General features: G+C 67.1%; 172 protein-coding genes and 6 pseudogenes (1 of these 178 cut by a window edge). 112 read left to right on the forward strand and 66 right to left on the reverse strand.

The features are described 5' to 3' along the window. On the reverse strand, window positions 1-268 hold the 5' portion of the coding sequence (locus G6N26_RS04925; RefSeq protein WP_083020150.1) for an N-acyl-D-amino-acid deacylase family protein. 1,496 nt of this gene lie to the left of the window's left edge; only the first 268 of its 1,764 coding nucleotides appear in the window; the start codon lies at window positions 266-268; the stop codon falls past the left edge of the window. 183 nt (window positions 269-451) lie between these two features. On the opposite strand from G6N26_RS04925, the gene G6N26_RS04930 reads away from it, so the two are divergent. Beyond that, entirely contained in the window at window positions 452-1,123 is a 672-nt protein-coding gene (locus G6N26_RS04930) for a TetR/AcrR family transcriptional regulator (RefSeq protein WP_067167400.1), read from the forward strand. Between the two features lie 79 nt (window positions 1,124-1,202). Here G6N26_RS04930 and G6N26_RS04935 read toward each other — a convergent pair whose 3' ends face one another. Beyond that, window positions 1,203-2,102: an SDR family NAD(P)-dependent oxidoreductase gene (locus G6N26_RS04935; RefSeq protein WP_067167402.1), complete on the reverse strand. Its 900-nt coding sequence runs from the start codon at window positions 2,100-2,102 to the stop codon at window positions 1,203-1,205. Between the two features lie 777 nt (window positions 2,103-2,879). Between G6N26_RS04935 and G6N26_RS04940 the strand changes: the two genes are divergently transcribed. The 3 genes from G6N26_RS04940 to G6N26_RS04950 all read left to right on the forward strand — a co-directional run bounded on the left by G6N26_RS04940 (window position 2,880) and on the right by G6N26_RS04950 (window position 4,933). After that, window positions 2,880-3,689 (forward strand): SigB/SigF/SigG family RNA polymerase sigma factor, encoded by an 810-nt coding sequence (locus G6N26_RS04940; RefSeq protein ID WP_083020152.1) that lies wholly within the window; start codon window positions 2,880-2,882, stop codon window positions 3,687-3,689. A gap of 114 nt (window positions 3,690-3,803) precedes the next feature. Continuing rightward, window positions 3,804-4,442, forward strand: a complete 639-nt coding sequence (locus G6N26_RS04945; RefSeq protein ID WP_067167406.1) for a hypothetical protein — start codon at window positions 3,804-3,806, stop codon at window positions 4,440-4,442. A 32-nt stretch (window positions 4,443-4,474) separates the two neighbouring features. After that, entirely contained in the window at window positions 4,475-4,933 is a 459-nt protein-coding gene (locus tag G6N26_RS04950) for a DUF2231 domain-containing protein (protein WP_083020154.1), read from the forward strand. 7 nt (window positions 4,934-4,940) lie between these two features. On the opposite strand, the gene G6N26_RS04955 is transcribed toward G6N26_RS04950, so the two are convergent. Then, window positions 4,941-6,053, reverse strand: coding sequence for a class I SAM-dependent methyltransferase (locus tag G6N26_RS04955; RefSeq protein ID WP_067175206.1), 1,113 nt, complete (start codon window positions 6,051-6,053; stop codon window positions 4,941-4,943). 204 nt (window positions 6,054-6,257) lie between these two features. Next, the gene (locus tag G6N26_RS04960) at window positions 6,258-6,734 is read right to left on the reverse strand and encodes a nitroreductase family deazaflavin-dependent oxidoreductase (RefSeq protein ID WP_067175209.1); all 477 of its coding nucleotides are present in this window, start codon (window positions 6,732-6,734) and stop codon (window positions 6,258-6,260) included. A 138-nt stretch (window positions 6,735-6,872) separates the two neighbouring features. Here G6N26_RS04960 and G6N26_RS04965 point away from each other — a divergent pair, with 138 nt between their 5' ends. The 8 genes from G6N26_RS04965 (at window position 6,873) to G6N26_RS05000 (ending at window position 18,334) form a co-directional block, all read left to right on the forward strand. Next, complete coding sequence (locus tag G6N26_RS04965; RefSeq protein WP_067175213.1) at window positions 6,873-7,571, forward strand: TetR/AcrR family transcriptional regulator; 699 nt, start codon at window positions 6,873-6,875, stop codon at window positions 7,569-7,571. A gap of 20 nt (window positions 7,572-7,591) precedes the next feature. Beyond that, a complete protein-coding gene (locus G6N26_RS04970; RefSeq protein ID WP_083020156.1) occupies window positions 7,592-8,815 on the forward strand; it encodes a cytochrome P450 in 1,224 nt (407 codons plus the stop codon). Beyond that, on the forward strand, window positions 8,809-9,756 hold the full coding sequence (locus G6N26_RS04975) for an SDR family oxidoreductase (RefSeq protein WP_083020157.1): 948 nt from the start codon (window positions 8,809-8,811) through the stop codon (window positions 9,754-9,756). The genes G6N26_RS04970 and G6N26_RS04975 overlap by 7 nt, the downstream gene beginning before the upstream one ends. A 19-nt stretch (window positions 9,757-9,775) precedes the next feature. Further along, a complete protein-coding gene (gene car, locus G6N26_RS04980) occupies window positions 9,776-13,279 on the forward strand; it encodes a carboxylic acid reductase (protein ID WP_083020159.1) in 3,504 nt (1,167 codons plus the stop codon). A gap of 33 nt (window positions 13,280-13,312) precedes the next feature. Beyond that, on the forward strand, window positions 13,313-14,485 hold the full coding sequence (locus G6N26_RS04985; RefSeq protein WP_083020169.1) for an amidohydrolase family protein: 1,173 nt from the start codon (window positions 13,313-13,315) through the stop codon (window positions 14,483-14,485). Next, window positions 14,482-15,717: a M24 family metallopeptidase gene (locus G6N26_RS04990; protein ID WP_083020161.1), complete on the forward strand. Its 1,236-nt coding sequence runs from the start codon at window positions 14,482-14,484 to the stop codon at window positions 15,715-15,717. Before G6N26_RS04985 ends, G6N26_RS04990 begins: the two co-directional genes overlap by 4 nt. Continuing rightward, on the forward strand, window positions 15,707-16,825 hold the full coding sequence (locus G6N26_RS04995) for a M24 family metallopeptidase (protein ID WP_083020164.1): 1,119 nt from the start codon (window positions 15,707-15,709) through the stop codon (window positions 16,823-16,825). The genes G6N26_RS04990 and G6N26_RS04995 overlap by 11 nt, the downstream gene beginning before the upstream one ends. Before the next feature lie 141 nt (window positions 16,826-16,966). Further along, entirely contained in the window at window positions 16,967-18,334 is a 1,368-nt protein-coding gene (locus G6N26_RS05000) for an HNH endonuclease signature motif containing protein (protein ID WP_163648723.1), read from the forward strand. A gap of 2 nt (window positions 18,335-18,336) precedes the next feature. On the opposite strand, the gene G6N26_RS05005 is transcribed toward G6N26_RS05000, so the two are convergent. The 7 genes from G6N26_RS05005 to G6N26_RS05035 all read right to left on the reverse strand — a co-directional run bounded on the left by G6N26_RS05005 (window position 18,337) and on the right by G6N26_RS05035 (window position 26,735). Beyond that, window positions 18,337-19,596: a hypothetical protein gene (locus tag G6N26_RS05005; RefSeq protein WP_083018676.1), complete on the reverse strand. Its 1,260-nt coding sequence runs from the start codon at window positions 19,594-19,596 to the stop codon at window positions 18,337-18,339. A gap of 19 nt (window positions 19,597-19,615) precedes the next feature. Beyond that, window positions 19,616-20,377 carry an SDR family NAD(P)-dependent oxidoreductase gene (locus G6N26_RS05010; protein WP_083018575.1) on the reverse strand — a complete coding sequence of 254 codons (762 nt, stop codon included), beginning with the start codon at window positions 20,375-20,377 and terminating at the stop codon, window positions 19,616-19,618. Further along, window positions 20,374-22,725 carry a CaiB/BaiF CoA transferase family protein gene (locus G6N26_RS05015; RefSeq protein WP_083018577.1) on the reverse strand — a complete coding sequence of 784 codons (2,352 nt, stop codon included), beginning with the start codon at window positions 22,723-22,725 and terminating at the stop codon, window positions 20,374-20,376. Before G6N26_RS05015 ends, G6N26_RS05010 begins: the two co-directional genes overlap by 4 nt. 19 nt (window positions 22,726-22,744) lie before the next feature. Then, a complete protein-coding gene (locus tag G6N26_RS05020) occupies window positions 22,745-23,716 on the reverse strand; it encodes an enoyl-CoA hydratase/isomerase family protein (protein WP_083018580.1) in 972 nt (323 codons plus the stop codon). A gap of 34 nt (window positions 23,717-23,750) precedes the next feature. Further along, window positions 23,751-24,587, reverse strand: coding sequence for a mycofactocin-coupled SDR family oxidoreductase (locus tag G6N26_RS05025; RefSeq protein WP_067176955.1), 837 nt, complete (start codon window positions 24,585-24,587; stop codon window positions 23,751-23,753). Between the two features lie 8 nt (window positions 24,588-24,595). Next, a complete protein-coding gene (locus tag G6N26_RS05030) occupies window positions 24,596-25,801 on the reverse strand; it encodes a cytochrome P450 (RefSeq protein WP_067176949.1) in 1,206 nt (401 codons plus the stop codon). Window positions 25,802-26,051: 250 nt separating this feature from the next. Continuing rightward, a complete protein-coding gene (locus G6N26_RS05035) occupies window positions 26,052-26,735 on the reverse strand; it encodes a TetR/AcrR family transcriptional regulator (protein ID WP_067176946.1) in 684 nt (227 codons plus the stop codon). Window positions 26,736-26,919: 184 nt separating this feature from the next. Between G6N26_RS05035 and G6N26_RS05040 the strand changes: the two genes are divergently transcribed. The 3 genes from G6N26_RS05040 (at window position 26,920) to G6N26_RS05050 (ending at window position 29,072) form a co-directional block, all read left to right on the forward strand. Continuing rightward, the gene (locus tag G6N26_RS05040) at window positions 26,920-27,501 is read left to right on the forward strand and encodes a SecDF P1 head subdomain-containing protein (protein WP_083018582.1); all 582 of its coding nucleotides are present in this window, start codon (window positions 26,920-26,922) and stop codon (window positions 27,499-27,501) included. Next, a complete protein-coding gene (locus G6N26_RS05045) occupies window positions 27,498-28,337 on the forward strand; it encodes a sugar phosphate isomerase/epimerase family protein (protein ID WP_083018584.1) in 840 nt (279 codons plus the stop codon). Before G6N26_RS05040 ends, G6N26_RS05045 begins: the two co-directional genes overlap by 4 nt. 69 nt (window positions 28,338-28,406) lie before the next feature. Next, window positions 28,407-29,072 (forward strand): class I SAM-dependent methyltransferase, encoded by a 666-nt coding sequence (locus G6N26_RS05050; protein ID WP_083018586.1) that lies wholly within the window; start codon window positions 28,407-28,409, stop codon window positions 29,070-29,072. A gap of 40 nt (window positions 29,073-29,112) precedes the next feature. Here the strand turns inward: G6N26_RS05050 and G6N26_RS05055 are convergent, their stop codons facing one another. Continuing rightward, window positions 29,113-30,714, reverse strand: a complete 1,602-nt coding sequence (locus G6N26_RS05055; protein ID WP_083018678.1) for an arylsulfatase — start codon at window positions 30,712-30,714, stop codon at window positions 29,113-29,115. 76 nt (window positions 30,715-30,790) lie between these two features. Between G6N26_RS05055 and G6N26_RS05060 the strand changes: the two genes are divergently transcribed. Then, window positions 30,791-31,816 carry an NAD(P)H-dependent flavin oxidoreductase gene (locus tag G6N26_RS05060; protein WP_067176932.1) on the forward strand — a complete coding sequence of 342 codons (1,026 nt, stop codon included), beginning with the start codon at window positions 30,791-30,793 and terminating at the stop codon, window positions 31,814-31,816. A gap of 4 nt (window positions 31,817-31,820) precedes the next feature. Here G6N26_RS05060 and G6N26_RS05065 read toward each other — a convergent pair whose 3' ends face one another. The 9 genes from G6N26_RS05065 to G6N26_RS05105 all read right to left on the reverse strand — a co-directional run bounded on the left by G6N26_RS05065 (window position 31,821) and on the right by G6N26_RS05105 (window position 41,844). Continuing rightward, on the reverse strand, window positions 31,821-32,642 hold the full coding sequence (locus G6N26_RS05065; protein WP_083018588.1) for a class I SAM-dependent methyltransferase: 822 nt from the start codon (window positions 32,640-32,642) through the stop codon (window positions 31,821-31,823). After that, the gene (locus tag G6N26_RS05070) at window positions 32,639-33,109 is read right to left on the reverse strand and encodes a GbsR/MarR family transcriptional regulator (RefSeq protein ID WP_083018590.1); all 471 of its coding nucleotides are present in this window, start codon (window positions 33,107-33,109) and stop codon (window positions 32,639-32,641) included. The genes G6N26_RS05065 and G6N26_RS05070 overlap by 4 nt, the downstream gene beginning before the upstream one ends. 97 nt (window positions 33,110-33,206) lie before the next feature. Then, a complete protein-coding gene (locus G6N26_RS05075) occupies window positions 33,207-34,475 on the reverse strand; it encodes an amidohydrolase family protein (protein ID WP_067176922.1) in 1,269 nt (422 codons plus the stop codon). Window positions 34,476-34,513: 38 nt separating this feature from the next. Beyond that, entirely contained in the window at window positions 34,514-35,287 is a 774-nt protein-coding gene (locus G6N26_RS05080; RefSeq protein WP_067176919.1) for a class II aldolase/adducin family protein, read from the reverse strand. Next, the gene (locus tag G6N26_RS05085; protein WP_083018592.1) at window positions 35,274-36,887 is read right to left on the reverse strand and encodes a class I adenylate-forming enzyme family protein; all 1,614 of its coding nucleotides are present in this window, start codon (window positions 36,885-36,887) and stop codon (window positions 35,274-35,276) included. Before G6N26_RS05085 ends, G6N26_RS05080 begins: the two co-directional genes overlap by 14 nt. A 448-nt stretch (window positions 36,888-37,335) precedes the next feature. Next, a complete protein-coding gene (locus G6N26_RS05090) occupies window positions 37,336-37,878 on the reverse strand; it encodes a hypothetical protein (RefSeq protein ID WP_083018594.1) in 543 nt (180 codons plus the stop codon). Next, on the reverse strand, window positions 37,871-39,187 hold the full coding sequence (locus G6N26_RS05095; protein WP_083018596.1) for a molybdopterin-dependent oxidoreductase: 1,317 nt from the start codon (window positions 39,185-39,187) through the stop codon (window positions 37,871-37,873). Before G6N26_RS05095 ends, G6N26_RS05090 begins: the two co-directional genes overlap by 8 nt. A gap of 133 nt (window positions 39,188-39,320) precedes the next feature. Continuing rightward, window positions 39,321-40,730, reverse strand: coding sequence for a fatty acid desaturase family protein (locus G6N26_RS05100; RefSeq protein WP_067174088.1), 1,410 nt, complete (start codon window positions 40,728-40,730; stop codon window positions 39,321-39,323). 16 nt (window positions 40,731-40,746) lie between these two features. Then, window positions 40,747-41,844, reverse strand: coding sequence for a ferredoxin reductase (locus tag G6N26_RS05105; protein WP_067174086.1), 1,098 nt, complete (start codon window positions 41,842-41,844; stop codon window positions 40,747-40,749). Between the two features lie 220 nt (window positions 41,845-42,064). Between G6N26_RS05105 and G6N26_RS05110 the strand changes: the two genes are divergently transcribed. Then, entirely contained in the window at window positions 42,065-42,937 is an 873-nt protein-coding gene (locus tag G6N26_RS05110; RefSeq protein ID WP_067174082.1) for a DMT family protein, read from the forward strand. On the opposite strand, the gene fadD1 is transcribed toward G6N26_RS05110, so the two are convergent. Genes fadD1 through G6N26_RS05150 form a run of 8 tightly spaced genes read right to left on the reverse strand, consistent with a single transcriptional unit; the run spans window position 42,926 to window position 51,021 of the window. Further along, on the reverse strand, window positions 42,926-44,530 hold the full coding sequence (gene fadD1, locus G6N26_RS05115; RefSeq protein ID WP_225323423.1) for a fatty-acid--CoA ligase FadD1: 1,605 nt from the start codon (window positions 44,528-44,530) through the stop codon (window positions 42,926-42,928). The two genes, G6N26_RS05110 and fadD1, sit on opposite strands and share 12 nt — an antisense overlap. Then, window positions 44,527-46,122 carry a flavin-containing monooxygenase gene (locus G6N26_RS05120; protein ID WP_083018598.1) on the reverse strand — a complete coding sequence of 532 codons (1,596 nt, stop codon included), beginning with the start codon at window positions 46,120-46,122 and terminating at the stop codon, window positions 44,527-44,529. The genes fadD1 and G6N26_RS05120 overlap by 4 nt, the downstream gene beginning before the upstream one ends. Then, a complete protein-coding gene (locus G6N26_RS05125; protein ID WP_083018600.1) occupies window positions 46,119-46,529 on the reverse strand; it encodes a Zn-ribbon domain-containing OB-fold protein in 411 nt (136 codons plus the stop codon). Before G6N26_RS05125 ends, G6N26_RS05120 begins: the two co-directional genes overlap by 4 nt. Before the next feature lie 2 nt (window positions 46,530-46,531). After that, on the reverse strand, window positions 46,532-47,734 hold the full coding sequence (locus G6N26_RS05130) for a thiolase family protein (protein WP_083018602.1): 1,203 nt from the start codon (window positions 47,732-47,734) through the stop codon (window positions 46,532-46,534). Beyond that, window positions 47,731-48,186 (reverse strand): MaoC/PaaZ C-terminal domain-containing protein, encoded by a 456-nt coding sequence (locus G6N26_RS05135; protein ID WP_067174068.1) that lies wholly within the window; start codon window positions 48,184-48,186, stop codon window positions 47,731-47,733. Before G6N26_RS05135 ends, G6N26_RS05130 begins: the two co-directional genes overlap by 4 nt. Then, entirely contained in the window at window positions 48,183-48,683 is a 501-nt protein-coding gene (locus tag G6N26_RS05140) for a MaoC family dehydratase (RefSeq protein WP_067174064.1), read from the reverse strand. The genes G6N26_RS05135 and G6N26_RS05140 overlap by 4 nt, the downstream gene beginning before the upstream one ends. Further along, the gene (locus G6N26_RS05145; protein WP_067174061.1) at window positions 48,676-49,809 is read right to left on the reverse strand and encodes an acyl-CoA dehydrogenase family protein; all 1,134 of its coding nucleotides are present in this window, start codon (window positions 49,807-49,809) and stop codon (window positions 48,676-48,678) included. Before G6N26_RS05145 ends, G6N26_RS05140 begins: the two co-directional genes overlap by 8 nt. Before the next feature lie 21 nt (window positions 49,810-49,830). Beyond that, entirely contained in the window at window positions 49,831-51,021 is a 1,191-nt protein-coding gene (locus tag G6N26_RS05150) for an acyl-CoA dehydrogenase family protein (protein ID WP_083018604.1), read from the reverse strand. 285 nt (window positions 51,022-51,306) lie between these two features. On the opposite strand from G6N26_RS05150, the gene G6N26_RS25730 reads away from it, so the two are divergent. Further along, entirely contained in the window at window positions 51,307-51,471 is a 165-nt protein-coding gene (locus G6N26_RS25730; RefSeq protein WP_165605099.1) for a hypothetical protein, read from the forward strand. Window positions 51,472-51,483: 12 nt separating this feature from the next. Here G6N26_RS25730 and G6N26_RS05155 read toward each other — a convergent pair whose 3' ends face one another. Both G6N26_RS05155 and G6N26_RS05160 read right to left on the reverse strand, forming a co-directional pair. Next, window positions 51,484-54,180, reverse strand: coding sequence for an FHA domain-containing protein (locus G6N26_RS05155; protein ID WP_083018606.1), 2,697 nt, complete (start codon window positions 54,178-54,180; stop codon window positions 51,484-51,486). Window positions 54,181-54,340: 160 nt separating this feature from the next. Next, complete coding sequence (locus G6N26_RS05160) at window positions 54,341-55,396, reverse strand: alpha/beta hydrolase (protein WP_179960292.1); 1,056 nt, start codon at window positions 55,394-55,396, stop codon at window positions 54,341-54,343. A gap of 196 nt (window positions 55,397-55,592) precedes the next feature. Here G6N26_RS05160 and G6N26_RS05165 point away from each other — a divergent pair, with 196 nt between their 5' ends. Continuing rightward, window positions 55,593-56,438, forward strand: coding sequence for an SDR family NAD(P)-dependent oxidoreductase (locus G6N26_RS05165; RefSeq protein WP_083018608.1), 846 nt, complete (start codon window positions 55,593-55,595; stop codon window positions 56,436-56,438). Window positions 56,439-56,589: 151 nt separating this feature from the next. Here G6N26_RS05165 and mbp1 read toward each other — a convergent pair whose 3' ends face one another. Next, entirely contained in the window at window positions 56,590-56,823 is a 234-nt protein-coding gene (gene mbp1, locus G6N26_RS05170) for a microaggregate-binding protein 1 (RefSeq protein WP_014942023.1), read from the reverse strand. Window positions 56,824-57,061: 238 nt separating this feature from the next. On the opposite strand from mbp1, the gene G6N26_RS05175 reads away from it, so the two are divergent. The 3 genes from G6N26_RS05175 to G6N26_RS05185 all read left to right on the forward strand — a co-directional run bounded on the left by G6N26_RS05175 (window position 57,062) and on the right by G6N26_RS05185 (window position 60,148). After that, window positions 57,062-57,508, forward strand: a complete 447-nt coding sequence (locus G6N26_RS05175) for a nuclear transport factor 2 family protein (RefSeq protein ID WP_083018610.1) — start codon at window positions 57,062-57,064, stop codon at window positions 57,506-57,508. 287 nt (window positions 57,509-57,795) lie between these two features. After that, window positions 57,796-59,190, forward strand: a complete 1,395-nt coding sequence (locus tag G6N26_RS05180; protein ID WP_083018612.1) for a WS/DGAT/MGAT family O-acyltransferase — start codon at window positions 57,796-57,798, stop codon at window positions 59,188-59,190. Window positions 59,191-59,263: 73 nt separating this feature from the next. Then, a complete protein-coding gene (locus G6N26_RS05185) occupies window positions 59,264-60,148 on the forward strand; it encodes an alpha/beta fold hydrolase (protein ID WP_083018614.1) in 885 nt (294 codons plus the stop codon). Here G6N26_RS05185 and G6N26_RS05190 read toward each other — a convergent pair. From G6N26_RS05190 to G6N26_RS05205, 4 genes and pseudogenes are all read right to left on the reverse strand, one after another. After that, window positions 60,145-60,650 (reverse strand): annotated as a pseudogene (locus tag G6N26_RS05190) (nuclear transport factor 2 family protein). The gene G6N26_RS05185 and the pseudogene G6N26_RS05190 sit on opposite strands and share 4 nt — an antisense overlap. A gap of 10 nt (window positions 60,651-60,660) precedes the next feature. After that, a complete protein-coding gene (locus G6N26_RS05195; RefSeq protein ID WP_083018616.1) occupies window positions 60,661-61,506 on the reverse strand; it encodes a mycofactocin-coupled SDR family oxidoreductase in 846 nt (281 codons plus the stop codon). After that, complete coding sequence (locus G6N26_RS05200) at window positions 61,503-62,318, reverse strand: mycofactocin-coupled SDR family oxidoreductase (protein ID WP_083018618.1); 816 nt, start codon at window positions 62,316-62,318, stop codon at window positions 61,503-61,505. The genes G6N26_RS05195 and G6N26_RS05200 overlap by 4 nt, the downstream gene beginning before the upstream one ends. Further along, window positions 62,315-63,940, reverse strand: a complete 1,626-nt coding sequence (locus G6N26_RS05205) for a flavin-containing monooxygenase (protein WP_083018620.1) — start codon at window positions 63,938-63,940, stop codon at window positions 62,315-62,317. Before G6N26_RS05205 ends, G6N26_RS05200 begins: the two co-directional genes overlap by 4 nt. 130 nt (window positions 63,941-64,070) lie before the next feature. Between G6N26_RS05205 and G6N26_RS05210 the strand changes: the two genes are divergently transcribed. The 6 genes from G6N26_RS05210 (at window position 64,071) to G6N26_RS05235 (ending at window position 69,951) form a co-directional block, all read left to right on the forward strand. Next, a complete protein-coding gene (locus G6N26_RS05210; protein WP_083018622.1) occupies window positions 64,071-64,349 on the forward strand; it encodes a 2Fe-2S iron-sulfur cluster-binding protein in 279 nt (92 codons plus the stop codon). A gap of 90 nt (window positions 64,350-64,439) precedes the next feature. Further along, window positions 64,440-65,624 (forward strand): acyl-CoA dehydrogenase family protein, encoded by a 1,185-nt coding sequence (locus G6N26_RS05215; protein WP_067174024.1) that lies wholly within the window; start codon window positions 64,440-64,442, stop codon window positions 65,622-65,624. A gap of 10 nt (window positions 65,625-65,634) precedes the next feature. Then, entirely contained in the window at window positions 65,635-66,543 is a 909-nt protein-coding gene (gene bphC, locus G6N26_RS05220) for a biphenyl-2,3-diol 1,2-dioxygenase (protein WP_083018624.1), read from the forward strand. Beyond that, window positions 66,507-68,006: an FAD-dependent oxidoreductase gene (locus tag G6N26_RS05225; protein WP_083018626.1), complete on the forward strand. Its 1,500-nt coding sequence runs from the start codon at window positions 66,507-66,509 to the stop codon at window positions 68,004-68,006. The genes bphC and G6N26_RS05225 overlap by 37 nt, the downstream gene beginning before the upstream one ends. A gap of 188 nt (window positions 68,007-68,194) precedes the next feature. Beyond that, window positions 68,195-69,031 (forward strand): IclR family transcriptional regulator, encoded by an 837-nt coding sequence (locus G6N26_RS05230; RefSeq protein WP_083018628.1) that lies wholly within the window; start codon window positions 68,195-68,197, stop codon window positions 69,029-69,031. Then, window positions 69,028-69,951, forward strand: coding sequence for an alpha/beta hydrolase (locus G6N26_RS05235; RefSeq protein WP_083018630.1), 924 nt, complete (start codon window positions 69,028-69,030; stop codon window positions 69,949-69,951). Before G6N26_RS05230 ends, G6N26_RS05235 begins: the two co-directional genes overlap by 4 nt. Here G6N26_RS05235 and G6N26_RS05240 read toward each other — a convergent pair. Then, on the reverse strand, window positions 69,940-71,166 hold the full coding sequence (locus tag G6N26_RS05240; protein WP_083018632.1) for an NADH:flavin oxidoreductase: 1,227 nt from the start codon (window positions 71,164-71,166) through the stop codon (window positions 69,940-69,942). The genes G6N26_RS05235 and G6N26_RS05240 overlap by 12 nt on opposite strands. A gap of 99 nt (window positions 71,167-71,265) precedes the next feature. Here G6N26_RS05240 and G6N26_RS05245 point away from each other — a divergent pair, with 99 nt between their 5' ends. Both G6N26_RS05245 and G6N26_RS05250 read left to right on the forward strand, forming a co-directional pair. Beyond that, entirely contained in the window at window positions 71,266-71,613 is a 348-nt protein-coding gene (locus G6N26_RS05245) for a hypothetical protein (protein WP_083018635.1), read from the forward strand. Continuing rightward, window positions 71,606-72,232, forward strand: coding sequence for a Dabb family protein (locus tag G6N26_RS05250; protein ID WP_083018637.1), 627 nt, complete (start codon window positions 71,606-71,608; stop codon window positions 72,230-72,232). The genes G6N26_RS05245 and G6N26_RS05250 overlap by 8 nt, the downstream gene beginning before the upstream one ends. On the opposite strand, the gene G6N26_RS05255 is transcribed toward G6N26_RS05250, so the two are convergent. After that, window positions 72,229-73,119, reverse strand: coding sequence for an SDR family NAD(P)-dependent oxidoreductase (locus G6N26_RS05255; RefSeq protein WP_083018640.1), 891 nt, complete (start codon window positions 73,117-73,119; stop codon window positions 72,229-72,231). The genes G6N26_RS05250 and G6N26_RS05255 overlap by 4 nt on opposite strands. Beyond that, the gene (locus tag G6N26_RS05260; RefSeq protein WP_083018642.1) at window positions 73,116-75,056 is read right to left on the reverse strand and encodes a flavin-containing monooxygenase; all 1,941 of its coding nucleotides are present in this window, start codon (window positions 75,054-75,056) and stop codon (window positions 73,116-73,118) included. The genes G6N26_RS05255 and G6N26_RS05260 overlap by 4 nt, the downstream gene beginning before the upstream one ends. A gap of 93 nt (window positions 75,057-75,149) precedes the next feature. Here G6N26_RS05260 and G6N26_RS05265 point away from each other — a divergent pair, with 93 nt between their 5' ends. The 8 genes from G6N26_RS05265 (at window position 75,150) to G6N26_RS05300 (ending at window position 83,338) form a co-directional block, all read left to right on the forward strand. Further along, complete coding sequence (locus G6N26_RS05265; RefSeq protein ID WP_179960293.1) at window positions 75,150-76,748, forward strand: acyl-CoA synthetase; 1,599 nt, start codon at window positions 75,150-75,152, stop codon at window positions 76,746-76,748. A gap of 76 nt (window positions 76,749-76,824) precedes the next feature. After that, a complete protein-coding gene (locus G6N26_RS05270; protein ID WP_083018644.1) occupies window positions 76,825-77,964 on the forward strand; it encodes an acyl-CoA dehydrogenase family protein in 1,140 nt (379 codons plus the stop codon). Next, complete coding sequence (locus G6N26_RS05275; protein WP_083018646.1) at window positions 77,961-78,986, forward strand: acyl-CoA dehydrogenase family protein; 1,026 nt, start codon at window positions 77,961-77,963, stop codon at window positions 78,984-78,986. Before G6N26_RS05270 ends, G6N26_RS05275 begins: the two co-directional genes overlap by 4 nt. 69 nt (window positions 78,987-79,055) lie before the next feature. Beyond that, window positions 79,056-79,544 (forward strand): nuclear transport factor 2 family protein, encoded by a 489-nt coding sequence (locus tag G6N26_RS05280; protein ID WP_067173985.1) that lies wholly within the window; start codon window positions 79,056-79,058, stop codon window positions 79,542-79,544. 2 nt (window positions 79,545-79,546) lie between these two features. Then, a complete protein-coding gene (locus tag G6N26_RS05285) occupies window positions 79,547-80,419 on the forward strand; it encodes an SDR family NAD(P)-dependent oxidoreductase (RefSeq protein ID WP_083018649.1) in 873 nt (290 codons plus the stop codon). A 12-nt stretch (window positions 80,420-80,431) separates the two neighbouring features. Beyond that, entirely contained in the window at window positions 80,432-81,415 is a 984-nt protein-coding gene (locus tag G6N26_RS05290; RefSeq protein ID WP_083018652.1) for an alpha/beta hydrolase, read from the forward strand. A 46-nt stretch (window positions 81,416-81,461) separates the two neighbouring features. After that, the gene (locus tag G6N26_RS05295) at window positions 81,462-82,538 is read left to right on the forward strand and encodes a hypothetical protein (protein WP_083018654.1); all 1,077 of its coding nucleotides are present in this window, start codon (window positions 81,462-81,464) and stop codon (window positions 82,536-82,538) included. Window positions 82,539-82,555: 17 nt separating this feature from the next. Next, complete coding sequence (locus tag G6N26_RS05300) at window positions 82,556-83,338, forward strand: SDR family NAD(P)-dependent oxidoreductase (RefSeq protein ID WP_083018682.1); 783 nt, start codon at window positions 82,556-82,558, stop codon at window positions 83,336-83,338. A 13-nt stretch (window positions 83,339-83,351) separates the two neighbouring features. Here G6N26_RS05300 and G6N26_RS05305 read toward each other — a convergent pair whose 3' ends face one another. Genes G6N26_RS05305 through G6N26_RS05315 form a run of 3 tightly spaced genes read right to left on the reverse strand, consistent with a single transcriptional unit; the run spans window position 83,352 to window position 85,594 of the window. Continuing rightward, a complete protein-coding gene (locus G6N26_RS05305; protein ID WP_083018655.1) occupies window positions 83,352-84,164 on the reverse strand; it encodes an SDR family NAD(P)-dependent oxidoreductase in 813 nt (270 codons plus the stop codon). A 9-nt stretch (window positions 84,165-84,173) separates the two neighbouring features. Further along, window positions 84,174-84,461 (reverse strand): ferredoxin, encoded by a 288-nt coding sequence (locus tag G6N26_RS05310; protein WP_083018658.1) that lies wholly within the window; start codon window positions 84,459-84,461, stop codon window positions 84,174-84,176. Next, window positions 84,461-85,594, reverse strand: a complete 1,134-nt coding sequence (locus tag G6N26_RS05315) for a Rieske 2Fe-2S domain-containing protein (RefSeq protein ID WP_083018659.1) — start codon at window positions 85,592-85,594, stop codon at window positions 84,461-84,463. The genes G6N26_RS05310 and G6N26_RS05315 overlap by 1 nt, the downstream gene beginning before the upstream one ends. Before the next feature lie 101 nt (window positions 85,595-85,695). On the opposite strand from G6N26_RS05315, the gene G6N26_RS05320 reads away from it, so the two are divergent. After that, complete coding sequence (locus tag G6N26_RS05320; protein WP_083018661.1) at window positions 85,696-87,405, forward strand: 3-ketosteroid-delta-1-dehydrogenase; 1,710 nt, start codon at window positions 85,696-85,698, stop codon at window positions 87,403-87,405. Window positions 87,406-87,432: 27 nt separating this feature from the next. Here the strand turns inward: G6N26_RS05320 and G6N26_RS05325 are convergent, their stop codons facing one another. Both G6N26_RS05325 and G6N26_RS05330 read right to left on the reverse strand, forming a co-directional pair. Further along, entirely contained in the window at window positions 87,433-88,797 is a 1,365-nt protein-coding gene (locus G6N26_RS05325) for an HNH endonuclease signature motif containing protein (protein ID WP_083018663.1), read from the reverse strand. Between the two features lie 181 nt (window positions 88,798-88,978). Next, window positions 88,979-89,668 (reverse strand): PadR family transcriptional regulator, encoded by a 690-nt coding sequence (locus G6N26_RS05330; RefSeq protein WP_067173957.1) that lies wholly within the window; start codon window positions 89,666-89,668, stop codon window positions 88,979-88,981. Window positions 89,669-89,729: 61 nt separating this feature from the next. Here G6N26_RS05330 and G6N26_RS05335 point away from each other — a divergent pair, with 61 nt between their 5' ends. Further along, window positions 89,730-90,650: a TIGR03619 family F420-dependent LLM class oxidoreductase gene (locus G6N26_RS05335; protein WP_083018665.1), complete on the forward strand. Its 921-nt coding sequence runs from the start codon at window positions 89,730-89,732 to the stop codon at window positions 90,648-90,650. On the opposite strand, the gene G6N26_RS05340 is transcribed toward G6N26_RS05335, so the two are convergent. Continuing rightward, window positions 90,643-91,440 carry a hypothetical protein gene (locus tag G6N26_RS05340; protein ID WP_083018667.1) on the reverse strand — a complete coding sequence of 266 codons (798 nt, stop codon included), beginning with the start codon at window positions 91,438-91,440 and terminating at the stop codon, window positions 90,643-90,645. The genes G6N26_RS05335 and G6N26_RS05340 overlap by 8 nt on opposite strands. 150 nt (window positions 91,441-91,590) lie before the next feature. On the opposite strand from G6N26_RS05340, the gene G6N26_RS05345 reads away from it, so the two are divergent. The 6 genes from G6N26_RS05345 (at window position 91,591) to G6N26_RS05370 (ending at window position 97,495) form a co-directional block, all read left to right on the forward strand. Next, a complete protein-coding gene (locus G6N26_RS05345; RefSeq protein WP_083018669.1) occupies window positions 91,591-92,715 on the forward strand; it encodes an FAD-dependent oxidoreductase in 1,125 nt (374 codons plus the stop codon). Between the two features lie 71 nt (window positions 92,716-92,786). Next, window positions 92,787-93,986: an APC family permease gene (locus G6N26_RS05350; RefSeq protein WP_232067571.1), complete on the forward strand. Its 1,200-nt coding sequence runs from the start codon at window positions 92,787-92,789 to the stop codon at window positions 93,984-93,986. 94 nt (window positions 93,987-94,080) lie between these two features. Beyond that, window positions 94,081-94,578, forward strand: a complete 498-nt coding sequence (locus G6N26_RS05355; RefSeq protein WP_067165868.1) for a flavin reductase family protein — start codon at window positions 94,081-94,083, stop codon at window positions 94,576-94,578. Between the two features lie 2 nt (window positions 94,579-94,580). Further along, complete coding sequence (locus G6N26_RS05360; protein WP_067165865.1) at window positions 94,581-95,294, forward strand: pyrimidine reductase family protein; 714 nt, start codon at window positions 94,581-94,583, stop codon at window positions 95,292-95,294. A 146-nt stretch (window positions 95,295-95,440) separates the two neighbouring features. After that, entirely contained in the window at window positions 95,441-95,782 is a 342-nt protein-coding gene (locus G6N26_RS05365) for a hypothetical protein (protein WP_067165862.1), read from the forward strand. 192 nt (window positions 95,783-95,974) lie between these two features. Next, window positions 95,975-97,495, forward strand: coding sequence for a serine/threonine-protein kinase (locus G6N26_RS05370; RefSeq protein ID WP_083018672.1), 1,521 nt, complete (start codon window positions 95,975-95,977; stop codon window positions 97,493-97,495). Window positions 97,496-97,504: 9 nt separating this feature from the next. Here G6N26_RS05370 and G6N26_RS05375 read toward each other — a convergent pair whose 3' ends face one another. The 5 genes from G6N26_RS05375 to G6N26_RS05395 form a co-directional block, all read right to left on the reverse strand. Then, complete coding sequence (locus G6N26_RS05375; RefSeq protein ID WP_083018674.1) at window positions 97,505-98,989, reverse strand: MFS transporter; 1,485 nt, start codon at window positions 98,987-98,989, stop codon at window positions 97,505-97,507. Window positions 98,990-99,017: 28 nt separating this feature from the next. Then, on the reverse strand, window positions 99,018-100,808 hold the full coding sequence (gene ngg / locus G6N26_RS05380) for an N-acetylglutaminylglutamine synthetase (protein ID WP_067165852.1): 1,791 nt from the start codon (window positions 100,806-100,808) through the stop codon (window positions 99,018-99,020). Further along, entirely contained in the window at window positions 100,805-102,610 is a 1,806-nt protein-coding gene (locus tag G6N26_RS05385) for an N-acetylglutaminylglutamine amidotransferase (RefSeq protein ID WP_067165847.1), read from the reverse strand. The genes ngg and G6N26_RS05385 overlap by 4 nt, the downstream gene beginning before the upstream one ends. Window positions 102,611-102,705: 95 nt before the next feature. Then, the gene (locus tag G6N26_RS05390; protein ID WP_163648732.1) at window positions 102,706-134,025 is read right to left on the reverse strand and encodes a non-ribosomal peptide synthase/polyketide synthase; all 31,320 of its coding nucleotides are present in this window, start codon (window positions 134,023-134,025) and stop codon (window positions 102,706-102,708) included. Window positions 134,026-134,077: 52 nt separating this feature from the next. Continuing rightward, on the reverse strand, window positions 134,078-134,299 hold the full coding sequence (locus G6N26_RS05395) for an MbtH family protein (protein WP_082991516.1): 222 nt from the start codon (window positions 134,297-134,299) through the stop codon (window positions 134,078-134,080). Window positions 134,300-135,340: 1,041 nt separating this feature from the next. On the opposite strand from G6N26_RS05395, the gene G6N26_RS05400 reads away from it, so the two are divergent. Continuing rightward, window positions 135,341-136,132, forward strand: coding sequence for a GAP family protein (locus G6N26_RS05400; RefSeq protein WP_067173857.1), 792 nt, complete (start codon window positions 135,341-135,343; stop codon window positions 136,130-136,132). 30 nt (window positions 136,133-136,162) lie between these two features. On the opposite strand, the gene G6N26_RS05405 is transcribed toward G6N26_RS05400, so the two are convergent. Then, complete coding sequence (locus G6N26_RS05405; RefSeq protein WP_083020242.1) at window positions 136,163-136,909, reverse strand: ANTAR domain-containing protein; 747 nt, start codon at window positions 136,907-136,909, stop codon at window positions 136,163-136,165. A 121-nt stretch (window positions 136,910-137,030) separates the two neighbouring features. Here G6N26_RS05405 and G6N26_RS05410 point away from each other — a divergent pair, with 121 nt between their 5' ends. From G6N26_RS05410 to G6N26_RS05420, 3 genes are all read left to right on the forward strand, one after another. Beyond that, entirely contained in the window at window positions 137,031-137,834 is an 804-nt protein-coding gene (locus tag G6N26_RS05410; RefSeq protein WP_067173851.1) for a transglutaminase-like domain-containing protein, read from the forward strand. Window positions 137,835-138,069: 235 nt separating this feature from the next. Beyond that, on the forward strand, window positions 138,070-138,537 hold the full coding sequence (locus G6N26_RS05415) for a DUF5994 family protein (protein ID WP_082991514.1): 468 nt from the start codon (window positions 138,070-138,072) through the stop codon (window positions 138,535-138,537). A 408-nt stretch (window positions 138,538-138,945) separates the two neighbouring features. Beyond that, entirely contained in the window at window positions 138,946-139,149 is a 204-nt protein-coding gene (locus tag G6N26_RS05420) for a cold-shock protein (RefSeq protein WP_067173844.1), read from the forward strand. A 111-nt stretch (window positions 139,150-139,260) separates the two neighbouring features. On the opposite strand, the gene G6N26_RS05425 is transcribed toward G6N26_RS05420, so the two are convergent. Then, window positions 139,261-140,499 carry a fatty acid desaturase family protein gene (locus tag G6N26_RS05425; RefSeq protein WP_067173841.1) on the reverse strand — a complete coding sequence of 413 codons (1,239 nt, stop codon included), beginning with the start codon at window positions 140,497-140,499 and terminating at the stop codon, window positions 139,261-139,263. A 501-nt stretch (window positions 140,500-141,000) separates the two neighbouring features. On the opposite strand from G6N26_RS05425, the gene G6N26_RS05430 reads away from it, so the two are divergent. The 3 genes from G6N26_RS05430 (at window position 141,001) to G6N26_RS26325 (ending at window position 143,269) form a co-directional block, all read left to right on the forward strand. Next, window positions 141,001-142,557: a succinic semialdehyde dehydrogenase gene (locus tag G6N26_RS05430; RefSeq protein ID WP_083020240.1), complete on the forward strand. Its 1,557-nt coding sequence runs from the start codon at window positions 141,001-141,003 to the stop codon at window positions 142,555-142,557. 88 nt (window positions 142,558-142,645) lie between these two features. Then, the gene (locus G6N26_RS05435) at window positions 142,646-143,080 is read left to right on the forward strand and encodes a DUF4383 domain-containing protein (protein WP_083020236.1); all 435 of its coding nucleotides are present in this window, start codon (window positions 142,646-142,648) and stop codon (window positions 143,078-143,080) included. 54 nt (window positions 143,081-143,134) lie between these two features. Continuing rightward, window positions 143,135-143,269 (forward strand): hypothetical protein, encoded by a 135-nt coding sequence (locus G6N26_RS26325; RefSeq protein ID WP_008257331.1) that lies wholly within the window; start codon window positions 143,135-143,137, stop codon window positions 143,267-143,269. A gap of 14 nt (window positions 143,270-143,283) precedes the next feature. Here G6N26_RS26325 and G6N26_RS05440 read toward each other — a convergent pair whose 3' ends face one another. Beyond that, window positions 143,284-143,628 (reverse strand): hypothetical protein, encoded by a 345-nt coding sequence (locus tag G6N26_RS05440; RefSeq protein WP_083020231.1) that lies wholly within the window; start codon window positions 143,626-143,628, stop codon window positions 143,284-143,286. A gap of 345 nt (window positions 143,629-143,973) precedes the next feature. On the opposite strand from G6N26_RS05440, the gene G6N26_RS05445 reads away from it, so the two are divergent. The 3 genes from G6N26_RS05445 to G6N26_RS26500 all read left to right on the forward strand — a co-directional run bounded on the left by G6N26_RS05445 (window position 143,974) and on the right by G6N26_RS26500 (window position 145,264). Then, complete coding sequence (locus G6N26_RS05445) at window positions 143,974-144,243, forward strand: type II toxin-antitoxin system TacA family antitoxin (protein WP_014711787.1); 270 nt, start codon at window positions 143,974-143,976, stop codon at window positions 144,241-144,243. Window positions 144,244-144,246: 3 nt separating this feature from the next. Beyond that, window positions 144,247-144,759 (forward strand): GNAT family N-acetyltransferase, encoded by a 513-nt coding sequence (locus G6N26_RS05450; protein WP_014711788.1) that lies wholly within the window; start codon window positions 144,247-144,249, stop codon window positions 144,757-144,759. Window positions 144,760-144,952: 193 nt separating this feature from the next. After that, the gene (locus G6N26_RS26500) at window positions 144,953-145,264 is read left to right on the forward strand and encodes a TOTE conflict system archaeo-eukaryotic primase domain-containing protein (protein WP_372420864.1); all 312 of its coding nucleotides are present in this window, start codon (window positions 144,953-144,955) and stop codon (window positions 145,262-145,264) included. Window positions 145,265-145,369: 105 nt separating this feature from the next. On the opposite strand, the gene G6N26_RS05455 is transcribed toward G6N26_RS26500, so the two are convergent. The 3 genes from G6N26_RS05455 to G6N26_RS05465 all read right to left on the reverse strand — a co-directional run bounded on the left by G6N26_RS05455 (window position 145,370) and on the right by G6N26_RS05465 (window position 147,801). After that, window positions 145,370-146,335, reverse strand: coding sequence for a DUF732 domain-containing protein (locus G6N26_RS05455; protein WP_014711789.1), 966 nt, complete (start codon window positions 146,333-146,335; stop codon window positions 145,370-145,372). Window positions 146,336-146,686: 351 nt separating this feature from the next. After that, window positions 146,687-147,646: a M56 family metallopeptidase gene (locus G6N26_RS05460; RefSeq protein WP_014711790.1), complete on the reverse strand. Its 960-nt coding sequence runs from the start codon at window positions 147,644-147,646 to the stop codon at window positions 146,687-146,689. Next, window positions 147,643-147,801: a hypothetical protein gene (locus G6N26_RS05465; protein WP_163648734.1), complete on the reverse strand. Its 159-nt coding sequence runs from the start codon at window positions 147,799-147,801 to the stop codon at window positions 147,643-147,645. Before G6N26_RS05465 ends, G6N26_RS05460 begins: the two co-directional genes overlap by 4 nt. A gap of 401 nt (window positions 147,802-148,202) precedes the next feature. On the opposite strand from G6N26_RS05465, the gene G6N26_RS26505 reads away from it, so the two are divergent. Then, complete coding sequence (locus G6N26_RS26505; RefSeq protein WP_014711792.1) at window positions 148,203-148,643, forward strand: transposase; 441 nt, start codon at window positions 148,203-148,205, stop codon at window positions 148,641-148,643. Between the two features lie 279 nt (window positions 148,644-148,922). After that, complete coding sequence (locus tag G6N26_RS05475) at window positions 148,923-149,561, forward strand: DUF5134 domain-containing protein (protein WP_014711793.1); 639 nt, start codon at window positions 148,923-148,925, stop codon at window positions 149,559-149,561. A gap of 236 nt (window positions 149,562-149,797) precedes the next feature. On the opposite strand, the gene G6N26_RS05480 is transcribed toward G6N26_RS05475, so the two are convergent. Together G6N26_RS05480 and G6N26_RS05485 are read right to left on the reverse strand one after the other, a co-directional pair. Then, window positions 149,798-152,143 carry a copper-translocating P-type ATPase gene (locus G6N26_RS05480; RefSeq protein WP_014711794.1) on the reverse strand — a complete coding sequence of 782 codons (2,346 nt, stop codon included), beginning with the start codon at window positions 152,141-152,143 and terminating at the stop codon, window positions 149,798-149,800. A gap of 59 nt (window positions 152,144-152,202) precedes the next feature. Further along, window positions 152,203-152,493, reverse strand: a complete 291-nt coding sequence (locus G6N26_RS05485; RefSeq protein WP_014711795.1) for a DUF1490 family protein — start codon at window positions 152,491-152,493, stop codon at window positions 152,203-152,205. A gap of 278 nt (window positions 152,494-152,771) precedes the next feature. Here G6N26_RS05485 and G6N26_RS05490 point away from each other — a divergent pair, with 278 nt between their 5' ends. Together G6N26_RS05490 and G6N26_RS26510 are read left to right on the forward strand one after the other, a co-directional pair. Continuing rightward, on the forward strand, window positions 152,772-153,221 hold the full coding sequence (locus tag G6N26_RS05490) for a heavy metal-responsive transcriptional regulator (protein WP_014711796.1): 450 nt from the start codon (window positions 152,772-152,774) through the stop codon (window positions 153,219-153,221). Window positions 153,222-153,351: 130 nt separating this feature from the next. Continuing rightward, a pseudogene (locus G6N26_RS26510) lies at window positions 153,352-153,666 on the forward strand (ATP-binding protein); the annotation flags it as partial. 1,620 nt (window positions 153,667-155,286) lie between these two features. Here the strand turns inward: G6N26_RS26510 and G6N26_RS05495 are convergent. Both G6N26_RS05495 and G6N26_RS26515 read right to left on the reverse strand, forming a co-directional pair. Then, complete coding sequence (locus G6N26_RS05495; RefSeq protein WP_014711797.1) at window positions 155,287-156,003, reverse strand: anti-sigma factor family protein; 717 nt, start codon at window positions 156,001-156,003, stop codon at window positions 155,287-155,289. 143 nt (window positions 156,004-156,146) lie between these two features. Then, a pseudogene (locus tag G6N26_RS26515) lies at window positions 156,147-156,245 on the reverse strand (sigma-70 family RNA polymerase sigma factor); the annotation flags it as partial. A 571-nt stretch (window positions 156,246-156,816) separates the two neighbouring features. On the opposite strand from G6N26_RS26515, the gene istA reads away from it, so the two are divergent. The 3 genes from istA (at window position 156,817) to G6N26_RS05515 (ending at window position 159,685) form a co-directional block, all read left to right on the forward strand. Continuing rightward, a complete protein-coding gene (istA, locus tag G6N26_RS05505) occupies window positions 156,817-158,370 on the forward strand; it encodes an IS21 family transposase (protein WP_033712892.1) in 1,554 nt (517 codons plus the stop codon). After that, window positions 158,367-159,179 carry an ATP-binding protein gene (locus G6N26_RS05510; protein WP_014711800.1) on the forward strand — a complete coding sequence of 271 codons (813 nt, stop codon included), beginning with the start codon at window positions 158,367-158,369 and terminating at the stop codon, window positions 159,177-159,179. The genes istA and G6N26_RS05510 overlap by 4 nt, the downstream gene beginning before the upstream one ends. 275 nt (window positions 159,180-159,454) lie before the next feature. Continuing rightward, entirely contained in the window at window positions 159,455-159,685 is a 231-nt protein-coding gene (locus tag G6N26_RS05515) for a hypothetical protein (RefSeq protein ID WP_020822714.1), read from the forward strand. A gap of 397 nt (window positions 159,686-160,082) precedes the next feature. Here G6N26_RS05515 and G6N26_RS05520 read toward each other — a convergent pair whose 3' ends face one another. Beyond that, complete coding sequence (locus tag G6N26_RS05520; protein ID WP_033712913.1) at window positions 160,083-160,460, reverse strand: BlaI/MecI/CopY family transcriptional regulator; 378 nt, start codon at window positions 160,458-160,460, stop codon at window positions 160,083-160,085. 878 nt (window positions 160,461-161,338) lie between these two features. On the opposite strand from G6N26_RS05520, the gene lpqS (G6N26_RS26640) reads away from it, so the two are divergent. The 15 genes and pseudogenes from lpqS (G6N26_RS26640) to G6N26_RS05590 all read left to right on the forward strand — a co-directional run bounded on the left by lpqS (G6N26_RS26640) (window position 161,339) and on the right by G6N26_RS05590 (window position 177,215). After that, on the forward strand, window positions 161,339-161,740 hold the full coding sequence (lpqS, locus tag G6N26_RS26640; protein WP_085976445.1) for a putative copper homeostasis (lipo)protein LpqS: 402 nt from the start codon (window positions 161,339-161,341) through the stop codon (window positions 161,738-161,740). Window positions 161,741-162,321: 581 nt separating this feature from the next. Next, the gene (locus G6N26_RS05525; RefSeq protein ID WP_020822717.1) at window positions 162,322-162,942 is read left to right on the forward strand and encodes a cation efflux transmembrane domain-containing protein; all 621 of its coding nucleotides are present in this window, start codon (window positions 162,322-162,324) and stop codon (window positions 162,940-162,942) included. Window positions 162,943-163,046: 104 nt separating this feature from the next. Continuing rightward, window positions 163,047-164,009, forward strand: a complete 963-nt coding sequence (locus tag G6N26_RS05530) for a cation diffusion facilitator family transporter (protein ID WP_014711802.1) — start codon at window positions 163,047-163,049, stop codon at window positions 164,007-164,009. A gap of 50 nt (window positions 164,010-164,059) precedes the next feature. Beyond that, a complete protein-coding gene (locus tag G6N26_RS05535; protein ID WP_014711803.1) occupies window positions 164,060-164,800 on the forward strand; it encodes a DUF1275 family protein in 741 nt (246 codons plus the stop codon). A 122-nt stretch (window positions 164,801-164,922) separates the two neighbouring features. Continuing rightward, complete coding sequence (locus G6N26_RS05540) at window positions 164,923-165,258, forward strand: TFIIB-type zinc ribbon-containing protein (RefSeq protein ID WP_014711804.1); 336 nt, start codon at window positions 164,923-164,925, stop codon at window positions 165,256-165,258. A gap of 433 nt (window positions 165,259-165,691) precedes the next feature. Beyond that, window positions 165,692-165,973 carry a DUF1490 family protein gene (locus G6N26_RS05545; RefSeq protein WP_008257367.1) on the forward strand — a complete coding sequence of 94 codons (282 nt, stop codon included), beginning with the start codon at window positions 165,692-165,694 and terminating at the stop codon, window positions 165,971-165,973. Between the two features lie 8 nt (window positions 165,974-165,981). After that, on the forward strand, window positions 165,982-168,264 hold the full coding sequence (ctpC, locus tag G6N26_RS05550) for a manganese-exporting P-type ATPase CtpC (protein WP_020822720.1): 2,283 nt from the start codon (window positions 165,982-165,984) through the stop codon (window positions 168,262-168,264). Between the two features lie 5 nt (window positions 168,265-168,269). After that, window positions 168,270-168,872 (forward strand): methyltransferase family protein, encoded by a 603-nt coding sequence (locus G6N26_RS05555; RefSeq protein WP_033712914.1) that lies wholly within the window; start codon window positions 168,270-168,272, stop codon window positions 168,870-168,872. A gap of 263 nt (window positions 168,873-169,135) precedes the next feature. Further along, window positions 169,136-169,495, forward strand: a complete 360-nt coding sequence (gene cmtR, locus G6N26_RS05560; protein WP_020822721.1) for a Cd(II)/Pb(II)-sensing metalloregulatory transcriptional regulator CmtR — start codon at window positions 169,136-169,138, stop codon at window positions 169,493-169,495. A gap of 50 nt (window positions 169,496-169,545) precedes the next feature. After that, window positions 169,546-169,827, forward strand: coding sequence for a DUF1490 family protein (locus G6N26_RS05565; protein ID WP_014711808.1), 282 nt, complete (start codon window positions 169,546-169,548; stop codon window positions 169,825-169,827). Window positions 169,828-169,913: 86 nt separating this feature from the next. Further along, entirely contained in the window at window positions 169,914-172,235 is a 2,322-nt protein-coding gene (locus G6N26_RS05570) for a heavy metal translocating P-type ATPase (RefSeq protein ID WP_014711809.1), read from the forward strand. A gap of 264 nt (window positions 172,236-172,499) precedes the next feature. Beyond that, window positions 172,500-173,792, forward strand: a complete 1,293-nt coding sequence (locus G6N26_RS05575; protein ID WP_014711810.1) for a magnesium transporter MgtE N-terminal domain-containing protein — start codon at window positions 172,500-172,502, stop codon at window positions 173,790-173,792. Next, window positions 173,789-175,468 carry an Nramp family divalent metal transporter gene (locus G6N26_RS05580; RefSeq protein WP_020822723.1) on the forward strand — a complete coding sequence of 560 codons (1,680 nt, stop codon included), beginning with the start codon at window positions 173,789-173,791 and terminating at the stop codon, window positions 175,466-175,468. Before G6N26_RS05575 ends, G6N26_RS05580 begins: the two co-directional genes overlap by 4 nt. Before the next feature lie 260 nt (window positions 175,469-175,728). Next, window positions 175,729-176,076: a DUF732 domain-containing protein gene (locus G6N26_RS05585; protein WP_081490110.1), complete on the forward strand. Its 348-nt coding sequence runs from the start codon at window positions 175,729-175,731 to the stop codon at window positions 176,074-176,076. 749 nt (window positions 176,077-176,825) lie between these two features. Further along, window positions 176,826-177,215: pseudogene (locus G6N26_RS05590) on the forward strand (four-helix bundle copper-binding protein). A 67-nt stretch (window positions 177,216-177,282) separates the two neighbouring features. Here G6N26_RS05590 and G6N26_RS05595 read toward each other — a convergent pair. Further along, window positions 177,283-178,803 (reverse strand): multicopper oxidase family protein, encoded by a 1,521-nt coding sequence (locus G6N26_RS05595; protein WP_033712894.1) that lies wholly within the window; start codon window positions 178,801-178,803, stop codon window positions 177,283-177,285. A gap of 150 nt (window positions 178,804-178,953) precedes the next feature. Between G6N26_RS05595 and G6N26_RS05600 the strand changes: the two genes are divergently transcribed. The 18 genes and pseudogenes from G6N26_RS05600 to G6N26_RS05680 all read left to right on the forward strand — a co-directional run bounded on the left by G6N26_RS05600 (window position 178,954) and on the right by G6N26_RS05680 (window position 196,296). After that, a complete protein-coding gene (locus tag G6N26_RS05600; RefSeq protein ID WP_014711813.1) occupies window positions 178,954-179,610 on the forward strand; it encodes a class I SAM-dependent methyltransferase in 657 nt (218 codons plus the stop codon). Between the two features lie 365 nt (window positions 179,611-179,975). After that, window positions 179,976-180,374, forward strand: coding sequence for a putative copper homeostasis (lipo)protein LpqS (lpqS, locus tag G6N26_RS05605; RefSeq protein WP_020822727.1), 399 nt, complete (start codon window positions 179,976-179,978; stop codon window positions 180,372-180,374). 111 nt (window positions 180,375-180,485) lie between these two features. After that, window positions 180,486-181,631 (forward strand): PLP-dependent cysteine synthase family protein, encoded by a 1,146-nt coding sequence (locus G6N26_RS05610; protein WP_014711815.1) that lies wholly within the window; start codon window positions 180,486-180,488, stop codon window positions 181,629-181,631. After that, window positions 181,628-182,872, forward strand: a pseudogene (locus G6N26_RS05615) (MFS transporter); the annotation flags it as partial. The gene G6N26_RS05610 and the pseudogene G6N26_RS05615, both read left to right, overlap by 4 nt. A gap of 657 nt (window positions 182,873-183,529) precedes the next feature. After that, window positions 183,530-183,958: a putative copper homeostasis (lipo)protein LpqS gene (gene lpqS, locus G6N26_RS26645; RefSeq protein ID WP_014711817.1), complete on the forward strand. Its 429-nt coding sequence runs from the start codon at window positions 183,530-183,532 to the stop codon at window positions 183,956-183,958. A gap of 248 nt (window positions 183,959-184,206) precedes the next feature. Continuing rightward, window positions 184,207-184,506: a PE family protein gene (locus G6N26_RS05620; protein WP_014711818.1), complete on the forward strand. Its 300-nt coding sequence runs from the start codon at window positions 184,207-184,209 to the stop codon at window positions 184,504-184,506. Window positions 184,507-184,521: 15 nt separating this feature from the next. Beyond that, window positions 184,522-185,712, forward strand: coding sequence for a PPE family protein (locus G6N26_RS05625; protein ID WP_014711819.1), 1,191 nt, complete (start codon window positions 184,522-184,524; stop codon window positions 185,710-185,712). 90 nt (window positions 185,713-185,802) lie between these two features. Next, a complete protein-coding gene (locus G6N26_RS05630) occupies window positions 185,803-186,099 on the forward strand; it encodes a WXG100 family type VII secretion target (RefSeq protein ID WP_014711820.1) in 297 nt (98 codons plus the stop codon). An 11-nt stretch (window positions 186,100-186,110) separates the two neighbouring features. Beyond that, window positions 186,111-186,394, forward strand: a pseudogene (locus G6N26_RS05635) (WXG100 family type VII secretion target). A gap of 290 nt (window positions 186,395-186,684) precedes the next feature. After that, window positions 186,685-187,029 (forward strand): NADH-quinone oxidoreductase subunit A, encoded by a 345-nt coding sequence (locus G6N26_RS05640; protein WP_014711822.1) that lies wholly within the window; start codon window positions 186,685-186,687, stop codon window positions 187,027-187,029. A gap of 161 nt (window positions 187,030-187,190) precedes the next feature. Next, window positions 187,191-188,264, forward strand: a complete 1,074-nt coding sequence (locus G6N26_RS05645; protein ID WP_050593740.1) for a hypothetical protein — start codon at window positions 187,191-187,193, stop codon at window positions 188,262-188,264. After that, complete coding sequence (locus tag G6N26_RS05650; RefSeq protein WP_014711825.1) at window positions 188,257-189,195, forward strand: NADH-quinone oxidoreductase subunit H; 939 nt, start codon at window positions 188,257-188,259, stop codon at window positions 189,193-189,195. Before G6N26_RS05645 ends, G6N26_RS05650 begins: the two co-directional genes overlap by 8 nt. A gap of 3 nt (window positions 189,196-189,198) precedes the next feature. Next, window positions 189,199-189,762, forward strand: coding sequence for an NADH-quinone oxidoreductase subunit J (locus tag G6N26_RS05655; RefSeq protein ID WP_014711826.1), 564 nt, complete (start codon window positions 189,199-189,201; stop codon window positions 189,760-189,762). Beyond that, window positions 189,759-190,061: an NADH-quinone oxidoreductase subunit NuoK gene (locus G6N26_RS05660; protein ID WP_014711827.1), complete on the forward strand. Its 303-nt coding sequence runs from the start codon at window positions 189,759-189,761 to the stop codon at window positions 190,059-190,061. Before G6N26_RS05655 ends, G6N26_RS05660 begins: the two co-directional genes overlap by 4 nt. Window positions 190,062-190,093: 32 nt before the next feature. Further along, entirely contained in the window at window positions 190,094-191,911 is a 1,818-nt protein-coding gene (locus G6N26_RS05665) for a proton-conducting transporter transmembrane domain-containing protein (RefSeq protein WP_014711828.1), read from the forward strand. A 2-nt stretch (window positions 191,912-191,913) separates the two neighbouring features. Beyond that, the gene (locus G6N26_RS05670) at window positions 191,914-193,404 is read left to right on the forward strand and encodes a complex I subunit 4 family protein (protein ID WP_014711829.1); all 1,491 of its coding nucleotides are present in this window, start codon (window positions 191,914-191,916) and stop codon (window positions 193,402-193,404) included. An 18-nt stretch (window positions 193,405-193,422) separates the two neighbouring features. After that, window positions 193,423-194,826: an NADH-quinone oxidoreductase subunit N gene (locus G6N26_RS05675; RefSeq protein ID WP_014711830.1), complete on the forward strand. Its 1,404-nt coding sequence runs from the start codon at window positions 193,423-193,425 to the stop codon at window positions 194,824-194,826. 93 nt (window positions 194,827-194,919) lie between these two features. Then, entirely contained in the window at window positions 194,920-196,296 is a 1,377-nt protein-coding gene (locus G6N26_RS05680; RefSeq protein WP_020822733.1) for a SagB family peptide dehydrogenase, read from the forward strand. Between the two features lie 206 nt (window positions 196,297-196,502). Here the strand turns inward: G6N26_RS05680 and G6N26_RS05685 are convergent, their stop codons facing one another. Further along, window positions 196,503-201,059 carry a non-ribosomal peptide synthetase gene (locus G6N26_RS05685; RefSeq protein ID WP_014711832.1) on the reverse strand — a complete coding sequence of 1,519 codons (4,557 nt, stop codon included), beginning with the start codon at window positions 201,057-201,059 and terminating at the stop codon, window positions 196,503-196,505. Window positions 201,060-201,078: 19 nt separating this feature from the next. Continuing rightward, window positions 201,079-206,109, reverse strand: a complete 5,031-nt coding sequence (locus G6N26_RS05690) for a non-ribosomal peptide synthetase (protein WP_014711833.1) — start codon at window positions 206,107-206,109, stop codon at window positions 201,079-201,081. Window positions 206,110-206,368: 259 nt separating this feature from the next. Here G6N26_RS05690 and G6N26_RS05695 point away from each other — a divergent pair, with 259 nt between their 5' ends. From G6N26_RS05695 to G6N26_RS05720, 6 genes are all read left to right on the forward strand, one after another. Continuing rightward, the gene (locus G6N26_RS05695; protein WP_014711834.1) at window positions 206,369-206,926 is read left to right on the forward strand and encodes a GNAT family N-acetyltransferase; all 558 of its coding nucleotides are present in this window, start codon (window positions 206,369-206,371) and stop codon (window positions 206,924-206,926) included. Between the two features lie 162 nt (window positions 206,927-207,088). Continuing rightward, window positions 207,089-207,847, forward strand: a complete 759-nt coding sequence (locus G6N26_RS05700; protein WP_014711835.1) for a thioesterase II family protein — start codon at window positions 207,089-207,091, stop codon at window positions 207,845-207,847. Next, window positions 207,844-209,142 (forward strand): beta-ketoacyl [acyl carrier protein] synthase domain-containing protein, encoded by a 1,299-nt coding sequence (locus tag G6N26_RS05705; RefSeq protein ID WP_014711836.1) that lies wholly within the window; start codon window positions 207,844-207,846, stop codon window positions 209,140-209,142. Before G6N26_RS05700 ends, G6N26_RS05705 begins: the two co-directional genes overlap by 4 nt. 3 nt (window positions 209,143-209,145) lie before the next feature. Further along, a complete protein-coding gene (gene nbtC, locus G6N26_RS05710) occupies window positions 209,146-212,247 on the forward strand; it encodes a nocobactin polyketide synthase NbtC (protein WP_020822736.1) in 3,102 nt (1,033 codons plus the stop codon). A gap of 290 nt (window positions 212,248-212,537) precedes the next feature. After that, the gene (locus G6N26_RS05715; protein ID WP_014711838.1) at window positions 212,538-212,744 is read left to right on the forward strand and encodes a heavy-metal-associated domain-containing protein; all 207 of its coding nucleotides are present in this window, start codon (window positions 212,538-212,540) and stop codon (window positions 212,742-212,744) included. A 137-nt stretch (window positions 212,745-212,881) separates the two neighbouring features. Beyond that, entirely contained in the window at window positions 212,882-215,080 is a 2,199-nt protein-coding gene (locus G6N26_RS05720) for a heavy metal translocating P-type ATPase (RefSeq protein WP_231504893.1), read from the forward strand. Between the two features lie 20 nt (window positions 215,081-215,100). Here G6N26_RS05720 and G6N26_RS05725 read toward each other — a convergent pair whose 3' ends face one another. Beyond that, on the reverse strand, window positions 215,101-215,715 hold the full coding sequence (locus tag G6N26_RS05725) for a DUF305 domain-containing protein (protein ID WP_033712897.1): 615 nt from the start codon (window positions 215,713-215,715) through the stop codon (window positions 215,101-215,103). A gap of 621 nt (window positions 215,716-216,336) precedes the next feature. Here G6N26_RS05725 and G6N26_RS05730 point away from each other — a divergent pair. Beyond that, a complete protein-coding gene (locus tag G6N26_RS05730; protein ID WP_033712898.1) occupies window positions 216,337-217,698 on the forward strand; it encodes a PPE family protein, SVP subgroup in 1,362 nt (453 codons plus the stop codon). A 153-nt stretch (window positions 217,699-217,851) separates the two neighbouring features. Here the strand turns inward: G6N26_RS05730 and ricR are convergent, their stop codons facing one another. Further along, entirely contained in the window at window positions 217,852-218,142 is a 291-nt protein-coding gene (gene ricR / locus G6N26_RS05735) for a copper-sensing transcriptional repressor RicR (RefSeq protein WP_008257501.1), read from the reverse strand. Between the two features lie 502 nt (window positions 218,143-218,644). On the opposite strand from ricR, the gene lpqS (G6N26_RS05740) reads away from it, so the two are divergent. From lpqS (G6N26_RS05740) to G6N26_RS05785, 9 genes are all read left to right on the forward strand, one after another. After that, entirely contained in the window at window positions 218,645-219,076 is a 432-nt protein-coding gene (gene lpqS, locus G6N26_RS05740) for a putative copper homeostasis (lipo)protein LpqS (protein ID WP_231504777.1), read from the forward strand. 235 nt (window positions 219,077-219,311) lie between these two features. Then, the gene (locus tag G6N26_RS05745) at window positions 219,312-220,409 is read left to right on the forward strand and encodes a PLP-dependent cysteine synthase family protein (RefSeq protein WP_020822742.1); all 1,098 of its coding nucleotides are present in this window, start codon (window positions 219,312-219,314) and stop codon (window positions 220,407-220,409) included. Window positions 220,410-220,490: 81 nt separating this feature from the next. Beyond that, window positions 220,491-221,513 carry an ornithine cyclodeaminase gene (locus G6N26_RS05750; RefSeq protein WP_020822743.1) on the forward strand — a complete coding sequence of 341 codons (1,023 nt, stop codon included), beginning with the start codon at window positions 220,491-220,493 and terminating at the stop codon, window positions 221,511-221,513. A gap of 80 nt (window positions 221,514-221,593) precedes the next feature. Further along, complete coding sequence (locus tag G6N26_RS05755; protein ID WP_014711845.1) at window positions 221,594-222,877, forward strand: alanine racemase; 1,284 nt, start codon at window positions 221,594-221,596, stop codon at window positions 222,875-222,877. 11 nt (window positions 222,878-222,888) lie between these two features. Further along, complete coding sequence (locus G6N26_RS05760) at window positions 222,889-224,283, forward strand: MATE family efflux transporter (RefSeq protein WP_232067536.1); 1,395 nt, start codon at window positions 222,889-222,891, stop codon at window positions 224,281-224,283. A 48-nt stretch (window positions 224,284-224,331) separates the two neighbouring features. Beyond that, on the forward strand, window positions 224,332-225,582 hold the full coding sequence (locus tag G6N26_RS05765; RefSeq protein WP_014711847.1) for an MFS transporter: 1,251 nt from the start codon (window positions 224,332-224,334) through the stop codon (window positions 225,580-225,582). Window positions 225,583-226,397: 815 nt separating this feature from the next. Continuing rightward, a complete protein-coding gene (locus tag G6N26_RS05770) occupies window positions 226,398-227,759 on the forward strand; it encodes a Mu transposase domain-containing protein (RefSeq protein ID WP_014711848.1) in 1,362 nt (453 codons plus the stop codon). Continuing rightward, a complete protein-coding gene (gene istB, locus G6N26_RS05775; RefSeq protein ID WP_014711849.1) occupies window positions 227,756-228,607 on the forward strand; it encodes an IS21-like element helper ATPase IstB in 852 nt (283 codons plus the stop codon). The genes G6N26_RS05770 and istB overlap by 4 nt, the downstream gene beginning before the upstream one ends. A 1,616-nt stretch (window positions 228,608-230,223) precedes the next feature. After that, window positions 230,224-230,658, forward strand: coding sequence for a hypothetical protein (locus tag G6N26_RS05785; RefSeq protein ID WP_014711852.1), 435 nt, complete (start codon window positions 230,224-230,226; stop codon window positions 230,656-230,658). Window positions 230,659-230,686: the final 28 nt, after the last annotated feature.

Raw genomic sequence — 230,686 nt, forward strand, 5'->3', positions numbered from 1 at the left:
ATCCCAGCATCACCGTCGTCACACCGTGCCGCAACGATTCGGAAAGCTCAGGTGCGCAGAGGATTTCGACGTCGTAGTGGGTGTGGATGTCGATGATGCCCGGGATCACCCACTGGCCCGTCGCGTCGATGACGTCGGCGCCGGTCGTGTCGAGCCCCTGGGCGATGGCGACGACGCGGCCGTCACGCACGCCGATGTCCCGCAACGCCGAGGGCCCTCCCGTCCCGTCGAACCAGCGCCCGTTCGTGATCACGGTGTCGTACTGCATCGGTCGGCCTTCCTCTGTCAGGCGTCCTGCCCGCTGGATCCGCAGTGATCATACATACTGGGGATAGTGTCTGGCCGCGTTATCGGCCCGCGACGCGGTGGTTAGCCAGCAACGACGGCGCCGCTGCGGACGCTATGATCCAGCTGTGGGGACCACCGCCTACCGGTTTGCCGTTCGATAACCATGCGCAGTCACGGTTGGGCAGGAAACACGCCGGCTTCCGACGCGGAGGCGATCGAGCGCATCCTCGACGCCGCCGACAAGATCGTCGACGAACGCGGTTCAGCGCTGCGGATCGCCGACGTGGCACGGGCGCTGGGCGTCACCCGCCAGACCGTGTATCGGTACTTCCCCGGAACCCAGGCGTTGTTGGTGGCGTCCGCGATGCGTTCGGCCGACGGCTTCCTCGATCGCATGGCGGCTCATCTCGACGGCGTCACCGACCCGGTCGTGGCCATCACGGAGGGAATGGCTTTCGCCGTCGAGGAGTTGGCCTCGGACAATCAGGTCGAGTTCGTCCTCAACCAGCGCCACCACGGCGGCCAGAAGGTGTCGATCATCTCCGATACCGCGTTGGCGTTCGGCCGGTCGATGCTGCATCGCTACGACATCGATTGGGAGCATTACGGTTTCGACGAGGCGGGCCTGGACGAGCTGAACGAATTCTCGTTGCGGGTCCTGCATTCGTTTCTCGCCGACCCGGGACGGCCGCCCCGTAGCGGCGCCGATCTGCGGCGCTATCTGACCCGCTGGATCGGGCCGGCGATCGCCTACCCGCAACTCGTCCGCGCAATGGATGCGCTGGGCACCGCCGAGCCGCCGCGAACGCGCCGGCGCTCGTCAAAGGCGTCCTGACCGGGGCCGACCGCGACCGGCGGACGACCATACATTTTCGTTGATATGTCCGCCCGGTCGGCGACGGCCCTCGACGAATTCAGCGCGCCTGCGTCGCGGTGCCGATCATCGTGTGCACCTCTTCGATCGACCACGGTCCGGCCTCATGGTGATCGCGGTAACCGAGCAGCCGCGGCGTCTGGCGGTCGAAACTCCCGACGAAACCGCCTGCGGCGACGAGGATCTGGCCCGTCACGTCGCGGGCCAAGTCGCTCGCGAGATAGGCATAGACCGGTGCCACGAATGCGGGTGGGGCGCTGTCGAGCGAGGCCCGCATGGTCATCTCGTCGAGCAGGCCGCGGCGGTGCAGATCTTCGATATGTCTTTCGTACTCGGGCCCCGTAGAAAGCCGCGTCCTGGCGCCGGGACACACCACGTTGGCCCGAACGCCGTGGGGCTTCAGTTCGGCGGCGATGGCCATCGTCAGGCCGTTGACTGCGCCTTTGCCCGCGGGATAGCCGGTCCCGCCGTAGTCGCCCAGAAAGGCCACCGAACTGGTGTTGATGATGGCTCCGTGCCCCTGGCAGGCCATCACCGGCGCGGCCGCCCGGCACGTGTGAAACGCCGTGCCCAGGTGGGCGCCAATCAGCTGGTCGAACTCGGCCGCCGAGATCGCCAGAATCGAGGAGCCCGGCGGCTCGGCGGTCCCGGCGCAATTGATCAGCGTGTCCAGCCGCCCGAACGTGCTGACACACACGTCGATGAGCGTCTGGGCGACCCGCTCGTCATCCGCGGCCCCCACCACCGCGGTGGCCCGCCCACCCGCCGCTCCGATCGCGGCGACCGTCTCCTCGACCGCGTGCCCGTCACGCCCGTTGACGACCACACCGGCGCCCAGAGCGCCCAGCAGTTCGGCGACCGCACGTCCGATGCCGCGGCTGCCGCCGGATATCGCCACGCCGTGCCCTTGCAGGAGGGCTTGCGCGCCAGATCCGCTCACCGTGCGCCCATCCCGCGGGCCGCGTAAAGCATTGCGCGCGAATTGCTCTCGTCATCGGCGCGAGACATGCCGCTCGATTGCATCATGAACATTAGGCGAACGATACCGAAACCGAGAATCGACGCCCGAACGTTGCGGCCACCCGGGTCCAGCACCCTTCCCCGACCGGTCGTTTGCCCCGGTTGCCGGGCCGCCGCCCCGTTAGGGGGGCGCCCCGCCAGGCGCTCACCGCCGCGCCGCCGAGAATGGCACCGACGAGCATGGCAGCGGCCACGGTTGTGTTTGCCGATGGTGCCGCATCGCGGATCCTTGAGGCTCGGGATGTCCACACAACCCCAGCTCAAGGCACGGCGGACGAGGCGGCGCCTCGGACACCGGCGGCTTGCTGGCATAGCATGAATGCCCGATGGAAATAGTTAAGTAGTGATTCACACCCACCGCGGAACCGGTCGCCGCGCGATCCGCGGGGGCGTATAGTCTCCACTGAAGTCCGCTTTTGGACGTGTCGCCGTTTAGCTCAAAGCGGCCAGTCAGCCCCGCGGCTACTGAGCTTGGTACTGGCTCCGGCGATCAAAGACCCGAGAGTCATCTCCCCTTCGGTAGCGCGTGTGCGGTGGGTAAACGACAAGTCCCGCGGATCAGGATGCAGTGGAGGCGACTGTGCGGGATTCCGCGATCTCTTTCTGCATAGACTCAGGAAAGTGAGTCAGCAATGCAAACTCGTTCTTGCGCAGGTGTTTACACGACTTATCGAGTAAACACAAGGTGCGCCAGCCGATGACCCACACGATTGCCCCTACCCCTCCGGCTCCGGCCCCCGCCAGACAATCCGACGATTCATACGACGATGTGGTCGAGATGTTCTTGGCGCTGCATCAGATGCCGGCCGAATCGCACGAGTACGCCCACCAGCGGGAACGCATCGTGGCCCGATGCCTACCGCTGGCCGACCACGTGGCCAGCCACTTCGCCCGCCGGGGCGAAGGTCTCGACGACTTGATTCAGGTCGCGCGCCTGGGCTTGATGAACGCCGTCAACCGGTTCGACCCCGCGAAGGGTCCGAGCTTCATCGGGTTCGCCGTCCCGACCATGATGGGCGAGGTCCGGCGTTACTTCCGCGACTACAGCTGGGGGATGCGCGTCCCTCGGCGGTTGCGTGAATTGCACGTTCAAATCAGCAGGGCCACAGCCGATCTCGCCCAGCAACTCGGCCGGGCGCCGAACGCCGGCGAACTATCGCAGATGCTCGAGGTGCCGCGCGAGGAGATCGTCGAATGCCTCGTTGCGGGCGACGCCTACCGGCTCGATTCCCTGGACGCGCCGCTGGGCGCCGACAGTTCCGGCACGCCGCGTTCGGTGGCCGATTCGGTGGGCGACATCGACCCGCAGATCGAGCACATCACCAACCGGGAAGCGCTGCGCGTCCTCGTTGCCACCCTGCCGCCGCGCGAACGCGAGGTGTTGCGCATGCGGTTCTTCGAATCGATGACGCAGAGCCAGATCGCGGAGCGGATCGGCGTATCGCAGATGCAGGTCTCACGCATCCTGGCAAACACGCTGCGCTCCTTGCGCGACCAACTCGAGTAGCCCCCGGCACCAGTACGCTCCGCGGCGTCCCCCGCCGCGGGGCAATGTACTGTGCGATTCGAAGGGCGGGCCCCGACGTCGTCGCCGAGAAGACCTGGAAGGGAGCTGGATGCGATGAGGACTTCACGAGCGCTGATCGCGGGCGTCGCGGCGACGACGGCGCTGGCGGTGTCGGTGGCGGGGTGCGGCAACAACAAGTCGCAACCGTCGACGTCGAAGACCGGATCCGCTACCTCGGCAACCTCCGCCACCAGCAGCCCCGCCGCCGCGCCACCCTCGTCGTCGGCGGCGCCGGGTCAGCCGAATGAGTACGCCAGGCTGCTCATCCCGGCGAGCGACATCAACGCGCCGGTTCCCTTTACCGCCGGTCCCCCGACCAGCAATCCCAACGGGCAGCCGGGCGTGGCGACGACCTTCAAGGACGACGACGGCAGCCATGCCATCACGGTCACCATCGCCGTCTACGACGACCCCGAGGCGGCGACGAACGCGCTGAACGCGGCCAAGGGCCAGCAGGGCGGTGTCGTCAAAGACCCGACCACGCAACCGTCGAATGTCGGCAGCGGCGGAACGATGCTGATGGGCAACGCGCCCGACCGCAGCAAGGGTGTGGTGATCCTGCTCTTCACCGAGGGACGCGCGCTCGCCACACTGCAGTTCGATGGCCCGACCGACACGCTGGCCCCGCCGGATTTCGTCGGCGATGTCGGCCAGAAGCAAGACGCGGCCATCAAGAAGGGCCTCGGCGGCTAGACCCTCAGCACACCGCACAGCAGAGGCGCGCCATGAACGTCATCAACGGGATGCCGGCTCACGCCCTGTTGCTGCATTTCGTGTTGGTGCTCGTTCCGCTGACCGCCGTGCTGGAGATCGTGTGCGGGCTGTGGCCGGCCGCCCGGCGCGGGCAACTGATGTGGCTCACGCTGATCCTCGCGGTGGTCACGCTGGTGTTGACGCCCATCACCATCGACGCTGGTGCGTGGCTCTACGACCGTCAGGCCAACCCCAGCCCGATCCTGCGCGAGCACGCGGCGCGGGGCGGCCTCATGACCTACTTCTCGGCCGCGCTGCTGGTGGTCGCCGTCCTGCTCATCGCGCTGCGAGTCATCGAACGCCGATCCGATCGGCGCCGCGTGCTACTCCACGTGCTCGTCGCGATCGTCGTGCTCGTGACCGGGGTCGCGTCGACCCTCCAGATCTACCGCGTGGGCGACGCCGGCGCGCAGGCGGTCTGGGGCGGCTGAACAGCCGCTAGTGGTCCACGGGGCGGCGTCGGTCGAGTTTGCCCAGCCCGGTGATTTCCAGGCTGACGGACTTACGTTGCCCGGCGGCGCCGAGCATGAAAAGCATGTCGGCGACCGGTGCGCCCAGCCAAAACCGCCAAAACCGTTTGCGGAAAATGGTCCAGGCGTAGCTGCCGCCCCCGATCGTCCAATGCAGGGCCATCGTGATCAGGTAGTAGACAGCCCGTTTCGGGCGAGCGGTAACCATCTCGAGGTTCATCTCCCACGCCTCGAGGCCCCAGGCGCGGTAGCGCCATTGCAACTCGTACTTGTTCTGGAACTCGTAGAACGCGAGCATTTCGCCATTGGTGACCAGATATTCGTCAAAGACAAGGATCGATCCCTCGACGAACCGGTCCTTGCAGGTTTCCAGCGCGTGCAGGCAACTCTCGTACGTATCCAGATCCATGTGGAAAAGCCGGATGGGGGCGCCCGGTCGGTCGGCCAGGAACGGGGCCAGCGTGTCGTAGGTGCTTCCCCTGATGAACTCCACCTTGCGGCCGAGCGCGTCGGGCACGCCGTCGTGCAGGGTGACGCCGGTGTCCCGGAGGAAGCGTTTGGCCACCGGGTCCGCCAAGGAAAAAGCCCCGCGCTTGATGACGGTGTGGTCGTCGATTGGCCAGTCCTCGACGAGGCCCGAGAAGGTATCGAATCCGTACACCGTGCGGCCGCAGGCGTCAGAGATCAGCCGCGTCGACCACCCGGCCCAGACGCCCAGGTCAAGCAGCAATTCGTCAGGATTGTCGGGGTTTGGTGGCGCCAGCTGCGAGGCCTCCCACAGCAGCGTGTGGCCCCCGATTTTGCATTGACGCAGGTCCGCAAGCGTGCGGCCGATAAACGAGCGATATGCGTCGTCATAAACTTCGATGTCCCGCGCGTACAAATTGGGAATATAACGATCCCGACCCTTATAGACCCAGCGCGCGCACAGCAGCGACAGCAGAATCGCGGCGACCCCGACGAGGAGGACCGGCCGGACGTAGCATGCCGCAAAGACAATGACCGCGATGCCGACAAGAATCGCTTTCCATATGCGGTGAAGCCCTGTCCGATCCACGGTCCGCGTGTCGATTACGACCACCGGTTAGCCCTCCGATTTCTCGTCCGGATTAGACATCGCAGGGCCAATTTCGTCAAGGGGCGGCCACGTGGCGAGCCCGCGCGGAGGTGCGCTTTCCCGATCGGCTAACGGACTTGGCGCGGGCGAAATTCATCTATAGCAGCACACCGAATTCAAATTCGACGGACCCACGTCGGCCAAAACATAATGCGGCGATCACAAGGATCAGGTGAGCGGCGTCAGCAGGAACAGCCGGAATTGGCGCGGCCCGGCGAGATCCTGGGCGACCCGATAGTTGGACCAATGGTCCAGCACCGCCGCCCAGGCTTCGTCGCGGTCCGCGCCGGTGAGCAGCTGCGCCTTTGCCACGAACCGTTGGCCACGCCTGCGCACGGTGACGCGTTGTGCCGCTTCCAGATTCGCCGACCACGACGGGTGGCGTTCTCGCCCCCAGTTCGATCCGACCAGCAACAGCCCGCCGCGAAAGGGCACGTACTGCACCGTCGCGCTACGGGCCAGGCCCGTCCTGCGGCCCGAGGTCGTGATGCGCACGTTGGGCAGCCCGACGAGGTCCAGGACGCCGAGGCGTCCGCTCGTCGCGAACCGAAGCAGCGCCTCGAAGCGTTCGACGATCGACGATCCGCTACGCACGAGCAACCGATAGACGGTCGGGTTGCGAGCCGCCCGCCGCAGCGGATTCATGCGGCGACTGTATTCCCGGTGGGCAGCGCCAGGGCGTCGGGTCGGTGAAATATCCCTGACGACCCGGGGTTTCGGCCGATGAATCCGATTCCACAGACCCTGCAACTAAATAAACTGCTTGATTTAACAAGGCGGCCGGTGTTCACTGAGGCGATGACCGCCGAGCGGATCGCTCGTTCCGAAAGGTCGACGGGTACCCGAGAGGCGCTCTTGTCGGCCGCCGAGGTGTTGTTCGCCGAACGCGGGATGTATGCCGTGTCCAACCGGCAGATCAGCGAAGCGGCCGGACAGGGCAACAACGCCGCGGCCTGCTACCACTTCGGGACCAGGGTCGACCTGCTGCGCGCGATCGAAGCCAAGCACCGCGAGCCGATCGAGGAGCTGCGGGCGCACATGCTGACCGCGGTCGGCGACTCCGCCGAGCTGCGCGACTGGGTGGGCGCGTTGGTGCGCCCGCTGACCGATCATCTGTCTGCGCTGGGGACCCCGACCTGGTATGCGCGGTTTGCGGCCCAGGCCATGGCCGATCCCACGTACCGGCACGTGGTCACCAAGGATGCGCTGGCCTCGCCGTTACTGGTGCAGACACTCGAGGGCATCGACCGCTGTCTGCCCGAATTGCCCAGGCGGGTGCGTGCCGAACGAATGGTGATGGTGCGCAACCTGCTCATGCACACCTGTGCCGAGCACGAAGGCGCGCTGGCCGAGCACGGACCGCGATCCCGTTCGGCCTGGCCGGTCGCCGGAGAAGGGCTGATCGACGCGATCGTCGGTCTGTGGCGCGCGCCCGTCCACGTGTCCGCGGCCGGCAGCCCCCCCTCACCGTCAACCGCGTAAGGCAACCACCGAGGAGCACGATGACCGAAGGATCCACCGCCACCGATATCCCGGAGTTTCCGATGACGCGGGCGCCGGGGTGCCCGTTCGCCCCGCCTCCGAAGGTATTGGAGCTCAACGCCGACAAGCAGCTGAGCAGGGTGCGGATCTGGGACGGCAGCACGCCGTGGCTCATCCACGGCTACGACGCGATCCGCGCGCTGTTCACCGACTCCCGCACCAGTGTCGACGACCGCCTGCCGGGTTATCCGCACTGGAACGCGGGCATGCTGGCCACGGTGCACAAGCGCCCGCGGTCCGTGTTCACCTCCGACGCCGAGGAGCACACCCGGTTTCGCCGGATGCTGTCGAAACCGTTCACGTTCAAGCGGGTTGAAGCGCTGCGCCCGGCGGTGCAGAAGATCACCGACGACCACATCGATACCCTGCTCGCCGGCCCGAAGCCGGGCGACGTCGTCAGCGCCCTCTCGCTGGCGGTCCCCTCCCTGGTCATCAGTGAGCTGCTGGGCGTGCCGTACGAGGATGCCGAATTCTTCCAGTCACACGCCCAGCGCGGCGTGAGCCGTTACGCGACGGAAGAGGACACCGCCCAGGGCGCCGCCGCGTTGGCCAAGTATCTGGCCAACCTGCTCCGGACGAAAATGCAGGACCCTTCAGAGGATTTGGTGTCCGACCTCGCCGAGCGGGTCAACGCCGAAGAGCTCAGCGTGCGCGAGGCGGCGCAATTGGCCGTCGGCGTGCTGATCGCGGGCCACGAGACCACCGCGAACATGATCAGCCTGAGCATCGCGGCGCTGCTCGAACATCCCGATCAGCGGGCGCTGCTGTGCGACGCCGACGATCCGAAGGTCATCGCGACCGCGGTCGAGGAGCTGATGCGCTACCTGAGCATCATCCAAACCGGCCAGCGCCGAATCGCCGTCGAGGACATCGAGATTGGCGGCGAGACGATTCGCGCCGGCGACGGCATCATCCTCGACGTCGCCCCCGCGAATTGGGATGAGCGCCAGTTCCCCCACCCGGACCGGCTCGATCTGCTCCGTGAAGACGGGCCGCATGTCGGGTTCGGCTACGGTCGCCACCAGTGCGTGGGCCAGCAGCTGGCCCGCATGGAACTGCAGATCGTCCTGCCCACCCTGCTGCGCCGCGTCCCCACGCTGCGGCTTGCCGTGCCGCTGGACGACCTGCCGTTCAAGCACGACGCGCTGGCCTACGGCCTCTACGAGCTGCCCGTGACATGGTGAAGCCCGATCTCGCGCTGAGTGTTCCCGATCTGCGCGGCAGATTCGCCGTCGTGACCGGGGCCAACAGCGGTTTGGGCTTCGGCCTGGCGAAGCGGCTGACCGCCGCGGGCGCCGACGTGGTGCTGGCCATCCGCGACCGGGCCAAGGGCGAACGCGCGGTCGCCGACATCCGCCGAGACGTACAGCAGGCCAAGCTCGCCATCAGGCAACTCGACCTGTCGTCGCTGGACAGCGTCGCGGCGCTGGGCGAACAGCTCACCGCCGAGGGACGCCCGATCGACATTCTGCTGAACAACGCCGGCGTCATGACGCCGCCGCAACGACAGGAGACCCGCGACGGCTTCGAATTGCAGTTCGGGACAAACCATTTGGGTCACTTCGCCTTGACCGGGCACCTGCTCCCGTTGCTGCGGGCGGCGGACTCCGCGCGGGTGGTCACGGTCAGCAGCCTCGCGGCGACCCAGGGCAAACTCGACTTCGGTGACGCCAACGCGCAACGCGGCTACAAGCCCATGCATTCGTACGGGATCGCGAAATTGGCGCAACTGATGTTCGCCTTCGAATTGGACCGGCGCAGCCGCCACGGCGGCTGGGGGCTGACGTCCAACGCCGCGCACCCGGGGCTGACCAAGACGAACCTGCTCAGCGGCGCCTCATACGGCCGCGCCAAGCCGACGTTGCAGGCCCGGTTGACCCAACTGACCTGGCGCGTGATGCCGTTCATGTGGCTCGACGTCGACGAAGGCATCAAGCCGACCCTCTATGCCGCGGCGTCCCCGGACGCCCAGGGCGGCAAATACTACGGGCCGCGCGGATTCTACGAAACCGTCAGGGGCGGAGTCACTTTCGCGGGCGTCCCCCGCCTGGCGCGCAGCGAGACCGACATGCGACAGCTGTGGCAGCTCTCCGAGCAGCTGACCGGCGTCCGCTATCCGGATTGACATCAGAAAGTGGTGAGAGATGGCGTTCGTCGGTCGCAGTGACGTCAAAGATCCGGGTGCACAGCAGGACCAATGGGAACGCCTGGCCCGGCGGCGTGAGCGGCTTTACGCCGACGACGAGCAGTTCCGGAACACCCGGCCCGACGACGATATCGCCGCGGCCGCACGCGCGCCTGGGCTGCGGATCGCCGAGGTGATGGCGACCGTCCTGCAGGGCTACGGCGCGCGGCCGGCACTCGCGCAGCGCGCCCGCGAAGTCATCACCGATCCCGAAACCGGTCGGTCGGTGCTGCACTTCCTGCCGCGGTTCGAGAGCGTCACCTACGCGGACCTGTGGGCCAGGGTGCAGGCCCTGGCGGCCGAATGGCATCACCACGAACGGTTCCCGGTCCGCGCGGGGGACTTCGTGTGCGTCCTTGGGTTCGCCAGCATCGACTACACGGCCATCGAATGCGCGTGCATCCATCTCGGCGCCGTGGTGGTGCCGCTGCAGACCAGCGCGCCGGCGAGCCAGCACGCCCCGATCCTCGCCGAAACCCAACCGCGCATCCTGGCCGTGGGCGTCGACAACCTCGCGACCGCGGTCGAGGCGGCATTGGCGGGCACTCCGCCGGAGCGCTTGATCGTGTTCGACTACGAACCCCACGACGACGACCAGCGCGCCGTCTTCGAGGCCGCACGGGCGCGACTGTCCGAAACGGCCGGCCCGCTGACCCTCGAAACGATCGATGCCGTCGCCACCCACGGCGCGGTCCTGCCGCCCGCGCCCCTGCACGTCGCCGCGGCCGGCGAAGACCCGTTAGCCTGGGTGTTCTACACGTCGGGCAGCACCGGCACACCCAAGGGCGCGATGTTCACCGAAAGCCTGTGCATCGGCACCTGGCTCGCGCAGTCCGACCAGCCGGTCATCACGCTGAGCTACATGCCGATGAGCCACCTGATCGGCTACGGCTACGTCATCTTGACTCTGGCCAACGGGGGCACCAGTTATTTCGCCGCCAAGAGCGATCTTTCGACGCTGTTCGAGGACCTCTCACTAGTGCGGCCCACGTCCATGAGCCTGGTGCCGCGCGTCTGCGAGATGTTCTATCACCACTTCCAGCGGGAGCTCGACCGCCACGCCATGGCCGGCGCCGACCCCGATGCCGTGGGTGCACAGGTCATCACGGCCATCCGCGAGGAGATCCTGGGCGGCCGCGTGCTGGCGGTGGGCTGCGGCTCGGCCGCGTTGTCGCCGGAGATCAAGGAGTTCATGGAGGAGGTGCTCGATCAGCACCTGCTGATCGGCTATTCGTCCACCGAGATCGCCGGCGGAATGATCGTGGCCGACGAGCATGTGCTGCGCCCGCCGGTCATCGACTACAAGCTTCTCGACGTCCCCGAACTCGGCTACTTCAACACCGACAAGCCTTATCCGCGAGGGGAATTGGCGGTCAAGTCGGCGCGCTTCATGGCCGGCTATTACAACCGGCCCGACCTCACCGCCACGATGTTCGACGAGGACGGCTACTACAAGACCGGCGACATCATGGCCGAGGTCGGCCCGGACCGGCTGCGCTACGTCGACCGCCGCAACAACGTGATCAAGCTCGCCCAGGGTGAGTTCGTCGCGGTCTCGCGCCTGGAGGCGCTGTATTCGACCAGCCCCCTGATCCATCAGATCTACATCTACGGCAACAGCGCCCGCTCGTTCCTGCTCGCCGTGGTCGTGCCGACCGACGGCGGAGCCGACCCGTCCGCGATCGCCCAGTCGCTGCGCCAGGTCGCCCGCGATAACCAACTCAACGGCTACGAGCTCCCCCGCGACTTCCTGATCGAGACCGAACCGTTCGGCCTGGCCAACGGCTTGCTGTCCGGCGTCGGAAAGTTCCTGCGGCCCAAGCTCAAAGCGCGCTATGGCGACCGGCTGGAAGAGCTGTATGCGCGTATCGCCGACGATCAACGCGGGCAGCTTCGCGTCCTGCGCACCGGTGGCGCCGATCAGCCGGTGCTGTCGACCGTCACCAAAGCCGTTCAGGCCACTCTGGGCGTGGCCGCGGCCGACGTGTCCCCGGAGGCGAGGTTCATCGACCTGGGCGGCGATTCCCTTTCGGCGCTCACCTTTTCGACCCTGCTCGCCGACATCTATGGCTTCGAGGTTCCGGTCGGCGTGGTGATCGACCCGACCGGAGACCTGCTCACCATCGCCGGCCACATCGAACGGCAGCGCGCCCCCGGCACCGGCCGGCCCACGTACGCATCCGTGCACGGCGCCGGCGCAACCGAGGTGCACGCCGAGGACCTGACCCTGAACAAATTCATCGATGACGACATCCTGAAATCGGCCATGTTGTTGTCGCAGCCGACGGCCGAGGTTCGTACCGTCTTGCTCACCGGCGCAACAGGATTCCTGGGGCGGTTCCTCGCCATGGAATGGCTCGAGGGCCTCGCCGAATCGGGCGGCACCCTGATCTGCTTGACCCGGGGCGCCGACGCCACGCAGGCCCGTCAGCGGATCGAAGCGGTGCTGGGCTCGGACACCGCGCTGCTGGAACGCTTCCGGGCCCTGGCCGCCGATCATCTCGAAGTCGTCGCGGGCGACATCGGCGAGCCGAGGTTCGGGCTGGACGAGGCGACATGGCGGCGCCTGGTCGATACGGTCGATCTCGTCGTGCACCCGGCGGCGCACGTGAACCACGTGCTGCCCTACCGCCAGTTGTTCGCGCCCAACGTGGTGGGTACCGCCGAAATCATCCGGCTGGCAATCACGCGCCGGCTCAAGCCGATTCACTACGTCTCCACCATGGGCGTCAGCGCCGTCGCGCATCAGCTCGTGGACGAGGACACCGACATCCGCCGCTCGGTGCCCAGCTGCACGGTCGACGACGGTTACGCCAACGGCTACGGGATCAGCAAGTGGGCGGGCGAGATCCTGATGCGCGAGGCACACGACCTGTGCGGGTTGCCCATTGCGGTGTTCCGGCCCGGCATGATCCTCGCCGACAGCCGCTACGCGGGTCAGCTCAACGTGCCGGATATCTTCACCCGGTTGCTGTTCAGCCTGGTCACCACCGGAGTCGCGCCACGCTCGTTCTACCGGGGTGGCGGCGGGCACCCGCATTACGAGGGTCTGCCGGTCGACTTCCTGGCCGATGCGATCGCCGCGATCGGGCCGCAGCACGGCAGCAGCTTCGACACCTACAACACGACCAATCCGCACGACGACGCAATCTCGCTGGACACGTTCGTCGACTGGATCATCGCGGCGGGATATCCGGTCGAAAAGATCGACGATTACTCGGCCTGGCTCGCTCGGTTCGAGACGGCGATGCGCGCACTCCCGGAGAATCAGCGTGGACAGTCGGTGCTGGCGGTGCTCGACGTCTACCGTGAACCCATGGCCGCGGTGTCAGGATCGCCGGTGCCCGGAGAGCGGTTCCGGGCGGCCGTCCATGCCGCCGGGCGCGCGATCCCCCACGTGTCGAGGGAGCTGATCGACAAATACCTGGCCGATCTCCAGCGGATCGGTGTGCTGACCCGCTGAACGCGAACTGATCTGGAAAACGAAGGGACGATGATGTCCAGCCCAGCCCAAACCCTTTACCCCGAAGGCGTGATCGGTGCGCCCAAGGACCGGCGCGGTCACGCGGCGGAGTTCAGCACCGGCCTGCCGCCGGGTACCGAGGTGTTCTCCGCCGACAACCACATCTCGGTGGCCGACGACATCTTCTACGAAGGCTTTCCCGCCGAGCTGAAGGATCAGGCGCCCCGGATCTGGTATGAGGACGGTGCGTATCTGCTCGGCCCGCCCGGGCAATCGATGGTGGTGGGCGATTTCAGCGCGGTGCTCATGCAATACGACGACCTGGCCGGGGCGGCCACCAACAACGTCGACGCCCGGGTTCGCGAGCTCGCCGAGGACGGCGTCGACAAGGAACTTGCCTTCCCCAACGCGGTGCTCGCGCTGTTCCACCACCCCGACCACGAGGTTCGCGAGCGGATCTTTCGTGTCTACAACGAGCACATCGCCGGCGTTCAGGAGCGCTCCGACGGCCATTGCTACGGGGTCGGGCTGATCAACTGGTGGGATCCGGCCGGGGCGCGGCGCACGCTCGCCGAGCTAAAGGCATTGGGGCTCACGACGTTTCTGATGCCGATCAGCCCCGGCAACGATCGCGACGGGCAGCCCATCGACTATTCGAGCACGGCGATGAGCGCGGTCTGGGACGAGATCGAGGACGCCGGGCTGCCCGTCACCCACCACATCGGCGAGAGCCAGCCCAAGTTCCCCAGCGAGGTCAACAGCGTCGCGGTGGCCATGATGGTCAACATCGACTCTTTCCGGGAGATGTTCTCCAAGTACATCTTCGGCGGCATCCTGGACCAGCATCCCCGACTGCGGATCGGCTGGTTCGAAGGCGGAATCGCCTGGGTGCCGACGGCCCTGCAGGACGCCGAGCACGTTCTGGCCTCCTATCGGCACATGCTGGCCCACCAGCCGGCACGTGACGTCCGGCACTACTGGGACGCGCACATGTGCGCCTCGTTCATGGTCGATCCGCTGGGGCTGCGGCAGATCGACGAGATCGGTATCGACAAGGTGATGTGGTCGTCCGATTACCCGCACAACGAAAGCACTTTCGGCTACTCGGAGCGGTCGCTGGCCGCGGTGGTCGACGCGGTCGGTCCCGAGGATGCCGTTCGCGTGGTCGGCGGCAACATCAGGAACTTCCTGGGAATCCCCGCATGACGAATTCGGTTACTGCCCGCGCCTCCGTGCTCGACATCCCCGATGAGCCGGACTGGGCGCGCATGCGCACCGAGATCGGCGCGCGGCTGCGATCCGCCATGGCCGAACACGGTGTCGACGCCCTGATCCTGCTGATGAACGGCTATGTCGGCTACGCGACCGGTGCCAGCTGGCCGCTCCTGGACGCCGGCCTGTCACACGTGGAGCGCCCAGTCGCCGTCGTGCTCGCCGACGACGTGCATCCGCACCTGTTCATGCCGTTCCGCGGCGGGGCGTCCGCGGAGTATCCCGTGCCCGACGATCATCTGCACGGTCCGGCCTACCTCGAATTCGACCATGGCGTCGAGGATTTCGCGCGGAAGCTAGCAGGGATCGTCCCGCCGGGAGCCAACGTCGCCGTCGACGAACTCACCGGTGCGATGCGGCGGGCGGCGGCCAAGCTGTTTCCCGCGGGTGCGCCGACCGACGCGGCGATCGTGCTGGGCGCCGCGCAACTGGTGAAGACCCGGGACGAGTTGTCTTGTCTGCATCGGGCGGCCCGCATCACCGAACGGGCGATCGTCGACGTGCAGCAGGCGCTGAAACCCGGTGTGCGTCAGATCGATCTGTCGGCCACGTTCGTGCGTCGCGCGTTCGAGCTGGGCGCCACCACCAACATGCTGGAAGCCATCTGGCAGGTGATGCCGAGCTCGCGGGAAGCCGGAGTGTGGACGACGCACGGCGATCTCGCGCTGCCGCTGCTGCCCACCGATCGTGAACTGGCGGCCGGCGACGTGCTGTGGACCGACATCAGCATCACCTACCACGGATACTGCTCCGACTTCGGCCGCACCTGGGTGGTCGGCGAGGCTCCCACGCCACGACAGCAAGACCAATTCCGGCAGTGGCGCACCATTTTGGACGCCGTACTCGCGGTCACCAAAGCCGGCGTGACCTCAGGCGACCTGGCGCGCGCGGCGATAGCGGCAAACGGCGGTCGCAAACCGTGGCTGCCGCATTTCTATCTGGGCCACGGCATCGGCACCTATCCCGCCGAGGCGCCGATGATCGGGACGGATCTCGGCGAGGAGTTCGACGACAACTTCGTCTTCCCGCCCGGCATGGTTCTCGTGCTGGAACCCGTGGTGTGGGAGGACGGCACCGGAGGCTACCGCAGTGAGGAGATCGTGGTGATCACCGAAGACGGCTACGCGCCGATCACCGACTACCCGTACACCCCCTATGGCGACTGAAGTTCTGCCCGACGCACACGCGTTGCGGTCGGGCCGCAGGGATCGGGCGCTAGCCCAGATGGAGGAGCACGGCCTGGACATCCTGGTGCTCGGCCGGCAGGCCAACATCCGTTACGTCACCGGCGCTCCGCAGCTGTGGATAGCGGGCACGCGACCGTTCGGTCCGATGTGCGTGCTGGTGCGTGCCACCGGAGACATCTACCTCAACAGCACCGACGACGAGGGCGTTCCGGAGGAGATCGGCCACGATCACCTGTACGGGCTGGCCTGGAACCCGATGACGCTCATCGACGTTCTGAAGAAGGTCGACGGCGCCGAGGCGGCGCGGCGGGTCGGAACCGACGCGATCACACCGACTTTCGCGGCGCTGCTGCCCGAGGCGTTTCCCAATGCCGAGCTCGTCGACGCCGAGCCTGCGATGCGGGCGGCGCGACGCATCAAGACGCCCGGCGAAATCGCCGCGATGGGCGCGGCCCTTCGTGTCGCCGAACACGGGCTCGCCACTGCCCTGGCCGAATTGGCGCCGGGGGCGTCGGAGCGGACCCTGGCCGGGGTGATGATGGAGGCGATGGCCGCCGGCGGGGTGAGCACGCCGGCCACCCAGGACGCCGCGTGGGTGACGTCGCGGGAACAGCCATGGCGTCGCGCTGCCGGAGATGAGATCCGACCGGGCGACCTCGTCGCGCTGGCCGCCGGCGCGCTCGCGGACGGCTACGTCGCCGAGGTGGGCCGCACCTGGCCGGCCGGCGATGTTGTCAGCGGCGAGGCGCGTGAGCTCTTCGCGCGCTCGAACGCGTTGTACGACAAGATGCTTGCCGCCTGTCGTCCCGGGGTGCCCACCGGCGATCTGCTGGCCGCCTATGAGGCGGTCGGTGAGTCGATACCGCCGATGCCGATCGCGCACGGGCTGGGGCTGGGTTTCGATCCGCCCGTCGTGTCGGAAGCGCTGCTGGCCGCGGGTGAGCACGACCAACTCGAGGCGGGCATGGTCTTGGCGATCACCGGCTACGTGTGGCAACAGGGTGTCGGAGCGGTGTTCCGCCGGGACACCGTCCACGTCACCGAGGACGGCGCCGACGTGCTGACCGCCAGTCCCGCTTGGGGTTAGCCTAACGGCGGCGGGCGCTCCCCGCCTCGCGCCGGCGCGATTACGGATATCGGAAGCGTATACCGAAATCCCTTGTGTGACTGTGGTTTCTGTGGTCACAATGCGGGGTTTTCTGTCGGTGGGTGTCGTTAGTTTGGCGGTGTGAGTTCAAGTAGTCAGGCTGAGGTCGATGCGGTGTTCGATGCGCTCGATGCCGAGGTGGACCGTGCCTGCGCGTTGGTGCTTGATGCGTTGACCATCCAGCAGCAGCTGGCGGTGTTGGAGCGCTGTGAACGGCTGCGCCGGCGCCTTCCGGTCATCGAGCATCCGCTGCTCAATTCCCTTGCCCGCCAGGTCCCCTCCCAAGAACTGGGCGCCGGGCTCTCCCACGCGTTGACCGAGCGCACCCTGATCAGCCGCAACGAAGCCTCCCGGCGCATCAAAGAAGCCGCCGATCTAGGTCAACGCCATGGCCTAACCGGTGAACCCATGCCGCCCGCCCTGGCCGCCACCGCCGCCGCCCAACGCGCCGGCACCCTGGGTGCTGGCCAGGTGGCGGTGATCCGCAACTTCTACCACCACCTACCCGGCTGGGTCAGCGCCGCGGCCCGCGAGGTCGCCGAAGCCCAACTGGCCGAGCTCGGCACCCAATTCGGCCCCGAACACCTCAAAGAGCTGGCCCGCGGACTGGCCAATGCCCTCAATCCCGATGGCACCTTCACCGATGAGGACCGGGCCCGCCAGCGCGGCCTGATCCTGGGTGGCCAACAACCCGATGGCATGTCGGCGCTGCGGGGCCTGATCACCCCCGAGCTACGCGCCACCCTGGAAGCCGTGGAAGCCAAACTGGGTGCCCCGGGCATGTGCAACCCCGGCGACCAGACCCCCTGTGTGGATGGGACGCCCAGCCAAGCCGCCATCGACGCCGACACCCGCTCGCGCGCCCAACGCGGCCACGACGCCCTGCTGGCCGCGCTGCGCGCGCTGTTGGCCTCCGGGAAGCTGGGCCAGCACAACGGGTTACCGGCCTCCATCATCGTCACCACCACCCTGCAAGAGCTCGAGGCCGCCGCCGGGCGCGGCTTGACCGGTGGGGGCACGATTTTGCCGATGAGTGATGTGATCCGCCTGGACCGCCACGCCAACCACTACCTGGCCATCTTCGACAAAGGCAACGCCCTGGCCCTGTATCACACCAAACGCCTGGCCTCACCCGGGCAACGAATCGTGTTGTACGCCATGGCCCGCGGCTGCACGGCACCGGGCTGCGGCACCAAGGGCTACTACTGCGAAGTCCACCACGTCACCGACTACAGCAAGTGCCACACCACCGACATCAACGACCTCACCTTCGCCTGCGGACCCCATCACCGCATGCTCCAACCCGGCGGCTGGAGCACCCGCAAAAACGCCAAAGGCGACACCGAATGGAAACCCCCACCAGAATTCGACCGCGGCCAACCCCACACCAACACCTACCACCACCCCGAACGAAACCTGAACTACGACCAAGACGACGACCCCGTTTGACGCTACGGCAGCACTTCTTCCAGTAGCTCCCCCACGCGGTGCCGTTCCCACGCACTCAGCAGGTTCGACAGCATTTGCAGCGGCGCGCGCACGCCTTCGTCGTCCCTGATGCGCGGATCCTTGCGGGTGCGCGGAACGCTGTCGAATCGCTTGCGGATCAAGGCCGGCACGTCCAGCAGCCATACGATGCCCATGGCCGCCGCATAGAGCAGCATGTGCCGACGCAAGCGTGCCGGGTCGAGACCCGGTCCGCCGCAGCGCTCGTATTCCGCGACGAACAGGTGCAGCAGCTCGTCGAGATGGGCGTCCCACATCTCGGTCTCGGAGCCGGACATCGCTCCCCACAGGGCCATGCCCAGGTTCATCTGGCCGACGCATCCCCAATCCAGCAGGCCGCAGTGCAACGTGTCGCCGGCGTCGCGCCAGAACCACGCATTGTCGATGTTGGCGTTCCAGTGGCACAGCGCGACATAGTCGGAGTCGTCGGCCAATTGGTGTGCGATCGCCTGCTCGTGGCGTGCCACGCGGGGCACGTCGCGGCGCAGGCGGTCCAGGAATTCCGGTGAGCCGACGTTCGCCGGGAGCAATCCCGGATGGGTGCGCGCGAATTCGGCGAGTTGGCTTACCCGCCGGTCCAGCCTCTCCGGTGACAACGGTGCCCGCTCCCCGACCGTCGCCGCCTGCACGTCCAACGGAAAGTGAGCGGTCAGTTCCGCGGGCAGCCGGCCGGAGCGATGCGTGCCGGCAAGCCGCGCCAGCGCGGTCAGCAACGCGCGGTAGTGCTGGACGGGTTCGGGCATCTCGTAATCGAGACACTTGTGGTATTGGCGCTCGAACCCGTTGTTGCCAAAGCTGATTCGCTCGGTGATCAGCAGACCCGTGCCGGTGGGGCGGTGATAGTCGGCGAACTGCGGGCAGGGTACGGCGATGGGAAATTCCGGGGCGCGCGACAGCGAGGCGAAGCGGACCTCGGGTTCCATCTGCGTCTTTCCGCGGTCGCGCACCGGATTATCGAGATCTCGGGAGAACTTCACGAACAGGTCGGTGTGCAGATCGGGCGCGGGACGGTCGTATTCGACCGACAGCACCACCTTGCGTCCGGTGCTGCCGCCGCTGATCTCGCGGTAATCACTGATGCGAGCGACGCTGTTGTCGCCAAGGACGCCCGAGGCCCGAAAGGCCTTGGTGAGGAACGAAGCCCCACCGCTAAGCAGGGTCGCGGGATCGGCCGGGATCGGCAAGCCGTGCTGATCGCCGACCACCCAGTGCGAACTCACACCGCTACCAGGTCTGCTCGGCGGCGCGCACCAGCATGTGGTTGACCGCCACCCGGCGATCGCGGGTGACCATGAACAGGACCGCGTCGGCGATGTCCTCGGGCCGCAGCATCACCATGCCGGACGTCTGCTTTTCGAAGGCCTCCCGCGAGGATTCGGCCAGATGGCTGAAGATCTCGGTATCGACCGTCCCCGGCCCCACCACGCCGACGCGCACCCGCTTGCCGAGCACCTCTTGGCGGATGCCCTCGCTGAAGGCGTTGATCCCGAACTTGGTGAGCGAGTACACGGCGGTGTTCGGCCGGGCCACCCAGCCGGCGGTGGAACTGATGGTGACCAGGTCCGCCACGCCGCGTGGCGAGTCGGCGGCGGCGTCGATCAGGTGCTGCAGCGCCGCGCGGGTCGCGTAGAGGACGCCCTGCACGTTGACGGCCACCATGTTGTCCCAGTCCTGCAGCGGCGCTTCGGTCGCGGGCGCCGACTGCATCAGACCGGCGTTGTTCACCAGGGTGTCGAGGCGCCCGAACTCGGCGACGGTGCGCTGCACGGCGGCTGCGACCTGCTCGGCGTCGGTGACGTCGGCGGTGACGACGAGCGCTGTGCCGCCGGCGGATTCGATCTCGCTCCTCAGCTCCGCCAGCCGATCGGCGCGGCGCGCGAGGAGAGCCACCGCCGCCCCGTCGGCGGCCAGCGCTTTGGCCGTCGCCGCTCCGATGCCACTGCTGGCGCCGGTCACCAGGGCCGCGGTGTGCGCCAATGTCGTCATGATCCACCCGTCGGTTGCGTGCCCAGTATCTCGTGTAGAACGTAGTCGGTGTCCTCACCCAGGTCCGGTGCGCCGCGCGCTATCCGCGCGGGGTTGCGCGCCATCCGCCACGACGGCCCCAGCACCGGTCGCTGGCCTTCGCGGTGGTCCGAAACGAAGCGATACAGCTCGCGGTCCCAGAGTTGTTGGTCGGCAATCACATCCATCGCGGTGGCGCTCTTGGTTGCCGGCACTCCCGCTTCACGTAGCTGACGAGCGAGTTCCTCGGCATCGAGATCGCGGGTCAGCGCCGCCAGATCGCCGTCCAGGGGCTCGGCGTGCCGGTGCCGGTCGTCTGAGGTGGCGTAGCGGGGGTCGGCGGCCAGCGACGCGGCACCGAGCACGCCGCACAACCGCCGCCATTCGGTGTCGTCGGCGACGGCCACGCTGACCCAAGACCCATCGGCGCACGGGTAGCAACCGTGTGGGCACATGTCGGGATCCTGGTTGCCGTCGGGCCCCAGGTCCCGTCCGGTCAGGCTGTGTTCGAGCAGGCAGTCCCCGATCATCGAGGAGAGGGTTTCGACGGCCGACACGTCGACGAATTGCCCTGCGCCGGTGAGCTCGCGATGCAGCAACGCCACCACGGCGGCGTAGGCGGCCGCCGCGCCGACGGTGGAATCGCCGTAGCGCATGCTGGTTCCGAGCGGGGGGCCGCCGGGGTAGCCGACCAGCGGTCCGAGCCCGGCAAGTGCGGCGAAACAGGGTGCATACCCCGTCTGATGCCCCAGCGGTCCGTCATTGCCCCACATTTTGATCGACACCGAGATGATGTCGGGTTTGATCTCGGTGAGCTGCTGATACCCGAGGCCCTGGCGTTCCATCGCCCCCGGCCGCAGGTTGTTGATGACGATGTCGCTGCGGGCGATCAGGTCCCGCAGTTGCGCCATGCCCTCGGCGGACTTGATGTCGATGTCCACGCTCAGGATCTCGGGGTTGATGCTCAGGAAGAAAGGCGCGTGGTTGATGTCGGTGCCGCCGTAGGCGCGCATCTCCTCGGGCAGCGCCGCGGTTTCGACCTTGATCACCTCGGCGCCCAGCAGCGCCAGCAGCTTGCCGGCATAGGGACCGGCCCAGACCTTGGTGAGCTCGACGACACGCACCCCCTCCAGGGGGCCGCCGCGTGGGTTCTGCGGCGGCTTCAGCTGCGCCGAGTGCACCCGCGGTGGAGCGGGTAGGGCGTCGAGTCCGCCGAGGACCGACGCGGTGTCGCCACCCAGAGCGGGCGCCGCCGAGGTGATTTCAGCCGGCGACGCGCTGAACAGGTACGGCACCGTGGGGTACGCCGCGTCGCCCAGCACCGGGTGGCTGATGTCGGAAAAGAAACCACGATGGACGTACTGGGGCGAGCGGTGCAGATCGGCGGCCTCGTTCACGGGCACCAGCGGCACGCCCAGGCGCTGAGCCTCGTCGGCCGCCGTCTCCTTGGACAGGTCGCCGACCCACGCCGCGAATCCTCGCTGGAACGCCGCCACCTTGTCCGGCGTCACGGCGAACTCCAGCCAGTCGTCGTCGAAGTCGTCGAGCCAATCCGGGCGTCCCATCAGCTCTTTGACGCCGACCCAGTGGGCGCGGCTGGTCATGTACAGATAGACGAAGCCGTCGGCGCAGGCGAAGAATGACGCCGGGCCCTGCTGGTCGTAGTCGTCGCGGGTGCCGACGGCGGGGACTTCGCCGGTGACCAGGCGCCCCAGGATGCAGTCGGCGCGCGAGACCAGCACGGCCTGCTGCGAGACGTCGATGGCCTCGCCCCGGCCGGAGTGCAGGCGCCCGAACAACGCCGCCGCGACGCACAGCGCCGCCTCCAGCCCGGCCTCGTAGTCCGCCAGGAACCGGCCGGGCCCCCGCAGCGGCGGCCTGGTCGGGTCCGGATGGCTGGGGGTGTGATATCCCCAGCCGCTGGCGTGGAACACGTTGATGCTCTTGGCGTTCGCGTACTCGGCCGGGGCGCTCCCGCCGAACGGCGTGATCGAGCAGAACACCACGCCCCGGTGCCGCCGCGGCCAATCGGTGTCGCCGTCACCGATGACCGCGTCGGCACCGCCGATGAGGCGTTCCAGACGCTCCGCGTCGGCGCGCGAGGTGGCGTCGAGAACGACCGACCGCTTGTTCGTGTTCAGGTAGGCGAACAACGCGCTGCCCTCGACGCCGTCGGCGAGGCGGGGAGCCATGGCCCTGGTCGGGCTGCCGTGTCCTGGCGCCTCGACCTTGATCACCTCGGCGCCGAAGTCGGCCAGGAGCTTTCCGCAGTACTCCCCCGCGACCGACCCCGCCAGCTCGATGACCCTGAAGGCCGTCAGCGCCGACATGCGCGCCCTCGCAAGGCCGTCAGGGCTTCGCGCGCCCCGAGCGGCTCAGTCGCCACTCCGGCGGGAAGTTGAGGTCGTTGTCCTTCACTACGTTGTTGAGGCCCTTTTCGAACGTGCCGCCCGTCAGGTCGACGGTGTTGTCCACATCGTTCTGGATCATCGGCAGCATGCCCTCGACCATGCCGGTCAGCAGGCTGCCGAAGTACTCGCCCTTGTGCTGCTTGTAGAGCTCCAGGAACGTCTTCTGGACGGCGACGGTGTCGGTCGGGCGCGCCTTGGAGCACGCCAGCGCGTACTTCTCGGTTTCCTTCTCCAGCTGGTCGCGGGGCACCACGCTGTTGACGAACCCGCAGTCGTACATCTCCTTGGCGCTGAAAGGCCGCCCGGTGAACAGCATTTCGGAGAACTTCCGCAGGCCCATCGTCTCGGCCCACCACCACAGACGCGGCCCCCAGCCGACGTACCGGAACGCCGGGTGCCCGAACAGGGCGTCGTCGGAGGAGATCACCAGGTCGGCGTCGCCGGCCTGGTAGAAGTGCCAGCCGTAGCAGTAGCCCTTGGCCTCGATGATGCTGACCTTCCGAAGTTCTTGCAGCGGACGGTTTCCGGCGCGCGCCTTGGCATAGAAGTCGGTGACGGTGGACAGGTAGCGGTAGGACCCACCCGGCGGGTACTTGACGTCGTCGTCGTTGATGGCCAGCTCGTGATGCAACGGGAGGCCGGGGTTCTCCAGCATCGGGCGCTGCTCGGGCAGGTCGCCGCCGCTACCGAAATCCTGTCCCTCGCCCCGGATTACGACGACCTTGACGTCGTCGTCCACGTTGCACTTGTGGATCAGGTCGGCGTAGTTCTGCCGCATGCCCAGGCTGGTGGCGTTCTGCGCGTCGGGACGGTCGAAGGTGATGTAGGCGATCCGGTTCTTCTTGTCCTTCTCGAACTTGATGTACTGCTCGGCTTCCTTCTTCAATTCTTCATAGTCGAATTCGGGCATAGTCTTCTTCCTTTAGTTGAATTGGTGTAAACGCTTACTTGAGCAGAGCGCCCGCGTCGACGGGCAGCGAAACGCCTGTGATGTAACGGGATTCGTCCGAAGCGAGGAACAGGACGGCGTTGCTGATATCGACGGCTTCGACCCACGGTACCGGCAACGTGTGCATCATTTGGGAGAACGGCGCGAAATCATCCGGCCCCGGATTTTCCAGGTCCGGCCGAAACAGCCGGAACGTCACCTCGTTGATCGTCATCGGGGTGTTGACCTGGCTCGGGTGCACCGAGTTGACCCGAATATTGTGCTCGCCCAGCTCGACCGCGAAGGCCCGCATCAGGCCCAGCACACCATGCTTTGCGGCAATGTAGTGGCCGGTGTGGGCCATGGCCTTGTGTGATCCGACGGAACCGGTCAACACGATGGAACCGCCCTGACCCCCGGAGATGATGTGGGGCACACCGACCTTGACGGTGTGCCAGACGCCGGAGAGGTTCACGTCGATCATGTCCCGCCAGATGTTCTCGCGGATCTTGTGCAGCTTGTTACCGAAGGTGCCGATGCCGGCGTTCGCGACGATGATGTCGAGGCGGCCGAGCTGTTCCACCCCGCTGTCCACGGCCGCCTTCAGCGCGTCGTAGTCGCGGACGTCGACCTGCGCGGTCACGATGCGCCGGTCGAGAGCCTTGACCAGATCGGCGGTTTCGGCGAGGTCTTCAGGCGTCGAGTGGGGATACGCCAGGTTCTCGATCGGCCCGCAGACGTCGATCGCGATGATGTCGGCGCCCTCCTGCGCCAGGCGCACGGCATGGCTACGGCCCTGACCGCGGGCGGCACCGCTGATGAAAGCTACCTTGCCTTCTACCCGCCCATTCACCCGACTTGTCATCGTGACACCAGCGCCGGCATGCACTCCCAGCCCCGCACCGTGGAGGTCGGGCTCAGGGTGGCCTTGCTCAGGTCGACCTCCCACTCGGGGAAGCGCTTGAGAATCTCCTCCAGCGCGACGCGGCCCTCGAGGCGCGCCAGCGCCGAGCCCAGGCAGAAGTGCGTGCCCATGCTGAAGGTGAGGTGCGGTCGGACCGTGCGATGAATGTTGAATTCGCCTGCGTCGGGACCGAACTGGGCCTCGTCGCGGCACGCCGATCCGATGAGCATCATCATCACGCTGCCTTCGGGCACCGTCTGGTCGTGCACGGTGACGTCGCGGGTCACGTACCGGGACACATGCGGGGCCGGCGGCTCGTAACGCAACAGCTCTTCGATGGCCTGCGGGATGAGCGCGGGGTTCTCGACGAGGTCGCGGCGCTGGTCGGGGTGTTCGGCGAGAACCTTTCCGGACCAACCGATCAGCCGTGTGGTCGTTTCGTTGCCCGCCCCGGCGACGACGTTGAGGTACACGAGGATCTCTTCGCGGCTGAGGTGCCGGTTGACACCCTTTTCATCGACGAACTCGACGTTGAGGAGTTCGGTCATGATGTCGTCGGACGGATGCTCGGCGCGCCAGTCGATGTACGCCTCGAACTGCTCGCCCACGGACAGGCCGTGCTGGGCCGCGTCCATGGGCTTGCCGGCCTCCGTACGCAACTGCGCGTTGCCGCGGTCGCGGATGTACTCCTGGTCGTCTTCGGGAATGCCGAGCAACATGCTGATGACCTTCATCGGCATCTGCGCGCCCAGGTCGGTGACGAAATCGAAGTGTCCCGAGCCCACCAGCGGATCCAGGAGCGCAGCGCAGAAATCGCGGATCATCGGCTCGAGCGCGGCGATCCGGCGCGGGGTGAACATCCGCGACAACAGTTTGCGGTGCACGTCGTGGATCGGCGGGTCTTCGAAGATCAACATGCCCGACGGGATTTCGAGATTCGCCTTGATCAGTTCCAGGATCGCGCCGCGCGCGGAGCTGTAGGTCTCGTGATCGACGAGCGCCTTGCTGACGTCGGCGTAGCGGCTCACCGCGTAGAAGTCGAATTCGGCGTTGTAGTACAGCGGCGCCTCCGCGCGCAGGCGGGCGAACATCGGATACGGGTCGGCGATCAGCCCGACGTCGTATGGATCGAAACGAACATGGCTGTCGGTGCTCGCCGTCACGAAACCCCTCCTACCGCTGCAGTTTTGGACGCCCGCATGACGTGCACCGGGGCCGGCGCTGCCAGCGTCGCAGCGCTGGATTCGGTCCGGGGCAATTTACACACTCCGCTTAATTGCGTCGCTCTGGCATGTGCACAATTTCGGCTGAAAACGGCGCATGAACGTGGGCTCACTCTATTCTCGTAGAGAACCATACTGCGGGTGCTCTGGCAAGGGGCAGAGCACCGCGCGCCGCATCCGGTCGGGGCGTTCATCGGGATCCGGCCGCCCCGCCGCGCAGCACCCGCAGGCCGCCCGCCTGGGTGAGCCGGCCCTTGTCCGAACTCCTCAGGATCCCGGCCGCGATCGCCGACAGGACGCCGTCGAGCTGTTCGGCGCTGTCGACGATCCGGTCGCCATGGGCGAACCGCTGCAGCAGGCCGTTGATGAACGTGAGCGTGACGTTGCTCAGATCCTCGACGACGGCCGGGTCCAGGTCCGCGCCGTGTGGCATGAGCTGCACGAGGATCTCCCGGTGCAGCTTGGTGAACTCGTCGGTGGCCTGCTGCAGGATCGCGGCGAGCGCGGGGTCGCGGGTGGCCTGCATGGTCAGCTCGTAACGCGCCCTGGTCCGGTACAGCTGCGGGTCGCTGCCGGCCTGGATGACGACCTGCGACAGCCGCGAGGGTGCGGCGGCCTCGCCGCCGGCATCGGAGCTGTCCGCGATCGCCTGCAGTTCGGCGAGGTCGAGCTCGGCCGAACGCTCCGCGACGGCCCGCAGCAGCGCCGAGCGGGTGCGGAAATAGAACGACGTCGTGCCGTCCGGCACGCCCGCCTTGCGGTCCACCTTCAAATGGCTCAGGCCTTTGGCCCCGTCATCGGCCAACAATCGAATCGCCGCATCGCAGAGATCGCGGCGGCGCTCGGCGGGATTAGGCTTTCGTCGTTTATCCATTGTTATTCAGGATCGAGACCCTACTCTATATTCGTAGTGTCCGTAAAGGGCGGCGTCGACGGGGCGGGTCGGGGCCTCGAAGCCCAAGTGGCTCGCGGCACCAAAGAAACTGCGGTGCAAGAGTTCCGAGACTTCGGCCAAGACCTGGGTAAAGTGTGTTGCGATGAGTCGCCGTCGAGCTCGCGTGAGCAATGCCGTTGCCTGGCTTGGGTCCATCGGCCTGCTTGTCACGCTGACGGTCGGCTGCCACGAGGCTCACAAGCCCGCGCCGTCCAGCCCGCCGACGACCGGCACGTCCACCGCGCCCGCCCCACCGCCCGCGCCGCCGGTCGTGAAGATCGCGCCACTGCCGGTTCGGCCGGTGACGAAATCACATCCGACGACGCCCGCCACCAAGTGCCCCGACATGGGCCCGAACGTCCCGGTGGCCCCGGCCGACGCCCTCAACACCTGCGACATCTCCGGGGCCAACGTCTACACACTCGGTCCGGAAACCATGCAGCTCGGGCTGATACACGTGGAACCGCCCAAGGCCTTGACGGCAGATTTCTTCGAGGTGACCCTGGTGCTCGATCCGCCGTCGACGGCGGCCTGGGCGTTGTTCACCGCCGAGCATGTGAAAGACCATGTGGCCTTCATCCGTGACAACCTGGTATTGGAAGCACCGATCATCGAGGAACAGGTCACCTCCGGACGGATCGTGCTGACCACTCAAACGGCCGAGGGGGCAGCACAATTGGCCCAGCTGGTGGGTCGTCCCGCGTGACCGCGACGGGGTGTCCCGATCGCCTCGCCCTCGGCATGCTCAGCGTATTCGGTCTTCCCCCAATCGAGTTCGTGGATCTGGCCGCGGAGCTCGGCTGCCGCCACATCTCGGCCGCCGTCCGGGGGATGCCGCTGGTGCCGCTGGGCTACCCGCCCATCTCGCTGACGGACGACGCCGTGCTCAGGAAGGATCTGCTCGCCGCGATGGACGATCGCGGCGTCACCATCTCACTCGGCGACGGATTCCTCGTGCTGCCCGGCGCCGAGGTTGACGCGCTCCAACCCGACCTCGACGCGTTGGCCGGGCTAGGGGTACCCCGGATCAACGTGGTGAGCCTCGATCCCGACCTTTCGCGCACCTTCGACCAATTCGCGGCGCTGACCGAGCTTGCCGCCCGGCGCAACATCTGCACCGTCGTCGAACCGGTGCCCGGCCTGACGATCGGCGACCTCGCCACCGGCCTGGCGGCCACGGATTACGTTGGGCGAAGCGAATTCCGGTTGCTGATCGACACCATGCACCTGGTGCGCTCCGGCTCCGGGGCCGCCGAACTGGCGGCCGTCGACCCCGGCCGTATCGGCTACGCCCAGCTCAACGACACGACGCTGCGGCCACGCACCGACGACTACATGGAGGAGGCCATGTTCGAGCGCCTGGTGCCCGGCGAGGGCGAATTGCCGCTGCGCGACATCCTTTCGGCGCTTCCGGTTGACACGGTCCTCGAGATCGAGGTTCCGCAAAGGTCTTTGGCGCTGGCCGGGGTGAGCCCGATCGAACGGCTGCGCCCGTGCGTCGAGGCGGCACGCCGGCTGCTGGCCAACGCTCAGGCCGGATAGCGCGCCCGAAGGCCTGCGGCAACGAACGGGCCCCTGTCGCCGCAGCGTTGCGCAGTTTAGAGTCAGCATATGGGGCAGGTAACGGACCGCTGGCGTGCCGCTCGGGTGGCATCGGCGTTATATAACGCGGCGGCAATGAATGACAATGTGGCTGCGATGGGCGCGAAAGCGTTGTGGGGATTGGCGTTACCTGACCTGTTGGCGATGGTTGAGCGTGTCTCTGATGCTCCCGCCGGCGCGCATGTACTCGACGTCCCGTGCGGTGGGGGTTTTGCCTTTCGTGGCTTGCGCCCCGGCCAGGATTGCCACTACGTGGCCGCAGACATTTCCCCGGACATGCTGAGGCGCGCGCGCAGCAGGGCAACTCAGTTGGGCGTGGCCGCCCTCATGGAGTTCACCGACGCGGATGTCACTGATTTGCCCTTCCAGGACGACACCTTTGATCTGATATTGACGTTCAACGGACTGCATTGTCTTGCTGACCCGCACGCTGCGGTAGTCGAACTTGCGCGCGTGATCAAGCCGGGAGGAGTTCTTCGCGGGAGCACGTGTGTACGTGGTCGTGGCTGGCGCCAAGATCGCTTTGTGACGGCGTTGCGGGGGGCCGGGTTCTTCGGGAATACGCCGCAGGCCGGTGACGTGGAGCGCTGGCTCAGGGATTCGGGACTCGACGTCTTGGTCGCGCGGCACAGCGGTTCAGTCGAGCTATTTGAGGCCGTCCGACCCGGCACGTGATCGACGAGGCGCTTTTCCAGCGGGGTGACTCCGCCGATCGCTAGCGTTCGGTGTCGAACACGGAAACGGGCTCGAGGAGCACGCCGGTCTCCGCCACGTAGCGGTCCCACAGCGCCACCAGCTCGGCCAGCTTGTCGGGATGCGACGCGGCGAGGTCGTGGATTTCGCCGGGGTCGGCGGCCAAATCGTAGAGCTGCCAGTCGCCGGGGCCGTGGGGAGCCGGCAGGTGCAGCGCCTTCCAGTCGCCCTGGCGAATGGCGCGGCGGCCGAACAACTCCCAGCCGGTTCCGGTGTCCGCGCCGTGCACGGTCTCCGAGGCGCCCGTCAGATACTCCACCAGCGAGCGGCCGCGCATCGGGGCCACCTCGCGGCCGCGGTAGGACGTGCCCGGGTGCGTGGCGCCGGCCAGCTCCAGCAGGGTGGGCGCGATGTCCATGACGGTGCTGAACGCGGTGCCGATCTGCTGCTGCCGGGCAAAACCCGGAAAGGTGATGAAGCCCGTCACCCGGATGCCGCCCTGGGTGGTGAACGCCTTGTGCAGCCGCGACGGCGCGGTGGCCGCCTGCGCCCAGCGCGGGCCGTACCAGATGAAGGACGTGGGCCGCCCGAGGTTGTCGAGGCTGTTGTCGCAATGCTTTTCGATCTGCGCGGCGATCTCCGCTCCGCGCAGCGGCATCGCCTCCACGATCGCACCCTCGGCGCCGTTGTCGGACAGGAAGATAACCACCGTGTTGTCGAGTTCGCCGCTGGCCGACAGGTAGTCGATCACCCGGCCGACGTTGTGATCCATACGGTCCACCATCCCGGCGTAAACCTCCATGCTGCGGGCCGAACGCGCGCGCTGCTCGTCGGTCATGTCGGTCCACTCCGGCGCCCCGTCCGCCACCACCGGGTGCGCTTCGACGTCGGGCGGGCACAGTCCGAGTCGCTTGAGGGCGGCGAGTCGTTCCTCGCGCAGCGCGTCCGGCCCGTCGTCGTAGCGGCCGCGGTATTTCGCGACGGATTCGTCGGGCGCCTGCAGCGGCCAGTGCGGCGCTTGGAACGGCAGGTAGGCGAAGAAGGGGCGGTCGTCGTCGGGCGCGCGCTCGTCCAGGTACCGCAGCAACGTGTCGGTGTAGGAGTCCGACGAGTAGAAGTCGTCGTCGACGGTGACGAATTGGTCGTCCTCGGTGTAAAGCGTTGGCACCGGCGAAAACCCGCGGGCCCCCGCTCCCCCGTAGTGGCTGGCCCCGGCGGGCAGCAGCGCGAACGAGCGCTCGAATCCGCGCGCCCACGGCGATCGCTCGATGGTGGCGCCCAGATGCCATTTGCCCGACATCAGCGTCAGATATCCGGCGTCGCGCAGGAGTTCGGGCAACGCGACCACCCGATCGTTCAGGTAGCCCTCGTAGCCCGGCGCGCCGCGAAATTCCGGGGACGCCACCTCGAGCATCGTGCCGATGCCGGCGATGTGGTGGTCGGTCCCCGTCAACAGCATCGCCCGGGTCGGCGAGCAGGCCGGCGCCGAATGGAAATCGGTGAGCCGGATCCCGGAGTAGGCGAGCCGATCGAGGTTGGGCGTCTCGATCTCGCCGCCGAAGGCGCCGAGATCGGAAAACCCGAGGTCGTCCGCGACGATCACGAGGAAGTTGGGGCGCTTCACGCTCAAGCATCCTGCCAGGTCGGCGGTCACGGTGTAACGCCGCCGCACCGCCGATACCGGCCGATATTGTCGAGGCATGGAGATGTCGGCCCAGTTTGGGATGTCCATTCCGTTGGTTGCGGCCCCGATGTCGGGCGGACCGACCACGCCGGCCATGGTGTCGGCCGCCGCCCGCGCGGGCGCGCTGGGCCTGCTGGCCGCCGGCTACAAGACCGTGGAGGCCGTCGAAGATGAGATCAAAGCCGTTCGCGCTGACGGGATCCCGTTCGGCGTCAACGTGTTCGCGCCGAACCCGGTGCCGGTCGACCCGCAACGCTACCGGGCCTACGCCTCGATCATTGCGGCCGACGCCGACCAGTTCGGCCTGACGCTGCCGTCCGAGCCCGTCGAGGACAACGACAGATTCGACGAGAAGATCGAGCTGCTTCTCGATGATCCGGTTCCGATGGTGTCGTTCACGTTCGGAATTCCGTCGCGCGACGTCATCGCGGCGCTGCAAAAGGCCAAGAGCGTGGTCGTCCAGACCGTCACGACGGCCGAGGAGGCGGCGCAGGCGCACGACGCCGGGGTCGACATGCTCGCCGTGCAGGCGGCGGCCGCCGGCGGGCATTCCGGCACCCTGTCGCCGTTGCGGCCCGTGACGCCGGTAGGCATCGTCGATCTCGTCAGGCAGGTCGCGGCGACGGTGCCGCTGCCGGTGCTGGCCACGGGCGGGCTCGCCACGCCGGCCGCCGTGGCCGAGGTGATCCGGGCGGGCGCGGCCGCGGCCGCCGTCGGGACCGTGCTGCTGCGCGCCACCGAAAGCGGCGCGTCGGCCACCCATCAGGCGGCACTGGCCGATCCCGCATACACCGAGACCGTGCTGACCCGGGCCTTCACCGGCCGACCCGCCCGCGGCTTGCGTAACGCGTTCATCGACGCCCACGAAGCCGAGGCGCCCCCGGGCTATCCGGCCATCCACCACCTGACGAGCCCGCTGCGCAAGGCCGCAGCGGCGGCGGGGCAGCCGGACTACGTACACCTGTGGGCGGGCACCGGCTTTCGGCACGCCACCGCCGAGCCCGCGACCGACATCTTGCGCCGGCTGGCCTCCGACCTGTGACAGTTCAGAATTCGAAACGGTTGAGCACGTCGTAGCCGCGCCCGCCCGTCACCCAGGTGACCTTGTAGATCATCCGCACCGCGGTCGACGGGATGTGCTCGTAACCGGCCAGCGCGGGCGTCTGCTCGAGAAACCGCAACCGAGGATGCCACGCCGCCACCTGGCGCGCGTCCCGGATGCCCCAGGCGATGATGCCCCGGGTGAAGACCTTGGACAACAGCGGGGCCAGCGCGGAGAGCGTATCGAAATGCATTTCTCCGCCGGGGAATCGGTCGATCAGACGCTGCAGCAGCCGCCGGACTTCCTCTTCGCGCAGATACATCAGCAACCCTTCGGCCACGACCAGGGTGGGACGCCCGGTGGGAACGCCATCCAGCCAGTGCAGTTCGGTCACCGACGAGCCGATCATCCGGTAGTGCTCGGTGTCGTCGTAGAGCTGCCGCCGCAACCCGATGACGCTGGGCTGGTCGACGTCGAACCACGAAACCGACGGTGGTAGGTCAAGCCGAAAGGCTCGCCCGTCCAGACCGCATCCCAGGTGCAGGACGACGGCGTCGGGATGACGCGAGAGGAAATCGGCGCACCAGTCGTCGAACTTCTTGGCGCGCAGGGCGACCAGGTATTGGTTGGAGGCGGGCAGCGTGCTGCGGCGCATGCGCTTGAAGTCGTAGCTGATCCGGTCCACCGCGTCCGCGGCGACGGTGTCGCCCAAGATCGGCCGCTTAGAACGGCTTTCGCACGCGCGCAGATACAGCGTGACGAGGTTCGTCCATTCCACCGAGCCCCAGGCGACCGAGCTGAAGTCGACTTTGTCCGTTGCGGTCATCGCTGCTTCCTCTTCGCTCGGTATTGCATCCACATTTCCATGAGCTGGTCGCGGTAGGCCTGCGTGCAGAACTCGCAGAAGTCCCGGAAGTCCTCGACGCGTTGCCGTTGTTCGGCACGGTCTTCGCCCAGCACCGACAGCGCGAATTCGGCGGGTTCGATGCCCCGCCGCATCAGCGACAACTGGGTTTCCAGCACGCTGGTGAACCCGCCCGGCGTGACCCGGTAGAGGTGCTGGCGGTTCGGGCTCGGCAACCGCTCCACCATGCCGCCTTCCAGCAACTGCCGGGCGACGGTGCTGATCGACGCCTTGCTCACGGACAACGCGGCGGCCAGCGCGGTCAGCGACTGCTGCGGCGGATCGCAGATCAGCAGCCACCCGTAGAGCCGGCCCATGGTGCGGGTGGCGCCGAGTAGTTCGAAGAACAGCCCGAGGCGGTCAACGAACTCGGCCTCTTCCGGCGACATACGCCTCCATCAGTTCGTTCAGTACATACTAAACGTAACGTACATCAGATGAAGCGCTCGCGGAACCCCGCCCGCGATCAGGGGCTCGGCTTGCGGGTCAGAATGCCTCGGGGTCCTGCTGCACTGCGGTCGGCACCGGGTGCCGATACAAGCGGGAGGCGTTCTCCCAGCTGAACTTACGGATGACGTCGGGCGGCAGGTCGCCGATCTGTTCGTGGATGGTCTGCTGGGTGTGCGGCCACGTCGAGTCGCAATGCGGGTAGTCGGCTTCCAGCATGATGTTGTCGACACCGATTCGGTCGCGCTGCACGAACGACGACTTGTCCTCGACCGCGCAGAACCAGAAGTTGCGGACCAACACCTCCGCGGGGGTCAGCCGCTCGCCGAGCGCCTGCCAGGTGCCATACATCGCGTGATAGCTGAGCATGTGGTCGAGGCGGTCGAGCAACCCTGCCACCCAACCGATTCCGCCCTCGGACAGGCAGACCTTGAGATCGGGGAACCTGCTGGGCAGGCCCGAGTACAACCAGTCCACCGCCGCGGAGATGGCGTAGGCGAAAAACAGCACGCCTTGGACATCCGGCGGCGCGTCCGCGGTGGTCGACGGCGACGACCCGGACGACCCGATGTGCAGGTTCACCACGGTGCCGGTCTCCGCGCACGCGGCCATCATCGGGTCCCAGTGGTCGGTGTGGATGCTCGGCAGGCCGAGCATCGCCGGGTTCTCGCTGAACGTCACGGCGTGAAAGCCACGGTCGGCGTTCTCATAGATCATCTTCGCGCCGAGCTCGGGGTCGAGCAGCCACGGCAATTGACAGGGGATGATGCGGTCGGGGTACGAGCCCGCCCAAACGTCGAAATGCCAGTCGTTCCATGCCCGCACGCAGGCCAGCGCCAGCTCGCGGTCGGCGGTCACCTGCTGCAGCCGCTGCCCGGCGAAGCCCGGCAGAAACGAGGGGAAGTTCAGCGAGGCGTAGATCCCGTTGAGGTCCATATCCTTGACGCGTTCGTGGATATCCCATGCGCCCCTGCGCATCTCGTCGAATCGGACGGGCTCGAACCCGTACTCCGCCACCGGCCGCCCGACCACGGCGTTGAAGCCGACGTTGGGCAGCTCCCGCCCGTCGTACACCCAGGTCTGTCCCCCGCCGTCGGTGTCGACGACCTTGGGCGCCCGGTCGGCGAATCTTCGGGGCAGCCGGCCGTTGAACGTGTCCGGGGGTTCGACGATGTGGTCGTCGACCGAGATCACGGTGTAGCGGCGCCGCGCCCGGGGCGGATCGGGCAGAAAGGTGACCGAACGCTCGGTGCCGGTCTTCGCCGTGGTGAAGCTCAGGTCGGTGGCCAGCTCGTCGATCGATTTCACGCGTGAATCTCCTTGTGGCTCAGAGGTGGGGCGAGCGGTCAGGTGAGCACATCGGGATCGGCCTTGATCGTCAGGCGCGCCGCCCCGGCCCAGTACACGTCGGCGGCGCGTTCGATCAGCGAGCGTTGCATGCCGGCCATGTCCGACCACTGCATGGCCACCGGCTCCTTGCCGGTGAGCATGACGTCGTAGGCCAGCTTGCAGACCCGCTCGATCGAGGCGGCGCGGTAGACGGCCTCGGGCAGGTTGCGGCCGGTCGCGATGACGCCGTGGTTGGCCAGGATGGTCAGGTTGGCCGCGCCGATGCGGGCCGCGAGATCCGCCGCCCGGGTGGGGCTGTCGATTTCGCCGTCGTAGGCCTCAACCAGGCACAGGTCGTCGAGGAACAGCGAACCGGTTTGATGCACCAGCTCCGGCAGCCTGCCCAGCGCGGCGAGCACGCAGACGTAGTAGGGGTGGTTGTGGATGACGACGCGGGCGTCGTCGCGGACGCGGTGCAGTTCGGTGTGGATGTGGATGGCCGGGGTGACGTCCCAGCGGCCGCCGACCACGCGCGCGTCGCCGTCCACCACGCAGATATCGGAGGCGGTGATCTCCTGCCACCACAGACCCCAGGGATTGACGAACATGTCCGTCTGACCGTCGAGCTGCCAGGTGATGTGCCCGGCCATGTTCTCGGCGAATCCGATGCCGGCGAGGTGACGGAACGCGATGGCGAGCGCCTGCTCGTGGGAGAGCTCGACGCCGATCGGCGGAACCACCGACGGCGCCCAGACTTCCAGCCCGCCACGGCGTGCGTCAGGTGCGTTCATGACCAGCCTCCATCCTGGCTCCAATATCCTCGCGAAGTCGGCCCTTGGCTATCTTTCCGCCCGACGAGCGGGGCAATTCGTCGAGAATGATGAGGCGTTCGGGCAGCAGTTCCTTGGAAACGCCCAGCGCCAGCAGGTGTTCGGCGAGCTCGGGGAGGTCGATGGTGGCCGGGCCGGTGAGTTCGGCGTAGAGGCAGACCTTTTCGCCGAACACCGGATCGGGCATGGCGACCGCCGCCGCCACCGCGATGGCGGGATGGGTGGTGACGGCGTCTTCGACCTGGCTTGCGCTGATGTTCTTGCCGCCGCGCACGATGAAATCGGAGGTGCGCCCGGTGACCCGCAGATAGCCGTCCGCGTCGATCTCACAGATGTCGCCCATGCGCATCCACCCGTCGCGGGTGAACAGCTTGTCGTGGTCGGTGCCGCCGAGGTAACCCAGGCTGGTGGCCGGGCCCCGGCATGCGGGCTGCCCCCACCCCGTTTCGGTGACGTCGCGGTCGCCGTCGAAGAGCCGCACCGACATTTCGGGGATGATCCGGCCCCCCGTCCGCAGCCGACGTTCACGCGAGTCATCGACGGTGGTCGCGCTGAGCATCCCCGTCTCGTTCGAGCCGAAGAACTGCAGGATCTTGGCGCCGGTGAGTTCCTCGAATTCGGCCGCGGGGCGATACGGCAATGCCTCCCCGCCGGTGTAGACGACGCGCAGCGAACTCAAGTCGTGCTCGCGGCTCACCGGGTCCGCCATCAACATAGTCAATTGCGTGCTGACACAACACAATACGCTGACCTTATGTCGGTCGATCGCTTCGCAGGTGGCTTTGGTCGTGAACCGGTCCAGGAGCACCGCGGTGGCGCCGAGGTAGATCGGCGTGGTGTGGCTGGTCCAGAGCCCGAACCCGAACGGCGTGGGTATCACCGGCAGGAAGACGTCGTCGGCCGTCAGCAGCCCGTTGGCGACGGCCTTCTGGTGGAAGTAACGCCAACGGTTCTGGGTGTGCACGACGCACTTGGGCAGCCCGGTGGTCCCAGAGGTCGAATTGATCAGGAAAACGTCGTCGGGGCCGAGCCGGGAGGCGGCCGCCGGCGCCGCGGGCTCGGCGTCGACGTCCAGGCGAAGCGCCCGGCTCAACAGCAGCGCGGGCAGTCCCAGTTCGTCGGCGACGCCCGCTGCGGCGTCGCGGTGGGGTTCGTCGCTGATCAGGACTTTCGGCTGGGCGCTGCGCAGTATCGCGGTGGCCTCGCGGGTGCCCGCCCGCGCGCCGACGCCGACGACCACAGCCCCGCAGCGTTCGATGGCGACGAACAGGGCGTGGATGGCCGCGGAGTCACCGTGCCATACCGCGACCCGATCCCCGCGCGCGATGCCGGTACCGGCCAGGGTCTGGGCCAAACGTGTTGCGATATCGTCGAATTCATGCCACGTCAGGGACGCCTTGGCGTGGTCGACATAGGCAGGACGGTCCGGTGTGTGTGCGGCGTTGCGGCGCACCGCGTCCGACAGCGTCGTGTCGCACCACCAGCCCTCGGCGCGAAACCGGGCCGGGTCCTGTTCGGAGAACGCCGGCGACGACTCGATATCCAGCCCACCGGCGCTCATCCGGTCAATGATAGGAAAACGAAGCGGGCGGCGGTCGCACTCCCGCCGAGAATCGACCGGTTAGGGATTCCTCGGGGCGGGAGTGGAGCGTTGCGTTTTGGCGGGAACGTTCGGAGGGTGGGGACGCGACTTATGGCAGTTGTGCAGGCACCCGCAATTGAGACCGATGATGCAGCCGTTTCCGCCGGTGGGTTGCACGGGCACCGCTCCGTCGGGGTCGCTTTGCGACACCTGCGCGGGGCCGGACAAAGCGGCTAACGTCGTCGGTTCAGCCGCGGTGCCGGGCGACCAGCCCAGCGCCAAGACCATCGCGGTGACCCCCACGCAGAACGCGGCTCCTGTTCTTTCGTTTCGCCTACCCACATGGCGCGACTCTAGTTAGGCCAAACGGGATGCACAGGACGCGCGCGGACCCGGAAGGACACTCCAAGGAGTCACCAAGAATCCTCTAAGGCCCGTCGCCGGAGGGTTGATTCGTTGCCCGGGACGACCTTTCCCGCGTCCGCGTCCGTCGCCGCGCCGTTGCCGTCCGGGTGGCGTAGATTGCCCCGCTGACCGCGAACATCGCTGCGGTCAACAACAGCCACCGCCCCAGGAACGGGTCCTGGGTCTGACCGGTCGCGGCCCGGTAGGTGGCGGCGCCCTGCTCGATGATCCCGGGAAGGAACACCAGCAGCGTGAGGCCCGCACCCAGCGCGGGCACCCGCAGATAGTTGAGCACGGGCACGCGCTGACCGGGACGCTGCGGTCGGCGTGCCGGCAACCGGTCGAGGAGCCGGTCGAGGCACGCGTAGAGCGGGAACAACACCAGGTCGTGGGCGACGATGGCGGCGGCGAACCACACGATAATCGACTGCCACCACACGTCGGGGTTCCACAACGTGGCCGGTCTGACCGTCGCGACCACGTAGCCCAGCAGCGCGAATCCCGCGATCATCGTCAGCAGGTGCAGCGGGTGGGACCCATAAAGCCTCACGAACGCGCTACGCATGTGCGGCCATCCGGAAGTCAATGGCGGCCACCCATTTGGTGTTGTGCACGCCGGGCAGCGCCGGCACGATGATGCGCGCGGGAAAGCCGTGGTCCGGGGACAGGTCGGTGCCGTTGACCCGCAGCGCCAGCAGCGCGTCCGGGTGCAGCACCTGGCTGCTCTGCAGGGTGGCGCCGGCGAAGGCACCGGAGCGCTCCAGCGACGACACGCGCGCCGATTCCGGTGCGGGCACACCGGCAAGGCGGGCGAGTTCGGCCAGCCGCACCCCGCTCCACGTTTGGGTGGTCGACCAGCCCTCCACGCAGGCGATCGGCAACGCGGCGGTGTGTTGCGGCATCGCCAGCAGGGCGGCGCGGTCCACGCTCACCGGCCGGGGTCCGCCGCTCAAGGTCAGCCGCCATCGGCCGGCGGTGTCCTCCGCAGAGATGCCGGCGGCCGCCGCGGTCCGGTTGACCTGGAAGTCAGTCGGCCCGCTCCCGCGGCTGCGCCCGCGCGGCAGGAGTAACGCGGCGGGCCGGGCGTACCCGCCCAGGGTTTGACCGGCGGTGATGACCGCGAGAAAGAAGGCGCCGCCGCCGACCAGCGCCAGCGCGCCGCGCCGGCTCATCGTCGCGGGGCCCGGGTGGGCGGCGACCAGGCCGTCGGGCTGCCAGGGCTCCGGCTCGGTGTCGGCCCGTCCGGTGCGCAGCACGTCGCGCAGTGACATCGAGCGCAGCCCGGACCACATGCGCCGGCTCTTGACCGCCACGTGCATGACGAATCCGGTGATGAAGACCCAGGCGCCGAAATAGTGGGCGGTGTAGAAGCTGAACCCGAAAATGTAGTCGTACTGGATGTTCAGCACCCCGGTGACGATCTCGAACAGGATGCCACCGACGAGCATCAGCAGCGAAACCCGTTCCAGCAGTTGGGCTATCGATCGTGCGGGCGGCAACACGAACAGCCTCGGTATCACCGACCACAGCTTGGCGAGCACCACGGGGATCAGGACCAACCCGAGTCCGACGTGGAGTCCCTGGGTCAGCCGGTACAGCCAGGACGGGTGGGTAGGCCACTGGAAACTCGGCAACTTCAGCCAGCCGACGTCGCCGGGAATCGCCTGGCCGAATTGCGGCCCGTAGGCGGCGTAGGACAGCAGACCCGTGAGGATGACGATGGGCAGCGTCACCAACAGCGCCGAGCCGAACACCGACGTCAGCCATGGCCCGCGCAGCGGGCTGCGCCAGAGCCGCGCGGGCAAGCGTTCGCCGCCGGAATCGACCGTCGGCTCGGTCTCGTCGGTGTCGGCGCTGCGGACGCGGGGCATCATCGATGATGATCCACGACCGGTCGCCGAAAATGGTTCAGATTGGACCTACATCGCGCCGGACGTGGGCGCTAGGTACGAGACGTGCACCGAATTCGTGCATACGCCCCACTCTCGGCGCGACCCGAGAGTGCGGTCAGTCTTTGCCGCGTGGCGGAGGCTGCACCTCGACGCCGGTGGCCTCGTGTTCGGGACCGGCGGCCGGGTGTTCGGCCGGGACCCGCTGCCTGAACCGGGTGCCTTCGCTGGGGCGTTCCGGGCCGCGACGGCCGGCCGGTTCGCGGTACGGGCCCGGCTTGGGGCGGGGCTTTCCACCGGGAAATGCCAACCGCAAGATGCTGCGTTGAACCATCAGCCACTGCTTTCCGAACGGGCCTGAGTTGTAAGGCAATTCGTAGCGCTCGCAGATGTCCTTGATCTTCGGCGCGATCTCCGAGTATCGGCTGCTGGGCATGTCGGGGTAGAGGTGATGCTCGACCTGATAGCCCAGGTTGCCGCTGATGATGTGGAACAGCGGGCTGCCCTCGATGTTCGCGGCGCCCAGCAGCTGGCGCACATACCAACCGCCGCGGGTCTCGTCCTCGACCTCCTCCTGAGTGAAGCTGTAGGCCTGGTCGGGAAAGTGGCCGCAGAAGATGATGGCGTTCGACCACACGTTGCGGATCAAGTTGGCGACGGCGTCAGCGCCCAGGGTTCGCAGGTAGGTGCTTTCCACACCGGGCGCGGTCTTGTCGAGGAAACCGGCCAGGGCCGCGATGCGACCCCTGTTCGACACCTTGCGCAGCCGCTTGCCCAGGCGTGATCGCGCCGGCTGCTCGATCCTGCCGCGCATAGCCAGCTGGGCCAGGGCGAATGCGCCGGCACTGATCAACGGCCAACCGAGATAGTCCTTGATGATCTGCGCGCGCGCCTTGCCGCTGATGCCCTTGAGGTCCTTGCGCACCTCCGACCACGGCTTCTCACGACGCCGGATGGCCTCGATATCCATGTCGTGGATCGCCACACCCCACTCGAACAGGAGCATCAGCAGCACGTTGGAGATCGGCTGAAACAGGTAGCGCGGGACCCACTTCTGCGCGGGGTCGATCCGCAGGAGTTCGTAGCCGAGGTCTTTGTCCTTGCCGAGGATGTTCGTGTACGTGTGGTGGATGTAGTTATGGGAGTGCTTCCAGGATTCCGCGGTCGATGCGGTATCCCAATCCCACACCGAGGAATGGATATCGGGATCGTTCATCCAATCCCATTGACCGTGCATCACGTTGTGGCCGATCTCCATGTTCTCCAAGATCTTGGCCATGCCGAGGCAGGCGGTGCCCAGCGCCCATGCGATCTTCGACCTGGAGGCCAGCAGCAGCACCCGGCCGACCACCACGATCTGCCGCTGCGCCGAGATGACGGTCTTGATGTACCGACGGTCCCGGTCCCCCAGGTCGGCGAAGACCTCGTCATGAATCGCATCCAGCTCTTTGGCGAGCTTTTCGATTTCCTGCTCGCTCAGCCGGTCCAGTGGGCTTTCTCGCCCGGTTTTCTTCACGGCGCTGGTCATGAGCCGCTCCTTTCCATCACAGTTCGAGTTCCACGTCGCCTTCGGCGGTGTTGATGCAGATGCGGACGTCCTGTTCGGTCGGCTCGATGACGTCACCCGAGCGCAGGTCGCGCAGCCGTCCCGATTTCAGCGTCCCGACGCAGGTATGGCAGATGCCGATGCGGCAGCCGTAGGCCAGGTTCAGGCCGGCCTTCTCCCCCGCCTCCAAAATCGATGTGCCACCGTCACATTCGACGGACTTCTCGCTGTCGAGAAAGCACACTGTGCCGCCCTCGCCGGCGTTGGCGTCGCCGCCGATCTTGGGCTGGAACCGTTCGAAATGCAGCCGTTCGCGGTCGGCGTTGGCCTCCCAGTGCTCGATCAGTGCGTCGAGCATGTCACCGGGGCCCGAGCTGAAGGTCTCGCGTTCGCGCCAGTCGGGGCAGGCTTCGTCCAAGTCACCCGGCTTGAGCCGGCCCCGCTCGCCGGTCAGGCGCAGATCCAGCCGCATCCCGGGGTGGCGGCGGGCGAGGTCTTCGAGGACGGACAAAAACATCACCTGCTCGCGGGTGCGCGCGGAGTGGATGACCACGACGTCACCGAACGCGTCGCGATGGTCGAGGCTGCGAAGCATGCTGATCACCGGCGTGATGCCGCTGCCGGCGCTGATGAACAGCAGCTTGGGCGGCAGCGGTTCGGGCAGGGTGAACACGCCCTCGATCTCGCCGAGCCGGACCAGGTCCCCCGGCTGGATCCGCTGCACCAGATACGGCGACACCACGCCGCCGTCCACCTTCTTGGGCGTCACGCTGATCAGCCCGTCTTCGGGCGCCGGATCCGACGTCAGCGAATACGCGCGCCAGTGGTAGACGCCGTCGATGACGACGCCAAGCCGCACGTACTGCCCGGGCTGGTGACCAGGCCATTCATAGCCGGGCTTGATCAGGACGCTGGCCGCTTCCGAGCCTTGCGGCTCCACGCGCTCGACCTTTCCGCGCAGCTCCTTGGTGGTCCACAGCGGATTGATCATCTCGAGGTAGTCGTCGGGCTGTAGCGGGCTGAACAATCGCCGCACAGCACGCAGGAACATCCGACGCCCCCGGGGGACGTGGGGCTGGGCACCGCGTTCAGCCATGTCCCGAGAGTACACAGATGTACACCGAGGCTAAACATCGATATGAAACATGTTGCAGCGCAACGTTAGACATATGCGCAACGCGGCTATTGCACACGCTTACCCGTTCACTGGCGGGTGTCGCGGAGGTTTGGGGCTGGCACGATACGCAACGCAGGCGTGCCCCGGGTGACCCTCGCCCAAACATTTGTTCAGATCGGCGGCACGCCCTGCGCGGCTAATGTCGGTGGTTGTGTTGATCGGCTTTCTCCTCGCTTTGGGTTGCTCGGTCTGTTACGGCACCGCGACCGTGTTGCAAGCGGCGGGAACCCGCTCCGTGGAAGCCGGCAGCGGTTCGGGCGTCGACACCGTGTTGCTGTTGCGGGCCGCCCGGCAGTGGCGCTACCTGATCGGCGTCGGTCTCGACGTCGTCGGGTTTCTGCTTCAGGTGGCCGCGCTGCGGTTGGTGCCGATTTATGTCGTCGCGGCGGCGTTGGCCGCGTCGATCGCGGTCACCGGCGTAGTGGCCGCATGGGTCTTGTCGGCGCGGCTGTCGCCCGCGGAATGGACGGCCGTCGGCGTGGTTTGTGTCGGCCTCGTGGCCCTCGCCCTGGCCGCCGGGCCCGGGCACTTTCGACATGCCCCGGCCGGGCTCGGCTGGGGGCTGTTGGGCGTGGCGGCCGCGATCTTCGTCGCCGGCGCCGCCGCCGGGCGACTGCCCGACCGTGCGCGTGCGCTCGCCCTGGGCCTGGGAGCCGGCAGCGGATTCGGGGTCGTCGAGGTCGGCGTGCGCCTGATCGACGTGATGGATCCGACCAAGCGCTCGTTCTACACCAACCCCGCCTTGTACGCGGCCGCGGTCGGCGGGGCGGCGGGGTTTCTGTTGCTCACTTCGGCGCTACATCGCGGCTCGGTGACCGCGGCGGTCGCGGGCATGGTGGTCGGCGAGACACTCGCGCCGGCGTTCGTCGGAGTGGCCTGGCTGGGCGACACCGCGCGCGACGGGCTGGGCTGGTTGGTGATCGCCGGGTTTGCCGTCGCGGTGTCCGGAACGCTGGTGCTGGCGCGGTTCGGGGAAGCACCCGCACCGGTCACCCCTGTCTCAGGACCCTGATTCAACCGCCCGCGCATATGTGGTGCCGCGGGCGGGCCGCGCCCACAACACCCCACCCTGCGCGCTGACGCCCGCGGCGATGAGCGCGCGCTTGAGGATCTTGTTGGTCGCGGTCGCGGGCAGCTGATCGTTGATGCGCACGTAGCGCGGCCACGCCTTGGGTGACAGATCGGGCTGCGAGGCCAGGAACTCACCGAAAGCGGCCGGCGTCAGGTCCGCCCCGGCGCGCGGCACGATCGCGGCCATCACCTGGTCGCCGACCCGCTCGTCGGGGACGGCGTAGACGGCCACCTGGCTGATCCCGGGCAGGCGCGCCAGGATCCGCTCGATCGGGGCGGCCGCCAGGTTCTCCCCGTCCACCCGCATCCAGTCCGAGGTGCGGCCGGCCAGGTAGATCCAGCCGTCGGCGTCCCGGTAGGCCAAATCGCCCGACCAGTACATCCCGTGCCGCATCCGCTCGGCCGTGGCGCCGGGATCGTTGTAGTAGCCGACGAAGGGTCCGGCTCCCTGGGTGTTGACGAGCTCGCCGACGGCCTCGTCGAAGTTGGTCAGCACCCCGTGCGCGTCGAACTTCGCGACGGCGCATTCGGTCAGTGTGGTCGAGTTGTAGATGCTCACCCCGGGGTAGGGCTTGCCGATCGAGCCGGGCGGGGTGCCGTCTTCGCGGACCACGATCACCGCGAACTCGCTGGATCCGAAACTGTCCACCACGCGGCAGCCGAAACGCCGTGCGAATTCGGCGATGTCGCGGTCGGTCGCCTCGTTGCCGAAGGCCACACGCAAGGTGTTCTCGGCGTCGTCGGGACGCTCCGGGGTGGACAGGATCAACGCCAGGGGCTTACCGACGTAGTTCAGGTAGGTCACGTGGTGGCGCCGCACGTCCTCCAGGAAGCGGTTCGGTGAGAACTTGGCCGGCACCATGGTGGCCCCGCTGCCGATCGCGACCGCCCACCCGGCCGCGACGCCGTTGGAGTGAAACAGCGGCATCGCCAGGTAACACACGTCGGCGGCGGTGACGTCGTACTGGTAGATCAGGCTGGCGCCGCACATGATCGCCATGCCGTGCGCGAACCGGACCACCTTAGGGTCACCGCTGGTCCCCGAGGTGAAGATCATCATGAACGTGTCGGCGGCGGCGACCTCGCGATGCGGGGTCAGCGGCGGGGCCGCGGCCAGCGCCTCGGCGTAACTCGCCCCGCCCACGTCGACAACCTGAATCCCGTTGAGATCCAACCCCTCCAGCAGGGGTAGGTGATCGCGGTCGACGAGCAGGATCTGGCAGTCCGAGCGCCGGATGTCGGCGAGCAGCGCGGGGCCGCGGCGGGTCGTGTTGAGGCCGCACAACACGTAGCCGCCGAGCGCAGCCGCGGCCATCGCCCGCAGCATGGCCGGCGAATTCCCCAGTGCCGCACCGACATGCAACGGCCGGGCGGGATCGGCGCGTGCGATCAGGGCCGCGGCTTCGGCCTCGGCTTCGGCGAGGTACTCGCGCCAGGTCCACGTCTTTTCGCCGTGGGCGATCGCGGGGGTGTCGTCGTTTCGGCGCTGTCGCAGCAGCTGCTGCACCGTCTCGAGCTGCATCGTCTCGGTCATCGGGTCCTCAGCACCAACCCGGCGTAGTCGCGGGCGGCCACGTCGTCGCAGTGCCGGCGGTAGGTACCGAACCCGCCGATGTAGGGCATGAAGACCCGCTTCTTGCCTTCGATGTTGGCGCCCAGGTACCACGACGATGCGGCCCGCGGGAACAGCGTCCGCTCGGCCGCTTCGGCCACCTGCTCGGTCCATTCGACGGCGGCGTCGCGGCAGGGTTCGACCTCGCTCACACCGAGTCGCCGGGCGGCCTGCACCAGGTCGATGACCCAGTCGACCTGAACCTCGGCGTGCAGCACCATGTTTGCCAGCACCGACGGGCTGCCCGGGCCGCTGACGGTGAACAGGTTCGGCAGGCCCGGCACCATCAGGCCGAGAAAGGTGATGGGTCCGTCGGACCAGATGTCGCGCAGCCGCTCGCCCCCGGGACCGCGCGGGTTGATGCGGGTCAGCGCCCCGGTCATGGCGTCGAATCCGGTCGCGAACACCAGCACGTCGCAGGGATAGGTCGTCGTCGTGGTCCGCACGGCGTCGGCGGTGATCGCCTCGATGGGCTCGCGGCGCAGATTCACCAACCGCACGTTGTCGCGGTTGAAGGTGGCGTAGTAGCCGTCGTCGGTGCAGATCCGCTTGGTCCCGATCGGGTGATCGACCGGGATAAGATCGGTGGCGACCGCCGGATCGGTGACGATTTCCCGGATGCGGTCCTCGGCGAACTTCCTGGCGACCTCGTTGGCGGACGGGTCGCTGGTCTGGTCGGGGAAGGTCTTGGCGAAAAGGACGCCGCCCTCGCGCCAGCGCTTCCACAGCGCTTCGGCCCGCTCCTCGGGGTCGGTGTCGACGGCGTTCTTGTGGTAGGTGCCGTGCGGCGTGCCCGCCGACGCGTAGGCCGATGCGCGGCGACGGTCGGGGTACTGCTCCTGGATCTGGCGCTGTTCGTCGGCCGACCAGGGCCGGTTGGGCATCGGGATGGTGTAGTTCGCCGATCGCTGGAATACGACGAGGTTTTCGGCCTGCGCGGCGATGATCGGGGTCACCTGGATCCCCGAGGATCCGGTGCCGACGAGCCCCACGCGCTTGCCGCGCAGCTCGGGATCTTCCCGCGGCCACGCGGCGGTGAAATACACCTCGCCCGAAAAGCCCTCCACGCCGGGGATATCGGGCCGGTTGACCGCTGACAGGCAGCCGGTGGCGCACACGAGGAACGGTGCCGTCTGGCTTTCGCCGGTCGCGGTGTCGACCTGCCACCGGCCTCGCTCGAAGGCAGCGTCGACGACGTCGACGCCGAACCGGTAGTGGCGGCGCAGGTCGAAGCGGTCGGCGACGTGCCGAAGGTAAGCAAGGATCTCCGGTTGGGCCGCGAAACGTTCGGTCCACTGCCAGCTGCGCTGCAGCTCTTCGTCGAAAGAATAGGAATAGTCCACACTCTCGACGTCGCAACGTGCGCCCGGATAGCGGTTCCAGTACCAGGTGCCGCCCACATCGGGCGCGGCCTCGAGGGCGGTCACCGACAGGCCGGCCGAAGCGGCCCGGTGCACGGCGTAGAGCCCGGCGAACCCGGCGCCGATGACGATGACGTCGCTCACCTCGGTCATGCCGGCCGGTACTTCAGTAGCGTGACCCCGCCTTCGAGGTCACTAAACACCGGCTCCACCCGCATCCCGATCCGGATGTCGTCGGGATCGACGTCGACCAGCTCGGTGCTGAACTTCGGTCCCACGTCCCATCGCACCACCGCGAGCAGCTGCGGCAGCGCGTCGGCCCACGGCGGCCCAGTGGGCCGGCGGGCGATCGTGAAGGTGTACAGCGTTGCGGCGCCGTCGATCTCACGCCATTCCAGGTCATCGGCGAGGCTGCCCGGGGCGAGGGTGCGCGGGTAGAACACGTAGCGCTGCAGCGACGGCGAGTACTGCACCAGGATGCGGCGCTGCGCCAGGCCGTCCCAGAACGGTTGGGAGACCGGCGTGGGCTCGGGGGCGGGTGCATCGGCGCGGCGGTTCATCGTTAATCCCCCCGCAGGAGCAGCGCGACCTGCTCGCTCATGATGCCGCCGTTACCTGTCACGAACGCGGTGTGGCAGTCGGGCACCTGCGCGTCGCCGGCGCGTCCCATGACTTGGCGCGCGCCGTCGACCACATGGTGCATGCCGCCGGCCATTCCGGCCTGACCGAAGGACAATTGCCCGCCCGCGGTATTGAGCGGGAAGTCCCCGCGGTAGGTCAGGTCGTGTTCGCTAATCCACGACATGCCTGTGCCTTTCGCGCAAAATCCGGCGTCCTCCAGGCTCATCAGCACCGTGATGGTGTAGCAGTCGTAGATGGAGGCGACGTCGACGTCGGACCGGCCCAGCCCGGCCATCGCGAAGGCCCGTTCGGCGGCGCGCGCGATGGGTGTGGACAGCAGGTCGTCCGCGTAGGTGGGGGTCTTGAAGGCGATGTGTTCGCCGAAGCCCGTGATCCACACCGGACGGTGGCGGGCGCGGCGCGCGATGTCGGCGTTGGCGATCAACACCGCCGCTCCCCCGTGCACGCGCATCACCGTTTCCAGCATGTGGATGGGGTCGGCGATCATCGGGCTGTCCAGCACGTCGTTAACCGTGATCGGGGCGCCGTGAAAGACCGCGCCGGGGTGCGCGCCCGCGTTGGTGCGTTGGTCGACGGCGATCTTGGCGACGGCGGCGGGGTCGTAACCGAACTCGGCCGCGTACCGCTGGGCGATCTGCGCGTAGGGCGCGTTTTGGCCGACGTTGCCGTAGGGGATCTCGAATTCGGCCTGCGGCGAACCGTAGTTGTTGGAGGAGGCGCCATACCAGTTCGGGTCGGGCGCGGGCCGCCGCTCGGACTGCGGCACCGACGCCGACCCGGGCACCACGGCCAGTGCGGCCTCGCAGATGCCGAGTTCGACGGCCGCCGCGGCCCGCCACACCATGCCGGCCGCGGTGGCCCCACCCAAATCGACCCTTTCACCGAAATCCAGTGCCAGACCCAGGTATTCGCACAGGGTGGCCGGGGCGAACATCACCGATTCGGCGACGCCGTGGGTCAACAGGCCGTTGACGCAACCCGGCTCGATGCCGGCGTCCTCGATCACCAGCTTCGCCAGCAGCGCGTACTGGTCGAGGGTGAACTGCGCCGGCCGGGTGGGACGCCGTTCTGCCGGCAACTCGGCGATGCCGACGATCGCGGCTTCCCCGCGCAGCCCGCTCATGCCTGGTTCTCCCGCCGCGGCAGCGCGACCGTCGCGCTGCCCGGCATCAGCACCGTGTCGCCGCGGCGACCGGCGATGTCGAGATCGACCAGGCCGTATCCCCCAAACCCGTTGTCGCCCGGGCGTTTGCCGGTGACCTCCCCCCCGAAACTCAGCGGCTCACCGGGATAGGCGATCGCCCGGTTTTGTACCGAGAACGTGACGAGGCGGCCCCGCCCGCCGATCCAGTCCCCGAGGGCGCGGGCCAGCAGCGCCGCCTGCAGCGGGCCGTGCACCAGCACGTTGTCGTATCCCTCGGTGTCGCGGGCCCACTCCTTGTCGTAGTGGATGCGGTGGCCGTTGTACGTAGCGGCGGAGAAGAAGAACATCTGGGTTTCGTCGACCGTGATACTCAGCGTGGGGATGTGATCGCCCACGGCGACGTCGTCATAAAAGACCTGCGGGTCGCTCATGGGCGGGCGATCATCGACGTGGACGCCTCGGCCAGCAGGTCGCGGTCCTGGTTGCGGTACACCGTGTGCCAGGTGACGAGGACGAATCTCCCGGAGCGACCCTGCTTTTCGACGATCGACTCGATGGTGCGGACCATTTCGATTTCGTCGCGGTGGTAGGCCGGCAGGTGGAAGGTGAAGCTCTCCCCGCCGGCCATCCGCTTGGGGGCACGGGGAAACGCGAGGCTGCCGGAGACCGCGCCGGACGATCCGTCGGGACGCAGCGACTCGAGCCGCGACACCCCAAGGATCGCGTACTGCAGAAACAGCGGTGGGCAGATGACATCGCGAAAGCCGTTGGCGCGGGCGTAGTCCGGGTCGAAATACAACGGGTTGTTCTCCCCCACCGCCGCCGCCCACCGCTGCCAATCGCGCCGGTTCACCTCACCGGTCGCCGACGCGGCGACGGTGCCCACCCGCGACGCCGACTCCGCGTCGATCAAGCTGTCCTCACTCACCCGCGCTCCCTTCCCTCATGGTCTCCTCGAGCCACGACGCCGCGACGTCGGCACCGCCGCCGAGCGTCGCTCCGAGGCGGGCCCGTTCGCTGAACAGATGCAGGTCCGTCTCGGTGACATAGCCCATCCCGCCGTGCAGTTGGTGGGCGTCCAGCGTGATCAGCCGGGCGGCGGTGGCCGCATGGATGCGGGCGATGGCCGTTTCCCTGCTCGCGGTGCGGCCGCGCCCCAGCCAGAAGACCGCCGCGTGGGAGGCCAATCGCGCGGCCGCCAGGGCGATGTGCATGTCGGCGATCAGATGCTGGGCCGCCTGAAACGAGGCGATGGGCCGGCCGAACTGATGACGCAGCTTGGTGTAGTCGACGGTGCGGTCCAGCACGGCCTGCCCGACCCCGACCAGGTCGAGTGATCCCAGCGCCACCGCGGAGTTGGCCAGCCAACGAAGCCCCGCCGCGGTGACGCCGTCGAGCACGGCATCGTCGGCCACGGGCGTGTCGTCGAAGCGCACCGTGAACGCCCGGTGCCCGCCGACCATGTCGAGCGGTTCGATGCTCACACCTCCGGCGTGCGCGTCGACGACGAAGACCAGCGTGCGTTCGGCAGTGTCCCGCAACGAGGCGGCCGACACCACGATGAGGTCGGCGACGTCGGCGTCGGCGACGTAGTCCGCGGTTCCGTTGAGCCGCCACCGGTTCGGGGTGGCGTCGGCGCGCAGCGTCGGGGCGCCCAGCGCGGCGTCGCGGGCGTTCCACAGCGCGGTGGTGGCGCGGACGCTGCCGGACGCGAGCGGCGGTAGCCAGGCCGCCTTGGCCTCTGGGGAGCCGAGCCGGTCGACGGCGAGGGCGGCGTGCACGCTGCTGTGCACGGTCGTCGGGCACAGCGCGCGGCCGGCTTCGGTATAGAACACGGCCAGGTCGTCGAGGGTGCCGCCGGCGCCACCGTATTCCTCGGCGATGGCGAGGCCGAAGACGCCCGCGTCGGCGAGCGCCTTCCACAGCGCGGGCGTGCGGCGGTCCGCGCCCGGTTCGTCGCGGGTGCGCACCAGGCTGACCGGGTTCTCGGCGGCCAGCAGGGCGCGTAACGCCGCGGCGAACTCGCGCTGTTCGGCGGACAGGATCGTCTTCATCGGTGGTGTGCGAGGCTCCCGTCAGCGTCCATACGAGGGCATCCCGTGGCCACGCTGGGCGATGATGTCGCGCAGCACCTCGTTGGTGCCCCCGCCAAAGCGCATCAGCGGGGCGGCCCGGTAGAGCCGCTCGAATTTGCCGGCCAGCGGCGCCTGTTCGCTGCGGTGCGCCAGCAAGCCGTCCGGGCCGAGGAGATCGAGCGCCAGCGCGGCGATGCGCTGGCGCAGCTCGCTGGTGAACACCTTTTCGACGCTCACCTCGACCGTCGGAATGACGCCGCTGTCGAGGATCGACGCCGCCTCGTAGCCCATCAGGGTGGCCACGGCGACGTCGGCTTCGGCCTGCGCCAGCCGTCGGCGTAACGACGGGTCGTCGGCGGGCACCGTCCCGTCCCGCCGCGGATCGCGCGAAAGCTCGTGCAAGTCCTCGACGGCGCGGCGCAGGTCTCCGGCGTTGGTCAGGGCTCCGCGTTCCAGGTCGAGCGCGCCCGTGATGTAGGTCCAGCCGCGGTTGATCTCGCCGATCAGGTTGGTGACCGGCACCCGCACGTCATGGAAGTAGACCTCGTTGGTGCGATAGCCCGACCACGCGTAGAGGGGGCGGATGTCGATGCCGGCGCTGTCGATGGGCACGATGATGACCGAGATGCCGTGGTGGCGCACACCTTTCGGATCGGTACGGACGCAGAGCCATTCGTGCGTCGCCCGCTGGGCGCCGCTGTTCCAGATCTTGGTCCCGTTGATCACCCAATCCTCGCCGTCACGGGTCGCGGTGGTCCGCAGGCTCGCCAGGTCGGTCCCGGCGTCGGGCTCGGAATAGCCGACCGCGCAGACCATTTCGCCCCGGGCGATCAGGGGCAGCCACTCGCTCTTGTTCCGCTCGGTGCCGTGCCGCATGATCATCGGCGCCACCGACGTCACCGTCAGGTCGGGGCCGGGCACACCCCAGTATTCGAATTCGCTCATCAGCAGATGCAGGTGAACGGCCCCCAGCCCCCGTTCACCGGCGAGACCGCCGTACTCGCGCGGCCAGTTCAGGCCGAACCAGCCCTTGGCGCCGATCTTGCGACGGAACCGCGCCACCTCCCCGTCCGGAAACTCCAAGTCGTGCGCGGCCAGTTCGGCGCGCAGGGCGGGGGTGACGTTCTGGTGCAGAAATTCGCGGACCTCGGCCAGCCAGGCGCGCTGCCCGGCGTCGAGTTCGAAATCCATTCCGGCGCCTATGCCTTTCTCGGAAGTGGCCTTTCTCGGAAGTGGCCTTTCTCGGAAGCCCCGAGGCATTACATCGAGCAGCGCCAGCGTAACTCCGGGGCGAGATCGCGCGTGGCATTCTGCCGCGCACCCGTCGCAAACGGCCGGGGTCGAACTGTAAAACCGCGGTCAAACTCCCGTTAAAACCCGTCGACGCTCTGGCGGATTCGCCGTAGACCTGCGAAGATTCTCGGATCGGTTGGTCGACGCGGACCAGGCCCTCTGCCCCAGCCCGAGGGAGAAATCATGCCCACTGTTGAGATGCGCCTCCGCGAAGATTTGCGCAACTACGCCGTCGAGTTGAGGCAACTGGCGTACACCCTTCCCCTGGGCGTAGGTGAGCACAATCTTCTGCAATTGTCCGATCGCATGCGCGCGGCGGCCGACCAAGTGGTCCGCAAGGGCGCCTGACGCCGCGAGCGATCAGCCGCCCTTGAGGCGGATCTTCCAGCGCACGAAACCCAGATAGATCGCGCTGATGAGCGCCAGCATGCCGACGTCGAACCACCATGCGGCCGGCGTGTGCTGCCAGTGCGAATCCTTCGGGGTCAGCGGGCCGGGTACCAGCTTGGTCAGGTCGGCGGTCGACGCCGACGCCGCGAACCCCCACCGGGCGGGCGTCGCCCACGCCATCTGATCCAGACCCACCCGGCCGGTCACCGGGATCATCCCGCCGGAGAAGACCAACTGCGACATGACGGCCACCACCAGCAGCGGCATGATCTGCTCGTTGGATTTCGCGACGGCCGACAGCGCCAAACCCAGCATGGCCGACGCCACGCATGTCAGCGCGACGTCGGCGAACAACTCCAGGCCGGGCTTGCCGAGCGCCACCGCGCCCTGGGTCGGCGCGCCCTTACCGAGCACCGCGATGATGCTCACGATCGCCGATTGAACGATCGCGAAGACCGTGTAGACACACACCTTCGCCAACAGGTACGCCGTCGTGGACAGGCCAACGGCCTGCTCCCGCAGGAAGATCGCGCGTTCGCCGATGAGGTCGCGGATGGTCAGCGCGGTGCCCATGAACACCGCGCCGACGTTCAGCAGCACCAGGATCTGACCCGGCTCGTTGGGTGCCGCGCCCATCGGATTCGGGATGCCGAAGCCGACATCGCCGGGCACCGACATCGACAGCGAACCCATGATGAACGGGAGCAACGCCAGGAACACGAAATAGCCGCGATCCGAGATGATCAGCCGCAGTTGGCGCCGGGCGATCGTGGAGAACTGGCGGAACAGGCTGGTGTGTGAGGGGTCGCCCAGTTCGGCGGGTTTCTCCGCGGGGGGCGGCGCCGGGGGTGGGCCCGTCCGCGCCAGGTAGCGCGCCCGGGAGCCGTCGGGGTCGCTGGCGACGGTGCTGAAGATGTCGGCCCAGTTGGTGGTGCCCATGGCGGCACCGATCTGGCTGGGCGGCCCGCAGAACGCCGTCTTGCCGCCGGGGGCGAGCAACAGCACCTGATCGCAGACGTCGAGATAGGTCAGCGAGTGGGTGACGACGAGCACCACCCGGCCGGCGTCGGCCAGCTGCCGCAGCATGGTCATCACCTGGCGGTCCAGCGCCGGGTCCAGCCCGGACGTCGGCTCGTCGAGGATCAGCAGCGACGGCCCGGTAAGCAACTCCAGCGCCACCGACGCGCGCTTGCGCTGGCCCCCGGAGAGCTTGTCGACCCGCGTGTGCAGGTGCTGGGTCATCTCCAGTTCCTCGAGCACCCGGGCCACCACCTGGGCACGGTCGTCCTTGGTGGTGTCCGGCGGCAGGCGCAGCTCGGCGGCGTACATCAACGCCTGCTGCACGGTCAGCTGGCCGTGCACCACGTCGTCCTGGGGCACCATCCCGATCCGGCTGCGCAACGAGGCGTACTCGGCGTGGACGTTGTGGCCCTCGAACGACACCGTGCCCGTGCTGGGGTGCGTGTAGCCGGCGACCAGCCGGGCGAACGTCGATTTGCCGGCGCCGGACGGCCCGATGATCGCCGTCAGCGTCCCGGGCAGCGCGGTCAGCGAGATGTTGTCCAGCAGCGTCTTGTTGTTCTCGATCGTCCAGGTCACCCCGCGCACGTCGAGGCCGCCGGTGCGCGTCGCGGTCGCGGTCTGGTCGCGGCGGGCCAGGACGCCGCCGGCGTAGACCAGGTCGATGTTGCCGATCGTGACGACGTCGCCGTCATGCAGCACGGCCGAATCGACGCGGACGCCGTTGACGAAGGTGCCGTTGATGCTGCGGTTGTCATGGATTTCGGTGCCGGTGGGCGCCGGGATCAGGGTGGCGTGGTGGCGTGACGCCAGGACCTCGGGGATGACGATGTCGTTGTCGTTGGCGCGGCCGATCTTGATCGCGCCGGGTGTGGATTCCAGCCCGGCCTTGCCCGGCCGCAGGATCTTCAGCATCGACGTCGCGAGGATCGACGAGTCACCGCCGATGCGGCCCGTCTGGGACGCCGCCGGCTGCGCGGTGGTGGGCGGGGCCGCGTGCACCGCCGACGGCGCCCGGTAGATCTGCGGTGCGGGCTGGGGCGCGCTGGGCGGCGCGGCCATGGGGCCGCTCGCCGGGTAGCGGGGCTGCGGGCCGGACGGCTGGGTCGGGGTCGGGCCGCTGGGCGGCTGGGTCGCGAGGGGTCCGCTCGCTACGGGGCCGGGCTGGGCGGCGGTGGGCGGAGCCGGGTGCCGAAACGAGGCCGACGCCGGCTGCTGGGGCTGGGCGGGACGTTGCGTACCGGTCGGCGGGCCCTGCGGCGCTCCCACCAGTGGCCCGCTGGACGCGCTGACGATCGGTATCGACGTCGTCAGCGGCGGGCGCCCGGCCGTCCCCTGGTGGCGGCCGACCTCGAAGGTCAGCGCGGGGCCGTCGGGGTTGCCGACGTTGACCCGCAGCCCGTCCTGGATGTCGACGACCGGGACGCGGCGGTTGTTCACGTACAGGCCGTTGAGGCTGCCGTTGTCGATGGCGATCCACCGGCCCTGGTCGAACCGCACGATCAAATGTGTGCGGGAGATCAGGGGGTGGGCGACGCGGACGTCCGCGCGAAGGTCACGCCCGATCACTACGTCGTTGCCTGCCGCGAAGGTGCGCTCGGCTCCCTCGTACCGCACGGTCAGCGCAGGCGGGGCTGGTGGGCTCATCAGGACCAACTGTAACGGCAGACCCGCGGGCTGGGCGCGCCGTTCCTGTCCGGCCGGCGCTCCCGCCGGGCGCCGGCAGCGCGCGGTGACCGCAAGCGCCGGAATCGGGGACGGCCGGCGTCCCCCGAGTCACCCTGCGGCGCAATTACTTTCGTCGGCTTCAACCGGCCGCCGCGGCGCGGCGCAGGCGGCGCGCGTTGCGGACCTTACTTCGGACCGCATCCCCGACGGGGGTGACGTCCTTGACGAAGTCCCCGAGGTATTTGATGGCCCGCCTGCCCTCCGGCAGGATGTCGGCGGCCAACGGGAAGTCGTGGATTTGCCCGTCCCACAGGTGCAGATCGCACCGGATCCCGCTGGCTTCCAGGCGCTTCGCCATCAGCTCGGCGTCGGCGAGCAACAATTCGTCCGAGCTCGCGTGAATGGTGACCGGCGGCAACGACGACAGGTCGGCGTCCACGGGCGAGGCCACCGTGGACTCGCCGCGGCCCTCCACCACCTGGGCGTCGCCGAGGTACTGAGCGAACCGCGAGAAGGCACGGCGGGTGAACATCGAGCACTTGCGGGCGTTGCGGTGCTTGAGTTTTCGTTCCGGGTCCGCATCGGTGAACGGCGAGACGGTCGCCACCCCGGCCGGCTCCATGACGTCCTCGCGAATCGCCAACAGCGTGGTCATGAACGCCAGGTATCCCCCGGCCGAATCGCCGGCCACGACGATCCGGTCGCCGTCGTAGCCGCGCTCCTGCAGCCATCGCAGGCCGCTGATCCCGTCGTCGATGGCGTCGGTGATCTGATGCGTCGGCAACTTCCGGTAGGCGACGGTGAGCACGGCGGCGTCGGCCGCCTTGGACAGGCGGGTCACCATCGAGCGGTGCGTGTTGAGGCCGCAGGTGAGGAATGCGCCCCCGTGCAGATACAGGATCGCCCGGTCCCCCGAGACGCCGGGAGCGCGAACCCACTCGGCGGCGCAGTGCTCGAGACGCACCGCTTCGGTGCTGGCCGCCGACCCGACGCGGGGGAACATTCCCGCGAAACTGTCGACGTACTCGAACGGCCAGCGCAGGTTGGGTGTCATGGCCCAGGCGCGGACCGCGTTCTTCACGATCAGGCGGCTGGCGAGCGACACGGCGACCGACTGCGGGCTATGCCGGTGATGCATGCGCCGCGTGGTCGCCACGCTCGGCAAGATATGGACCGGATCGATTGTGCTCACCATGTGTCATCAACTCCTAAGTGGACACCGGGTACCCGGCGTACCCGCTGATCTCGCCCGCAGCAACTGTCGCGTCCGTCACGGTTTGCCCGCGGCAGAGACGGGTACCACTCGGGGGCCGTGATCGCGGCTGTCGCGCGGCCGAAATCAAGCCGGACCGGTTGTGGCCGGGCCCCCCAAATGGCCCAAGATATGAGCGATGACACACGCACAGCATCCGGACCTGTTGCTGGCCGACCGGGTTGCGGTCGTGACGGGTGGTGGGGGCGGCATCGGCGCGGCGACGGCGCGGCTTTTCGCCCGCCACGGTGCGCACGTCGTCGTCGCCGATATCGACGGCGGGCTGGCCGACGAGACCGTCGACGTGATCACGGCGTCCGGTGGGTCCGCGCGGGCGGTCGTCGCCGACGTCCGGGTCCCGGACCAGGTCACCGGCCTGGCCCGAACGGTGCTCGACGGGTACGGCCGGGTCGACGTGCTGGTCAACAACGTGGGCCACTGGCTGCGCCACCCCGGAAACTTCGTCGACACCGACCCGCAACTCTGGGATGAGCTGTACCGGATCAACCTCCACCACGTCTTCCTGGTCACCCGGGCATTCCTGCCCGCCATGGTGGACCGGCACGCCGGCGCGATCGTGAACGTCTCGTCGGTCGAGGGGCTGCGCGGCTACCCGGAGGACCCGGTGTATGCCGCGTTCAAGGCCGGCCTGATCGGATTCACCCGAAGCCTCGCCGTGCAAGTGGGCAACGATGGCGTGCGGGTCAACGCGATCGCCCCCGACGTCACCGAGTCGCTTCAAGTGCCCTACTCGCAATGGCTTTCGCCGCAGGAGCAGACGCAATGGCCGCGATGGGTGCCGGTCGGGCGGATGGGGGTGCCCGACGATCAGGCCCGCGTGATCCTGTTTCTGGCCTCGGATATGTCGTCGTTCGTCACCGGGCACACCATTGCGACCGACGGCGGAACCGGCGCGGCCGGCGGGTGGTTCCGCTCGTCACGTCGGCCGGGCCGCGAGTGGACGAACCGGCCAGTCGACCCCTGAGGGTGTTCGGTGAACCGCGGGCGCCCCTTAAAGCGCTTGTGCGGGACGGAATCTGGCGTGATCGGCGATGATGGTCACCGGGATGCGGGTGCTTGACGGCCGACAAGCGGTGGCCCGGCCACCGCCGTGACCGGGCCACCCTCGATTGTCGCTACTGTTCGGCCTTCTGGCGAGCCTCGTTGATATCGGCGGCCTTTCGGGCGCTTTCGGCCTCGGCCTCCTTCTGCGCGGCCTCGCGCTGCGCGTCGGCCTTGTCCTGTTGGGCCTGGCCCTCGCGCATCAGGTCGTCACGCCCGGCGACCGCGCCGGCGACTTCCTTCACCTTGCCCTTGACGCCCTCGACGACGCCTGCGATGGCTTCCTCGGGACCGCTCTTGTCCGACATACGTACTCCCTCCGTGTCGTGCGTCCTGCTCAGCGTTTATTGCCCAGCGGGCCGGTTCCCAAAACCTCGGGGACGAGTCGCCTTCACCACAGCGCCGCGTGGTCTCACCGCAAGGACCGCAAGCCGCGCCGTTTAATTGCCCTGGGGTTCAGGCTGTTTGGTCATGACCCTGGCCGAATCGGCTACGCTGGTGACCCGATATCGCTGCGCCCGGTCAGCGGCGGGAGGAGCCCTAACAGTGGACATGTGGGAGCTGGTGGCCCGTGAGCAGATCCGCGACACCTTGGCGCGCTACAACTGGTCCGGCGACGCCGGCGCGCTCGACGGCCTCACACAGACGTTCTGCCCGGACGGTGTCCTCGAGATCCGGGGGTTCGACCCGCTGCACGGGCGGTCGGCGATCGCGGAATTCCTGTCCGGTGTCACCGGCAGGGTCGCAACCGACGCCGATGTCACCGCGGGCGTCAAACCGATTGTGCGCCATAACGTCGCCAACGTGTTGTTCACCGAACTGGCGCCCGCCCGGGCGCGCGTCAAGTCGTATTTCACCGTCATCACCCACATCGGGCTGGACCATTGCGGCCGCTACCGCGACATCCTGGTGCCCGAGGACGGCACCTGGCTGCTCAAGCACCGCCAGGTCTCGACCGACTGGGCGGCGCCGGACTCGGCGATGGCCCGCTAGCCCGCCGCAACCCCGTCGTGGTCGCGTCAAACCCCTTGGCCGCGTGTGGTTTTCGCACCGTCTCGGGACACCGGTAGGCGCCGCTGGGAAACCGGGCGGCCGTCGGTGCGGGGCGATTTTCGATCCCGGGCCCACCTGCGATGTTTGCCGGAAGCCCCCGACCGGCTACAGACAAAGTGTCACACCAACGAATTGCGGTCGCCCCGATCGTGCGTTCCCCACGGGGCCTGGGATGACCGATGGTCACGTGACCAGCGGTCAGAGCCGCACACAAGAGACGAGCAGGTATGCAACGACTCAGTGGGCTAGATGCGTTCTTTCTGTACCTCGAATCCCCGACGCAGCCGCTGAACGTTTGCTGCGTCCTGGAGCTCGACCCCGCGACCATTCCCGGCGGCTACAGTTTCGCGCGCTTTCGTGAGGCGCTGGCGGAACGGGTGGACGCCGTGCCGGAATTCCGCCTCAAGCTGGCCGACAACCAGCTGAACTTCGACCACCCGGTCTGGGTGGACGACGACCGGTTCGACCTGGCCCGCCACCTTCACCGCGTCGCCCTGCCCGCGCCCGGCGGACCCGAAGAGTTAGCGGACATCTGCGGCCACGTCGCCGGGCTGGCACTGGATCGCGATCGTCCGCTGTGGGAAATGTGGGTGATCGAAGGCCTGCGCGGCGGCGCCGCGCTGTCCGTCCTCCTCAAGGCCCACCACGCGGTGATCGATGGTGTGGGCGGGGCCAACCTGCTCGCGCAGCTGTGCAGCCCCGCGCCCGATGGAACGCCGCCCAAACCGGCCGCGCGCACCGGCGGGGCGAATCCCCTGCAGATCGCCGCCAGCGGGCTGATCGGGGCGGCGCTGCGGCCGTGGCGGCTGGCCAGGGTGGTGCCGGCCACGGCGCTCACGCTGGCGCAGACGTTGCTGCGCGCCCGCGGCGGCGGCCACACGATGGCGGCCCCGTTCGCGGCACCGCCGACGGCGTTCAACGGCCGGTTCACCCGGCGCCGCAACGTCGCCCTGGCCACCGTCGAGCTGGACGACGTCAAAACCGTCAAACAGCGATTCGGCGTGACCGTCAACGACGTGGTGACGGCGATGTGTGCGGGCGCGCTGCGACAGTTCTTCTCCGACCGCGACGCCCTGCCGGACATCCCGATGGTCGCCAGCGTGCCGGTGTCCGTGCACGGCAAGTCGTCCCGGCCGGGCCGCAACCAGACGACCTGGATGCTGTGCCGGCTCGAAACCCACATCGCCGATCCCGTCGAACGCCTCAGCCGGATCGCCGGCGGGAACGCCGCGGCCAAGGACCACGCCGCCGCGATGGGTCCGACCCTGCTGCAGGACTGGACGCAAGTGGCCGGGCAGACCATGTTCGGCGCCGCAATGAAACTGCTGCCCCGCATCCGCCTGCCCGAGAAGCCGCCGCACAACCTGGTGATGTCGAACGTGGCCGGGCCGCGAGACCAGCTCTACTTTTTAGGCTGCCGGCTCGATGCGATGTACCCCCTGGGTCCGATCATCGCCGGCGCCGGGCTCAACATCACCGTGATGTCGCTGGGCGGCCGGCTCGGCGTCGGCATCATTTCCTGCCCCGACCTCGTGCCCGACCTGTGGGACTTGGCCGAGGCATTCCCCGTCGCCCTCAAAGAGCTGATGAATTCGAGCGCGCCGGTCCGCGGCCGAACCTGACCCGAACCCATCCCTGGCCCGTTCAGCGGAACCACGTCCCCCGTCCGCGCCGCGACATGGCAAGGTGACATCCGTGGCAGACACTTCTGGACAGACTCTCGCGGAACAAGACCTGCGCGAAATCGGCACGGAAAAAGGCGCTTTGCGCTACTACGACACTGGGGACAGCGGGGCCCCCGATTCCGCCCCGGTGCTGCTGTTCCTGCACGGGTCCGGTCCCGGCGTCACCGGGTGGCGCAACTTCCGGGGCGTGCTGCCGGCCTTCGCCAAGCGGTTCCGCTGCCTGATCCTGGAATTCCCCGGGTTCGGGGTCAGCGACGACTTCGGCGGCCACCCGATGGTGACCGCGTTCGGCACGGTCGCGCCCTTCTTGGACGCGCTCGGCGTCGCCACGGTGCACATCGTCGGCAACTCGATGGGCGGTGGCGTGGGCATCAACTTCGCCACCCACAATCCCGACCGCGTCGACCGGCTGGTGACCATCGGCGGGATCGGCACCAACATCTTCAGCCCCAGCCCCAGCGAGGGCATCCGGTTGCTGCAGGAATTCGTCGAGGACCCGACGCGGCAGCGCCTGGTCGACTGGCTCAAGTCGATGGTCTACGACCAGGCGCTGGTCACCGAGCAGTTGATCGAGGAGCGCTGGCAGCTGGCCACCGACCCCGACACGCTGGCCGCGGCGCGACGCATGTACGGCAAGGCGGCGTTCGGCGCGATGAACGCCGCGCTGGCCGCCTCCGACCGGCCGCTGCCGTGGGCGGTCATGCACAAGCTCACCGCGCCCACCCTGCTGACCTGGGGTCGCGACGACAGGGTGAGCCCGCCTGACATGGCCCTCATCCCGATGCGCACCATTCCCAACGCGGAGCTGCACATCTTCCCCAACTCGGGGCACTGGGCGATGATCGAGGCCAAAGAAGCGTTCGAAAGCACGGTGCTGGGCTTCCTATCCCGCTAGCCCGCAAGGCCTTTCGTCAGCAGGGCAGGCGCGTCGGGGCTACCGTCGAGCACCCGGCTGGTGCGTGCGCCGATCCGCCACTGACCGGCGACCCGTTGCAGCGCGAAATGGTTTGCGGTGCAACGCCATACGCGGTAGGAGCTTTTCTCCGAGGCCTCTTCAGCGTCCTGGCGGACCAGCACGATGGACTCGCACACCGCCACCGCCGAATCGCCGTCGACCGTGACGACACACGGTCCGAGAAAGTGGCAGCAGCCCTCCGCCACCAGCTTCTGATGGGCGTCGGAGCTGACCATCGCGTGCACGTCGGCGCGGCTCCGCATGCGCCAGCCGTCGACGTCGTAGCTGCCGTCGCTCGCCCACAACGCGGCGGTGGCATCGGCATCGCTCACGCCGGGCATCCGGCGTCGACCGCCGGACCGTACGACGCGATCAACCGGGCGATGTCGCGTTCGTCCTCGAGCCGGCGCACCCGGGCCAGCAGTTCGTCGACGGCGGTCATCATGTCCTCCTCAGCGCTGGGTGGCGCCCGCATCGACGGGCAGGGTGATCGCGGTGATGTAGCGCGCCTCGTCGGACGCCAGAAACAGCGCGGCATTGGCGACATCGACCGGATCGATCCACGGCACCGCAAGCATATTCATCGAGCGCGCCGCGTCGGCGAATTCGGCGCGTGTGGGCGGTGAGTCCAGGTCCGGACGGAAAGCACTGCTGACGATGTCGTTCTGGATCATCGGCGTGTCGACGTTGGTGGGGTTGATGCAGTTGACCCGGACATGATGTGGCGCAAGCTCGTTGGCCAACGAGCGCATCAGGCCGACCACGCCGTGCTTGGCGGCCGTGTAGTGGGCGACCCCGACCAGCCCGCGCAGCCCGGCGATCGAGCTCGTCAGGATCATCGCGCCGGCCCCGCGCTCGATGAGGTGGGGCGCACCGGCGCGGCAGGTGTGCCAGACCCCGGTCAGGTTGACGTCCAGCATGGTGCGCCAAGCGTTTTCGTCCAGCTCGATCGCCATGCCGCGCGACGTGATTCCCGCGGTCGCGCATACTACGTCCAGCCCGCCGAACCGCTCGGCGCCGCGGTCGGTGGCGGCCTGCATGGCGGCGAGATCGCGGACGTCGACGATTTCGGTGTGCACCCGCCCGCCGGCGCCGCTCACCAGCGACGCGGTGGTGTCGAGGTCGGCCGGCGTGCTGGGCGGGATGAGAACGGTGTCAACCGGGCCGCAGACGTCCAGCGCCACGATGTCGGCGCCCTCCTGGGCGAAGCGCACCGCCTGGGCGCGACCGATCCCCCGCGCGGCGCCGGTGACCAGGGCGACCTTGCCTTTCAGCCGCCCGCCGGATGCCGCGCTCATGTCGTCTTCTGCGTCAGCCCGGCATCGACGACGAGCTGGGTGCCGGTGATGTAGCGGGCCTCGTCCGAGGCCAGGAACAGCACCGCGTTGGCGATGTCGACGGGCTCGACCCACGGCACCGGAAGCAGATTGCGGGCCCGCAGCACCTCGGCGGCGTCGTCCTCCGTCGGGTTTTCCAGGTCCGGTCGCAGCCGCCGAAAAGTGGCCTCGTTGAGCACCATTGGGGTCGCGACCGGCCCGGGGTGCACGGTGTTCACCCGGATACCTCGCGGACCGAGCTCGTTGGCCAGCGTGCGGGCCAGCCCGACCACGGCGTGCTTGCTCGCGGTGTAGTGGGCGGTATTGGGCAGACCGCGGATTCCGCTCGTGGAGCTGATGATGACGACCGACCCGCCCGCGTCGCCGTCGCGATCGAACATGTGCGGCGCGCCCGCCCTGACGGTGTGCCAGACGCCGGTGAGGTTGATGTCCAGCGTGCGCTGCCACACCAGCGGGTCCAGCTCCCACGACGGCGCGCCCGGCAGGTGGACTCCGGCGTTGGCGACGATGACGTCGAGGCGGCCCAGTTCGGCGACGCCGGCATCGATGACGGCGGTCACGGCCCCGAGGTCGGTGACATCGGCCAGCCCGGTCACGCAACGCCGACCGCGATCGGCGACCTGCTGCGCGGTGTCGGCCAACTCGTCGGCCACCGCCGGGGCGTCGAGCGCGATCACATCGGCGCCCTCGTCGGCGAAGCGCTGGCAATGCACCCGGCCAGTTCCCTTGGCGGCGCCGGTGACGACGACGACCTTGTCCAGTAAACCCGTCATCGTTCGATTAGATCGAAGCCGCGATAGCCCGCGTCGGCGACCTCGGCGCAGATGTCGTTGTAGGTCGCGAAGCCCCCGACGAACAGCATGAAGCCCCGGGGCTTTCCCGGCACGTTCGCGCCCATGTACCACGAGTTGGCCTTGGTGAACAGGGTTGTCTCGGCGCGGCGGGCGCATTCGGCGCCCCAGCCGTCCACGCTGTCGACGCCTGCTTCGATTGCGGCGTAACCGTGATCGTCGAGGAACGCGATGGCGTCGGCGATCCAGTTCACCTGCGCTTCGGCGTGCAGCACCATGTTCGCCAGCACGGCGGGCGCTCCCGGTCCCGAGATGAGGAACAGGTTGGGGAAGCCGTCGACGCCCAGCCCCAGATAGGTGCGGGGTCCGTGCGCCCAGTCCTCGCGCAGGACGGTCCCGCGGCGTCCGACGATGTCGATCCTGCCCAGCGCCCCGGTCATCGCGTCGAAACCCGTTGCCAACACGATCATGTCGAGATCGTAGTGGGCTTTGGCTTTGTCAATCCCGGTGGTGGTGATGCCGGTCGCGTCGACGGATTCGATCGGGGTGGTGCGGACGCTGACCAGCGACACGTTCGGACGGTTGAAGGTCTGAAAGTAGTTGCTGTCGGTGCAGATTCGCTTGGTGCCGATCGGGTGGTCGTCGGGGATCAGGAGGTCGGCGAGCGCCGGATCGTCGATGACGGCCCGGACCTTCTCCTCGTAGAATTTGCGGGCCTCTTCGTTGGCCTCGAGATCCGTCATCTGGTCCGGGAAGGTCTTCGAGAACAGCACACCGCCGAGCTGCCAACGCTTTTCGAACGCCGCCCGGCGCTCCTCGGGCGTGAAGGCCATGGTCGGCTTCGGCGCGGTGATGTGGGGGGACCCACCGCCGCTGCGCCACGACAGCGCGCGTCGCTGCGGGTAACCGGCCTTGAGCTCGCGGAGTTCGTCGGCCGACAGCGGCCGGTTGCCCGCCGGGACGCTGTAGTTGGGTGTGCGCTGGAAGACGTAGAGGTGTGCGGCCCGCTCGGCGATGACCGGGATCGATTGAATGCCGGAGGATCCGGTGCCGATCACCGCCACCCGCTTACCGCTGAAGTCGACGGGATCCTGCGGCCAGTGCGCGGTGTGGTAAATCTCGCCCGCGAAGGTGTCCAGGCCATCGAAGTCCGGGGTCAGCGCGGCCGACAACGGCCCGGTGGCCATGACACAGAAGCGCGCCGAGATCGTCTGGCCGGCATCGGTGATGACGGACCAGCGCAGCGTCGTCTCGTCGAGTGTCGCCGATGCCACGCGGGTGCTCAGCGCGATGTCGCGGCGCAGGTCGAGTCTGTCGGCGACCCAGTTCAGATACGCGAGGATCTCGGCCTGGGTGGCATAGCGTTCCGTCCAGTCCCAGTCCTGCTGCAGTTCGTCGGAGAACGAGTAGCAGTAATCGACACTCTCGACGTCGCAGCGCGCGCCGGGATAGCGGTTGTGATACCAGGTGCCGCCGATCTCGGGGGCGGCTTCCAGCCCCCGCACCGAGAGACCGTGGGCGCGCAACTTGTGCAGGGCGTACAGGCCGGCGAACCCCGCGCCGACCACGACGACATCGAGAGCCTGCTCGTCGGGATCGTTCACAAGCAGTCACGCTAAGCCTTGCGGCGCTGCGCGCCGCTCCCCCTCCCGGTGACCGGACGCCGGCGGCGAGTTTTCCCGGCCACCGGGCACCCGGCCTCGACGCGGCGCCCGCATCGCCCACGATCGGCGCATGCCGCAAGTCGCGCACGTCGACGTCGAACTGGACGGTCAGCGGCATCGTTTGTGCTGGCCGCCCGGTCAGACGCTGGTCGACACATTGCTCGAGGCCGGCATCGCCGTGCCCCATTCGTGCCGGGAGGGCCGCTGCGGCTCGTGCGTGGCGACCGTGGTCGCGGGCCGGGTCGACATGGCCGCGTGCGACGTGCTGGACGCCGACGATCTCGCGCAGGGCCTGATCCTGGCCTGCCAGGCGCGGCCGGCGGGCGCCGATGTTCATGTCGAATTTTGACCGCGGTGTGTCCGCTCATCGGGATTTCCTTTGGGACGGGCCGGGACTGCGGTAGACCATTACTAGGCACCCACACGTAAGGACAACGATATGAGCGACCGGGTACTCGACCGGGTAGTGGCCATGGCCGATCAGTTGCGCGAACAGGCCGCGGAAGCCGAGCAACTCGGCCGGCTCACCGACGACACCGTCAAGCTGATGAAGGGCGCCGGGCTGATCCGGCTGCTACAGACCAAGCAGTACCAGGGCTTCGAGGTTCACCCCCGCGAGTTCGCCGAGACGACGATGGCCACCGCGGCGCTGGATCCGGCGGCGGGCTGGATCGTCGGCGTGGTGGGCGTGCATCCCTACCAGTTGGCCTACGCGGACCCGAAGGTCGCCGCCGAAATCTGGGCCGACGACGTCGACACCTGGATGGCCTCGCCGTACGCGCCGCAGGGCGTGGCCAAACCGGTCGACGGCGGTTACCTGTTCAACGGTCGCTGGCAATTCAGTTCGGGCACCGACCATTGCGACTGGATCATCCTGGGCGCCATGCTCGGCGACGAGAAGGGCATCCCGTTGATGCCGCCTCAGATGCTGCACATGATCCTGCCTCGCAAGGACTACGAGATCGTCGAGGACTCGTGGAATGTGGTGGGGCTGCGGGGAACCGGCTCCAAGGACGTCATCGTCAAAGACGCGTTCGTCCCGACCTACCGGACCATGGACGCGGCGAAGGTGATGGACGGCACCGCCCAGCGCGAGGCCGGCATGACCGAACCGCTGTACCTGATGCCGTGGTCGACGATGTTTCCGCTCGGCATTTCGGCGGCCACCATCGGCATCGCCGAGGGCGCGCTGGCCGCGCACCTGGATTACCAGCGGGGCCGGGTGGGCGCCACCGGGACGGCGATCAAGGACGACCCCTACGTGATGCACGCGATCGGCGAAGCCGCCGCCGACATCAACGCCGCCCGCCAGGAACTGCTGGCCAACGCCGACCGCATCTACGACATGGTCGCGGCCGGCAAGGAGGTGTCGTTCGCCGACCGCGCGGCCGGGCGGCGCACCCAGGTGCGTGCGGTGTGGCGCGCGGTCTCCGCCGTCGACGAGATCTTCGCCCGCTCCGGCGGCAACGCGGCCCGGATGGACAAACCGCTGCAACGATATTGGCGCGACGTGCACGTCGGCCAGATGCACGCCATCCATGTGCCCGGCACCACCTATCACGCGTCGGCGCTGAGTTCGATCGGCATCGACCCACCCGAGGGCCCGCTGCGGGCGCTGATCTGAGGAGTTATCGGTGACTGACCTGAAAAGCCTTGGCTACATCACGGTTTCGACCACCGATATCGAGCGCTGGCGCCATTTCGCGTTCGGTGTGCTGGGATTCGCCGAAGGGAAGGGACCCGACGAGTCGGCGCTGTACTTGCGGATGGACGAACGCGCGGCCCGGATCATCGTCGTGCCCGGCGACGTTGACCGAGTGGTCACGGTCGGCTGGGAGGTGCGTGACCACCAGGCGCTGCAACGAGTCAAGGCCGCCCTCGACGGCGCCGGTGTCGGTTTCAAGGAATTATCCGTCCAGGAGGCCGACGCCCGCCGCGTCGAAGAGGTGATCACCTTCGAGGATCCGGCCGGCACCACGCTGGAGGTGTTCCACAGCGCGGTGCTCGACCACAGCCCGGTGATCACCCCGTTCGGCGCGAAATTCGTGACGGGCGATCAGGGTCTGGGCCACGTCGTCGTGCCGGCGACCGATTTCAACGGCGTCGTCGACTTCTACACCGAGGTGCTCGGCTTCCGGTCCCGCGGCGCGTTCCGGGTTCCGCTGCCCGCGGAGTTCGGCCCGATCCGGGTGCGGTTCCTCGGCATCAACGCGCGCCATCACAGCCTGGCGATCTGCCCCGCCGCCCAGCAGCGCGACCCCGGGCTGGTCCACGTCATGGTGGAGGTGGACACCCTCGACGCCGTCGGCCAGGCGCTGGACCGCGTCAACGCCGACGGCTTCACCGTCGCGTCCACCCTGGGCCGGCACACCAACGACAAGATGGTGTCCTTCTACGTCCGCGCGCCCGGCGACTGGGACATCGAATTCGGCACCGACGGAATGCGGGTCGACGAAACGTATTACACCGCAGAGGAAATCACCGCTGACAGCTATTGGGGCCACGAGTGGATTCCGGAGCCACCCGCGGCCATGCGCATGTGATCGCCGAAGCTGACGTGACGCCGGTGGCGGCGTCGTCGATCACGTCATGGGACGCCGAGGCCGACGTCGTCATCGCCGGCTATGGCATCGCGGGCGCCGCGGCGGCGGTGGAAGCCGCCCGGTCCGGCGCCGACGTCCTGGTGCTCGAACGCACCGGATCCTGGGGCGGAGCGGCCTCGATGGCGGGCGGATTCATCTATCTCGGCGGCGGCACGCCGCTGCAAAAGGCCTGCGGTTTCACTGATTCCGTCGACAACATGGCGGCGTTCCTCAACGTGGCGATGGGCCCCGGTGCCGACGAGGCCAGGATCGCCGACTACTGCGCCGGCAGCGTCGCCCACTTCGACTGGCTGGTGGGCTGCGGCGTGCCGTTCAAGGCGGAGTTCTTCTCCGAGCCGGGGTGGGAGCCCATGGGCGACCAGGGGCTGATGTACAGCGGCGGCGAAAACTCCTACCCGTTCAACACGATCGCCTCCCCCGCCCCGCGCGGGCACGTCCCGCAGATGCAGAACAAGAAGCAGGGCGAGGCGAGCGCGGGCTACATGCTGATGAAGCCGCTCGTCGAAACGGCCACCGCCGCCGGCGCGCGGGCGCTCTACGACGTGCGGGTGCAGCGGCTGATCGTGGCGTCCGACGGCCGGGTGGTGGGCATCTGCGCGCGCCAGTACGGGAACGACATGGCGATCCGGGCGCGCCGCGGGGTCGTGCTCGGCACCGGCAGTTTCGCCTACAACGACGCGATGGTGGCGCGCTACGCGCCGCGCATCGCGGGACGGCCGGCCGCGTCGATCGAGCAACACGACGGGCAGGCGATCCGGATGGCGCAGGCGCTGGGCGCCGACCTGGCGCACATGGACGCCACCGAGGTCGCGATCTTCGTCGACCCCCAGCAGCTGGTGCGCGGCATCCTGGTCAACGGCCGCGGTCAGCGCTACGTCGCCGAGGACACCTACCCGGGCCGGATCGGCCAGCTCACGCTGTACCAGCAGGACAACGTCGCGTATCTGATCATCGACGGTGACGCCCAGGAGGAGGCGGAGGCGTCGTGGTCGCCGAAGCTGATGCTGCGCCCGGCGACCTGGGTCGCCGACACCGTGGCCGACCTGGAACGCGACATGGGCCTGCCACCCGGCTCGCTGCAGTCCACCGTGGCCGCCTACAACGAGGGCGCCGCCCGCGGCGAGGATCCGCTGCTGCACAAGAAGCCCCAGTGGATCAAGCCGATCGGCTCCCCCGTCGGCGCCATCGACCTGCGGGAAAGCACCGGCGGCTTCACGCTCGGCGGGCTCGCCACCACGCTGGACGCCGAGGTGCTACACGTCAGCGGCGAGCCCATCCCGGGGCTCTTCGCCGCCGGCCGGTGCACCGCCGGACTGGCCGCGTGGGGTTACGCCAGCGGCGTCTCGCTCGGTGACGGCAGCTTCTACGGCCGCCGCGCCGGCCGCTCGGCCGCCAAGGCCTGAGGCCCTTTTCCCCGCGGGCGTAACGCCACGGCGGAATATCGCGCCGAGACTCACCCCTGCGTTACGAGCGCGCGCGAGGAGTGCCTCGTGTTCGCGGGTTCGCGACGCGCGCCCGTGGCGTGTGACAGCGGCCACAGCCGTGTGATAGAACTATATTCCTAATAGGAATATACCAGCCAGGAGGACTCATGTCGGCGCCTGTCGAAACCCCCACCGCGGTCATCGACCGCATCTCGCTGGTCCTGGACGCGTTCGACGGCCCCGGCCGGCTGACGCTGGCCCAGATCGTGCGGCGCACCGGCCTGCCGCGCTCGTCGGCGCACCGGATGCTCGAGCGGCTGGTCCAATTGCGCTGGCTGCGCCGCAGCGGCCGCGACTACGAACTCGGCATGCGGCTGGTGGAATTGGGTTCGCTTGCCGTGCACCAGGATCGGCTGGTGCGGGCGGCCGGCCCGCTGCTGGGTGAATTGCACCGCGCAACCGGGCTCGTCGTGCACCTCGCGGTGCTGGACGGGGCCGACGTCGTCTACCTCGACAAGATCGGCGACCGCATGACCGGCGCGATTCCCACCCGGGTCGGCGGCCGTCAGCCCGCGCACTGTACCGCCGTCGGCAAGGCGATCTTGGCGTATCGCGACGAGGACACCGACCTCGATCTGGGAACCCGCCTGACCAAGTACTCGATCTCCAGCGCCGCGCAATTGGCGGCGGAACTGGCCAAGGTCAGGGCGCACGGCGTCGCCTTCGAGCGCGAGGAGTCCCTGCTCGGGTTCGGTTGCGTCGCGGCACCTATCGGTAGTCCCGGCGAAGCCGTCGCGGCCGTGTCGGTGTGCGGCCCGTTGCAGCGCATGGCGCTTGACCAGCGCCTCGCCGCGCCGGTGCGAATGACCGCGATGGGCGTGTGGCGCAACGTCGAAGACGGCCCGCAACGAGTCGCCCCGACCCTGCAGCCCCTGCGGCCATTGCTGTCCATGCGGTCATCGCACCCTGCCCCGCCGCGGCCACCCGCCCTGCAGTACGCGTGAGCCTCGACCCGCAGATCGCCGAGATCATCGGGCAATTGGACAGTGGGTTTCCCCCGGTCCAGGAGATGAGCGGCGCCGAGGCCCGAGCGCTCATCCGGTCCAGGTTCGTGCCGCCGGCGCAGCCCGAACCGATCGCCGAGGTCGTCGATCGCTCGGTGCAGGGCCGCGGCGGCCCGATTCCCGTCCGCGTCTATCGTCCCCAGGCGGCGGGACCGCTCCCCCTCGTCGTGTATGCCCACGGCGGCGGGTTCGTGTTCTGCGACCTCGACAGCCATGACGGGCTCTGCCGCAGCATCGCCAACCTCATTCCCGCCGTTGTTGTTTCGGTCGGCTATCGGTTGGCTCCGGAGCATCCCTGGCCGGCGGCGGCCGAGGACGTGTACGCCGTCACGCGCTGGGCCCGTGACAACGCCGGCGCGTTCGGTGCCGACCCCGGGCGTCTGGTGGTGGGCGGCGACAGCGCCGGCGGCAACCTGGCCGCGGTGACCGCGGTCATGGCCCGCGACCGCGGCGGCCCGGTGCCGGCGGCCCAACTGCTGCTCTACCCGGTGATCGCGGCCGACTTCGACACCGAGTCCTACCGGCTGTTCGGCCGGGGCTACTACAACCCGAAGCCGGCGCTGCAGTGGTACTGGGATTGCTATGTGCCCTCGCGCGACGACCGCGCGCACCCCTACGCCACACCGCTGAACGCCGACCTGCGCGGACTCCCGCCCGCCGTGGTGGTGGTCGCCGGCCACGATCCGCTGCGCGACGAGGGATTGGCGTACGGCGCGGCGCTGACGGCGGCCGGCGTGCCGACCAGGCAACTGTGTTACGACGGCGGCATCCACGGGTTCATGACGATGCCGATGCTCGACATCGCGCGCCGGGCCCGCCACGAGGCGGCCGCCGCCGTGGCCGAGCTATTACAGCGGTAATTCCCTGGCGGGCAACGCTTCCGCCGCACCGTAACGTTGCCCGGGATCGAGCACGCAATGGGTCCGCCCGAAGACGGTGACCATGCACTTGTTGTTGTGGGTGCAGCGGCTGCGGGTGGCCGGATCGGTGATCATTCTGGAGACCAGGTCCGGTTCGCGCAGCAGGGCCCGTCCCATCGCCACGAAATCGAAGCCTTCGCGCATGCCGGTCTCGACGTGCCCGCGATCGGTGATGCCCCCCAACAGGATCAGCTTGGTGTTGCGCATGAGGGGGACGAACTGGCGGGCATTCTCCAGCATGTAGAGATCGCGGTAGGGATAGTCGCCCATCGCCCACTTTCCGATGAAGCGGATGCCGGTGCGCATCGGCTGGGGCATCACCTGCGCGAACTCCTTGACGGGGACGTCACCGCGAAACAGATACATGGGCTTGAACACCGAAGAGCCCTGGGTCAATTCGATCGCGTCCAGCACGGCGTCGGCATCGAGCAGCGCGGCGGTGCGCAGCGCCTCGTCGACCCAGATGCTGCCCGGCACGCCGTCGTCCATGTCGAGCTTGGCGGTCACCGCGATGCGGTCACCGATCTCGTCTCGAACGCGCCGGGCGATCTGGCGGCACAGCCGCGACCGGTTGTCGATGTCGCCGCCGTATTCATCCCTGCGCCGATTGATCAACGGACTCAAAAACGAGCTCGGCAGGTACAGGTGCCCGAAATGCAGTTCCACGGCATCAAAGCGCGCGTCGGCGGCCACCCGGGCGGCGGCACCGAATTGGTCGATCACCCGGGCGATCTCGGCGCGGGTGATCTCGCGGCAGTAAGCCATGGAGGCGGGGTTGATGAACCTGCTCGGCGCCATGGGCGTGACTCCGGTCAGCCTCTTCTGCGCGACCACACCCGCATGGCCCAGTTGGGCCGAGATGGCCGCGCCGTCCTGGTGGACCGCATCGGTCAGCTTCCGCAGACCCGGCAGGGCCGCCTCGCTCATCACGATCTGGCCGGGCGCGCTGGCGCCCTCGGGCGCCACACAGCAGTACGCGACAGTCGTCATGCCCACGCCGCCCCGGGCGAAGGCCCGGTGGAACTCGATCAGATCATCGGTCACCAAGCCCTGCGGCGATCGGCCTTCCGACGTCGCCGCCTTGATCACCCTGTTACGTAACGTCACCGGCCCCAGCACGGCGGGGGCGAAGGGGTCGGGCGGCGCTGCACTCATGCGGCGACACTGACCCCGCATCGGGAGCTGGTCAACGGGAGGTTCCCGGTGGCCGGGAGCCGACGACGCCACGTGCTCAAGGTGTCATACGGTCGGCGCATGGCCGACGGCGCAGTCTTCGTGATCGACCGGGTGGTCACCCAACCCGGGTGTGCTCGCCGATTCGTCGAGGCCTACCTCGCCGAATACGCCCCCGGCGCGCGCGAACGGGGCATGACGTTGCGCGACATCCTGGTGAGCCCACCGATCTGGTTCGAGGATGACAGCAACGTCGTCACGGCGACCTGGAGACTGCCCAGCACCCGGGCGTGGTGGGAGATGACCTGGAAGGGCCGGCCGGACCCGACGCTGGGCGAATGGTGGTCGCGGATCGACGAATTGGTGGTCGAGCGGTCCCGGTCCTTCGCCGCGAGCGCCGACGACGTGGACGGGCTGTGCGATGTATAACCTCACGCGGCTGATCGACGTCGCCGAGGCCGATCGCGACCGGCTTCTCGACGAACTGCGCGGTGCCGTGGGTGCGGCGGCGCCGCTGAGCGGGGTCGTGCAGCCGACGCTGCCCGGATCGCGCAACGGGGGCGACCTCCTGGTGCATGTGCGGTTCGCGGCCCAGGACCAATGTGACCGCGCGGCAGATGATCTCGCGGTCGTGCTGGCGGACCCCTCGGTGGGGCGGGTCAACGGCGCCGGCTACGTGGGCACGCCCATCCGCTGCGGTGAGAAATCCGGCACCGTTTACCGGGCGCTCCTGCTGCGCGTGCAACCCGACACACCCGAGACCACCGTCGCCCGGTTCGAGCGCGAGCTGTGTTCGATGCCGCGCTATCTACCGACGATCCGTGCCTGGCAGCTGAGCCGGGTGTCCGCGGCGGTCGGAACCTCCTCGTGGACACACGTATTCGAGCAGGAGTTCGCCGACGTCGAGGCGCTGATGGGACCCTACCTGATGCACCCCGTCCATTGGGCGGTGGTGGACCGCTGGTTCGACCCGGAGACCACCGACGTGATCATCCGCGACCGGGTGTGCCACAGCTTCTGCGCCATCGCCGACCCGGTGCTGAGCTAGACGCCCGCGGGCAAAATGTTGGGGTTAGCCGTCGCCGGCGGTGCCAGCGGGGGCAGCACTTCGCTGCCGTCCAGGCTGTGCACCGGCAATCGCTGCGACCACGGGTAGTGCAGGCTGAAGGCGACCAGTCCCGTGCGCTGCTCGGCGGGCACATGACACATCGCCAGCACGGTCTCGGCCAGATATTCTACCGGCTCGGTCGGGAATGAATCCGGAATCAGTTGCGCGGCACCGGGCGTGCGGACCGCCGTCGACGGCCCGACGCAATTCACCGCGATGTTGGCGTCGAGCAACTCGGCGGCCACACCCTGGGTGAACCGGTGCAACGCCGCCTTCATGGACGCGTAGATCACATCGCCGGAGGTCTTGTTGTATTCCCGGTAGGGCCGGGCCGGGGCCACGCCCGTGACCGAACCGATGTTGACAATCCAGCCGGCGCCTTGGTTACGCATGTGCGGCACAGCCGATTTCGTCAACACGAACGGGACCCGCAGGTAGTGCTCCACGGTGCGGTCGAACGTTTCCACACTCATGTCCTCGACCAATGAGTAATCGGCGAAACCGGCGTTGTTGACCAGGATGTCGATGCGTCCCGTGCACTCCAAGACCGCGTCGACCAAACCGTCGCGCTGCCGCGCATCCTCCAGGTCACTCGCAATGCCGAACGCCGAGCCGCCGGCGGCCTCGATCAGCTCCACCGTTTCGCCGATGGTGCCGGGCAGGGCGCTGGTCGTTCCGGCGCGCGTCGACAACGAGGGTGTCTGCGATCGTGCCGTGACCGCCACCGTGGCGCCCTCGGCAGCCAGCCGCCGCGCGATGGCCCGGCCGATGCCCCGGCTGCTGCCGGTGACCAAAGCCGTTTTGCCGCTGAGCAACCCGTCGCTCATCGAAGCTCGAGATCCTCTTCGGCCGGGGCGCGGTGGTCGTGCCAGAAGTCGACGAGGCGGTACGGGAAGGAGATCACGATCCGGCCGCCCGAGCGGTAGTAGGTGTGGGCCGACGGCGTGTGGCGCCACACGGTGCCGGCCATGGTCTCATCGATGCGGGCGACGTAGTCCTCGTACGCGCGCTGCGTCACCTCCAGGGTGGTGGCCTCGCGCAGCGCCATCAACTGCAGGCATTCCATCACGTAGTGCACCATCACCTCGACGCCGAAGTTGTGCCCCGCGCCGTGACCCGGGCTGTAGTTGGGCGCCGAGGAGATGAACAGGTTCGGGAATCCCGGCACCATCCCGCCGCGGTAGGCCCGGGGCGAGTCACCCCATTCCTCGATCAATTTCCTGCCGTCGCGGCCCCGAATATCCACGGTGGACAGGAAATCCAGGTAGTAGCCGGTCGCGTAGACGATGACGTCGAGGTCGAGTTGCCTGCCGTCGGCCGTCACGATGCCGGCCTCGTTGACCCGCGCCGGTTCGCCGGCCTCGACGTCCACGTGTTCGCGAGCCAGCGCCGCGTAGTAGCCGCCGGGATCGCGGATGATCCGCTTGCCGTAGGGCGCGAAGTCGGGCGTGATCTTGCGGGCCAGCTCGCTGCCCGCGCCGAACACGCGATCGATGTAATCGAGGCACATCTGCAGCAGCACGTCGTTAGCCGGCGAGATCGACAGATGCTCGGCCGCCCACTGCTCGTCATGCAGGATCACCGGATAGTTGTTGTCCGAGGTCCCCCAATAGGATTTGAGCCGAATCCAATTGGCGTAATACGGCAACCGGGTGCCCAGCCACCGTCGGTAGGCCGGAACATCGTCGGATGCGCGGCGCCGCGGTGCGACCCAGTGCGGCTGGCGCTGAAAGACCGTCATGTGTGCGACCTGGTCCACGCAGGCGTCGACGATCTGGACCGCGGTGCAGCCCGCGCCGATGATCGCGACCCTCTTACCCGAGAGATCCAGCTTCGGATCCCACTGCGCGGAGTGAATGGAGGTTCCCGAGAACGTCTCGCGGCCAGGCAGATCCGGCCAGCGGGGCCGGTTGAGGTACCCGGCGGCCGGGATCACCACGTTCGCGTAGCCGACGTCGCGGGTTCCGTCCGGGCCGACAGAGTGGATCTGCCACTGCTGGCGCCCCTCGTCCCACCACAACGCTTCGACGGCAGTACCGAACCGGGTGTGCCCGCGCAGGTCGTTCTTATTCGCCACCGACACCAGGTAGGCCTGGTATTCCGCTCCCTGCGGGTAGTAGCTCGACCAGTCGCCGTTGATGTCGCGCGACAACGAGTAGTACGCCGAGGGTGTGTCCACCCCGATGCCGGGATAGGTGGTGGTGTACCAGGTGCCGCCGACCTCGTCGTTGCGTTCGATGATCCGATAATCGATGCCGGCGTCCGCGCACGCGAGCGCCGCGGTGATCCCGGCGATGCCGGCGCCGATGATGACAACCCGGAAGTCGGCGGGAAGTTTTGCGGTGCGCGGTAGTACCGGCTGTGCGGGCTGGAACCCGCCCTGTTCGAGGAGCAGTCCGAGGTACTCGGGGGCGACCTCTCCACCGAGTGCGATGGGGGCGATGCGGGCGAACAGGTCGCGGTCGTCGGCGGGCACCGCGTCCGCCCGGCGCGGCTCCCGCAGCGCCGTGACGATCTCCTCGATGAGCTGCCCGGCGGTCTCCGCGTCGGTGACGCCGGCCTGCTCCGGCGGGTCGGGCACATGCGTGATTTTCGAGGCGAACCGTTCGGCGACGGCCGGATCCCCGGTCAGCTGCGCGAGTACGGCGACGAGGACCCCGGGATCGGCTTGGCGCAGATTGGCCCGCAGTTCGTCGACGTCGTGGGGATCCGCACCCGCCCATCCGCCGGTTTCGGTCGTTGTGACGGGGACGCCAGTGCTCATGGCACCGAGTATCGGGGCGATCCGCGGCCATGGGCAGGGTCTTGTCTACTCAGCGGGACGCGGACGACCCGCAAACCGGCGTTGGCGCTTACCGTGACCGGCATGCAGTCCGATGACCTCGACGTCATGATCGAACGGGCGCGTCGCCACGGGCTCGGCGATATTCCCCGGCTATCGGCCCGCCGGCATCCGGACAAGATCGCGATCATCGACGACGATGTCGTGCTGACATTCGCCGAATTCGACAGTTTGGTAGACCGGGCCGCGGCAGCGTTGCACGACAGCGGTTTTGGACCCGGCGGCCGATTAGGACTCTTGTCACGCAACTGCTGGCAGTACGCCGTGCTGGCCTTCGCGACGGCGCGCGCCGGAGTGGTCTTGGTGCCGATCAACTTCATGCTGACCCCCGAGGAGATCGCTTACATCCTCGACCACAGTCGGGTCGGCGGCGTCGTCGTCGAGGCGGATCTGACCACCACGGCCGAAGAAGCGATGCGGCGCGGCGGCGTGGTCAGGACCAAAGTCGCCCTGGTGCCGAGGGGACACCAGGGCGTACCCGGGTGGGCCGATTTCGCCGGATGGCTGACCACCGACTCACCGGCGCCCTGCCCGCTCATCGACGACGACCAGCCGGTGCGGCTGATGTACACCAGCGGAACCGAATCCCGTCCCAAGGCCGTCATCCACACCAGCCGTAGCCTGATGTGGCAGTACGTCAGCACGATTGTCGCCGGCGAGATGTCGCACGACGACGTCGAGATCCATTCGCTGCCGCTGTATCACTGCGCGCAGCTGGACAACTTCCTGGCCACCGACCTCTACCTCGGCGCCACGAGCATCATCCTGCCGCGGCCCGAGCCCGAAGCCGTCCTGCGCACGATCGAGCGCTACCGCGTCACCAACTATTTCGCTCCCCCGACGGTGTGGATCTCGCTACTGCGCTCACCGCTGTTCGATCAGGTGGATTTGTCCAGCCTGCGCAAGGGCTATTACGGCGCCTCGGCAATGCCGGTGGAAATCCTGCACGAGATCCGCGAGCGGCTGCCGCACCTGCGGCTGTGGAACTTCTACGGACAGACCGAGATGGCGCCGCTGGCCTCCGCCCTGGGACCCGACGAGCAGGACGCGCACGGCGGTTCGGCCGGCAGGCCGGTGCTCAACGTGGAAACCACCATCCTCGATGACGACGACATCCCCGTCGCCGCCGGCGTGGTCGGCGAGATCGCCCACCGCAGCCCGCATTTGGCGCTGGGCTACCTCGACGATTCGGAGCGCACCGCGGCGGCGTTCAAGGGCGGCTGGTTCCACTCAGGCGACCTGGGCTACTTCGACGAACACGGACTGCTGCACGTCATCGACCGCAAGAAGGACATGATCAAGACCGGTGGCGAGAACGTGGCCAGCCGGGAAGTGGAGGAAGTCATCTACCGCCACAACGGTGTTGAAGAAGTCGCCGTGTTCGGCGTGCCCCATCCGGTGTGGGTGGAGGCGGTGGTGGCCGCCGTCGTCCCGCGCGACGGCGCCGTTCTCACCGAGGACGACCTGCTCGCTCACTGCCGCGAGCACCTGGCCGGATTCAAGACCCCCAAACGCGTCATCTTCGTGGACGCCCTGCCGAAGAACCCCAGCGGAAAACTGCTCAAGCGGGTACTGCGCGAGCGTTTCAGTCTCCAACAGCACGCCTTCAGTTGATCTCGAACCAAGCAGCGCTCACTAGAGTTGCCGGCATGAGCTCACCTCTTGATACCGCCACCCCGAGGACGCGCTGATGGCACTCCCCCGTTTGGTGCCGCCCGCCAGTGTCGACGCCGCGGCGACCGAGGAGTTGCGCAACGAGGTGCGCGATTTTCTTGCCGACCAGTTGGCCGCCGGCGCGTTCACCCCGTCGGTCGACGCCTGGCTGACGGGCTGGGACGAAAACTTCACCGCCGCCCTCGCGGCCCGCGGCTGGCTGGGCATGACGGTGCCGCCCGAATATGGTGGCCACGGGCGCTCATTCCTGGAACGGTTCGTCGTCACCGAGGAACTCCTGGCCGCTGGGGCGCCCGTGGCGGCGCACTGGATCGCCGATCGCCAGATCGTGCCCTCGCTCCTCAAATACGGTACGGAACACCAGAAGTCGGAATTCCTGCCGCGAATCGTGCGCGGGGAATGCTTCTTCGGCATCGGGATGAGCGAGCCGGACTCGGGCTCAGATCTGGCCAGCGTGCACACCCGCGCCACCCGCGCCGACGGGGGCTGGTCGCTGACCGGCACCAAGGTGTGGACGTCGGGCGCCCACCTCGCACACGCGTTCATCGCCCTGGCCCGCACCGCGCCGGTCGACCCGGCGAACCGGCACGCCGGACTGAGCCAGTTCATCGTCGACCTGCGTGGCCCCGGCATCGAGATCCGGCCGATTGTGTCGATGAACGGCGCCCACCACTTCAACGAGGTGATCCTGGATTCGGCGTTCGTCCCCGACGCCATGGTCTTCGGCGACATCGGCAACGGCTGGCAGCAGGTGACGTCCGAGCTCGCGTTCGAACGCAGCGGGCCCGAGCGGTTCCTGTCCACGTTCGTGCTGTTGGCGGCCTGCGCCGATCGCATGGCGGCGAACACCATCCCCCGCGACCCCACGCTGGGCCGCCTGGTCGCGCGCATCGCCGGCTTACATCAGATGTCCACCGCGGTGGCCGGCGCGCTCGAACGGCACGAACCCGCGGACCTCCCGGCCGCGGTCGTCAAGGTGCTCGGCACCACCACCGAAGGCGACATCGCCGAATTCGCCGACCAGCAGGACTCCCCAGACTCGGCCTTCTCGGACCTGAGGTATGCGGCCATCGATCAGCGGCCCGGCTTCACGCTGCGCGGCGGCACCAATGAGGTCCTGCGTGGCGTGCTCGCGCGCGGGTTGGGCATGCGATGAGCACCGGGCCCTCCGTTGACGGCGCCCTCGTCGAAATGATGAACGCGGTTTTCGCCGATTACCGCGAAACCCACCCGCCCGCGGCGACGATCGAGCGCGACAGCGCCCTCTGGCGCCACCTTCACGAACTCGGGCTGGTGCGCTTGACCGGTGCGGAACAGCACGGCGGCAGCGGGGCGACCTGGTACGAAGCCGCCGAACTCGTCGCCACGGCCGTCGGCCACGGGGTGCGAATCCCGTTGGCCGAGCACGACTTATTGGCCTGCTGGCTGCTGGAAACCAGCGGCGTCCCCGCGGGCGACGCGGTGCGGACGGTGTGCGTGCTCGACAAGCAGGGCACCGCGACGGACGTGCCGTGGGCCGCTTCCGCCGACCGGATCGCGGTCGTGTGGCGAGCCGAGGGCGGGCACCGGGTCGCCGACGTCGCCACCGAGCAGCTCACGATCACGCCGGGCCGCAACCTGATCGGCGAGCCGCGCGACACGGTGTCCGCGGAGCCTGCGGCCCTGCACGGCGTCCCGGTCACCGCGGCGCCGCTCACCCAGCTACGGCTGAAAGCCGCCCTGGTGCGATCCATCCAAGTGACCGCCGCCCTGGATCGGATCCTGGCGCTGTGCATCGACCACGCGGCCGCGCGGGTTCAGTTCGGCCGCCCGCTGTCCAAGTTCCAGGCCGTACAGAACTTGATCTCCGATATCGCCGCCGAGGCCGCGCTCGCCCGGGCGGCGACCGAGGCCGCACTGCACGCCGGGGTCATCAGTCAATGGTCGGCGCCCAACTTGGAGTTCCTTGTGGCGGTGGCGCGTTCGTGCGCCGGCCACGCGGCCTCGGTGGTGGTGCGCAGCGCCCATCAAGTGCACGGCGCGATCGGCACCACCTGGGAGCACCGATTGCACGAGTTCACCCGCGCGGCGCTGGCGTGGCGCTCGGAGTTCGGCTCGGTGCGGTATTGGGACGAGCGGGTCACCGACGCGGCGATGCACGCGAGCGCCGGAGCCCTGTGGGACCTGATCACCGGCTGAGTCCACACCGTGTTCCACTGACCGGGCATCCGCGGTGTTAGCGGGACCACCACCGAGTTGACTGTGCCCATGAGCACTGACCTCACGCTGCCGGAATTGCAGGAGTTCATCGCGTCCTTCTGGTACCACTACGACGAGGCCCACTACGACGAATTGGCCAACAGTTACGCCGAGGACGTCCGTTACCTGACCCGAAGCGACTCCGGCGCAAGCCCATTCGAAGAACTGATGTCCCCGGAGCTCAAGGGCCGCGGCGCGGTGATGGAATGGCTGTCCGAGCACCGCAAGCAAAGCCCCTACCCGTTGCGGCACCACGCCACCAACGTGCACCGCACCGGCGCCGACGCCTCTGACGACGGCATCACCCGCGCGCGCTTCTACATCTTCGTCAACCAGATCGCCAACTTCGTACCGTTCGCGGTGTCCAGCGGGGTGGTCAACGTCGGCGTCCGGCGCGGGGCCAACGGCCTGGAGTTCACCGAGATGGACGTGATCCTCGACGCCACCAACTCGGTTCTGCTCTCGGAACTGCACGCCGAAAGCGGCACCGGCGCATAGCCATGGACGCTCGGGACATCTTCGGCGGCGGCGTCGCGGTCATCACCGGCGCCGGATCCGGCATCGGCGCCGGGCTGGCCCGCCACGCCGCACGGTTGGGCATGACGGTCGTGCTGGCCGACATCGACGAGGGTGCCATCGCGGCGCTACGCGACGAGCTGTCCGCGGCCGGCGGCGTGGCGCACGACGTCGCCTGCGACGTGCGAGACCCCGATGCCGTGCAGGACCTCGCCGACCGTGCCTACCGCGACGTCGGCCCCGTGCGCCTGCTGGTGAACAACGCGGGGATCGAACAGTTCGGGTACCTATGGGACACCCCGGTGGCCAACTGGCGACGCGTGATGGACGTCAACGTCAGCGGCGTCTTTTACGGCGTGCGGGCCTTCCTGCCGCAGATGATGGCCACCGGCGAGCGGGCGTGGGTGTGGAACATCGCGTCGGTGGGCGCGGTGGTGGCCATCCCGTTGCAGGCGCCCTACATCGTGAGTAAGCACGCGGTGTTGGCGCTGACCGAATGTTTGCACCTCGAGGTGCAGGCCACGGGCCACGACCATCACATTCATGTCCAGGCCGTGCTGCCCGGGCCAGTGCGCTCCAACATCTTCGAGTCGGCCGGCGGCGTGGACCCGGCCGCGGCCGGCGACGCCGGCGCCGCCGAATCCCACCGTTCGACGATGCTCGGCATCAAGGCCGCGTCCATGGATCCGCTGGACGCCGCCGAGCGGATCTTCGGGCAGTCCGCCGAGGGCCGCTTCTATCTGCACACCCACCCGGACAGCGTCGGCGCGGCGATGACCGAGCGAGCGGATGTGTTGACCGCGCAACGACACCCACGCTTGCGCACCGAGACGCGGTTCGAGTCCGCACCGGATTGATGTGACGACGACGTGACTTCGTACGCAATGGATCCCGACGCGGCCGCCCGGATCGCCTCGTTCGGTGCGATCGCCCCGATGCGGCAACGGGGTTTGGCCGCGGTACGCGCCGGACTCGAATCCGCGCCGCTGCCGCAGGACATGCCCGAGATGGCCGGCGTCACCGAGTCGCTTGTCCCCAGCGCCGGTAGCGACGTGCCGGTCCGGATTTATTGTCCGACAACGGATGCCGATGCGCCGGTGCTGGTCTATCTCCACGGTGGCGGGCTGGTGATGGGATCCAACCGCTCGTTCGAGCCACTGGCGCGTGAGCTCGCCGCGGCGTCGGCGGCCACCGTCGTGGCCGTCGACTACCGGCTCGCCCCGGAGTCGTCGCCGCCCGCGCAGTTCGACGATGCCTATGCCGCCACCGAATGGGTGTCGCGAAACGCCGGCGAATTGGGCGTCGACGCCGAGCGGCTCGCGGTGGTCGGCGACAGCGCCGGGGGCGCCCTGGCGGCGGCGGTGGCTCTCGCGGCCCGAGATCGTCACGGACCGGCCATCTTTGCGCAGGTGCTGCTGTATCCCGGCCTGGACCGCGACATGTCCGTGGCCTCGATCGCCGCGATGCCCGACGCGCCGCTGCTCACCCGCGACGACATCGAGTACATGCACGCGCTGGCCGACGGCGACGCCGGAGCGCCCACCGATCCGTATCTGGTCCCGGCGTACGCGACCGATCTGTCGGGCCTGCCGCCGGCGATCGTCGTCACCGGGAGCTGCGACCCGATCAGGGACTGGGGTGAGCGCTACGCCGACCGGCTGCGCAACGCCGGTGTGCAGACCACCGTCACCCGCTATCCCGGGATGTACCACGGCTTTCTGATGCGCTCCGACGCCACCGCCCGAGGCCGGCTGGCCGTCGCGGAAATCGGGGCGCTGCTGCGCGCCAAGTTCGCCCACCCGCTTCGGTTTGACGTCCCGATCACTGGACAGCCGTCGACCGTCTCGCGGTGACGCTGCGCACAATCAACCAACCGTGAACTGACAAAGGAGACCGCTGATGCTCACCGACGAGCGCCGGATGGAGCTTTCCGACGTACTGCGGCCGGCCGCGCCGCCCCGCGAAATCGACGACGTCTACACCGACGACCAGCGCGAGCGCCTCCTCGACGTGGTGCACGCCGAGGGCCCCTGGAAGCTGATCATCGCCCAGCACTTCGCGTCCGCCGACGAGTTGATGGCGACGATGAGCGGCATGTTCCCCGAGGGGTTCAGCCCCTCGCTGGATCTGTTCCTGACCCCGACTTTCCGCGGCTACCTCGCCAACTACGGTGCGGTGCTCTACCCGCAGCTGCACGACTGCTTCTACAACGAACGCTTCCTGCAGCTGGCTAAGGACTACTGGAACGCCGAATACGCCAAGCCCGAGATGATGCTGTTCAACATCAACGGCCCGTGCGCCAACCGCGATCCGGGACATTTGGATGCGCCGAGCTTCCGCGGCGTGCGGCACGATAACGCCCCGACGTGGTTGACCAGCGTCATGGGCAAATCCGGTCTGTTCCGCGACTATCTGATCAAGATGGCGCAGGTCATCACCTGGTTCTCCCTCGACGCCGGCAGCGGCTTCACCTACTGGCCGCACGGACCGCTCAAGGCGCCGCAACGCATCCTGCCGCCGATCAACAACCGCGGTGTGGTGGTGCAAAACGAGATGATGGTGCACCGCGGTGAGGCGAATGGCCCACTGGACCAACAGGTTCCGGCGGGGCTGGCGTTCGACACCGTGTTCGCGGGAGACCCGGCCAGCCGGGAGCATTGGCTGCTGAAAAACGGCGAGGACGTGATCGCCCGCCACCACACCGACGAACTCCGATTTCTGGTGCACTGGTCGGCGGAGGTGTTCTCCGACTTCGATGAGCTGAAAAAGAACATGGACGGCTCCGATGACCTGACCGTCGACAAGGCCATCGACATCATGGTCGACGACCTCAAGGGCAAGGGCATCAATCTCGACATCCCGAGCGAACCGCTGCACGATGCGGCGTTCATCAGCGCGCTCAACGCGGCCTACGACCTGGGCGGCCCGGCCACCTATCCGGCGGAAGCCCCGATCAGCGCCTTCCAACTGACGTGACGGAAAGGCGTGTGCCGGTGGGTCGTTTCGCCGATCGACGGGTCATCGTGACCGGGGCCGGCTCGGGCATCGGGCAGGCCACCGTGGCCCGGCTGCTCGACGAGGGGGCCACGGTCGTGGCCTACGACGTGTCCGCGGACGGGTTGGCGCGCACGGTGGCCGCCGCCGACGACGCGGGCACCGCCAACCGGCTGACCACCGCCGTCCTGGACGTCTCCGACGAGGACGCCGTCACTGTCGCGGTGGACACGGCGGTCGGCGACCTCGGCGGGCTCGAAGTGCTCGTCAATGTTGCGGCCGTGCAGACGTGTTCGCACACTCACCGGACCACGCTGGCCGACTGGAACAGGACGCTGGCGGTCAATCTGACCGGCACCTTTCTGATGACGCGTCAGGCGCTGCCGGCGCTGCTCGAATCCGGCCGCGGTGTCGTCGTAAACTTCACCTCCACCGCTGCGTCGTTCGCCCACCCCTACATGGCTGCGTATGCCGCCAGCAAGGGCGGCATCTTGAGTTTCACCCATTCGCTGGCGCTCGAGTACTCCAAGCAAGGACTGCGCGCGGTCAACATCCAACCGGGCGGGATCTCGACGGCACTGGCCAACAGCACGCTCGAGAAAATGCCCGACGGCTATGACCTGGGCCTGTGGGCCAAGCAGACTCCGTTGCTGCACGGTCAGGACAGCGAAATCCTCGGCGACGCAAGCGCGGTCGCCTCGGTGATCGCCATGGTGGCCTCCGATGACGGTGCGTTTGTCACCGGAACGGAGATTCGCGTCGACGGCGGCGCGCACGCCTAACGCCAGGCCCCGGCTAGCGCACCACGACGCTGCTCGGCATCCGGGGAGAACCGAGCATGTCCCGGTGCGAGGGCGGGCGGCGGCCGCCCTCGTCGACGATGCCGTAACGCTGGCCAAGTTCCGCCCCGATCAGCGCCTGCCCGCTCACCTCCGCCAAGCGCGCATCGCCGAACAGCGCATCGATCACATGTCCAGTGAATTCGGGTGTTTCGGCATGCTCGGCCGTCGCCGTCAACGCCGCCGGATCCGCACTGAAAGCGGCACGCAGCTTTTCGGTCAGCAGGATGCCCATCCAGATCGACACCGTCGCGACCCCGGTGCCCCGGAAGTCCACGGCCATGTCCGCGACCATCTTGTCGACGCCGGCCTTCTGCGCGCCGTACGCGGGACCGTGCATGTAGCACACCGACCCCGGCGACGACGTGAACGCGATCAGACCCCGGCCGGCGGCGACGAGCAGCGGCGCGGCGCACCACGACGCCACGTAGGACGACCGCAATCCCACATCGAGCACATCAGCCAGCTCGAGTGGCTTCTCCCAGAAGGGCTTTGGGCTGACCAGCGCATCGGAGATTGACGCGGCGTTGTTGACCAGAAGGTCAAGGCGCCCGCACTCATCGTGTACGCGGTCGAACAAGCCCTTGACGGCGCCGTCGTCACCATGATCGACACGAACGGGCACGACGCCGGGCGGAGCGTCGCTGATGGTGCGGCTCGTCGCATACACCCGCCAGTCGCGGGCGGCGAGCGCGGCCGCGATACCACGTCCCGCGCCGCGGCTGGCTCCGGTGACGACGGCGACCCGCGCTGCACCACTCACGCCAATCAGACTACGTCAGCCTAGGGGGTCGACGACCGCCAATTCCCCTGTGGCCACGGCGGCCTGGATGGAATCGCGCAACGCCGCGCACACCAGGAACGGCCCGTGATGGTGAGCAGCCAGGCGCTCGGCCTCACGGCGCTCGCTACAGCGCGCCGAAGCGCGCTCATTCCACTGCACACTCGTCTGGTTCCAGCTGCTTTTGCGGGCCAACACCCGCGCACCGCACTCGCGGCACGTGATCGGGACCATCGGCATGTCGGCCAGCCGGTTGTCGGCCCTGGCGGACCAGTCCTGCGCCATCACACCGAACCCGCCGCCTGGGCCGCGAGGTTCGCCTCGACCTCCTTCATCCAAGCTTCGTAGGGCCGGGTCGTGTCGAGTTCGAACTCGAAGCGATCCACCATGTCCGGTTGCACGTCGGCGACGTCGACATAGAACTGCTGATACCAGCGACGCAGTTGATAGACCGGCCCGTCCTCCTCGACCAGGAGCGGGTTGTCGATGCGCGCCTTGTGCCGCCAGATCTCGACGTCCTGCTCGAAGCCGAGCTTGACGTAGTCGCCGAGGGTGATCGCGGTCGCCATCGCCTGGTCGTCGGGCATCACCTCCGACTTCTTCACGATGATGCCATATTGCAGCACAAAGGAATTCGCATCGATCGGGTAGTGGCAATTGATGAGGATCGTGTTGGCATCACCATGCTCGTAGTGATACGTCAGGTCGTCGACCATGAACGAGGGACCGTAATAGGACGCCACCGACGTCGTTCCCAGCATCTGCGACCCGGTGCCGCCCATGTCCGGCCGGCTCCCACCGTTCATGTATTGGGTGGCCACGTGCCCCTCGAAGATGTTCTTGAAGTACGTGGGCAACGAGCCGTGAATGTAGAAGAAGTGCGCCATATCCACGACGTTGTCGATGATTTCGCGGCAGTTACTACCCACGACGGTGGTGTACCAATGCCAGTCGGTCCACCGGTCGCTGGTGGCGCCCTCGATGCGCGGGATCGTGACCTCCGCTGGCGGCGGTTTGCGCTCGGGGTCGTTCCACACGAACAGCAACCCGTCCTGCTGCAGCGTCGTCCAGGCTTGGGTGCGCGCCAGTTTGGGGGTGCGACGGCTGTAGGGCACCTGCTTGCAGCGGCCGTCGCCGCCCCAGCGCCAGTCGTGGAAGGGGCACGCGATCTCGTCGCCCTTCACCTCGCCCTGGGACAGGTCTCCCCCCATGTGCCGGCAATAGCTGTCGAGTACGTTGATGCTGCCGTCACCGCTGCGGAAGACGACGAGCTTCTGTCCGAATGCGTTGATCGCGTGGGGCTTGCCGTCGGCGAAGTCCCGGATCAGTCCCAAGCAGTGCCAGCCCCGGGCGAACCGCGTCGGCGCGGCCTGCGCCTCTATCAGCCGAACCTCGTCGGCCTCAGTCTGCGACGTCATGGGCGCGATTCAACTCCTCCGGGCTCGCGCGTGGGCCGCGTTGTTCCACTCATCAGGACGGCTCTTCCGCTGTCGCGCCGGCGCGGAATACCGTTTCGGGCGTGACGACGCGCAGCACGACGATCCCTGCCGGTCTTCCCGTGGCCGACACCGCCGTTGATCTGCTCGTCGTCGGTTCCGGCACCGGCATGGCCGCGGCGCTGGCCGCCCACGAATCCGGGCTGTCGGCGTTGATCGTGGAGAAATCGTCGTATGTGGGCGGCTCGACCGCCCGGTCGGGCGGCGCGCTGTGGCTGCCCGCCAGCCCGGTGCTGGCGGAGGCCGCCGCCGGCGACACCGCCGAACGCGCCGGTGCCTACCTGGACTCGGTGGTCGCCGGGTCGGCGCCCGCGCAGCGGTCCGCCGCGTTCCTGGCGCACGTGTCGGCGACGGTGGACATGCTGCGCCGCACAACGCCGTTGCGGCTGTTCTGGGCCCGCGACTATTCGGACTACCACCCCGAGGAACCGGGCGGCAGCGCGGCCGGGCGCACCTGCGAATGCCGCCCGTTCGATACCGCGCTCCTCGGCGAGTACCGCACCCGGCTGGAGCCTGGCCTGATGGAGGTCAGTATTCCGATGCCGACGACGGGCGCGGACTACCGCTGGATGAACCTCGTCGCGCGGATGCCACGCAAGGGCATTCCCACGTACGGCAAGCGATTGGCACAGGGCGTGGCGGGCCGCATGCTGGGCCGGCGTTACGCGGCGGGTGGCCAGGGCCTGGCGGCCGGGCTGTTCACCGGGGTGCTGCGCGCCGGGATCCCCCTGTGGACCGACACCGCGCTCGTAAGGCTCGCCGACGACGGTGAACGCGTGACCGGCGCCGTCGTCGAACACGGCGGCCGCGAGGTGACGATCACCGCCCGGCGCGGCGTCGTCCTGGCCACCGGCGGTTTCGACCACAGCATGGACATGCGGTGGAAGTTTCAATCGGAATCGCTGGGCGCCGATCTCAGCCTCGGCGCCGCGGCCAACACCGGCGACGGCATCCGCGCCGGGCAGGAAATCGGCGCCGGCATCGACTTGATGGATCAGGCGTGGTGGTTCCCCGCTATCGCGCCACTGCCCGGCAAGGCGCCCGCGGTGATGTTGGCCGAGCGTTCGTTGCCTGGCTGCCTGATCGTGAGCCAGAACGGGCGCAGGTTCGCCAATGAAGCGACCGATTACATGACGTTCGGGCAGCGGGTGCTCGAGCTGGAGCGCTCCGGTAGTCCGGTCGAGGCGATGTGGATCATTTTCGATCAGCAGTACCGCAACAGTTATGTCTTTGGCGCCGAACTGTTTCCGCGCATGCGTGTGCCGCAGGCCTGGTACGACGCCGGCATCGCGACCCGGGCCGACAACCTCACCGACCTGGGCGCGCGGATCGGCGTGCCGGTCTCGGCGTTCTTCGAGACGATGACGCGGTTCAACCACCATGCCGCCGTCGGTGAGGACCCCGACTTCGGCCGCGGCCGCAGCGCGTACGACCGCTATTACGGCGACCCGACGATCGCGCCGAATCCGAACCTGCGTCCGTTGGTCAAGGGCCCTTTCTACGCCGTGAAGGTGGTGCTGTCCGACCTGGGCACCTGCGGTGGCCTGAAGACCGACGAGCGGGCTCGGGTGCTGCGCGAGGACGGCGGGGTGATCGCCGGGTTGTATGCGATCGGCAACACCGCCGCGAACGCCTTCGGCACGACGTATCCGGGTGCGGGCGCGACGATCGCGCAGGGGTTGGTGTACGGCTACATCGCGGCCCAGGACGCGGGTCGGCGCCACCAGACCTAGCGGTGTCAAAGGTTTTCCGTGGCAGCGTCAAACGGGGTCGTCGTCTTGGTCGTAGTTGAGGTTTCGTTCGGGGTGGTGGTAGGTGTTGGTGCGGGGTTGTCCGTGGTCGAGGTGGGCCGGGGGCAGCCATTCGGTGTCGCCGTGGGCGTTTTTGCGGGTGGTCCAGCCTTTTTCGACGAGTCGGTTATCGGGGCCGCAGGCCAAGGTGAGGTCGTCGATGTCGCTGCGATGGGTGGCCGTCCAGCCGGTGACGTGGTGGACCTGGCTGTGATATGCCGGGGCGTCACAGCCGGGTTTGGTGCAGCCGCGGTCTTTGGAGTACAGCATGATGCGTTGGGCGGGGGAGGCCAGCCGCTTGGTGTGATGCAAGGCTAGGGCTTTGCCGCGGTCGAAGATCGCCAGGTAGTGGTGGGCGTGGCTGGCCATGCGGATCAGATCCGACATCGGCACCAGCGACCCACCCCCGCTGACGCCCTTGCCGGCGGCAGCTTCGAGGTCGTGCAGGGTGGTGGTGACCACGACCGAGACCGGCAGCCCGTTGTGGCAGCCCAGCTTTCCGCAGGCCAGCAGGGCGCGCAGCCCGGCCAGCAGGGCGTCGTGGTTGCGTTGGGCCGGGGTGCGCAGATCGCGGCGCACCGCGTCCTGGTCGGGAACCTCGTCGATGATCGGTGTCTCGTCGTCGGGGTTACACGCCCCGGGGGCGCCCAGCTTGGCCAGCACGGGTTCAAAGGTGGCCCGCAACTCCGGCGTCAAATAGCCGCGCAGCGCCGACATCCCGTCGTATTGCTGGGGCCCGAGGATGATGCCGCGTTTGCGGGCACGCTCGCCATCTTTGAGTGTGCCGTCGGGGTTGAGCCAGCCCATGGCCCGGCGCGCGTACTGCTGCAACTCGCCGGGGCCAAACCTGCTGGCCTGAGAGGCCAGGTCGGCTTCGACATGCGCGCGGGTGCCCGGGTCGATCTCGGCGGGCAGCTCGGCGAAAAAACTGCGGATGATCCGCACGTGGGCCTCGCCGATCAACCCCCGGCGCTGGGCGGCCGCAGTGGCGCCCAAGGTGGGTGTCAACGCTTCCCCGGTCAGCGCCCGACGCTCCCCAAGATCGGCGGCCTCGGCGACTCGGCGCCCGGCATCGGCGGTGCTGATGCGTAGCCGTTCGGCCAGCGCACCCCCCAGTGTGTCGCCCAGCTCTGTCGTGGTCGCTTGGGCGCGCAGCTCATTGATCACGGTGTGCCCCGGTACGCGGACCCGGCGCGCGATGCGTTCGATGCGCTCGAGCACATTCAACCGCTCCGGAGTGGTCAACACCTCAAAAGAAAACGCGCACAACCGGTCCAGCTCGGCATCGAGCGCATCAAAGACCTCGACGATCTCCTCGCGCGTGCTCGAACCCATACCCCAGACCCTACGAACACCCACCGACAAAAACCCTCACATTGTGACCACTGAAACCACAGTGACACAAGGGATTTCGCTATGCGTTTCCGATATCCGGAATCGCGCCGGCGCGAGGCGAGAGACCCGACGGCGCGGGCGAAACCCACGGCACCGGCAAAAACGGGCACTACCGTCGGAACTAGTCGGCGTCGCGCTTCGCCTGGACCTGCTTCTCGATTTCTCGCCAATACCCCGGGGTGGGGCGCGCCTTCCCGAAGCCGCCCTTCTCCGCCTTCTTCAGCACGGCGTCGGCCTCGTCGATGTCCTTCATGAGTTCCAGGGCGAACTCACGCTCGGCGGCGTAGTACTTGGCTGCCCACCGCAACGCGATCACCGAATACGCCCACGCGGGTTCGCCCTCGGCGCCGTCGGCATCCTCGACCGCCTTGCGGTGGCGCGCGTCTGCGAAGGCCACATGTTCTTGCAGTAGTTCCTTGAGCCGGGCCGGATTGGTCAGGTGGCCGAACGTAACCCGCAGCAGCACACTGTGTTTGAGCACAGGCGGGTCCACCGGCGCATCGTTGACCCACTCGATTGCGGCCGCCATGCCGGCTTCGGTGATCTTGTAGAGGCGTCGGGTGCGGGTGCCCTCGTCACGCTCGACGCGCGACGTGACGAGCCCCAGGCCCTCCAGCTTCTTCAGCTCCGTATAGATCTGGCTGTAGGACGGGCTCCAGTAGTACAGATCGACACTCCAGTCGATCCACTTCTTGAGGTCGTAGCCCGAGATCTCCTCTTCGTAGGACATCATGCACAGCAAAGCCCGACTGGTCGCGGCCAAGGCCGCCTGCGTCGGCTTTTTGCTCGCAGGGTCCGGTTCGGAGTCCACGTGGCCAGGTTAACAACACGCACCCTAGATTGGGGGACATGGACCGCTGGCTGGGACGCTCATGAAATTCGCCTTCCCCGTTCCGCACATGCTGCGTCTCAAGGCTATTTCGCAACCCTGGGAAGGTGCCGTCACGGGCCCCGATCAACGGCGCATGATGCGGTGCGCCGACCAGTGGGGCTACGACATGATCGCGGTGCCCGAACATTTCGTCATCCCCACCGACCATGTCGAGTTGTCGGGGCCGCACTACCTGCATTCGACGGTCGCCCAGGCCTTCATCGCCGGCGCCACCGAGCGGGTCGCCGTCAATTCCTGCATCACCATCCTGCCGCTGCAGCATCCGATCGTGCTGGCCAAAGCGCTGGCCACCGCGGACTGGATGAGTGGCGGCCGGATGATGGTCACCTTCGGAGTGGGGTGGCTGCCACGGGAGTTCGAGCTCGTCGGCGTGCCCTTCAACGAACGCGGCCGGATCGCCGACGAGTACCTGGCGGCTATCGTCGAACTGTGGACCAGTGACGCGCCTTCGTTCGACGGCCGCTTCGTGTCGTTCGCCGACATCGCCTTCGAGCCGAAACCCGTTCAAAAGCCCTATCTTCCAATCTGGATCGGTGGCGATGCCGACGCCGCGTTGCGCAGGGCCGCCACCTTCGGGTCGGGGTGGTGGCCGTTCCTCACGCCCCCCGAGCAGATCGCCGAGAAGCTCGACTACATCAAGTCCCAACCGTCTTATGACGGCCGGTCTTTCGAGGTGATGCACGGCCTGGGCACCAACCGCGTCGGCGAGGGACACGTGGCCCGCCGCGACACCAGCGATCGCCCGGGCATGAGTTCGGCGCAGATCGTCGACCGGTTGGGCTGGCTCGCCGAGCAGGGCGTGACGATGACCGCGGTTCCCGTTCCCGCCGTCGGCGGGGTGGACGAGTACCTCGACTACGCGCAGTGGGTCATCGAGGAGATCAAGCCGCAGCTCACCTGATCTGCAGCCCGCGCCGGCGCACCCATCCGATCGCGGCGACGCTGCATGCGATCCACACGCTGACCGCGATGGCGACGTGGACAAGACTCTTGGTGTCGCGCCCGAACACCGGCCAGATCAGGGCGGGCACCTGCTGCCACAGCACCCGGTGCTCTACCCCGTTCATCGGGTCGGCCACGTAATACAGCGCGTACGGCAGCGCGAGCGCCAGCAGCCAGCTGCGCGTGCGGCGCAGGTCCCCGCGCTGGCGCCACCGCCGGATCAGCGGCTCGACGCTGACCGGGTACAACACCGAGATGAGGTTCCCCACGCCCAGCCACGACACGATGGGCACCGCGACGGTGGGGATTGTAATGCCAAGGCGCGCGGGCGTTTCCAGCCACAGCGTCAGCACCGTCGCGGCGGCCAGGGTGGGCAACCCGACGAGCGCGAGCAGGGCGACGTTCTTGATCAACAGGATTCGCCCGAACGGCACACCCGCGGACAAGCCCCGAAGAATGCGGTAATGGTCGGCACCCAGGAAGTTGGTGGTGGTGACGTCCGCGAGGACCCACGACGAGAAGTAGGTGCCCACCAGGATCACCCAATCGTGGTGGCGGCCCACCGGTGTCAGTGGCTGCACCACCAGCCAGGCGGCGGCGATCACCACGTTGGCCACCACCCCCATCAGCCAGGTGCGCGGCGGGGTGAACGCCCACCGGATCTCGGCGACAACCGCCGGGCCGAAGTCCCGCTCGAAGTCCTCGGCGGCCCGCTGCGCCGCGGCGGGACGGGGGGCCGAGGCCCGCACGAAAGCGCTCAGCAGCGTGCCCGCCCGAGGGTGGGCCGACTCCCCCGGGCGCGCCGGGCGACGATATCCGCGTAACAGGGTCAACCGACGTGGCTCCCGTTATCGGCTCGTCGACGTTCGTCCGCACCGCACGCAGGGCAGGATAGCGCCATGAACCGAAAGCGCGTCGTCGTCGCGGGCCTCGGGGACGCGGGCGTCCTCGCGGCGATCAAGCTGTCCCGGCATGCCGACGTCGTCGGGATCTCGGCCAAACCCGCGCTGGTGAGCGGCCAGGAACTCGGCGTCCGGCTGTCCCGCCCGCACGACTGGGCCCGCGATTACTGGATCCCGTTCGACCGGTTCCGGCGCCTGGATCGCGTCCGCACCGTGCAGGCCACGCTGACCGGAGTGGACTTGGGCGCCCGCATCGTCTTCGGCCGAGGCCAAGACGGCGTGACGGTCACGGAGGCCTACGACGCGCTGGTCATCTCGACCGGCGTCAGCAACGGATTCTGGCGCCAGCCGTCGTTGCAGTCCGCCGACGAGATCGGCGCGGGACTGCGCGCCGCGCACGACCGGCTGACCGCAGCCAAGTCCGTGATCGTGGTGGGTGGCGGCGCGGCGGCCGTCAGCAGCGCGCTCAACATGGCGACCACCTGGCCGGGCAAGCGGATCGACCTCTACTTCCCCGGCAAGTCCGCTCTGCAGGGCCATCACCCGCGGATCTGGCAGCGCATTCGCGCCCGTTTGAGCGCGCTGGGCGTCGGCATCCACCCGGGCCACCGCGCGGTGCTCGCAGAAGGCTTCGGCGGCGACGAACTCACCGACGAACCGGTGCGCTGGAGCACCGGGCAATCCCCGGCCGTCGCCGACGCCGTGCTGTGGGCGATCGGACGGGTGCGGCCCAACACCGATTGGCTGCCACCGGAATTGCTCGACGAGCGCGGGTTTGTGCGCGTCACACCGGAACTGCGGGTGCCCGGTCAGCGGGCCGTCTTCGCGCTCGGCGACGTCGCGGCCACCGACCCGCTCCGCAGCTCCGCCCGCAACCGCGGCGACGCCCTGGTAGCGCGAAACCTGCTCGCCGAGTTCGCGGGCCGCCCGCTGCGCACCTACCGCGCGCCGACGCGGCGATGGGGTTCGTTGGTCGGCATCCAACCCAACGGCCTGGAGGTCTTCCTGCCCACCGGCCACGCCTTCCGCTTCCCGTCCTGGTCGGTCGAACGCGTGGTCATGCCATGGTTCGTGCGTTGGGGCATGTATCGCGGAGTGCGCCAGAACAACCCACTCGGGTGAACGCTCCCTCCGGCGGCGAGCTTCGCCGAAGCCTGGGAACCTTCGACGCGGTGGTGATCGGACTCGGCTCGATGATCGGCGCCGGGATTTTCGCCGCGCTGGGTCCCGCGGCGCGCGCCGCCGGTTCGGGATTGCTGCTGGGGCTGGCGCTCGCGGCCGTGGTGGCCTATTGCAACGCCACGTCCTCCGCGCGACTCGCGGCCCGCTATCCCGCCTCGGGCGGCACCTACGTCTACGGCCAGAGACGGCTGGGCGAGTTCTGGGGATACCTGGCGGGGTGGGGCTTCGTCGTCGGCAAGACCGCCTCGTGCGCGGCGATGGCCCTGACCGTCGGCGCCTACGTCTGGCCGGCGCAGGCGCATGCGGTGGCCGTGGCGGCGGTGGTCGTGCTGACCGCGGTGAACTACGCCGGAGTGCAGAAGTCGGCGTGGCTGACCCGCGTCATCGTCGCGCTGGTGCTGGCCGTGCTGGTGGCGCTGATCGCCGTCGCGTTCGGCTCGAGACGGGCCGGCTTTGATCCGCTCCCGGCGGGCGGGACCGCCGGCGGTGTGGTGCAGGCCGCGGGGCTGCTGTTCTTCGCCTTCGCCGGCTATGCGCGCATCGCGACCCTGGGCGAGGAGGTGCGCGACCCCGCCCGCACCATTCCGCGCGCGATACCGCTGGCGCTGACCATCGCCCTCGCCGTCTACGCCCTGGTGGCCGTCGCGACGCTGTCCGTGCTCGGGCCGACTCGCCTGGCGCAGAGCGCCGCGCCGCTGGTCGAAACCGCCCGCGCGGCGGGCGCGGGCGGGCTGGTTCCCGTGGTTCAGGCGGGCGCGGCGGTCGCGGCGGTGGGCTCGCTGCTGGCGTTGATTCTCGGCGTCTCGCGCACCACCTTGGCCATGGCCCGCGACCGCCATCTTCCCCACCCGCTGGCCGCCGTGCACCCGCGAACTCGGGTGCCGCACCGCGCCGAACTGCTGATCGGCGTCGTCGTCGCGGTCCTGGCCGCCACCACCGACCTTCGCGACGCCATCGGCTTTTCCTCGTTCGCCGTGCTGATCTACTACGCGGTCGCCAATGCCTCCGCATTCACCCTCGGGCGCGACGAGGGCCGCCCACCCCGGGTCATCCCGGTGATCGGACTGCTTGGGTGCGTGCTGCTGGCGTTCGCGATGCCGCGGTGGTCGGTGCTGTCCGGGGTGGCGGTGTTGGGCGTCGGTGCCGCCGCCTATGCGCTACGGCGGATCATGTCTCGAATTGCGTTGCGGCGCAATGGGAGTGCACCGTGACCGGATGTTTCGGCGCGGCGCCCCGGCAGTTCCGCTCGTCGCGCAAATCGCGGTAACACGATTCCCCGACGCCCCGACGGGGAAGACTGACCGGATGGCCGACCCCGAAACCGAAGCATTCGACAAGCTTGTGGCGCTGCTGAACTATCCGATGTTCGTCGTCACCACGCAGGCCAACGGGACCCCGGCCGGCTGCCTGGTGGGTTTCGCCAGCCAGGCCAGCATTCACCCGCCCCGCTTCCTGGTCGGCCTGTCGCAGCGCAACCACACCTTCCGCACGGCCCGCGACGCCACCCACCTGGCGGTGCACGTGTTCGACCACGATCACCTCGGCGTCGTGGAGCTCTTCGGCAGCCAGACCAGCGACAAAATCGACAAGTTCGCCCGCTGCTCCTGGCATTCGGGCCCCGACGGGATGCCCATCCTCGACGAGGCGGCCGCCTGGTTCGTCGGCGAGATCCTGGAGCGCTTCCCGCTGGGCGACCACGTCGGGCACCTGCTGGCGCCGGTCGGCGGCAGCCCGCCACAGGAGCTGGAAAGCTGGGTGTCGTTCGGCGACGTCCGCCAACTCGAACCCGGCCACGAGGCGTGAGGGTGGACCAGCCTCCCCGGGTCAGCACCGTCCCCAGCATCGTCGAACTCGCGCCCTTCTATGCCGATCCCCCGGATGGCCTGCGCGCCAACATGATCTTCAGCGCCGACGGCGCAGCCGCGTTCGGCGGGCGCGCCGGCCCCCTGTCGTGTCCCACCGATCAACGGCTGCTGAGAACCCTGCGCGGGCTGGCCGACGTCGTCCTGGTCGGGGCGGGCACCGCACGCGCCGAAAACTATGGCCCGGTGAAACTCACCGACGCGGCGCGGGCGAGGCGGCACCATGAGGGGCGATTCGAGCCCCCGCCCATCGCCGTCGTCAGCCGCAGCGGCGACCTGCCCGACCGGCTGTTCAGCGATCCCGCACAACCACCGATCCTGGTGACCTGCGCGCGAACCGCGGCGCGTTTCGCGGACGACGACCGGCTGCGCCTCCTGGTCGCCGGTGAGGACACCGTGGACGTGGCGCTGGCCGTCGCGATGCTGCGCGAGCAGGGCATGCGCCGCATCCTGTGCGAGGGTGGGCCGACCCTGCTCGACGAGCTGGTGGAGGCAGACGCCGTGACCGAACTGTGCGTCACGCTGGCCCCCAGACTCGCCGCGAGCCAGCCGGTGGGTTACCGCGTGCACCCGGCGCGGCTGACCGCGCCGGTCACGATGCGCCTGGCGCACGCGTTGGTCTGCGACGATTACCTGTTCCTGAAGTACAACCGCTGACCGGGGTGGGGTAAAAGCGCTCGGCATGCAGCCGGCGGCTTCGGTTCCTATGATGAAAATGCCCGGTTCTATCGCCTCCCGCGACACCACCTTCAGCTGATCGCTGTCCACGTTGCCGCTGCACATAGATAAGGATCACCGGCCAGGTGAGCAGTTCAGACCACGACCGTGACTATCGGAACCTGGCGGTGAACCGACTGCGCCCCAGCGAAATTCAATGGGCGCTGAACCACGATGCCGTGCACGGGATCGCGTATGCGTTTCGGAATCCGGTCGCGGTCGCCGAATCCCTCGAGGACCCGGACGACGACCGCCGGACGTATCTGGTCCGGGTCAAGCGTGACGACCTGGCCAACGCGCTGGAAAAGATCAACGAGTGGATCTTCGACAATCCCGGCCCGGCCGGCATGCAGGCCTATGGATTCGTCCGGGCGCTGTCGCGCGAGGGGCTCACCGACCGCGCCGCCGGGGATGACGACGCCCGTTAAGCGCGTCCCGTCGAATACGCCAACTCCACGCCCTACGTGTGGGACGGCGTCACGTCGGTGAACTATCAGGATCCGGCCTGGCTGACCAGGCTCACCGGATAGCCGAGTGATCCCGCGCGCGCCCGCGCCGGTGTTGTACTTTTCCTGCGGTGTGATCGACGGCCCACCCGCCGGTCTTGATGGGAGTCAGCGATGAGCGACGCGCAGGGCTCGCGGTCGGGGACGATGTTCGGGCCCTACCGCCTGAAGCGGTTGCTCGGCCGGGGTGGCATGGGTGAGGTCTACGAGGCCGAGCACACCGTCAAGCAGTGGACGGTGGCGCTGAAGCTGATGTCGCACACCTTCAGTCAGGATCCGGTGTTCCGCAAGCGCATGGAGCGCGAAGCCCGCATCACCGGCAGGCTGCTGGAGCCGCACGTCGTGCCGATTCACGACTACGGCGAGATCGACGGGCAGCTCTATCTGGAGATGCGCCTCGTCGAGGGCGCCGATCTGGACAGCCTGCTGGAACGGGATGGGCCGCTGGCCGCCCCGCGGGCGGTCGCCATCATCCACCAGGTGGCGTCGGCCCTGGACGCCGCGCATGCCGCCGGGGTCACCCACCGCGACGTCAAACCGCAGAACATCCTGATCACCGGGGAGGACTTCGCGTACCTCGCCGACTTCGGCATCGCCAGCGCCAAGACCGACGAGAAGCTCACCCAACTGGGCACGGCCGTCGGAACCTTGAAATACATGGCACCCGAACGCTTTTCGAGCGACGCACCGAGCGACTCTGCAAGCAACGACGTGAGTCCGCGCGCGGACGTGTACGCGCTGGCGTGCGTGCTGTACGAATCCCTCACGGGGACGCCGCCCTACGGCGCCGACAGCACCGGGGCGCTTATCAGCGCCCACCTGACGGCCCCGGTCCCCAAACCCAGCGCGCATGGCGTGAGCCCGGCGTTCGACGCGGTGATCGCGGGTGGCATGGCCAAGGATCCGGGCCAGCGCTACCCCACCGCCGGCGCCCTGGCGGCCGCCGCGAACACCGCACTGAGCAGCCCCGAACGCGAGTGCGCGGAGACGATCCTGCAGCGCAGCGACACCCCGGCGATCAGCCCGGCGGGCCCATCGCGCAGGCGTTCCCGTCGGCCGGTCCTGGCCGCCGCGGCCGCCGCGGCCGTCGTCGCCGCCGCCATCGGCGCCGCCGGTGTCTGGCTCGTGCTGCGGCCGACCAGCGAGCCCGCGCAGCGGGCCGGCACCGGGAAAACCGCGCCGCTGTCCGACGCCGCCGGAAGCGACGACCACGACCGCCTGATCAGTCTGCTGCCGCCGGGCTACCTGCCCGGGACGTGCACCGCGGCCACTCCTGAGTCGGGCAGCATCTGGGTGCACGCGGTGGCCATGGTCACCTGCGGGCAGAACACGCAACCCGGCGGCCCGAGCCGCGCCACCTACGGGCTGTTCGGAACGCCGGAGCGGCTCAAGAAGGCGTTCGACGACGCCGTCGGCAACGTCAGCGTGGTGAACTGCCCGGGCGAGGGGCGCTCGCCGGTCAGCTGGCACTACGACGAAACCCCGAACGACATGGCCGGGCTGATCGCGTGCGGCAGCTACAACAACCACCCGAACGTGATCTGGTCCAACGACGCGCGGCTGATGCTCAGCGACGTGGCCGGCGACCCGGCCACCGTCGAAGACCTGCACACGTGGTGGGACGCCTACGGCTGATCATCCGGCCTAGTCCGTTACCGGCGCCGAATCCTCTTGACGCTCAGCGTCTTCTACGGTCAGCGGCAACGCCAGCTCTTCCAGCGGGCGCCGCTCGGCGGCGACCCCCAGCCACAGTTCGACCAGCCCGGCCGCCGCCATCACCACCGCGCCGATCAGAAACGACCAGACGACCTCGGTGCGGTGGCCCGAGTTGATCAGCTGACCGAACAGCAGCGGGCCGGTGATGCCGCCGATCGCCGTCCCCATCGCGTAGAAGAACGCGATCGCCAACGCCCGCGTCTCCATCGGGAAGATCTCGCTCACGGTGAGATACGCCGCGCTGGCCCCGGCCGAGGCCAGGAAAAACGCGACGATCAGCACGCCGATGAAGGCCCACACACCGCCGGCCTGGGTGACGAACACCAGCGCCAGCACCACCACCGCGACACCGGAACCGATGTAGGTCAACGTGATCATCGGTTTGCGGCCGACGGTGTCGAACAGATGCCCGAGCACCAGCGGGCCGACGAAATTGCTCAGGGCCCAGAGCACGAAGAAGACCGGCACCATGCCCGACGGCACGGCGTAGAACTGGCTCAGCAGCGTGCCGAGGTTGAAGGTGACGCCGTTGTAGAGGAAGGCCTGCCCGATGAACAGCGCCAGCCCGAGCACCGCGCGGCGCGGGTAGAGCTTGAAGGCGACCGCGGCGATCTCCCGGAACGAAATCGCGGTGCGCTGACGGATCCGCAGCGGCTTTCCCTGCGGCTCGGGCAGCTGCTCGCCCGTCTCCTGCTCGACGGACTCCTCGATCTCGCCGACGATGTGCTCGGCCTCGTCGTCGCGGCCGTGAATGAACAGCCAGCGCGGGCTTTCCGGGACGTTGCGCCGCACCAACAGCACGAAGATGCCGAGGATCGCGCCGATGCCGAAGGCGAGGCGCCACCCGATGTCGGGCGGAAAGTTCCTGGTGTCCAACAGGATCAGCGCGCCGCCGGCGCCGGCGGCCGAACCCAGCCAATAGGTTCCGTTGATCACCAGGTCGACGCGGCCGCGCACCCGCGCCGGGATCAGCTCGTCGATGGCCGAATTGATGGCGGCGTATTCGCCGCCGATGCCCGAGCCGGTGAAGAAGCGGGTCAAGAAGAAATACCAGGGGGCGAACGCGAACGCGGTCGCCACGGTGGCGACCAAATAGATCGCAAGCGTGAGGATGAACAGGTTTCGCCGCCCGAAGCGGTCGGTGAGGTGACCGAAGAACAGCGCCCCCGAACACGCCCCGGCGATGTAGATCGCCGCCGCCATGCCGATCTGCGCGGGATTCAGCGCGATGCCGCTGTTGTGTTCCATGAGCCGGGCCGAGACGTTGCCGACCATGGTGACTTCGAGCCCGTCGAGCACCCACACGCCGCCGAGGCCGACCACGACGCGCCAATGAAACCGTGACCACGGCAGCCGGTCCAGCCGGGCGGGCACCTGCGTCGCGATGGTCTTGGTCTGCGCGCTCGCACTCACGGGCGTCTCCGTTCTGGTTGGAGCGGCGTCAGCCGCGATCGGAGCGGGACTCCTCGGGCGTCCAGGCCTGCGGCTGCCCCGGGTGGCCGGGGAAGAGGAAATCGATGAAAGCCGCTGCGGTGGGCTGGGGTTCGTGGTTGGCCAGGCCGGGCCGCTCGTTGGCTTCGATGAACGCATAGTCGGCGCCCGTGACGTCGGGCACCAGCAGGTCGATGCCGGTCACCGGGATGCCGATCGCCTCGGCCGCGGTCACCGCGACCCGGCACAGTTCGCTGTTCACCTGCGCGGTGACGTCGTGGATGGTGCCGCCCTGATGCAGGTTCGCGGTGCGACGCACCCGTAACCGGGTGCCCTGGGGCAGCAGGTCGTCGAGATCCCAACCCGCCTCGGCGACAGTCGATTCCGTGAGGTCGTCGAGCGGGATGCGGGACTCGCCGCCGGTGGCCGCCGCGCGCCGCCGGCTCTCGGCCGCGATCAGGTCCCGCACGCTGTGCTCCCCCGTGCCGATGACCTCCGGGGGCATGCGCAGCGCGGCGGCGACGACGCGGCCGTCGATCACCACGAGGCGAAGGTCGTCGCCGGTCACCCGCTGCTCGATGAGCACGTCCGGGTATTGCTTGCGGGCGCGCGCCAGGGCGGCGGACAGATCGTCGGGCCCGTTGTCGGGAACGACCCCGACCGTGATGCCCTTGCCCTGTTCGCCCCGCGTCGGTTTGACGACGACCTCGCCGACCTCTTTGAGGAACGCGAAGTCGCTTTCGTCGAACGTCGCCAGGCGCGCGCGGGGCACGGTGATGCCCGCCTCGGAGACCAGGCGCCGGGTCAACCGCTTGTCGTCGCAGCGGCACATGGCGACCGCCGAGGTGTATTCGGATAGCGATTCACGGGTGATGACGCTGCGGCCGCCGTGGGTGAGCCGCATCTCGCCGGTCTCGGCGTCGAGCACCTCGACCCAGATCCCGCGGCGCAGCGCCTCGTCGGCGATGATCCGGGCATACGGGTTGAGGTCGTCGACGGTCTCCGGCGGCGGACTGAACAGCGGCTCGTTGATCGCGTTCTTGCGCTTGATCGCCAGCACCGGGACGCGGCGGAAGCCCAGCTTCTCGTACAGGCCGATGGCGGCGGCGTTGTCGTGGGCCACCGACAGGTCCATGTAGGCGCGGCCCGCGTCGCGGAAGTGCTCGGCCAGGGCCCGGGTCAGGGCCGCGCCGACCCCGGGGAGCCCGGCGGCCGGGTCGACGGCCAGCGTCCACAGGCTCGACCCTTCCTCCGGGTCGTTGAACAGCAACTCGTGGTCGACGCCGGTGACGGTGCCGACCACGGCGCCGTCCTCGTCGCGCACCGCGAGCAGATACTTCACCGCCGGCACATGCTGATGGTTGTCCCAGATCACGTCGACCCCGGCCGGGACCATGCCGCAGCGCACGTACACGCGGTTCATGGCGTCGGCGTCGATCGGGTCGTTGAGCGTGCGCACCGTCACGCCCAGCGGCGACGGCGGCGAGTTCTTCTTCTTGCCGGTGAAACGCAGCCGGTAGGTGTGGCTGGGGTCGATGAACAGCTCGGTCGGCGCCTCGGCGACCACGACGTGGGATTCGCGGGCGTAGATGCAGATGTCGCGGCGGCCGGGCCCTTCGCGGCGCAGCGCCTCGACCAGCTGCTGGGAGTCGGCGAACGTCTGCCCGAAAATGAGTCGGCCCCAACCCAATTCGAGCTCGACGTCTTTCGCCATCGCGTCGACCAGCTCCGGCGGCGAGGCGTCGTGGAGGCCGAGGGTGATCGCCTCGGTGTGGTCGCCGGACGGATCGACCACGGTCATGCAACCGGCCCCGTGATCCCGTGGCGCTGCAACCACAGCTCGAGCAGGGCGATCTGCCAGAGCTCGTTGCCGCGCAGCGGGGTCAGTTTGGCGTTGGGATTGGCGAGCAGGGTGTCGACCGCGTCCGCCCGAAACAGGCCGCGCTCCTTGGCAACTGGCGCATAGAGCGCGTCGCGCACCATGTCGAGGTAGGGCCCCTCGAGGTGGGTCAGCGCCGGAACCGGGAAGTAGCCCTTCGGCCGGTCGATGACCTCCGACGGAATCACCCGTCGCGCAGCCTGTTTGAGGACGCCCTTGCCTTCGTGGGCGATCTTGAGCTCCGGCGGGCAGGTGGCCGCCAGCTCCACCAACTCGTGGTCGAGGAACGGAACCCGGCCCTCCAGCCCCCACGCCATCGTCATGTTGTCGACCCGCTTCACCGGGTCGTCGATCAGCATCACGGTGGTATCGAGCCGCAGCGCGCGGTCCACGCCCGTCTCGGCGCCGGCCTGCGCGAAGTGCTCGGTGACGAACCGGCCGCTGGGGTCACCGGGCGCCATGATGCCCGGTCCCAGCAGGCCGGCCAGCTCGGCCGAATCGCGGTCGAAGAAGGCGCCGCGGTATTCGGCGACCGCACCGTCGAGCGTTGCGGCGGCCGGTGAGCCCATCGGCGGGTACCAGTGGTAGCCGGCGAACACCTCGTCGGCGCCTTGGCCGGACTGCACGACCTTGACGTGGCGCGCGACTTCCTGGCTGAGCAGGTAGAAGGCGACGCAGTCGTGGCTGACCATCGGCTCGCTCATCGCGCCGATGGCCCCGTCGAGGGCGGGCAGCATCCGGTCGGTCTCGATGCGGATCTGGTGATGGTCGGTCTCGAAGCGCTGGGCGACGATGTCGGAGTACTGGAACTCGTCGCCCTTGACGCCGCCGGCCGACTCGAAGCCGATCGAGAAGGTGGACAGCCCATGCTGGCCGGCCTCGGCGAGCAGGCCCACGATCAGGCTGGAGTCGACGCCACCGGACAGCAGGCAGCCGACCGGCACGTCGGCGACCAGGCGGCGCTGGACCGCCAGGCGCAGCGTGGACAGCACGGCGTCTTCCCAGTCGCGTTCCGACCAATCCGCGCGGTCGGCGTGCCGGGTGAAATCGGGCGTCCAGTAGGTGGTGACGGTGCGCCTGCCGTCGGGCTCGATCGCGATCAGCGAGGCGGGCGGCACCTTGCGCACCCCGCGCAGGATGGTGGCCGGGGCGGGCACGACCGAGTGGAAGCTCATGTAGTGGTGCAGCGCGACGGGGTCGATGCGGGTGTCCACGCCGCCGCCGGCCAGCAGGGCCGGCAGGGTCGAGGCGAACCGAACCCGGTGGCTGTCCTCGGTCAGGTAGAGGGGCTTGATGCCGAGCCGGTCACGCCCGAGCAGCACCCGCCCGCTGTCGCGCTCGACGATGGCGAAGGCGAACATGCCGAACAGGTGGCTGACGAAGTCGTCGCCCCACCGGTGGTAGGCCTTGATCAGGACTTCGGTGTCGCTGTGCGAGAAGAAGCGGTAGCCGTACCCGCTGAGTTCGCTGCGCAACTCCTTGTAGTTGTAGATGCAGCCGTTCCAGGCAATCGACAGGCCCAGCTCGGAGTCGACCATCGGCTGCGAGCCGGCTTCGGTCAGGTCGATGATCTTGAGGCGGCGGTGACCGAGCGCGACCCGGCCCTGCGACCAGGCGCCGCCGCTATCCGGGCCCCGCGGCGCCAGTACGGTGGCCATCGCTGAGACCGCCGCTACATCGGGCGCCCGCCCGTCGAGTCGTACCTCCCCGGTGACTCCGCACACCTCTTCGACCCTACCGTTGCCCGATTCGGCGCGCGCGTGCCGTCCACCAAAAGCGCTGCAACACCCCGTCTACGCCCACGATCAACGTGTGGTGATCACCGTGATCGGCGGGAGTGTGAGGTGGCTCGCATCGTCGCGCGCAGAAGGTCGCGGAGTTGTTCGCCGTACGTCTCGACCGATGCAGCGGTCAGCATCTCGTGGTGCGTGGAGTCGACCGCGTGCACCCGAATGTCGCCGGAGGCGTAGGGCGCCCAGGATCGCGACAGCCGCGCGCCGCGATCGCCGTCATCGCCTTGGTCCCGCTCCGCGGCGAACACGGTGACGTCACCCTCGAAGCAGCCGGGCTCGTGGCGGCGGTAGAGCTCGATGTTGTCGTTGAGGTTGCTCAGCAGCTGCCCGACGAGCGGTTTGCTGGGCGGGCCGCCTCCTTCGAGCACCCGCTGCTCGCCCAGGGCGTGCTCGGGAAGGGCGGTGCCGCCATCGACGGCGGCGTCGAGGCCGGGCTGCGCGTCGAGCAGGATCAGGCTCCCGACCACGCATCCGCGGCGCTGCAGCTCGATGGCGACCTCGTGGGCCACCACCCCGCCGAACGACCAGCCCAGCAGGTGGTAGGGCCCGTCGGGATGGGCGTCCTGGATCCGGTCGGCATACGTCTGCGCCATCGCCCGGATGGACCCCGGGCCGCCGTCGCCGTTGCGCGGGATCTGCTGGATCCCGATGATCGGGCAGTCCAGGTGGTTTCCGAGCACCTGGTACGGCCAGCTCACCCCGCCGGCGGGATGCACGCAGAACAGCGGAGCGCCGCCGGCCCCCTGGTTGAGGGTCTGCACCGGAACCACCTCGTCGGTGTCCGTCGTGGGCGTGCGCAGCCGCTGACCCAGCGCCTCGACCGTCGGCGCGTCGAACAACGTGCGCACCGGGAGGTCGGCGCCCAGGCCGGTGTTGATCGCCGCGATCAGGCGCATCGCCGAAATGCTGTCGCCGCCCAGGTCGAAGAACGAGTCGTCGACCCCGACGCGCTCGACACCGAGCACGCGGGCGAAGGTGCCGACCAGCGCCTCTTCGAGGGCGTTCGACGGCGCCCGGTACCGGCTGCCGGTGTACTCCGCCGCGGGCAGCGCGCGGGTGTCGAGTTTGCCGTTGGGTGTCAGCGGCAGCGCGTCGAGCCCGACGACCGCGGCCGGCACCATGTAGCCCGGAAGCCGTTGGGCGAGCGCGGTGCGGACCTCGCCGGGGTCGGCGGTGCCGGTGATGTAACCCACCAGCCGTTTCTCGCCGGGGCGGTCCTCGCGGGCGATCACCACCGCCTGATCGACGTCGTCCAGTGCGGCAAGCGCGGTCTGGACCTCGCCGAGCTCGATGCGGTAACCGCGGATCTTGACCTGCTCGTCGGCGCGGCCGAGGTACTGCAGCTGGCCGGCACCGGATCCGGAGTCGCACCAGCGGACCAGGTCCCCGGTCCGATACATCCTCTGTCCAGGCGCTCCCGCGCCGACGAACGGGCACGCCACGAACCGCGACGCGGTCAGCCCGGACCGGCCGACATACCCCGCGGCCACGCCGTCGCCGGCCACGTACAGCTCCCCCACGACGCCCGCGGGCACGGGACGCAACCACGCGTCGAGCACGAACAGCGCCGCGCCGTCCACCGGCGACCCGATCGGTGGCGTCCCGGATCCCGCCGACAGGGGCGCGCTGATCGCCACGCACATGGTCGTCTCGGTCGGGCCGTAGGCGTTGACCATCACCCGGCCCGGCGCCCAGCGGTCCACCACCTCGGGCGGGCAGGCCTCGCCCGCCATCACCAACGACACCGATTCCAGCCCCTCGTGGGACAGCATCGCCACCGCGGACGGGGTCTGCGTCAGCACGCTGACCCCTTCGGCCGCCAGCAAGGCGTGGAAGTCCTGCGGCGAGCGCGCCACCGACTCGGGCACGACCACCAGCCGCCCGCCGCGCAGCAGCGCGCCGAAGATCTCCCACACCGAGACGTCGAAAGCGTACGAGTGGCTTTGCGTCCACACGCCCACTCGCGGCAGGCCCGCATCCAACGGCTCCAACAGCTGCGTCACGTTGCGATGAGTGATCGCAACACCTTTGGGAACGCCGGTGGTGCCCGAGGTGTAGATGATGTAGGCGACGCCGTCGGCCGGGGGCGCCGGCAGCGGCGTGCCCGCGACGGTGTCGGTCGGTGCGTCCTCGATGTCGATGACCGTCAGGCCGCACCCATCCAGCCGCGAGCGCAGGCCCGTGGTGGTGACGGCCGCGACCGGCGCGGAGTCCTCGAGCATGAACCTGATCCGGGTCGCCGGCGCCGCCGGGTCGATCGGCAGGTAGGCCGCCCCGGTCTTGAGCACCGCCAGGATCGCGACGATCGCCTGCGCCGACCGCGAAAACAGCAGCGCCACAGACTGTCCCGGGCCCGCGCCCTCGGCGGCCAGCAGGTGCGCCAGCCGGTTGGCGGCGTCGTCGAGTTCGCGGTACGTCATCGACAGGTCGCCCCAGCGGACCGCCACCGCGTCCGGCGTCTGGGCCACGTGGGCGTCGAACAACGCCGGAATCGACGGCAATTCGAGCGGCGCCCGCGCCAGGACCGCCCGGTTGCCGATCGCGTCGAGGCGCGCGTGTTCGGACGCGTCGAGCAGGTCCACCGATGACAGCGGCCGGGCCGGATCGGCGGTCATGGCGACCAGCACCCGCTCGAGCCGCTCGCTGAGCGCCCCGATGGTCTGCGCGTCGAAGACGCCGGCGTCGTACTCGACCCGGAGGCCGAGCTGCTCGCCGGACAGCGCGGCCTGCATCGTCAACGGGTAGTGGTTGCGCTCGAACATGTTGACGTCGGTGATGCCCAGCTCGTGGTCGACGGCCATCGCCGAGGTGTCCAGCGGGTAGTTCTCGTAGGCGAACAGGGTGTCGAACAGCTTGTCCTGACCGGTGATTCGGTGGATCTCGCTGAGCGCCAGGTGCTGGTGATCGAGCGTCTCGGTGTGCGCGTTTTGCAGCTGGGCGAGCAGGTCGGCCGCGGTGGTCGCCGCCGTGATGCGCGCGCGCACCGGGACGGTGTTGATCATCAGGCCCACCATCGCGTCGGCGCCCGGCACGTCGGCCGGCCTGCCCGAGACGGTGGTGCCGAAGGCGACGTCGTGCTGACCGGTCAGCCACGCCAGCAGCTGCGCCCACGCGGCCTGCAGCACGGTGCTGACGGTGGTGTGGCTGGCGCGGGCCAGCTCGCTGAGCGCGGCCGTGATCTCCGCGGAGACCGCGAACGACTGGACGCCCCGGGCGCCGGGTTCCAGCTGTTGCGGCGGGCCGAGGAGCGTCGGGGTGTCGAAGCCGTCGAGCACGTGCGCCCAGGCCGCGCGCGCGGCGTCCAGGTCGCGCCCGGCCAGCCAGGTGACGAACCTGCGGTAGGGCGGGGCCGCCGGGAGGCGCTGGCCGGTGTAGCAGGCGAACGTCTCGTTCAGCAGGATCGGGACCGACCAGCCGTCGAGCACGATGTGGTGAATGGTGAGCACCAGCCGGTGCCGGTCGTGCCCGGTGCGGACCAGCACCGCCCGAACGGCGGGTTGGTCGGCCAGGTCGTAGACGGCCGAGCGTTCGGCCGCGCACAGGCGCTGGATCTGCTCCTCGGGCTGGGATCCGTTCGCCGCGACCTCGAGGTGGCGCCAGGCCATCGCCGGGTCGGCGGGGACGATCTGCACCGGCTCGTCGAACTGGTCGCTGAACCGGGCGACGAGGTGCGGGTGCCGGGTAATCACGGCGTGCATCGCGTCGCGCAGCCGGTCGCGGTCGATCGGACCGGCCAGGCTGAGGTCCAGCTGCACCACGTAGAGGTGGTCGTCGGTGCCGCGCGTGGTGGTGGCGTGGAAGAGCAGCCCCTCCTGCAACGGCGTCAGCGGCAGGACGTCGGCGATCCGGTGATTCCGCTCGAGCTGGTCGATCTGCGGCTGGTCCAACCGCGCCGGGGCCACGTCCGACGGGGTCAATCCGCCGCCCCCGGAGCGCACGTGCGCGCAGATGCCGGCCAGAGCCTCGAACCACAGCGCGCTGAGCCGGGCCACCTGCTCGCGGTCGAGCGCCGAGGGCGCCCATGTCCAGTTGGCGTGCAGCTGGGGGCCATCCTCGGTGTCCATGGTGCCGGCGTTGAGGTCCACGGTGTGCATCAGCGGCATGGGCACCGCGGTGCTGGCGGCGGTTGCCGGCGAGCCGTCCCGGCTGATCCGCCACAGCTCGTCGGAGAGCTCGGCGGCTCCTCCAGCGCCCAAGCCGCCCAGCCGGCCCAGGTAGTTGAAGCCGATCGTCGGGTCGGGGCCGTCGAGGTCCACCTCGTCGTTCAGGTAGCGCAGCAACCCGTAGGTCAGCGGGTTGGGCAGGGCGCGCAGCTGCTCCTTGGCGTCTTTGATCAGCGCGCCCAGGATCGGCGCGCCGGCCGCGACGTCCGCCCAGGACAGGCCGCCGACGTTGAGGGCCACCGGGTATTTGGTGGTGAACCAGCCGACGGTGCGGGACAGGTCCACCCCGGCGGCCAGGTCCTCGTCGCGACCGTGGCCCTCGACGTCGATGCCGATCGGGGTGCCGGCAGCAACCGTGGAGCCTAGGAATTCCGCCCACGCCAGCGCGAAGCCGACCAGCAGGATGTCGTTGACCCCGGCGTGGAAGGCCGCCGGCGCCGCACCGAGCAGCGTGCGAGTGGTCTCGACGTTCAACGTCACCGACAGGTTCTCGGCGGTCTCGTAGGTGTCCAGCTCGGGACGCACCGCCGGCAGAGCGGGCGGGGTCGCCGCCACCTGCCGCCAGGCGTCGGCCTGCTCGAGCACCGCCGGCGCCTGCGCGTGTTCGGCCAGCAGCGCGGCCCAGCGGGCGAACGAGGTGCCGCCCACCGGCAGCGCCACCGGCTGCCCGTGGTGGTGCTGTCCCCAGGCGATATTGAGGTCCTCCAGCAGGACCCGCCAGGACACCCCGTCGACGGCCAGGTGGTGAACGATCAGCACCAGCTGGCGGGCGGGGGCGACCCACAGCGCGCTGAGCATCACCCCGGCGGCCGGGTTCAGCCGCGACCGCGCCTCGATGACCGCCGCGTCGGACAGTTCGTCCACCGAGAGCACGCGCTGGGCGGCGTCCACCGAGCCCGGCTCGGGCACTTGAAGCGACCACTCGCCCGAGCCGTCGGCCGAATCCTGGTCGACGCGCAACCGCAGCATGGCGTGCCGGTCCAGCAGGGCCTGCAGCACGGTCACCACGTCGGCCTCGGTGACCCCGGCGGGCGCCTGCAGCACCATCGTCTGGTTGAACTGGTCGACGTGCCCGCCTGCCCTTTCCAGGCTGCGCAGCCAGCGGATGATCGGGGTGGCGGTGATCGCCCCGGTGCCCTCGTCGACCACGCCGTCCTCGCCGTCGGCGACGCCGGTCACCCGGGCCAGCCGGGCCACGGTCTGTTCGGTGAAGATGTCGCGGGTCCGCAGCGCCAGTCCGGCGGCCCGGGCCCGGGTCACCACCTGCATCGAGGAGATGCTGTCCCCACCCAGGTCGAAGAACGAGTCGTCGGCACCGACCCGCTCGACGCCCAGGACCTGCGCGTAGATGCCGGCCAGGGTCTCCTCCACCGGGGTCTCCGGGGCGCGGTAGCGATCGGCGTCGGTGTATTCGGGTGACGGCAGGGCCCGCGCGTCGAGCTTGCCGTTGGGAGTCAGCGGCAGCGCGTCGAGTGCCACGATCGCCGCCGGGACCATGTAGGCCGGCAGGTGATCGCCCAGCCGGGCGCGCAGCTCGACCGGGTCCGCTCCCCCGGTGACGTAGCCGACCAGGCGCAAGGCGCCGGGGCGGTCCTCGCGCGCGACGACGGCGGCCTGGTCCACGCCGTCGAGGGCGGCCAGCGCCGAACGCACCTCGCCGAGCTCGATGCGGTAGCCGCGGACCTTGACCTGGTCGTCGGCGCGGCCCAGGTACTGCAGCTGCCCGTCGGACCCCCAACACACCAGGTCGCCGGTGCGGTACATGCGCGATCCGGGCGCCCCGAACGGACAGGCCACGAACCGCGACGCGGTCAACCCGGACCGGCGCCAGTAGCCGCAGGCCACGCCGGCGCCGGCCACGTACAGCTCGCCGACCACGCCGGACGGCACCGGCCGCAGCGACTCGTCGAGCACGAACAGCCCCGCGCCGGGCACCGGAGATCCGATCGGAATGACGCTCGACCCGGCCCTCAGCGGCGCGCTGACCGCCGCGTACACCGTCGCCTCGGTGGGGCCGTAGGCGTTGATCATCGCCCGGCCCGGCGCCCACCGGTCCACCAGCTCCGTCGGGCAGGCCTCCCCGGCGACCACCAGGGTGGCCGAGCCCAGCCCCTCGGGCGACAGCAGGCCCGCCGCCGACGGGGTCTGACTGATCACGCTGACCTGTTCGTCGACCAGCAGCGCGTGGAAGTCCTGCGGGGACCGCACCACCGCGTCGGGGATGACCACGAGCCGCCCGCCCTGCAGCAGCGCGCCGAAGATCTCCCAGACCGAGACGTCGAAGGCCAGCGAGTGCCACTGCGACCACACGCCTTCGCGCGGCAGGCCCGAGTCCTCGGATGCCAGCAGCCCCACGACGTTACGGTGGCTCACCGCAACACCTTTGGGCACACCGGTGGTGCCCGACGTGTAGATCAGGTAGGCGATGTCGTCCGCGCGCGGGCCCGGCAACGCGGTGGCCGGCTGGGCGTCGATCGCGGGGTCGTTCACGTCGAGGACCACGACGTGATGTCCGCGCAACCGCGCGGCGAGCTCGCCGGTGCTGATCGCGGCCATCGGGGCGGCGTCGGCGAGCATGAACCCGATCCGCTCGTCCGGGAGCCCGGGGTCGATCGGCAGGTACGCGGCCCCGGACTTGAGCACCGCCAGGATCGCCACGATCGCGTCGGCCGACCGCGGGAAGAGCAGGGCCACCCGCTCGCCGGGCCCCACGCCGAAGCCGGCGAGCCGGTGCGCCAGGCGGTTGGCGGCCTCGTCGAGCTCGCGGTAGGTCCAGGCGCGGTCCCCGAAGCTGAGCGCCGCCGCGTCCGGGATGCGGGCCGCCTGCGCGGCGAATAGCTCCGGAACCGACGCGTCTCTGGTCACGGGTGCGGTCAGCGCCGCGCGGTTGCCCAGGGCGTCCAGGCGGGCGTGCTCGGCCGCGTCGAGCAGATCCACCGACGACATCGGGCGGGTGGGATCGGCGGTCATCGCCGTCAGGACCCGCTCCAGCCGCCCGATCAGCGCCCGGATGCTGGCCGCGTCGAACACGTCGGTGCGGAACTCGACCCGCCCGCCGATCCCGGCGGGCTCGTCGCCGTCGGTCCAGCGTTCGGCCAGCGAGAACACCAGGTCCATGCGCGCGACCTGGGTGTCCAGCGGCATCGAGGTGACCCGCACGTCGCCGAGGGCCAGCCCGGCCCCGGGGTCGCCGTCCTGGCCGGCGAAGTTCTGCCAGGCCAGCATCACCTGGACCAGCGGGTGGTGGCTCAGGCTCCGCGCCGGGTTGACCCGCTCGACCAGCACCTCGAAGGGCACGTCCTGATGCTCGAACGCCTCGAGGCTGCGGGCGCGCACCCGGGCGAGCAGGTCGGTGAAGCTGGGATCGCCGGCCAGGTCGACGCGGAGCACCAGGGTGTTGACGAAGAAGCCGACCAACTCGTCGAGCGCGGGGTCGCGCCGCCCGGCGATCGGGAAGCCGACCGCCACGTCGGTGCTGGCGCTGATCTTCGACAGCAGCACCGCCAAGGCGGCCTGCACCACCATGAAGCTGGTGGAGTTGTACTCGCGGGCCAGCCCGGCGACCTGCTGCTGCAGGTCCGCCGGCCAATCCACCTCGACGGCCGACCCGCGCTGATCGGCGATCTGCGGGTAGGGCCGGTCGGTGGGCAGCTGCAGCCGCTCGGGCATGCCGGCCAGCGCCTCCTGCCAGTAGGCGAGCTGCGCCGCGATGCGACTGCCGCTGTCGGCGAGCTCCCCGAACTGGTCGCGCTGCCACAGGGTGTAGTCGACGTATTGCACCGGCAGCGGCTCCCAGTCGGGGGCCCGCCCGGCGCACCGGCTGGCGTACGCCATGCCCAGGTCGCGCACCAGCGGCCGCAGCGACCAGCCGTCCGCGGCGATGTGGTGAACCACGGCGACCAGCACGTGTTCGTCCTCGGCGACGCGGAAAAGCGAAGCGCGCAGCGGGATTTGGGTCGCCAGGTCGAAGGTTTCGGCGGCGGCGATGTCGATGGCCTCGCGCAGCCGGCCCGCCGACCACCTGCGGGCGTCGACGGTGCGCCAGCTGAGGTCGGCCTGCTCGGCGGGGATCACCACCTGCTGGGGTGTTCCGTCGGGCGCGGCGAACACCGTCCGCAGGCTCTCGTGGCGGGCCACCACATCGGCGAGCGCCGCGCCGAGCGCCTGGGCGTCGAGGCGTCCGTGCATCCGCAGCGCCGCGGCCATGTTGTAGACCGGGGACGGCCCCTGCAGCTGGTCGAGGAACCACAGCCGGCTCTGGGCGAACGACAGCGGGACCACCGCCGGCCGCGCGCCGGCCACCAGCGGCTCCAGCCGGCCCGTGTCCTCACCGATGCGCGGCGCCAACTGGGCGACGGTCGGCGCCTCGAAGATGACCCGCACCGGAACGCCGGTGTCCATGGCGCTGTTGATCGCCGCGATGACGCGCATCGCCGAGATGCTGTCGCCGCCGAGGTCGAAGAAGGAGTCGTCGACGCCGACCCGCTCGACACCGAGCACGTGGGCGTAGATGCCGGCCAGGATCTCCTCGGTGGGGGTGGTCGGCGAGCGGTACCCGGCGGCGGAGTACTCCGGCGCCGGCAACGCGCGGATGTCGAGCTTGCCGTTGACGGTCATCGGCAGCGCCTCGAGCGCCACCACGGCCACGGGAACCATGTAGGCCGGCAACCGCTCGGCCAGCTGGGCGCGGGCGTCGGCCGGGTCGGCGGCGCCGGTGAGGTAGCCGACGAGGCGCTTGTCGCCGGGACGGTCCTCGCGGGCGACGACGACGGCCTGGTCCACCCCGTCGAGGGCGGCCAGCGCCGAGCGCACCTCGCCGACCTCGATGCGGTAGCCGCGGATCTTGACCTGCTCGTCGGCGCGGCCCAGGTACTGCAGCTGCCCGTCACCGGAACTGGAGCTGCCCCAGCACACCAGGTCACCGGTGCGGTACATGCGCGAACCCGGCTCGCCGAACGGGCAGGCCACGAACCGCGACGCGGTCAGCCCGGCGCGGCGCACATAGCCATACCCGACCCCCCGGCCGGCGACGTACAACTCGCCGACCACGCCGGCCGGTACCGGGCGCAGCCACCCGTCGAGGACGAACAACGCGGCCCCGGGGACGGGCGAGCCGATCGGGGGCGCACCCGAACCCGCGCTCAACGGCGTGCTCGTCGTGGAGAAGATCGTGGCTTCGGTCGGGCCGTAGACGTTGACCATCACCCGCCCGGGCGCCCAGCGGTCCACCAGTTCCGGCGGGCAGGGCTCCGCGCCGATCACCAGCGCCGCGGCATCCAATCCCTGCGGCGACAGCATCCGCACCGCCGACGGGGTTTGGCTCAGGACGGTGACCTTTTCGGCGACCAGCAGGGCGTGGAAGTCCATCGGCGAGCGGGCCACCGAATCGGGGACTACGACGAGGCGCCCGCCGTGCAGCAGCGCACCCCAGATCTCCCACACCGAGAAGTCGAAGGCATACGAGTGGAACTGCGTCCACACCTGGTCGGCCGACAACTCGACGCCGACGGTTTGCGCGTCGAACAGCCGGGTGACGTTGTGATGGCTGACCGCAACGCCTTTGGGCAGGCCGGTGGTGCCGGAGGTGTAGATGATGTGCGCGACGTGCTCGGGTGCCGGCGCCGGCGGCGCGGTGGCCGGCCGGGTGCGCACGGCGCGGTCGTGGATGTCGACGACCATCAGGTCATGCGCGTCGAGCTTGTCGGCGAGCGCGGCGACGGTGAGCGCGGCCATGGGCACGGTGTCACCGAGCATGAAGTCGATGCGGGCCGCCGGCAGGGCCGGGTCGATCGGCAGGTAGGCCGCGCCGGTCTTCAGCACCGCCAGGATGGCCACGATCGCGTCGTCCGACCGGGGGAACAACAGCGCCACGGACTCGCCGGGGCCGACCCCGCGGTCAATCAGCAAGTGCGCCAACCGGTTCGAGCGCTCGTCGAGTTCGCGGTAGGTCATGGACCGGCCCTCGAAGGTCACCGCCGGTGCGTGCGGGGCGCGCGCCGCCTGGGCGGCGAACAACTCCGGGATCGAGGCCCGCGTGCTGTCCTGGGTCAGGATCTTCCGGTCGCCCCACGCGTCGAGGCGGTCGTGTTCGGCGGGCTCGAGCACGTCGATCGACGACAGCCGCCGCGTGGGGTCGGCGGTCATGGCGGCCAGCACCCGTTGCAGTCGTTCGATCAGCGTCGCGATCCGCGCCGCGTCGAAAACGTCGGTGTCGTATTCGACTTGGAGGCGCATCTCCCGACCCGGTTGGGCCTGCACCGTCAACGGGTAGTGGGTGGATTCGCGGCTGGTGATGTCGGTGACGGCCAGTTCGTGGTTGCCGGACAGGGCGCTGGCGTCGATCGGGTAGTTCTCGTAGGCGAACAGGGTGTCGAACAGCGTGTCCTGTCCGGTGATGCGGTGAATCTCGTTGAGCGCCAGGTGCTGGTGATCCAGCGTGTGGTTGTAGGCGCCCTGCAGTTGGTCCAGCAGGTCGGCGGTGGTGGTGGCGGCGGTGATGTTCGCCCGCACCGGCACGGTGTTGATCAGCAGGCCCACCATGGTGTCCGCGCCGGCGATTTCGGCGGGCCGGCCCGACACCGTGGTGCCGAAGACGACATCGCGTTGGCCGGTCAACCCGCACAGCAGTTGCGCGTAGGCGGCCTGCAGCACGGTGTTGACGGTGGTGTGGCGGGAGCGCGCCAGGTCGGCGACGGCCTGGGTGAGGTCGGCGGGCAACGCGAAGGAGTCGGCGCTTTGCCGCCCGAGGTCCGTGCGGTCCTGCGGCCCGACCAGCGTCGGGGTGTCGAAGCCGGCGAACACCTCGCTCCAGGCCGCGCGGGCGGCGTCGAGGTCGCGTTCGGCCAGCCAGCTGACGAAGCCGCGGTAGGGCGCCGCGGCGGGCAGCCGCTGCCCGTAGTAGGCGGCGAAGATCTCGCCGAGCAGGATCGGCATCGACCAGCCGTCGAGCACGATGTGGTGGTTGGTCAGCACCAGTCGGTAGCGCTCGGATGCGGTGCGCACCAACGCCACTCGGAACGCGGGCTGTTCGGCGAGGTCGCCGCAGACGGCCGCGCGTTCGGCGGCGCACAGCCGCTGGATCGCCTCGTCGGCGGCGGTGTCCTCGGTGTCTGCGGTGTCTGCGGGGCCGCCGTCGAGTTCGAAGTACTGCCAGGCCGGCGCGGGGTCGGCCGGGATGATCTGCACCGGCTCGTCGTATCGGTCGCAGAAGCGGGCCACCAGGTTCGGATGCCGGGCGATCATGGTATGCACGGCCTCGCGCAGGCGGTTCGGGTCAAGCGGGCCGGCGATGCTGATGTTCAACTGTCCCGCGTACAGGTCGTCGGTCGCAGGTGCGGTGTTGGCGTGGAACAACAGTCCCTGCTGGACCGGGGTCAACGCCAGCACGTCGGCGATACGATGTTGCCCCGCAAGCTGATCGAGCTGCTGTTGGCTCAGGCGGGCGGGCGCGATGTCCGACGGCGTCAGTCCGCCACCACCGGAGCGCACGTGGGCGCAGACACCCGCGAGGGCCTCGAACCACAGCCGCCCCAGCCGGGTGACCTGCTCGTCGTCGAGCGCCGACGGCGCCCAGGTCCAGTTGGCGTGCAGCCGTGGGCCGTCCGCGGCGTCGACGGTGACCGCGTTGAGTTCGAGGGTGTGCATCAGCGGCATGAGAATCGACGTGGCCGCCCGGGTGACCGACCAGCCGTCCGGATCGGGCCGCCACATGTCCGCGGTGAGCTCGCCCGTGCCGCCCTGGCGCCCCAAGTAGTTGAATCCGATCGGCGGTTCGGAGCCGTCCAGGTCGATCTCGGGGTTGAGATAGCGCAGCAGCCCGTAAGTCAGCGGGTCGGGCAGCGCCCGGAGCTGTTCCTTGCCGTCTTTGAGCGCCGCACCCAGCGCGGCGCCGCCCGCGACGACCTGCGCCCAGGAGACACCGCCCAGGTTCAGGGCCGTCGGGTATTTGGTGGTGAACCACCCGACGGTCTGGGACAGGTCGATGTCGCGGCCCAGTTCCTCGTGGCGGCCGTGGCCTTCGACGTCGATGCCGACGGGCCCGCGGCTGCCGGAGAACTTCGCGCACGCCAGGGCGAACGCGATCAGCAGGATGTCTTGGACTCCGGCGTGGAACGCCGCCGGCACTTCGCCGAGCAGCGCGGCGGTGGTCTCGGCGTCCAGCTCCATCGAGAGGTGGCCGGCCGTGGCGAAGGTGTCCACGTCGGGGCGGACCGCGGGCAGGGCCGGCGGGGCCGCGGCCACCTCGGTCCAGCGCCCCGCCTGGTCGACGACGTCGGGGTGGCGCGCATGCTGGGCGAGCTGTGCCGACCACCGGGCGAACGAGGTGCCCGCGGCGGGCAGCTCGACCGACTGACCGCTGTGGTGTTGGGCCCAGGCGATGTTCAAGTCCTGCAACAGGATTCGCCAGGAAACGCCGTCGACGGCGAGGTGGTGAACGATCACGACGAGCTGACTGGTGGCGCCGGCCCACAGCGCGCTCAGCATCACCCCGGCGGCCGGGTTCAGCCGCGACCGCGCGTCGATGACCGCCGCATCGGACAGCTCGTCCACGACGTGCAGGCGCTCGGCGGCGTCGACCGAGCCCGCCTCGGGCACCGTCAGCGCCCAGTCGCCGGAGCCGTCCTCGTCGCCTCGCTTGTCGACGCGCAGCCGCAGCATGGCGTGGCGATCCAGCAGGGCCTGCAGCACGGTCACCACGTCGGCCTCGGTGACCCCGGCGGGGGCCTGCACCAGCATGGCCTGGTTGAACTGATCGACTTGTCCGCCAACGCTTTCCACATCGCGCAGCCAGCGGATGATCGGGGTGGCCGCCACCGGGCCGACGCCCTCGTCGACCACGACGGCGTCGGCGTCGACCACCTCGGCCACGCGGGCCAGCCGGGCCACGGTCTGCTCGACGAAGATGTCGCGGGTCTTGCACACCAGGCCGGCGGCGCGCGCCCGCGTCACGACCTGCATCGACGAAATGCTGTCCCCGCCAAGGTCGAAGAACGAGTCGTCGACGCCGACCCGCTCGAGCCCGAGCACCTGGGCGTAGATGCCCGCGAAGATTTCTTCGATGGCGTTGTCGGGGGCGCGGTATTGGTCGGTGTCGGAGTATTCCGGCGCGGGCAGCGCGCGGGTGTCGAGTTTGCCGTTGGGGGTCAGCGGCAGGGCCTGCATGACGACCACGGCGGCCGGAATCATGTAGCCCGGCAGCCGTTCGGCCAGCGCGGCGCGGACCGCGGCCGGGTCGGCGGTGCCGGTGACGTAGCCGACGAGGCGCTTGTCCCCCGGCCGGTCCTCGCGGGCGACGACGACGGCCTGCTCGACGCCGTCCACCCACGCGAGCGCCGCCCGCACGTCGCCGAGTTCGATGCGGTAGCCGCGGATCTTGACCTGCTCGTCCGCGCGGCCGAGGTAGTCCAGTTGCCCGTCCGCGCGCCAGCGCACCAGGTCGCCGGTGCGGTACATGCGCGATCCGGGCGCCCCGAAGGGACAGGCCACGAACCGCGACGCGCTCAGGCCGGCCCGCTTCCAGTAGCCGCAGGCCACGCCGGCGCCGGCGAGGTACAACTCGCCGACCACGCCGGGCGGCACCGGCCGCAGCCACTCGTCGAGTACGAACGACGCCCCGTTGGGCACCGGGGAGCCGATCGGCACTGGCCCGATTGCGCCCGATCCGGCCGGCAGCGGCGCGCTGATCGCGGCGTAGATGGTGGCTTCGGTGGGGCCGTAGGCGTTGATCATCACGCGCCCGGGCGCCCAGCGGTCCACGAGTTCGGCCGGGCAGGCCTCGCCGGCGACCACCAGCGCGGCCGCCTCCAGGCCATCGGGCGAGAGCGCTCCGGCCGCCGACGGGGTCTGGCTCAGCACGCTGACCTGTTCGGCCACCAGAAGCGCGTGCAGATCTTCCGGTGAGCGCGCGACGGATTCGGGCACCACGACCAGCCGGCCGCCCTGCAACAGGGCGCCGAAGATTTCCCAGACCGAGACGTCGAAGGCCAGCGAGTGCCATTGCGACCACACGCCGGTGCGCGGCAGCCCCGAGTCTTGCGAGGCCAGCAGCTGGGTCACGTTGCGGTGCGTGACCGCAACGCCTTTGGGGACACCGGTGGTGCCCGAGGTGTAGATCAGGTACGCGAGGTCGTCCGGACCCGGTGCCGGCAAGGCGGTCGCGGGCTGGGTGTCGACGGCGGGATCACCGACGTCGATGACCATGACGTCGTGGTCGTCGAGCCGGTCGCGGAGACCGGCGGTGGTGAGCGCGGCGATCGGGGCGGCGTCGGCGAGCATGAAGCCGATCCGCTCGGCCGGCAGCGCCGGATCGATCGGCAGGTAGGCCGCGCCGGTCTTCAGCACGGCCAGAATGGCGACGATCGCCTCGGTCGAGCGCGAGAACAGCAGCGCCACGGCCTGTCCCGGTCGCGCCCCGCGGCCGGCCAGCAGGTGCGCCAGCCGGTTCGACGCCTCGTCGAGCTCGCGGTAGGTCGTCGCGCGGCCCTCGCATACCAGCGCGACGGTGTCCGGGGCGCGAACCGCCTGGGCGGCGAACAGCTCCGGGATCGAGCCGGTCTCGGTGGCCCGCCCGGTGAGCGACGCGCGGTTGCCCAACTCGTCCAGGCGGGCGTGCTCGGTGTCGTCGAGCAGGTCCACCGCCGACACCGCCCCCGCGGGGTCGGCGGTCATCGCTACCAGCACGCGCTGCAACCGGCCGATGAGCGCCGCGATGCTGGCCGCGTCGAACACGTCGGTGCGGAATTCCACGGTGCCGCCGATCCCGGCGGGCTCACCCGCGTCACTCCAGCGCTCACCCATCGAGAACGTCAAATCCATTCGGGCGGTGTGGGTGTCCACCGGGATGGGCGTGACGTCGACATCGCCGAGGGACAGCCCGGCGGCGGGGCCGCTCTCCTGGCCGGCGAAGTTCTGCCAGGCCAGCATCACCTGGACCAGCGGGTGATGGGTCAGGCTGCGGGCGGGGTTGAGCCGCTCGACCAGCACCTCGAAAGGCACGTCCTGGTGCTCGTAGGCGGCCAGGCTGCGGTGGCGCACCTGGGAGAGCAGCTCGGCGAAGGTGGGATCGCCGGCCGCATCGACCCGCAGCACCAGGGTGTTGACGAAGAACCCGACCAGTTCGTCGAGCGCGGGGTCGCGCCGCCCGGCGATCGGGAAGCCCACCGCCACATCGGAACTCGCACTGACCTTCGACAGCAGCACCATCAGGGCGGTCTGGATCACCATGAAGCTGGTGGCATTGTGTTGGCGCGCCACGTCGGCGACCCGCTGTTGCAGTTCGGCGGGCCAGTCGATCTCGACCGTGGCGCCGCGCTGGTCGGCCACCAGCGGATAGGGCCGGTCGGTGGGCAGCGGCAACCGCTCCGGCATCCCGGCCAGGGCCTCTTCCCAGTACGCGAGTTGCGCGGCGATGCGGCTGTTTCCGTCGTCGAGATCGCCGAATTGCGCACGCTGCCAGAGCGTGTAGTCGACGTATTGCACCGGCAGCGGCGGCCAGCCGGGGCCGCGCCCGTCGCACCTGCCGGCATACGCCATCCCCAGGTCATGGACCAGCGGGGTGAGGGACATGCCGTCGGCGGCGATATGGTGCACCACGGCCACCAGCACGTGCCGGTCGTCGCGGATGCGGAAAAGCTCCGCCCGCAACGGGATTTGGGCCGACAGGTCGAAGGTGTAGCGGGCGGTGGCGCCGATCGCCTCGTCCAGCTGGTCGGCCGACCAGGCGCCGGCGTCGACGACCTCCCACCCGAAGTCGGCCTTGTCGGCGGGGATCACCACCTGCTGCGGCAGCCCCTCGGGTGCGACGAACACCGTCCGCAGGCTCTCGTGGCGGGACACCACATCACCGAGCGCGGCGCCCAGGGCGTCGGCATCGAGCGGCCCGTCCAACCGCAGCGCCGCCGCCATGTTGTACACCGGTGAGGGCCCTTGCAATTGATCTAGGAACCACAATCGGTTCTGCGCGAACGACAACGGCACCACCGCCGGCCGCTCGGCGGCCGTCAACGGCTCGAGCCCGCTGCCGCCCTCGCCGATGCGGGGCGCCAGCTGCGCGATGGTGGGCGCCTCGAACACGGCGCGCACGGCGAGGCCGGTGTCCAGGCTGGCATTGATCGCGGCGACCAGACGCATCGCGGAGATGCTGTCGCCGCCCAGGTCGAAGAAGGAGTCGTCGACCCCGACCCGCTCGACGCCGAGGACCCCAGCGTAGACGCCGGCCAGGATTTCCTCGGTGGGCGTTTCGGGGGCGCGGTACTCGCCGGCCGTGTATTCCGGTGTGGGCAGGGCGCGCGCGTCGAGTTTGCCGTTGGGCGTCAACGGAATCGCGTCGAGTCGCACCACCGCGGCGGGCACCATGAAGGCGGGCAGCCGTTCGGCCAGCGCGGCGCGCAGCTGGGCGGGGTCGGCGCTGCCGGTGACGTAGCCGACGAGTCGCTTGTCCGAAGGGCGGTCCTCGCGGGCGACGACGACGGCCTGGTCGACGCCGTCGAATCCGGCCAGGGCGGACTGGATTTCGCCGAGCTCGATGCGGTAGCCGCGGATCTTGACCTGCTCGTCGGCGCGGCCGAGGCACTGCAGTTGGCCTTCACCGGGTCCCGAGTCGTCCCAGCGGACGAGGTCGCCGGTGCTGTACATGCGGGTTCCGACCCCGCCGAACGGGCAGGCGACGAACCGCGACGCCGTGAGGCCGGGCCGGCCGACATATCCGGCGGCGACACCGGATCCGGCGACGTACAGCTCACCGACGACCCCGGGCGGCACCGGCCGCAACGAGTCGTCGAGCACGAACAGCGCCGCGCCGGGGACCGGGGAGCCGATGGGAACCGGCCCCATCCCGGCCGCCAGGGGCGCGCTGATGGTCACGCACATCGTGGTCTCGGTCGGGCCGTAGGCGTTGATCATGACCCGCCCGGGTGCCCACTGGTCGACGACCTCGGCGGGGCAGGCCTCACCGGCCATCACCAGCGACACCGAGTCGAGCCCCTCCAGCGAGAGCATGGCCACCGCCGACGGGGTCTGGGTCAACACGCTGACGTGCTGGGCAACCAGGACGTCATGCAGGTCTTGCGGCGAAGCCGTCACGGCCTCGGGGACGATCACCAGTCGCCCGCCGCGCAGCAGCGCGCCGAAGATCTCCCACACCGAGACGTCGAACGCCAGCGAGTGACATTGCGACCACACCCCGGCGGCCGGCAGGCCGGCGTCCAGGGATCCCAGCAGCTGAGTGACGTTGCGATGCGTGATCGCAACGCCTTTGGGGACACCGGTGGTGCCGGAGGTGTAGATCAGGTAGGCGAGGTTGTCCGGCCCGGGTGCCGGCAGGGGCGTCTCGGGCAGGGTGTCGATGCGGGAATCGTTGACGTCGATGACCGTCACGCCGCGACCGTTGAACCGCTCGGCCAGGTCGGCGGTGGTCACCGCGGCGACCGGTTTGGCGTCGCCGAGCATGAAGTCGATGCGCGTGTCCGGCGAGGACGGGTCGATCGGCAGGTAGGCCGCGCCCGTTTTGAGCACGGCGAGGATCGACGCGACGGCCTCGGCCGACCGCGAAAACAGCAGCGCCACAGTCCGTCCCGGTCCCGCACCCGCGGAGGCCAGGCAATGCGCCAACCGGTTGGAGGCCTCGTCCAGTTCCCGGTAGGTCACCGACAGGCCGTCGCACACCAGCGCCACGGAATCCGGGGTGCGGGCGACGTGCGTGGCGAACAGTTCCGGCACCGACGTCGGCGCCGGTGCCGGCCGGGTCAGAACCGCGTTGTTGCCAAGCTCTTTGAGGCGATCGTGCTCGGCCTGGTCGAGCAGATCGATCGACGACAGCGGGTGGGTGGGGTCGGCGGTCATCGCGGTCAGGACCCGCCGCAGGCGGCCGATCAGCGTCTCGATGGTCGCGGCGTCGAACACGTCGGTGCGGAATTCCACCCGCCCGCCGATACCGGCGGTTTGCCCGTTCTCGGTCCAGCGTTCGGCGAGGGAGAACACCAGGTCCATGCGGGCCGACTGGTCCTCGACGGGAACGGACGTCACGTCGAGGTCGCCCAACGCCAAGCCGGCGGCGGGGTCGTCGTGCCCGGCGAAGTTCTGCCAGGCCAGCATCACCTGCACCAGCGGGTGATGAGTCAGGCTCCGGGTCGGGTTGACCCGCTCGACCAGCACCTCGAACGGTACGTCCTGGTGCTCGAAGGCGGCCAGGCTCTGCGCCTGAACCCGTTCCAGCAGTTCGGCGAAGCTGGGGTCGCCGGCCAGGTCGACGCGCAGCACCAGCGTGTTGACGAAGAAGCCCACCAGTTGATCGAGCGCGGGGTCGCGCCGCCCGGCGATCGGGAAGCCCACCGCCACATCGGAACTCGCGCTGACCTTCGACAGCAGCACCGCCAAGGCGGCCTGGACCACCATGAAGCTGGTCGCGTTGTGCTCGCGGGCCACCCTGCGCACCTGCTGCTGCAGCTCGGCCGGCCAGTCCAGCACCACGCTGTCGCCACGCTGGTCGGCCACGGGCGGGTAGGGGCGGTCGGTGGGCAGCTCGAGGCGTTCGGGCATGCCGGCCAGGGCATGCTCCCAGTACGCCAGTTGGGCGCCGATGCGGCTGTCGCGGTCGTCGAGGTCGCCGAACTGGGCGCGCTGCCAGAGCGTGTAATCGATGTACTGCACCGGCAAGTCGGCCCAGCCGGGGGCCCGACCAGCGGCCCGGTTGGTGTAGGCCAGGCTCAGATCGGCGCCCAGCGGCGTCAGCGACATGCCGTCCGCGGCGATGTGGTGCACGACGATCACCAGCAGGTGCTCGTCCCCGGCGACCGTGAAAAGCCGGGCCCGAATGGGGATCTCGGCTGCCAGGTCAAAGGTGTGGCGCGTCGCCTCCTTGACGGCGTCGTCCAGCCGGCTCGCCGGCCATGCGGTGGCATCGACGACGTCCCAGCCGAATTCGGCGCGCTCGACGGGCACGACCTCCTGTCGGGGCGTGCCTTCGTGCGACGGGAACAGGGTGCGCAGGCTCTCATGGCGGCCCACCACGTCGGCCAGCGCCGCCCCGAGCGCCTCGGTGTCGAGCCGCCCGCGCAGCCGCAAGGCGGCGGCCATGTTGTACAGCGGTGAGGGACCCTGGAATTGGTCGATGAACCACAACCGGTTCTGCGCGAACGACAACGGGACCGCCGCGGGCCGCTCCCCCGCCACCAGCGGTTCCAGCCGGCCCGAGCTCTCCGCGATGCGGGGTGCCAGCTGGGCGACCGTGCGTGCCTCGAAGACGACGCGCACCGCGAGGTCGGTCTCCAGCGCGGTGTTGATCGCGGTGATCAGGCGCATGGTGGACAGCGAGTCGCCGCCGAGGTCGAAGAACGAGTCGTCGACGCCCACCCGTTCGACGCCGAGGACCTGGGCGTAGATGCCGGCCAGGATCTCTTCGACGGCGGTGCTCGGCGCGCGGTAGTGATCGGCGTTGCGATATTCGGGTGCGGGCAGGGCGCGGGTGTCGAGTTTGCCGTTGACCGTCATGGGCAGCGTGTCGAGCGCCACGACCGCGGCCGGGACCATGTAGGCCGGGAGGCGCTCGGCCACCGCGGCGCGCGCCCGGGCGGGTTCCGCGGTCCCGGTGATGTAGCCCACCAGGCGCTTGTCGCCGGGCCGGTCTTCGCGGGCGACGACGACCGCCTGCTCGACCCCGTCGAGCGCGGACAGGGCGGCCTGGATTTCGCCGAGTTCGATGCGGTAGCCGCGGACCTTGACCTGTTCGTCGGCGCGCCCCAGATACTGCAGCTGGCCCTCCCCGGATCCGGAGTGGCCCCAGCAGACGAGGTCGCCGGTGCGGTACATGCGGGCACCGGGTGCCCCGAAGGGGCAGGCCATGAACCGCGACGCCGTGAGCCCGGGGCGGCGCCAATAGCCCACGCCCAGACCCTCGCCGGCCAAATACAGCTCGCCGACCACACCGGCAGGCACCGGGCGCAACCACTCGTCGAGCACGAAAAACGCCGCCCGCCTCACCGGCGAGCCAATCGGCGGGAACCCCGACCCAGCCCTCAACGGCGCGCTCTTACACGCCCACATCGTGGTCTCGGTCGGGCCATAGACGTTGACCATCACCCGATCCGGCGCCCACCGATCCACCAACTCGGGCGGGCACGGCTCGGCACCGATCACCAACGCCGTCCCATCCAACCCCTGCGGCGACAGCATGCCCACCGCCGAGGGGGTCTGGGTCAACACCGTGACGCCCTCGTCGACCAGCAGCGCGTGGAACTCCTCGGGCGAGCGCGCCACCGCATCAGGCACCACGACCAGGCGCCCGCCATGCAGCAACGCACCCCAAATCTCCCACACCGAAAAGTCGAACGCATACGAATGAAACTGCGTCCACACCTGCTCAGCGGACAACGCGACACCGATCCGCAGGTCATCGAACAACTGCGCGACGTTATGCTGGGTCACCGCCACCCCTTTGGGCACCCCCGTGGTACCCGAGGTGTAGATCACATGCGCCACATCGCCCGGATCCGGCAACGGCGGCGGCGAACCGGGCTGGGCGACGATCGCGGGATCGGCGATGTCAATGACCGTCAGGTCGAACCCCTCCAGCCTGCCCGCCAACTCCGCGGTGGTGATCACCGCCACCGGGGCCGCATCGGTGAGCATGAACTGCACGCGAGCCGCCGGCAGCGCCGGATCGATCGGCAGATAGGCCGCCCCGGACTTGAGCACCCCCACAATGCCCACGATCGCCTCAACCGAGCGCGAAAACACCAGCGCCACAAACGCACCCGGACCCACACCCCGCCCCGCCAGCACGTGAGCCAGCCGATTAGCAGCCTCATCGAGCTCCCGATACGTCATCGACCCATCCCCGAACGTCACCGCCACCGCATCCGGAGTACGCGCCACCTGCGCGGCGAACAGTCCCGCGACCGTTACGGGCTCCATGCGCTCGGTCAGCACCGCGTGGTTGCCCCACCGCGCCAGTCGGGTGTGCTCGGTGGTGTCGAGCAGCTCCACCGACGACAAGCGGCGTTCCGGCTCGGCGGTGACCGCGGTCAGCAGCCGCTGCAGTCGCTCGATCATCGCCTCGACAGTGTCCGCGTTGAAGACGTCGGTGCGGTATTCCGCCGTCACGGCGATCCCGGCGCGCTGGCCGGACTCGGTGAAGCGTTCGGCCAGCGAGAACGTCAAGTCCATGCGGGCGGTATTGGTGTGCAACGGTATTGGGGCGACCCGCAGGTCTCCCAGCGCCAGGCCGGCGGCGGGGGCGGTGACCTCCCCGGGGAAGTTCTCCCAGCCCAGCAGGACCTGGATGAGCGGATGATGGGCCATACTGCGGGTGGGGTTGAGCCGCTCCACCAGCAGTTCGAAGGGCACGTCCTGATGCTCGAACGCGGCCAGGCTGCGCCGGCGCACCTGGGCCAGCAACTCGGCGAAGCTCGGGTCCCCGCCCAGCTCGCCGAGGTCGACCCGTAGCACCAAGGTGTTGACGAAGAAGCCGATCAGCTCGTCGAGGGCGGGTTCGGGACGCCCGGCGATCGGGAAGCCCACGGCCACATCGGTACTCGCGCTGATCTTGGCGAGCAGCGCGGCGAAGGCGGCCTGGATCACCATGAAGCTGGTGGCGTTGTGCTCGCGCGCTACTCGGCGGACCTGTTGCTGTAGCTCGGCCGGCCAATCCACCGCGAGCCGGGCGCCGCGGTGGTCCGCGACCTGCGGATAGGGCCGATCGGTGGGCAGCTGCAGGCGTTCGGGAAGCCCGGCCAGCGCGTCCGCCCAGTAGTCCAGCTGGGCGGCGATGCGGCTGTCGCGGTCGTCCACGTCACCGAGATGTGCGCGCTGCCAAAGCGTGTAGTCGACGTACTGCACCGCCAGCGGTGCCCAGTCGGGGGCCTGTCCCGCGCAGCGGCTCGCGTAGGCGATTCCGAGGTCACGCGCGAACGGGGTGATCGACCAACCGTCGGCGGCGATGTGGTGCACGGCGACCACCAGCATGTGTTCGTCGTCGCTGACGGTGAAAAGCTCGGTGTGCAGGGGGCTTTCGTTCGACAGGTCGAAGGTATGGCGGGCGGCCGTCTCCATGCCCTCTTGCAGCCGGTCCTCCGGCCACCCGCGCGCGTCGATGACGTCGCAGGCGAACCCGATTCGCTCGGCGGGAACCACCACCTGCTGCGGGACGCCGTCGGCCGAAGCGAACACCGTGCGCAGACTTTCGTGGCGGCCCACGACGTCGGCCAGCGCCGCGGCCAACGCGTCGGTGTCGAGGTGCCCGCGCAACCGCAGCGCCACGGTGATGTTGTACATCGGTGAGGCGCCCTGGAACTGGTCGATGAACCACAGCCGGGTCTGCGCGAAGGACAGCGGAATGACCGCCGGGCGCTCCCCCGCCACCAGCGGTTCCGGGCGGTCGGCGTCTCCACTGCTGAGAAGGGCCAACTCGGCGACGGTGGGCGCCTCGAAGACGGCCCGCACCCCGAGGTCGGAGTTGAAACTGTTGTTGACCGCGGCGATCAGGCGCATCGCCGACAGCGAGTCCCCACCCAGGTCGAAGAACGAGTCGTCGACGCCCACGCGTTCCAGGCCGAGCACCTGGGCGTAGATGCCGACCAGGATCTCCTCGACGGCGGTGACCGGGGCGCGGTACCGGTCGGCATCTTGGTAGTCGGGGGCCGGCAGGGCCTTGCGGTCGAGCTTGCCCGAGGTCGTCATCGGGAATTCTTCAAGCGCCACAATGTGTGTCGGCACCATGTACTCGGGCAGCCAGGCGCTCAGCCGCTCGCGCACCTCGCCGACCTTGGTGTTGGTGCGGGGATCGTTGGCGTGGATGGTGCGGCGCCGGGCCTCGTCGGGCGCCAGGTAGAGATCGGTCAGCGCCGGGGCGGGCCGGTCGCCGGAGGCGATGAAAACCGCACTGAGAGTGCCGGGTCGGGCGCCCCACGTGACGGCGACGTCATATCCGACGCTCTCACCGAGGCGGTGCAGTTCTTCGGCGACGGTGGCATCGGGGCCGGCGTCGGCCTGGGCCAGCGCGTCGGCCAGGGGCAGCCCCTCGGCCAGTGCGGCCTCGACGCCGACATCGGTGATCAGTCCTGCGCGCGGGATGTCGGTGATGCGGACGGCGGCGGGACGCTGCGAGGTCAAATTCTCGCGCAGGCCGCTCAGGCCGTCGCACTGCGCCCACGTCAGCGCGCGCTCGTCGGCCACCGACCGCACGGCCGCGGGGGCCTTGTGGATGGCGACGTCGTAGCGGTGCTGGTTCAGTTCGTTGTCGGCCATGCCGCGTTTGACGCGGATATCCAGGCCGACGGCCTCCGGGCGCGAGCCGGCCCAGGAGGTGAAAAATTCCGGCGCCAAGAGCAATTCGGTCTCGCCGAGCATGGCGTGGCGGACGCGCTGGCGGATCTCGGCCGCGTCGGCGGCGTCGCCGCGCGCCAGCGCAATCGCGGTTTGGAACGCGCCCTGCAGGGTGTGGTTACGGATGTCACCGATGAAGACCGCGCCGCCGGGGGCCAACAGCTCCATGGCCTTGTCGATGACCTGGGCCAGGTAACCCGCATTGGGGAAGTACTGGACGACCGAGTTGAGAATGATGGTGTCGAAGTGGCCCTGCGGCAGCCCGTCGGTGACGTGGGCGGGTTGGGTCAGCAGCTCGACGCGGTCGCGCCACGGCAGTTGCAGCTGTTCCATCGAGCGGGCCAGGTTGTCGATCGCGACGGGCGAGAAGTCGGTGGCGACGTACTGATCGCAGTGCGGGGCGATCTGTGAGAGCAGCAATCCGGAGCCGGCGCCGATCTCCAGCACCCGTTGCGGCCGCAGCGACATGATGCGATCGACTGTGGCGGAACGCCATTCGGCCATTTCCTCGAGCGGAATCGGTTCGCCGGTATAGCTGCTGTTCCAGCCGCGGAAGTCCTCGCCGAAGTTGGCCGCGAGCTCGGCGCCGTACAGGTCGTCGTAGAGGTGCTGCCACTCCTGGACATCGTCGGCGTCCTGCTGGACGTCCCGGTCGGGGCTGGCGGCGTGATCGAGCGTCACGTAGGCGACCAGGTGCGAGCCGGTCGGGGTGTCCGCGACGGTTACCGCGGCCTGGGTCACCTGCGGGCAGGCCAGCAGCGTGTTTTCGATCTCGCCGAGTTCGATGCGCTGCCCGCGCAGTTTGATCTGGCTGTCGGCGCGGCCCAGATAGTCCAGTGTCCCGTCGGGCATCCAGCGCACCAGGTCGCCGGTGCGATACATCCTTGTTCCGGGCGCGCCAAAGGGGTTGGCGACGAACCGTTCTGCGGTCAACTCCACCCGGCCCAGATAGCCGTGCCCCAGGGCGGGCCCGCTCAGGTACAGCTCGCCCACCACACCGACCGGAACGGGGTTCAGCCAGGCGTCGAGGACGCGCGCGCACACGCCGGAGATGGGGGCGCCGATGCGGACCGGCTCGTCTGCCGACAGCCGCGCGCAGGTGACCCAGATGGTGGTCTCGCTCGGACCGTAGCCGTTGAACATCTGGCGGCCAGGAGCCCAGGCGTCCACCAGCTCGGGCAGGCAGGCCTCGCCGACGGCGACCAGCGTGTCCAGGCAAGAGAGCCGCGCGCGGTCCAGCGTCGAGATCACGGTGGGCGTCAGGATGGCCGCGCTGACGCGCTGGTTGTGCAGCAGCGCGGTCAGCGCCTCACCGGCATACACCTGCGGTGGCGCCACCACCAGGGCGGCGCCAGATCCCGCGGCCAGCAACAGTTCTCCGACCGAGGCGTCGAAGGTCGGCGAGGCGACCATGAGCACGCGTGCGTCCGAGCCCAGACCGAACAGCTCGCGTTGGGCGGCGGTCCAGCCCAGCATGCCGCTGTGGCCCACCGCGACGCCCTTGGGGACGCCGGTCGATCCCGAGGTGAAGATCAGGTACGCGGTGTCGCCGGCCTGCAGTGGCGAGAGCCGGTCCGCGTCGGTGATCTCCCGCTCCGAGTACGCGGACAGGTCGAGACCGTCGAGACGCACGATCGGGCGCGTCGCGGCGCCGGCGACGTCGTCGGTGCCGCACGTCAACACGCACACCGCGTCGACGGCGTCGAGCACCGAGGCGATGCGCTCCACCGGGTGGTCCAGATCCACCGGTGCGTAGATGCCGCCGGCCTTGACCACGGCCCACCAGGCCACCACCAGCTCGGCGCAGCGGTCGATCGCCACACCGACGGCGCGCTCCGGGCCGACGCCCTTCTCGATCAGCTTGCGCGCCAGCCGCGTTGACCACTCGTCGAGTTCGCGATACGACAGCTGCCGGTCGCCGTCGACCACGGCGGGCGCGTCCGGGTCGGCCGCCACCGCCGCGGACAGCAGCTCCGGGGCCACGCCCACCGGCGCCCCCACACCGGCGCCGGACATCGTCGACAGCACCAGTTCGCGCTCGTCGCGGTCGAGCAGGTCGATCGATGACAGCCGCCGGGCGGGGTCGGCTGTCATCGCGACCAACACCCGCTGCAGCCGTTCGGTGAGCGACGCGATACCGGCGGCGTCGAACACGTCGGCGTCGAATTCGATGTGCAGGCCGAGTTCACGGCCGGGCAGGGCCTCCACCGTCAGCGGATAGTGGTTGTACTCGCGGTTGGTGAACGCCGCGATGGCCAGCCCGTCGTCACCCAGCGTCATGCCGCTGTCGATCGGGTAGTTCTCGTAGACGAACAGTGTGTCGAAAAGTTGGTCGTGGCCGGTGACGCGGTGGATCTCGCTGAGCGCCAGGTGCTGGTGCTCGAGCGCGTCGTTGTGGCTGCTCTGCAACTGCGCCAGCAGATCCGCGGTGGTGGTCGTCGCGGTGATGTTCGCGCGCACCGGCACCGTGTTGATCAGCAGCCCGACCATCGATTCCGCGTCGTCGACCTCCAGCTGGCCGACCCGCGATCGCGGGGTGCCGAAGACGACGTCGTGCTGACCGGTCAGCGAGGTCAGCACCAGCGCCCACGCGGCCTGCAGCACGGTGCTGAGCGTGGTGTGGTGCGAGCGCGCCAGCTCGCCGAGGGCCCGGGTGGTCTCCGCGGACACGCGAGACTTGTCGAAGCCGCGGCGCCCCTGCCCCAACCGGTCCTCGGGCGCGACCAGAGTGGGAGTTTCGAAGCCGGACAACAGCGCTCCCCAGGCCTCACGGGAGGCGTCGAGGTCGCGATCGGCCAGCCAGGTGAGGAAGGCGCGATAGGAGCCGGCGGCGGGCAGGCGCTGCCCGTAGTAGCCGGCGAAGATTTCGCGCAGCAGGATGGGCAGCGACCAGCCGTCGAGCAGGATGTGGTGATTGGTCAGCACGAACCGGAATCGCCGGTCCGCGGTGCGGATCAACGCGGCCCGGAACGCCGCCTGCCCGGCGAGGTCGCACACCGCGGCGCGTTCGGCAGCGCACAGCTCCTCGATCCGCGCGTCGGTGTCGTCCTCCCCCGTGCCGGTGCCGTCGAGCTCGAGGTATCGCCACTCCACGACGGGATCGGCGGGAATGATCTGCACGGGCTCGTCGAACTGTTCGCAGAACAGCGCCGCCAAATGGGGGTGTCGGTTGACGACGGTGTGCACCGCGTCGCGCAGGCGTTCGGGGTCAAGCGGCCCGGTGAGCGTGAAATCCAGCTGGACCGCGTACATGTCGTCGCCGCCCTGCGCGGTGCTGGAGTGGAACAGCAGACCCTGCTGCAGCGGCGTCAGCGGCAAGATGTCGGCGATGTGGTGCCGGCGCGCCAGCTCGTCGATCTGGGCCTGGCTCAGGCGGGCCGGGGCGATGTCCGACGGGGTCAGCCCCCCGCCACCGGAGTGGACGTGCGCGCAGACCCCGGACAGCGCCTCGAACCACAGCCGGCTCAACCGGGTGACCTGCGCGGCGTCGAGAACCGATGGCGCCCAGGTCCATTCGGCGTGCAGATGCGGTCCGGCGCCGGTGTCGATGGCGCCGGCATTGAGCTCGACGGTGTGCATCAGCGGCATGGGGACCGCCGCCGCGGCGCCGATCAAGGACAGGCCGTCCTGGCTGATGCGCCAGCCCTCGCCCGCCGAATCTGAGGCTGCGCCTTGGCGTCCCAGGTAGTTGAACGCGATGGACGGGTCGGGGCCGGCGAGATCGACATCGGTGTTGAGGTAGCGCAGCAGGCCGTAGGTCAGCGGCTCGGGCAGGGCGCGCAGCTGCTCCTTGGCGTGTTTGATGATGGGGCCCAGCGCCGTGTCTCCGGAAACCACTTGCGCCCAACGCAACCCGCTGGCGCGCCCCGCCATTTTCAGAGACACCGGGTACTTGGTGGTGAACCATCCGACGGTTCGGGACAGATCGGTGTCGGCGCCGAGTTCCTCGTGACGCCCGTGTGCCTCGACGTCGATGCCGATCGGGGTGCCGGTGTCACCCAGGAATTCCGCCCAGGCCAGGCCGAAGGCGATCAACAGGATGTCTTGGACGCCGGCGTGGAAGGCGGTCGGCACCTCGCCGAGCAGCATCGCGGTCGTCTCGGCGTCCAGCTCGACCGACAAGCGCCCGGCGCTGGCGTAGGTGTCCACGTCGGGGCGCGCCGCGGGCAGCGCGGCGGGCGCCTCCGTCACCTTCTTCCAGGCGTTCAGCTGTCCCACGACGTCGGGGTGGCGCGCGTGCTCGTTCAGCAGTGTCGCCCAGCGGGCAAACGACGTCCCCGCCGGCGACAGCTCGACCGGCTGCCCGGCGCTGTGCAGCGCCCACGCAATGTTGAGGTCTTCCAACAGGATCCACCACGAGACCGCATCGACGGCCAGGTGGTGGATGATCACGGTCAGCTGGCCGGTGGACTCGACCCATAGCGCGCTGAGCATCGCCCCGGCGGCCGGGTTCAGCCGCGAACGGGCCTGCAGCAGCGCCTCGTCCGACAGCGCGTCCACCGCCTGCAGGCAGTCCTGCGCCCGCACCGATCCCGGCTCGGGGATGTGGAACGACCAGCCGCCGGCGTCGTCGCGATGGACGCGCAGCCGGAGCATCGCGTGCCGATCCACCAAGGCCTGCAACACGATCGCGACGTCGGCCGTGGTCACCCCCGCCGGGGCCTGCACCATCACGGTCTGGTTGAACTGATCGACCGGGCCGGTCTGCTCCGCCCCCTGCAGCCACCGCATGATCGGGGTGGCCAGCACCGGTCCGACGCCCTCGTCGACGACCTCCGCCGCGCCGTCGCTGACCCCGGCCACCCGGGCCAGCCGGGCCACGGTCTGCTCGACGAACACGTCCCGGGGCCGGCACGTCAGGCCCGCCGCCCGCGCCCGCGCCACCACCTGCAGCGACAGGATGCTGTCGCCGCCCAGCTCGAAGAAGGACTCATCGACGCCGACGCGCTGCACCCCGAGCACCTCGGCGTAGATGCCCGCCAGGATCTCCTCGACCGCGTTGCCCGGAGCGCGGTACTCGCCCGTCGTGTATTCGGGTGTCGGCAGCGCGCGGGTGTCGAGTTTGCCGTTGGACGTCAGCGGGAGCGCGTCGAGAACGACGACCGCCGCCGGGACCATGTAGCCCGGGAGCCGTTCGGCCAGCGCGGTGCGCGCCTCGGCCGGGTCGGCGATGCCGGTGACGTACCCCACTAGCCGCTTGTCGCCGGGGCGGTCCTCGCGCGCGATCACCACAGCCTGGTCGACGCCGTCGAGTGCGGCGAGCGCCGCTTGGATTTCGCCCAGTTCGATGCGGTAGCCGCGGATCTTGACCTGTTCGTCGGCGCGGCCGAAGTACTGCAGTTGGCCTTCACCGGATCCTGAGACGCCCCAGCACGCCAGGTCGCCGGTGCGGTACATGCGTGCGCCCGCCTCGCCGAACGGGCAGGCCACGAAGCGTGACGCGGTCAGCCCGGTCCGGCCGACATAGCCGCCGGTCACCCCGTCGCCGGCGACATACAGCTCGCCAACGACGCCCGGCGGCACCGGGCGCAGCCAGCCGTCGAGCACGAACAGCGCGGCCCCGGGCACCGGGGAACCGATCGGCGGGATCCCGGAACCCTTGGTCAGCGGTTCGCTGATCGCCACGCACATCGTCGTCTCGGTCGGACCGTAGGCGTTGACCATCACCCGCCCCGGCGCCCAGCGGTCCACCACCTCGGCCGGGCAGGCCTCGCCCACCACCACCAGCGACGCCGCCGGCAGCCGCTCGGGCGAGAGCATCGCCACGGCCGACGGGGTCTGGGTCAACACGCTGACGTCCTCGCCGGCCAGCACGTCGTGGAATTCGTCGGGTGAGCGCGTGACGTCTTCGGGGACCACGACCAACCGCCCGCCGCGCAGCAGCGCGCCGAAGATCTCCCACACCGAGACGTCGAACGCATACGAGTGGCACTGCGACCACACCCCCGACGGCGGAAGGCCGGCATCCAGGGATCCCAGCAGCTGTGTCACGTTGCGATGCGTGACCGCAACGCCTTTGGGGACACCGGTGGTGCCCGAGGTGTAGATCAAATAGGCGACGTGGTCCGGGCCGGGCGCCGGCAAGGCGTCGACGGGCTGGGCGTCGATGCGGGAGTCGTTGACATCGATGACCGTCACCTCGTGGCCGTCGAGGCGGTCGGCCAGATCGACGGTGCTCAGCGCGGCAACGGGTTTAGCGTCGCCGAGCATGAACCCGATCCGCGACTCGGGCGAGGAAGGATCGATCGGCAGGTAGGCCGCGCCTGTCTTGAGCACCGCCAGGATCGATGCGACGGCCTCGGGAGAGCGCGAAAACATCAGCGCCACAGTCTGTCCCGGGCCCGCGCCCAGGCCGGTCAACAAATGCGCGAGCCGGTTGGACGCCTCGTCGAGTTCCCGATAGGTCGCCGAGCGGCCCTCGCACACCAGCGCCACGGCGTCGGGTGTCCGCGCCACCTGGGTGCCGAACAGTTCGGGCACCGACACCGGCGCGCTGGCCGCCAGGTTCAAGACCTCTTTGTTGCCAAGTTCTTCCAGGCGTACGCGCTCCGCGGGCCGCAGCACATCCAACGACGACAGGCGCCGGCTCGGATCGGCGATGATGGTCGCCAGCACGCGCTGTAGCCGTTCGGCCAGGTCCGCGACGTCGAAATTCGAAAACGGTTGCCCGGTGCCGACCGTGCTCAGGAACTGCTGGTCGCCGAATCCGAGAAAGAACAGCCCGAAGTGACCTACCGGCCCGAAGCTGGTGTAGGTCGCGGTGGCCGGGACGTTGTTGAGGCTGAGCGTGAGGCGGGCGGGGACGAAGTTGACGACCACCCGGTTGGGCGCCTGTCGCGGGCCGTTGAAATCGCCTTCGCCGTCCAGCGTGCGCGTCGGGAATTGTTGATGCCGCAACGCCTCTCGAGACCTCTGGTCGACGTGTCGGCAAAAGTCGCCGAAGGTGGTGTCCGGCGACGCCGTCAGCGCCAGGGGCACCACGCCGGCGAGCATGCCGGGATGCGTCTTCGATTCGGGGTCCACGCGCCGGCTGACCGGAAAGTCGAGCACGACTTCGTCGGAACCGTCGGCGCACCAGCCCCGCACCAGAAGCGCGCAGGCCGCGGTGAGTACCGATGATCGCCGGATGCCCAACGTCTTGGACAGCTCTTTGAGCTTGCCGACCACGGACTGATCCAATTGCACTGGCGGAGACGGTGAATACGGGTCGCGCCCGTCATCGAGCGCCGGCGCCGGATAGTCCGCCCCGCTACCCGACGGACGGTGTGCGGTCCAATACTCTTGATCTTCAGCGAATTTGGCGGAGTTCTCGTACTCCACCTCGCCGCTGACGAGGTCGTGCAGCGAGCCGAAGAAGGCCGGTGGGATCGGCTTGCCGGCGGCCAGCGCGGAGTAGACGGCGGCGATCCGCCGACCGGTCAGCGCGATGCCCATGCCGTCGATGGCGATGTGATGGCAGACGGTGAACCAGTAGTACTCGTCGGGACCCGTACGGAACAAAGCGAATTTGATCATCGGGCCGGTGAGCGCCATCGGCGTCCGCTGGATCGATGCCGCGGTCTCCCGGACTTCCCGCTCGGGATCCTGCGATTCGGTCAGGTCGTAGAAGACCAAGTCGACATCGTCGTAATCGACCGCCTTCTGGAAGACCTGGCCGTCGGCCTCGAAGAACGAGGCCCGCAGGCTTTCGGCCTCGTTGACCACGTGTCGCATAGCCTGATGCAGCAGACCGGGGTCGATCGCCCCGTCGATACGGACCAGCACGCCCAGCTGCCACGCCACGTCGAAGTGGCCGGTCTGCTGCGCCAGCCAGATATCGAGCTGGCCTCGCGTTACCGGGAGTGCCCGGTCACCACCACGCCCCACTGAAAACCCCCCAAGCTCTACCGAAGTCCTTCATATGACATCGGTGTAAACATCACAAACCGGCGCGGGTCGGCGTGTCGCGGAGGCTTTTCGCCCGGATATCGGGCCAGTGTTCTTCGATGTAGTGCAGGCAAGCGGCGCGGTCGGCTTCCCCAAAAACTACTCTCCAACCGGCGGGAACGGTAGTAAATGTTGGCCAAAGACTGTGTTGTTCTTCGTTATTGACTAGGACGAAAAAACTGCCGCCGTCGTCGTCGAAAGGATTGATCTGCATGGATGGACCCCCTAACACCGAAACGAAATTCCAACGCGCACTGCGTGCCACACGAATAGCCGTGCAGCACTTAAGGATTGAGCCGTCAGGCTCGGTCGATATCTCGACCGGCAGATGCGGTCGAAAGCGACGCCCGTGAGTTTGGACGCGGTGGCAACTGAGCCATGACGGCCATCGCACACCCCCTATCCGGGGTGGCCCTACGACCGTCAATGTCGCCATTCACGCTCGCGGTGTACCCCGACCGCCCGTTTCGAAACATTTGAATTGCGTTCTTACGTAACACATTAACAGCGGCTCTTGTTGCACTCGTGTCTCGCTGTTCAGCAAACACATTTGAGCGCCGAGCACGACGATCGTGTCCCGGCACGTGTGTCACAGCGCTCCCTCGCGCACACCGACGACGCGAGTATCGAATTTGCCGGCGCGGCGATCTGTGCATCGCTTACGCGATCGATAAATATTTGCCTTTGGGCCGCCGGCCCGGCCGACGCGAGGCGCCATGGCCGCGGCGTAACCGATTATCCTGCCGCAAGTGCGTGGCAAATCAGGCGCTTAGCAGCATATCCGCGGCGCAAGCACTCGGCGCAAGGCGGGTGTTGCCGGCCGTCCAGATCGTTTGCGGCGCCGTGCAAAAACGTACGGACGCTTGCTAAGCCGTGCGCAACGCCCTGCGATCAAAATCGTCGGTCCGGCTTTCGCCGTAGCTGTCGCGAGTCGGTTCGCCGCGGCGGCGACTCACGGCAGCGGTGGCGTTGTGTTCGGGTGTGATGGAGCGCACCTAGGGCTGGCTACATCTGGGGCATGATTCACCTGGTCGTTTTAGATAGCGGGACTGGATAACCCGCGCGCCAGGCCCTTGTGATTGATCTCACGGATGTACTCCCGCGCCGCTGTCCGCATCGCCGAATCCATTGACCAAGATCAACTTTGGCGCACAGCGGGCTCATAGGTTTCAGCGCGCGGCACTCGCAGCCGCACCGAGCCCGGTCCTGACCCGTCGGCGTTTAGGCGTCGGCGGACGCGGGTAGAGCTGCGGCCATGTGGGGGTCAGTGCTGGGCTTAGGAATTCTGGCTGCGCTCAACCCGGTTCGTCTCGGGCTTGCCCTCCTGATGATCTCGCGACCACGCCCGGGACCGAGTCTGCTCGCCTATTGGATCGGCGGGCTGACGGTCTGCGTGCCCGAGCTCTTGCTCCCCGTGATGCTGCTGAACTTCACCCCCATGTTCGGATCCATTGCGCACGGTTCGTCTTCTCCTTCTACGAGTGCGACCCTCGGGAAGGTTCAAATCGGCCTCGGCGTGGTCGGGCTGTCAATTGCGGCGGCGATGACAGTGCGCTTCGTGACACGCCAGCGGCTGGCGCAACCCGCCCCCGACGGCGGATCGTCGGCACCGTCGGCGGCCTCGGGGTCACCCGTCGCCATGCCGCGACTGCTGACCCGGGTTCAAGAGGTCTCGAGCGACGACGGCTCCCCGTTCCGGCGCCTGCTCGGCCGCATCCACGATGCATGGGAGAGCGGGGCGTCGTGGGTCGCCTGGGTGATCGGCCTGATCTCGGTGCCGGTCGACGGCGTCCTCTTCATCGTCGCGATCATCATGGCATCGGGCGCGTCGCTCTCCGCGCAGTTCAGCGCCTCCATCGCGTTCATCGTCCTGATGTACGCCGTCGTCGAGGTGATCCTCGTCGGCTATGTCGCCACGCCGGCCAAGACCCAATCGTTACTCCGGGTGCTGCACGACTGGGTGCGCACCTATCACCGGCAGATCCTGGTCATCCTGTTCACGGTGGTCGGGGTGTCGCAGCTGGCCCAGGGTCTGCACATCGTCTGAGTCCTGGGCGCGCTGCGCCGGGCCGACCGCTCAGGCCGAGCGTGGAGGGCGGTTCGTCAAGGCCAGCTTGCGGGCGATCTGCTCGACGCGGGTGTTCGTCTCCTGTGAGAGCCGGGTTAGCATTTCGAACGCGCCGTCGGCGTCGATATTGAATCGTTCCATCAGCACGCCCTTGGCCTGCCCGATCACGTCCCGGGTCTCGATTGCCCGCATCAACTGCTTGTTCTCCAGCGCCAGCGACTGCTGGCGCTGGAGGTGACCGCTGATTTCCACCTTGCTGACGGCCTCGAACGTGTGCAGCAGTTCGGCGGGATCCCAGGAGTCACCGTGGGCGACGTCGCGCGTCACCTCGGCAAGGAGCTGCTGGCTTTCGGAGACTTCCTTCACGCAATGCACCACTCCCACCAGCTCGCCGTGGTCGAGCAGTGGTGAGTTGGTGGGACTCCACACCTTGGGCAGGAACCCGTCGGGCGCGGCGGGATCGGGAATGTCGTAGCGCTGCAACCGCATCTTGTGGGTGTGGCCGATGCTCATCGCGATCTCCAGGGACGACGCGAGCTTTGACGTGCCGTCGGATTGCGGGTCCTGCGGGTTGTCCGGGAAGGCGTCGAAGAGATATTGCCCGGACAGCTCGTTGTGCTCGCGGAGTGTGACCTGCTCGTAGGCTCGGCTTGCCGCCCGGATCCGCAGATCTTTGTCAAGAAGCAAGCAACACACTCCCGAGACCGCCTGAACCATTTCTCGGGCTATCCCATCGAACTGACCTTGGTTGCGCACCGCCTAAGCCACTACCCATTAATACAGAGGCCCAACCATCGACGAGCGGCCCTGCAAATGCGCCGCGTTCGTGCCGTCGTACGGCTAGCGAACCCGGACCCGGCGGGCGCACTATCACGGCATGAGACGAGAAGTGAGCGCCGAGATCGAAGTCGAAATCACCGCCGCCACGACGCTGGAGTTCCAGATTGCCGTTGCACCACACCCGCATGCCGAAGTCTTCGAGTCGCTGCGCTTCGTCTTGAACGGACGGCGGATCCGGCCCCTGGAGGTCAGCGGACTGCACGGCAACCGCATCCACAAGTTCGACGCGGCGGTGGGCACGCTGCGCGTCGACTACTCGGCGACGATTGTGGGCCACACTGATCCGGCCCCGGTGACCGACTACGACCAGTCGATGTACCTGCGGCCTAGCCGCTACGCGGAGGCCGACAAGTTCTATGGTTTCGCCGCCACTGAATTCGGCAACGATCGCGATTCGACGGCGCTGCTGGAGCACGTCAGTTCCTGGGTGGGCACCCGGCTCAACTACGTACCCGGCTCCAGCGATCCGATCGACGGGGCGGTGGACACGTTGCTTGCCGGCGAAGGCGTGTGCCGTGACTACGCGCACCTCGTGGTCGCGCTCCTGCGAGCGGTCAGCGTGCCGGCCCGCCTGGTGTCCGTCTACGCGCCCGGCGTACATCCGATGGACTTCCACGCGGTGGCCGAGGCTTTCGTCGAAGGACAATGGCGGGTGGTCGATGCGACGCTGCTGGCGCCGCGACAGACCTTGGTGCGCATAGCCACCGGTCGCGACGCCGCCGACACGGCGTTCCTAGACAATCACAAAGGCGCGATCACACTGAATCGGCTCGTGGTGAGCGCCGTCGTAGATGGCGACTTGCCGCGCGATTCGATCGACCAACTGGTCTCGATCCGCTGAGGCCAGCTGCGCGACCGGAGCGGAGTGTCATATCTGAAGTCGAACTCCGTTGTGCCACAGCATAATTACCCGATGACGACTGGAACGGAAACGGTGTGGCGATTCGTACTCCGTTCGGGCAGGACCGGAGTAGTGTGGGAATCGTCGTCGATACCTCGCACGTGACTACTCAAAGCCATGTCATCGTCGATTCGAACGATCTGGCCGATGTCGCGGTCAAGACGGGAGCGTCGATATGACGCCACAGAACGATCACACCTGTGCCGGGGGTCGCCACGCCCCGCCGCTTCACACACCGCGCTTGCGCCTCAAGCCGAAGTCGCCCCGTAGCGGGTATGTCGATGGAGCGTGGTGGCCGCACAGTGCGGATCTCACGGCAGAGCTGCCCGATCTGCTGGCAGTGTTATCAGTTCGACTTGGTCTGGTGGGCCGGGTCATCTACAACCTCGCCGAATGGGCAACGGCGCCGGCCAAATTGGCATTTGGTGCCCAGACCGTACGACTCGACGGGTACCGCCTCCAGCCCGCCCACACCGTCGAAGTCGTCGGGCTCAATCGATCGAGGATCGTTCTCCTGGTGGTTTCGCCACACACCGACCAGCACCAGGCCCACGCCATCATGATGACCGCGGCCGGCCCGAACAATGCCTTGACGGTCGCCAGCCTCATGATCAGCGGGGAGGAACTGGAAGCCCGCGCGTAGCCCCTGCCGGGCACCACGCGCGTCAGCGCGAGTCAACGGAACCCGTGCCACAGTGGTTTCGCCCTGCACTTTCGTCGGCCATGAATTGTGTAGCGGCAGCCGATTATTCCCTTTTCAAATTTGCCGGTCAGCAGTGCGCAGGAGCGGTGTAGACTCGAATAATCGGAACGGCCAGGCCCCGAAAATCATGCGGGTTCGATGGCTGTGGAATCGGGCAAATCCCTGAAAAAACATGCCGCGAAGCGCACCGGGGCCGGGGAAATCTCAGCAGACTGAGGCCTCGATAGCGGCCAAGAAGCGCTCCGGCGACGGCCTACTCAATTCACGCGATTAGTTTTTCGCTGAATTGTGTTACGGTTGACCCGGACGTAACTGATTACGTCCACGTTGAAAGAAAGAGAAGTTAGTATGACACAGGGAACTGTGAAATGGTTTAACAGTGACAAGGGCTTCGGTTTTATCGCCCCGGACGGCGGCGAAAAAGACGTGTTCGTGCACCATTCTGAGATCCAAGAAAGCGGCTTCCGCACTCTCGAGGAGAATCAGCGAGTCCAGTTCGAGATCAGCCAGGGACCGAAAGGCCCCCAGGCGGTGGGAGTAACCACCGTCTAACGATGTAGCACGAAGACCCCTGGGGCTGTCGTTAGTTTTCGGCCCTGGGGGTTTGTGCTTTTGTCGAGATGCGCGGCACGCCAACCCAATTGCGGGTCCATACCGCGATCGCTAGGCGGTCCGGCGTCTTGACTGCCGTCGGCCGCGGTGGGCGACCATCGCCGTCGCCAATCCGCGTCGTCTCACCTCGTGGTCCGCAATCGCCACGTGCGCTTGCTCCGCGGTGCCGCGAAACCTGTTCTCGGACGCCGTCTCCGGGGCATTGTCGGAAGTAGCGGACAAAAATCGGTCGGGCAAGGCCAGTTTGCAGATCGTGCGGACCGTGAGTAGATACTGCCGCAGCAACGGCCCAGTGGTATACGGCAAGTCGTAGGTGACGCACAGCGCGCGCACCCGTTCGGCGATCTCGGGGTAACGATTGCTCGGCAGATCGGGAAAGAGGTGGTGTTCGATTTGATAGCAGAGGTTTCCGCTCATGAACGCCAGCGCCGGCCCGGCTCGGAAGTTGGCGGTACCCAGCATCTGCCGCAGATACCATTCGGGTTTCGTCTCGGTCTCCAAAACCGAGGGGGCGAACTTTTCAGCCCCGTCGGCGAAGTGACCGCACACGATCACCACGTACGCCCACACGTTGCGTAACCCGTTGGCCATGACGTTCGCCGCGAGTGTGCGGCGCCATCGCCGGCGGCTCAACGCGGGGATAAAGACATAATCCTTGCCGATCTGGCGAGCCATCTTGCTGATCATTGTCTTCTTGTGGGCGGCTCTGCCCGCGTCGGTAATCTCCCGATCCCGGATTGCGTAAAGGCCGTGCAGTGCGACGCCCCATTCGAAGGCGAGCGCCAGCAGGACCGCGCGCAACGGCTGCACCAAGGCGCCCGGCTGCCACTTTTGATCTCGAGTGACCCGCAGCACTCCGAAGCCGAGGTCGTCGTCCACGTCGACAATGTTGGTGAACATGTGATGCCGGTGGTTGTGCGAGGACTGCCAGTGCTTCGAGGGGCCGGCCATGTCCCATTCCCAGGTACTGGAATGGATTTCGGGATCGTTCATCCAATCCCACTGCCCATGGCTGATGTTGTGACCGAGTTCCATGTTCTCGATGCACTTGGCCGCAGCCAGCGTGGCGGTTCCGACGGCCCATCCGGACTTGCTTTTGCTACCGGCGATTGTCAATCTGGCCGCGACCTCGAGGCAGCGCTGAAAAACGATGGCGCGCCGGATGTAGTCACGGTCCTTGGCGCCGCGCGAGTTTTCGACGTCGCAACGGATCGCCTCCAATGCGGCCGCGAGCTCGGCTAGGTCCTCATCGGTCAGGTGGGCGTATTCGGGTACTTCGGTAATCGCCACGGAATCAGTGAGATTCGGACATGGTGGCACGCGGTGGCTGTAGGGCGACGCGCGGATAGGGCGGGTTTACGAACCGCGGCAAAAGGGGTCACGTCCGATCTTGTGGATGGTTTACGCGCGAGACGCGAGGATCGACGCGAGCTCAGCTGAGCTGCGCACTTCTCAAGCTAACGAGCCGATACGCGGCATGGCGCCCCCTCCGGAACCTGCCCGGCCCGGCGGAGGGCTGAATCAATCTGCTTGAGTACCTGCTTTACGGCTCTAGTCGTGCGTTGACCCCTGAGGGTACATGAGTCGCGAGTTCGCTGGGGTCGGCGTGATCGGACAGATGCACTGTCCTTAGCCCTCAGCCTTGTCGAAGTCTTCCGGCGTGCGATCAGAGTCCGTCTTACTTCTCGGGCGATAGCCGCTCAAGACTGCCCCATCGACACCGCCACGCCGGACACCGCGAAAGCCCATAGTCTGGTGTTTTGAATACCTGCGCTTTTGAGAGGTCACGACATGCCCGCACCGTCAGCCGAGGTCTTCGATCGCTTGCGCCAGCTGGCCGCGATCAAAGACGGCACCGCACGCCAGACCAAGACGATCGACGAGGTCTTCTCCGGTAAGACGCTGACCACCATTCCCATCGGGACGGCCGAAGACGTCGAAGCCGCTTTCGCCGAGGCGCGTGTGGCCCAGGCCGCCTGGGCGAAACGTCCGGTCAGCGAGCGGGTGGATGTCATCAGCCGGTATCGCGACCTGGTCGTGGAGAACCGCGAGTTCCTGATGGATCTCCTGCAGGCCGAGGCGGGCAAGGCCCGCTGGGCCGCGCAGGAGGAGCTCATCGATCTGGTGGCGAACGCGAACTACTACGCAAGCGTTGCCGCGGACCTGCTGAAGCCGCGGACCGTGCAGGCGCTGCTGCCGGGCATCGGCAAGACCACGGTGGGCTACCAACCCAAGGGCGTGATCGGGGTGATTTCGCCGTGGAACTATCCGATGACCCTGACGGCGTCGGACTCGGTGCCCGCGCTGCTGGCCGGTAACGCGGTGGTGCTCAAGCCGGACAGCCAGACCCCGTATTGCGCGCTCGCGTGTGCCGAGCTTTTGTATCGGGCCGGCCTGCCACGAGCGCTCTACGCGGTCGTGCCCGGGCCGGGTTCGGTGGTGGGCACCGCGATCATCGACAACTGCGACTACCTGATGTTCACCGGCTCGACCGCCACCGGCAGGCAACTCGCGGAACACGCCGGCCGGCGGCTCATCGGTTTCTCCGCCGAACTCGGCGGCAAGAACGCGATGATCGTCACGCGGGGCGCCAACCTCGACAAGGCCGCCAAAGCGGCCACCCGCGCGTGCTTCTCCAACGCGGGCCAGCTGTGCATCTCCATCGAGCGGATCTACGTCGAGAAAGACATCGCCGACGACTTCATCGGCAAGTTCGGCGCCGCGGTGCGCAACATGAAGCTGGGCTCCGCGTATGACTTCTCGATCGACATGGGCAGCCTCATCTCCGCCGGTCAGCTGGACACCGTGACCGATCATGTGGACGACGCGAAAGCCAAGGGCGCCAAAGTGATTGCCGGCGGCAAGGCTCGGCCCGACATCGGGCCGCTGTTCTACGAGCCCACGGTTCTGACCGACGTCACGCCGGAGATGGAGTGCGCGGCCAACGAGACGTTCGGGCCCGTCGTCTCGATCTATCCGGTGGCCGACGTGGACGAGGCCGTCGCCAAGGCCAACGCCACCGAGTACGGGCTCAACGCCAGCGTGTGGGCCGGCTCGTCCGCCGAGGGTCAGCAGATCTCCGCCCGCCTGCGGTCGGGCACCGTGAACGTCAACGAGGGTTATGCGTTCGCGTGGGGCAGCCTCGGCGCACCGATGGGCGGGATGGGCCAGTCCGGCGTCGGGCGCCGCCACGGCGCCGAGGGCTTGCTGAAGTACACCGAATCGCAGACGATCGCGACCGCGCGCGTGTTCAATCTCGATCCGCCGCTCGGTATTCCGTCGTCTCTGTGGCAGAAGTCGCTGTTGCCCATCGTGCGGACGGTGATGAAGATTCCCGGGCGCAACTGACCTTCAGCCGCTTGGTGCGGGACCATTGCCAGATTGCTACTACACCACGTAGTATTCGGGCATCTCGCCGCGCACAAGGGGGTGCCATGTGAGGTGGAGTTTCGCCCAGGTCGGGCTGCTGATCATCTGTGTTTTCCACGTTGTTCAGGCGGTGATCGGCTTCCTCATGAATCCCAGCTTCGAGATCGGGCCCACCGCGCCGACCGTCCAGCTGCTCGGGATGGACTACAACGGCTGGCACGCCGTCGCCGGCCTCGCGCTGTTCGCTCCAGGCCTGGTCTTCGCGATGCGCAAGTCGTGGTCGGTGTTGTATCTGCTGCTGGCCGCGATAGCCGGTGCGCTGCCGGGCTTTTGGGCCTTCTTCTCGCATCGGGTCGCGTTCGTGTTCACCTTTCCCAACAACGTCACCGACGCGGTCGTGCACCTGGTGACCGCCGCGATCATGGTGGCGGTGGCGGCCGTGCAGATCCGGCTGGACGGCGGGCTCAAGCAGTCGCTCGCCGACCTCCGGAAGACGCGGTAGGGGTCTTCAATTGCGCCGTTGCGGGTAGTCCTTCGATCGACGAAGGAGGTTGCGATGGGCAAGCACTCAGAAAAAGACGACGACGAGCCGAAGGGCGGCCGTCCCGGTCCCGCGGATCACGGCCACGAAGGCGGCATGGCGACCCGCGAGAACGCGCCGGAACTCACCGAGCCCGACCGCGAGGATTGAACTGATCCCGCCGACTACTTGGGTGGGGTGCGGGCTTCCTCGTAACGGATGGATGCCACCAAAGCCACCGCGAGCAAGAACAGCGACGGCACGAACACCACGGGGTACGCGGCGACGGCGGCCATGGCGATGAGCGAGGCCGGCACCGTCAACACCAACGTGGCCGTCGGATGCCTCTCGCTCAGACTGACGATCCTCGCGGGGACCGCAAACGCCACCGCGGCCTGCTGGTAGCGATCCGGCCGATCTCCGTAATACGAGCAGCGGGTCTGTCGACCGCAACCCGCGCAATTGCGCCCATAGGAGTAGCGGGTTTTGAGGCCGCAGCCCATGCAGGTGTGGGTTGTCATCGGGCCCATGCTCTCATCGCGTCGAGTGGCCGCCGCGGGCGAGGGTTTCCACGCTGGGGTTGCCAATTCGCGGGCCGTTCTGTGTCGGGCTGACAGGATTTGAACCTGCGACCACTTGACCCCCAGGAAGTGGGGGTAGCACGTTTTCCGAGGTCGCTGGCGGTTTCCGCCGCCATCGCATCGAGCTTCAAGTTAATGGACGTGCAGGCCGTTCGGCATCGCGCATCGCGTGTGGTCCTCGGTTGGTCCCCAGCGCCGATCGCAGCCTTGCCTAGCCCTGTACGTACATTCACCGTACAATAAAGTGATCGGCAATTGCGAGCAGAGATGACTAAAGGAAGAAGGAGTGTTGTCGTGGCAGTCAAAACGAAGCGCATCGAGCTTCGCGCTGAGGAAGCGACCTTGGACCGCATCCAGCGCGCCGCCAACCTTGTCCATGAGCAGAACTCGGAGTTCGTGCGGAAAGCTGCGATGCAACGGGCCGAAGACATCCTGCGCCAAGAGCTGGTAACGGCAATGGAGCCCGAACAGTTTGACAAACTGATGTCCTCACTCGAGGCTGCTGACGACGCGCCGCGGCTGGCGGCAGCCGCACGCAAACCAGCGGTCTTCACAAGGCGTTGAACAGTGTTCGAGTCCGCGCGACTCACTGACGCCCACACGCTGGAAGGGTTCGACTGCGGTAAGGAGTCGCTGAATACCTGGCTCATCGCCCATGCCCGTCGCGCGGACAGCAGCGGGGTCGCGCACGTCTACGTGTGGACCCCGCTCGGCGAACCGAAAGTCAGTGCCTATTTCGCCATCCGCCCCACCGAAGTAGTACGCAACGACGACGGCATCTCGGGATCCATGGCCGGTGGCTATTCCCGCATACCCGGATACTTGATTGCCCGCCTGGCGATCGACACATCGCTGCGGGGTCAGGGATATGGCGAGCAGCTGCTTCTGGACGCACTAGGCAAAGCCGTCGCCGCATCGGAAATCGGCGGCGGCCGGCTCATCGTCGTTGATGCCATAGACGACGAGGCGCAATCCTTCTACGAGCACTACCACTTCGTCCCCGTCACGAACCGCGAGCGTCGTCTGGTCATGAAGGTGTCTACAGCGGCGAAAGCGCTCGGGGAGCGCTGGCGGGAGTAGACCCTTCCGCCGAAGAGTGTGCTGCACAAAGGAGTTGGCCGTTGGCGGTGTCGAGAGTTTCCCCGGTGAGTTAGACACGCTGCGTGCCGACAACGCGCGTTTGCGTCATCTCCTGCAATTGAGTGAGGAACAGGCACGCGCGGCCTCCAGTGACCAGGCGACGCTGACGGGGGCGCGGGCCTCACCGGTGACAATGGGCTCCAGCTCCGCTCATAAGGTGCGGTTCTTCTTCGATTTGTTCCGTTGTCGCACCGATGTTTACGCGTTGCGCTGGGAAAATCGTCGAGATGGCCGTTCAGGTTGGATGCCGGCGATCAAAGGATCTTGGCGCAAGGGTATGAACCGGGCCGACGCGCCTTACCTACCACTGACCCTGAGGTCGTTGATGCCCACCTGCGAGGCGAAACACATATCGGCCTGTACCCACTCAGCGATGACGACACCTGCTGGTAGATCGCGGCCGATTTCGATAAGGAAGCCGCGATGGCTCACGCCAAATCGATAACTGCCCTAAGGCTGCTTCGTCTGAAGGCGAAACACGAGACCATGACTACACCTAACGACGCGACCATCGGAAGGCTTTGACGGCGGTGACGGGGCCATTGCTGTCTCATGGTGCGAGCCTGACAAAGCCCGGCGGCATGTGGGGCGCCGGCGCCGACTGCACCGGACCGCCACCGCCGTTGCCACCACTGCCACCCCCGCCGGTGCCTCCACCGCCGTCGCCGGCATCGCCCCCAGGTTGAGGAGCCGCAGCAGGAGGCTCCGCCTGTTGCGGTGGTGGCGGGGGCTCTTGCGGCGGGGGCGGTTGTTTTGGTGGCGGCGGTGCCGCGTTTGGCCGGGGTGGTATCAGGTTGTGCGCCGTGGGCGGCGGTGGTGGCGGAATCTGCGGCGGGTTCTGTAAGTCGGAATCTCCCTCGGGAACCGCTCCGGTGAGCGAGGTGAGCATTGTGCCCGGCGCACCACGGTCCGACCGGTCGTTCCCGTAGCGGCCCGCCACGAAGGTGGCGCCGTCCAGCACGTATGTCAGCCGGACCACGCCGGTGCCCATCGGTTCCTGCCGCGCCGCCGGAGTGTCGATCATGTAAAAGCGCGGCTCGCGCGGACCGCTTGCTGAGTTGACCGTGTCGTGCGTGGACGCGGCGACCCGGTGCGTCGGTTCATTCGATCCAGGCGCGGAACTAGCCATAGCCGTGATGGAATCAATCTTTTGTTGGTTGTACGGGCAGTAGACCTCCACCGCTGCAGTGATGAATCGGGTGAGGGTGCGCGTGATGCGCTCGGGGGGGTATTGGCGCTCGGGAGGGTCCACGTTGAACGCAGTGTTCCTCATCAAGTCCACTACCGCGTCCACCGGCATGCCGCCATCGAGTTTGCGACACACCTTATGGGCAGTGGCGATGAGGCTCGGCACGTTCCGGCGGGCGGGAATCTTTTTTTCAACGAGCAGCGCCAGAAACTGGTCGTCCTGGTTGGGGTCGGCCGCTACTGTGCCGGAGCCCACAATTGCGGTGCCGGCTAGCACCACAGTGGCGGTAACCAGGGCGCCGGCGTGGCAAGTGATGCCGGCGAACATGGCAGTGCTTCCATTCTTTTGGCCATCCCATCGCTCCCCATGGCGAGGTCTTGGCTCCTCCCAGCGGAGCGGATATATACTGTCTACTATAGTACTTAGTAGGTGGGTAAATTAGCAAGTGTGGCGGATTGCGGATTGGAACACAGATGGTGAAAACTGATCACTCTGCCCCGCAAATGGTTTGGCTCTGAGCGCCGTGGCTTGTCGGGATTCAGTTTTCCGTAATGGCGCCGTAAAGGCGGACCCTGTCGCGCGAGGGCCTCGGCAGGCGGCGTTCCGACAGGCGCGGTTGTCCCGAGCTGGTGTCACAACTCGGTATTAGGTAGATACGCGCTCGGCCGACGTTCGCCTTTAGATGGCGATCGGGTAGCACCACATGGCGCCGGCTGCAGTAAGACCGGCGAGAATCAGCGGCCCCCCGGTGATGAGAAGGGTTGCGGCGGTAAGCAACATCCGGCTGCTCCATCGATTTCGAGCGGCGGCCGGTGCGGCCAGACGTTCGGCGCGGGCCAGCACTTCCGTTCCGGTGGCCCCGAAGGCCCCTTGCGGCGCCTTGGCATCCATGGACAATGCCAGCAGCGCGTCCAACAGTGTCAGCGAACCGCATCTGCGGGCCGCGGCGTCATCGGCGGCCATCTCCAGCAACAGAGAGATCTCTCGATCGGCCGTGCTGAACAGGGGCACCCTGGGAATGGCAACCGCTAGGGCGCGCACGAAGGCCAGAACATGGTGGTGGCGCCCGGCCAGGTGGGCTCGTTCGTGTGCCAGCACAGCCTGCAGATTGCGATCGGTGAGTGAGTCCAGCGCTGCGCTGGTCACAACGACGGTGTCAGGGTGGCCGGCCACGCAGTACGCGGCCCGTTCGGCAGCGTCCACCACGACGGCATCCACTCCATCGATGCGGCGGCCGATCACCCGAGCTCTTGCGGCGTGCCCGTGGCTCTGCGCGCGCGCCCGCCGCAGAGACCTGCCCGAGCGCCACCCCAGCGTGCTCAGTGTGCTGACCGCGGTAGCGGCCAGCACAAGCAAGGCCACCTGCAACGCTACCGCGGCGCCGCCGTCGACCAGCCGCCGCAGCGACTCGAAACATGCGGTGGCGAGTCGACCTGGCTCATGCCAATAACGCACGAGAGACACGATGAGGAATGCGGTTGCGGCCAGCCACGAAGCGACAACGCTGATCATCACCACCAACCACGCAACCACCCCTAACCGCGGGGCGGTACCCGCATGGGTCAAGCGAGGCAGCACCCACGGTGAGAGCGTCGCGACCGCGAAGCTGTACAGCAGCAAGCAGACTGAGACACTCATCGTGCCGTCGGGCTCTCGTCGGAGCTCGTCAGGCGCACCGCAGTGGCGCCCACGCTGACCGAAGGCAATCCCATTGCCGCGCCCGTGAGGATCGGGTTGAGGAAGCTAGCCGAGGCCAAGTCGGGGCCCGCAGGTGAGTTCGTGGATTCCGTCATACCGTCAGCAATCGCGCACTTGCAAGCAGCACACGAGATTTCGAGTACCGAAACAACCGTTGTGCCCACCGCCATTACCTCCCGATCCGTGGCACACCACCCAGTGTTATCCTTCCAGCGCACTGGAAGGTCAAGGAGGTGCGGTACGAAGATAGCGAGCTGGCCGATCTCATCCTCCACGCCAGTGGCCGTGGATCGATCTCCGCGAATCGCGGGATTGCAAAATGGCTCGAAATCGGTATTGCCAGTTGTGCAGTCCTATATCTACTATCTGCGTACATAGATAGTAGCCTCGGGTAGTTGTCTGGGTCTTAGCAGCACGCTCGAGGCATGTCATGGGACTGCAAAGAAGCGTCGGGGACCGGCGATGACAGGACTTGGGCTCTTTGAAGGATGGCGCGATGCGACGAACTCGGCGATCGTTTACTCCTGAGTACAGGTTTACGGCCGCACATCGTGTCATCGATGGAAAGGAGCGGGTCGTCGATGTCGCCCGGGAGCTCAACTTGAATGACAGCGTGCTGCACACATGGGTGCGCGATGAACGGTGGCGGATGTCTGCAGACAGCGCTGGCGGGTTGCTACATGATCCCAGTGGCGGTGAACCGCTTTTACCCAAGGAGCGAGCGGAATTGGTGCGGCTCCGCAGGCAGGTGGCTGAACAGGCAGAAACTATCGCCTTCCTAACCAATGCCTCGGCGTATTGCGCGGCGCAACTGAACAGTCCCGAGTTTCGTGCGCACTTTCTTGCTTGGGAAGGATGGCGCGATGCCCAGCAAGTACGACGACAGCCTCAGGGCCAAGGCGGGTTTGACGGTGACACCTATGACCGATGGCTATGACCTGTATGGACGACGATGCGCGCGATCTTAGCCTGCAGCCCCCGCGTAGCGGGCAAGGTATACGGCGCGGTAGCACGGCTCGGAGTACATCGTCTAAAAGTACTGGACAGCACGCCAATTGGCGACTGGCCGTACGATCGCAATGCTCTACGCGGTGGCGCCAGGTCGAGAGTGATGAGCCTGGCGCGTGCTCGTGCCACGCGCGTGACTGGCAAGCGCGGACGACACAAATGACCACTGGCGTCCTCTCTGACATCGATGGGAGCGGCTCGGTATCGCATGATTCATGACTCGGCACTTCGTTGGGTCGTCACCGGATTGTTCGTCCTGACCGCCACCGAATGCGTGCTGGCGATCGTCGGCAAACGCCGACCGTGGGCCTGGGTCGTCAGTCACGGGCTGCATTTCGTCATGGCAGTGGCAATGGTGATGATGGCCTGGCCGCCGTCGGGCGCACATCTGCCTTCGACGGGACCTACAGTGTTTTTTCTGCTAGCGGCCATGACGTTCGTGACGATGGCCTTCGCTGTGGCCCGAACAACCGCCTTGCGCGTTAGGTACGGGTATCACACTCTGATGATGCTGGCGACGGGCTGGATGTACGCCATGATGAACGCTCGGTGGTATCCGGCCCGAACGAGCACCGAGCACCACGTTCCGCCAGCCATGTCGTCTATGCCGGGCATGGACATGGCCGGCACGGCCATGCCGGCAAGCAGCGGACCGCCTGTATGGTTTAGCGCTGTGAACTGGCTCGCTGCCGTCGGTTTCGCGGTTGCGGCGCTCTTTTGGACCTACTGGTACTTCGTCAAACGTCAGCATGAGCCGTCCCTGTTCAGGTCGCTGGGTAACCTAAGTCAGGCAGGGATGGCTATCGGCATGTCTATCCTGTTCTCCGCCACGCTATTTCGGATTTGAGCGTACGAAAGCCGCTTCCGACAGTCCTTTCGCGCCTTCAGCATGGGCGAGGTCGACGTACGCCTCCACTCCCTTATCCGCTCAAGCGTGGAGTGCCATTCGGCTGTTCAGTGCTGCATCGTTCGCGAAATCTTGTGTGCCCCAGGGCAAGCCGCGAAATGCCTTGCAACCAGCGGAGCCGCGTCGAAATCGCATACGGCGTGGCGCAACCCTGATGCAGGGTATTTCGTGGCTCCTCATTTCACAGCGCCCACTGATTTGCGTACGCCCAGCTGGGCCTCGCGACCGAAGCGGCGGAGCCGCAGCGAGTTGGTTACCACGCTGACCGAGGAGAACCCCATCGCGGCACCCGCCACGACCGGGTTCAACATGCCGAGCGCGGCGAGTGGGATTGCGGCGGTGTTGTAGCCGAAGGCCCAGCCGAGGTTCTGGTAGATGGTGCGCAGGGTCTGCCGGGAGAGCCCGATCGCAGACACGACACCGTCTAGCCGCTCAGACATCAGGGTGATGTCGGAGGCCTCGATGGCCACGTCGGTACCGGTGCCGATGGCAATGCCGAGGTCAGCCTGCACCAGGGCGGGCGCGTCGTTGACGCCATCGCCGACCATCGCGACCACCTTGCCCGTGTCCTGGAGCCGGCGAACCTCGGTGACCTTGTCTTCCGGCAACACCTCGGCCAGCACCTGCTCGATGCCGACCTGGTTCGCGATCGCGTTCGCGGTGCGGGCGTTGTCGCCGGTAATCATGGCGACCCGCAGACCCATGGCCTGCAGTTGACGGACCACGTCGACGGCGTCGTCTTTGACCGTGTCGGCCACCGCTAGCACACCCACCACGTGACCGTCGCGGCCGACGAACACCGCGGTGCGGCCCTGCTCTTCGAGGTCTGCGGCGGCTGCAGCCAGGTGGTCGGGCAACTCCAGATCGTGCTCGTCGATGAGCTTGCGCCGCCCAACCACCACCGGCCTGCCGTCAATCTCGGCGCGCACGCCGTGCCCGGCGACGTTGGTGAACGCAGTGGCGGCCGGGATCTCCAATCCCCGCTCATGCGCTTCGGCGACGATCGCCGCGCCGATCGGGTGTTCGGAGCCCGACTCGACTGCGGCGGCGATCCGCAGCACCAGATCGGGCTTGCGCCGCTTGCCGGCAACGACCTCGGTCACCCGCATCTGGGCGCGGGTGAGGGTGCCGGTCTTGTCGAATACCACCGTGTCGATCTTCTTCGACGCTTCGAGCACCTCGCCGCCCTTGACCAGGATTCCCAGGTCTGCGCCCCGGCCGGTGCCGACCATGATCGCCGTGGGGGTGGCCAGGCCCAGCGCACACGGGCACGCGATGATCAGCACCGCGACCGCCGCGGTCATGCCGCCGATCGGGTTGCCGGCAAGCAGCGTCCACCCCGCAAACGTCGCGACGGCAACAACAATGACGGCCGGAACGAACACGGACGAGACCCGGTCGGCCAGCCGCTGGACCGGGGCCTTGCCCCTCTGCGCCTGCTCGACAAGTCGCACAATCTGCGCCAGCGCAGTATCCGCCCCGACCGCCGTGGCGCGCACCGTCAGTAGCCCATCGGTGTTGACGGTCGCGCCGGCAACATGGTCGCCCACCGTTTTCTCGACCGGGACGGACTCGCCGCTCAGCATCGACTCATCGACGGCGGCGCGCCCGTCGATGACTTCGCCGTCGACCGGGATCTTCTCCCCCGGCCGCACGCGCACCAGGTCTCCGACGCGGACCTGATCGACTGGCACGCGGCGCTCCTCGCCGTCCACAAGCAGCGTGGCTTCCTTGGCACCGATCTCCAGCAGCTTGCTGATCGCCTCGCGCGCCTTGCCTTGGGCTCTGGCTTCGAAATAGCGGCCCAGCACCACGAACGCGATGATCAGCGCCGAGGTGTCGAAGAACAGAGGCCCACCGGCAAACAACTGATAAGTGGAGTAGAGGAACGCGGTCAATGTGCCCAGCGAGATCAGAGTGTCCATGTTCGAGGTCAACTCCCGCGCCCGCTCGACCGCCCCCTGGAGGAACGGCCACCCGGCGACGAATTGCACCGGCACCGTCGCGGCGAACGCCAACCAGCCCGCCCAAGGGTAGGCGCCGAAGAACATTGTCGAAGCCATCGCTACCAACCCCAGCGGGAAGGCCAACCACACCCGCCGCCACCACTTGCGCCGTTCGCGCCGACTCTGCTCGTCCGGCGACAACTCACCCCCGATGACCGGCCCAGACCCGCAGCCGCCGCAACTCTCGCCGTCCGTCGCACGATCTTGCACATCACGGCGCAAGCCGAACAGCGCCAATCCGATCCCGCTGGCAATTCTTCGCAGCACACCGGTCTTTGGAATATCAGCCGAGTGCGGGGCCCGCGCGGGCACCGATTCGGCGGGGATGTGCTCGGCCTCGGCGATCGCCGACAGCACGTCAGCGGTGTCGCAGGCTTGGGGCATGTACCAGACCACCACGGATGCGGTACGCGGATACGCTTGCACGGCCTGCACGCCGGTCACTTGGGAGACCATCTCCTCGATCGCGACGGCGCGAACAGCGTCCACACCAAACCCGGTGACGCGCACACGCATCCGCCCCGACGCATCGGATACAACTTTCAATGCGACGTCGCCGTCAAGGACCCCAGTGGTCATTTGTCGTCGCTCGAGTCCACCACTGTCAGTGGTGCAGCTTCCTCCCCGGCGCGCTCTTTGGCCTCAGCCACCACGTCGGCGACCGTCAGTCGAGCCTGCTCGGCGCCCGCCCCGGCCTTGCGCTCGGCCTCGCGGACAACGCGTATGCCCCAAGCGGTAGCGATGACCGTCGCCTTCCGCAACGGAGCCTTCCCCGCCGCCTTGCGCAGTGCCTCATACGCGGCAACCCCGACTACGCCGGTCGCCACCGTGGGTACCGCCTTCACCAAGAATCCGTGCAACACCATTCCGAGTGCTCCCTTTCATGTCATGCAAATTGTTGACCCGTCGGTGGGTTCAACTTCGGTGGTGTCCGCCGTGATGACCGGACTGAAGAGACCATCAAGCCACTGCCGCGGGCGTCATAGGCCAATTACTGCCGTACAAGCCGGCAACAATCTCTGGGGCCAAGGTGACTTCTGGACTCACCGAAACCAACCGTCAACCTTGAGCGCACCTCCGCAGCTCGCGATTGCCATGAATCCAGTGTTATCCTTCCAGTGCACTGGAAGGTCAAGGAGGGCGCATGAAGATCGGCGAGCTGGCCAAACTGACCAAGACCAGCACCAAGACGATCCGCTTCTACGAGGACTCGGGGCTGTTACCGTCGCCCGCACGCAGCGCTTCGGGGTATCGCGACTATGGACCCGAGATCGTGGATCGGCTGCGGTTCATCCATCGCGGTCAAGCGGCCGGGTTGACCCTGCAGAAGGTTCGCCAAATCTTGGCGATTCATGACCGCGGCGAGGTGCCGTGCGGGCACGTCCGCCAAGTCCTGCACAGCCGCCTTGACCAAGTCCGCGCCCAGATCGCCGAACTCGTCGCGCTTGAGGGTCACTTGCAGACTCTTCTCGACCGTGCATCGCGCCATACGCCGACCAAACATGACCATTCCACGGTGTGCTGGATCTTGGAAAACGATCTGGACGCCCCAGCCGGCGTCGAACTCACGGACGCCCGTGGTCAGTACAGCTAGATCGGCACCCTGCCGGGACCAGCACGTGCACGGTTTCCGAGGGCTCCTGCGCGTTTGCGTAGACAGTAGTGGGTTCATCGAGTCAGACTTGCGGATGTCTGTGACAGGTCGGGCTACACCTTGGCCATGACTGGTCAACGAGCTCGTCGAAGCCGCCGACGACAAACAACTGACCAAGGCCACCTACTGCCAGGGGCGTGTGGATCTTCTGCTGCTTGATTGGCTACACGGAACTAGGCACGTGCAGCGCCGACCTGCTCTTCCAGGTTTTGACCAGCGGAGGAAAGAACGCTATCGCGATCGCCAGCAAGGAAGCCTCCTCACGGTGGACAAACCGTTTACCGCCCCACGCTTCTGCGCCGCCATTCGCCCGACTTACCTTCGGCGGCGCCATTATTGAACCGGCACCGCCTCCTACCGGCTGGCCCAGACCCGAAATCTAAAGTCTCAGCCCCAGCTGAATCCGTGCCGCGGGCGCGTCGATCAGGCTAACGGCGCCGATCATCATTCAGCGCCGCCAGCACTCGCTCCCTGGTCGGGAGGTCCAGCCGGCACGCATTGGCGATCAATGGGGCACCCGATGTCATGACATCGACACCATCAACGAGCACGGTCGGCGATGTATATGCACCGACTCTTTCCACCACTCGCTCAGCGAAACCAACCTCGGACAGACAGTCCACGAGCAGGCGCCGAGCCAGCGCCGCATTTGGACACCCCGGGCTCGTGAGTAGCTCTGCACGCATACACCCAGCTTCGCTCACCCGGCATCCTCAAGCATCCTAAGTGGGCCAATTCATACCGCCAGCCGGACCCAGTTCATGTTGACATAGCGACCCGGGTGACGGATGGACTCTTATTGCCACCGAATTCCATATGCACCCTGCGCAGTTGATTTGCGGCCAACCGAAGGAGATGACCAGTGGAGTAGCAGCCACGCGCGTGGGCGGTCATGGACGGACGCGCCCGAGCCGGCCGTCCTTCGAGCACGAATTTCTTTGCTGCGGAACGGTTTCAGAGTCAATGCGTGGCCTAGGAACCTCTGGATGCGGTTGCTAGGCCATTCGGCTACGGTCTCGGCGTGACCGGGGCCGAAGGAGTAGTCGACGTCGACGACGACGGTTGGCCAGGCCCCATCGGCCCCATGCCACCGGGCCCCATCATGCCTCCCATTCCGCCGCCAGACCCGCCCATCTCACAGCGCATCACCTGCGGTCCGTTGTGATGCTCCCAGCGGGAGCCAAGGAAAAAGCCCGAAACAAACACCGCACCCACGATGAAGACAACACCGGCGGTGATTCCCACCACTGCCGCGGCCTGACCTAGACGGCTGGATCGCTGAGGGCTCGGTTCTCCGGCCGTGGATTCGCTTGGGGCTTAGGGTGTTTCAGTCATGTGCACCTCCGGGTTTCGCTAGATAACATTACGTGGCTTTGGAAGGCCGTTCCACCCTTGACGTTCGCGCCGGCTGGTCTAACGCCTCGGAAACGATCGGACTCGACCCGATCAGATCCGCCGCCGGCGCATCGAATATCCATATGCGGGTCGCGACGGAGCAATCCTCTTCCTGTCTGTCAGCGGCGCCATCGTAGGCGCCCAATTCCTCACGGGTCATTGATGCAGCACTGTCTACGTACACATATAGTAGATGATTAAACGGTAAAGCGCACAGGCCTCCCCAGTCTGAGTAACCGTCGAGGTCCAGCGATGATCGGCGTCGCCCGTCGGAGAATCGGCCTCGTGCACACGCACGCCTTGACGCAGTGATTCATATCAATAGCCCGTGAAGGAACGTTTACCCTCGACGAGTTCTTACAGAATTGGGCGTGGGCCTGTCCACTGACAGCATCGGCGGGCTGCGAGCCGGTGCCGGAAGACGCTACGGGACTTCCTTAATGGCAATCCCATGAGCGGCGACCCTGCTGCCCTGCCCTCAACGCACACGACGAATCGTCCTGACCTACGACACCGTCCAGCCCGGAGAACCCACACCGACCAGAACAACTTCGAGGCGGAGCCGTAGCGTTGCGCCTCGCATAACAATTGGGTGCGGCTGCGGTCGAGGCTAGATCGAGCGCTGGAGCATCACGTGGCCGTTGTCGGCCAAAACCACTTGTACTGCGGCGATCTGGGTTACCGGCATCGAAATGCTACCGGTGGGCGTCGCCGTATGGCCTGGGATCGCCACCCACGTCGCCAGCCGGGTCTGGCTGCCGTCGCGGCCCACGACGACCAACGCCACCGTATCGTGAGGAGCATCGGGTGGAGCTAGGCACACGAACTTCAGCGCGATGTTTGTACCCCATTGCTGGCCGCTAAGTGACACTGTCGACGCCAGCAGGGTCGTACCGATTTGGTCCATCGGCAGCGCCGCCTGTGGCGGCGAAGTCGGGAACCTGCCATTAACCCCAATTAACACACCGATCGTCAGGATGACGGCAGCGGCAGCCGAGCCCACCCAGATCATCGCGCGGCTTCGAACGCGGTGCGAACGGACCGCGGCCAGCATCGACGGCAGCAAATCCGGCGGCATCTCGGTTGCTCCGGCTGGGTGGTCTGCCTCGTTGATCGCACCAATGTCACTGCGGGCGAGCTGCGCCAGCATGGCCGGAATGCCGCTGAGCTCGGCAACGGCCTGACGGCATTGCGGGCAGCCGGCCATGTGGGCCTCGAATTCCCGCCAATCGGTGGCCGACAGTGATCCCAAGACGTACGCGGCATCCCACATCGCATGGAGGTGGTTGTCACCAGGCGGGCCAAGTCCGCGTAACAATGTCATCATCGCCCTCCATCCCTAGCTACTAGCAGGCATTCGGGCTCGAAGGCACACGGATCGGGCTGCCGGACGGCTTTTGGCCTCGAGCCAATTACCTTGCATCATTTGGCGTTCGCTGCCAGCGGGCATCGCGATGGGCGGTAGCGCGGTCAACGTGTCACCCCGTCCTCTTGCAGCGTAAGCCGTTCTGTCCGAGCGACATAGCGCAATCGGGACTTGACCGGCCCCTCGGCGATTCCGAGGTCCCCCCGGAGCAGCGTTTCCCAGACCACGACTTTGGCACGACAAGCGCCGCCCATCAATCGCAACGCGTATCGCCACAAGATGGCGGCCTGATCGTCGTCGCGAACCGTCATCGTCGCTTGCAAATCCGATCCGCTGATGACCCTTGGGCACTTCATCACCTCCTGCTATGTCACGAGGGAAGCACCTGGCAAGTTCACCAGCCGAAGCGTCACCACACCTTGATCATCTACGACAGCCGGTACGTAGATGCAGTTTCATATCTGGTCGTAGTCACGATTGTTTCGTCCGACTCCTCGACTACGCGCGGCCGAACGTGTTCATCGTCGCGCGACCGGCTTGGCCCGTGACACGACTAGCCGGCCGCAGCCAGAGCCGCATCATCTCTGTCCATTGCCGGAATTTTCGACTTTGTCGGCTGCCAGGGACAAGGGGCCAGCTCGGCGCCGGTTTTGCCATGAGCATGGGACCACCCGTTTGCCAGTGATGGGACCACCTGGCTAGCTGTTTTGCCAGTTATGGGACCACCCGGCGTGGCGTCGGGGCTTCCGGTTGCTCGGCCGCTGTATTGGCCGAATGAGCTACCGGGAGGTTTCTGTGATCGAAGTCAAGGAGATGTTGCGGCTGTGGCTGGATGGTCGCGGGTATCGGGAGGTGGCCCGGCTCTCGGGCACCGACCGCAAAACGGTGCGCCGGTATGTGGATCGGGCGCGCGCGTGCGGGCTGGACCGTGATGGCGACGCCTGTCAGCTGACTGACGAGCTGTTGGCGGCGGTGATCGCCGAGGTGCGGCCGAGCCGGCCCAACGGCAAGAGCCAGACGTGGGAGATCATCGACACTCAGCGTGAGCAGGTCCAGGCGTGGCTGAAACAGGACTTGACCTTGACGAAGGTGCACACGCTACTGGGCAGGCGCGGAGTGGTGGTGTCGTATCGCACGTTGCATCGATATGCCACAACGGAATTGGGCTTTGGGCAACGGCGGGCCACGGTGCCGGTGGCCGATTGTGAGCCCGGCAGCGAACTGCAGGTCGACTTCGGTCGACTCGGGCTGCTCACCGACATCGAGGACGGCCGCCGGCGGGTGGTGCATGGGTTGATCTTCACCGCGGTGTATTCGCGGCACATGTTCGTTTGGCCCACCTACCGGCAGACCCTGGGCGAGGTGATCGCCGGGTTCGAAGCGGCGTGGGTGTTCTTTGGTGGGGTGTTCGCGGTGGTGATCCCGGACAACATGAAGACCATCGTGGATAAGGCTGATGCGACCGACGCGAAGCTCAACGACGCATTTCGCGAATATGCCCAGGCTCGGGGATTCGCTGTGGACCCCACCCGCATCCGCAGCCCCCGCGATAAGCCTCGCGTCGAACGCTGCGTCCAATATGTGAGATCGAATTTCTTTGCCGGAGAAGACTTTCGGAACCTGAGTGACTGCCGCGCGCGAGCTGAGCAGTGGTGTGGGCAGGTGGCCGGGATGCGAATCCACGGCACCACCCGGTGCCGCCCGGTCGAGGTGTTCGCCGCCGAGGAGCTACCCCAACTCAAGCCGGTGCCCAACGAGGTGTTCGACATCCCGACCTGGAGCCGGCCCAAGGTGGCCCCGGATCGGCATGTGCAGATCGCGCGGGCGCTTTACAGCGTTCCCGGCGAGCTGATTGGCCGCCGCCTCGATGCCCGCGTGGATGCGCATACGGTCAAACTGTATTGGCGCGGTGAGCTGATCAAGGTCCACCCCGTGGTGGGTCCGGGGCGCCGCCACACCGATCCCGCCGACCTGCCCGCTGAGGTGTCGGTCTATGCCATGCGGGATCTGAACACGTTGCAGCGCAAGGCAGCCACCCACGGCACCCATGTCGGCGTCTACGCCGCCGCGGTGTTAGAACACCCGCTGCCGTGGACCAAGATGCGCCAGGTCTACCGCCTGTTGGGATTGGTGCGCCGCCACGGCGCGGAGGCGGTCGATGATGCCTGCCGACGCGCGCTGGACGCCGAGGTCATCGACGTCGGCCTGATCGAGCGCATGCTCACCCGTGGCGCCGGTGCGCAGCTGCCGCTGATCCCCAAGCCGTCGCCCACGGCATCCAGATTCGTGCGCGCCGCCACTGACTTTACGGTGCGGAGGCCATCATGAGCCCCGCCCGTCCTGACGCCACCCCAGCGGTCAAGCCGATCGAGATCTCTGCAGACCTCAAAGTCCTGATGCGCCGTCTTAAGCTCGGCCAGCTGCTCGACACCCTGCCCGAACGGCTCGCCTTGGCACGATCCAATCGGTTGCCGCATCACGATTTCCTGGAGATGCTGCTGGCCGATGAGGTCACCCGCCGCGACCGCAAATCCGCCCAACTACGCGCCAAGGCGGCCCGTCTGGATCCGCAGATGCAGTTACAGGCCTGGGACGATACCGCCGCGGTCAGCTACGACCGCCAGTTGTGGGCAGAGTTGACCTCGCTGCGGTTTTTGGCCGACGCCTACAACGTGCTCATCATGGGCCCGGTCGGGGTCGGAAAAACGTTCCTGGCCAACGCCTTAGGACACATCGCGGTCCGACGTCACCACAGCGTGCACACCGAACGCGCCGACAAACTCTTCAAACGCCTACGCGGGGCACGGCTAGACGGCAGCTATGAAGACGAGGTACGCAAACTGCACCGCGTCGAGCTACTCATCATCGATGACCTCGCGTTGCACCGGCTTGAAACCACCGAGACCAATGACTTCTATGAAATCATCGTGGAACGCCACCGCACCGCCTCAACGATCATCACCAGCAACCGCGAACCCCCAGAGATTCTCACCATGATGGCCGACCCACTGCTGGCGCAGTCGGCGATGGACCGGCTCCAATCCGCGGCCTACGAACTCGTCGTCGAAGGCGAGTCCTACCGGCAACGTCAGAAACCCCGCCCCGCAAAGCCGGTCAATTCGGACCAGCCGAATTGACCAGCAGCCATCTCGTCAGTCACCATCACAACGGCCAGTAACCGGAAACAACCGGTCCCATGCTCATGGCAAAACGGTGGTCCCATCACCCTGGCAAGCGACACGCTTGATCTACTATCTGTGTACATAGATAGTAGAAATGCATATCGGACTCGTCGCCCGACCGATTCTGGCGGGTGGCGTCGCAGTCTAGGTGGGCGATACGGTTGGGCAGTATCGGTTTTCAGATCCCGCGGTCGTGTGGTGATCGGTAACGAGACGGAGGTAATGCGCTGATGATGTCGTATGGCGGCGACGGCTGGGTTTGGTGTAGCGCGTTGTTCAACACGTTGGGGGTGATGGTGATTTTGGGTGTCATCACCGCGGCCGTGGTGCTTGCGGTTCATCTTGGCGGCGCGGGACGAAGCGGCCGGTCAGCGGGAGGAGATGGCGCGTTTGCTCGGGTCGGGTCACCTCATGAGCGCGGCGATGCGGAAGAGGATGAATTTTACCGCCGGTTGATGTAGGCGGGCGAGATGCGATGACTGCGCGAGTAATTGGCCGTATACAAATGATTTGGGGTAGCTGACCGCAGCGCGGAGTTCGTTTGGTATGAGCTCGACCCCGCCGACGCTGTACCGCGATACTGGGGTGGCTGCCGCCTACGGCGACGCGCAGGGGGGCCACCATCGCCGTGAGAACGTCTGGTCCCGCGTTGTCTGGCACCATCCGAGCTCATGCCCGCGAGGTGAGTGGTTTCGTGCACGACGGGATACCACGACGATGCAGGACGTGATGGACGGGGCCGGCGGGCCCGTGGGACCACCATAGCGGCCCGCGATCACGAGATGACTTTCAACAATACGTCTGCAACGCAGCCCTATTCGATGCGGTAAAGGCAGGACTCTGGCGGCCCGGTAATGGTTACTTGCGCCGGGTTCTTCTGGCCAGACGCTGCAGCGCAGCACGCAAATGCGCGGATTCCTCGGGACTGATCTGTTCGAGAAAGTGGCTGAGCACCAGTTCAGAGCGCCCCCCGGCGTCAAACACCTCGCGCATCAGTTGCGCACTGTGCTGCTCGCGGGTCAACGCCGGCCAGTACCGGTAGGCCTTGCCATCTCGCTCACGCGCCAGCCACCCCTTGGTGTGCAGGTTGTCCATGGTCGACATCACTGTCGTGTAGGCGATCTCGCGTTCAGCGGCCAGCTCGTCAAAAATCTCGCGGACCGTCGTGGTTCCATCCCGGTCCCAGATGCGGTCCATCACCACCGCTTCCAACTCCCCGAAGCCCCGCACCCGCACCGTCACCCTCCGATCCGCACAGCATTCGACGCCGGTCGCCGTCATACACTAACTACGTACGCACATAGTAGATTACCCATGGCCGGCACACAATGTCGGATGTCTGATCACGACGGCGGCGAAACCCAATCAACGTTGTTGCCGGCGTGTTCGTTTCCTGCCGTTGGGAGACCGTCGAAACGCAATTGTCGCACTGACGCATCGCTTCGATCGCCCGCCACGACTTCGGCGACCATGTCGGGTAACAACCCGATACGCTCTTATTCGGTTATGGAAACAATTGCCGCTGGGCCGTCGTCGCGTACTGACCGTCAGCTGCGCTCTACTTTTTGCCCCGCGCCGCCGCCCGGTGCGAGTCCCATGGCCGGCACCACCCGCATGTTCGGGCGCCTCCGAACTCATCGCGGCCAGCTTGGTCAATCCCGCCGCCCGCCCACTGCCTTGCCTATTCCTTCCTTATGTAGGCACAAACCAGTCGAAATGGCGTTCGCGCTACGAATGCGCGTTCACGTCAGCTATTGAGGTTGGCGGTCCGCGTTTCGGAGGCGCCTGGCGGCCCGGGAAGCGCCGGTGTGGTCAGTGGGCCTACCTGGACCAGGTAGGCGTCGAGATTCCAGATTTTTCTAGCATCTTGGGTGATTCAGCCACGCGTTGAGCGCCAAGCAAGCGATTCGGGCATTGTGCATCTCGGAGACACAAAACGGAGCTTGGCTGCCTCAGCGAACCTCCATTGTGCCGAAGGAGAACCAACACCGCCATTCAGGATTCAACAAGAAACGAGCGCCTCACACGCCGCAGTTTCGATCTGAAAGACACAGCAGCCCCCCAGGTTGCAATGTCGGAGGCACACGCCTAGCGCTGCTACATTTGGAAGCACTGTGCATAGCGACCTTCTCAAGCTTCCCCTGCTGCGATCGGCCATCGCCATCATCGCGGCACTCTGGTTGCTGGGTGGTGCCGCCGAGCACGCGTGGCACGCGGCCGCCACGGTTGATGCGGCTCAGCAGTCGGATAGCTCATCGAATGGTGCACCGGCGGTAAATGGCGATCACGCGCAGTGCGACAGCGGGCTGTCGCACTCCTGCCTCGTAGCGACGGCGGTGGCGGATGTCCCGCGCTGGGATGACGCGTTTCTGGTGTACGCCGGGGTCGCGGCGGTGGCCGTTGTCGGTTATTGCTTTGTGTGGGCGCGACAGGCCAGACGGGGTCCACCTCGAGGACCCGCTACACCCGTCGCCGGTCAAGACCTGCTAACACGATTTTGTCTCGCACGGCGCTGATAGGTCGGCGCCAGATCAGACGGCGTTGCACGGTCTACCGGTAATCCCCCTGCTCGATTGACGAGCATTCTTTCCCGCGGGATGGGTCGAAGACCTGTCGATATTTTCGATGAGTTGACCCGGCAGCCAAGCTGCGTCGCGTTATCTGGCGTCCTCACTCACCATGCGGCCCAGGGCCAGTCGGCCGCGTCTAAGAACAGTGAAGCGACGCCACCTGGAGTCGTTTCGTCAAATGCCTTTGTCGTTCGGGAGAATTTTGATGCGCCACCACACCATCGCGCCCGGTCTCCGGCCGCGGTTCGTGACACCGCCCGTCAGCGGACCGCTGAACCCGCAGAGCCAGTCATGGAAATAGTTGACTCAGTCGCCGCCCGCGGCGTACTAATGAGCGCCGCGCCAGTCGTCGCTAAAGGCACCGAGCCAATCGGACCAACAGCGTGTATTTCGCAGCGTTGTCACCGCGGGTCTAACGGCGCGCTCGGCTCACTCGTGGAGCGAGTCTCATGACGCAGTTTGGATCAGCCGCCACCCCGGGAAGCGACGACCTTAGCTGTTGCAGCACGACCCCTTCGAGAACAGCGATGACATTTCAACGCGATTCCCGATGGCACGCTGCCGCACGATGGGCGCGATGGCTGGCTTGGGTCAGCCTGATCTTTGTGGTCGCCGAAGGGGCGCTCGGCCTGTGGCAGGGCGTGGCTACAGGATCTGTCGCACTGACCGCATGGGCATTAGGAAGCGCACCCGAGGCGATGGCCAGCCTGGTCGTGATTTGGCGGTTCAGCGGCACGCGAACCTTGTCAGAGACGGCCGAGCTCCGTGCGCAACGTGGCGTAGCGGTGTCGTTTTGGCTCAGCGCCCCCTACATTGCCGCTGAATCCCTGCACCATCTACTCAAAGAGCACGTGTCACACACGTCGCTGGTCGGTGTTGTCTTGACGGCTGCCGCCTTGGTGCAGATGCCGATCCTGGGCCGCGCGCAACAGAAACTCGGCGCACGGCTGGGCTCGGGCGCCACAATCGGCAAGGGCATCCAAAACTATCTGTGCGCCGCACAGGCGGCCGCAGTCCTCCTCGGCTTGGCGGTCACCCTCGCATGGCGCAACGGATGGTGGTTAGACCCCGCCATCGGGTTGGGCATCGCCGCCGTCGCCGTCTGGCAGGGGCGGCGATCGTGGCGCGGCGAGGATTGCGGATGCTAGGGCCTGGGGCAGATGAACGGCACCGGAATACTCGACACCGCCATTGCATATATCGCGATATACGCATAGTTTGTCGACATGGATCGGGCGGTCGGGGGGCGTCGATGAACGAGAACCATAGCCACACCCACGGGCATACGTCGGCGGATTCTGACCGGCGATGGCTGGGCGGTGCGCTGGCAGTGATCGCCGGGTTCATGCTGGGCGAGGTGGTAGTGGGGATCATCGCGGGGTCATTGGCGTTGCTCTCTGATGCGGCCCATATGCTCACCGATGCGGCCTCGATTGCGTTGGCGTTGTGGGCGATTCGGCTGTCTGCGCGTCCGGCGTCGGGGCGGATGACCTACGGGTGGCGGCGCGTGGAGATTTTGTCCGCGCAGGCCAACGGCGTGACCTTGCTGGTGTTGGCGGCATGGCTGGCCTATGAGGCGATCAAAAGGCTGATCCACCCGCCGCAGGTGACGGGTGCACTGGTGCTAGTCACCGCGCTGGTCGGTGTGGTGGTGAACCTGGCGGCGACGTGGATGATCAGCCGGGCAAACCGGGCCAGCCTGAACGTTGAGGGCGCTTTTCAGCACATACTCAACGACTTGTTCGCCTTCATCGCCACCGCCGTGGCCGGGGTGGTGATCGTGGTCACCGGGTTCGGGCGTGCGGACGCGATCGCCACGCTGGTCGTGGTAGCGCTGATGCTGCGAGCCGGCATCGGATTGGTGCGGGCCGCTAGCCTCGTTTTTCTCGAGGCCGCGCCCCAAGGTATCGATCCGGACTCGATCGGGCAGGCCATGGCCGCTCACGATTCCGTCGTGGAAGTTCATGATTTGCACGTGTGGGAAATCACCTCAGGTGAACCGGCCCTGTCGGCGCACGTGATCGTCGCGCCGGGCCGCGACTGCCACGCCACCCGAAACGACTTGGCGCAGCTGCTGGCCCACGAGCATGGCATCTCCCACACCACGTTGCAGCTCGACCACGAAGCCTCCGAAATCGGCAGGCAGGGTGCAGCCGGCGAGCATGCGCACTGCGAGGGTCCACACGGCCCGACGCATCGTTTCACCGGCGCCTGACAGACCCACCACGGACCATAACCAGCCTCCGGTCTACGGAAGGAGAAACCATGCCGCACAAGCCAACCCGCGAAACACGCTCACTGCGGGTATTGGTGCTGGGCTACAGCGGGGTGCTAGCCGGGGTTGCTGGCTTCATCAATTCGGTGGCACTGCTGGTCTTGGCGTTTCCGGTGGGCAACCTGACCGCACTGAGCACCAAGCTGGGCATGGACTCAGCCAATCCGCTGCTGTACGAGAGCTGCATGATCGCGCTGATCGTAGGCGGATTTTTGGCCGGAGCCGCCGGGGCCGGCGCTGTACTGGCGCCGGTGCAAACCCACACCAGTGCGCGCCACGCCGCGGTCCTGCTCGCCGAGGCCGCGCTGCTGGTGGCCGCAGCCGGTATCGAGATTCCCGGTTTCAAGGCGCTGCTGGCGGCGGCCGCGTGCGGGCTGCAAAACGCGATGACCTCGAACGCTCCCGGAATGTCGATCCGCACCACGCACTTCACCGGCACCATCACCGACCTCGGATTGATACTGGGCCGCAGCCGCCGCCACGGGATGGACAAGTGGAAGGCCGCGGTGCTGACGACGACCGTGGTGCTATTCGTCGGCGGCGGCGCGACGGGCGCCCTCATTGGCGGCCGGTTCGGCCACAACGCACTGCTTCTTCCAGCTGCCGCCTGCCTGGCTGTCGCGGTGGCCAGCCTGCTGTATAGCCGGCGGCGCAGCACCCGATTGGCCCGCGCGATATCGGCCCCCGAGCGCTCGCATCGCTCCCTTGCTGATCAGGCGACGGCGGGGTAACCGCGGAGCCCAAGTCATGCGCATTCGTATATGCGCATGCGTTTATAGTTTGTTAGTCTGGGCGGGTAAGGCATCGCCGTTGCCTGATTAGGGAGGTCCAAATGGCAGACGAGCGCGGATCAATGGAGGCCAAAGAGTCAACGCTGCTGTGTCCGCGGTGTGTGTCGCAGATGCTGCCGGTGCAGCGCTTCGGGGTGACGATCGATCAGTGCACGGGTTGCGGCGGCGTCTTCCTGGACCGGGGCGAACTAGAGCAACTCTCCGAGGCCGAGGCCAAGTTCTACGCCGCCCAACAGCCACCCCAACCCGCGCCACCGCCGGGAGGGTATGCGCCTGCGCAGTACCCAGCGCAGCCCGTGTACGTCGAAAATCCCCGCCCTAGAGGATTTTTGGGTGGATTGTTCGGAGAGGGCTATTACGGTGGTCACCACGGAGGATATCGGGGCGGACACCACTGACGATTGCGCCGGCGGCATTGCCTTCAACTTCCGTGCATGCCCGACCCAGTGGCCTCCACATCCCACAGTCGCGCACTGTCAAGTTTATCCAGCCCAAATGTTGAGTCGCCGTCGGCGGCGGCCAGCGGCGATCGGACAGCCGGGCTCGCATCTGACCAACTTCACGGCGCATGGTGCCGTCGTGAGGCCCTCCCCCTTGATGGACCGGTTAGTACCGAGGCCCCCCCACGCTGACCACCCCGTCGGCACGACGCCTGGCAGTCGCAGCCGATGCAGGTGCTACGCGCGGGCTGGCGGCTGCGCTTTGCTTGCCGGCGCCCCCGGCCGGTTGGCCCAACCGAAATTCATAGTGATATTGCGATGTATCTATGTTACGGTCGAATGAGTAGTAGGTGAAATGCGCCCGACAGGGCCGAACACGAGGAGGAAGTTGATGTTTCCGCATGCGCTAGCGGCGAAGGCGGCCGCTACGGTGTTCACCGGATTGGTGGGCGTGAGTGCCTATGAGCTGTTGCGTAAGGCGGCTGGTGGGGCGCCGGTGCGTCGGGCGACGGTCGCGGCCGCGGAGTTGAGTTTGCGAGGGACGCGTCGTGCAGAAGTGGTAGCGGAGTCGGCTCGGCTGAAGGCGGCTGACGTGGTCGCCGAGGCGCGTGAACGCATCGGTGAAGAGGCTTCCCCGCCGGCTGCGGCCGCGGTCCACGACCACGACCACTGATCGCTGTTATGACTGTTGTCGAGGACACCGCCGTAGAAATTCTCTCCGATGCGGCGGGGCGGATGAGATTGCATGTTCCGTGGGTTCGTTCGGATTCCCGTCGTGCGGTGGCCGTCGAAGACAAGGTGGACAAGCAGACCGGGGTGCGCGCGGTGCACGCCTATCCCCACACCGGATCGGTCGTGGTGTGGTATTCACCCAAGCGTTGTGATCGCTCGGCGATCATGGCGGCCATTGCGGCGGCCAAAGACGTCGCTGCCGAGCTGATTCCCGCGCGTACGCCGCGCTCGGCTGATGTTCGCAACACCGAGGTGCTGCGCCTTGCGGTCGGCGGGGCGGCGCTGGTGTTGTTGGGTGTGCGCCGCTACGGTTTCCGCCGCCCGCCGCTGCTGGGGCCCAAGGGTCAGCTGGTGGCCACCGGCGCGACGGTGTTCATGGGCTATCCGTTCTTCCGCGGGGCGCTACGTTCGCTTCGTTCTGGCCGAGCGGGCACCGACACCCTGGTGACGGTGGCCACGGTGGCCAGCATGGTGTTGCGGGAGAACGTGGTCGCGCTGACCGTGTTGTGGCTGCTCAATATCGGCGAGTACCTGCAGGACCTGACGCTGCGCCGCACCCGGCGGGCCATCGCCGACCTGTTGCGCGGCACCGCGGACACCGCCTGGATCAGGGTTAATGATGGCAGCGAAGTCCAGGTGCCCATCGATACCTTGCAAATCGGTGACGAGGTCGTCATTCACGATCACGTGGCGATCCCGGTGGACGGCGAGGTGCTCGACGGCGAAGCGGTAGTCGACCAGTCGGCGATCACCGGCGAAACGTTGCCGGTCAGCATGGTCGTCGGCTCCCGCGTGCACGCCGGATCGGTGGTGGTACGCGGACGCCTCGTGGTGCGCGCGGCCGCGGTGGGCAGCGAAACCACGATCGGGCGCATCATTTCCCGCGTCGAGGAGGCCCAGCACGATCGGGCGCCGATTCAAACGGTCGGTGAGAACTTCTCGCGCCGATTTGTCCCGATCTCGTTCATCGTGTCCGCGGCAACCCTGCTGCTGACCGGCGACATCCGGCGCGCGATGACCATGCTGTTGATCGCGTGTCCATGCGCGGTGGGATTGTCGACCCCGACTGCGATCAGCGCAGCGATCGGCAACGGGGCGCGCCGCGGCATTCTGATCAAGGGCGGATCGCACCTCGAACAAGCCGGGCGGGTGAACGCCATCGTGTTCGACAAGACCGGGACGCTCACCGTTGGGCGCCCCGTCGTGACGAATGTCGTTGCCTTCCAGAAGGACTGGCAGCCCGAAGAGGTCTTGGCCTATGCGGCCAGCTCTGAGATCCATTCGCGTCATCCGCTGGCCGAAGCGGTGATCCGCTCGACCAACGAACGCCACATCACGATCCCGCCGCACGAACAGTGCGAAGTATTGGTCGGCCTGGGCATGCGCACCTGGGCTGATGGCCGCGTTTTGCTGTTGGGCAGCCCGTCGCTGCTGCGTGCCGAAAAGGTCCGCGTGTCCAAGAAGGCAACCGAGTGGGTTGACAAATTGCGGCGCCAGGCTGAGACCCCGCTGTTGCTGGCGGTGGACGGCACGCTGGTCGGGCTGATCAGCCTGCGCGACGAAATCCGCCCCGAGGCCGCCGATGTGCTGAACAAGTTGCGCAGCAAGGGCATTGGGCGCATCGTGATGCTGACTGGTGATCATCCGGATACCGCCGAGGTGGTGGCCGGCGAACTCGGTATCGACGAGTGGCGCGCCGAGGTGCTGCCCGAAGACAAGCTTCAGGCGGTGCGCCAACTGCAGGACGAGGGTTACGTCGTCGCGATGATCGGTGATGGCGTCAATGACGCGCCGGCACTGGCGACCGCCGATATCGGGATCGCCATGGGTCTGGCCGGCACCGACGTCGCAGTGGAAACCGCCGATATCGCACTGGCCAACGACAACCTGCAGCGCCTGCTCGATGTACCCGATCTGGGTGCGCGAGCCGTCGCGGTGATCCGGCAGAACTACGGCATGTCCATCGCCGTCAACTCCGTCGGTCTGCTCATGGGCGCCGGAGGGGCCCTGTCTCCGGTGCTGGCCGCGATCCTGCACAACGCATCCTCGGTCGCGGTGGTCACCAACAGCTCTCGACTGATCCGCTACCGCCTGATGAACGGTCAATCCCCGACCGCGAACGAACACTCGACGGGGGAGCCCGTCGGCACCGCTAGCGAGCAACCCGCGGCGTCGCCACCGTACAGCAAGCAATCGCGCAAGCTGTCGCCGGTTCGCACAGGACAGGACTGACCATGATGCCTGTGTCCGCGCTGACGCTCTACCTCGTCTTCGCCGCACTCGGGTTCGGCTGGCGCAGCTGGACCCAGCAGCGGCGCACCGGCTCGACCGGATTTCGCGGCGTCAGTGGACGTCCCGGCTCGCTGGAATGGTGGGCCGGCGTCGGATTCGTGGGCGCCATCCTCGCCGGTGTGGCTGCCCCGCTGCTGCAACTCGGTGAAATCCTCACTCCGATGCCGGTCCTGCACGCACCCGCTGTCCAAGCGTCCGGGGTGGTGGCGGCGATCGCAGGACTCGCCGCCACCCTCTGCGCCCAACACGGCATGGGTGAATCCTGGCGGATCGGGGTCGACCCCGACGAAACCACCACCTTGGTACGCACGGGTGTGTTCGGCTGGGTCCGCAATCCCATCTTCGCTGCCATGCTCGTCTTCGCCGCCGGCATCGCTTTGATGACGCCCAACCCGCTGGCCCTGGCCGCGTTCGTGGTCCTGCTGGCGGCCATCGAGGTTCAGGTCCGTGTCGTCGAAGAGCCGTATCTGGCCCGTATCCACGGCCGCGCCTACACCGATTACCGCGCCGCGGTTGGGCGGTTTGCGCCCGGCATCGGGCGCAACTAGACACCGCCCTGAAGACGGAGGCCCCATGACGTGGACCGATGCCCACACTGCCCGGTGGAATCGATACTGGGACAAGGTTTCCCGCAACCTACGACTGAGAAATAGGGTTCTTTGACCGCCACAACCCCGGCTGCGCATGCCCCGCCGCGGAATTCCCAAACCCGTCGACTGCATACCGACGCCACACATCACAGGTGCACCGCGATTCGGAACCATAGTTCAGCCGTTGCTGTTATATCAGCGACAACTGTACAGTTGCGGCCATGCTGACGTGTGAGGTGCGGGAATCGGCGTTGTCGCGACTGGGCCGGGCGCTGGCCGATCCGACGCGGTGCCGAATTCTTGTCGCGCTGCTGGATGGAGTTTGCTATCCCGGCCTGTTGGCTTCGCACCTGGGATTGACCCGATCCAATGTGTCCAACCATCTGTCGTGCTTACGGGGCTGCGGCCTGGTTATCGCAACGTATGAGGGCCGCCAGGTTCGTTATGCCCTGGCCGATAGTCACCTCGCGCGTGCCCTGAGCGAGTTGGTTCAGGTCGTTCTCGCGGTGGACACCGATCAGCCTTGCGGTGGTGAGCAAGCCACGTTCGAGGGAGTCCGCACCATGCCGGCTAGTCGATGAGCGGGCTCGCCGAATCGCGACGAGCAAGCAGAAGATGAGGAGGGTTAGCCGTGGTTGCACATGGACTACTGATCAGGGCGACCGGGACGGTATTTACCGGGCTCGTCGGGGTGAGTGCCTACGAAGTGTTGCGCAAGGCGGTGGGAAAAACTCCCGTCCACCGCGCAGCGGTGACCGCCACAGAATGGGGCCTGCGGGGAACCCGGCGCGCCGAGGTGGCGGCCGAAGCCGCACGGCTGAAAGTTGCCGACGTGGTCGCCGAAGCTCGCGATCGGATCGGTGACAACGCCTCCCTTCCGGTCGACCCCGTAGCCGACGACTGCTGTAGCTGACATCGCACGCTGGGCACTCCTCGGCGGATAGGAGAGCTTTACATCCGCGATGAGAAGGGCGCTCTGCTATACCGCTAGGAGGGCTGATGATGCCGACCACCGCTGCGCATCCCGATGCTGGCCTCAAGCTGAGCGTTGTGTCTGCGACGGCGCGACGAATGCGGGTGCACGCCAGCGGGTTTCGATTCGACACCGGCCGCGCGGTCGCGATTGAGGACGCCGTTGGTATGGTCACCGGCGTCGAAGCCGTGCGGGCCTATCCGCGCACCGCCTCAGTGGTGATCTGGTACGCGCCTGAGCGCTGCGACACCGCCGCCGTCCTGTCGGCGATCGCCGATGCTGAGCACATCCCGGTAGCGTCGGTACCACCGCGTACCCCGCACTCGGCGGACGGCCGCAAGCCCGGTGTGGTGCAACGAGTCATCGACTGGAGCACGCGGGTGCGGTCGGGCTCGTGCGATTTTGAGAAAGGTCGTCCTCCGCAGACGGTTAGCGATGGCTGTTGCGACCATGATGACAGCGAGGACGCGCCGGAGCGGCTCTGGCAGGTCGTCAAGCTGCGGCGCGCTGCGTTGTCCGGGGTGTTGCTGACGGGGTCGGTGATCACCGCATGGGTCACTCCACTGGGGCCGGTCGCTCTGGCATTCAAAGTCGTCGCCTTGGCGGTGGGGGCCTCGACGTTCGTGCCGTCGGCCATCAAGCGACTTACGCAGGGCCGCATCGGTGTCGGCACGTTGATGACCATCGCTGCGGCCGGCGCCGTGGGTCTCGGTCAGGTCGGCGAGGCTGCCATGCTGGCGTTCTTGTTCTCCATCAGTGAGGGCTTGGAGGAATTCGCGGTGTCGCGTACGCGCCGCGGCTTGCGCGCGTTGCTGTCGCTGGTGCCGGATCAGGCCACAGTGCTGCGCGCGGGCAGCGAAACCGTGGTGGCCGCAGCCGACCTTCAGGTCGGTGATCAAATGATCGTCAAACCAGCTGAACGTCTGGCCACTGACGGCATCATTCGTGACGGTCGCACTTCGTTGGACGTCTCCGCGATCACCGGTGAGTCGGTACCGGTCGAAGCCGGACCCGGCGACGACGTGTTCGCCGGGTCGATCAACGGTTCCGGCGCGCTGCTGGTGCAGGTCACCGCAACGGCAGAAGACAACTCGCTGGCGCGCATCGTGCACATCGTGGAAGCCGAGCAGGCGCGCAAGGGCGCCAGTCAGCGACTGGCCGACCGCGTCGCGCGACCGCTGGTGCCGGGCATCATGATCGCCGGGGCCGCGATCGCCGGGGTGGGCAGCATTTTCGGTAGCCCTGCCGTCTGGATCGAACGTGCTCTGGTGGTACTGGTTGCTGCCTCTCCATGCGCGTTGGCCATCGCGGTGCCCGTGTCGGTGGTGGCCTCCATCGGGGCGGCCGCCAAGTTCGGTGTACTCATCAAAGGTGGCGCCGCCCTGGAAGGCATGGGCACCCTCGGCGCAATTGCCCTGGACAAGACCGGCACCCTGACGGCCAATCGGCCTGCGGTCATCGAAGTCGTCACCACTGGGGGCGCCACTCGCGAGGAGGTGCTGGCTACGGCAGCCGCGCTGGAAGCCCGCAGCGAGCACCCACTGGCCGCGGCCATTCTTGCCACGACCCGAACGTCGGTCGCCGCGGCTAGCGACGTGCACGCCATCCCCGGTGCCGGATTGACCGGGCGGCTCGACGGCCATGATGTTCGACTGGGACGCCCTGGCTGGCTGGACCCAGCCGGCCTCGCCGAGGACGTCATGCGCATGCAACAAGCCGGAGCCACAACGGTTCTCGTCGAACGCGACGGGCGGCTACTCGGGGCCATCGCCGTACGCGACGAACTACGTCCGGAAGCCGCCGAGGTCGTCGCCGAACTGCGAGCCGGCAACTACCAGGTGGCAATGCTCACCGGCGACAACCGCGCCACCGCTTCAGCTTTGGCCGCCGAAGCCGGAATCGAGCACGTGTACGCCGAGCTGCGTCCCGAGGACAAGGCACACCTGGTCGCAGAGCTACGTGCCCAGCGGCGGACCGCGATGGTTGGCGACGGCGTCAACGATGCTCCGGCCCTGGCCGCCGCCGACCTGGGAATCGCTATGGGCGCCATGGGAACCGACGTCGCCATCGAAACCGCCGACGTCGCGCTGATGGGCCAGGACCTGCGCCATCTGCCCCAAGCGCTGAACCATGCCCGTCGTTCCCGGCAGATCATGTTGCAAAACGTCGGGCTATCACTGGCGATCATCACCGTGCTGATGCCGCTGTCGCTGTTCGGGACCATGGGTTTGGCTGCGGTGGTATTCGTGCATGAGCTCACCGAGGTCGTCGTCATCGCCAATGGCGTGCGCGCCGGACGCATCAAACCACTTGCTGGGCCAAAGCCATCGAGTCACGATTCAACGTAACGATGCAACGAATCTACGGCCCGTCCAGGATCGTCAAGTACCGCCGGGGCGGCGGTATCAGGACGCGATGTCGGCCCTGGTCGCCAATTGATTGCCCATGCTGTCGCGTCTCCCCCGCAGCGAATCGCCGAAGCGCGTGACTCGCGAGGGTTACCCGTTCGAGTGGGCTACGGCATCCTGAGCCCGACGAGCGCCCGGTAAGAAAGGTGAGCAGAAGTGAGTGGACCCGAAACGCCAGCTAAGCAGGCCGGGGCGCACCCGGTTATGCATCTCTCAGAGTTGCTGCACGCGCCGGTCCTGGCCCGGTCGGGCGAGGCTGTGGGCCGGGTGCAGGACGTGATTGTGCGGCTGCGCGGCGCCGACGAGCATCCGCTGGTGAGTGGGATCGTCGCTGTGGTGGGGAGGCGGCGGGTGTTCATCGGCAGCCCCTCCATTTCCCAGTACGCCCCAGACCGCGTGGTCTTGGCGACACACAAAATCGATCTGCGCGGTTTCGAACGCCGCGACGGCGAGGTGTTGCTGCGCACTGATGTGCTAGGACACCGGTTGATCGATGTGGCTGCCGTGGAGTTGGTACGCGCCTATGACGTGGAGCTCGAAGATACCGGGGGCGGGTGGGTGCTTGTCCGTCTGGATACTCGCCGCCCGGCGCGGTTCTTCGGACTAATCAAAAGCCGGGGTGGGCATGCGGCCCGAGATTGGAAGGCATTCGAACCCCTGATCGGCCACGCCCGCTCCGGTGCATCGCGACGTCAGTCAGGCCGGCTCAGCGGGTTCAAACCCGCGGACATCGCTGATCTTCTCGAAGACGCTGACAAAGCCGAGGGCGGCGAGATCCTCGACCGGGTCCGCAGCGACCCGGAATTGGAAGCCGACGTGTTCGAAGAACTTGACCCTGACAAGGCCAGCCGATTGCTCAATGACATGGCCGATGACGAGGTCGCCGCACTATTGGGCCGGATGCGCGCCGACGACGCCGCCGACGCGATCGCAGACCTGCGTCAATCGCGGCGCAGGCGCGTGCTGGAGCTGATGCCGGGCCCGCAGCGCACGAAGGTGATCACCCTGATGGGCTTTAACCCCGACAGTGCCGGCGGCCTGATGAATGTCGACTTCGTCTCCTGCGCCGCAAGCACCACCGCGGGCACGGCGCTGGCAGTGATCGCGGGCGCCACGACGATACAGCCCGAGGCATTGGTCAAGATGCATGTCCTTGATGAAGACAACCGCCTGGCTGGTGTCGTGTCGGTGATCGACCTGCTGCAAGCCGAACCCGGTCACACCGTTGAAGCACTGATGGATTGCGACCCAATCCGGGTCGGCGCCGAAGCCGATCTGACCGACGTCGCCCTATTGATGGCCGACTTCAACCTCTACTCCATCCCCGTCGTCGACGGCCAGGATCGCGTGCTCGGGGTTGTCACCGTCGATGACGTGCTAGAAGCTACGATCCCCGAGGATTGGCGTCGCCGCGAACCCGCCCCCCGCCCGGTCCGCGAAATCACCCCACCAGATGACGATCGCGATGCGCCTGCACCTAACAGTGAGGCGCGGTGACCTCCGGCGAAGAGAACGCGACCGGCCACGCAGCAGCGACTCACCGATCCGAGTCGCCACCACCGAAGCGCACCGCTGTGCTTGACTCGGCTCACCTCGGTGATATCGAGGGCGCCTTCGGGCGCATTAACGTCGAGGAGACCGACCATCCCCGCACGTTCAAGACGCGGCTGCTGACGCTGCTTGCCATTGTGGGTCCCGGAATCATTGTGATGGTCGGCGATAACGATGCCGGCGGGGTGGCCACCTACACCCAAGCTGGCCAAAATTATGGCTACTCCCTGCTGTGGGTGCTACTCCTGCTCATCCCGGTGCTCATTGTCAACCAAGAGATGGTGGTCCGGCTGGGCGCGGTTACCGGCGTCGGACACGCCCGCTTGATCAACGAACGCTTTGGTCGCGGCTGGGGCTGGTTCTCCGTCGGCGACCTGTTCCTGCTCAACTTCCTCACGATCGTCACCGAGTTCATCGGCATCACTTTGGCCGCCACCTACATCGGTATCTCCAAATATATTGTCGTTCCGGTTTCAGCGGTCGCGCTCATCGCGATCATGGCCAGCGGCAGCTTTCGCCGTTGGGAGCGGGCCATGTTTGTCTTCATTGCCATCACTTTGGCGCAGATCCCAATCCTGCTGATAGCGCACCCACAGTGGGCCCAGGCCGCCAAATCATTTGTGGTGCCGAACATCTCCGGCGGCGTGACCTCGGATGCGGTGCTTTTGATCATTGCCATCGTCGGCACCACCGTGGCGCCTTGGCAGCTGTTTTTTCAGCAGTCCAACGTCGTCGACAAGCGCATTACACCTCGATTTATGGGCTATGAGCGCGCCGACACCGTGTTGGGGGCGTTCATCGTGGTGATCGGCGCCACCGCGCTGGTCATGATCGGCGATTGGGCGGCGCGCTCCACTAACACCACAGGTGGTTTCACCGACGCCGGCGCCATCTCGCATCTACTGGGCCAACACAATTCGACGCTCGGCTGGTTGTTCGCGATCGTGCTGATGGACGCCTCGATCCTCGGCGCCGCCGCAGTGACCCTGGCCACCAGCTACGCCTTTGGCGACGTATTCGGCCTGAAACACTCGCTGCACCGGGGGTTTGCCGATGCCAAACCTTTCTACCTTTCCTACAGCGCAATGGTGGCGTTTGCGGCAGCGATCGTGCTGATCCCTGGCGCCCCCCTTGGATTGATCACCACCGCCGTGCAGGCCCTCGCTGGCTTGCTGTTGCCCAGCGCCAGCGTGTTCCTCCTGCTGCTGTGCAACGACCGGGAAGTATTGGGCCCCTGGGTGAACCGGCCCTGGCTCAACTGGGTTGCCGGGCTGATCGTCGGCGTCCTGCTGCTGCTGTCGGGAATCCTGATCGCGACTACCTTGTTCCCCGACCTCAACGTGATCGTTGTCGCCGGCTACCTGGCACTGACGTTGGTCATCCTCGCCGCAGCCACGGTACCGGCACTTCGTTGGATGGGTCGCCGCCAGCCCTCACCACCGGCGGCATCGAGCCCGGCGCGGCCTATTGACCGCAATAGCTGGCGAATGCCACCACTGACCTTGTTAGAGCCCGTGACCTGGTCGCCAGGGACCCGTCTAGGCATGATTGCGCTGCGCGGCTACCTCGTCGTCGGCGCCGTCCTGCTCATCGTCAAGGCTGTCCAGCTCAGCGGCCGATGAATTTGGGCCAACCCGAAAGGTCACTAAATGAGCACGCCACGCAACGGGCGATTCGCCGCGGAAGCCAACTACCTACCGCACTACAACGACATCCAGCAGATCACAGGAACTGCCATCCTCGCCACCATTGCGGTCGCCCTGGCAGTGGCATTCATCATCATCCAACGTCGACGACGCCGCGCGCGCACCAAACAAAGCCATGTCGGTGGCCCCCGACGCTCCCGCGTCTCAAGACCTTTTAACACCCGCGGGAGAGATTAATGGCCCAAACCAATGTGCCTCGGTGGAAATGGTTGACAACGAGCGTAATCCTGCTCTTTGCTGCTGCGCTGCAGTTCGCTCCACCTGTATCAGCGGATCAAACTGACGATGACTTCCTCGCCGCGCTCAAGAAACACGGGATCGTCTTTACCAACCGCGATGTCGCAATCGCGGCCGGTCATAAAGTGTGCACCGGACTCGATGCAGGCCAGACGCCGGCCAACCTGATTTTGTCGCTGGTAAAAGACACCGACCTCTCGGCACACGTGGCCGGCTATTTCTTCGGCACCGCAGTCAATGCCTACTGCCCGCAATACCGCCCGGATACCACTGTGCCGGGAGCATAGGCCAAGAAGACGGACAAATGGCGCACCACTAGCGGCCACGGGGCACTCAGCGGGCGGCGTAGCCCTTGCACTCGCACCCCACCGACGCAACGACACATCGTTCGTGAAATTCGACGGATAACGAAACGGCTCGTCGCCCATCCTCGAGTTCGAATCTGCTTCACCCCAACATACTCGTCGTGCTCGAGCAGGTTGAACGGTGGTTTGGGTTACTCACCAATTAGAAGCCTGCCGGGGCGCACGCCACTCAATCCAGGCCGTCGAGAATGACATCTCAGACAATCTTCGTCTAGCAAGGCTAGCGACCTCGGCATCACCCTAGCCATGTTGAAACTGATGGTCATAATGAGTATCTGGTAGGACGTGGGTGGTGACAGCGTTAGGGAAGTGCGGCCGTGCGGTCGAAACCCGTAAACCCAATACCATCGATTGCGCGGCGACCTTCGAGTGTTCTTGGACGCAACTGTGATGTCTCGCAATGTATTCCACAATCAAAGGTGACTTGTTTGGGCCCTCCGCAGCGGGTGAGCACCTTGTCTGCGGCTACCGCATTGCTCGACCCGATTCTGACCAGAGCCGTTATCGAACTTGTCCGGCCAGAAGGTGACTGTTCGCCTCAAAAACTGGGAACAGACGCGCGATCCGTTTAGCGTATGTCGGACCGAGTACGACTGCGCGGAGGCATTCCCGAAAATGATCAAAACCGTTGCCGTTGAACACCCGGAGAACACGTGACTACTACCAGCAGCATGCTGGAGAGCTATCCCCAAGACCTCGGCGGAGGGGATACGGCCAACGTGACAGCCTGTATCGAAGCCTGTATCGACTGCGCGCAAGCCTGTACAGCCTGTGCGGACGCTTGCCTCAGCGAAGCTGCGGTCGACGAGCTGAGGAAATGCATCCGCACGTGCCTCGACTGCTCGGATATCTGCGACGTCACCGGCCGTGTCCTCTCCCGACACACCGGCTACGATGCCAACCTGACCAGAACGGTGCTCGAAACATGCGCCATCACCTGCAAAAGCTGCGCAGACGAGTGTTAGGGGCACGCCACCCATCACGAGCACTGCCGGCTGTGCGGGGAAGTTTGCCGCCGCTGCGAACGGGCATGCCGCGAGCTCATCGGCTCGCTCGGCTAAGTGCTCGCTCGGCACCTACCAGCATGGCGCCGCCACCGCCGCGCTCCTGCGCGCACGCCGTGATGGCTCAGCTGGTGTACTCGAGGCGAGTCATCATGCCGGCCTCTTGGTGATAGGTGTTGTGGCAGTGGAACATCCAGACGCCCGGGTTGTCAGCGACGAGGACGGCGCTCAATTTCTGTTTGGGCAGTACGTTGACAGTGTCTTTGCGCGGGCCGGGCGTGCCGTCGGGCTTGATCACCTGGAAAGTGTGTCCGTGCAGGTGCATCGGGTGGTACATCATGGTGGTGTTGTCGAATGCCAGCGTGGCGCGTTGGCCCTGGCGTACCTGTAGCGGCTTGGTCTTGCTGTAGGGCTCGCCGTTGATCAGCCAATCGTACTTCGTCATGTCGCCGCTGAGGACCACAGGGAGATTCGCATCGGATTTGGCTCCCAAGTCGACTTCCGGTGCGGCGGAGAACATTTCGACGGTGCCGACTCGCTTGTTGAGTTCGGGCGGCTGGAAACCCGGATCAGGGGCGCTGCCGGCGCCGGTGGAGAGCAGGGCCCGCGCCAGCGCATTTTTGCCTTCGGCAAGAGCGACCAGCGGGAAAACGCCGTCGGCGGCGGTGACGACGACGTCGTAGCGTTCGGCCATGCCGACCAGCACGGCGTCGACCTCGGTGGGCACTACAGGATAGCCGTCGGTGTGGGTGACGGTCATCGAGTGCCCGGCTAGCGCTACGCGGAACGCGGTGTCGGAGCCGGAATTGATGATCCGGATCCGGATGCGCTCTCCGGGCTTGGCGCTGAATGTGGTGGGAGCGGCGGGAATGCGGCCGTTGATGAGGTAGTGCGGGTAGGCAATATCGCCTGGGTCGCCGCCAAGCAGACTGCTGGTCCCGACACCGTCCATCTCCATGGGAGGCATGTTTCCCATGCCCGGCATGCTGCCCATGCTGGGCCTGCGCTGATTGGTCAAATCGTCGTAGAGCTGCCTGGGGGTCTTGCCGACGCCGTCGGTCCAGTCGTCGAGTACGACGATCCATTCGGCGTCATAGCGGCCCGACTCTCGGGGGTCATCGATGATCACGGGCAGATACAGGCCGTAGTCGGCGTCCAGGCCGACGTGCGGATGCGCCCAATAGGTGCCCGGGTGAGGTACCGAAAATCGGTAGGTGAAGTCGCGGCCGGCGTCGATGTTCGGGGTGGCGGGTGCGACGCCGTCCATGTCGTTGCGCAGCGCGATGCCGTGCCAATGCACCGAGGTGGCCGAATCGAGCCGGTTGGTGACCGTGACCGCGAGTTCGTCACCGACATTGGCGCGGATCAGGGGCCCCGGGATGGCGTTACCGTAGGCCATCGTGCGCACAGTGATGCCACCGAGGTCGATTGTCGTCGGTTGAGGCGTCAGTGCCGCCGTTACGGTACGCCCGGTGTGGGGCCGCGCCGCCTCGGCAGCAGCGATGGCGGCCGCCATCGCCGTGTTTCCGGTACGTGTTTGCTCGCCGGATCGGCCGCATGCGGCCAGGGCGAACCCGCCGGCGACGGTGGCAGCCACAAAACTCCGCCTGCTAAGTCGCGCCCTGTCAGAAGTCGATTCGCGCATGCCTGCACCTGTCTTTCGTTGCGCCGTTCGGTGTTTCGTTCGATCCCGGAGAGCCGCGTCCCGCTCCGTCGAGCTTGAATATACCGCATGGGGGTATTGCTGTACCGTTGGGTTGGCCGCACTGAAAGCATATCCGGGAAGGATTTTTAGATGGGACTGGCGCAGAGGCTGTTCGCTGATCATCGCCACGGTGACGGCACCGGGTGGGTGCTCAACTATCCCCGTACCTATGAATGGGCCACCAATGCGTGGTCTCTGGGGCTACGTGCGCGCATGTGGGACCGGCTGGTCGGGCTATCCGGCGCCGAGCCCGGCGATAGGGTGCTCGACGTCGGCTGCGGGACCGGATACTTCACTCGGCGAATCGCACGGGCGGTGCACCCTGGTGGCAGGGTTGTCGGGATCGATCCCTCACAATCGATGGTCGACTACGCCGCGCGGCGTGCGCCGGCGAACGCGGCCTTTCAGGTTGCCTCCGCCGAAGAGCTGCCCTTCTCCGACCAATCGTTCGATGTGGTGGTATCTAGCTTGGCGTTTCACCACTTTCCAGTCGACCGACGCGCCGACGCAGTGCGGCAAATGTACCGAGTTCTGCGACCGGGCGGACGGCTATGCATCGCCGATCTTCGCCCCTCGGGCGGTGGCGCCTTGCACCGGATTGCTGCTGTTTTCAACGCCCATGCCAGGGAGCAGAACCGGCTACACCAGCTCGATGAGCTGATTACCGATGCGGGGTTCTCCATCGTCGGCACCGGTGACCGGTTGTTGCTGCACTACATCACGGCGCAACGGCCGCTGGGTCGATGAATCCGGTGGTGGGCGCGGCGGAGCACTGGTTGTAATCGACATGCCGGGCCGAAGGTGACGGTAGATCTCAGGCATAACTATGCCGGCCGTCGTACAGCCCGTGAAGCGTCGTCAGCATCTGGTCAGGCGCAACCTAGGACTGCTCAACCGCCAAAGGCCCCGGTTTACATATACGGGTATGGGGTATATTCTGCTTCTATGTCCACCGGACGCGCAGTGAACTGCTCATCGGCGACGCACGCGATGAGTTGCGAATCCGCGCATCGGAAACACCCCGGCTTATTCCCGGTTTTCTCCCATACTGGCAGGGCTGGCGTGTCGTGATATTCGGTGGTGCTAGCAGGTTGCCTCGGCTCCGGTATGTAGTGGCCGTGGGGGCTGCGGCGTGGTTGGCGGCGTGGGTTCTCATCGGTGCCCACAGCGTGATGGGGCATTCGCAGTCTTCGGTGTCGCAGTCTTCGATGTCGCAGCCGGCGCATGCGTTGGTGGCTTCGCTGGGTGGTGAGTTCACCGTTGATGTCGATCATCCGCATGTGGGCAAGGGTTCCTCGGGCGACCATCACGAGCAGTTCACCACGGCGGTGCTGCCGCGCTCAGGCGCGGTGGTGGCTGCGTTAATCGCGTTGAGTGCGGTGGCCGCCGTGGCGCTGACCGGTGGGCTGGCCCGGTTTGGGGTGCCCGCCGGGCGCGGCCCCCCGCGCGCCCCGGCTCTTTCTGTTACCGGTCAAGACGTCTTGACCCGGTTCTGCTTGTCTCGTCGCTGACTGGTCAGCGCCAGGTCGTTTGCAGCACGTGTGTGCTCGGCGGCTGGTGATCGCTGACCCCTGTCAAGTGCCGCACTGATTCGCGGCGTTCGCAAGAAAGCGACGATTCTCATGACCGATGTTTTGTCTTTCGATAACTATGTTCACCCGATCCCGGCGCTCAAAGTTGTTCAGCCACGTGAGTGCGCCCAGCCCGGCACCGACGCCTATCGGCGTCCCGGTGCGATGGTGGGCCATACCCCGGTGCTGCGCATTGAGGCGCCGTTCGCCCCGCCCGGACGCGGGTTTTGGGCCAAGCTGGAAGGGTTCAATCCCGGCGGCAGCATGAAAGACCGCCCGGCCCTGCACATGGTCGAAGCCGCCCGGGCCCGCGGCGAATTAGCTCCCGGGGCGCGCATCGTGGAATCCACCAGCGGTAGCCTGGGGTTGGGGCTGGCGTTGGCCGGCCAAGCCTACGGGCATCCGGTCACCGTGGTCACCGACACCGGCATGGAGCCGATCGTGCGTCACATGCTGGCCGCCTACGGCGCCCAGGTCGAGCTGGTCACCGAGCCGCACCCGGTGGGGGGCTGGCAACAGGCCCGTAAAGACCGGGTCGCCCAGCTGCTGGCCGCCGAGCCGGGGGCCTGGTGCCCCGACCAGTACAGCAACCCCGACAACATCACCGGCTACCGGTCGTTGGCGTTGGAGCTGCTCGATCAGCTTGGCGGGGTCGATGTGCTGGTCTGCTCGGTGGGCACCGGCGGACACTCCGCCGGCGTGGCGCGGGTGCTGCGCCAGTTCAACCCCGACATGAAACTGATCGGGGTCGACACCATCGGCTCGACCATTTTCGGTCAGCCGGTAGCCAGCCGGTTGATGCGCGGGCTGGGCTCGAGCATCTATCCGCGCAACATCGACTACGCCGCCTTTGACGAGGTGCACTGGGTGGCCCCGCAGGAGTCGGTGTGGGCGTGCCGCACTTTGGCGGCCAGCAACTTCGCCAGCGGCGGCTGGAGCGTGGGGGCCGTGGCGCTGGTCGCGGGCTGGGCCGCGCGCACCTTCCCGCAGGACACCCGCATCGCCGCGGTGTTTCCTGACGGGCCGCAACGCTACTTCGACACCATCTACAACGACGACTACTGCCACCAGCACCAGCTGTTGGACTGGCAACCCGTCGCCGAGCCCACCGTCATCACCGACCCCACCCAGCAGGTGGTGACCTCCTGGACTCGCACCAGCACCGTCGTCAGTCCCGCACTGATCGCAGCCGCATGAGGGATTTCCTCACCCGGTTTCGAGGCTTCGACCGGCCCAGCCAGGTCCTGATGCTCAACCAGTTCGGCATCAACATGGGTTTCTACATGCTGATGCCGTATCTGGCCGGGTACCTGGCCGGCCCGCTCGGGCTGGCGGCCTGGGCCGTCGGGCTGGTGCTAGGCGTGCGCAACTTCTCCCAGCAGGGCATGTTCATCGTGGGCGGCACCCTGGCCGACCGGCTGGGCTACAAGCCGTTGATCGTGGCCGGATGCGTGCTGCGCACCGGCGGATTCGCGCTGCTGGTGGTGGCTCACTCGTTGCCGGCTGTGCTGATCGCCGCGGCGGCCACCGGGTTCGCCGGCGCGTTGTTCAACCCGGCGGTACGCGCCTATCTGGCCGCTGACGCCGGAGATCGCCGGGTGGAGGCCTTCGCCATGTTCAACCTCTTCTATCAGGCCGGAATCCTGTTGGGTCCGCTGGTCGGACTGGTCCTGGTGGCCGTTGATTTTCAGGTCACGGCGGCGGCAGCGGCGGCCGTGTTCGCAGTGCTGACCGTGGCGCAGCTGTTGACGTTGCCGCAACGCGGTGTCGATTCGGCGCCGCAGCAGAAGTCATTCCTGCAGGACTGGCGGGTTGTCGCCGGCAATCGGCCGTTCCTGCTCTTCGCGGCGGCGATGATCGGCTCCTACGTATTGACCTTCCAGGTGTACCTGGCGCTGCCGCTGCAGGCGTCGATGCTGGCGCCGCGCTCTGAAACGGCTTTGGTTGCAGTACTTTTCGTTGTCTCGGGCCTGGTTGCAGTGATCGGACAGCTGCGCATCACCCGTTGGTTCACCAAACGCTGGGGACCCGGACGTAGCCTGGCGATCGGTGTGGCCATCCTGGCGGCCTCGTTTGTGCCGCTGACTGTCGTCCCCGACGGCCATCGGTTCGGGACACCGGCGGCGGTGGGGGCCCTGCTGGTGTCGGCGGCGCTGCTGGCCGTCGGTTCGGCCGCGGTCTTCCCGTTCGAGATGGACACCGTCGTCTCGCTGGCCGGAGGCCGGCTCGTGGCCACCCATTACGGGTTCTACAACACCATCGTCGGAGCCGGAATCCTCGTCGGCAACTTGGCTACCGGATCGATATTCGGTGCGGCCCAACGGCTGAGCGCCGGCGCACTGGTGTGGGGCGGGCTGGTTCTCATCGGCATCATCGCCGCAGTTGCCCTCTACCGTCTCGAACCCGCACGCGACCTGCAACCGGCTCATTCCGAGCTTGGCGGCGTCCAAGCGGCGGTACCGACGATAACCGGCCGGGGCCGACGCCGGCGATTTACACCGCCGCACGGCAAGGCATCTGTGTCCCCGTCTCCTGGTCATCCTTTCGGGCGCCGGCCCGCGATGACGACGACTCTGACCCCAAAGAGTCGCCGCAGAATGGCATCGGCACGCAACCAGGCGCAAGATTGCTCACGTTCGGTCGCGTCGATGACGTCACCTTGTGATTACCCATGTGACTCCGCAGGATCCACCGTTAAGCACCCGATCGGCGCGAAATCCCCATGCGATTAAGGGATTTGACGCGAACAGCTGCCAACGGCTCGGCCGCGCGCATCGCCTGCCGGGTGAGTCCTCATGTGTCCGGGCCGATAGATCGAAGCCGCGAGCTGGTGTTGTCGTGCGAGCGGGCCGGCGTACCGATTACCGCCTGGGTAGAGGAATGCCAGCTCGGCCGCCCGCTATACCTCCGGTGGGTAGGGGTATTCGGTATGGGGGTGCAATTGTGCGCGTCAGCCCCTGCGGCCCGACTGCTGATATCGACTTTACCTGCGGCATTAGGGCCGCGAGCAGGCACACTCCTGACCCGGGCACAATGTGGTATCGGCCGCCCTACGTATGGCATACCCCCCTATAGACAGGTACAGTTGAGACACTATGAGTCCCCGCGGCGCAGGCAGTTCGGTGCGGTTGCGCGCTGTCGTCGCGATCGCGGCTGCAGTGTGGCTGGTCCTCGGCGCCCTGGGGTGTGGGTTGGTGCATTTCGCGCCTCTCGCGTTTGACCCACCGCACGCCTTCGTGACATCGGCGGATGGCGGGTTTGGCACTGGCGGGCCCGGCATGCAGGCCGACCATGCTTCGCTTTACCGCGGCCTGGCCGCCAAATGCTCCAAGGTGTTCGGGGCTATGCCGGTGCCGGGGCCGGTTACCGCGCTGGTGGAACTCGGTCTCGCGGTCGCGGTGGTCGCCGTCGCAGGTTCGCGGGTCAAACTCGTCGTGCCGGTTGGGCGAGCCCCGCCCCGCGCAGCTGCCATTGCCTTCACCGGTCGAGACCTCTTGACGCGGTTCTGCATAGCTCGCCGATGATCAGCCGGCGGCAGGCCATCGTGTTGCGCCACGACGGCCGGTGAACGCTCGCCCACCGTCACCAATCTCTGCCGCCCCTTCCGCTCGGATGAATGCCGGGCCAATGAACACGTCAATCCTGCCTGACTCTGTCTAGCCGAGTTGGGCGACGCGGTTTCCGTCCCGCGGCGACCGCACCAGCGCCTTAACACACCGCAGCGGACGGGGTCAGCCCATGTCCGTAATCCCAAGTCTCCAAGGAGAAGTCCATGTTCTCACTCACCGTCGCCCCGCAAATGTTGACGGCGGCGACCGGTAACCGGCTGGGCATCGGCTCGGCGATGAGCGCCGAAAACACGCCCGCGGCCGCACCGACGACCGGGGTGGTTCCCGCCGCCGCCGATGAGGTGTCGGCGTTGACGGCGCTGCAGTTTGCCGCGCACGCTCAGATGTATCAGGCCGTCAGCGCCCAAGCTGCGGCGATCTACGAATTGGTCGCGAAAACCCTTGGTGTCAGCGCTGATTCGTATGCGGTCACCGAGGCCGCCAACGCGGTCGCGGCCGGCTAAGCATTCCGAGGTGAAATGATGGATTTCGCTGCTTTGCCACCCGAAATCAACTCGGCAAGGATCTATGCCGGTCCGGGGCCGGGCTCGATGCTGGCCGCAGCGTCGGCCTGGGAAGGACTCGCCGAGCAGCTATATTCGGAGGCCGCTTCGTATTCCTCGGTGGTTTCAGGGCTGACGAGCGGACCGTGGCTGGGTCCGGCGTCGGCGGCGATGACCGCCGCGAGCGCCCCCTTCGTGGCGTGGATGGACACCACTGCCGCCACGGCACAGCTGACGGCTTCGCAGGCCATGGCGGCCGCGGCCGCCTATGAGGCGGCCTTTGCGATGACGGTGCCGCCACCAGTCATCGCGGCCAACCGCAGCCTGTTGATGTCGCTGATCGCGACCAACATCCTCGGGCAAAACACGCCCGCGATCGCGGCCACCGAGGCACAGTACGCGGCGATGTGGGCCCAGGACGTCGCCGCGATGTATGGCTACGCGGCCGCCTCGGCGAGTGCGTCGCTCCTGACCCAGTTCATCCCGCCGCAGCCCGCCAGCAACCCGGCCGGCCTGGCCGGACAGGGAACCGCGGTCGGCCAAGCTGTCGGAAGCTCGGCCAGCACCGACGCGCAGGCGGTCCTGTCACAGGTGACCTCCACGGTGCCGACGGCTCTGCAGCAGCTCGCGTCGCCGCTGTCGTCCACATCCGAGTCGTCCACGGGGTCGCTGTCGTCGTTGAGTTCGTCGCTCAGTTCCATGAATCCGGCGTTGTCGATGACAAGTTCGGTTGGGTGGATATCGAGTTCGCTGCTCTCGAACGCGAATCAGATGAAGAATTTGATGCCGGCCGTCACCGCCGCCAGCACCGCAGCTTCGGGACCGGGATTGACGGGCGCGCTCGCGTCCAGCGCGCTGGGAGCACCCGGCTCAGCAGGACTCGGCGGGGCAGCCGTGTCGGCGGGCGTGGGCCGGGCGGCCACGGTCGGGGCGTTGTCGGTGCCCCAAGCCTGGGCTTCGGCGGCCCCGGCAATGAGTCCTGCCGCGACGGCGCTGCCCAGCACCAGCCTGGCCACTGCCCCAGGAGCCACAACGGGGGCTCCCGCAAGCATGCTCGGCGCGCCGATGGCAACGATGGCCGGGCGCGGCATAGGCAACGTCGGCGAAACCGACCTCCGGTTCATGCCCCGCCTGACAGTGGTACCGCCCTCGGCGACCGTCGGATAACAAAGGAGAGCACCAATTCGTTTTGGCAGGCGGCCATGACGCCGGCCACGTCGAGCAAAACTGATGATTTCCAGGTAAGGAGACACTCCAATGACTGCACGCTTGATGACCGATCCGAACGAGATGCGATCCATGGCAGGCCGTTTCGACGTGCACGCCCAAACCGTCGAAGATGAAGCCCGCAAGATGTGGGGGTCCTCGCTGAACATTGCCGGTGCCGGATGGAGCGGGACCGCTCAGGCCGCGTCCTACGACACCATGGGCCAAACGAACACTGCGTTCCGCAACATCGTCACCATGCTGCACGGGGTGCGCGACGGCCTGATCCGCGACGCCAACAACTACGAACAGCAAGAGCAAGCCTCACAGCAGATGCTAGGCAGTTAGGAGAACCGACGATGAGCATCAACTACCAATTCGGCGACGTCGACGCCCATGGCGCGCTGATCCGCGCCCAGGCCGCTTTCCTGGAGGCCGAGCATCAGGCCATCATCCGTGATGTGCTTGCCGCCGGGGACTTTTGGGGCGGTGCGGGTTCGGTGGCCTGCCAAGAGTTCATCACCCAGTTGGGCCGCAACTTCCAGGTCATCTACGAGCAAGCCAACGCCCATGGGCAAAAGTCCAAACTGCCGGGGCCAACATGGCCTCCACCGACAGCGCCGTTGGGTCCAGCTGGGCCTAACATCCACCCAGAGGCGCCAGCCGCACCTCGATCGAAAGAGCAAAGAGCCTGCACGACGCTGGGCCAGCCGAAATCAACTAGCCTGCAAGATGATTGGCGCTGCACAACCATTGCGAGTCAACTCCCAGACTGCTTCAGGTCGCCGGCGGCGGCGCGGCGGCCCGGACCCAGCAGGGCGGCGATCGGTTTCGGGGCGTCGTGGAGGCGTGGTAGGCCATAATCCGGGTGCACTGCGCATGTGGGGACGTGGACAAGACCCTGTGGCCTGCACGGGTGAAAGGAGTGCAGCGATGTATGCCGGTGTGGCCTCGACGCTGCTGGTATCCCTAGCGGGCGTCGCCGGCGCGTATGGGATGCACCGGCTCACGGCGGTGTGGGCGGCCGCGTTGACGTCGCTTCCCTTCCAGTCGGGGTGGCGGCCCGAGGAGCACGCGCTGTCCCGGTATCACGTGCGCTGGTATCCAGCGACACTGGTCTTTCTCGCTTTCGACGTCGAGATGCTGTTCATGTACCCATGGGCCATGGTCGTCGCACAGATGGGCACCACCGCGATCGTCGAGATGTTCCTATTTTTGGCCGCGTTGTTCGTCGCGGTCGCGTGGGCGTGGCGGGAGGGCGCACTGCGATGGGTATGACCGCCGCCTTAACCCGAGCTGCTGTCCGCCGGGTCCACGTCCTGACCGTCGAGGTCCCAGGCGATTGGGTTCTGCGCGCAGCGGTGGAGCGCTGTGTCGCTGCTCGGGGCTGGTGTGCAGCGGTGTCCCCGGCGGACGCCGATGCACTAGCGGTATGCGGCATGCCCGGGTCCGAGTTGGGCGAAGTCGTCGAAAGGATCTGGGACCAACTGCCCGGCCCCCGTGTCCGCATCGACATTACTGACAAGGAGTCGATCGATTCTGCGCTGGACCGCGCAGGCGCGGAGCTGCTCGATTGCGGGCGACAACGAGACGACGCCCGTGATCGCGCACAATCGCCCCGCCCGGACCACAGTGGCCACCACGGCGGAACAGCCCATGGCGGCACGGATCACCGCGGCATGAACCACGGCGCAATGGACCACAATGGCCACCACGGCATGGACCACAGCGCGATGGAGCACGGCGACATGGACCACCACAACATGGACCACGGCGCGATGGACCATAGTGGCCACCACGGCATGGACCACGGCGGCATGGAGATGGCACCCGCCGGCATTGCTCTGGCCGAAGGCGGAGAGGACCGCGATGGCCTCGAGATGGATGTCCTGCACTTGCGTCTCGGCCCGGTCCTCCCGCACTGGCCGGCGGGGTTGGTATTGCGGTGCTCATTGCAGGGAGACGTCCTCGCCGAGGCCGAGGCATGGATCGTCGATAACGACCATGAAAGCCGATATAAGGCCCCGCCGGAACGCACCGAATTGGTGGTGGCTGCCCGACAGTGCGACCACGTCGTCGATCTGCTGGAGTTGTCGGGGTGGCCGCGGGCGGCGGCCATAGCGCGGCAGGCGAGGGACCTGTTGCTGGGCGACTCTGACGTTGACCGAGCGCGGGAGCTGCTCGACGGCCTGCACAAGATGCTCGGCAAGTCCAGGTTGCTGCGCTGGTCGTTACGCGACCTCGCGCCGCTGACATCTGAAAGTCTCGACCGTCATGAGCTGCCCGCGGCACTTGCCGGCGATACCTACGACCGGCTACTCACCCGAGTCGGTCTAGCGCGCACTCTGTTGCGAGAACCCTTAAATTCCAGTCTATTTGAACTTGACTCGACAAAGATAAGCGATGTGCTACCGGCCCTGGTGCGCGGCCTGGACATGGCCACTGCCCGCCTGGTAGTCGCCAGTCTCGGCATCGACACCGCGCGCGCAAACGAGAGCATCCCTCATGGGTGACCCGACGGTTACGTCGGTGCCAGGCGTCTGGGCGCTCGGCGCCGCCGGGTTGCTCGGAGCACTCGGCCTCTATGCCGCCTCCCTCGATGGTGTGCTGACCGACCGCGGCAACGGTGTCCGCACGGGCGGAGCGGCCACACCGCTGTGGGAGGCGGCGCGGCTGATGCGGCAGCGTCGGCGCACCATCGTCGCGGCGGACGCGATGCTGTGGCGGGTCGGCGCCACGGGTCTGATCGTCGCCGCCATGTTGATGGTGACCGTGGTGCCGCTGGGCCGATGGACGCTGTTCGATCTCGATGTCGGCGTCGTGTGGTTCAACGCGATGGACGTGATGGTGTGGGCGCTGGTGTGGCTCGCCGGTTGGGGTCCGAATTCGGCGCATTCGCTGATCGGCGGCTACCGATTCCTGGCCCACGGCCTGGGCTATGAGCTCCCGCTCATGTTCGCGCTGGTCGCTCCGGCCATTGCAGCCCAAAGCCTGCGTGTCGGCGCGGTCGCCGCGGCTCAGCAGCAATTGTGGTTCGCGGTATGGATGCCAATCGCGTTTGTCGTCTATTGTCTTGGGGTAGCGGCCTTTTCGGTATGGGGCCCGTTCACGCCGGCGCTTGGCGCCGACGTCGCCGGCGGCGTGACCACGGAACTCTCCGGTGTGGACCGGCTAGTGTTCCACGCCGGGCGATACGCGCTGCTGGTCGCCGGTGCCGCGTTCGCCGTGCCGATGTTCCTCGGCGGCGGCGACGGACCGTTGCTACCGGCTTGGTTGTGGGTGTTGCTCAAAACCGTTGTACTGCTGACGGTTTTGGTATGGCTGCGTAGACGGGTTCCCGTCTTTCGGCCGGAGAAGTTCATGGAGTTCGGCTGGGTGGTCCTGCTGCCGGCCGTCCTGTTGCAAGACCTGGTCGTGGCCATAATCGCTACTTGGAGGAGCTGATACATGATCGTCGACGTGGTCTTCTGGATCTGCGCGGCGATCGCCGTGCTCGCCGGTGCGGCCGTCTTCCGGGTGACCTCGATGGCGCGCGCCACGTATGCGCTGGCGGTGTCGTTCGTCGCCGTGGGTGTCGCGGTGCTGCTGCTGGCGCAGAACTACATCGGCGTGGTGACGATCTTGATGATGGTGATGGAGATGGCGGTGATGGCCGTCTATATGGTCATGTTCATGGGCATGAACCCGGCGCTGATGCCGATGAGCATGGTGCACGACAAGCGCCGGGCCCTCACCGCGGCCGTGGGCACCTTCGTTCTGCTGGCGACCGGGATCCTGCTGGTCGACTGGCCATCGCGGCGCGGTGCACCACCACGCGATGTCACCGTGGCGCTCGGGGAGGAGTTGATGGGACCGAAGATGCTCGCGATGGCCGTTATCAGCCCAATCATGGTGGCCACCATTGTGGCCGCGATTGTGTTGGCGGCCAAGCGGAGCCGTTACGACCGGTTCGGCGATGACTTGAAACAACGTCCCGCCCGCGACCCGCAGCCGGGAGGTGTCGGGAGATGACCCTCGACACGGTGCTGCTGGTAGCGGCCGCGTTGTTCAGCATCGGACTCTACGGTGCGCTCTCCCAACAGGTCGTGGTGATGGTGATGATGGGTCTCGAGTTGATGATCAACGCGATCATCCTTGCCGCCGCGGGCTTTTGGTGGTTCCTCGCGCCGGCGCCCACCGGCCAGGTTTTGCTGCTGGTGATCATCGCGGCGATGACCGTGGAGATGGCGATGGGCTTCGCCGTCGCGACGCTGCTACACCGCGACCACCGGGCCGACATGACCGATATGGCCGCCGAGCTGTCCGGCTGACCGTGGCAGGGGGCACACCAGCGCAGCTTTGGTTGTGGTTGCTGATCCTCGCGCCGGCCGTGGCCGGCGCGACGTTACTGCTGGGCCGCCGGTTCGAGCGGTACGCCGCGGCGATCTCGGTGACCGCGGCGGCAGTCATGCTGGTGTCGTCGATCGTCGTGGGCTTTGCCCGCCCGGAACTGGCCGTGGCGTTCATGGCCGGCACGGAATTCGCGTTACGGATAGATGCGCTGGCCGCGGTGGTAGTTCCGATGGTGGCGGCGGTGACGCTGCTGGTGTTGGTATTCGCCGCCGGGGACATTCGGGAAGCGCCGGGCCGGTTCCACGGGTTGATGCTGTTATTCGCCTCGGCTGTCGCCGTAACCGCGTCGGCAACGACGTTGCCGACGCTGCTGTTGGCGTGGGAGGTGATGGGGGCGGCGTCGTACGCGCTGATCGGGTTCAGGTGGCGCGACGAGTACCGAATGTCGGCCGGGCTCACCGCCTTCCTGACCACCCGCACCGCCGACCTCGGCCTCTACCTGGCCGCGGCGGCTGCGCTGGCCGGTGGCGCGGGGCTTGCGCTGGCCGACCTGCCCGACGCGAGCGGCGGCTGGCGGCACGTCATCGCGTTCGGGGTGCTGCTCGCGGCGCTCGGCAAGGCCGCGCAGCTGCCGTTCTCGTTCTGGCTGTCCCGGGCCATGGAGGGTCCCAGCGCGGTCAGCGCGCTACTGCACTCGGCCGCGATGGTCGCCATGGGCGCATATCTGCTGCTGCGGACGCAGCCGCTGCTCGCGGCCACCGGGTGGGCCGCGCCGGCCGCGGCATGGATAGGTGGGGGAACTGCGCTGCTGTTGGGCGCGGTCGCGGTGGCGCAGCGTGATCTCAAACAGCTGCTGGCGGCCTCGACCGCAGCGCAGCTCGGATTCGTGGTGATGGCCGCGGGTGTGGGCGCCGTCGGCGGCGGCGCCGCGCAGCTGATCGCCCACGCCTTCACCAAGGCCGGATTGTTCCTTGCGGCCGGCGCCTGGTTGTCGGTACTGGGCACCAAGCAGCTCGACGACCTTTGGGGGGTCGCGCGACGGTGGCGGCTCCTGGGCTGGTCGGCCACCGTCGGCGCCCTGGCTCTGGCCGGCGTTGCGCCGCTGTCGCTATGGGCGACCAAAGACACGGTGCTGACCGCAGCCCTGCACTACTCCCCCGCCCTCTACGCCGTGGGATTGGCCGCGTCGGCTCTCTCGGCGGCCTATGCCGGAAAGGTCCTAACCGTGCTGTGGCGCACCAAAGCTGCCGACAGCAGCCCCGGCGTCACGCGAGACGCTCTCGGCCCCAACGCCTTCCAGCAGGCCCCTATCGTCGTCCTCGCGGTCGGCGCCGCAGCGGCGGTAGTGTTGGCGTTGCCGCCGGCCGGCTCGGCTCTTACCCGGGCGCTGCGCGGCACCGCGAGCCCACCCGCGACGGCGCTCGAGCTGCTAGGCTCGGCAGCGCTAGCGGTCATCGTCGTCGCGGCGGTGGCGCGCTGGTGGGTACCCGAGCCCCGGTGGGCAGGCGGCTGGCTCGGCCTGGAGCAGGTCGCTCATCTCCTCGTCGTCCGGCCCACATTCGGCCTCGCACGCATCCTGGCGCGATTCGACGACCGGGTGCTCGACCGGGCCGTGGAGGCAACCGCCATCCACTCGCTACGGGCAGCGCACCGTTTGGCGCACACGGACATTCGCGCGGTCGACGGTGCGGTGGAAGCGGTCGCGGGTTGGATGCGCCGGCTCGGTGAATTGGCGCGCCGACCGCAAACCGGCCAGCTGCACCAGTACTACCTCGCGGCTGTGGTGGTGCTGGCATTCGGTGTCGTGGTCCTGGTCGTAGCGAGGTGAGCGTGCTCAGTGTGATCGTTTTCCTGCCGCTAGCGGCGGCCCTGGTGTTGCTGGCGCTGCCGCGGCTTGGCGGTGCTGCGGCAAACTGGATTTGGGTTGCGGTCACAGCCGCCGATGTGGCGCTGACTGCGGTGGTGTGGGCGCTCTATCGGACGCCCCGGCCGGGTGCATTGGCGTTCGAGGAGAAGGCCCGATGGATACCCGGGGTCAACAGCAGCTACCACCTAGGGGTCGACGGGCTATCGCTGCCGCTGGTCGTCATGACGGCGGTGATCTTTCTGGCCTGTGCCCTCTACAGCCTGCGCGGCCGCGACCGGCCTAAACCGCTGGCCGCGCTGTTTTTGTTCCTGCAGACGGTGAGCCTGGGTCTGTTCGTGTCCGCCGACCTGATTCTGTTCTTTGTTTTCTTCGATTTATCCATCGTGGCAATGTATTTCGTGATCGCGGGCTGGGGCCATGGCGACGCCGGCCGGTCGGCGCTGAAGTTTTTCCTCTACACCTTCCTGGGTTCGCTGGCGCTGCTCGTCGGTTTCATCGGCCTGTATATCGCGGCCCAGCCGCACACGTTCGACATGGTGACCCTGGCCGCCAGCACACCTCTGGGCGGCAGCCCCGTCGCCGGCGGCTTGGTTCTCGCGGCGATCCTGCTGGGACTGGCAGTCAAGACTCCCACCGTCCCGTTCCATACCTGGCTGCCGCCGGCGCACACCGATGCCCCCGCGGTCGGCTCGGCGGTGCTCGCCGGGGTGCTGCTGAAGATGGGCGCCTACGGGTTCGTGCGGATAGCAATGCCGATGCTGCCGCAGGCCTGGCGCGCGTGGGCGTGGGTGATCATCGTCGTCGGCGTGGTGTCGGTGCTCTACGGCGCGCTGGTGGCGTTGGCCCAAAACGACTTCAAGCGGATGGTCGCCTACACGTCGGTCAACCATATGGGCTACATCGTGCTCGCGGTCGGTGCGGCCGGGCTGATCGCGGGTGACACCGCCCAGGCTCGCGGGGTTGCGGTCACGGGCGCCGTCACCCAGATGGTCAGCCACGGTTTGATCACCGGTGCGCTGTTTTTGATCGCCGGCGTGTTTTACGAGCGCGCTGGGACATACGACATGAACACCTTCGGAGGGCTCGCCGGGCCGGCCCCGAAACTGGCTTGGCTCTTTGCCGTCGGCGCATTCGCCTCCCTGGGCTTGCCGGGCTTCTCCGGCTTCATCGCCGAATTCCAGATCTTCACCGGCAGTATCGCCGCCGCACCGATCACCGCCGTCGCGCTGCCCGGCATTCTGGTCACCGCGGCGCTGTTTCTGCTCGCGCTGCAGCGCATCTTCACGGGCGAGACGCGCGGACACTCGGTGGGATTTGCCGACCTCCGTTATTCCGAAACGTGTTCTGTCGGAATGCTTCTCGCCTTATCCGTCGCCATAGGCGTGTTTCCGCGGCCGTTGCTCGATCTGATCGAACCGGCCGCTCACGCGCTCGTCGGGCTGGTCGGGCGGTAGCCGGACGTGGAGACGGGGATGCGGCCGCTGCTGATGCTGCCCGAGATGCTGGTGTTCGGCGGCGGGCTCGTGGTGCTGATCAGCGGATCGTTCCTGGCCCGGCGCCGGCAGTGGTGGGCCCGGGGAGTCGCCGCCGCCGCGCTGTGCGGTGCCATCGCCGTCGCGGTGGTCGGGATGGCCGGTCCGGATCGGACCGCTTTTGACGGCACCTTCGCCGCCGACACCGCCACGGGCGTGGCGCGGATCGTGGTCATGGTCGGGACGCTGTTGGTGCTCGCGGTGGCCGCCGGTGAAATCGCCGGCTCGGTCCGCGAAAGCGAAACGTACGCACTGCTGCTGTTTTGCACCGCCGGAGTTATGGTCCTGGCCGGAGCCGACGATCTGCTCGTGCTGATAACCGGATATCTGCTGGCCGGCATTCCGCTCTATGGGCTGATCGGGCTGGTGCGCTCCGCGAAGGGCGCCGAGGCGACGATGAAGGCCTACCTGATCGGCGCATTATTCGGGATCGTCCTGATGCTCGGCGTGACCGTGCTCTACGGGGCTTCCGGCACCACCCGCTACGGCGACCTGGCGGCCGGTCTTGGCAGCGCACCAGGTGGTGCCATCGCCGCAGGACTGCTCGGTGTCGTCGCGGGCCTGATGTTCGAAGCCGGCGGCGTGCCCGCGCACTTCTGGATTCCGGATGCGGCAGAAGGCGCGAACGGCACCGCCGCCATGTTCTTGACCACCGTGCCGAAGGTCGGGGCGCTGCTCGCGCTCTACCGCCTGGTCGACGTGCTGCCCGGAAAGACGGCCTGGCCGTTACTGGTCGCGGTGATCGCCGTCGCCAGCATGACGCTGGGCAACCTCGCCGCCTACTGGCAGCACGACCCCCGACGACTACTGGGCTGGTCGACGATCAGCCAGGTCGGCTACCTGCTCGTTCCGATCGCCGTGGCGGGCCGCAGCGACCTCGCGCTCCCGTCGTTGCTCTTCTATCTCGCCGGCTACACGCTCACCAACAGCGCGGCATTCGCTGTGAGCACAGCGCTGCCGGCCCGGCGCCACCTCGACTCCTACCGGGGTCTGGCTTACGTTCGGCCCTGGCTGGCCGGTGCGCTGGTGGTCGCGCTGCTCGGCCTGGTCGGAACTCCGCCGACGGCGGTCTTCATCGGCAAGCTCACCACGGCGACGGCGGCGTGGGACGGTAGCCAGGCATGGCTCGCCGTGGTTGTCTTCGTCAACTCCGTGGTTAGTCTCTTCTACTATCTGCGCTGGATCATCCCGTCATTCCAGCGGCCCGCCGAAGGCATGAGAGACAGCGTCGTCACGGCGGAGAAATGGTCCGCACGGACCGCGATAGTGGCGGCGGGCCTTAGTCTGGGGCTCGGAATCGCAGCCGGTGCCGTCTGGGAAATGCTCCCCAGATCGCTGATGTAGCCCGCGGAACTGCTGGCCCGCATGAACTGTGCCTCGCTTACGCTGAGGGAGTCGACATGGTGGATCAAATAGGGAAGCGGAAGGGTTAGCGGATTGCCCGACGTCACATACCCCGGCCAAACGAGATTCGCGTTCCGTTCCGGTGTCACCTGCTTGGTCACGCCCGCTGGAGCGGTGCTGCTGAATCCTCCGCGCAGCGAGAAGCTGACCCAATTGACCCCTGGCCAGCTACAGGCACTCAAAACGCTGAATCTCGGGCCGGCAACGCTGTCGGAGATACTCACGCCGACGAACGAAAGCGGTGTCGGCACGCTGATTGATCAGCTCGCCACGAGCGGTTGGCTGACGGTCACGGTCCGCGACGAAAAGAACGATTTTTACTCCATCCTGCCGTTCGGGCGGCCCGCGACACGGCCGGCGCCGATGTCGCCGCGTTCCTTCGCGCTATCGAAATTTGCTGTACTGCACCGAGACTCAGAGGGCTTCGTCCTTGAGCATCCGCTGGCATGGTGTGATGTGCGCATCCACGACTCACGCCTGCTTGTCCTACTCGACGGGCCCGCAGCAGACGCCTCAGGCATGCCGAGCGCCGTCACCTCGCGGTTCATCGAGGATCTGCACTGGTGTGGCATCCTCACCCACCTCGGCGACGAAGACGGCAGGTTCGATGCTCTCAGCTGGAGCGCACCGGATCTGTGGTTTCACCGCCGCAGCACGCTGGGTCAACGCACCGTCACCTGGGAGCGTTTCGGCCCGACCAAGTGGGCGAAGGGTCGATTCCCGCAGCCGCCCGCGCGCAGGACAAATTATCCGGGTGAGCCTATTGCCCTTCAGGTTCCCGATCTGGCGGCCATACGAATGCAGGACCCGACTTTGACGGCCGTCCTCGAAGACCGAGTTTCCACAAGGACATTCGATGACGCCCGCCCGATTACTGTTGGGCAGTTGGCCGAACTGCTCTACCGCACAGCGCGAACGCGGAGAACCGAACTCGTCGCCGACGGCGAGGAACTCGTGTCACGCCCGTACCCTTCTGGTGGCAGTCTGTATGAGCTGGAGCTCTACCCTGTGGTGCGCAATGTCGCCGGACTCGCGCCGGGAATGTACCACTACGACTCGTTCGACCATGTGCTACGCCCTGTCGCTGGACCAGATTCGAAGGCCGTGTCCCAGCTGTTGAAACCGGCCGCAGCAACTCTCACCGGAGGTGCCGAGCCGCAAGTGCTCGTCGTCATGGCTGCACGTTGCGGTCGCATCATGTGGACCTACGAGCAGATCGCCTATGCCGCCATCCTCAAAGATGTCGGCGTCCTCATGCAGACGATCTACCTGGCCGCGACCGCGATGGGCCTCGGCGCGTGCGCGCAAGGCTTCGGTGATACCGCCGCTTTCGTCGCGGCCACCGGTGTCGATGAACTACAGGAGTGCAGCGTCGGCAGTATCATCGTCGGGTCGCCCGCCCCGAACTAGCCCTCGGCGAGAATCTGCTCGTTGGTCAATGCTGCGACGTCGAGGCAGTGGGGTGCAATGACGGCCAGAGCGCGCGAGTCGGGGCAGCCGGCATTGAATCGTCGCCGAGCCCAAAGAAATTGGCGTGCACGCCAACCGTCGGTGCGATGCGGTGCGGTGCGGTGCGGTCGCTGACCGGGACGGTGGGTAGTTCGGGCGCCAGCTTTCTATGCGGGGCTTTTAGTCAATCCGGCTGCGAGCGCGGCTATGCCGCGCTGCCAGAATTGCGTCAGTCGTTCGATATCGGAGTGCCCGAACAGGGCATCGCTCCAGAGCCAGTTAGCCGTCAGTTGCGGACCCTCCGGTGTTCCCCGTATCGCCACGGCGAGGTACAGCGCAAAACGCAGTGGCAGATCTGGCTCAGGGTCGACGGGCAATGCGTCGACTTGGTCGCCGGCAATTAAGGACCAGGGCTGATCCGTTCCACCGGCGAGGTCGAGGCGGCCCAAGTAGCTGAACATGATCTGAGGTTCGACAGAATCCTGCAGTTCTGGAACGTGGTCCACATAACGAAGCAGTCCATAGTCCAGACCTTCATTCGGGACCATCCTCAAATGGTCAGCCACGGAATCTAATAGCGCTCGGGCCGCTGCCGGATCACATTCTGCCTGCTCGGCGTCGACACCTGATGCACCCACTCCGAGCCGTACCGGGTAGGCAGTCGTAAACCAACCGACCGTGTTGGTGGTGTCGGTCCCCAAAATAGCGTCCGCGCGCCCATGGCTCTCCATCGTGACGAGCGTGCCTGCCGCAAAGTTTTGTTCACGAGTACGCCGCCAACTCGCGACGGCCATCGTGAGCGCGGCCAGCAAGAATTCGTCCATGCCCTCATCTCTGGTGAGCGCTGTGAGCACGCGCTCAGTGACGTCGATCGGTGTGAGTGCCCGTGTGACCCGCAGAGTCGACCACGTGTCACGCGTCGGATCAGGGTGCCGCCTACCCAGCGCAGGATCGGGCCCGTGAACCTGCGCTGTCCAGTAACCGCGCTGGCTTTGCACTTCGGCCGTAGCGGCCCGCTGCCACATCAGCTCCGACCAGCGGCGGTAAGAAGTGAACTCGGGCATCGTTTTCGGCGTTGCACCCGATGTCACCGAGCGCCACGCCTCCGCGAGATCCCCGAGCATGATGTGCCAGGAAACCACGTCGACCGCCAGGTGATGCGCGGTGATCAGCAGCATCTCGCCTTGCCCGGCGCTGGACAACCAAACGGCGCGCACCATGGCACCTGAGTGGGGATCGATCTCGTCGGTGACCTTACGCGCCGAATGTGTCAAGACCGCATTGAATTCCGCGGCGGACGATTTCGGTAGCTCAACACGCGTGAGCACGTCAGCGGCACGGACCACGCCGGGTTCGCGGGTAACCAGGCGTGGCCCCTCAGCGGTCTCGATCAGAATCGATCGCAGAGTGTCGTGCCCGTCGAGTAACAGTTGCAGCATCGTCTCGATTGATAGACAGTCGATTTCAGACGGCAATCGCAGTAACACGGTATGGGTGAATCGGCGGTAGTTTCCGTACTCGTAGAGCCAGGACACCATCGGCAGCGGCGGGATCTCACCGTATTCGATGTTTTCGACGGCCGCATCGGATTCCGGCGCCGCATCGACAGCAGCAGCGAGTTGGCGAATTGTCGGAGCGCTGAACACCATCCGTGGACTCAATGTGAGACCGCGCCGCCGTGCCTTATGGACCACCGAGATCGCCACAATGCTGTCTAACCCAAGTGAGAAGAAGTCATCGTCGATGTGCGGCACTACGCCGTTAAATTGTTCTTCGAATATTTTGCACAGTGATCGTTCGGTGTCGGTGGACGCCGATGCCGCCCCGCCTTCAGTGACACGCAAGAGCGCATCCTCGGCAAGCCGGTCCAATGCACCACCATCCAGCTTGCCGTTCGCGTTCACCGGCAGCTGAGGCATCGCCACGATTCGGGCGGGAACCATGTAAGGCGGCAGCCGTTCAGCGAGCGCGGCACGCAACCGCACCAGGTCGGCAGCCATATCCTCCTGCCACACAACAAAACCCACGAGGCTTGTGCCACTGTCGCGACGCAGAACGGTAACCGCGGCATCGTGTATCTGTGGCTGGCCACGCAGGGCCGCCTCGATCTCGCCGATCTCCACGCGGTAGCCACGTATCTTGACCTGGCAGTCGCAGCGTCCCACATAGGAGTATCCGCCGTGCGGCAGGCGACGTACCAGGTCACCGGTGCGGTACATGCGTTGACCGGGACGCAGCGGGTCCGCCACGAAGCGAGCCGCGGTCATCGCAGACCTGCCGACATAGCCACGGGCCAGCTGCGCCCCGGACAGATAGAGCTCGCCCACCACACCGTCCGGCACCATCCGCAACGCCGAATCTAGGACGTAACCGACGGTTCCAGCGTTTGCGGTGCCGATCGTCGGCTTTTGATATTCCGTGACCGGTGCCACCACCGCTTCGACCGTCGTTTCGGTGGGGCCATAGCAGTTGTAGACGGCCGTTTTAGAAGTTGGCGACGGAGCGCGCAATTGCTCCCACAGCGCGGTATCGATTGCTTCACCGCCGAGGGCCAGCACCGAAAGAGAGTGGTCCAAAAGTCCCGCGGCACGCAGTTGGAGAAACATCGACGGGGTGGTGTCGATCATGTCGATCTGGTTGGCGGCCATCCCTTTCACGAGCCGATCTGCGTCGCGCATCTCCTCGGCGTCGAACAGGTGGATTGCATGCCCGTCGAGCAGGCCGACCATGGGCTGCCACGAGGCGTCAAAGCTCAGGGACCAGGCGTGGGCGATCCGCAGCGGGCGGCCCAGGCGCGCCGAAGCCGCCCGGTAGACACGGTCGCGGTGGTCAGCGAAATAGCTGAGTAAAGCCGCATTGGTGCCGATGACGCCCTTGGGTTCACCGGTCGAGCCCGAGGTGAAGATGACATACGCGCTGTGCTCGAGGTGACGGCGAACCGCCGGCGTGGCGGCTGCGCGTTGCGAGATGCGCTCGGCGGCAGCGCGATCGTCGATAACCACTGTGGCGACCCGGCCGCTTACCAACTCCGTGTAGCCGGCTTCGGCGATGGCAAGTACCGGATTTGCTTGCCGCAAAATAGATTCGATACGCGCGTTCGGCAACGTGATATCGACCGGCAGATAGGCGCCACCGGCGGCGAGCACCGCCAGGATGGCGACGATGGATCGGGTCGAGCGCGGCAGCACCAGCGCAACGACTTTTTCCGGTCCTATGCCCTGCTCCGCCAACTCCCCCGCGAGCCGGCAAGCGTGCGCGTGTAGTTCGGCATAGGTATAGCACTCACCACCGCCGGTAGTCAGGGCGACGGCATGCGGTGTGTCGTGGACCTGCCGCTCGAACGTCTCCCACACCGAAGTGCTCTCCGAAGTGGGCAGCGGCCGCGTCGCAAGTCCTTCGAACTCGGCGCGCTCCGCCGTGGTGAGAATATCCAGTGCATCGGGCGTGTCGTCGCCAATATCGGGGAGTTGACGCAGCACGGCGAGCAAGCGCTCGCCGATCTGGGAGGGCCGAAGATGCGAAAGTGCCTCGGGAATCGCCTCGACCAGTACCAACAGCGCGTCGTCTCGCATGTGCGAGACCACAGTCAACGGGTAGTGCGTGAGACTCTCCATCTCTGCCGGACTGAACCGGGCTCCGTCTGGTGTGATCACCGTCCGGATAGCGTCCTCGATCGGTGCGTTCTCGAAGACGAATAGCGAATCAAAGAGGGTTCCCCGGCCATGCTCACGCTGGATTTCCGACAGGCTGAGATAACCGATGTCGCGCATCGCCGATGACTCGCGCTGCAACCGGGCGCATTGCTCCACCACCGAGTCGGCGGTGCTCACCTGGTGCACCACCGGCACGGCGTTGATGAACAGTCCGACCATGGTTTCCACGCCGGGCAGGTTTTCCGGCCGGCCGGACACGATGGTGCCGAAAACGACATCGCGACGGTCGGTGAGCCTGCTGAGCACAACCGCCCACGCGAATAGCACCGCGGTGTTGAGGGTAAGACCGTTGCGACCCGCCCACTGTCGCAGCCGCACCGTATCGGCCGCAGGCAACAGCAATTCGGTCTTTTCCGGCACGCCCTCGCCCGCGGCGACGGTCCCGTCTGCCACCATGAGCGGGCCGGACACACCCTGCAGATACGTCATCCACTGGGCGGCCGCGGCCGCCCTGTCCTGCTGGGCGAGCCAGACGATGTAGTCACGGTACGGGCGCGCGGTCGGTAGCCCGTCGGTCGATCCTCCCGCCCGATACACGGTGAGCATCTCGGTGAAGAACACGGCGAGGGACCAGCCATCGACCAGAATATGGTGGGCGGTGAAAATCATCCGGCGCCTGGTCTCGCCGGGAGTGCCAAGCAGCACAACCCGCAATGCCGGTCCACGACTCAGATCGAACGGGCGGCGCCGCTCCGATCGTGCGATGGCATCGAATTCCGTTGGCGGTGCGAACCGTTCGGACCAGGGCAGCTCGGCCTGCGTGGGCACGATCTGCACGGGCTTCGGTACATCACGATCCCAGAAGGCGGCGCGCAGATTCGGGTGTCGGACCAGCATGGCTTGAGCGCTGCGGCGGAGCAGCTCGAGATCGACTGGTCCGTCGACATCGACGACGAACTGCATGCTGTAAAGGTCGATACTGTCCTGCGCCAATCGGTATAACGCAAACAGCCCTTCCTGCAAAGGGCTGAGAGCGAGCACGTCCTCGATCTGCGGCGGAGCTGTGGTCACAAATACCTCACGGGTGCCGTCACGACTGGTTGAGCCAGGATGCGTTGAGTTGCGCCAACGCATCGGGGGTCAGGCCCGACGCGCTCATCGGCGTATATTCCTGCTTCGGCGGCGAATCCGCCTCGGCCGCCGGCTCACCCGCTGCCGCGTCGACCGCCGCGGCCAGCTCGCCGATGGTCATGTACTCGAACACCATTCCCGGCGTGAAGGCCAGTCCCTGCGCGGTGGCCTGCGCCGACCATTTAATGGAGATGATGCTGTCACCGCCGAGCGCGAAGAAGTTGTCGTCGCGATCGAGACCGGTGACGTCGAGCAATTCCTCCAGCAAGGTGATGAGGATCCGCTCGGTTTCCACCGAGCCTGCGGTGGCCGGTTTCGATGGCGCAGCGATGGGCGGGGCCGGCGGGGCGAAAAGTTTCTCCAAATCATCCGTGGGAAGCAACTCCACGCTGGACACTGGACGGTCCGGCGCCGTCGCGAACGCATCGAGTGCTGCGTTCAGAGCGGCGGCGATAAGGGCAACCGTCGCAGGTTCGTAGAGATCGGCATTGGCGACGACGCGCACGTCGAGTTCACCGCCCGGCGTCACGCTCATGCCCACGTCCAGATCCAGTAGTGAGACCTCGAAGTCCATCGGAAGCGGTACGACCGTGGTGCCGCCGGTCTCGGTGAGAGGGCGCGGTATCAGCGCCCAGTCCTCTCCGCGAAAGTGGATCATGTTCTGAAACAGCGGGTTTCGGGACCGCGAGCGCGGTGGGTTGAGAGCCTCAACCAGACGTTCGATGGGCAGCTCTTGGTGTGCGAATGCGTCGAGCACCGTGTGGCGGCTACGGGTGAGCATGGTGCGCAGGCTTGGATCACCGGACAGATCGTCGCGCAGCACCACCACGTTGGCGAACAAGCCGATCAGATTAGCCGTGATCGGTTCGACACGGGACGCGACCGGACTGCCGAGCGGAATGTCCGTCCCTCCGCCGAGCTTGTGCAGCACTACCGCCAGGGCGGCCTGGTAAACCATGAACTCGCTGGCGACATTTTGCTCGGCAAGCTGTGTCAAGGACGCCCGGCGGGTGGCGGGCACGGTGAAAGTCACCACCTCCCCACGCTTTCCGAGCGCCGGCGGGCGGGAATAATCGTGGGCAACCGAGACCTCGTCGGGCAACCCAGCGAGGGCGTCACGCCAATACGCCAGCTCAGCCTGTCCCCATAGGGAAGCGAATGCATCTCGTTGCCACAGTGCGTAGTCCACGAACTGGATCGGCGATGTGGTCCACTGCGGCGCCTGCCCTTGGTGCCGCGCGCGGTAGGCGGTGACGAGGTCGTCAAAGAAGATCCCCAGAGAGGCGTGATCGCTGACGATGTGGTGAACGACCACCAATAGCACATGCGTATCCGTGCCCAGCGCCAACAGGGTGACCGTAATCAACGGCCCCGACTCGGGCGTAAACACGTGCCGGCGCAGCTGCGCCACCGCGTCATCGAAGCCGTCCGGGGTGACCTTCCGGACTTTTAGTTCCAACTGCAAGCTCGGGTGCACGATTTGATACGGAACGCCTTCGTGCTCATCGAAGTTCGTGCGCAGGGCCTCGTGGCGCTTAACGACGTCGTTGACCGCCTCGGTGAGGGCGACGATGTCCAGGGGACCGTCGAACCGAAGCGCAAAGGGCATGTTAAAGCCGTCCCCCGCCCCTTCCATCCGATACTGGAACCACGCGGCGAGCTGCGAGTAGGACAACGGGAGCCGCTCCGGGCGAACAGATTCGACGAGTTCTGGGCGGCTCGATTGCGACGCCGTCGTTGCGTCGTCGAAAGTGTCCTCGGCGTCCATCGCGTCAAGGTCGATATCGAACTCGGCACGGAACTGCTCGACCAGCGCAGCCGCCAATCCGGCCGGGGTGGGCGTATCGAACACGGCGCGAACGGTCAGCTCTATGCCGAATTCGGCACGGATCTGCGCGACCAGCCGAGCCGCCAGCAGGGAATGGCCACCCAGCCCGAAGAATGAGTCGTCAGCACCCACACGCTCCCAGCCGAACAGCTCGGCGAAAATCGAGCACATCCGGCGCTCGGTCTCGGTCGCCGGCTCACGGTAGCGGCGCACGGCGATAGGCGTAGGTGCGGGCAGTGCCCGTTTGTCCAGTTTGCCGCTCACAGTCAGCGGGATCTCATGGATAACCGCAAATGCGCTGGGCACCATGTATTCAGGCAGCGCCGAGGCGGCATGTGCGCGTATCTCATCGAGATCTGAGTCGGCGGAGAGGTGCTCATCAGCCGCTGGCACCAGGTACGCGGCCAGCATGGGCCCAGCCTCGGTGTCTTCCACGGATACGAGGCAGTGCCGCACCGCTGGATGCGCTGTGATCACGGACTCGACCTCACCGAGCTCGATGCGGAAGCCACGAATCTTGACCTGCTCGTCGGCTCGGCCGACGAATTCCAGGTCGCCAGAGATGTTGCGGCGGACCAGGTCTCCGGATCGATACAGCCTCATGCCGGGATTGAAAGGGTCGGCGATGAATCGCTGCGCGGTCAGCCCGGGACGACCGAGATACCCACGCGCCAACTGAATGCCACCGAGGTACAGCTCACCGACGACCTCCGCGGGCACCGGTTGCAACTGCTCGTCGAGCACATAGGCGTAGACGTTGCGGTTCGGCACGCCGATCGGCACCACACGCGCGCCCTGCGACCCCGCGACCCGCTTGTGTGTCGAGCACACGACGGCCTCGGTCGGGCCATAGTGATTGCGTAGCTCCGCGTCGAAGTAGCTGGCGAATTTGTCGGCCACCTCAGTGGGAAGCGCTTCTCCGCCCACCGGCACATGACGCAACTGCCGCCATTGGCTGGCCTGCGGCAGCATCAGCAGGGTGCTCAGCATGGAGGGCACCATGTGCAGCACGGTGACGCCGCGGCGATTGATCAGCTCGGCAACGTAATCGATGTCCCCGAAGGCCTCGGGCCTGGGCACGATCAGCTGTGCGCCAAGCGACAACGGGATGAAGATGTCTGCCAGTGAAGCATCGAAGCTCACCGACGACGATTGCAGCCACCGGTCTTCTCCGGTCACGCTCCACTCGGCAATGAAACCATCCACGTGCTCGGCGATCGCGCGGTGCGAGACAGCCACGCCCTTGGGCCGCCCGGTGGAACCGGACGTGTAGATGACGTAAGCCAAGTGGTCGGGACGCAACGGACGTAGCCGGTCGGCATCGGTGAGCACGGCGTCCGACAACTGTGCGGCGGCATCTTCGGCGGGGTCGAGTTCCCGCCGCCCGATAACCGTCTGGGGTCGGGCATCCGTGACGAGGTATTGGATGCGGTCGTCGGGATAGGCGGGGTCGATCGGCAGGTAGGCCGCACCGGCTTTCAGCACGGCGAGCAGCGCGACGATGAACTCTATCGACGTGGTCATGCGCAGCCCGATGACGTCCTCCGCACCGAAGCCTCGTCCGATAAGCCAGCGCGCCAAACGATTCGCGCGAGCATGCAGGTCGGCATAGGTCACTTCACCCGCGTCGGAAACGAGCGCGACCGCGTCGGGAGCGACGGCCGCGGCTGTTTCAAGCATCGCGACCATCGTGGTGGCCGGCGTGGCGACAACTTCCCCGTGCGACTGCGCCAGGACGGCTTCCCGCTCGCCGGCGCCGAGCAAGTCCAATTTGGTGAGGCGACGTTCGGGTTCGGCCAGGGCGTTGTTCAACAGCTGCAGATAATGGGTCAGCATCTGATCAACGAGTGCCGAGCTCAACACGTCGGTCTGGTGCTCGAGCTCGACCGATACTCCCTTTGGGTCGAGCACAACCGTCAAGGCCAACGGAAGCTGGGCGGCTACCGCGCCCAATTCGAGTTGTCCTACCGTGACACCGTCCAGTATCAATCCACTTGCGCTGTTGCGCATGCTGAAACCCAAGCGGACCAGCTGGTCCATGCCATCGTGCCCTATAGCCCGTTCCGGGTTGGCTTCGCGCACCACTCGATCGATGCCGACGGACTGATGGGCGAACCCGGCAAAACAGGTTTCGCGTACCGAGTCGACGAACGAGGTGAACGTGTCGTGCGGTCGAGCCACGATCCGCAGCAATAGCGTGTTGCCGAAGTACCCGATCGCCCCCTCGGCCGGGCCGCCGCGTCCGGTGACCGGCACGGAGATCAGAAAATCTGCTGCGCCGGTATAGCGGCGCAGCAGCACGCCAAAGGCCGCCAACAACACCATAAACGGTGAAGCGGAACGGTTTCGGGCAAAATCCTCGACCCTGCCGAACATGTCGTCGGGAAGGGCGCGAGTTCGACGTTCGGCCTGCCTGGACGGCTGCGCAGCACCCACACCGGGAAGCTCCAGCGGTTCCGGTGCCGGCCGCAAAGTGTCCGTCCAGTAGCCGATGTCGGCACTGGTGGGTTCCGCCTCGTTCCCAAGCACCGCGACCGAAACGAATTGCGGCGCGTGGCCGTTCAGTTGATGACCGTTATAGGCAGCGCTCAGCTCACCGAAGAAAACAGCCCAGGAGTCGTCATCCCAACAAATGTGGTGGACGACCAGGATCAGCACGAATTCGTCCGCGCCGGAGCGGATCAGGGTTGTCCGCAACGGACGATCCTCGGTGAGGTCAAATGGCCGGCCGAACTCATCTCGCGCCAACGCCTGGATCTGGCGCTCGCGCTCGGCCTCTGAGAGATGGGTCAAATCAACTGTTCGCCAACCGATCTCAACGTCATCGGAAAATACTTGATAAGGTTCACCCTCGCTATCCACCGCGTAGGTGGTACGCAAAACGGCGTGCCGGGCAACGACCTCATTGAGGGCTGCGTGTAAGCGCGCCTCTTCCAGAGCGCCCGTCAGCCGGTAGGCGACGCAGATGTTGAGCGTAACGTCGCTTGGGTCCATGGCCTGTAGAAACCACATCCGGCGCTGGCCGGGCGACAGCCGATAACGTTCTCCCGGACAGATCCGCACCAGTTCGACCGACTCCCGCGCCGCCAGACCGCGTTCGGCGATGCGCAAACGTAACAGTTCCAGGCGACGTTGCTCCAAAGTCTTGACGTCGTCGGCCATGGCTCGCCTCACTCCCGTTATTCAGTTCGCCGGATCGATCAGAGCATGGGACGTCCTACATCCCAGATCCGGAACCCGAACGACACGACACGCATCCACGATCCCTTCGTCGCCGGCACCGTACCGCGACTGCGGGCTTATGTTAGCCTTCGCTAAGTTACAGGGCTCGTGCGCCTGCCGCGGCGACGAGATCGGATTGCCCATTGCCCTATGTGCTCGTCGCGCACCACATGGGCCCGTTCGGTCGGGAGGTACACGGGTGCAGATGCTAGATCTGCAGCAATGCCGCGCCGCGGTTGATCATGAGGTGTTCGCGGGCGAATTCTCGCTGCGCCGGCTGGACCCCGACGGCGACCTCGACCTGATGCATTGCTGGATGAACGACCCCGAGGTGGCGCGATTCTGGAGGAAGCCGTGGTCCCGCGTCCGGATTGCGTCCTATCTGCAACAACAGCACTCCAGCGCGCACTCGGTTCCATACCTGGGTCTGTTGGATAGCTTTCCGATGAGTTATTGGGAGCTCTACCGCGCCGACCTTGATCCGCTGGCCGAGTACTACCCCGCCCGCGAGCACGACGCAGGCGTGCACATGCTGCTGGGTCCACCCGAGTGTCGCGGACGGCGGCTGGCGGTGGACCTGCTACGCACGGTCTCGTCATGGCAACTGGATGCGGATCCGCAAGCCGCCCGGGTGGTCGCCGAACCCGACGTTGACAATGTGCGGGTGCTCCGGGTGCTCGACCACGCGGGGTTTCAGCGCATCACGGAGCTCGACCTGCCGAACAAGCGCGCCGCCCTCATGATCCGTGACCGATAGGGCCGACCAGCGCCGCCCCGAACCCGGACGACGGGCCGGTGCCATCTCCCGAAGGCGAGGAGCTTATGTTAGCCTACGCTAAGTTAATGACGCATGCGGTGGTCGTGCCGCCGCGGACTCCTCGCGGCGCATACAGCGACACGAAGCGAAAGGTAGCGTTGCATGCCGCGCACACTGGGGTGGATCAGACAGTTCCACGAACCGGATTTGCCCGAAAGCGTTCCGTTGCTGGTTTTTCCGCATGCTGGGGCTGGCGCGTCGGCGTACCGCGAATTTTCGAAAGCACTGCGCACGACATTCAAGGTCATTATTTTCCAGTACCCGGGACGGCAGGACCGGGCGGCTGAAGCGTCGTTGCAATCACTCCCCGAGATCGCCGCTGGAGCGTTCGGCGAATTCTGGACGTCGGAGCACAATCGCGGGATCCCGATCGTCACGTTTGGGCACAGCATGGGTGCGTTGGTCGCGTTCGAGTTTGTCCGTATCGCCGAAGCCAGCGGAATCGATGTGCGCCAGTTGAACGTCTCCGCGGCGGTTGCCCCTTGCCGCGCAGCGGCCAAGCCACCGCATCCCAAGGATGACGAGGGGATCCTCAACCATCTGGCGGCGCTGGAGGGAACTAGCACCGATGTGTTCACCGACCGCGAAATCATGAGACGGGCGCTTCCGGTGATCAAAGCCGATTACAACGCTTTTGACGTTTACTCCTGCGCCGACGACATCAAGGTAGCGGCTCCGGTACACGCGATGGGCGGTGATCAGGACCCCTATATCACGATGGGCGATCTGTACGGATGGGGCAAACATACCGACACCCTCAAGGTCACGATGTTCGACGGCGGACACTTCTACCTGGAATCGCACATAGGCGCCGTCGCGGAGTTGTTGGCGTCTAGTGCGCACCGCGAGCAGACGGCGTGAGCAGCGACGACCCGATCGTCATTTCCGGAATGGCCGTCGAGGCGCCCGGGGGAATCGACAGTCCCGCAGCCTTGTGGTCCGCACTTGCCGAAGCCAGGGAACTGATTGCCCCCTTTCCGCGCGATCGCGGCTGGCCGATCGACGATCTCCTTTCGGTGTCCGAGCTAGACAGCTGGGGGCCGGTATTCGACGCGGGCGGATTCCTCGACGGCGCAACAACATTCGACCCGCCTTTCTTCGGTATCACGCATCGCGAGGCCCTCGTGATGCAGCCCCAGCAACGGGTGGCGATGCGCGTGGCGTGGAAGGCACTGGAGAATTCGGGGATAAACCCCGGTGCGCTGGACGGCGACGACGTCGGCTGTTTCGTCGGGATGTCCCCGATGGAGTACGGCCCGCGTGCAGCCGTAGCCGATGCCCACAGCGGGCATCGGATCGCCAGCCTAGGCCAGCTGGGGGCCGCCGGGCGTATCTCGCACTGCCTTGGACTGTCCGGGCCATCGATGTGTATCGATTCGGCGTGTGCGTCGTCGTTGACCGCACTACACCTGGCAGCCACGGCGGTGCGGACGGGCGAGTGCGAATGGGCGCTTGCCGGCGCGGCGTGCGTCATGGGGTCACCGGGAGCTTTCTACGAGTTCGCAAGGCTCAATGCGCTTTCCACTGACGGGCATTGCCGCGCCTACTCGGAGGACGCCAGCGGCACCGTGTGGGGGGAAGGCGCGGGGATGGTCGTTGTCGAATCTGAATCCCGCGCACGCCGACTGGGACACCGGATCTATGGACGCATCCTGGCCGTCCGCACCAACCACAACGGCAAAGGCAAGCCGATCCTCGTACCCCGGGTGCGCGCGCAAGAGCAGCTCATCCGCAAGACAATTGACGCGGCGGGGATCGATCCGGCCGAAGTCGGAATGATCGAAGGGCACGGCACCGCGACCCGCGCGGGCGACCCGGTGGAATTGCTGGCCCTTTTCAAGACCTACGGCGCGGCGGGATCCGAGGCGCGGCTGGGCTCGTTGAAGTCGAACGCCGGGCACGCGCAAGCGGCATCCGGAATCCTCGGACTGATCAAACTGTTACTCGCCGGCCAGCACGGTCAGATCCCACCAACGCTCTTCTCGGACAACCCCACCGAGACGGTGGACTGGGACCTGACAGGCCTGCGATTGGCGACAAAACTGCACCAGTGGGAGCCCATAGGCGACGTCCGCTACGGCGCGGTCTCATCGTTCGGCGCCGGTGGCGCCAACGCGCATGCGATCATCGCGATGCCCGCAAGTTCCCTGGAGTGAATAGTGGCACCTCTTACCTACCGGCTTCCGAACGACACCATTCCCGTCCTGTTATCGGCCGAAACCCGCGAATTACTACGGTATGAGGCTGTCGCCCTCCTTTCTTATGCCGCAGACCATCCCGAGGTGACACCCGACCGGATCGCCGAAATGCTGTTTCGGACGCGGATCGCGCGCCGGCACCAAGCCCTAGTCATGGTGAGCCAGCGCGACGAGTTGATCAGCGCCCTGCACGCGGTTATCGATGAATACGAACATCCTTCGTTGGTGCGCACCAATACACCCGCCAGCACCCGCCGGCTCGCCTACGTTTTTCCCGGGCAGGGAGGCCAACGACCGGGGATGGGGCGGCTCTTTTACGAATCGATACCGGCATTCCGAACCGAGGCAGATCGCTGTGCCGAGGCATTCCAGACGCAGTTCGGCGAGTCGCCGCTGAAATACCTTCTCGACGACAAATTTCCAGCCGAAGACAGTTCGGGCGTCGTCCAGCCCGCGTTGTTCACCCAGATGGCCGGCCTGGCCGCGATGTGGCGATCATTCGGCATTGCGCCCAACGTCACCATCGGGCACAGCCAAGGCGAGATCGCCGCAGCCTACGTATCCGGGATGACCACTTTGGCAGATGCCGCGCTCGTCGTCGGGCTCCGTGCACGTGCCGCCGACGAGTTCGCCTCCGGTGATTACGCCATGGCCGTTGTCGCCGCCGACCGTGACACCTGCGAGGACTTACTCGCACGTTGCTCGGGCTGGGCGCAGCTGTCGGTGGTGAATTCCCCGAGCATGGTGGGCATTTCAGGCGATCAAGAGACGGTGCAGGGCATCGTGGACACGTTGACCGAGCGCGGCACGTTCGCGCGCGTCATTCGCGTGCAGTATCCCGCGCACAGCAGCTTGATCCATGAGCTCGCCGCTTCGGTACGTGCGTCCATGCAGCGCCAACTGCAGAATGCGAAGTTCCTCGACACCGACATCGACTGCCTCGGAGGCACTCTCGGCGGCCCCATCATGCCTGAGCTGCCGGTCGACGAATATTGGTTCTGGAACCTGCGCAACACCGTTCGCTTCGACAAAGCGATTGCGACCGCGGTGCGGCACGGCATCGATACTTTCGTCGAACTAGCCGAACATCCGACGCTGCAGTTGGCGATTCACGAGAATCTCGCCCTCCAGGCGGACGAACGCGAGGCGGTGGTGGTCGGCACGTCGGAGCGAACCGCCACCGATTTGGGCGAGTTCACCCGCGGCCTCGCGCAGGTGGCAGTACACGACCTCGACTATTCGTGGGAGTGCTTGCGCACCGAATCTGACGGCCACGTCCGGCTGCCGTTACGCGATTTCCCCAACACCCGGATGAACGAGACGCGGCTGTGGCTGCCGTATAACGAGGTTCTGCCCGTGCGTGCCCGCCAATCATCCGCTGTCACACCCGTTGCCGCAGTGACTGATTCGGCGCGCAGCCGAGCCGCAGAAGCCATACCGGCTCGCCTTCTCGTCGAGGAGTGGGTTCGGCTGTCGCAACGCTCACTGATGCCGCCGCGCGCCCTCGGAATCGTGGATCACACCGGAGCCTGCGGGGACCTGGCCACCACCTTATGCGTCGTGGCCGAAGAAATCGGCGCCACGGCTCGCATGATCAACACCGAAAGCAGCGCCGCCAGCGGCGATCTTAATACGCTCGTCATCCTGGTTCCGCAATCGCCCGAACTGGACGACGCCGCCGCAGCAGCCGAGGTCGCGACATTCTTTGCCGACCGCAGCTGGTGGCCGGGGATACACGACGCGGTCACCGACTGCTGGCTCGTAACAGTCGGCGGTGAGACGGTTGTTGCAGACGATGCGCCGCCGGACCCGGTTCACGCGGCAGCCAGCGCAGGGTTTCGCAGCATAGGTGCCGACTATCCAGGCATTGGATTCCGACACCTCGATCTCCCGCGCGGAATGACGGCGTCAGACTCGACACACGCAATCCTCACGGCGCTGCACACGGCTGAAGAATCCGAGCTGGCATTCCGCAACGGCGGCCTCTACGCCAAGCGCATCGCCGAGAGCGACACCTCCGCCGGCGACTGCGACACAGCACCCCCTGAGCATGTGCTCATCATCGGGGGAACAGGAAATCTCGGGCTCGAATTCTGCGAGCACTTCGCGCACTGCGGCGCGCAGCGAATCACTTTGGTAAGCAGATCGGGCGAGACGGCTGCCGTCGCAGATCGACTGCAGCGCATTCGTTCGGCCGCAGCGACGCCGATCCATGTCACTAGGTGCGACGTGGGCGACCAAGCAGCGGTCTCGCGACTGGCTGCCGAAAACCAAAGCGTGCCTGCGGATCTGATCATCCATGCCGCCGTAGAGTATTCGGCTGTCGAATTCCTGGACATCACCACCGAGAAAGTCGACCAGGCATTACGCGCCAAAGTTGTTGGCATCTGCCGCATATTAGGGACGTTCCCCAGGACAGACAACTGTCGGGTAGTCCTATGCTCCTCGGCCAGGGCGACGATCGGCGGCCGGGGACAGGTCGTCTACGCGGCGGCCAATCGGATACTCGACGCTATGGCGCACCGACTCCGAGCCGAGGGTTTGGACTGCGTGTCCGTGCAGTGGGGACAGTGGACCGTCCATTTTGATCTCGATGACGCCAGCATGGCGCAGCTGGCCGCCATCGGCGTCGTCCCGATGTCTCCCGCCGACGCAATCGCTTTGGGAATGCGCCGACTTCCTGGAAATGCCATCGTCGCGGCATTCGACTTCACTCGCGCACGATCAGTCCTGGAGGTCTACGGCTACGGCCCGCTGTTGTCCCAGCTGACCTCGCCCGTCGCGGCAACTTCTATCGTCGAAGCTCCAGCCCCCGTCGAGGAGACAGGTCTACCCCGACGATTGGTAAACCTGCTAGCCGAAGCCATCGGTGTCGACCGCACCGAGACGATTGACACCACCGCCCCCATGGTCGCGATCGGCCTGGATTCCCTGCAGGCACTGGAGTTACGCCGCCGTGTGAAGGCCGAATTCAATCACGATCTAGAGGTCTCGGACCTTCTCGGAGGGGCATCCCTTGCAGACGTTCTGACGCAGTTGGGCGGGCCGCGAGCTGCACCTTGACCAGGAACTAATTCCTGTGCGTCGCGTCGATTCGGCCGCCGGACTGCATGCCGGCCCGATGCGACTCGAGAAATGGGCGCTTCGCTTCGCAGTGAGGCCGTCAACCAGCCGTTGGTGGTCCGTGCCATCTTTCGATCGGGGCAATATTTTCGGCGAAATGTGGTTATGCCAAATGAACCTTCGTCCCCGTGAGCTCGGCAGCGCGTTCGTTCGGGATGTTGACACTTGGACAGATACCCTATGGGGGTATATTGTTGATTGAAACGGCTTTCGACGTGAAAGGAGCCGACATGAGCACCGTCACAGTCAGGGTTGCGGGAATGACCTGCGCCCATTGCGCATCCTCAGTACATGATGAGGTCGGCAGCATCGCCGGCGTCACCGCAGTCGACGTCGATTTGTCAACTGGCAAGGTCACCGTGGAGAGCGACAACCCAGTCGACAACGACGCGCTCAAGGCCGCCGTCGAAGAGGCCGGATACCAGCTCGCCGGCTGAGGCAAACCCTCAACTGTGTGCGACCCCCGTCGAACGGTCCGCCGGCCCGCTAGCAGGCCGGGCCTCTAAAGGAGAGCAGTGTGCGTCCCGTCATCGAGACAACACCCATCGGCCACGTCGAGCTGCTGATCGACGGCATGACCTGCGCGTCGTGCGCGGCCCGAATTGAGAAGAAGCTCAACAAGCTTGACGGCGTCACCGCGACGGTCAACTACGCAACGGAAAGGGCCAGCGTGGCCTACGTCGGCGATGTCTCGCCCGATCAGCTGGTGGCCGCGGTCGAGGAGGCCGGCTACACGGCGGCGCTTCCCCAGCAGAAGGCGGCCGATGGTGACCCGAACGAGCAGCCCGACGGCGACCCCACGGCATCGCTACGGCAGCGGCTCCTGGTTTCGCTGGTGCTGACCGTGCCGGTGATCGTGATGGCAATGGTCCCCCCGCTGCAGTTCGCCAACTGGCAATGGCTGTCGCTGACGCTTGCTGCTCCAGTTGTGGTGTGGGGGGCGTGGCCGTTCCATCGGGCCGCGTGGGCCAACCTGCGCCACCGCACCGCGACGATGGACACGCTGATCTCGATGGGCACGCTCGCCGCGTTGGGCTGGTCAGTCTATGCGCTGTTCTGGGGCACTGCCGGAATGCCTGGCATGAGGCACGCCTTCGAGTTCACCGTCACGCGTACCGACGGTGCCGGGAACATCTATCTCGAGGCCGCCGCCGGTGTCACAACCTTCATCCTGGCTGGCCGGTTCTTCGAGGCCCGAGCCAAGCGGAGGGCCGGCGCCGCGCTGCGTGCGCTGCTCGGCCTCGGCGCCAAGGACGTCGCTGTGCGCAAAGGCGGTCTGGAGCAACGCATTCCGATCGAACAACTGGCAGTGGGCGACGAGTTTGTGGTGCGGCCGGGGGAGAAAATCGCCACCGACGGCGTCGTCGTCGAGGGCGCTTCGGCGGTGGACGCATCGATGCTGACCGGCGAATCGGTGCCGGTGGAGGTTCGGCCCGACGACCACCTCATCGGGGCCACCATCAACGTCGGCGGCCGACTCGTGGTGCGGGCCAACCGGATCGGCTCCGACACCCAACTGGCGCAGATGGCCAGGCTGGTCGAGGAGGCGCAAACCGGAAAGGCGAACGCGCAGCGGCTGGCCGACAAGATCTCGGCCATCTTCGTGCCGATCGTCATCGTGTTGTCGGTGGCGACGCTGGGATTGTGGATGGTCGTCGGCGGGTCGATCGGCGCGGCGTTCACGGCTGCCGTCGCAGTATTGATCATCGCCTGCCCCTGCGCACTGGGCCTGGCCACGCCGACCGCTCTGATGGTCGGCACCGGCCGCGGAGCCCAGCTCGGCATCCTCATCAAGGGTCCCGAGGTGCTGGAATCGACGCGACGCATCGACACCATCGTCCTCGACAAGACCGGCACGGTAACCACCGGCGCGATGGCCCTGATCGATGTGATCACCGACGACGGCGAACAGCCCGATCAGGTGCTCCGGGTCGCCGGCGCGCTGGAGGCTGCCTCCGAACATCCCATCGCCACCGCGATCGCAAAAGCGGCACGCGAGAAGCTCGGCGAGATTCCGGCCGTCGAGGAATTCACCAACCTCGAGGGGCTCGGTGTCCAAGGTGTGGTCGACGGCCACGCGGTGATGGTAGGCCGCGAACGACTGCTGGCGGACTGGTCGCAGCACCTGCCGGAGAAGCTCGCTGAGTCCATGCGGGCGGCCGCGTCGCAAGGTAAAACCGCCGTCGCAGTTGGCTGGGATGGCAGGCCACGTGGCGTGCTCGTGGTTGCCGACGCGGTCAAATCGACGTCGGCCGAGGCCATCAGCCAATTACGCGCGCTTGGATTGACACCGATCATGCTCACCGGCGACAACCAGGCCGCCGCTGACACAGTCGCCCGTCAGGTCGGCATCGACCGCGTGATCGCGGAGGTGCTGCCCCAGGACAAGGTCGATACCATCAAGCGGCTGCAGGCTGACGGCAAGGTGGTGGCCATGGTCGGCGACGGCGTCAACGACGCTGCCGCGCTGGCCCAGGCCGACCTCGGACTGGCGATGGGTACCGGCACCGATGTCGCCATCGAGGCCAGTGACCTGACTCTGGTCCGCGGCGACTTGCGCGCGGTTCCCGACGCAATCCGGCTGTCGCGCAAGACGCTGGCCACGATCAAGGGAAACCTGTTCTGGGCCTTCGCCTACAACGTCGCCGCGCTGCCGCTCGCCGCCGCCGGGCTGCTCAACCCGATGCTGGCCGGCGCCGCGATGGCGCTCTCGTCGGGGTTCGTCGTCAGTAATAGCTTGCGGCTCCGTCGGTTTCAGCCGGGTATCCGGTGATCCCTCGAGCGTCTTGACAGTTACAGCGAGGCCAGGAGCTTCTGCATGGTGTCGATTTCCTGCTGCTGGCTGGCGACGATCGAGCGGGCCATCGCCGTCGCCGCAGGATATCCGCCGGAATTGACCTCGTCCTGGGCCATGGCGATCGCGCCCCGATGATGTTGGATCATCTGCGTCAAGAACAGCTTGCTGGCCTCCACGCCTTGGGCGTTCTTTAGCGCGGCAATGTCCTCGTCGGACATCCCGCTCATACCCGGCATGGTGCTCTGAGTGGGCATCATGCTCTGGCTGGGCATCATCGTCTGGCTCGGCGTCCCCCACTGGCCCAACCAAGTCTGCATCTGTTCAATCTCGGGCCCTTGAGCTGCCTTGATCTGATTCGCCAGATCCACGACACGGGAATCGATCCCTTGCTTACCCAACACGATGTCGCTCATCTCAATGGCCTGCTGATGATGCGGAATCATGTGCTGCGCGAACACGACATCAGCCTGCTTATGGCCGTCGGGGGCCGACGCTGAAGTCGGTGCGCCCTTTGTGGGGCCAGCCTGGTCATTGCCGGAGTTACTACATGCGCCGACGCCGACCAGCGCCGCCAACGCCGCGACAGCCGCCGCCAGAGTCCTGATTCTCATCACAACAAGCCCTTTCCTCCGTTTTCGCGGCCGCCCCCCGGCGCTCTGGCGATGCGCTGACTTGTCGACCGCTGCACGACAGCTACAAGTCTGCCCGCAGCCGCTTTGGCTCAATCAGGCGCTTCGACGAAATTCGATAAAGACCGTATCCGGTCGACGATGCTCCTGAGGAACGGTCGTATTGCTACAGCATCCCGATAGAACCAGTTGACCGGCATACACCGAATCGCGGCGGCGGACGGCATTCTCGTTCAGCGAATGAATCCGGCTGTACCGCCAAGGGCAGTGCAGGGGCATCAACACCTCACAACCCATCATGGCTGTGCGGCGACTGACGGCGGCTGAACGCGATTTCTCGGACCAGGCGCCAAACCCTTTGTGAGTTCTTGCGTCATGTGCAAGTTAATCTGTATTTCGCTCTGTTCGTTGACGTGGGAGCGCTTGCAAACGTGTGAGGCCGTCCCCTCAGCAGTCGGGACCGTCTCATTAGGTCGCCTTCCTTCGTGGTACCGGCACTGCCCGAAGGATCGCGATTTGTTTGCTGCTCGGCTGGCTACCCCCATACGACGCGCACCGGAGCCGTCGATGCCCTCGCGGCCATGAAAGCGATCGGAGGAGAACGTGGACTTCGCAGTACTACCGCCGGAGGTTAACTCCGCGCGGATGTACGCCGGTCCGGGCTCGGGACCAATGCTGGCCGCCGCCATGGCCTGGGACGAATTGGCCGCCGCGCTGCAGTCGACGGCGGACTCCTACCAGGCGGAGATCACCGCCCTGACCTCCGGCCCGTGGGTCGGCCCGTCGGCTGCGGCCATGACCGCGGCGATCGCCCCCTATCTGGAGTGGATGCGGACCACCGGCGCCCAGGCCGAAGAAACCGCCACCAAGGCCCGGGCCGCGGCCTTCGCCTACGAGACGGCCTTTGCCGAGACGGTGCCACCCCCGGTCATCACGGCGAACCGCACCCTGCTGGCGTCCCTCGTCGCGACCAACTTCCTCGGGCAGAACACGCCGGCGATCGCCACGACCGAGACCGAGTATGCCGAGATGTGGGCGCGTGACACCGCGGCGATGTTCGGCTACGCGGGTTCTACGGCGTCGGCGACCAGGCTGACGCCGTTTGTCGAGCCGGATCAGACCACCACCTCCGGTGCCGATCAATCCGGAGCCGTGGCACAGGCCACCGGCACCGCCGCCGGGAGCGCACGCAATGCCGTTGGACAGCAATCGCTCTCGGCGGTACCCAACATGCTGAGCAGAGCTGCAGTGGGACCAACTGCCGTCGACCCGTCGGTGACGGACGTGCTGGGCGTGGAGAGCGATCTGATCACGGTCTTTCTCAACGGGCCCGCCAGCGTCGCTGGACTCGGCACGGTAACACCCTTCGGTACGACGACTCTTCCCTTCAACATTGCCGGCGCGCTAACCGGTTTCCACACCGATGACATCGTCAGCGGCTGGGCCGGTGTGCAGTCCTGGCCGGGGGCGGGCGCGGTGCCGCCATCGCCATTCCCGGTCATCACGAACCCGGCGGGCGGGTTTGGAACTCTGGCGTCAGCGGGGCTCGGTGAGGCCAACACCGTCGGCGGCCTGTCGGTACCGCCCGGGTGGACAGCCGCCGCCCCGGCGATACGACCGGCCGCCTTGGCGTTGCCGGCGACCAGCGCCGGCGCCGCCGCCGAAGCCGCTGCCGCGGCCGCCCCCAGCGGCACCGGGAGCCTGTTCGGCGAGATGGCGGTGGCGAGCATGGCCGGGCGCGCGATGGCCGGCACGAGCGCGTTGGGTCGGGAGCGAAGCCGGGCCGAGACGGCGAAATCCCCGCGCGACCCGAACAAGAAGGACAAGACAAACGCCCCGCAGGTTTCGCCGGTCGGAGCGATCAACATCGCTGCCGAGCTCCGCGAGCTGGCGTCGCTGCGTGCCGCCGGAATCCTCACGCAGCAAGAATTCGACGAACAGAGAATGCGCCTGCTGCCAACATGATCCAGGCCCATGCCATGTGTTCGTTACCCGGCGCTTAATGCCTCGCGAAGGGTTGAGCGACGTGTGCTTGCGTCATGCGGGTGCGACGGCGCTCGCGGATTGCTGCGTCGTGTGAGCTCCACCTGGCAGCGGTTGTATGCATGCGTGCAGCGTTCAAGAGCGAACAAGTCGTGCGATTGCGGCGGAGGCTTCGGCCAATTTCGCGTGGGCCTGGTCGCCGCCCTCCGCGGCGGCGCGGGTCAGGCAGTGGTCAAGGTGCTCGTCGAGCAGATTCAGCGCGACTGACCGTAAGGCGCTGCTGGCGGCGCTGATCTGGGTGAGGACGTCGATGCAATACTTGTCGTCCTCGATCATCTTCGCGATGCCGCGGACTTGGCCCTCGATGCGGCGCAGTCGCTTGGCGTAATTGTCCTTCTGCGCCGAATATCCGAGTGGGGTTGTCATCTATCCTCCCAGCGTCTTGGTCATCGGGGGACCTGCGCCTACTGCGTGGCGAAGAGGGTCAGCCATCGCAATGGCGTCGGTGTCGTGGAAGCGGTGCCAGGATCGCGGAAATCCGAGTGCTGATGGGCCTCATTATGGCACGTACCGTGCCGTATCGCGCCCAACGGGTAATCACCCATTAGAGGGCCCAACCAGACCGGTGGCCGAGTTCAGGCTCGTGTAGGCCCGCACGTCAGGCAACGGGCCGTCAGCCGTATGGCAAGACTGACCCTCTCGACACTGCGTGTATCGACACACGAAGCTGGAAGCCGCATTACCCTTTGCGGGTATGGGGTACACACCGTATCGTCGGTGTTGTGGACTTTCCCCTACCTACGTTCGGACGTTTGGCCGACCCCCACGGGCGGCTGATGGGGTATCGATCACGGACTGATCTCGGCCGGGTGTCGACTCATTTTGGAGCGCGGATGGCCACGACCAGCGGTGCTACGGTCGGGGTGTTATGAGATTGGCCAGCGCTAGCGGAACGCCACGGCTGCGGTATGTGGTGGCGGTGGGGGCTGCGGCGTGGTTGGCGATGTGGGGGGTCCTGATCGGCGCCCACAGCATCATGGGGCATTCGCAGTCTTCGCTAGCCCATCCGGCCCACGCGTTGGTGGCTTCGCTGGGTGGTGAGTTCACCGTTGATGTCGATCATCCGCATGTGAGCAAGGGTTCTGCGGGCGGACATCATGAGCAGTTCACCACGGCGGTGCTGCCGCGCTCGGGCGCGGTGGCGGCTGCGTTAATCGCGTTGGGTGCGGTGGCCGCCGTGGCGCTGACCGGTGGGCTGGCCCGGTTTGGGGTGCCCGCCGGGCGCGGCCCGCCCCATACCCCGGCTTTGTCTGTTACCGGTCAAGACGTCTTGACCCGGTTCTGCTTGTCTCGTCGCTGACTGGTCAGCGCCAGGTCGTTTCTGCCCTTTAGTGGCAGCGGCCGGCGACCGCTGACCCCTGTCACCATGTGCCGCGCACCGGTATTCGCGGCTCCCGTGTGAAAGCGACGAATTCCATGGCTGAAATTCTTCCCTTCGACAACACTTGCGTTCACCCCATCGCGGCCCTGAAGGTTGTTGAGCCGCGCGACTGCGCACCACCCGCCCCGCCACTTCCCGGCGACCCGCCGCCCTGGTGGGTAACACACCGGTGCTGCGCATTGAGGCGCCGTTGACCCCACCCGATCGCGGGTTTTGGGCCAAGCTAGAAGGGTTCAACCCCGGCGGCAGCATGAAAGACCGCCCGGCCCTGCACATGGTCGAAGCCGCCCGCGCCCGCGGCGAATTAGCTCCCGGAGCGCGCATCGTCGAATCCACCAGCGGCAGCCTCGGATTAGGCCTAGCGCTGGCCGGCCAAGCCTACGGGCACCCGGTCACCGTAGTCACCGACACCGGCATGGAACCCATCGTGCGCCACATGCTGGCCGCCTACGGCGCCCAGGTCGACCTGGTCACCGAACCCCACCCCATCGGCGGCTGGCAACAAGCCCGCAAAGACCGCGTCGCCCAAGTTCTGGCCGACCACCCCGGCTCCTGGTGCCCCGACCAATACAGCAACCCCGACAACATCACCGGCTACCGGTCGTTGGCGTTGGAGCTGCTCGATCAACTCGGCAACGTCGACGTGCTGGTCTGCTCGGTAGGCACCGGCGGACACTCCGCCGGCGTGGCGCGGGTACTGCGCCAATTCAACCCCGACATGAAACTGATCGGAGTCGACACCATCGGCTCGACCATCTTCGGCCAACCCGCCACCACCCGGCTCATGCGCGGCCTGGGCTCCAGCATCCATCCCGCCAACATCGACTACCACGCCTTCAACGAAGTCCACTGGGTCGCCCCCCACGAAGCCGTCTGGGCCGCACGCACTTTGGCGGCCAGCAACTTCGCCAGCGGCGGCTGGAGCGTCGGCGCCGTCGCCCTGGTCGCCGGCTGGGCCGCACGCACCTATCCCAAAGACACCCGCATCGCCGCCGTCTTCCCCGACGGACCCCAACGCTACTTCGACACCATCTACAACGACCACTACTGCCACCAACACCAGCTCCTGGACTGGCAAACCACCCCCCAACCCACCACCCTCACCGACCCCAACCAACACGTCATCACCTCCTGGACCCGCACCACCACCATCACCAACCCCACACTGCTGCGCGGGGCAATACCGATCCGAAAGGCGGCTGCGGGGATGCAGGGAGGAAATGGCTCAGTCGACGTGAAAATTCCTGCATAGACGCGCTGCAAGTATTGTGCGCAGCAGACTTCCCATTCATCACTGCGGCTGGATCAAAATACGAGAGGACGGAATACAGTAATGGTTTCTGCAGCAACAGGCAGCCGACCGGTACAGCAGATTCTGGACCGCGAGGACGTGGGATTGCGCGTGCTAACACGCAGCGATATCGCCGACATTGCGATCAGTCCCACTGAGGTAATGGAACTGGTCAAGGGCGCTTATCTGCGAGTGGCCGAAGGTTCTTCCCGGGCGCCGGCAAAAATCATGATGCGCTCGCCGTACCGGGATTCGGCCGCCTATGCGATGCCCGGCTATGACGGCGGTTCACAAATCACGGCGTTTAAAGACTATTATATGCAAAACGACGACGGGAAAAAAGAATACATCACCATCACGCTCTACGACGATAAAGCGGGTTTGCCAATAGCATTGATGGACTGCTTCCGAGTGACCGCGCTACGAACTGCCGCCAACACCGCGCTGATCGCGGGCGCATGCGCACCGCCCGGGGCCCGCACCGCGCTGGTGACCGGTTCGGGCGCCCAAGGCCGATACACCTTCCCGTACCTGCTGACTGCTCTGCCGGACTTGGATCGGCTCCTGCTGTTCGGCACCCATCCCGATGGCATCGCCGCCGTGCGCGCGCATGTCCGCGAGCAATACCCCGACCGAGACATCGAAATCGTCACCGACCCCGAGAAAGCCGCCAGCGAAGCCGACGTTCTAGTTGCCACCTCGGCTGGGCCGGCCACCGAGGTCAAGTTCCGCACCAGCTGGCTTAAGCCTGGGGCGCTGTTCGTCTCGGTCAACGGGACCGGCGTGCACTCGTCCTCGCTGCGCGACGCCGACTACGCCGTGGCGACGAGCGCGGGCCAACTGGCGGTCACGGGCACCCGCTTCGCCGACGAGAACGGCTCGTTACGCTTGGACACCGAGCTGCCCGACATCCTCGCCGGACAAGCACCGGGCAGGCGAGACAACGATGACCGGGTCTTCGTTTTCAACAGCGGCATGGCCATCACCGACATCCCTGTGGCGCACGAACTGGCCGCCCAAGCGATCGCTCGTGGACGCGGACAGGAAATCAAACTGTGGAGCTAGCACAGACGCCGTTGTCGCTGCCGGCGGTAGAGCCGGAATGGTTCCGGGAAGTCATATCTGATCGTTCGTTGATAGCCGATATGGCTCATGCGCTCGGAGGCCCGTTTCACGTGCTGTTCGCGCCGCAGTTCGCCCGAAACCTGAAGGCGTTTAGCGATGTGCTCGACTCGGCGGGCGTGGAAGGGCAAGTATTTTTCGCCAAGAAAGCCAACAAGGCGGGGTGCTGGTTGCGCGTCTGCGCGCAGGTCGGCGCAGGTGTCGATGCAGCCAGCGCCCCGGAATTGGTTCATGCGCTTAGTTGCGGTGTGCGCGGTTCAGACATCGTGGTCACCGGGCCCGCCAAAAGCGAACATCTGCTCTGGCTAGCCGCCCGCCACGGTTGCTTGATCGCAGTGGACGCCCTCGACGAGCTCGACAGGGTTATCGCGCTGGCCCATCGCGGCGAGAGCGTCCGGATCATGTTGCGGGTGCTTCCAGAGGTGAACCCGCACAGCAGATTTGGTCTAAACCCCACCGAATTGGATGCCGCGCTACAACAATGCGCCCAGCAGCGGTCGCGTGTGTCAATGGAAGGATTCTCGTTTCACCTCAACGGATACGAGGTCGCGCCACGTGCGCAGCTGGCGGCCCAGCTGGTTGATCGTGTCGTTGAGGCACGTGCGCAAGGGCTGGCGGCAACGTCCATTTCTATCGGCGGCGGATTCGCAGTGAGCTACCTCGACGCCGAGACGTGGGATCGGTTCTTGCGCGACAGCACCGAAAGCGACTTTCACGCCGGCAAAACGTTCACCCACTTCTACCCCTATCATCAGGAGCCGACCGGGGCCGACATGTTGGCCGCAATCCTCTCCAGCGAGGACGCCGGCGGCCAAGGCACCGTCGGCGACCGATTCGCCACGACGGGAACCAAGCTCCTGCTCGAGCCCGGCCGCGCGTTGCTCAACGGGGCAGGATTCACCGTTTTTCCCGTGCAGGGATTCAAGCGGCGCGGCGACTACGGGATCATCACCGTTCTCGGGCTGAGCATGAGCTTGTCGGAGCAGTGGAAATCCAGCGAGTTCCTCCCGGATCCGACGCTGTGGCCGCAAGAAAGCTCGGACGAGCTGCAGTCGACAGGCCCGGTCCGATGCTGCGTCGGCGGGGCTAGCTGCCTGGACTATGACATGCTGACCTGGCGAAAAGTGGAGCTACCGCGGCAGCCGCGTTATGGTGACCTGCTGATCTACCCCAACACCGCTGGCTACCAGATGGACAAGAACGAATCCGAGTTCCATGGACTCCCCTTGCCGCCGAAACTCGAGGTGACTTGCGACGACGAGGGCCGGTTTCGCTGGCGCCCCGACCAGAATGGCGATCGCTGGTGAGCCGGGCGCCCGTGGGTGAAAACCGCCGGGTGCGGCTTGCTCCCCTGATGCGCACCGGCCGGCAGCTCACCGCTTTGGCCGCACCCATCGCGGGTGTGCAATTCGCCCAAGTTGCGTTGACCACCACCGATTTGGCCATGATGGGCCTCATCGGAGTGCAAGCCATCGCCGCCGGTGGGCTTGCCGCGATCCTGTACAACCTGATGCGCACCATGTGCGTCGGTGTAGTCACCGCGGTGGGAAATCTGGTCGCCACTGCAGCCGCTCAAGGGGAGGCACGTTCCGGAAGCGACCGCCCAGACACCAAGGCGCACACGGAGATCCGCCAGATCAACCGATCCGCCTTCTTGGTGGCCACCATGACGGCTGTCCTTCTCGGCGCCGCACTGATCGCCTTGGGCTATGTATTGCCCGTCTTCGGGGTGGACAAAGACGTGCTGGCCCTCGCGCGACCCATGATGATTGCCTTAGCTCCAGGGCTTGTCCCGATGGTGTGGCTGAATGTGTTGCGGCAGTTCTCCGTTGGTATGCGCCGCCCCGGTCCCCTGTTGGCGGTCAGCATCGCCTCCATCGCACTGAACGCGGCGCTGGACTTGGTGTTCATCTACGGACTGCTGGGCCTCCCCCGGCTGGGCTTGGCAGGCATCGGACTGGCAACGACGCTGGTGCAGGTACTCACCGTTGCGGCCTTCTATTTCATCCTGCGCCGTGACAATCACCTCGCCCCGCTGCTGTCGATCGACGGCTGGAATGCCGACGCTGAAATGGCCCGCCACATCCTGCGGTTGGGAGTCCCTATTTCATTGACGTACGGCTCGGAGGCGGGGATCACGTCGCTGGCCGCCGTGGTGATGGGAACCTTCGGCCCCATCGTGTTGGCTGCGCACAATGTGGTGACTCAGCTGACCCGCATCGCCTTCCAAATCAGCATCGGCTTATCACACGGATCATCCATCCTCATCAGCCGTGCGACCGGCAAAGGTGATAAAGGGCAGGCCGAGCAGATAGCGGTCGTCGCGCTTCTCCTGGGGGTAATTAGCACGGTGACACTCGGACTGCTCTACGTGGTAGCCCCCTACTGGGTTTTACGGCCATTTTTAGACCCCGCCGATTCGGCCACTATTGTGATCGCCAAATTCTTCCTCTTCTTCGCGATAATCCAGCAAATCGTGGACTTCACCCAAAACATCGCCGTGGGACTCCTGCGGGGCATCGGCAACACCAAAGCCGGCTTGCGAGCAACCACGATCGGGTACTGGTTGGTTGGCCTGCCCGCTATGTTGCTCCTGACATTCCCGGCGCAATTGCATGGGGCCGGAGTGTGGATCGGGCTCAGCACCGGCTTCGCCGCGACGGCGGCGCTGCTGCTGCGACGGTTCCGCAAGGATCTGCCTCAAGCAGTCTGACCGGCGTCTGCGTTTTGATAGCGGGAGTTGACGTATAGGGTGCGGTCAGTGGGTTTTGTGGCGCGGTTTCGCGGGTTCGACACGGCCAGCCGGATTCTGCTGATCAATCAGTTCGGCATCAACGTCGGTTTCTACATGCTGATGCCCTATCTGGCCGGCTACCTGGCCGGCCCGCTCGCGCTGGCGGCGTGGGCTGTCGGGCTGGTCCTGGGTACCAGGGATTTCTCTGAGCTCGGCATGTTCATCGTGGGAGGCACCCTTGCCGATCGGCTGGGCTACAAGTGGCTGATCGTGGCCGGATGTCTACTGCGCACCGGTGGGTTCGCACTACTGGTGACGGGCCAGTCCTTGCCCGTCGTGTCGATCGCCGCCGCAGCCACCGGTTTCGCCGGTGCATTGTTCAACCCAGCGATCCGCGCGTATCTGGCCGCCGACGTCGGCGTCCGCCGTGTCGAGGCGTTCGCGATGTTCAACATTTTCAATCACGCCGGCATCTTGCTTGGCCCAATTGTTGGACTTGCCCTGATGGCCATGGACTTTCGGGTCGCCGCGGCCGGCGCGGCAGTCGTCTTCGCCGTGCTCACAGTCGTGCAACTACTGGCGTTGCCTCGCTGCCGCGCCGACCCAGCGCCGGAGAAGACCTCGATACTGCAAGATTGGCGGGTCGTCGTCGCTAACCGCTCTTTCCTGTTGTTCGCCGCGGCGATGACCGGTTCCTATGTGCTCTCGTTTCAGATCAATCTCGCACTGCCGTTGCAGGCGTCGATGCTGGCGCCAGGATCTCATTCATTACTAGTCGCAGCACTTTTCGCCGTTTCAGGGCTCACCGCGGTTGGTGGACAATTACGCATCACCCGCTGGTTCGCCGAGAGGTGGGGAACCAGACGCAGTTTGGCCGTGGGCCTGACCATAATGGCAGCGTCGTTCCTGCCGTTGATCGTCGTCCCAGACCGCGAACGCTTCGGTGCTCTTCCGGCGATCGCGGCGCTTCTGATGTCTGCGGGCCTGCTGGCCATCGGCTCGGCCGCCGTCTTCCCGTTCGAGATGGACATTGTGGTCTCGCTGGGCGGCCGACTGGTCGCCACCCATTACGGCTTGTACAACACCATCATCGGGGCCGGAATCCTCGTCGGTAATTTGGCCACGGGCGCGGTCATGGGTTCCGCACGACAAATGGGCCTGGGCGAACTGGCATGGGCAGGAATGGTTCTCGTCGGAATCGTCGCCGCTGTGGCCTTACACCGCCTGGACCGGACCCACCGCCTGCAGCCCGCCCACTCTGACGTTTTGCCCACCTGAGCGGCCGGCTGTTGGTGGGCCGCAGCACGGTTCGGCGCCTACATACAGTCAGGGCGATGCGTAAGCGATCATGTCCCCCACGCGATCCTTACCTCCAGCGAGGCCACACCAGCTCAAGTCGGTGCGTTGGCACCCCGACGAAAGCGGCGGTGATGGCTACCCGACCTCCCGGGGCACCCACAGCGGAAGCTTTCCGGCTTAGACGATATGCATTGGCGGGCCGGCGAAGGCGAACGACGGGCACTGATCATGGCTCACCACCTCGCAGTGCCAATCCGGCACGAGATCGGAACTGACTGGGGCCTATCGGGAACACCAGGGGCGGCCCGTGGCGGGTCACACGGCCCGCGCGCAGACCTAATGACGGCGCGCCTTTATACCTGGCGCGTGAAGCCGTGGATTGACCGGAGGTACCCTACGGGGGTGGTGTAGATCACACCGAGAGACGTCTATCCGATGCCACTGTATCCGCTGGCTACAGATGATGGCCTGCGTATAGCTCGACGGCCTGCGGGTCGCATCGAGTCGCAGATGCGATGACAAATCACCGGTAGATGAGGGGTAACCCAGGTGATCATCAGGATACTGGTTAGCGCTGCAATCGCTGTCGCCTCCGTCGGACAAGCCCCACCGACCAGTGCTGACCCGAATCCGTTCGGCACACTCAGCTGTAGCTGTTGACCGCGCTCACTGAAATTCCCCACTGATGCTCATCGAAATTCCCCACCCGTGTGGCTCCGCCGAGAAGGGCGGGCCTCCTTCGAAGCTTCTGGTGTCTGACGCCAGTTGCTCCATCGAAGGAGGCCCGCTTTCTCATGCTCACATGGGAGGACGATGTGGAAGTACATGCCCTACGCAAACGTGGTTGGACGATCTCGGCGATCGCCCGCCACACCGGCTTTGACCGTAAGACGGTCCGCAAGTACCTGGCCGGCGACGGCAAGCCCGGGGTGCGGGCCCGGCCCGACCCGGATCCGTTCGAGCCGTTCGTCGACTACGTCACCGCGCGGCTGACCGAGGACCCGCACCTGTGGGCCCGCACCCTCTACGACGAACTCGAGAACCTTGGGTTCGCCCTGTCGTATCAGAGCCTGACCCGCAACATCCGAACCCGCGATCTGCGGCCGGTGTGTGAGGCGTGCCGGACCGCCACGCAGCGCCCAAACGCGGTTATCCCACATGCACCGGGTGATGAAACCCAATGGGATTGGCTGGAATTGCCCGACCCACCGCAATCGTGGGGCTGGGGCAAGACTGCGCACCTGCTGGTCGGCTCGCTGTCGCACTCGGGCAAGTGGCGCGGTTATTTGGCGCCGAGCGAGGACCAGCCGCATCTGGTCGCCGGCCTGGACCGCGTGACCCGCGGCCTGGGAGGTTGTACCCGGGTGTGGCGCTTCGACCGGATGGCCACGGTCTGCGACCCCGGTAGCGGCCGGGTGACCGCCTCCTTCACCGGGGTGGCCAAGCACTATGGCGTGTCGGTGGCGATCTGCCCGCCCCGGCGCGGCAACCGCAAGGGCGTGGTGGAAAAGGTCAATCACACCGCTGCGCAACGCTGGTGGCGCACCCTGGCCGACGAGGTGACCGTCGAGGCGGCGCAAGCGAGCCTGGATCGCTTCGCCCGGGTCCGCGGCGATACCCGGCTGCGGGCCACCGCTGATGGCCGCTCCTCGGTCGCCGTGGTGGCCGAAACGGAGCCACTACAACCGGTGGCGGCGCAGGCGTATCCGGTGATCGTGGCCGAGGCACGCACCGCCTCGCGCCAAGCGATGGTGTCCTACCGCGGTAACCGCTACTCGGTGCCCCCGGAGTTGGCCGCCGCCAACGTGGTGGTGTCTCATCCCGTCGGCGGGCAGTTCTGCGACATCGCCACCATGAGCGGGATCGTGATCGCCCGACACCGACTGGCCGCCGACGGGCTCGGAGTGATGGTGCGTGACAGCGGCCATGTCATCGCCCTGGACGCCGTGGCAATGGCCACCGCGACCACCGGGCGCCCGCACCGCCGCAAGGAAGGCATCCCACCCGGACCGGCTGCCAAAGCCGCTGCCGCGCAACTGCTTGCACTCAAGCAGCCATCCACCACCGCAATTGAAACGTCGACTCCGTCAACCGATTCCACCGTCATCGATCTTTCCGCCTACGAGCGGGCCGCCCAGAACAGGACCATCCAATGACCCCCACCCCGCGCACCGGAAAGCCCACCACCACGACCGAGGAATCGCCGTCGGCGGCGGCGAGCCGCTATCAGCAGTTGCGTTCGCATCTGGCCGAGCTCAAACTGGCCGCGGCCGCCGAAGCCCTACCGGCGGTGCTCGACCAGGCCACCGCTGAGGGGCTGTCGCTGACCGTTGCCTTGGAGCGGCTGCTGGCCGTCGAGGTCGAGGCTTCCACCGCCCGCCGACTGGCCGGGCGGCTGCGGTTCGCCTGCATACCCACCCCGGCCACCCTGGCCGATTTCGATGTCGATGCCGCCGCCGGGATCGACCGCAAGCTGATCGACGAGCTGGGCACCTGCCGCTACCTGGAATCGGCGACCAACATCCTGCTCATCGGCCCGCCCGGGACCGGCAAGACGCACCTATCCGTCGGGTTGGCAAGGGCCGCAGCCCATGCCGGATACCGGACGTACTTCACCACCGCCGCCGATCTGGCCGCCCGCTGCCACCGCGCCGCGATCGAGGGACGCTGGGCCACCACCATGCGCTTCTTCGCCGGCCCGACCCTTCTGGTGATCGATGAACTCGGCTACCTTCCGTTGCCCGCCGAAGCCGCTTCGGCATTGTTTCAGGTTGTCTCCCAACGCTATTTGAAGACCAGCATCGTGATCACCACCAACCGCGGGGTGGGTGCATGGGGTGACATCCTCGGCGACACCACCGTGGCCGCCGCCATGCTCGACCGCCTACTGCACCGCTCCGTGGTCATCAACCTCGACGGCGAGTCCTACCGCCTCCGCGACCACCACGCCGCCGCGGAAACCCTGCGCCGAACCACCACCGGCACCCGCCAACAACTACACTGACCGCTGCTCACAGGTGAGGATTTTCGGCGAGCACAGCCGGGGATTTTCGATGAGCGCCGTCACTGTCGAGACACTGCTCCTCCGGGCAGCCCAGCCCTAGGGGAAGAGACAGACCGCGGAGTGCAAGACGGTATGTCTGCCTGGTTGCCAGGACATCGCGCCGAGCCAGTGAAATGAGCCCAGGACATCGCGTCAAGCCAATGAAATAAGCGCCTGGTGTCCCCTGCTACCCAGTCCGCCCTGGAGCAGATCTGGGACTACACCCGCAACCGGTGGAGTGCCAACCAAGCCGAAACGTACGTGCGCGAGATTCAGTGAGCCATTGATCCGGCAGCGTTTTCAGAACCGGAAACGACATTCACCGACGACTTCAACATCCGGGGGCGCGCCCCGGCAATTCCGGTCTCCGCCGTGAGTCACCGCATCGCCCACGGTCGGCAAGGCACTCGGGACCCCGCTGCGCCGGCCGACGACTTCCCCAGTTAGTCAGCATGCCGGGCGATATTCAAGCCGCTCCGCATTCTGCGCCGCTCCGCGAGCCAATCACGACCGCTGGCCAGCCAGCCGTCGCCATCTCGCGCCAACATGCCGCCACCATTGTTCGGGACCACCGCCAGGGTGGCGCGTCAACTCGGAACAGCCGCCACTGCGCGCCGCTCGCCTGCCACTCGGCCATCGTGACACCCGACCTCGCGTTTCACCGGCCAAGAAACCGGGCGGGCGCGAGTTGAGACTTCCACGTGTCGCGGACCGCGTGTTGGCACACGCGGTACCCGCGTTCGACCCTCAGGCCACTCGGTAGTCTGCCGCTGATGGAGCAAGCGTTAGCGCGAGCCTTAGTTGCGATGGACCCTGTGCCGCTGTCAGTCGTGCACGGAATCGTCAGCGACGACTGGCTCACTGCGGACCAGACTCATTTCGACGTGCGCTTCCCGCAATTGACGTTCTCGGTGTAGACCTCGTCGACTACCGAAACGAAGGGCGAGAAGGCCATTCGTCTCCGCGTGCCCTGTGTCGTGTCCGTGCCAGAGCCGCTCCGCCCCTCGAGCGTGGCGGGATAACCCGACGCGCGGTTTTCGAGGTCGCACGACGGAGGACCATCGGTTCGCAGAAGCGCCGCGCGCAGGGAGACCGCCACCGCGCCATGGCTCAGTCATCCGCGCCCCGATCATTTCGGTTCACGTCCAACCGCGCTGCCTGGCGCGTCAACCGGCTAACCCTCTTTGCACTGCAAATGACCCGTGCGGCCGGGTGCACTTACCTGAAAGTTAGCGCTGCTAATTTTCACCATGCGCCGAACATCACACCTTTTGCACTTAGGTCTCGTATTGATAACATTTCGTCCAGATGTTTTCCGGAGCAGCGTGGTAGGGGGCGTTGACGCAGTGGTCTTGGAGGCAAGAACGGTTTCGGAACGGGTGTGCCCGCGCTGCGGTACGTCTTTCGAAGTACCCGATAAGGGGCCGGGTCGACGCCCTGTGTGGTGCTCCGCGCGTTGCCGGCGGCGAGCATCCGCGGAGCGCATCGCAGCCCTTGATTCCGGCGCGGCGGTGCGTGTCGTCGAGGTGCCTCGCGCGCATCGTCCCGACCCTGATGCGCGCCTACCGCTGCCCTCCATGGAGACCTTGGCGCGCCTGTTTCTTAGCTCGGACTACCAATGCAAAATTCTCCTGCAATCCCTTGTGCACCGGTACGCGTCGGGCGACATCGGCGACGAGTTGCGGTCCGCGATGGAGCAGTTCGCGGCCTCGGTAGATCTCCACCGGGTCCTGTCGGAGGATCCGTCGTACCGGCAGGCCCGCGACGAGATCGAGACGCTCCGCAGGCGTCTCCGCCATGACGTCGACGCTGCCGATCAGCGCGACCAGGAACTGGCCCGCCTGCGCCGTGAGTCTGAGGAGTTGCGGCGATTGCGAATCCGCGTGGCGGAATTGGAGTCTGTCGTGGCGAGCGCCGCTTACCCACTGCACCAAGCTGGCCAGCACGACGTCATGCTCAGCCGCCAGCAGCGCCGCGCAGCAGAACGCGCGGCCCGCAAAGGTCGCTACTAAGCCGGCGGCCACACACACCGAGCCGGAG

This window comes from Mycobacterium marseillense (assembly GCF_010731675.1).
Taxonomy (GTDB): domain Bacteria; phylum Actinomycetota; class Actinomycetes; order Mycobacteriales; family Mycobacteriaceae; genus Mycobacterium; species Mycobacterium marseillense.

Excerpts from the sequence above, each read along its gene's own strand:
- G6N26_RS04990 (WP_083020161.1), top strand. The coding sequence starts at position 14,482 with ATGACGAATTCGGTTACTGCCCGCGCCTCCGTGCTCGACATCCCCGAT.
- G6N26_RS05610 (WP_014711815.1), top strand. The coding sequence starts at position 180,486 with ATGACCGATGTTTTGTCTTTCGATAACTATGTTCACCCGATCCCGGCG.
- G6N26_RS05625 (WP_014711819.1), top strand. The coding sequence starts at position 184,522 with ATGATGGATTTCGCTGCTTTGCCACCCGAAATCAACTCGGCAAGGATC.
- G6N26_RS05720 (WP_231504893.1), top strand. The coding sequence starts at position 212,882 with ATGACCTGCGCGTCGTGCGCGGCCCGAATTGAGAAGAAGCTCAACAAG.
- mbp1 (WP_014942023.1), bottom strand. The coding sequence starts at position 56,823 with ATGTCGGACAAGAGCGGTCCCGAGGAAGCCATCGCAGGCGTCGTCGAG.
- G6N26_RS05105 (WP_067174086.1), bottom strand. The coding sequence starts at position 41,844 with ATGGCTGAACGCGGTGCCCAGCCCCACGTCCCCCGGGGGCGTCGGATG.
- G6N26_RS05650 (WP_014711825.1), top strand. The coding sequence starts at position 188,257 with ATGGGTGACCCGACGGTTACGTCGGTGCCAGGCGTCTGGGCGCTCGGC.
- G6N26_RS05130 (WP_083018602.1), bottom strand. The coding sequence starts at position 47,734 with ATGAGCGGGCTGCGCGGGGAAGCCGCGATCGTCGGCATCGCCGAGTTG.
- G6N26_RS05585 (WP_081490110.1), top strand. The coding sequence starts at position 175,729 with ATGGCCCAAACCAATGTGCCTCGGTGGAAATGGTTGACAACGAGCGTA.
- G6N26_RS04960 (WP_067175209.1), bottom strand. The coding sequence starts at position 6,734 with ATGAATCCGCTGCGGCGGGCGGCTCGCAACCCGACCGTCTATCGGTTG.
- G6N26_RS04985 (WP_083020169.1), top strand. The coding sequence starts at position 13,313 with ATGTCCAGCCCAGCCCAAACCCTTTACCCCGAAGGCGTGATCGGTGCG.
- G6N26_RS05160 (WP_179960292.1), bottom strand. The coding sequence starts at position 55,396 with ATGGTGAGCACAATCGATCCGGTCCATATCTTGCCGAGCGTGGCGACC.
- G6N26_RS05310 (WP_083018658.1), bottom strand. The coding sequence starts at position 84,461 with ATGGCGCAGGACTGGTCCGCCAGGGCCGACAACCGGCTGGCCGACATG.
- G6N26_RS05600 (WP_014711813.1), top strand. The coding sequence starts at position 178,954 with ATGGGACTGGCGCAGAGGCTGTTCGCTGATCATCGCCACGGTGACGGC.
- G6N26_RS05110 (WP_067174082.1), top strand. The coding sequence starts at position 42,065 with ATGTCGGTGGTTGTGTTGATCGGCTTTCTCCTCGCTTTGGGTTGCTCG.
- G6N26_RS05015 (WP_083018577.1), bottom strand. The coding sequence starts at position 22,725 with ATGTCGGCGCTGACGGCCTTCAGGGTCATCGAGCTGGCGGGGTCGGTC.
- G6N26_RS05725 (WP_033712897.1), bottom strand. The coding sequence starts at position 215,715 with ATGAGAATCAGGACTCTGGCGGCGGCTGTCGCGGCGTTGGCGGCGCTG.
- G6N26_RS05060 (WP_067176932.1), top strand. The coding sequence starts at position 30,791 with ATGGAGATGTCGGCCCAGTTTGGGATGTCCATTCCGTTGGTTGCGGCC.
- G6N26_RS05575 (WP_014711810.1), top strand. The coding sequence starts at position 172,500 with ATGCATCTCTCAGAGTTGCTGCACGCGCCGGTCCTGGCCCGGTCGGGC.
- G6N26_RS05530 (WP_014711802.1), top strand. The coding sequence starts at position 163,047 with ATGAACGAGAACCATAGCCACACCCACGGGCATACGTCGGCGGATTCT.
- G6N26_RS05260 (WP_083018642.1), bottom strand. The coding sequence starts at position 75,056 with ATGAGCACTGGCGTCCCCGTCACAACGACCGAAACCGGCGGATGGGCG.
- car (WP_083020159.1), top strand. The coding sequence starts at position 9,776 with ATGGCGTTCGTCGGTCGCAGTGACGTCAAAGATCCGGGTGCACAGCAG.
- G6N26_RS05415 (WP_082991514.1), top strand. The coding sequence starts at position 138,070 with ATGACGCCACAGAACGATCACACCTGTGCCGGGGGTCGCCACGCCCCG.
- G6N26_RS05555 (WP_033712914.1), top strand. The coding sequence starts at position 168,270 with ATGCCTGTGTCCGCGCTGACGCTCTACCTCGTCTTCGCCGCACTCGGG.
- G6N26_RS05485 (WP_014711795.1), bottom strand. The coding sequence starts at position 152,493 with ATGGTGTTGCACGGATTCTTGGTGAAGGCGGTACCCACGGTGGCGACC.
- G6N26_RS04945 (WP_067167406.1), top strand. The coding sequence starts at position 3,804 with ATGAGGACTTCACGAGCGCTGATCGCGGGCGTCGCGGCGACGACGGCG.
- G6N26_RS05640 (WP_014711822.1), top strand. The coding sequence starts at position 186,685 with ATGTATGCCGGTGTGGCCTCGACGCTGCTGGTATCCCTAGCGGGCGTC.
- G6N26_RS05480 (WP_014711794.1), bottom strand. The coding sequence starts at position 152,143 with ATGCGTGTGCGCGTCACCGGGTTTGGTGTGGACGCTGTTCGCGCCGTC.
- G6N26_RS05240 (WP_083018632.1), bottom strand. The coding sequence starts at position 71,166 with ATGAGTGCAGCGCCGCCCGACCCCTTCGCCCCCGCCGTGCTGGGGCCG.
- G6N26_RS05145 (WP_067174061.1), bottom strand. The coding sequence starts at position 49,809 with ATGAAGACGATCCTGTCCGCCGAACAGCGCGAGTTCGCCGCGGCGTTA.
- istB (WP_014711849.1), top strand. The coding sequence starts at position 227,756 with ATGACCCCCACCCCGCGCACCGGAAAGCCCACCACCACGACCGAGGAA.
- lpqS (WP_231504777.1), top strand. The coding sequence starts at position 218,645 with ATGAGATTGGCCAGCGCTAGCGGAACGCCACGGCTGCGGTATGTGGTG.
- G6N26_RS05620 (WP_014711818.1), top strand. The coding sequence starts at position 184,207 with ATGTTCTCACTCACCGTCGCCCCGCAAATGTTGACGGCGGCGACCGGT.
- G6N26_RS05295 (WP_083018654.1), top strand. The coding sequence starts at position 81,462 with ATGCTCACCGACGAGCGCCGGATGGAGCTTTCCGACGTACTGCGGCCG.
- G6N26_RS05250 (WP_083018637.1), top strand. The coding sequence starts at position 71,606 with ATGTATAACCTCACGCGGCTGATCGACGTCGCCGAGGCCGATCGCGAC.
- G6N26_RS05475 (WP_014711793.1), top strand. The coding sequence starts at position 148,923 with ATGATTCATGACTCGGCACTTCGTTGGGTCGTCACCGGATTGTTCGTC.
- G6N26_RS05525 (WP_020822717.1), top strand. The coding sequence starts at position 162,322 with ATGACATTTCAACGCGATTCCCGATGGCACGCTGCCGCACGATGGGCG.
- cmtR (WP_020822721.1), top strand. The coding sequence starts at position 169,136 with ATGCTGACGTGTGAGGTGCGGGAATCGGCGTTGTCGCGACTGGGCCGG.
- G6N26_RS04940 (WP_083020152.1), top strand. The coding sequence starts at position 2,880 with ATGACCCACACGATTGCCCCTACCCCTCCGGCTCCGGCCCCCGCCAGA.
- G6N26_RS04975 (WP_083020157.1), top strand. The coding sequence starts at position 8,809 with ATGGTGAAGCCCGATCTCGCGCTGAGTGTTCCCGATCTGCGCGGCAGA.
- G6N26_RS05165 (WP_083018608.1), top strand. The coding sequence starts at position 55,593 with ATGACACACGCACAGCATCCGGACCTGTTGCTGGCCGACCGGGTTGCG.
- G6N26_RS05595 (WP_033712894.1), bottom strand. The coding sequence starts at position 178,803 with ATGCGCGAATCGACTTCTGACAGGGCGCGACTTAGCAGGCGGAGTTTT.
- G6N26_RS04970 (WP_083020156.1), top strand. The coding sequence starts at position 7,592 with ATGACCGAAGGATCCACCGCCACCGATATCCCGGAGTTTCCGATGACG.
- G6N26_RS05465 (WP_163648734.1), bottom strand. The coding sequence starts at position 147,801 with ATGACGGAATCCACGAACTCACCTGCGGGCCCCGACTTGGCCTCGGCT.
- G6N26_RS05050 (WP_083018586.1), top strand. The coding sequence starts at position 28,407 with ATGGGGCAGGTAACGGACCGCTGGCGTGCCGCTCGGGTGGCATCGGCG.
- G6N26_RS05155 (WP_083018606.1), bottom strand. The coding sequence starts at position 54,180 with ATGAGCCCACCAGCCCCGCCTGCGCTGACCGTGCGGTACGAGGGAGCC.
- G6N26_RS05440 (WP_083020231.1), bottom strand. The coding sequence starts at position 143,628 with ATGGGCCCGATGACAACCCACACCTGCATGGGCTGCGGCCTCAAAACC.
- G6N26_RS05655 (WP_014711826.1), top strand. The coding sequence starts at position 189,199 with ATGATCGTCGACGTGGTCTTCTGGATCTGCGCGGCGATCGCCGTGCTC.
- G6N26_RS05270 (WP_083018644.1), top strand. The coding sequence starts at position 76,825 with ATGGCACTCCCCCGTTTGGTGCCGCCCGCCAGTGTCGACGCCGCGGCG.
- G6N26_RS05455 (WP_014711789.1), bottom strand. The coding sequence starts at position 146,335 with ATGTTCGCCGGCATCACTTGCCACGCCGGCGCCCTGGTTACCGCCACT.
- G6N26_RS05370 (WP_083018672.1), top strand. The coding sequence starts at position 95,975 with ATGAGCGACGCGCAGGGCTCGCGGTCGGGGACGATGTTCGGGCCCTAC.
- G6N26_RS05570 (WP_014711809.1), top strand. The coding sequence starts at position 169,914 with ATGATGCCGACCACCGCTGCGCATCCCGATGCTGGCCTCAAGCTGAGC.
- G6N26_RS05510 (WP_014711800.1), top strand. The coding sequence starts at position 158,367 with ATGAGCCCCGCCCGTCCTGACGCCACCCCAGCGGTCAAGCCGATCGAG.
- G6N26_RS05280 (WP_067173985.1), top strand. The coding sequence starts at position 79,056 with ATGAGCACTGACCTCACGCTGCCGGAATTGCAGGAGTTCATCGCGTCC.
- G6N26_RS05785 (WP_014711852.1), top strand. The coding sequence starts at position 230,224 with ATGGAGACCTTGGCGCGCCTGTTTCTTAGCTCGGACTACCAATGCAAA.
- G6N26_RS05755 (WP_014711845.1), top strand. The coding sequence starts at position 221,594 with ATGGCTCATGCGCTCGGAGGCCCGTTTCACGTGCTGTTCGCGCCGCAG.
- G6N26_RS05035 (WP_067176946.1), bottom strand. The coding sequence starts at position 26,735 with ATGGATAAACGACGAAAGCCTAATCCCGCCGAGCGCCGCCGCGATCTC.
- G6N26_RS04930 (WP_067167400.1), top strand. The coding sequence starts at position 452 with ATGCGCAGTCACGGTTGGGCAGGAAACACGCCGGCTTCCGACGCGGAG.
- G6N26_RS04950 (WP_083020154.1), top strand. The coding sequence starts at position 4,475 with ATGAACGTCATCAACGGGATGCCGGCTCACGCCCTGTTGCTGCATTTC.
- G6N26_RS05345 (WP_083018669.1), top strand. The coding sequence starts at position 91,591 with ATGAACCGAAAGCGCGTCGTCGTCGCGGGCCTCGGGGACGCGGGCGTC.
- G6N26_RS05245 (WP_083018635.1), top strand. The coding sequence starts at position 71,266 with ATGGCCGACGGCGCAGTCTTCGTGATCGACCGGGTGGTCACCCAACCC.
- G6N26_RS05350 (WP_232067571.1), top strand. The coding sequence starts at position 92,787 with ATGATCGGCGCCGGGATTTTCGCCGCGCTGGGTCCCGCGGCGCGCGCC.
- G6N26_RS05645 (WP_050593740.1), top strand. The coding sequence starts at position 187,191 with ATGCCCGGGTCCGAGTTGGGCGAAGTCGTCGAAAGGATCTGGGACCAA.
- G6N26_RS05090 (WP_083018594.1), bottom strand. The coding sequence starts at position 37,878 with ATGCGTAGCGCGTTCGTGAGGCTTTATGGGTCCCACCCGCTGCACCTG.
- G6N26_RS05120 (WP_083018598.1), bottom strand. The coding sequence starts at position 46,122 with ATGACCGAGGTGAGCGACGTCATCGTCATCGGCGCCGGGTTCGCCGGG.
- G6N26_RS05095 (WP_083018596.1), bottom strand. The coding sequence starts at position 39,187 with ATGATGCCCCGCGTCCGCAGCGCCGACACCGACGAGACCGAGCCGACG.
- G6N26_RS05715 (WP_014711838.1), top strand. The coding sequence starts at position 212,538 with ATGAGCACCGTCACAGTCAGGGTTGCGGGAATGACCTGCGCCCATTGC.
- G6N26_RS05630 (WP_014711820.1), top strand. The coding sequence starts at position 185,803 with ATGACTGCACGCTTGATGACCGATCCGAACGAGATGCGATCCATGGCA.
- G6N26_RS05195 (WP_083018616.1), bottom strand. The coding sequence starts at position 61,506 with ATGAGCGCGGCATCCGGCGGGCGGCTGAAAGGCAAGGTCGCCCTGGTC.
- G6N26_RS05750 (WP_020822743.1), top strand. The coding sequence starts at position 220,491 with ATGGTTTCTGCAGCAACAGGCAGCCGACCGGTACAGCAGATTCTGGAC.
- fadD1 (WP_225323423.1), bottom strand. The coding sequence starts at position 44,530 with ATGACCGAGACGATGCAGCTCGAGACGGTGCAGCAGCTGCTGCGACAG.
- G6N26_RS05545 (WP_008257367.1), top strand. The coding sequence starts at position 165,692 with ATGTTTCCGCATGCGCTAGCGGCGAAGGCGGCCGCTACGGTGTTCACC.
- G6N26_RS05180 (WP_083018612.1), top strand. The coding sequence starts at position 57,796 with ATGCAACGACTCAGTGGGCTAGATGCGTTCTTTCTGTACCTCGAATCC.
- G6N26_RS05495 (WP_014711797.1), bottom strand. The coding sequence starts at position 156,003 with ATGATGACATTGTTACGCGGACTTGGCCCGCCTGGTGACAACCACCTC.
- lpqS (WP_014711817.1), top strand. The coding sequence starts at position 183,530 with ATGAGTCCCCGCGGCGCAGGCAGTTCGGTGCGGTTGCGCGCTGTCGTC.
- G6N26_RS05395 (WP_082991516.1), bottom strand. The coding sequence starts at position 134,299 with ATGCAGATCAATCCTTTCGACGACGACGGCGGCAGTTTTTTCGTCCTA.
- G6N26_RS05535 (WP_014711803.1), top strand. The coding sequence starts at position 164,060 with ATGCCGCACAAGCCAACCCGCGAAACACGCTCACTGCGGGTATTGGTG.
- G6N26_RS05675 (WP_014711830.1), top strand. The coding sequence starts at position 193,423 with ATGCGGCCGCTGCTGATGCTGCCCGAGATGCTGGTGTTCGGCGGCGGG.
- G6N26_RS05490 (WP_014711796.1), top strand. The coding sequence starts at position 152,772 with ATGAAGATCGGCGAGCTGGCCAAACTGACCAAGACCAGCACCAAGACG.
- G6N26_RS05230 (WP_083018628.1), top strand. The coding sequence starts at position 68,195 with ATGTCGGCGCCTGTCGAAACCCCCACCGCGGTCATCGACCGCATCTCG.
- G6N26_RS05210 (WP_083018622.1), top strand. The coding sequence starts at position 64,071 with ATGCCGCAAGTCGCGCACGTCGACGTCGAACTGGACGGTCAGCGGCAT.
- G6N26_RS26505 (WP_014711792.1), top strand. The coding sequence starts at position 148,203 with ATGCGACGAACTCGGCGATCGTTTACTCCTGAGTACAGGTTTACGGCC.
- G6N26_RS05660 (WP_014711827.1), top strand. The coding sequence starts at position 189,759 with ATGACCCTCGACACGGTGCTGCTGGTAGCGGCCGCGTTGTTCAGCATC.
- G6N26_RS05400 (WP_067173857.1), top strand. The coding sequence starts at position 135,341 with ATGTGGGGGTCAGTGCTGGGCTTAGGAATTCTGGCTGCGCTCAACCCG.
- G6N26_RS05770 (WP_014711848.1), top strand. The coding sequence starts at position 226,398 with ATGCTCACATGGGAGGACGATGTGGAAGTACATGCCCTACGCAAACGT.
- G6N26_RS05355 (WP_067165868.1), top strand. The coding sequence starts at position 94,081 with ATGGCCGACCCCGAAACCGAAGCATTCGACAAGCTTGTGGCGCTGCTG.
- G6N26_RS05335 (WP_083018665.1), top strand. The coding sequence starts at position 89,730 with ATGAAATTCGCCTTCCCCGTTCCGCACATGCTGCGTCTCAAGGCTATT.
- G6N26_RS05515 (WP_020822714.1), top strand. The coding sequence starts at position 159,455 with ATGATGTCGTATGGCGGCGACGGCTGGGTTTGGTGTAGCGCGTTGTTC.
- G6N26_RS26500 (WP_372420864.1), top strand. The coding sequence starts at position 144,953 with ATGGGCTCCAGCTCCGCTCATAAGGTGCGGTTCTTCTTCGATTTGTTC.
- G6N26_RS05325 (WP_083018663.1), bottom strand. The coding sequence starts at position 88,797 with ATGGGTTCGAGCACGCGCGAGGAGATCGTCGAGGTCTTTGATGCGCTC.
- G6N26_RS05690 (WP_014711833.1), bottom strand. The coding sequence starts at position 206,109 with ATGGCCGACGACGTCAAGACTTTGGAGCAACGTCGCCTGGAACTGTTA.
- G6N26_RS26325 (WP_008257331.1), top strand. The coding sequence starts at position 143,135 with ATGGGCAAGCACTCAGAAAAAGACGACGACGAGCCGAAGGGCGGCCGT.
- G6N26_RS05700 (WP_014711835.1), top strand. The coding sequence starts at position 207,089 with ATGCCGCGCACACTGGGGTGGATCAGACAGTTCCACGAACCGGATTTG.
- G6N26_RS05410 (WP_067173851.1), top strand. The coding sequence starts at position 137,031 with ATGAGACGAGAAGTGAGCGCCGAGATCGAAGTCGAAATCACCGCCGCC.
- G6N26_RS05275 (WP_083018646.1), top strand. The coding sequence starts at position 77,961 with ATGAGCACCGGGCCCTCCGTTGACGGCGCCCTCGTCGAAATGATGAAC.
- G6N26_RS05200 (WP_083018618.1), bottom strand. The coding sequence starts at position 62,318 with ATGACGGGTTTACTGGACAAGGTCGTCGTCGTCACCGGCGCCGCCAAG.
- G6N26_RS05430 (WP_083020240.1), top strand. The coding sequence starts at position 141,001 with ATGCCCGCACCGTCAGCCGAGGTCTTCGATCGCTTGCGCCAGCTGGCC.
- istA (WP_033712892.1), top strand. The coding sequence starts at position 156,817 with ATGAGCTACCGGGAGGTTTCTGTGATCGAAGTCAAGGAGATGTTGCGG.
- G6N26_RS05100 (WP_067174088.1), bottom strand. The coding sequence starts at position 40,730 with ATGACCAGCGCCGTGAAGAAAACCGGGCGAGAAAGCCCACTGGACCGG.
- ricR (WP_008257501.1), bottom strand. The coding sequence starts at position 218,142 with ATGACAACCCCACTCGGATATTCGGCGCAGAAGGACAATTACGCCAAG.
- G6N26_RS05085 (WP_083018592.1), bottom strand. The coding sequence starts at position 36,887 with ATGAGCGCCGGTGGGCTGGATATCGAGTCGTCGCCGGCGTTCTCCGAA.
- G6N26_RS05285 (WP_083018649.1), top strand. The coding sequence starts at position 79,547 with ATGGACGCTCGGGACATCTTCGGCGGCGGCGTCGCGGTCATCACCGGC.
- G6N26_RS05010 (WP_083018575.1), bottom strand. The coding sequence starts at position 20,377 with ATGACGACATTGGCGCACACCGCGGCCCTGGTGACCGGCGCCAGCAGT.
- G6N26_RS05070 (WP_083018590.1), bottom strand. The coding sequence starts at position 33,109 with ATGTCGCCGGAAGAGGCCGAGTTCGTTGACCGCCTCGGGCTGTTCTTC.
- G6N26_RS05080 (WP_067176919.1), bottom strand. The coding sequence starts at position 35,287 with ATGAACGCACCTGACGCACGCCGTGGCGGGCTGGAAGTCTGGGCGCCG.
- ngg (WP_067165852.1), bottom strand. The coding sequence starts at position 100,808 with ATGACCGTGGTCGATCCGTCCGGCGACCACACCGAGGCGATCACCCTC.
- G6N26_RS04995 (WP_083020164.1), top strand. The coding sequence starts at position 15,707 with ATGGCGACTGAAGTTCTGCCCGACGCACACGCGTTGCGGTCGGGCCGC.
- G6N26_RS05150 (WP_083018604.1), bottom strand. The coding sequence starts at position 51,021 with ATGGATTTCGAACTCGACGCCGGGCAGCGCGCCTGGCTGGCCGAGGTC.
- ctpC (WP_020822720.1), top strand. The coding sequence starts at position 165,982 with ATGACTGTTGTCGAGGACACCGCCGTAGAAATTCTCTCCGATGCGGCG.
- G6N26_RS05255 (WP_083018640.1), bottom strand. The coding sequence starts at position 73,119 with ATGAGCGACGGGTTGCTCAGCGGCAAAACGGCTTTGGTCACCGGCAGC.
- G6N26_RS05215 (WP_067174024.1), top strand. The coding sequence starts at position 64,440 with ATGAGCGACCGGGTACTCGACCGGGTAGTGGCCATGGCCGATCAGTTG.
- G6N26_RS05135 (WP_067174068.1), bottom strand. The coding sequence starts at position 48,186 with ATGAGCGACCCGCAGGTCTTTTATGACGACGTCGCCGTGGGCGATCAC.
- G6N26_RS05315 (WP_083018659.1), bottom strand. The coding sequence starts at position 85,594 with ATGACGTCGCAGACTGAGGCCGACGAGGTTCGGCTGATAGAGGCGCAG.
- G6N26_RS05460 (WP_014711790.1), bottom strand. The coding sequence starts at position 147,646 with ATGAGTGTCTCAGTCTGCTTGCTGCTGTACAGCTTCGCGGTCGCGACG.
- G6N26_RS05420 (WP_067173844.1), top strand. The coding sequence starts at position 138,946 with ATGACACAGGGAACTGTGAAATGGTTTAACAGTGACAAGGGCTTCGGT.
- G6N26_RS05125 (WP_083018600.1), bottom strand. The coding sequence starts at position 46,529 with ATGAACCGCCGCGCCGATGCACCCGCCCCCGAGCCCACGCCGGTCTCC.
- G6N26_RS05540 (WP_014711804.1), top strand. The coding sequence starts at position 164,923 with ATGGAGGCCAAAGAGTCAACGCTGCTGTGTCCGCGGTGTGTGTCGCAG.
- G6N26_RS05065 (WP_083018588.1), bottom strand. The coding sequence starts at position 32,642 with ATGACCGCAACGGACAAAGTCGACTTCAGCTCGGTCGCCTGGGGCTCG.
- G6N26_RS05020 (WP_083018580.1), bottom strand. The coding sequence starts at position 23,716 with ATGCCCGAATTCGACTATGAAGAATTGAAGAAGGAAGCCGAGCAGTAC.
- G6N26_RS25730 (WP_165605099.1), top strand. The coding sequence starts at position 51,307 with ATGCCCACTGTTGAGATGCGCCTCCGCGAAGATTTGCGCAACTACGCC.